Raw genomic sequence first — 173,835 nt, forward strand, 5'->3', positions numbered from 1 at the left:
TGCCGGCTTGGCAATGGATCTGCCGGCCGCGTCGCCTACTGCCGCGCCTGTCCTCGACATGGACCTCTCGCCTGCGCTGCGCATCATCCGCGGGCCGCTTGAAAAGCACACGCTAGAGGGGCGGACGGTTGGCATCCTGATCGCCGACGGCACCGACGCCGGCGCGCTCAACGCTCTCACTAGCGCAATTGCCGCGGCCAAAGGACAGGCCAAGCTCATTGCGCCCAAGATTGGCAAGGTGCCTCTGTCCGACGGCTCCGCGGTTGCCGCCGACGCACAGTTGTTTGGCCAGCCTTCGCCGACCGTCGATGCCTGCGCAATTGTGCTTTCGGCTGAGGCGACCGCCAAGCTCGTCAAGGAGGGCGCGGCCGTCCAATGGGTGATGGACGGTTTCGGTCATCTCAAGGCGATAGGCGCTAACCCCGAGGCGAAACCGCTGCTCGACAAGGCGGGCGTCGAACCTGACGAGGGAGTGACTGATCTCGCTGGCTTCGTTGAGGCTGCGAAGAAGCGCTACTGGGATCGCGAGCCCAACGTTCGCACGCTGGCGTAAACATGAATTAGGCTGGCTGCTTACGGTTCAGCAGCCAGCCTATTTGACCCATTTCCGGCCATTCACACCTTGTTGTCCGCATATCAGTTTCCGCCGCTCGTTCATCTCGCTAGCATGCGGTGGTGGGCGCGCTGATGACGTGGTTCGTCAGCTTTGGCCCGCCATACTGCTAGCCGCCCTTGATAAGGTGCACGTACACGTCGTTCTACCGTGCTCGACATTCGCACCGCGCGAGGTGACCTTACCGTAGCCGGCAGACAACCCTGACGAGGCTGGGATCACCTTCCACAAAGGACGTCTCAAATCCCATTTCGCGCTCCAGCACGAGGGCCTCATTGTTCGCACGGTCTTCAATCGCTTCGATCGCGGCATAGCCCATTTGCCTGGCATGGCTGACGAGGGTTTCAAGGAGCCTCCATCCTATCCCCTGGCCCTTCCGGTCGCCACGTACCGCGATGGCGGCTTCCGCCCGTTCCCGCGTCGCATCACCAGCAAGCATCGCCGTAGCAACAATCTCCCCGCCATCATCAAAGGCAACGAGGCTCTCGGTGCGATCATCGTTGGCATCCGCCATCGCAGCAAGCCGCTCGCGGCTGACCTGACGCACGCCGGTCAGAAAGCGGAAACGCAGATCCTCAGGCGTTACGTGCGAGAAGAACGTGGCAAGCAACTGCTCGTCCGCACCACGAGCTCGCCGAACATGGAGGCGAACGCCCGCGCGGGTGACAAGTGGTTGAGACTCGGTGATGGGCATGATGATCTCCTGACAACGTCCTGTCGATGCGCGCTTCCGGAGGCGCAAGCATTGACCATGGTCAAGCGGCCATCATTGTTCCCGTTTCCATGAAGCGGCGGTGCCAGGACAAAGCCTCCGTGGGCAAAGAGGGCGCATGGAGACCGTAGGCGCCGCCATCAGCCCTCGCCGCATAGTCCGCAAGGAGAGCGCGGTAGCTGGGATGGGCGCAGCGTTCGATCACGACCTTGGCGCGCTGTCGAGGCGAGAGGCCGCGCAGATCCGCTAGGCCCTGCTCCGTGACGATTACCTGCACGTCCTGCATGACATGGTCCACATGCGCTGCCTGCGGCACGATCGCCGAGATCCTGCCGCCCTTAGCAATCGAGGGGGTCATGAAGATCGATACATAGGCGTTACGCGCGAAGTCGCCCGAACCGCCAATGCCGTTCTGGATACGCGACCCCATCACCAGCGTCGAATTGACGTTGCCGTAGATGTCCGCTTCAATCAGGCCGTTCATCGCGATGCAGCCCAGGCGCCGCACCAGCTCGGGATGGTTGCTGATCTCCTGCGGACGCAGGATCATCCGCTTGCGGTACAGTCTCATGTCGGCATTTAGCCGCGCCGCCGCTGCCGGGCTGAGCGAGAAGGCCGTCGCCGACGCCATACGCAGCTTGCCCGCGTCCAGCAGGTCGAGCATCCCGTCCTGGATCACCTCAGTAAAGGCGGTCATCGGTTCGAAGGGCGCGTCGATCAGCCCGGACAGCACGGCGTTGGCGATGTTGCCGACCCCGGACTGGATCGGCAGCAACGACGGCGGCAGGCGACCGCGCGACACCTCATGCGTCAGGAAATCGATGATATGCCTCGCAATGGCGCGGGCAGTATCGTCCGGCGCGGCAAACGGCAGGTTGCGATCCGGCGCATCGGTCTCGACGATCGCGACGATCTTTTCGGGATCGCACGCGAGGTACGGCGTACCGATCCGGTCATCGGGACGGACCAGTGGGATCGGCACGCGATTGGGCGGCAAGCGCGTTCCGTAATAGATGTCGTGCATGCCCTCGAGCGCAGGATCCTGCCAGCGATTGACCTCGAGGATGACACGCTGCGCCCGGTCCAGCCATGTCTTGTTGTTGCCTACCGACGAAGAGGGGATCAGCGATCCGTCCGCGCGGATGCCGGTCACCTCGACGATGGCGGTGTCGAGCGTCCCGAGCACGCCCTCCCACGCCATCGGCGCGACCTGGCTCAGGTGCATGTCGAGATAGTCGATCTCGCCGCGGTTGATCTTCTCGCGAGCGACCGGATCGGCGCTGTACGGCAGGCGCTGCGCGATGCCGTCGACTGCGGCAAGCGCGCCGTCGAGTTCCGGCCCGGTGGAAGCGCCAGTCCACAAGTTGACGCGGAACGGCCGTCCGGCCGTGTGCTCGGCCGCCATCCGCCGCGCCAGCGCCTGGGGGACCATCTTGGGATAGCCGGATCCGGTGAAGCCACTCGCCGCCACGTTCTCGCCAGGCCGTATGAACGCCGCCGCCGTATCAGCGTCGGTGATACGGGAGCGGAGCGCGGCGCAGGCGATGCGATCAGTCATTCTTCGATTCCCCGGATCGAGCGGTCGCGGCGAAGTGAGTTGCCGCCGATCGGAGCGGCATACCGATCGGCAGCTGCCGAGAAAGCATTTTCCGCTGCACCGTTACCCTGGCCCGCTGCGCGGGTGCGTCGCGGATTCCCGGCGGCAGAAGACCGGGACCGGTTCGCGACCCAGGGATAACGCCTCGCCATGTCGTCATCATAGCCGAGATTGAACACGGTGGCACTTTTGTCCGGGCGGGTACCCCGGCTGTAGAGCGTGTCGAACAGGCGATCCCAGACGAAGTTCGTGATCCCGAAATTGCCGTCCTCGTCATGGAAATGATGTTCCATGTGGCGCCTCTTCATCGTCGCCAGCCACGGGTTGCGTGGCTTCCACCCGAGATGCTGCACGCAGTGCGCGAATTCGTAGAACGCCGTGCAAATCAGCCCGGCCGCGAAGCCCGCCAGCGCGCCGCCCGCCCCGCCGATCAGCCATCCCGGCAGCGCCGCCACGATCAGCAGCGTCGGCAGGGTCGTATAGAGCGCGCCGAACAGGATCTCCAGCCGGTCGGGATCCATGTGATGGTCGTAATGGATGCGCTTCCACGTGCCGGCGAGCACCGGCACCTTAAACATCCAGCGGCTGTGCAGGACCCAGCGATGCAAGACGTACCAGATAAGCGGGTAGGCGAGAACGACCAACAGGATGCTCGCGATCGTCGGCACCAGGGGGGCCGGCCAGCGTGCCGCAGCGGCCAGGCTGAGCGCTGCGAGGCAAAGATAGACGATGACCGCATAGTGGGTGAAGTATGCCTTCAGCAGATCGCGAAGGCCCATCCGCCCGAGATGGTGGGTTAGTTCCCAGAACCGCGGAGCGGTCGATAGCTGCGTCATTAGCCTTCTTTCATCCAGTTCCAGCGCTGCGCCGCGTCGCACGGGAGCCGGTAAAAGGGTTTGACCCCGGTCAAACGCGCCGATCGAGGCTCGCCGCCGCTCAACGATGCATCAACATCCGCGAGACGCCGCTGCGCACGAGCGGCATACGCCCGGCCGCGCGAAGCAAGGTCGGCCGCACAAGCCGCGCCGGCAGATGCTCGTCGGTATAGAGGCGAACGATGGCCCCGGTTGCGGCAAACAGCGGGGCGGCCGCCATGCGGTGCGCGGCCTCGTAGCGACGAAGAAGCAGGGACCCGCCGATATCGTGCCGCCGTGCGCGGGCGGCCCCGACCAGGCGGCTCAGCGAGACGGCGCTGCGCAGTCCCAAGTTGAAGCCGTGGGCGGTCACCGGATGCATTCCGACGGCCGCATCGCCGATCAATGCCGCCCGGGTCGCCGCAAAATGCTCGCTCCAAGTCGTGGCCAGAGGATAGACGTGGGATCGCCCGGTCATTCGCATCGTGCCCAAATGCTCGCCGGATCGGCGGGTGAGTTCAGTGGACAATGCGGTGGGACTCCACGACGCCAAGCGCGCGATTGCATCCTCCGGCAACGTCAGGACGACGGAGGACCGCCGTCCGGCGAGGGGCAGCAGCGCGATGGTCTGGCCATAGTCGAACCACTCGGTGGCTATACCGCGATGGTCGAGATCGTGTTCGACCTCTGCCAGCAGCATCGATCGCCCCAACCGGTTCACCCGCGCCGCGATCCCGAGCCGCGCGCGAATGTCGGAAAAGCGCGAATCGGCCGCGACCAACAGGTGCCCGCGCAGCGAACGCCCGTTCTCCAGCGTCACGGTCGCTCCCCTCCGGTCCGTGGACACCGCGGCCGTGGCGACCCCGGCGAAGATCGTCAGCCCCGGTTGCCCCGCCGTCACGGCGAACAATGCCCGCCGGATGTGATGATTGCCGACGAGGGTCCCCAGATGATCCTCGCGGACATCCTGGGTGCCGAAGGGAAGCGCGAACGACGACGCACCGTCGAGCACCGACGCGCTGCGCAGCAGCGAAACCGCGGCAGGGTCGATCGACGTCCACGCGCCCAGCGTGCGCAGACTGTCGACCGATCGATGCGTCAGCGCGATTGCGCGGCCATCGGGAGCGGGGTCGATGAGATCGGAAAGCGGCTGACGGTCGATCAGGGCGACGCGCAGGCCTGTCCCTGCCAGACCGCGTACGAAGGCCAGTCCTGCGGGCCCGGCGCCCACCACGATCACATCATAGCTCATGGCCCTACATAAGGCGCGACAAACGGCAGCGCTTTGACGGCGGTCAATGTCGGCTCCTCGGAGATCCCGCACAGCGCCGTTCTTGCACTGCGGGCGCGCATGATGGGAAGAGGAGCAGGCGGTATGGATCTCCACTGGTCGAGCGGCAGCGTCGTGCCGCTCACGAGCCGATCCAGCGAAATACCGGAAGACGCTATTCTACAGCTCGTCGAGGATCATCGGCAGCTAGGCGAATTGTGCGATCTCCTCGAATGCTGTGCCGACGACCTGCCTACGCTTCCCCCCGCACCGGTGGTGGAGAAGATCTGCGGCGCCCTTCGGGAGCTCTATGACCCCGGGGAAGCAACCCTTCCGCCCTATCCCGATGTCACTCGAATGTATGATACGGCGGATCCACTGGCGGCGGTGCTGCTCGAACAGGTCCAAGCCCGCCATGCCGCAGATGCAACGCATGCCGAGGATCTGGCGGATGCCCTGCGCGGAAGCCTGGACATTGCAGAGCGGCCCTCGCCCAACATGCTCGGCTATATGCTACGCTGCTTCTTCGACGGCTGCCGCCAGGCCATGGACTGCGAGGAGCTAGCCATTCTGGCGCTGGCCCGGCACCGACTGACGGCTGCAGCGCGGTTCTCGCTCACCGAGAGCCTGCGCCATCGTGCGGGCCGCAGGCGCTCCGTTCTGTCCTAAGGACGGCTCAAGACGCTTCCGCACGTGCGGCGAGCGCGGCGCGGTCGCTGATAGTCACCGCTCGCGCGCTGGGAAGAGCGATGATGCCCTCCAGCTTGAGTTTCGTAAGCTGCCGGCTGACCGTTTCGATCGTCATGCCAAGCACGTCCGCCATCTGCCCCCTGGTGAGCGGCAGGTCGAACGTGATCGGGCCGTGGGCGGTCGCCCGGCAGCCCTTTTCGCCCGACCGTGAAGCCATGTCGACCAGAAAGCCCGCCACCTTCTCTCCAGCGGACTTGCGCGCGAGTACGAGAATGCGCTCACGTGCTTCGGTCAGCGATTCCAGCGTGCGCTGGAGGAGAAGCCTCTCCATCCGCTGATGGTCGTCGAGCACACGCTCGAAGGCGGGACGTGGAAACACGCACAGATCGGCATCGGTAAGAGCGACGATGTCGAAGTCCGTCTCGCCGGCGTAAGGCTGGCCGAAGAAATCCGCAGGGTACAGCAAGCCGACGATCTGCTCGCGGCCATCGGCCGTAGTCGCAACCAGCTTCAAGACGCCGTCCAGCAGGTTGCCACAGATGACGGCCTCATCCCCGGCCCATGCCACCACCTGGCCTCGCTTGACATGCCGACGCTGGCTGAGAGCGTTAAGCGCCTTCAGTTCGGAATCGTCGAGGCTGCCGCACAACGAGCGGTCTCGAACCGCACAGTCGACGCATATGTCTGTCAGAGCCATGGGTACCCCATAGTAGCGATGGCTCGTTCTGTCTTCCTAAGCGCAACGAGGTGGACTCCGAAGCCGCGAACGTTGCTTACCATTCATGGCGCATACCTCCGTGGACCGCCCAGATCTGCCCGCCTGCCCTGGATTCAGACTGCAGTGCTGAACTGCGCCGCATTTTCACCGCGATGCGCATCGAGAGTCGCGGCAACCGAGCGGGCATAGGGAAGCGCGTCGGGCGCCAGCTTCAGCAGGCTGCCGTGCCACTCGATCAATCCGGCGGCGTCGAAGGGCCTCAGACGCGCGCGGATCCCCTCCCTCTCAGGCACATGAGCCAGATTCGCCGATCCGTTGCAGAGGATCGCCTCGATCGCACGGCCGCGGGCGCGATCCTGCGCCGTCCGACGAACGCCGCGCGCGCTCGCGAACCTTCCGATCCCGATCGCGGCGCGCCACCCACCTGCATCCTTGTTATTCTGGAGCAGGCGATCGGGAAATTGACTGATCGCACTGACCCCCATGCCGATGAGCACCTCGGCCCGATCCTCGGTGAAGCCCTGGAAGTTGCGGCGTAGCACGCCGCTGGCAGCGGCGCGGGCCAGATCATCGCCGGGGCGGGCGAAATGATCGAAGCCTATCGGCACATACCCCTCCGCGGTCAGCCGACGATGCGCAAGCATCGCCTGCCCGAACCGCCCCGCCGCGTCCGGCAGCGCGCTCGCATCGATACGGCGCTGACGCGGGATCAGCTTCGGGACATGCGCGTAGCCGAAGACCGCCAGTCGATCGGGCGAAAGCGTCAAGGTGCTTTCGAGCGTCGCCGCGAGCGACGCATCGTCCTGACCCGGCAACCCGTACATGAGGTCGAAGTTGATCGACCCCACTCCCGCCTTTCGCAGGAGTTCGGTAGCGCGGCGGATGTCCGCTTCCGGTTGCACCCGACCGATGGACGCCTGCAACCCAGGATCGAACGTCTGGACCCCCAAGCTAGCGCGCGTCACTCCCGTATCGGCGATGGCGGCGGCCCAGTCCGGCCCGAACCCGCGCGGATCGAGTTCGACCGACAGCACCGTATCTTCGCAACGAAAGGCCGTGACCACATGGTCGACCAGCGCCACGAAGGCCTTGGGCGACACCGCGTTAGGGCTGCCGCCGCCGAAGGCGATCCGCCCTACCCTGCCGCGCCCGGCGAGACGTTCCGCCACCAGCGCGATCTCGTCGTGGAGCAGCGCAAGATAGGCGTCGAGCCGCGCGGTCCGGTTTGCGGCGCCGGTGTTGCATCCGCAGTACCAACAGATCGCATGGCAGTACGGGATGTGCAGGTAGAGAGAGATCGGCGTGTCTGCTGGAAGCGCGTCAAGCGCGGTCGCCATGTCGGCATGGCCGTAAGCATCGTCAAACTCCGCGGCCGTCGGATAGCTGGTGTAGCGCGGTACGGGCCGCGCGAGCAGGTCTGGATGATAGGTCCACATGGCGACGCTCATGTGCGCATCGTTCTCGATGGACTTTGATCGTGGTCAAAGCCGCGTTTGTCCGCGGTCAAGGATCGACCGCTGCGCTCTTCCTATCCGGTCCTCATGCCCGAAACAGAGGAGATCGGCGATGAATACGTTCAGAAGCGTTGGCGTGATGCTGACGCTGGCAGCAGCGGCGACTGCGGTCCCGGCATCGGCGCAGACGGATGTGCAGGCAGCACCGGCTGCGGAGCGAGTCGGCATCCGGGCGGGTGACGTTCTGCTTCGCGCGCGCGCGATCCTCGTCGCGCCCAACGAGCATTCCGGCAGCGTTCTACCCGCCTTCCCGGGCGAGCGGGTCAAGGTCGATGACAGCGCCATGCCGGAAGTCGACGCGACCTACATGGCGACGAACAACGTCGGCTTCGAACTCATCGCTTCCACCACGAAGCACAGCGCGAGCGGCATAACCGGTACGACGGGCGGCATCGGCAAGCTCGCATCGACCTGGGTACTGCCCCCGACCCTCACCGCTCAATACCACTTCGCGCCCGGGAAGCACATCCGTCCCTATGTCGGCGCCGGCATCAACTATACCATCTTCTGGAACGAGAAGGCGTCGGACGGGCTGGAGGCGGCGGTGGGGCGGACCCGAGTCCACATGGACGACAGCTTCGGTTGGGCGGCGCAGGCGGGGATCGATGTGGACATCACGCCCAAGGTCTTCCTGAACCTCGACCTCAAGTACATCGACATCGACACGAAGGTGCGCCTCGACACGACGTCTGCGGGAACGCAGCGGGTGAAGCTGGGCCTCGATCCACTGGTGTTCGGCGCGGGCCTCGGCATTCGGCTGTAATCTGCTGTCCAGATGACGATGGAAACTACGCCGCGCGGGGAGCTTCCCCGCGCGGCGGCTTGCGCCACTGCCCCACGCGGGAAGGTTGATCGATGAACGACGACATGCACGGGCTGCCCACGGGCGAGTGGTCGGAGCAGACCATCGCGGGCAGTGTTCCCGATCAGGCTCTCGGCTCCCCACTGGATCTGTTCGGGGGTGGCTCGGCGACGCGCGCCACGCTGAAGGTGCGTATCCCGACGCGGCAACGCTTTCGACCGTCGATGCCGCCGGGTGGCCGGAGGGGCGCATTGTGCTCATCAGGGATCACGGCCCCGACGGCCTGTCCTTCTTTACCAACTATCAGAGCCCCAAGGCTGAAGCCCTCGCCCTTCATCCCCGCGCGAAACTATGCTTCTACTGGAAACGCTCGGGCGTCAGGTACGTGTTCGAGGACTTGTCGCCGGAACGTCGGAACAGGCTTCCGACACATATTTCGCCGGACGAGACCGTGCCTCCCAGATCGGCGCATGGGCATCCGACCAGTCCCAAGTCTGTCCGGATCCAGAAATTCTGGCCGAACGGTGCGCCGCAGTCGCGGTGCGCTTCATCGGACAGGTCGTGCCACGGCCGCCGAACTGGGGTGGCTTCACGCTGTCGCCGCTGCGTTGGGAATTCTGGCAGGAAGGCCGAAGCCGTCTGCATTGTCGCTACCTGTTCACGCGGGAAGACAACGGCTGGACGCGCGTAATGCTCTTTCCGTGAACCTCGCCGCCAGTGCTCGACCGCCACGTCGAGGCTCTGGGCGCCTAAGGATGCTAACGTCGAACCGGACCACCCTGGCTAATCTCGTGTTGGGCTCGGGACGATCCACGAGCGTCAACCGAAGCGTTTCGAAGACGGCGGTTAATCGCCAGAAGAAGTGGCACTCTGCCTTCCGCAAGGTGTGTGCCCTCATACCGCTGGATCATCCCACGAGCTGATCCGCCGCGTTCACCTCAGCAGGAGCGTGCCGGGCTTCAAACGGCTTCGCCTACAGAGCACTCGCGCTCCTGACCATCCATTGCTCGCGAACTCCGCGACGCTTCCGGCCTGCGTCTCGCGGGGGAGCCAGGATGCAGTCGACGAGATCTGGCCGCTTGTACCGGCCCACGCAACCCCGTCGCCTGGAACATCGCCCGCTCGCTCAGTGCTGAGGACCTGCCCGAACCCTCGGAGTGCGAAGAACCAGAACTAGGCCTACAAGCGACAGCATCGCAAGGGCGAACCACGTGATGCTGTAGACCAGGTGGTTGTTCGGAAAGTTCAGCACGGTCATCCCGCCACGCGGCCATCCACCGGCGTTTGCGGTTGAATCCGCATCGATGAAATACGGGGCTGCTTGTTGCAGTGCTCGAGCGCGGGCAATGGCGGCGACGTCGCGCGAAAACCAACGGTCCTGTGTGGGTTGGTTCGAGCGCATAATGCTTCCCCCCGGCTCGGTCATCCGCAGCAGACCGGTGACGTCGACCACGCCGCCGACGGGAGGGCGTGTTGCAGGGTTGGCACGCTCGGGCGGAACGAAGCCGCGATTGACGAGCACCACGAAGCCGGTCTCGGTGCGCAGCGGCGTCATCACCCAGAATCCCGCACCATCCTCCGTCAGGGCCTGAACACGTGTTTCCGCGGCGTTGAGGAACCGCCCCCGTACGGTGACATGTAGGTAAGCGTCTCGCCTGGCGTCGAGGCTTCGCCAGGAGGATGGAGGCGGCGCAGACCTCGGCGGTGCGTGGACCCGCTCTTCAACTGCCGAGATCAGCGCGAGCTTCCACGCGCGGCGTTCAACCTGCCAGATGCCTAATGACAAGAACATCAGCGTCATCACCGCGCTCAGCGCCGCGAGCGCCCATCGCTTGCGCCGCATTGCCCCGATCTTGCTCGGTCGCCCTGCTTCCCCGCTCAGCGCACCGGGCCCATCGTGCCGCCGGGCATCGGCATCATGTTGGTGTTAAGATGATACATGACCCAGATCGACCCGCCAATCGTCAGGACCACGATCACGGTCGTAAACAGGAAGGCGAGCAGCGTCCAACCTCCCTCAGATCGCGTGTCGAGGTGAAGGAAACAGACGACGTGGACGACGATCTGGACCAGCGCCATCGCGAAGATGAGCGCTGCGGTTGTCGCGGAATCGTGCAGACTACCCGACATGACGAGCCAGAACGGCACCACCGTCAGCAGGATCGAAAGGATGGTGCCGACGCGGTATGCCTTGCGGCTGCCGTGACCGTGCGTATCGCCGTGGTTGTGGAGCGCGGCGTCTCCCTCGATCGAAGAGCGGCTCAACGGATGACTCCATACAGATAGACGAAGGTGAAGACACCGATCCAGATGATGTCGAGGAAGTGCCAGAACATCGACAGGCACATCAGCCGACGCTTCATTGGCGGACTTAGACCGTGTTGGCCGACCTGGACGAGCATGGTGACGATCCAGATGAGACCTACCGTGACGTGTGCGCCGTGCGTGCCGACGAGCGTGAAGAAGGCCGACAGGAAGGCGCTGCGCTGCGGCCCTGCCCCCTCCGCGATAAGGTGAGAGAACTCGTAGAACTCCACGCCAACGAACGCGGCGCCGAGCAACCCGGTGACCGCAAGCCAGAAGCGGGTCGGGCCAACCCGGCCCGCCTCCAGGTGCGGCATCGCCTGCCCGAAGGTGATCGATGAGGCGAGCAGGAAGGCGGTATTGAGCGCAACCAGCTTCAGGTCGAAGATCTCGCGCGGCACTGGGCCTCCGGCGTAGCCGGTGCTCACTACGCCATACATCGCGAACAGCGAGGCGAAGATGAGCGCATCGCTCATCAGGTAAATCCAGAAGCCGAGGAGCGTCGCGCCGTTGCCACCGTGGTCGTGTTCGTCCTCTTCGGCGAGGTGCCACGTCGGGTCGGCGGTCTGGCCGCGCTGGAGGGCATGATCGGTCATGTCAGATCCCTTCGACAAGCGGCAGGCGCCCGGCTTCCGTCCGCCCGACGTCGTCGGCAGGAATGAAGTAGTCACGCTTGAGATTGAACGTATGTCCGACGGCCGTGACGACCAACCCTGCGAAGCACAGCGCCGCCAACCACCAGATGTACCAGACCATGGCGAAGCCGAGGCCCAGCGCCAGGCCGGCGAGGATCACGCCCGCCCCTGTGTTGCGTGGCATGTGGATCGGGCGGAAGCCGCCAGCGGGACGTTCGTAACCGCGGTTCTTCATGTCGTACCAGGCATCGAGCTCGTGAACGACGGGCGTAAAGGCGAAGTTGTAGGCCGGCGGAGGCGAGGTGGTGGACCATTCGAGCGTCCGGCCGCCCCAGGGATCGCCCGTCGCGTCGGCCAGTTTCTTGCGCTTCACGAAGCCCATGACGATGCTCATCACGAAACCGAGAATGCCGATCAGGATAATCACTGCACCGATCGCGGCGATGATGAAGTATGGCTGCAGCGAGGGATCGTCGAAATGGTTGACCCGGCGCGGCGTGCCCATGAGCCCGACGATGTAGATCGGCGTCCATGCGATCCAGTAGCCCGCGACCCAGCCCCAGAACGCGACCTTGCCCCAGAACTCGTCGAGCTTGAAGCCGAAGGCTTTGGGAAACCAGTAGACCATGCCGGCGAACAGCCCGAAGACAACGCCACCGATGATCGTGTTGTGGAAGTGCGCAACCAGGAACAGCGAGTTATGGAGCACGAAATCGGCAGACGGAATGGCAAGCAGCACCCCGGTCATGCCGCCGACCGTGAAGGTCAGCATGAATGCCACCACCCACATCATCGGCAGCTCGAAACGGATATCGCCCCGATACATGGTGAACAGCCAATTGAAGATCTTCGCGCCGGTTGGGATGGCAATGACCATCGTCGCGATGCCGAAGAAGCTGTTGACGCTAGGGCCCGCTCCCATGGTGAAGAAATGGTGGAGCCATACGAGATAGGACAGGATGGTGATGACGACCGTCGCGTAGACCATCGATGAATAGCCGAAGAGCGGTTTGCCTGAGAAGGTCGCGGTAATTTCGGAATATATGCCGAACGCGGGCAGGACCAGGACGTACACCTCCGGATGGCCCCAGATCCACACCATGTTCCAGTACATCATCGGCGCACCACCGAGACTGTTGGTGAAGAAGTTGGTGCCGACGTAACGGTCGAGCATCAGCAGGAAGAACGCCGCGGTCAGCGCCGGAAAGATCGCTACGGCGAGCACATTCGAGCACAGTGCCGTCCAGCAGAACACCGGCATCTTCATCATGGTCATGCCGGGGGCACGCATCTTGACGATTGTGGCGACCATGTTGATCGCCGACAGCGTCGTGCCGACGCCCGCGATCTGCAGTGACCACAGATAGTAGTCCACTCCCGTGTCTGGGCTGTATGCCAGCTCAGCGAGCGGTGCGTAGGATAGCCAGCCCGTGCGCGCGAACTCGCCAACGAACAGCGAGATCATCGTCAGTACTGCACCTGCCGCCGTTAGCCAGAAGCTGAGATTGTTCAGGAACGGGAATGCGACATCGCGCGCGCCGATCTGGAGCGGCATGACGAAATTGATGATGCCGACGACTAGCGGGATGGCGACGAAGAAGATCATGATCGTCCCGTGCGCGGTGAAGATCTGATCGTAGTGGTGAGACGGCAGATATCCCGGGTTCGACCCGAACGCGACAGCCTGTTGCAAGCGCATCATGACCGCATCGGAAAAGCCGCGCAGCAGCATGATGATCGCCAGGATGATGTACATGACGCCAACCTTCTTGTGGTCGACGCTGGTGAACCATTCCTTCCACAAATAGCCCCACAAACGGAAGCGGGTGATCGCGCCGACGATGCCGAGGCCGAGCACCGACACGACGATGAACGTTGTGAGCAGGATCGGCTCGTGGAGTGGGAAGGATTCCCAGGTGAGACGTCCGAAGATCGTCTTGAGAAAGCTGTTATCGGTCATGATAATCCCGAATGGCTAGGATCAGGCCCGTCCGGCGCGCGAGGCGCCGGCGGCGGGGATGGCATCGACGGCTGACATGTCGCGGTTGCGCGGGTCTCCAGGCCTCTGCCGGCCTGGGGCAGCGCCGGGCGTCGCCGGCTTCGTGACGTTGGGTCCGGAGCCCTTTTCTTCCGGCGTCTTCTGCAACGCCGGCGTCGGCTTGTCGGCGCCTGCGGGTGCCGTGTTACGCCCGGCAGGCATGCCGCTGCCCATCCGACCGTCAGCAGGATCCCCGCCACCACGCGCCATGTCACGCCGCATCACGTCGACCATGCACGGCTTGCCGGCCTGTACGCAGCCGTTCAGCGCCCGATCAAACAGTCCGGGCGTGACCGACGAGAAGTGCATGACGGGGACCTTCTCACTCGGCCGCTCCAGCGCGACGTAGCTGGCCGCCTCGAGACCACGCTTTGAACCGCGTTTTATCTCGGCGGCCCAGCTGTTGAAGTCGGCGGGCGCCAGCGCGCGCAGCTTGAAGCGCATGTTGGAATAACCACGGCCGGTGTAGTTGCCGGAGTAGCCCCAGCTTTCGCCGGACTTGTTCAGCACGGCGTTAAGCTGCGACTGCATGCCCGGCATGGCATAGATCATCCCAGCCATCGTCGGGGCGTAGAAGGTATTGAACTGGCTGGTCGATGTGATCGAGAAGCGGACGGGCACGTCCACCGGCAGCGCCAGTTCATTGACCGTCGCGATTCCCAGATCGGGGTAGATGAAGAGCCACTTCCAGTCGAGCGCAACGACCTGCACCTGCAGCGTCCTGGTGTTCGGCGGGATCGGCCGCCCGGCTGAGAGCCGCTCGAGAGGCCGGAACGGATCAAGCAGATGCGTGCTCGTCCACGTCACCGCGCTGAGTGCGATGATGATCAGCAGTGGGATCGACCAGATCGCCAGCTCCAGCGTCGTCGAGTGGTCGAACTGCGGATCGTAGGTCTTGTTCGCGTTGCCGCGCCGGTATCGCCACGCGAACAGCACCGTCAGCGCCATGACGGGCACGACGACCAGCAGCATGATCCCTGTGGAGAAGAGGATCAGGTCACGCTGCTGAGCGGCGATATCGCCGGTGGGGTTCATGACGACCATGTCGCACCCGCCGAGCAATGTCGGCACAAGGACGAATGGTAGGCGGGCGGCCCGTCGGGCGATGGTTGATCCGGCTCTGCGCATGCGTGGATGTTAGCCCGCGCCACCCAGCGCGGATTTGACCGCGGTCAAAGTGTTGTCGTTTGCGCGGCGATAGGAAGGATCATCATCAGCCCGGATCCGGCACGCCCTCTCCTCGGGCTTGACGGCGTTCTGGACGGAATCGAGTAGAGGATAGACGGGATGGCAGCCACGACCCTGGACGCGGGCAACTCCACGCCGCTGGAGCGCGACGCCCGGCTGATCAACGCGCGCGACCATGTGATCAGGCCGGGTGAGATCGCCGTCGGCGTGATCATCGGGCGGTCGGCCGAGTTCTTTGACTTCTTCGTCTACGCTATCGCATCGGTGCTGGTGTTCCCATCGCTCGTGTTTCCCTATGTCGATGCGGTCACGGGGACTCTATATTCGTTCGCCATCTTCGGGCTCGCGTTCGTCGCCCGCCCATTTGGCGCACTGCTGTTCATGTGGCTTGATCGAAAGCACGGTCGCGGTGTCAAGCTGACGATCGCGATGTTCCTGCTCGGCGGATCGACGGCGGCGCTCGCCTTCCTGCCAAGCTACGCGCAGTTAGGCAGCGGCGCGGCAATACTGCTTGCGCTCTTCCGCATGGGCCAGGGGTTCGCGCTCGGTGGTACCTGGGACGGTCTCCCTTCCCTGCTGTCACTCAACGCCCCCCCGGAGCGCCGGGGCTGGTTTGCGATGATCCCTCAGCTCGGCGCGCCGATTGGCCTGTTCGTGGCGACGGGTGTGTTCGCCTTCCTTCTCACAGCTCTGAAGACATCCGACTTCCTCGAATGGGGGTGGCGCTACCCCTTCTTTGTCGCCTTCGTGATCAACGTCGTCGCGCTGTTTGCTCGGCTGCGCCTCATCTCGACGCCGGCTTTCGAAGAGCTCTTCAAGCGTCGTGAATTGCAGCCATCCTCGGTCTCGGAGCTGTTCCGCGAGCACGGCAAGGTCGTGCTGCTGGGTGCCTTCGCGCCGCTGGCGAGCTTCGCTCTGTTTCATCTTGTCACTGTGTTTCCGCTCTCCTGGTCGGTTCTCAGCTCCGGCGAGCCACCGATTCATTTTCTCAAGATCGAGTTGGTTGGCGCGGCTGTCGGACTCGTTGCTGTTGCGATGTCCGGCATATTGTCCGACCGTATCGGACGCCGCACGCTGCTCAGTATCTCGGCGGTGCTGATCGCAGTGTTTAGCCTCCTCGCGCCGCGGCTGCTCGGCCAAGGGCCTTCCGGCGAATGGATCTATATGATCCTGGGCTTTGTCCTTCTTGGTCTCTCGTTCGGCCAGTCATCGGGGGCGGTGAATGATCGCTTCTCGCCCCGGCACCGCTACACGGGGGCCGGTACCACGGCAACTGCGGCATGGTTCATCGGGGCAGGTTTTGCGCCGCTCGCCGCCTTGCTGCTGGCGCGCAACTTTGGACTGGTAGCGGTCGGCGGTTACCTTCTGTCAGGCGCGCTTTGCACACTGGCAGCCCTCGCCCTCAATCGCGATTGGGGCAGCAAGGCCGGTTGATTGATCAAGAGGACCCAGAATTGACCGTTCGCGGCCCACTTCCGGCTTCCTAGCTTCGGCCACTCATTCAGGCTCGCACTTCCTCAAGCCCGATCAACGCCAAGCCTCAAAACCGACATCATCGGCGACGATCATCTCGGGGCGTTCGCAAGGGACATCCCCTTGTGCCGAATGGTGAGGAGGTCTGATGATCGGCAACCGGTGGCCTGTTGCGCTAGCGCTGGCTCTGTCCGCGACCACTGTGCCCGTTTTCGCGGGTAGCGCTTCCGATCTCGTTGCAAGGGCCGGTGCCCCCGTGGCGGCACAGTCGCACTGGGGCCGGATCGTCACCGGGCGGCTGGCCAACGGCGTCCGCTTTGCGATCCTGCCGCGTCGAAACAACGAACCAGGGATTGGCCTGCTCATGCGCAACGAGGGCGGTTTCATCGCCGAGCGTCGGCCAGGCGAGCGCGGGCTGGCGCACCTGATAGAGCACATCTTCTTCGTCAGCCCGACTACGGGCGCGCCGGATGACGGGCGCCACTTCATCCACATTGGCCTGCCCTTAACCTTCCCGGCTCCGTCAGCGGGGACGACCAGCTGGCGGGAGACGAACTACTTCGTGTCGACCCGCACGACGCGGGACGAGGATCTGAACACGCTGCTGGGGCTACTGCGCGAGGGAACGACCGACCTGACCTTCCGACCGGACGCCGTGAACGAGCAGCGCGCTGACGTGATGCGCGAGATGGCTGGGAGAAAGGCGGGCAACGACATCTATGCCCGCTACATCGCGGCTGTCGCGCCCGGCTCACCGACCGACGTGATCGACGCGCAGAACTCGGACGACGTTCCGACCGCCAGCAGCGAAGTCATCCGCGAACTCTACCATCGGCTGTACCGGCCCAGGAACATGATGATCGTGATCGTTGGCAACGTGGACCCGGCGCGCGTCGAGGCACTCGTCCGCCGCCACTTCGGCCGTTGGAAGGCGACCTCACCCGCGCCTGCCGAAGAGCCGGTTCCGACCTTCCAGGCTGATCACATCGCCCCGGTGAGCTACTCGGGCGCCTCGGACGGGCGCCGGGTCGCCATGATCACCAACACGTCAGCGCTACTGCCGCCGGCCGCCACGCGTCGCGGGCAGGCCCAGGCGGCGCTGATGGAGGCACTGGCGATGAAGGCGATCAACAATCGGCTCACTGACACGCGCCCCGACGCAGCACCTGGCACGGTTGGTGTCTATGTCGAGAACGGCGAGCAGGGCCACCGGTTGATCATGCTGTGGGACAACTTCAAGTCCGGCGGCTGGCGCCCAGCGGTTGTCGGCCTGCGGCGAATATCCTGCGACGTCGAAATCGAAGGTTTCTCGGAGCGCGAGTGGTCCAGGGCGCGACAGGAGGTGATCCGCGACCTAGAACAACGCACCGCCGGCATGGCCGCGGTGACAAACGTCGAACTGGCGAAAGACCTGTCGCATGCGCTGGCGGCCGGACGCGACCTGATCCCGCCGGACGAACTCCTGCGCCTCGCCCGCGAACTGTTGCCCGCCATCAGCGCGCGGGCCGGAGCGGCTTGGTGGGGCCGGCAACGGCACGCCGGCGTCGAGCAGGTCCGCGTAGAGGCGCCCGAACTCGCCCAGCTGACGAACGCGCCCGAGGACATCCGCAATACCGCCGACAAAGCGGTGTCGGCACAAGCTTGCGAGTTACGGAAGAGCTGACGAGACCCAATTGCAGACGTCCAGCGTGGGCGCACCGCTTTCCGAAACCGGACGCCTGTTCATCTTGCTTGGCCTGCTCCAGTTACTCGCGGATCAACCGAGCGCCTGAGCAGTCATTGCCTGTCTGTCACCTTCCGCAGCACCTTGGCGAGCTCGTCGACCGAGTAGGGTTTATGCAGCAGCTCAAAGCCGTGGGTGCCCCGTTCCGCCAGCACGCTGCTATAACCGCTGGTGAGAATAACCGGGAGATCGGGGTAGAGCTTGCGGAGCTCCTGCCCGAGCTCGACGCCGCTCATGCCGGGCATCACGACATCCGAGAACACAACGTCGTACTTAGCACGATTGTCGCGAAGCCGTTCCAACGCCGTTTTGCCATCGCATGCCAAGATAGCCTCGTAGCCCATCTCACTAAGTGCTTCGGTAGCGAAGGTACCGACTTCCGGACTGTCCTCGACCACGAGGATGCAGGCGCCTGCGGCCAACGCCGGCCCAGCATCGGAAGTGACCGCATCGACGTCGGCGTCGCCGAGTGACGCTGGAAGATACATGATGAAGGTTGCTCCGCTGCCCTCATCGCTCTCAACAACGACATCCCCGCCTGACTGCTTGGTAAACCCGAACACCTGGCTAAGCCCCAGCCCAGTTCCTTCGCCAACTCCCTTGGTCGTGAAGAACGGCTCAAAAATCTTGTCGAATTTGTCGGGTGCGATCCCGCTACCCGTGTCGCATACCGAGATCGTGACGAAGCAGCCCTCCACCGCCGGATGGGCCCGAACCGCCGGCATCCCGTCGACCATGGCGACGGTCATTGTCAACGAACCCTCGCCCGCCATCGCATCACGCGCGTTGACCGCCATGTTGACAAGCGCCGTATCGAACTGGCTGCGGTCGGCGTCGATGATGCATGGGTAGTCCGGAGCTTCGACGGTAATCGCGATGCGTGACCCCACCAGTGTCCGGATCATCGGCTGGATGACCCGGACGCTATCGCAAACGTCGAACGTTTCCGGCTTCAGCGCCTGCCGCCGCGCGAAGGCGAGCAACTGGCTGGTGAGCCGCGATGCTCGATCTGCCGTGTCGGCAATCGCCTCGATGTACCGATCCCGTCGTGCTTCCGATATGTCAGGGCGGCGCAGCAGATCGACCGATCCGCGGATCACCGTCAGAAGATTGTTGAAGTCGTGGGCGAGACCACCCGTAAGCTGCCCGACCGCTTCCATCTTCTGCGACTGACGCAGCGCCTCCTCCGCAGTCATCAACTCAGCTGTTCGGTGCGCGACCTGCTGTTCGAGGGATGCCGCCAACTCGGCCAGTTCGCGCTCAACACGCCGCCGCTCCGTCGCGACGTGGGTGCGTTCCGCAACCTCCCGCATGAAGTCGAGCTCTTCGGGCTGCCAGGTTCGCCGGCGATCGTGATTGACGAACAGCAGAGCCACCATCTCGCCCTGCTCGGAGACCGGCATATTGATAAACGATCTTGCCGCGATCTCTTCAAGCGGTCCTGCTGTCGCGGTCGTGCGCGGGTCGGTGCGAGCGTCTTCGACAATGACGGTTTCGCCCCGCTTCAAATCTTCAATATACGAGCCATAAGCACGGAATGAGAGCGTGCCGGCAAGGGTCGCGATACCGGGCGCGTTCCAGTCCCGCTCGATGGTGATCGTCTCCGTGGCGCGGAAGACCGTACCGTATCCCGCCCGACTGACTTCGAGCGTACGTCCGAGGACCTCGGCCGCCACGAACGAAATGTCGGTCGCGTCATCGAGATCCCGTAGTGTATCGCTTAGCTCGGCCAGCGCCAGACGGCGACGCTCGGCGCGTTTTACTGCGGTGATGTCGAGCGAAACGCCTGCGAGCCGCTGCGGCCGGCCTTCCGCATCCGAAAAGGCCTGGCCGCGAGTTGCGAGCCACCGCACAGTACCGTCGGGCAGCAGAATTCGGTACTCGACCTCATAATCAGTGCCATTGGCAATGGTCTGCTCGAGTGCCTGGTTAGCGCGTTCCCTGTCCTCTTCGATCACCGCTGCCATGCGGTCTTCGAAGGTGAACGGCGTTGCCGGTGACAGCCCGAACAGCGCCTTGCACTGGTTGGACGATGTCAGCGCATGATTGTGGAGGTCAAGGCTCCAGGTACCGAACCGGCCTGCCTTCAGGGCGAAATCCAGCTCGCGCTCGCGCTCCTGCTGAGTGCGCAACCGCGTGGTAAGCTCCGCCATCAGCGCGGCATTGTCGTTTTGAAGGCCGGCGAGCCTCTCCCGCTCGAGGGTGACGTCCACCTGGCTCGCGAAGAAGTACGCGAGCTGCTGATCCGCATCGAAGACTGGCGCCATCAGCAGCCTGTTCCAGAACGGCTCTCCATCCTTGCGATGGTTGCGAATGTCTATCTCAAGCGCCTCAACCCGCTCAACGGCGTCGTGGATCGCGCGAACGGTCTCAGGGTCCGTCTCCGGTCCCTGGAGAAAGCGGCAGTTGCGGCCGACGATCTCCTCGCGGCTGTACCCAGTCAGCCTACAGAAGGAGTCGTTGGCGAACACCACTGGATTATCGGATAGCCGAGGGTTGGTGATGATCATCGGCATACGCGTCGCATGCACAGCGGCGACGAATGGATCGGTATGCCGGTCGATGCCCGCGATCTCGGTCGAGATCCGCTGTTCGTCCCTCTGACGTTGTTCGGACGGTACTTTCTCAGGCACGTGTCACTCCACTCTCGTGACCGCTCTAATTACTGGTGCCACTTTCGGGAAGCGTCATCGCGGCTGTTTGGTTCGGACAGACGAAGTAGCGTGTCGATAAGGCCCGGTAGCCGTGACGCTCTGGTTGGCCGAGCGATCGAACGTCGGTGCATGCAATGCCCGTTCAGACGCCGAATGTTGGCAGCGCGGCAGGTCAAATCCTCTGCTGCAAAGACCCAGAAGTAGCCATTTGGGCCGCCCTGCCCGCTTCCCGAAACCCGCCGCTGGTTAATGTCCACCAAAGGGCAGGTTCAAGCGAGCACATTGGACCTGCCGAAGGGGAATAGGTGGGTGGGAAGGGGACGTTGCCGCTGCAACTCGACATGCGGCATCAACGCCGACCAAGCTCTACAAGACAGGTGATTTCGTCAGGCTGCGATTGGAGGAGGCAACATATGACTGACATCGTTGCTCTGCTACTGCTGATTGCGGTCGCTGGTCCGTGCGGAGGCACGACTACTCCGGAGGTTGAGCGGTGCCTTGCCGCTGATCTAGCACGTGCCGATGCCGAACTGAACCGCTACTACACCGCCGCGGTGGCGCGGTTGGCGAAGGATCAGCAAACCGTAGGGATTACCCATCTGCGTGCGTCGGAGCGAGCTTGGATCGTTTATCGTGATGCTGAGTGCAATGCAGTTTACGAATGGTGGAAGGGCGGAACGATCCGCGGTGCCATGGCGCTCGGCTGCCAGATGAGGATCACCCGGGCTCGGACCATGACCATCTGGCGCAACTGGCTTACCTACGCCGATAGCACACCGCCGCTACTGCCACAGCCACTAGACGGCGACTAAGGGCGTTAGCGGACGTTGCCCGTCGCCGCGCTGGCCGCCATCCCACCGCACGGAGCAGCGTCGTTCCTGTGACCAGCTTGCGCGATAACACGAACCTGGCGCCCGCCGACCGACACCGACGTTGGAACGTCAACCTGCTTGGCGCTCTCGAAGCGAACCGCCAAGGCCGTGGGATTAAGCCAATGAAGATCGACACCATAGGCGCAGTCGCTTCGGACGGCACCGTACAAGGTGCCCGCGCTCACCGGCCGTTCACCCTGGTGATCTGCCGGATGAAGCTCGATGACGTATCCGAATGAGGTTGTCGCCCCGCCGTTTCCAGCAGGATCGCATGGGTGCGACCATCGGGTGAGTTGGCCCACGCAACCTCATCTCGAGACGGCCCGTCGAGCAGGCCGCAGCCAGCGAGCAACGGCAGCAGGAAAGTAGCAAAGCGATACATAAGCGCCCGAGCGTGCCCTCTTTGCGGGACGTCTGCTAGGGGGCGCGAGCCGACTGGCGGTTCTAAGCGGCCTGGACCCATAATCGGCCATTCATTGGGCTGCGGTTGCTTCCAAACTTCAGCCATTCGTTCAGCCGGCGGATTGACGGATTTGATAACGTCCGGGCGGGCAACGGTATGTTCCCGATCACTGCGGGCTGCCTATCAAGTGATAATCTGGATTTGCGCCTGAGCCTGCACCTGCGCCATCGCTGCGATGCTGGTCTGAACCTCGGCGTAGAGCTCGGCTTCGATGTTCTCGGCATCAATCTCAACGATTAACGCGAAGCGGGCCTTGGGTAGCTCGCCTTTGAGCAGAGCCTTGTTTTTCCACCAGCCTGCGACCGGATGGACAGCGATCAGATTGCGACGCGCGAGATCGGACGCCTTGCCGGTCAGTTGATCGATGTGCAGCGAGCCCACGTCGCGCCGGACACTGCCGAACTCCCAGCTGTCGTCCTCCTCGCTCTTTGGGCCTTCAACGGGATCGGCCAGTTTGCTGATGCGCGCAAGGAATTGCTCGGCCTTCTCGTCGGCTCGATTTAGCTTGAAGCGGAGATTGTGCGACGCGTAGCGATAGCGAGAACCACGAGACGCCTCCGATGGGTTGGGCGCAACGAACGAGCTCAGTGCGACGCGAAGGGTAACGTTCGCATTGCCGAGTCTGCGCAGTTCCGCGACTGGCCAAGGCAGCTCAAACAGCCGCATCTCCTTGTGGACATCGCCGCCGGTAAGCTCGGAAAGTCCGTAGGGAATTATCTCGTCCTGGATTACCAGCGTCAGCGCGTTGGATGCGCTGCGTCGCGCACGCGCCATGTCCGGCACGCCATAGCCGTATCGACGGAACAGCGGCGCGTACGCTCCCTTTGGCGGGTTTGCGGGCAAATGCGACTTCATCTGGTCGGTCCAGCGCGCGGAGGCGACGTACAGCGCACGGATCGTCTCGGGCCAGAGCTTAGGGTAGTCCGACCACAATTCCGTGACCTGTCGTGCCGCCAATGCAGTCGCCGCGCTGGTATCGTGGCAGAGGGTGAAAGAGCGGATTGGATATTCGTGACTGGTCGTCAGCAGCGAGAGAGCACCATGCGTCATCGGAGGCATGGCCGAGGTCCAGTTGCCGCCTTCCATGACGATGTCGGGCTTGAGCGGCCACTGAGACGACCAGGACGCGGTACGCGACGCGGGTGAGAGATCGCCAAAAGGTGCCAGAGCGGCTATCGCCTCCCCAGGCGGCATCATGGTCTTCTCGGTGAATGCACCTACACAAATCGCGTTCCAGGCCTGCGCCGGGGACTCGAGTTCGCTGTCTGCGTGGTCGCAGGTCTCAAGATAGTGACCAGCCCCGAAGCTGTTCGCGTCGGTATTGCCGGCCGAGTTGAGGATCAGGCGTGGCGCATTGCCGATGCCCGATACGCCCGCCGCGAGTTGGTCGATCTCGCTCGACCATGAGGTCGGCGCGCCGTCATGCGGCGTGTCGTCGCTGGTCGTCGTTGCCAAAGCGAAGGTTCGTCGTCTCTCGGTCACCTCAACGGCATCCACACCATTGCGGGTGACAGCACCCAACAAATAGTGCGGATTGAAGCCCGCGTCAGGGATCAGCTTCACTGATTCAAGTCGGTATCCCACTGTGATCGGAAGCATGTCCTGGAGCCGGGGCGTCAAGTCTCCGAACAAGGCGAGGCCGGCGAGCGCGGTACCATGTCCCTTCAGATCCTCCACGCCCCAGCCCGGATTGGCAGCATGCCGATCACCCGTAGCTAGCACAGGCTGGACCAGCGGATGTGCCCGACTGATACCGGTGTCCATCAGAGTCAAATAACCGACATCCGCGCCGTCCGGCCAATTAGCACGCTGCGCGAGGTCGCCGACCCAAGCGGCCTGTTCGACAATGTCGAGTTCATCAAAGAAGTCCGCCGTGACTGTCGGCGCCGCTAGCGCGCGGACCGCGCCCAATCCCCGCACGGCAAGCGCAAGCTGGTCGCGGGTGGCCTCGCCGATAACTACCGTATCCTCGGGAAAATGCAGGCGGTCGACACCGATCGCGACGCCATAGCCTACCGCCTTGGTGACGAAGTCCTCGTCCAGATTCGGCTCGAGCCAGATTTCCCAGTGCATTGAACGGTTATCGGCGGGAAACTTCTCAGGGGGGCTCCGCCAGAGCGCCCGCAATCCGGCTTCGACGATCGCCGCCAGGCTCTGCACCAGATCAGCGTTCTTGGGTCGGCCGGGCACCGTCACGCCGTCCTTCTCCTTGTCCGGCATGTTCTCGGTACCGAACTGCTCAACCTTCTTACGGAGGTTTTCGATGCCCCTGGCAGTTGCAAATACCGTAGCGGTCTCGGTCGTGACACCGTGGTCAACTTCTGACGTGACGCGCAACAGTTCGACGCCGCTCGACCCCAGACTCTCCTTCTTCAGCTTTTCGCCCGGCCGGCTTCCGACCTCTAGATAGAGCCCGGCCAGCTCGGCAGAGACCGCGGGTAGCGCGTCGATCGCGTAAAGCAGGGCCTGGGCGTGCCCGGCGCGATCAAGGACGTCACTCGGGGACTTTCCCCCGCCGCCTCCCTTTGACCGGAACGGCTGCGGCGTTCCCAGACTCTGCAGAAGAAAGTGCGGTAGATCGCGTGCCATTTCCGCCTCGTCCTAATACCTGCAGCGAGCGGCGGCGCTCCAGCGACTCCAGCAAGTCTACGGTGGTGATACGCTCACGATCGCCAAGGACCGCACGGCGTGCGGCGTCTTCGGCGGCCGCGATGACATCCGCGGTTGAGAGACCGTTTGCGCAGTCCGTGACACTCTTCCACGACAAATGTGCCGTAGAGAAACCGATGAGGCGCCGCTCAAGGGCTTGGCGAATCGAGGCAGTGTCCGGCAACTCATAGGAAAGCACGAGATCAAACCGGCGCAACACCGCGCGATCAAGTATCTCGGCGAGATTGGTTGTGGCGATCACCACCGACGGACCAGTATCTTCGTCTAGGAACTGCAGGAACGAATTTAAGACGCGGCGGGCTTCTCCCACATCGTTGCCATCGCCGCGCGTAGCGGCCAGCGCGTCGATTTCGTCAAACAGATAGACACCGCGGGTCGACTTCACAGCGTCGAACACAAGCTTGAGCTTCTGCGCGGTCTCACCCATAAACTTGGTGATCAGCCCGTGCAGCATGACCGTAAACAAAGGGAATTGCAGTTCACCCGCTAGCCCGTGCGCGCTGAGCGTTTTGCCGGTGCCGGGAGGGCCTGACAGTAGGATTCGGCGGCGCGGCTTGAGGCCTTTCTCCTCCAACTTCTCCCGCAGCTTCTGCTCGACGACGACGTGCCCGAGCTCATCCTCGATCGGCTCGGGCAAGATCAAGTCACCGAGCCGGGTCGAGGGATAAGATGCTGCTAGAAACTGGGCCAAATCACCGCGTGGCGCAGCGATCGGCGTCAGCTTAGGAACCGCCTGCGCTGGACGCTGCCCAGCATGCGCCCATTGCCGTAGCTGCTCGGCTAGGCGCGTATGCCCTTTCTGGTCCTCGGCCGTTGAGAGCTGCATCGCAAGGTCGAAGAACCGATCCGCGTCACCTTCCGCGTGGCTCTTAACGAGACCAATAAGTTGTTGCGCCGATGCCATGCCCCACCTGTATCGCGGGATCACCGCCGATACATCCCCTTCGATTCATTATATCGAAAGCTCGGCCTGGCGTCAGCTCCCGGAGTCAGACGTTCAGGTCAGGAAGGCAAGACAAGCCTGGTCTCCACTGCGGTGAACGCTGCGCCTCCACAGGATCAGCTAGGAACTCCAACCCCTGGCTGACATTGGCCGCAGGGCTACCAAGCGAGAAACGGCCAGGCTGCTTTCGGTCGATGACCATCGGTCAGCGAACGACCGATTTTGGCACCGAGCTGCCGCCTGCCTGATCCTGAACGAAGGGCCGCTTACTGCCCTTCCCTTCCCCAAAGCGGTCGGTCCGTAATCCACCAAAGTCGGTCGCTAGCCTAATGATCTTCGATCCCCGAAGCGGCCGCTGGACAGCAGCGAGCGTCAAGTCCAACCTGTTGAGCGCCATTCGGGGAGTCGAAATGAGCAACACGGCATTAAGTGACCACCGGCTTCTCAACGAAGCCAAAGCTGCGCTCCGGGGAAAGGATGGGGAGCGCGCCAAAGCTCTCTTCGACAAGATTTCTGAGCGCAGTGTGGCCAGGAGCAAGGCAAAGGTGGCTAACGATCCTGCCTGATGGACCGTCTGAAGCCTGGATAAGCGAACACCGACTTACCGGCGCCTGCCTTTGCTATCATCATCGCTGAAGACCGTCTTCGAGCGGCAGGAGAGTCGAGGAGTGGCCATACAGCGGAAATTTGTTGCGAGCGCAACGGCAGTTGGGCTCGCGCTGACCGCGGGTGTATACATCTGGTCTCTATCATTGGAGCCTGCGACTAAACCAATAGAAAGTGACGTGAAGGTGGTGCGAGGCACAAGCTCGCAAGATACTCATGCCGTTCAACGCGCTGATCATGTGCCGAACGTGCCTTTGGAAGGCAGCCCGAGGATCGCAGGTGTCCAAACAGGCACCCCGACTGTTCCTGATGATGCCAATCTACGCGCCGCGCTCCCTGATCCCGATTTAGAACCGCGTGCCCTTTACGAACGGATTCGCGCGGAGCCGCGCGACACGGAGTGGGCCGCACAGTCCGAGCAAAGCATCAAAGCCGCTATGAGACCAGTTCCCTACATCAGCCAGGATGACCTTCGGGTTAGCTGCGCGTCAACGTTGTGCGAGATCAGCGGCACCATGCCCGAAGGCCTGACAAATGATCATGCGAATGTCGGGATGGAGGCGCTTCAGGGAGAAAAGCTTCACAACACGCTCGTTAAAGCTGGATTGCAGACGGCTATGGCCTCGTTTGGCGGGGGCAATGGCGCTCAATCTTTCACGATCTACGCAAAGCGTCGATAGGACGACACGGGACGATCTTCGCTCGTCCACTTAGGCCGAGCCGAGTGGCGCTAAGCCGTGAAGTGGCCACCTTTTCAGGAAGGCGACGACGCTCGACCATGTCGGCTAGCACTGTTCGCCTTCACTAAAGCAGACGGTCGGGCCTTAGCAGCTTTAGAACCGGCTTCGGGGACTGACAGGTGCAGCGATCATCCATTCCCGCCCGTGTCAGTAGCAGCCTGAAATGCGGGCTTAAGCGTGCGCTTCGCCTTTGGTGCAGCAGGCGCGAGCTCTTGCTCCGGCTGAGCAGCTTTGCGACCAAGGCCAATGGTTTTTGCCATTGCACTACGCGCTTCGCTGTAGCTCTCGGCGACCATGGGATAATCGGGCTTTAGATAATATCGTTCGCGGTATTGCTCCGGGCTCAAACCGTGCTTAGCCAAGTGTCGACGCAGCGTCTTGTACGGCTTGCCGTCGATCATGCTGATGATGAAATCCTTGCTCGCCAGCGACTTTCGTACGGACACGGCGGGCGTGTATGCTGGGGCGGGAACGGCCTGCGAGTCGAGCGCATCAGGAGCGTCGAGCTTCTTTACTGCCTCGTGCATCGACGCGAGAAATGCGGGCACATCGTCCGCGGAGGTCCGGGTATTAGGATTGCCAAGCCAGGCAATCGTTAGCTCAGTGGCCAGTTCAACGGTGTTGATTGCGTCGGTCATATGGTTCCGGCAAGCATAAGGAGCAGAAGCTTAACGCCCCTTTCGGGCGAGCGAGCCAAATGTCTAAGGGCTCAACCATGCTCATTGTCAACCAAGCAAGCCGACGTTAGCTGCACTAAGAGGCCAGCTTTGTCACCTTTCCGCTGCTGACAAATGCTGATTTCACCGCTATGGGTCGCCTAGCCAAAAGATCGGACTAATCAGTAGTTGCGTCGCCATGCACCGATATACTGTGCCACATGATGCCGAGTTGTCGGTCCGGCTTTACTAACCATCACACCGGCGTGCTTCCACGAATGATTTCTGCAAACTGGTCGGAAACCGGGCACTGATGAGAGCTGGATCGGCTCCGGGCAGTCATGTGACAACTTGGCGGGCAGCAGGGCTCTCTGGATGCATGAACGCATTTCACTCTTCCAGTCTGAGCCAATGGAAGCTAAGCAGACACATCATCAACCCTGCTGGTACAGCGTAGTGGTACAGCGAGGCTTTATCGGGTAGGACAAAATGGCGGAAATCTGCCGTTCTCTGTTCCTGCTGATCCCTCCCGTAGGGGTCACCAACTGGAAATCAGCCACTCTGGCGAGCCGTTGGTGGTCAGTTGCCTCCGCAAGCGACACGATCCTGCCCTCGATCATCCGGTCCGTCGCGTGAAGCGTTATCATCAGCGCGCTTAGCTTGCTCATCGTTCATCACAACCCGCGTGCCGCAAGATCAGCAGGGGCAGCGTGCGGTCGGTCAGGCGGTAAAGGATGGTAGCGCGGGTGCGGCGCCGTGCTCGGCGCGTAGCCATGCGCCGCGCAATCCCTCGATCAACAAGCGCTGCAAATCGCCCGCGGGCAAGGGCCGACTGATCAGATACCCTTGCGCCATATCGCAGCCTGCCTGCCTGAGCAGGTTGAGGCAGCCTTCTTCCTCGATACCCTCCGCAACGACCTTCAGCCCAAGGTTGTGAGCCAGATCGATCGTCGAGCGCACCATCAGCTCGTCGGCGCGGTTGAGGTGAGCGTGCTGGACGAAACTGCGATCGATCTTCAACTCGGACAACGGTAATTGGCGAAGATAGGTCAGCGTCGACTGGCCGGTGCCGTAATCGTCCATCGAGATGGCGACCCCGCGATCGCGGAAGCCGCGCAGGTGCAGCGCCGCTTGCTCCGGGTTGGCGAGCGTGGCCGACTCGGTCACCTCGAAGATCAGCCGGTCGGCTTGCACGTCGCCGTCGTCCAGCAACTCGCTCACTGCGGCCTGGAACGTGGGCTCGGCGATCAGCATGGCGGAAAGGTTCACCGCCGCGCACAGATCGATGCCGGCCTGGCGCCATCCCGCGAGGTCGTCGATGACGCGGCCGAGCACGAACAGCGTCAATGGCCCGATCCGATCGGCTTCCTCGGCAAGCGGGATGAACAGATCCGGGCGAACCATGCCCCGCTCGGGGTGGCGCCAGCGGACCAGCGCCTCGACACTGGTGATCCGATCGTCGGCGAGGGCGAGCTTTGGCTGGTAATGCACCTCGATCTGGCCGCTGCCGATCGCGTGATCGAGTTCGCCCATCAGCACGAGACGCAGTTCGAGCGCCTCCACGTCGACGTCGCTGTGCTGCCAGAAGGTCCGCCGGTCGAGCGCCTGGCCGGCCGCGTGGGTGGCCGCCGCAAGCCGCACCGACATGTCGTCCGCGGCGCCCGACACGCCAACGTGGACGGCAGCGTCCATCGGCCGACCGGCGATCTCGACCGGTCGGGCCAGCAGTTGCTGCACCTGCGCGACCGCCTCCGGCAGCTCGGCCGGCGCCGCGGTCAATTCAAAGGCGAGCAGCCGGTCGTCGAGCCGGTACACCGCGCCCGCCCCGACCAGCGCGAGGCGTTCGGCAAGCCTCAGCATCAGATCGTGCCCGGCCGCGGTGCCCAGCAGCGTCACCACCGTGCTGAAGTTGTTCACCAGCACCACCGCAATCGGCGCCGCGGCACGCTGCGCGGCGTCGCGGACCATGGCGTGCCGATTGGGCAGCCCGGTCTCCTCGTCGACGCTGCGTTGGCGGTCGAACCGTGCCATCAGGTTGAGGCCGATCCGCGCGACGCTCACGATCGCGAGCACCACCAGGCCAGCCGCCAGCGGGTAGAGGCGATGAAATGCCAGCTGGGCGCCGAGCGCCATGCCGAACAGCGCCAGGGGCGCCGCAATGCCGACGGCGATGGCGACGGGTGTCGTGCGCGACGCCAGCAAGCCCATCGCCAGCACGGCGGCCACCAGCAGGACGACCATGGTGCTGCCGTCGACGGGTACGGCGCGCAGCAGCGTTTCCGCTGCCAGCGCCTGGATGATCACGCCCGGGATCACGCCCCAATAAGGCACGGCATAGCGATCGCCCATCTCGATCGCGGTGGCGCCGATCACCACGTCCTTGCCGCGGATTGCCGCGGGCGCGAAGCGGCCGGCTTCCACTGCCACGAAGCTCAGCCGCGGAAGCTGTTCCCGGTCGGTGCCGAAATCGATCGGGAAGAATGCGTCCGCGCTGCCCGATCGATGGGCCATGAACGACGACACTGACGGCCGCGGCACGCCATCGGTGACGGTGCCGAACGGCGCGCGGCGCACGATGCCATCGCTGTCCGGTTGCATGCTGACGGAGGCGAGCGCCGCATGATCGCGGAACAACGGCAGGGGCAGCGCGTCGATCGACCGGCGGTCGCCGGACCGCGCCTGCTGCGCGAAGGTCGGCAGCGCGATCGGCGGTTTGGCACGGGCTAGTGCCTCGGCCATGGCCCGATCTCCGATCGGGGTGGAGGCGGACGAGAAATCGACGTCGAAGGTGATGGACGCCGCACCGGCCGCGCTCAGCCGATCGATCACCCTGGCATAATGGTGACGCGGCCATGGCCAGCTCTTGATCGCGGCGACGCTGTCGGCGTCCATGTCGATCACCACGATGCGTCCGCTCGGCGGTTTGACCGACGCCGCCACGCGCAGGGGATCGAGGATCCGATCGAGGTGCTCGGCGAGGCCGCTCAGCGAGGCAAATGTGCCGAGCAACAGCGCCGCCGCCAGGATCAGGGCGGAGGCATGGCGGTGGGTAACGGCAAAGCGCAAAACGATACTCCGGTCGAGCATGCTGCCTGACGACCCACCCCTAAGATATGGTCACCAACCTGGCCCCGGCGTGCAAATGCCTCGCGGTCACGCCGTCGGCGCGACGGCAGCGGCCGCGAGCAAACTCAGTTACCCTTGCCCTTGCCGACGGCCGCCTTGGCGATGTCGGACGCCTGGTCCGGCAAGGTCTGCCCGCCCTTGTTGACGGCATTATCAGCAGCAGCGGCAGCAGCGGCGGCGGCGTCCGCGGCCGCCTTGGCAGCCGCGGCGGCAGCTTGAGCGGCGGCGTCGGCAGCGGCTTTCTGGGTAGCAGCCACCTTCGCGGCCAAGGCTGCGGCAGCATCGGCGGCGGCCTGCTTGATCGCCTGCAACTGTGCGGCAAGCCCCGTCGCCTGCGCCTTGGTGGCGGCATCACGCGACGCCTGTTCGGCCGCGGCCTGGGCAGCGGCTTGCGCCGCCGATGCTTTGGCCGCCGCCGCCGCATCGCTGTTCGCCTTGTCGGCGGCAGCTTGCGCGGCAGCTTGCGACGCGGTCTCGGCCGCAGCCTGCTGCGCCTTTGCCGCCGCGGCGTCCTGCGCGATCTTGGCAGCCTGGGCCGCAGCATCGTCCGCCGCCTTCTGCTGCGCGGCTTGTGCTGCGGCTACCTGCGCGGCGGCCTGGGCCGCGGCGAGGCTGGCCGCGGCATCGGCAGCGGCCCTTGCCTGTGCAGCCGCCTGCTGCTGAGCAGCCTGCGCGGCCGCCTGTTGCTGCGCCGCCTGCGCGGCGGCGGCCTGCGCCGCTGCTTGCGCCGTCGTATCGGCACCAGCAGCAGCATCGGCCATCGCCGCCGCAGCGGCATCGGCGGCCGACTTAGCCTGGGCTTGAAGCGCTGCGGCCTGATCCGCCGCGGCTTGTGCCGCCGCCGCCGCGGCGGCCTGGGCCTCGGCCGCCGTGGCCTGCCGGGCCGCCGCCTGCTGCGCGGCCACATCCGAAGCGGCGCGATCGGCAGCCTGCTGCTGCGCGGTCGCCGCCGCGGCCTGCGCCTGGGCCTGCGCAGCGGCCGCCGCTGCCGCGGCTGCGGCCTGATCGGCATCCCGCTGCGCGGCAGCGGCCACCAATGCACTCGCTTGTTGCGCCGCGCTATCCGCCGCCGCTTGCGCTGCCGCTGCCTGCGCCGTCGCCGCCTCGGCAGCCGCGCGTTGGGCAACCTGTTGGGCGGCCGCATCGGCTGCCGCCTGCGCCTGAGACGCCGTGGCGGCCGCCGCGTCCTGAGCTGCCGCCTGTGTCGTGGCCTGAGCCGCTGCCTGGCGTGCGGCCTCGTCGGCCGCTACCTTCTGCGCGGCGAGTTGCTGCTCGGCGACGGCAGCCTTGCTCGCCGCCAGATCAGCCGCTTCCTGAGCCGCAACCGCCTTGACCATGGCCAGTTGAACCGCAGCCGACGCCTGCTCCTGACCTTCGCGCGCGATTGCCACGGCACCGTCCGCGGTGCCGCTCATCATGGTGCCGATCGCCGCGGACGCTAGGCCGGGGCCGGCACTGGCACGCGCCGGTGCCGCAGCCACGGCATAGTCGCTTACCAGTCCGCCGGTGACGACCGCCAGCGACACCGGCTGCTCCGACACGGCCGTGGTGATCGCAGCGCCTGCCGCGCCGCTGGGCGCCGCCGGCTTGGCGGCGGGCGGCGGCGCAGCCCCGGCATCCGCCCTCGAGCGGACGACATGTTCCACCCCTGCTACCGACACGCGCAGCGCCATCAATCGTTCGGCGCCCACCGTGACGGAGCTGCCGGGGCGGATCACCTCATGGGCGTCGCCATCGACCGTCGCCACATCGACGGCGCCTTCCAGCACGTTGACCGTGGCGCCCGCCGCCGAGATGTGTACCCCGAAGGTGGTGCCCTTCACCACTGCCGCGAGATAAGGCGTTTGGACCTCGAAGTGAGGCGTCGCCATCTTCTTGATCATGAACAGGACGTCGCCCGCGTCTTGCACCACCTGGGCGATGGCGCCCTTTTGCTCGTCGATCGGCAGGCGCACCTGCGACCCCGGCGCGACCATCACGAACTCGCCGCCGCGCACCAGCACCGCGCGACCGCCCGGGCCGGTACGTACCGTATCGCCCGGCGCGACGATGCCGTTGCGGCTCGCGACACGCGAAAGACCCGCACGGACGATCGTCACCGTGCCCGACGCCTCGCTGATCTTCCACGTCGGCACGCGCGCCATTGCCGAGGACGAACACAGCGCCATCACGATACCAATCAAACGACGACGCATGTTTTCCCCCTGATGCTCCTGCCGAGCAGGAACCCGGCGCTAGGGATACCAAGTTGCGATAATATCGACGGAAATGGTGAACGCACCGCCACGGATGCAACCGATCTTAAACATATCGCCCCGTACTGCCCGCAGGATTGGGAGTGGGTTGGTACATGCGCAAGGGTTTGAAATGTTCGGCAGCGGTCATCGCCATGGCGGTGGCGATGAACCAGGCGCCTGCTCAGATCCGGTCCGACCGGACCGACCCGGCGTTGGTCACGCGCAGCTTGCCCTTGCCCAGCGAACAGAATCGGCCCGCCGAAACCGAAGTTCAGCCTCAGGCCGCTCCGGGCGACGCTGTCCATGTCGGGGTTGCGTCAACCACCCCTGTCACCGCCATTACGGTCACCGGCAGCAATCTGCCCCCGTCCCTGTTCGAAGCCGTGACGCGGCCCTATCGCGGTCGCTCCTTGCAAACGGCCGATCTCACGGCTCTCGCCGGCGCGGTCGCCGGGGTTGCCCGCGCCCATGGGCTGGTGTTCGCCTCCGCCGCCATCCTGCCCCAGCCGCTGGCCAATGGCACATTGACCGTCTCGCTCGACGAGGGCCGAGTGGACGCGGTACGCTCGCTGGGGGTGAGCAGTCCGGCGGCCGATCGCCTGCTGTCGATGCTCGTTACGCACGCCGGTGTGACCAGGGCCGAACTGGAGCGGACATTGCTGCTGGTCGGCGACCTTCCTGGCGTGACCGTCGTCAACGCGCGCTACGCCCGCGAAAACGGTTTCGGCGTGCTGCTCGTGACCATCGCGTTCGCCAAGACAACCCTGTACGCCCAGCTCGACAATCGCGGTACCGACGAGATCGGCCCCTGGCGTGCCACCGAACTGGCCAGCATCAGGACCCTCGCAATTGCCGGCGACGAGCTTAGCCTCATCGCCTCACAGACGCCGTTCCAGCCCAGGGAGTTCCAGTTCTTCAGCGGCCAATATGCGCTGCCCGTCGGCAAGACGGGCGACCGGGTGTCGGCATCGGCGTTTTACGGCGCCACCCGCGCGGGAGCGGACCTTGGCTATCTGGATCTCACCGGAAAGACCTACGGCGCCGCGATCGGCTACAGTGCCACGCTGCAGCGAACCAAGGCGGCTAGCTTCTGGCTGGATCTCGATCTCCATACCATCCGCAATCAGCAGAACATTCGCGGCACGCGTTTTCGCGACGACAGCCTGACGGTGCTCAGCGCGACGCTGCGTACCGCCGCGCAATGGGGCGGAGGCGCGTTCAGGGGTGGTGTGACCACGTCGTTCGGTCTGCCGATGTTCGGCGCCACCCGCGCCGGTGATCCCCGCGCGTCGCGCGACGATGGTGACGCGCGCTTCGTCACCGAGAGTGTGCAGGCCGATTGGACGCGGAACGTCGCCGGACCTCTGTCGCTTCAGCTTGCTTCCGCCGCGCAGATCGCCTCACGCCCACTGCTCGCCACCGCGGAGATGAGCCTTGGCGGCCCCCTGTTTGGCCGGGCTTATGATTATAGCGAACGCACCGGCGATGAAGGGATTGCCGGCTCGGCCGAGGCCCGTCTCGACCTGCGCGCGATCACCCGCCGATTTTTGTCGCAGGCCCAGGCCTATGCCTTCATCGACGGCGGCACCGTCAGCAATCTGGCGGATGGTCCGGGTGGGGGTAGTTTAGCGTCGTCCGGCGGCGGCGTTCGCGTGGGGATGGGGCGGCTGAACGGTGCGGTGGAAGTGGCATTCCCGCTGACGAGCAATAGGTTCGACACCGGTGATAGAACGCCGAGAGTCTCGACGCGGATGTTTGTCGCCTTCTGAGGCGAACGCCTGCTCTGCGCACTTTAGGCGGGATGAACCCTACGCAGCTGAGTCACGAGGCGCAGATGCGATTTCGGCGGGAACGCCGTGCGTCGTTGGTGTTCGGTTAGTTACCGCTGCGCGCCTTCCCGCTGCGCGCGCGAGAGTAATGTCAGCTGTCGGCGCGCAGCCGATACCCTACGCCAAGTTCATTGGCGATCATGCTGCCGACCGGGCTCGGTGCTTCCAGCTTCTGGCGGAGGTTGCGAATGACGATGCGTAGATACTCCACGCGAGGATCTTCTTCGCCCTGCCAGGCCGCCGCAATGATGCGCTGATGCGTCACCACCCTGCCGACATGGCGGGCAAGCACAGCAAGCACGTCATGCTCCTTGCGGGTCAGATGCACTTCCTCCCCGCCACGAAGAACGAGCCGGCGATCGAGATCGATAGTTACGTCGCTGGCGGTCAGGATCTTCGGCGCAGCGTCGGACACGCCGTGATGGCGCAGAGCAACGCGCAGCCGTGCGAGCAGCTCGTCCGTGTCGAACGGCTTGGAGACGAAATCGTGCGCGCCAAGATCCAGCGCGGCGACTTTCTCGTCGGTCGCATCGCGCGCGGATACCACCAGAATAGCCGTCTCGCTGTTGCGCAACAGGACTGGGATGAGGCTGAGCCCGTCCCGGTCCGGGAGGCCAAGATCGAGCAGGATGGCGTCCGGATAATCGGCCGCTGCGCGCTTGATCGCGTCCTTGCCATCAACCGCCTCGATCACCGCATAGCCGGCGCGTTCGAGGGTGTTGCGGAGCAGGCGGCGGATCGACAGTTCGTCATCCACGACGAGGATCTTGGCAGGCATCAGAGGGCACTTTCAGGTGCGTGTCGCACGATCAGGCTGGAAGGAAAGACAAGGGTGAAGGCGGCGCCGGTGGCATCGGCGTTGTTGCCGGCCTCGACACCCATGCCCATCGCCTCGGCGAAGGCCTTGACGATGGCGAGGCCTAGCCCGGTGCCGCCGATCGCGCGATCGGAGCCCTCGAGGCGGCGGAAGGTCTCGAATACCTCGGCTTCTCGGCCGACCGGCAGGCCTGGCCCCTGGTCGCGAACGGCGAGGCGGATCTCACCATAGCGATGCACCCCCTCGACCATGATCGGCGTACCGGGATCGCCGTAGCGGCCTGCATTGTCGAGGAGGTTGAGGAGACAGTGGTGGAGCAGCTGCGGATCCACCTCCACCAGCGGCAGATCGGGGGGAACATGGAGGTGGACGTCATGGCCCTGAAGGGCGCGCCGGGCATCATGCGCGGCGCCGGCGACGGCATCGCTGAGATCGGTCGCTTCGAGCTTGAGCTTGAGCGCGCCTGCCTCCACCCGGGCCATGTCGAGCAGGTTGGAGACGAAGCGGTTGAGGCGCCCGGACTCGCTCTTGATGGTGCCGATCAGCTCGGGCGTCGCGCCATGATCGAGTTCGTCGGCCGCGGCGATGACGGCGGTGAGCGGGGTGCGAAGATCATGGCTCACCGACGACAGCAGGGCCGCGCGCAGGCGATCGCGGGTGCGGACCGTATCGACATCGCGCATCTCGCTCTCGAGGCGCAACCGCTCGAGCACCAGCGCCGCCTGATCGATCAGGCTGGCGAGCAGCGGCAGCTGATCGGCGCGGACCGGATCGCCGCTGCGTTCACGGGCGACGCCGAGGATCGCGAGCGTGTTGCCGCCCGCTTTGAGCGGCTGGAACAGCCATTCGGACGAGGCGAGCGTGCCCGATCCCCGCCCCGCCACGGCGCCATTGTCGAACGCCCAATGCGCCGCGGCCATGTCCATCGTCTCGAGCCGATAGCCGGGGTTGCTCGCCGCCTGGACGGTGAGCCCGGCGCCCGGCGGCGAGAGCAGCAACACGGTTTGCACGTCGAACAATCTGGCGATGTCGTCGCAGATCATCCGCGCCGCCACCGCCGGATCGTTGACGGCGCTCAGCTGGCGCAGGAAGCCGGCGAGCGTCGCATTGGCGCGCGCGCTCGCCGCGGCGAGATCGGCCTGCGCGCGCACCCGCGAGGTGAGCTGGCTGGTCGCGATCGCTACGCCGAGCAGCACGAAGATCGAGATCAGATTCTCGGGATTGCTGACGCTGAACGTGCCGACCGGCGGCAAGAAGAAGAAGTTGTAGGCGAGGCTGGAGGCGATGCCGGCGACGAGGCCGGTGCGCAGCCCGTAGAGGCTCGCCGCGACCATCACCGGCAGTAAATAGAGCAATGCGACGTTGCCGAGGTTGAGAATGTGGAACAATGCGCTCGCCGCGGCGGTGACGGCGGCGACGAGCAGCACCGAGACGCCATAGCCGACCGGCGACCCCCAATGACCGGCGAGCCGGGGCCGCAGCCGCGGCTGCGGGGTCGGCGCTTCCTCCATCGGCAGCACATGGACGGTGACGCCCGGCGTGCCGCGGATCAGCCGATCGACCACCGAGCCGTGGAGGAACTCGAACCAGCGCGACCGCCGCGACTTGCCGACGACGAGCTGGGTCGCACGGGCATCGGCGAGATAGCCGCGGATACCGTCGACTACTGACGCGGCGGGCACCGTCGCCACCGTTGCGCCGAGCTGAGAGGCGAGCGTCATCGCCGCGGCCACCCGCTCATGCTGGGTATCGGTGAAATGCGCCGAGCGCGGCGTCTCGATGAACAAGGCGGTCCAGGGGCCGTGCAGCACGTCGGCGACGCGCTTGGCGGCGCGGACCAGCCCGTCGGCACCGGGCAGTTCGTTGATCGCTACCACGATCCGGTCGGTGCCGGCCCAGGTGCCGCCGACGCCGAGCGCGCGGACATGCTCGAGCATCTGCGCATCGACCGCCTGCGCGGCGCGGCGCAGCGCCAGCTCGCGCAACGCCGACAGATTGGACTTGGAGAAGAAATGGCTGAGCGCGCGGGTCGCCTCCTGCGGCAGATAGACCTTGCCGGCCTTGAGCCGCTCGATCAGCTCGTCGGGCGGGATGTCGACGACCTCGATCTCGGCCATCTCGAGGATCCGGTCAGGCACGGTCTCGCGCACCCGGACGCGGGTGAAGCTCGCGACGATATCGTTGAGGCTTTCGACATGCTGGATGTTGATCGTCGAATAGACGTCGATCCCGGCGTCGAGCAGCTCCTCGACGTCCTGGTAACGCTTGGGGTGGCGGCTGCCGGGAGCGTTGGTGTGGGCGAGCTCGTCGACCAGCACCAGGCGCGGCGCGCGGGCGAGGATCGCGTCGAGGTCCATCTCGCCGAGCAGGCGGCCTTCGTACGCGACCTCGCGGCGCGGGATGATCTCCTGCCCCCGGGTCAGCGCCTCGGTCTCGATCCGGCCATGGGTTTCGACGACGCCGACCGCGACGTCGATGCCGTCGCGCCGGCGCGCGGCGCCTTCGGACAGCATCTCGAAGGTCTTGCCCACACCGGGGGCAGCGCCGAGGAAGATCTTGAGCCGGCCCCTGCCCTCCTGCGCGGCCTGGCGCAGGAGAGCGTCGGGATCAGGACGGTCGTCGCCGCTGACCGGCATCAGCGCGGCGTGGCGTCCAGCGCGCGGTTCATCGCCAGCACGTTGACGTGCGGATCGCCGAGCAGCGACTCCTCGGTCAGGCTGGTGACGATCGCCGTCACCCTGGCGAGCGGCAAACCGCGCACTCGCGCGATCCGCGGCGCCTGAGCAAGGGCGGAAGCGGGCGACAGATCGGGATCGAGGCCCGAGCCGCTGGCGGTGACCAGATCGGCCGGCATCGCACCGGTCACGCCCTCGGCACGGCGCTTGGCGACGTCCGGCTTGACCCGATCGACCAGCGCCTGCGCCGCCGGGCCGAGGTTGGAGCCCGACGAGGCCAAGCCGTCATAGCCCTTGCCCGCCGCCGACGGGCGGGTCTGGAAGTAGCGGTCCGACACGAAGGCCTGGCCGACCACGGCCGAGCCGACGACCTTGCCGCCCGCCGTCACGAGGCTGCCATTGGCTTGGGCAGGAAAGATGGCTTGTCCGATGCCGGTCATGGCCAGGGGATAACCGATCCCGAGCAGGAGCGCGAACAGGATCGTCAAGACGATCGCCGGCCGCAGCGCAGAGGTGAAATCATTGCCCATTGTCATATCCTCAGGCGAGACCGAGGCCGCCTACGGCCAGGTCGATCAGTTTGATGCCGATGAACGGCGCGACGAGACCGCCGAGGCCGTAGACGGCGAGGTTGCGCGCGAGCAGCGGGCCCGCCGCCATCGGCTTGTACGCCACGCCCTTCAGCGCCAGCGGCACCAGCAACGGGATGATGATCGCGTTGAAGATGATCGCCGACAGGATCGCGCTCTGCGGCGAGCCCAGCTGCATGACGTTGAGCACGCCGAGCCCCGGGTAGAGCGCGACGAACATCGCCGGGATGATCGCGAAATATTTGGCGACATCATTGGCGACCGAGAAGGTGGTGAGCGCACCGCGGGTCATCAGCAGCTGCTTGCCGAGGCCGACGACCTCGATCAGCTTGGTCGGATCGCTGTCGAGATCGACCATGTTGCCCGCCTCCCGCGCCGCCTGGGTGCCGGTGTTCATCGCCACGCCGACATCGGCCTGGGCGAGCGCGGGCGCGTCGTTGGTGCCATCGCCGCACATCGCGACCAGCTTGCCGCCCTGCTGCTCCTTGCGGATCAGCGCCAGCTTGTCCTCGGGCGTCGCCTGGGCGAGGAAATCGTCCACCCCCGCCTCGGCGGCGATCGCGGCGGCGGTGAGCGGGTTGTCGCCGGTGATCATCACCGTGCGGATGCCCATCGTCCTCAGCTCGCCGAACCGCTCGCGGATCCCGGCCTTGACCACGTCCTTGAGGAAGATCGCGCCGAGCAGCCGCCCGTCCTGCGCCACCGCGAGCGGCGTGCCGCCGGCGCGGGCGATCTCGTCGGTAACGCGGCGAAGCTCGGTCGCCGCCGCCGTCTGCCCCGAACCGGCATTGGCCTTGAGGATCGAATCGACCGCGCCCTTCTGGATCAGTGACCCGCCGGTCCTGACCCCGGAGATCCGGGTCTGCGCGGTGAACGGGATCACCTCGGCATCGGACGGCAGCTGCGCCGTCGAGACGCGGAACCGCTCGCGGGCAAGGACGACGATCGAGCGGCCCTCGGGCGTCTCGTCGGCGAGGCTCGCCAGCAGTGCTGCCTCGGCGAGCTCGTTCTGGGTGGCGCCGCCGACGCTGCGGAACTCGCTCGCCTGGCGATCACCGATGGTGATGGTGCCGGTCTTGTCGAGCAGCAGCACGTCGATGTCGCCCGCCGCCTCCACCGCGCGGCCCGATTTGGCGAGCACGTTGAAGCGGACGAGCCGGTCCATCCCGGCGATGCCGATCGCCGAGAGCAGCGCCGCGATCGTGGTCGGGATCAGCGTGATCAGCAGCGCGGCGAGGATCGCCACCGGGATCGATCCGCCGGCGTAGCTCGCGAACCCCGGGATGGTGCCGACCGCGATCAGGAAGATGATGGTGAGGCCGACCAGCAGGATCGTCAGCGCGATCTCGTTCGGCGTCTTCTGCCGCTCGGCGCCCTCGACCAGCGCGATCATCCGATCGAGGAACCCCTGCCCCGGGTTGACGGTGACGCGGACGCGGATCTCGTCGGAGATGACGCGGGTGCCCGCGGTCACCGCCGAGCGATCGCCGCCCGCCTCGCGGATCACCGGTGCGCTTTCGCCGGTGATCGCCGCCTCGTTGACCGAGGCGACGCCGGCGACGACGTCGCCGTCCGACGGGATGAGGTCGCCGGTCTCGACCAGGACGATGTCGCCGACCCGCAGCGCGCTGGCGGGCACATCCTCATGGGCGCGGCCATCGCCCTTCAGGCGCTTGGCGGTGAGTTCCGCCTTGGCGGCGCGCAGGCTTGCCGCCTGGGCCTTGCCGCGGCCCTCGGCGAGGGCTTCGGCAAAGGTGCCGAACAGCACCGTCAGCCACAGCCAGACGACGAGCTGGAGCTTGAAGCCGGTCGACAGGCCATCGTGGCCGACGACGAGCAGCACCGTCATCAGCGCCGCGACGACGGCGGTGGTGAACATCACTGGGTTGCGGATCAGCTCGGCGGGGTTGAGCTTGCGGAACGAGTCGCCGATCGCGGGGACGACGAGGTCGGCCGTGAACAGGCTTTTCGCTTGCGCGCGGGTCTGGGATTTCTGGGCCATGTCAGGCGCCCCTTCAGGACAGTTTGCCGCTGATCATCGCGAGATGATCGGCGATGGGGCCGAGCGCGAGGCTCGGCAGGAAGGTGAGACCGCCGAGGATCAGCACGATGCCGACGAGCAGGCCGACCCACAGGCCGCCGGTGGTCGGGAACGAGCCCGCGCTCTCCGGCGTGTACTTCTTCGCCGCGAGGCTGCCGGCGATCGCCAGCATCGGCACGATGATGAAGAAGCGGCCAACCCACATGGCGACGCCGAGCAGCCCGTTGTAATAAGGCGTGTTGGCGGTGAGCCCGGCGAAGGCGGAGCCGTTGTTCCCCACCGCGCTGGTGAAGGCGTAGAGGATCTCGCTAAAGCCGTGCGGCCCCTTGTTGAGCGGCCCCGCCAGGCCCTGGGCGAGCACCGAGGAGAGCGCGGTCAGGCCCAGGATCATCAGCGGCAGCACCGCGATCGCGAGCACCGCGAGCTTGACCTCACGCGCCTCGATCTTCTTGCCGACATATTCGGGCGTACGGCCGACCATCAGCCCGGCGACGAACACCGCGAGGATGGCGAACAGCAGGAAGCCGTAGATGCCGGCGCCGACGCCGCCGATCACGACCTCGCCGAGCTGGATGTTGAACAGCGGGATCATGCCGCCGAGCGCGGTGAAGCTGTCATGCATCGCGTTGACCGCACCGCACGAGGCCGCCGTCGTCACCACCGCGAACAGGCTCGACGCGGCGATGCCGAAGCGCACCTCCTTGCCTTCCATGTTGCCGCCGGCGATGCCGAGATGGTGGAGCACCGGATTGCCCGCCGCCTCCTGCCAATAGGTCACGGTGGTACCGGCGAGGAACAGGATCACCATCGCCGACAGGATCGCCCAGCCCTGGCGGGTATTGCCCACCGCCTTGCCGAACGTCCAGGTCAGCCCGAAGCCGATCACGAAGATCGACAGCATCTGGATGAGGTTGCTGAACGCCGTCGGGTTCTCAAAGGGATGCGCCGAATTGGCGTTGAAGAAGCCGCCACCGTTGGTGCCGAGCATCTTGATCGCTTCCTGGCTCGCGACCGGGCCGATCGCGAGCGTCTGCTTGGCGCCCTCTAGCGTGGTCACGTCGACCGTCGCGGCGAGGGTCTGCGGCACGCCGCTGGCGATGTAGACGATCGTCAGCACCACGCAGAGCGGCAGCAGCAGATAGAGCGTGATGCGGGTGCAATCCGCCCAGAAGTTGCCGATCGCCTTGGCCTCGCGCCGGGCGAAGCCGCGGAACAGCGCAAAGGCGAGCGCGATGCCGGTGGCGGCCGACAGGAAGTTGTGGATGGTGAGGCCGAGCATCTGGCTGAGGTTCGACACCGTCGTCTCGCCGGCATAGCTCTGCCAGTTGGTGTTGGTGGTGAAGCTCACCGCGGTGTTGAACGCGAGATGCGGCGGCAGCCCGGCGAGCCCCTGCGGGTTGCCCGGCAGCACGCCTTGCAGCCGCAGGACCGCATAGGTGAACGCCATCAGCACGACGTTGAACAGCAGCATGTGGACCGCGTAGCGGCGCCAGCCCTGCTCTTGATCGGGATCGATGCCGGCGAGCTTGTAGAAGCCGGTTTCGACCGGCCCGAGCACGACGTGCAGCGGGGTGCGGCGGCCCTCGTAGAGCGCGAACAGCCAAGCGCCGACCGGTTTGGTCAGCGCCAGCAGGATGGCGATAAAGCCGAGGATCAGGATCCAGCCCTGGAATGTCATGGTGCCGCCTCCTTCAGAAGCGTTCGGGGCGGATGAGCACCGCCACCAGGTAGATGAGCAGGCCGCAGGCGGTGAGCGCCGCCAGCCAGAGATCGAGTGTCATTGCAGCCGCCTCACGCGTTGTCGCACAGGCGGGCATAGGCGAGCGTTGCCGCCACCAGCCCGACCATGACGAGGATCCAGAGCAGATCGTCCATCAGCTAATTCTCCTGTCAGAAAGCAGCGGTGAGCGAGGCGAACACCGTGCTGCCCGCGATCGAGCCGGTGCCGTCCTGGCCCTTGCTGAAGCTCGGCTGCAGATAGGCGGCCTCGCGGCGGGTGATGTCGGTATCGATCCAGCTGAGGTTGACCGTCAGCGGCGTGCCGCGGACCGCGTAGTCGGCGCCGAGCTGCCAATCCCAATATTCACCGGTCGGCGCGGCGCTGGTCGCGTTGGGGCCGAGGCCGCTGTTGCCCTTCGAATAGCCGATATGCGCCTTGCCGGTGAGCGGCGTGCCGGGCACAGCCACGGCGCCGTCGCCCCACAGATAAAGGTTGTCCTTCTTGTCGCCGGGATGGGCATAGGTACCGGCAGCGGCCTGCGCGCCATTCTCATACCATTTGCCGAGCGCTTGCTGCTTGGGGGCATAAGCGATGCCGGCGAGCAGCGTTGCGGGCCCGACGGTGCCGGAGAGCTTGGAGAACAGCTCGGCATAGTCCGTCTTATCGGCCCCGCCGGGATACATGTACCACGTCAGCCCGGCGTCCACCGTCGCCGTGCCGAAAGCGTGCTTGAACCCGCCGATCGCGTCGAGCTCGAGGTTCGAGCCGCCGAACGTGCCCCACCCGGCTAGGTTGGAAGCGAACGTGCCGATGTAGAACCCGCTGTCATGCGCGATCGTCAGCGAGCCCTGGACGGCGGGATGACGATCGCTCTGCGACACGCCGCGCAAGCGGTAATCGGTCACCACCGCGACGCTACCACCCACGGTGATCGACTTGGCAGGTGCCGCCGATGGTTGTGCCATATCCTGGGGGACACTCGCGCTTGTGACCTCCTGCGCGAACACCGGCGATGCGACCGACAGCGCCGTGCACGCGAGCAGCGCTGCGGGAAGGATGACTTTCATGAACGCCCCTTTTGATCATCGCCCACGACCATCGGGGCGTCATCAGTGGCGCTTGATTAAGAGCATCCCGCGTAGCTATTCGAGAGCGATTCCAGGAAAACGCATATAGCCGGCATATAGTCCGGCTGATTGGAGTCCCGGCTCCTGTTCGGCTTGCGCGGATCGTAGTCAAACGGCCGTTCCACCACGGAGTAGCAAGGTCATGTGGCACAGCATGGTGCAACCACGGCGGACGCTTCAGGACCTACCCGCCGCGGCGAACGAGCCGGGAGACGGCAACTCGGGCAGAAAAGAGGACTGCAGACAAAGGTAAGCATTGCTGCACCATCGGACCGCTGCTATCGCTGAACGCGGCACGTGCACAGCGTTGGGACTCAAGTCCGACTGCTGCGCCGCGCGACACAGACAGAGACGATGGTACAATGAGCTTGGAAGACGGAGCGGGCCGTTCCGCAGGTGGCGAAGGCTTGGAACATGCCGTGCCGGTGACGGAGCCTGCGCCGGTCGTGCAGGCGGCAGACCCGACACCGGAACGACGCCGTCGCCTGCGCACGCCATTGCTGCTGGCCGCGCCCGTCATCGCCATTGTGGTGGGACTGTTCTTCTACCTGAGCGGCGGGCGCTACCAGGAAACCGACAACGGCTATATCCAGTCGGGGCTGGTGCCGGTCAGTGCCAGCGTCAGCGGCCCGGTCGTCGCCATCGCGGTAACCGACAACCAGCGGGTCAAGACCGGTGACGTCCTGTTCCGGATCGATCCCGCGCCCTACCAGGCTGCCGTCGACGAGGCCGCCGCCGAGCTCGCCAACGCCCGCACTCAGGTGTCGTCGCTGCGCGCCAGCTATCGCGAGGGTGAGGCCACGCTCCAGGCCGGCCAGGCCCGGCTGGCTTATGCCGAGCGCGAGGCGGCACGGCAGAAATCCCTGCTCGCCGAGGGCATCTCGTCGCAGAACCAATATGATCAGGCGGTTCTTGCCGCTCAGACCGCCCGCCAGCAGATCCAGACGTCTGTCCAGCAGAACGCCGGCGTCGCCGCGACGCTGACCGGCAGCGTCACGGCGCCGACCGAACGCCAGCCGTCGGTGCAGCGCGCCCAGGCCGCGCTGGAACGGGCCAAGCTCAACCTCGGCTATACGGTGGTCCGCGCCGCCCAGGCTGGGATCGTCACCAAGGTCAACCAGCTCCAGCTCGGCAGCTATGTCTCGGCCGCCAAACCGGTGTTCACCTTGGCCGGGACCCGGCTGTGGGTGGAGGGCAATTTCAAGGAAGACCAGCTCAACCACATGCGCATCGGCCAGCGCGCGACCTTCAAGGTCGATGCCTTCCCCGATCTCAAGCTCACCGGGCGGCTGCAGAGCTTCAGCCCGGGTACCGGCAACAGCTTTTCCTTGCTCCCGGCCGAGAATGCCACCGGCAATTGGGTCAAGGTGGTGCAGCGCCTGCCCGTCGAGTTCAGCCTCGACGCGGTGCCGCGCGACATCCCCCTCCACGCCGGGCTGAGCGTCGAGGTGACCGTGGACACCGGCTACCAGCGCCACCTATTCGGCGGTGCGACCCAGGCGCGATGACCGCCGGCTATCCGGAGCCGACCGCACGTCGGTTCATCACCGCCTCGGTGATGGCTGCAACGGTGATGAACTCGCTCGACAGCACCATCGCCAACGTCGCGCTGCCGCACATCCAGGGCAGCGTCTCGGCGTCGAGCGAGGAGATCACCTGGGTGCTGACCTCCTATATCGTCGCCGCGGCGATTATGACCCCGCTGACCGGCTGGGTCGCCGGGCGGTTCGGGCGCAAGCGGCTGATGCTATGGTCGATCGTCGGCTTTACGCTGGTCTCCGGCCTGTGCGGCATTGCCGGAAGCTTGGGCGAACTGGTCGGCTTTCGCCTGCTCCAGGGCGTGTTCGGCGCGGCGCTGGTGCCGATGAGTCAGGCGATCCTGCTCGACATCAACCCGCCAGAGCGTCACGGCCCGGCGATGGCGGTGTGGGGCATGGGCGCGATCCTCGGCCCGATTATCGGTCCCGCGCTCGGCGGCTGGCTCACCGACAATCTCTCTTGGCGCTGGGTGTTCTACATCAACCTGCCGATCGGTCTGCTCGCCTTCGCCGGCCTGTCGGCGTTCCTGACCGAGACCAAGGATGCCGCGCGCCCGCGCCTCGACCTGTTCGGTTTCGCGCTGCTGGCGCTGGCGCTCGGCTCGATCCAGCTGATGCTCGACCGCGGCCAGACCAAGGATTGGTTCAGTTCGCTGGAGATTTGCATGGAAGCGGCGCTCGGCCTGTTCTTCGGCTATCTGTTCGTGGTCCATACCCTGACGGCACGACGCCCGTTCATCGACATCGGCATGTTCAAGGACCGCAACTTCCTGACCGGCTCGATCTTCGGCTTCTTCCTCGGCACCGTGCTGTTCGGGGTGCTGGCGCTGCTGCCGACCATGCTCGAGACGCTGATGGGCTATCCGGTCGTCCTCACCGGGCTGGTCACGGCGCCGCGCGGGATCGGCACGCTCATATCGATGATCGTCGTCGGGCGGATCATCAAAAAGGTCGATGCCCGGCTGCTGATCTTCGCCGGCTTCGGAATCGCGGCCTATTCGCTGCACATCATGTCCGGCTTCTCGCTCGGGATGAACGAGAATCTGGTGATCATCTCCGGGTTCATCCAGGGGATCGGCACCGGCCTCGTCTTCGTGCCGCTGACGACCATCGCCTTCGCGACGCTGGATGCCAAATACCGCAACGAGGGTGCCGCGATGTTCACCCTCACCCGCAATATCGGCTCGGCAGTCGGCATTTCGATCCTCCAGGCGCTGACCATCCGCAACGGCGCGACCGTCCACTCGCGGCTGGTCGAGGGCCTGCGCCCGGACAATCCAGCCATGCCCCAGGGCTTCGACTTCGACCTGCCGGGCACGGTCGCCGCGCTCAACGCCCAGGTCAGCCGGCAGGCGGCGATGGTCTCCTATATCGATGCCTTCTGGCTGCTGTTCATCCTGACCCTGGCGGTGATCCCGCTGCTGCTGCTGATGCGCGGACCTCGCGCCGGCGCGGGCGAGGGTCCGACCATCCACATGGATTGATCCGATGCGCTTGTACCTAGCTCTTCTCGCGGCGACCGCGCTGGCCGGCTGCACGGTCGGGCCCGATTTCACTCGCCCGGCGGCGGCGGCCGATAGCGGCTACCACGCCGCCGAGGATCGGGCCGCGCCGGCCGCCAACGCGCCGCACCTCGATTGGGGCAACGGTCCCGCCGACCGGTGGTGGACGGCGTTCGGCTCGCCCGCGCTTGACGCGCTAGTCGAGCGGGCGCTGGCGAACAATCACAGCCTGGCCGCAAGCAACGCGACCCTTGACGCCGCACGCCACGAGCTACGCGCCGTGGCTGGCCGCCGGCTGCCGCAGATCGACGCCAACGCGCGGGTAGATCAGGAGCAGGTCAACCTTGCCGGCTTCGGCTTTTCCGGCGCCAATCCGCTCGCCGCCGGCGGCAATCCCGAATTCCATCTCTATTCAGTTGGCGGCGGGATCAGCTACGATCTCGATCTGTTCGGCGGGCTGCGTCGCCAGGTGGAGCAAAGCGCGGCACAGGCCGAAGCGCGGCAGCGCCAGACCGAGGCGGCTCATCTCTCGATCGCCGGCCAGGTCGTCAACCAGACGCTGACGATCGCCGCCATCCGCGCCCAGATCGCTACCGCCAACGCGCTGCTCGCCGACGATCAGCGCAACGTCGACCTTACCCAGAAGCGGCAGGCCGGTGGCGAGGGCACGCTGGTGGAGGTGTTGAACGCGCAGAGCCAGTTTGCGGCGGACCGCGGCGACATTCCCCAGCTCGAGCAGCAGCTTGCCGAGGCCCGCCACCTTCTCGCGACGTTGATCGGGGTAGCACCGGCCGATCTCGGACCGACCGAGATCGATCTCGCGCAACTCACCCTGCCCGCCTCGATCCCGGTGGCGCTGCCCTCGGCGCTGGTGCACCGCCGGCCCGACATCCTCCAGGCCGAGGCTGACCTTCACGCCGCGACGGCGGGCATCGGCGTGGCAACCGCGCGATTGTACCCAGACATCACCCTGGGCGCGACGCTGACCCAAGGTGCGCCCGGTGTGGGCAATCTGCTCGAGAACGCGTTCCGCGGCTATGACATCTTCGCCGGGCTCAGCGCCCCGATCTTCCACGGCGGCACGCTCAAAGCCGAGCGAGCCGCGGCGATCGACCGCGCCCGGGCCAGCGATGCCACCTATCGGCAGACGGTGCTGAACGCGTTCGGCCAGGTGGCCGACCTGCTGTCGGCCATCCAGACCGACGCGCGATCGATCACCAATCAGAGCGAGTCGGTGGCGGTGGCAGACCGCTCGCGCCGGCTGTCGCGGCGCAGTTTCGAGGTCGGCAATTCAGGGCTTCTCCAGGTGCTCGAATCCGAACGCCTGTATCAGCGCTCGAGCAACGGACTGGTGCTGGCCCGCACCCGGCAGTTCCTCAACGTCGCCAGACTGTATGTCGCGACGGCCGGCGGCTGGACGCGATAACCGGCCATCGGCAGTCACGACGAGGTGTCATGCCAAGGCCGAGCAATCGGCCGCGCCGACACCTTAATCCCGTGTGTGGCTAGGCGCCACGCGAGCGCTTAGCGCATGCAGGAAGCGCGCGCGCGCCTCGGTGCCACGCGGATGGTGACGCAGCTGCTGGCGCTGATCCGCGCTGAGCTTGAAACGCGTGTACCCGCGGCGGGTAAGGCAGAAGTCGAGCACCGCCTGCAGCTGGTCGGTCACGTCAACATACGCGGCATGACGAAACATTCCGGTATAGTTGCTGTTGCGAAAGACGACGCGACCGGGATCGACCATGTTCATCGCGGCGATATAGCCGCTTGCTCCGCCCGCATAGGATCCGCTGCCCGATAGCTTGGGATCGAGGCCGCTGACAAAGCCGGCGAGTGCGGCGGTGTTCTGCCCGGACAGGGCCACCACCGTCTCGGGCTTCATGCTCACGTCCAGCCCGTAGGTAGTGTTGGCGCATTCGAGAGTGTCGCGGCGATAATCATCGAACGACACACCTGGCTTGGCCCAGCTGACGTCAGAAGGCTTGCGCCTCGCATCGGCTTGTGAGGCACATGCCAAAGCCGCCAATGCTCCGATCGCCACCTTGATGCTCATGACACCGCTCCCAGTGAGACTCGACATCGATACACCCGTGAGCGACAGCCGCCAAGCAGCCGGATGCACAGGGCTCTTTGCTTGAGGCGCCGGATGTTCCATTCCATCGCCGGTCGTCATTTCGCGATTACTTCCGCATGGCGGCTGAAGAACATTCGCCAGCAGTTCTTTGAAACATCGCGGCAGCACTGACTACGTATGTGCGACCCACCTTGATGGGTACGCGGCGAGCACTCCAGGCGGCAAGCCGGCACGAAGTCGTGTTTCGTTATCACGATTGGCAGAGGCAGTATGATCCGGAAGCACGGCCCGTCACCCAACCCGACCAGCAGCATGCGCCGGTTCGGATGGCCCCAGCGCGCGCTGCTCGGGGGCGTGATCGTCGGGGTAACTGCATTCACCGCCTCCGCGGCGGTCGCCAAGCTGTTCGGGACGGGCGGGTATGTCGATCCCTACCACGCCAAGGTGGAGGCGGCCGGCTATGTGCAAAAGACCGCACGCGTCAACGGCATCACGCTGAGCTATGCCGAGGGGCCGGATAATGGGCCGCCGCTCGTGCTGCTGCACGCCCAATTGCTCGACTGGTTCAGCTACAGCCGGGTCCTGCCCGACCTCGCGACATCCTACCATGTGTACGCCATCGATTATCCGGGCCACGGCGCAACCATCACGCCGGCGAATTATCCGATGAGCGCCAACCAAATCGGCGCCGATCTCGCCGACTTCATTGCGCACGAGATCGGCAAGCCGGTGTTCGTCACCGGCAACTCATCGGGCGGACTGCTGGCGGTCTGGCTGGCCGCGAACCGTCCTGAGCTGATCCGTGCCGCGCTGCTTGAGGACCCGCCCCTCTTCTCGGCGGAATATCCGCGCATCAAGCAGACCATCGCCAACCGTGCCTTCAGGACCAGCTATACCGCCGCGACGGGGGATCACCCGGATGATTTCCTGCTCTACTGGATCCACGGCAATGCGGCGTTCTTCCGCAAGCATGTGGGGCCGGGCACGCCGTTTCTGCTCACCCAGGCGATCAAGGCCTATCGCAGGAACAATCCCGGTAAACCGGTCGAGCTCGGCCTGATCAAGAACGATACCGTCCGGATGATGCTGCGCGGGCTCGAACGCTATGATCCTCGCTTCGGCGCCGCATTCTACGACGGCAGCTGGAACAAGGGTTTCGACCATGCCGACGCGCTGACGAAGATCGCCTGCCCGGTGCTGCTGATGCAGGCGGATTCATCGATCATGCCCGACGGAACGCTGAACGGCGCGATGACCGAGGGCGATGCCGATCGTGCGATGGCGCTCCTGAAGAACGGCACCTATCTTAAAGTCGATGCGAGCCACGTAATCAATCTCGACCGACCCGATCAATTCGTCGCGGCGCTCAACGGATTCTTTTCCGGCATGTGACGGCGCGGAAGTAATCGCCAAGCAGCCCATGAAACTCGCGGCTTAGCACCGCCGCTCACTTGCCCGCCGGCGCCAATCCGCGATCCTGCAGCATCGGGCCGATGTCGGGATCCTTGCCGTAGAAGCTGCGGAAGATCGTGTCGTAATCCTGCGCATGCCCGCGCGAGAGCACGAGCGCGCGGAAGCGGTCGCCATTGGCGCGGGTCAGCCCGCCATGCGCGGTGAACCACGCGAATGCGTCATTCTCGAGCATCTGCGTCCACAGATAACCGTAATAACCGGCGGCATAGCCGCCCGACCAGATATGCTGGAAATAGCTGGTGCGGTAACGCGGCGGCACATGCGCGACGTCGAGCCCGGTCTTGGCGAGCGCAGTCGCCTCGAAGGTGTCGACGTCCTGCTTGGGCGCGGATGCCGGCAGCGCATGCCACTGCATGTCGAGCTCCGCCGCGGCGACCAGTTCGCCGAGAGCATAGCCTTGGTTGAACTTGGCCGCCTGCTTGATCTTGGCGACCAGGACGGGCGGCATCGCCGCGCCGGTCTTGTAGTTGACCGCATAGTTGGCGAACACCTTGGGATCGAGCGCCCAATGCTCGTTGAACTGCGAGGGGAATTCGACGAAGTCGCGCGCCGAGGCGCCGAGCGACGGATAGGCCAGCTGGCCGAAGAAGCCGTGTAGCGCATGGCCGAACTCGTGGAACATCGTCGTCACATCGTCGAAGCTGATCAACGCCGGCTGGCCCGGCGCGGGTTTGGGCAGATTGGCAACGTTGTAGATCACCGGGGTGGTGCCGAGCAGCCCGGACTGGTTGACGAAGCTGCTGTTCCAGGCGCCGCCCTGCTTGTTGTCGCGCTTGAAGTAATCGCAATACCAAAGCGCCAGATGCTTGCCGTCGCGGTCGAACACCTCGAAGACGCGCACATCCGGATTGTAGACCGGGATGTCGTGGCGTTCCTTGAAGGTCAGGCCGTAGAGCTGGTTGGCGGCGAAGAACACGCCCTTCTGCAGCACCGCGTCGATCTCGAAATAGGGTTTGACCTCATTTTCATCGAGGTCGAACTTGGCCTTGCGGACCTGCTCGGCATAGCGATCCCAGTCCCATGGCTTGACGGTGAAGTCGCCGCCCTGCTGCCTGATCACCGCATCGATCTCGGCCGCTTCCTTGTGCTGCTGCGCCGTCGTCGCGGGGATCAATTTGGCCATGAACGCCTCGGCCGTCTGCGGCGTCTTGGCCATCTGGTCCTCGAGCACGTAGCTCGCCCAATCGTGGAAGCCGAGCAGTGCCGCCTTCTGCGCGCGCAGCTGTGCGATGCTCGCGGCGATGTCGCGCGTGTCGTTGGAATCGCCCTTTTCGCTTCGCGTCCAGCTCTGGGTAAACAGCGCCTCGCGCACCGCGCGATCGGACAGCGACTGAAGCGCCGGCTGCTGCGTCGTGTTCTGCAGCGGCACCACCCATTTGCCGTCGAGCCCGCGCGCCTTTGCCGCCTGCGCCGCCGCGGCGATTCCGCCCTCGCCCAGGCCATCGAGCTGCTTCGGATCGTCGACCACCAGCGCGCCTGCCTTGGTGGCGGTCAGCAGTTTCTGGACGAACGCGGTTTGCAGCGTCGAGAGCTGCGCGTTGAGATCGCGCAATTTGGTCTTGTCGCCGTCCGACAATTGCGCGCCGGCGCGGATGAAGCGCTGGTGGATTAGGGTCAGCGCCTGAAGCTGATCGGGGTTGAGGCCGAGCCGTGCGCGGTTCTGGTAGAGGGTGTGGACGCGCGCGAACAGCTTCGGATCGAGATAGATCGCGTCGTTGTGCGCCGCGAGCTTGGTCGCCTCGGCCTTTTGCACCGCTTGGCGCGCAGGATTGGTATCGGCCTGGTTGACCGCGCCGAACGCCGCCGACACGCGCCGCAGCATCGCACCCGAGCGCTCCATGGCGACGATCGTGTTGTCGAAGGTCGGCGCGGCGGCGGTATCGGCGATCGCGCGCATCTCGGCGATCTGCTCGGCCATGCCCTGGTCGAACCCCGGCTGGTAATCCGCATCGGTGATCCGGTCGAACGGCGGCGCCTGGAACGGCAAGGTGCTCGCCCGCGCGAACGGGTTCTCCGCGGCGATGGCCGGGGCGGCCGAGATGATGGTGCAGGTCAGCAGGAGGGCAAGGCGCGTCATCATCAAACTCCGGCATGGGAGCGCCAACGGGCCCCTCGGCGGCAGCGATCTAGCCTTACGTCGGGTCGGGGCACAAGCATTGCGGCGATGCTCCAGGGCAGAGCGGCATTGCTTGCCCCTTCCGATCCAGCCCGGCATGATGTGGCGAATGCGGGCGCCCTTGCCCACCTTGATGAGCGGCCGGGGGATGATCAGCCGCGGGATGGACGATATGGCGCGGGCGTTGATGCGGACCCATAAGGCACTGGTGGTTGCCACGTGCAGCATCGCCCTGCTCGGCGCTGCCGCCCCGCCGCACGATGCGATCCTGCTCAACCAGCTCGGCGTGGAACGGTCGGGGCCGAAGACGGCGATCGTCGTCACCACCGCCGCTGCACCCCAGCCCTGGTCGCTGGTCGATGCGAGCGGCAAGGTCGTCTCCCAAGGCGAAACCGCCCCGTTTGGCGCCGACGCAGCATCGGGCGAACGGCTGCAGCGGCTGGATTTCAGCGCCGCGAACCCGCCCGTCGCTGGCGGCTATCGCCTGCGTGTGGGCACCACGGCCAGCCGGCCGTTCACGATCGCGGCGCGGCCCTATGCGCCGCTCGCTACCGCCGCGCTGGCCTTTTTCTACCAGCAGCGCAGCGGCGTGCCGATCCTGCCGGCGTTGGTGGAGCGACCGGATCTGGCGCGGCCGGCCGGCCACCCGCACGAACGGGTGAGCTGCTTTGCTGGCACGGATCAGCGCGGGGTACGCTGGCCGGGCTGCGCCTATCAGCTCGACGTCACCGGTGGCTGGTATGACGCGGGCGACCAGGGCAAGTATGTGGTCAACGGCGGCATCGCCGCCTGGACCCTGCTCGATCTTCATGAGCAGCTCGGCGCCTGGGGCGCGCCCGATGCCTTTGCCGACGGGCGGCTCGCGATCCCCGAACGGGCCAATGGCCGCGACGATCTGCTCGACGAAGCAAGGGTGGAGGTCGCGTTCCTCATGGCGATGCAGGTACCCGACGGCAGCCGGCTGCGCCTCCCGACGCACGCGGGCGGCGGCGCTCCGGCGGCCGGGTTCGTGGACGTCGACGCTGGCGGCATGGCGCACAGCAAGGTTGCGGACGAACGCTGGACGCCGCTGCCGACGGCTCCCGCGGACGACACCATGCCGCGGGCGCTATATCCGCCAACCACCGCCGCCACGCTCAACCTGGCAGCGGTGGCGGCGCAGGCGGCGCGGATCTGGCGGACGAGCGATCCTGTCTTTGCCGATCGTGCGCTGGTTTCCGCACGGCGCGCCTGGGCGGCAGCGGTGCGCAACCCCGCCTTCTTCGCGAGCAGCGACTTCACCGGCAGCGGCGGCTATGGCGACGAGGCACTGGACGACGAGCGGTTTTGGGCGGCGGCCGAGCTGTACGCGACCACGGGCGAACCGCAATTCCGCCAGGCCGTGACGGCGTCCCGCTTCCTCCGGCACCCGCAGCCGGGGCTGAACTGGGGATCGGTGGATCAGGCCGGGCTGATCACGCTCGCCACAACCGCGGGCAGGATCGATCCGGCGGTGCGACGCGCGGCGCGTGTCGCGTTGCTGGGCTTGGCCAACGGTTTCGCCGCCGAACGCGAGCGAAGCGGCTTCCGCCTTCCCGACGCCGGCACGGCCTACTCTTGGGGTTCCAACAGCGTGCTGCTCAACCGTGCGATGGTGCTCGGCATCGCCTGGCAGCTGACCCATGAGCCGCGGTATCGAAACGGCGTCGTCGACGTGATCGACTATCTGCTGGGCCGCAACCCGCTCGACCAGTCCTACGTCTCAGGGTTCGGCGCCCGGCCGATGCGCTTTCCCCACCATCGCTTCTGGCATCCCGCTGATCCGCGCTATCCGGCGCCGCCTGCGGGCGTCCTGTCCGGCGGCCCGAACAGCACGGCGTTCGCCGACGATGTGGCCAAGACGATGCGCGGCCGTTGCACCGGCCAGACCTGCTGGACCGACGATTGGCGCGCCTATGCAATGAACGAAGTGGCGATCAACTGGAACGCCCCGCTGGTGTGGGCCGCGGCCTTCCTCGACGCCACCCATGACGCGGTGTCTGATTAGGCGGCCATTCCGACCATTGCGCTACTCGCATCCGCAGCTGTCTTCGCCCGCCGACCGGCAGCAGCGGATCCTGTCCGTCATCCCGCCTGAACCGTCCCTGCTTCCACGCCCGGCTTGGCTGCCGATAGGCGCGCGAAAGGCCGACCGACATGATCAAGCCGGCCGTTAATGATCAGCGACAGCAGCGGTACCGGCCGAACAATCCAGCGATGCGCCGCATAGGACAGCGGCGCCGCAATCATGATCGCGATGGCATATTGTACGTAAGCGTCCAGCCGCAGCGTCGCGACGATGATGTTGACGACCAGCAACAGCGGCAGATGGACAAGGTACATCGTCAGCGAGGCGTCGCAGATACGGTGAGCGATGGCCGGTACGTCTCGCACCGCGATGGCCGAGCGGAAGATCAGCGCGAACGCTGCCGGGGGGCATAGCGCAGCCACAATCGTCATGACGAGGTTGGCGCCCTGCTCCTGCTGCACGGCTGGCAGCCAAGGCCCGAGCATGAACCACAGCGCGTAGAGCAACCCAGATGCTGCCATGATCCCCAGCGCGGGGCGCCACGATTGCTGCACCTCTCGGGCCAGTGCCGGTGACCGGGCCATAGCTACGCCAAACAGGTAGTTGGGCAGATAGCCCGCCATCATCGGTGCCTGGCTGAGCATGGGCATCAGCCGCGACGGAATGATGGCCGGCACCATCACTACAGTCGTGATCATCAGCACGAACGACACCATGGCCGTGCCAAGCAGCAGCGACAGCGAAGAACGGCGGCTTGCCGGAGAGCCGGCGACCCGGTCGGCTAGGCCATAGCGCCGATCGAGCGCGTCGAACCACACCGCCGCGGGTGCATAGGCCAGCAGCGCAACCAGAAACCAGATGTGAAGCCAGTCAAAGAACAGCGGGGTCGAGGCTGCGGGGTGCCACCAGTTCATGATGCCGATCGTGATCGGGCACAGCACTCCCCAGCCGAACAGCGTCGGCAGCCCGATCTGCGCGACCCGGCGCGCTAGCCAGCGGCTCGGGCTGTGCTTGCGCATCGATACGCCGCACAGAAAACCTGAGATTGCGAAGAAGCTGCCCATGCGAAAGGCGTGCGAGCCCAGCGCAACAGCTGTGAATAGCGGCCGCGATGGCAGCCAGGTGGATGCATGCAGCAGGAAGCCGCCAAGCATCAGCATCACACGCCACGCATCCAGTCCAACGATCCGCGTGCCGCGCGGCAGATCAGTCTCGGATGCCCCCATTCTCTCCCCTTAGCTACAGGTTCGTTACTTCTTGCTTACATTGGGTTACCGTATCCTGTGGCAGCATCTTCACCAATGCTTTGTGAACCACCCCCGCCCAGACGTGATAGCCCGCGGTGCTGAGATGGATGCCGTCCGGCTCGAAATACGGGCCAGGACGCCCGCTGATCAGCAGTCCTGTGGACGCATCCAGGAACGTGAGATGCGGCGTACGCGCGGCGGTTTGTGCCACGGCACGATCGAACTGGCGCTGGGTTCCCCGCATCGCCCACCGTTTGGGGCTTGGCTTGACGCCGATCGCCAGCATCGGCACCTGAGGCATCTTCGCCATCTTGGCGTCGACGAACTGCCGGAACTGATCAGCCGCGTCGGCCGCGCTCTCGCCCTTGGCGATGTCGTTGTCACCGCCGTAGAAGATGATGGCATCGGGCAACACCGGATCGCTCTCGTTGGCGAACCGCTTGCGAAGCTCGGGGAGCAAGGCGCCCCCGACGCCACGATTGTGCGTGATCCAAGGAGCCATATCGCTTGCCAGGGTCGTCCATCGTGCGATGGAGGAACTGCCCACGAACCAAAGAACGCATCGCCCCTGCCGGCCGGCCGCACCCGGCAACGGCTGATGCATTCTCATATAGGTTTGAGCAGCGGTCCACCCGCCGACGATGGCGACGAACACCACGACCCCGCTCAGGATCTTCCCGACGGTAGCGAGCAACCCGGTCCTGGCATGTGAGGAAGTCGCCAAATTCATCAACCTGTTTGTCCCGCGCGCATCAGGCAATTTGAACGGCCGGGGTTAAGGTCAGGTAATCAATACCTTTCATCTGGTGACGGTGGGCTGGCCCCGGCGTCGGGCAGCCCCGGCCGAGCCTCGCGGTCGCGATCCGTAGATGCGCAGCGACAGAACGATCAGGCGGCAGCCTTGCGCCCGGGTTTTACGGTGCTCGTGACCGCCGAGCATCGCAGTGTTGATGCCACGGAGCTTTCGGCAAGGAAGGCTCGGCGGGGCAGACTACCCACGACCGGATTTAACGTGTCAGTGGCGCCGGCGCCGACCGCTGCACGGGTCGCCGATCCGAGCAGTTCTTATCGCACTTGATGCCTCAAGCAGCTTTCAGCCTGGCGATGAAGGCGGAGGACGCGTCTCGCAGTTGCGCGGTCTGCGCCATGACGATGTGAGCCGTTCTGCGCATTTCTTCGGAGAGCGTCCCCGCTTCCTTGGTAGCTCGAGCCATCGATTCGAAGCGTTCGTTGAGGAGGGCCGTACCAACCGACGCCTCATCCGCATCGGCGTGAATGCGTTTGGTCGCTGACTGTTGCTCGGACGCCGCCGCCTTGATGGTCGATGCCGATTGGGTAAGGCTTCCGAGCTGATCCACGGTGTCCGCGATCGAGCTGGCGGCGTGATGAACGTGGCGCTGCATCCCCTTGAGGTGGCAATCGATGTCGTGCGTTGCGTCGCGGGTCTGCGTGGCAAGCAGCTTCACCTCCCCCGCCACGACCGCGAATCCTCGCCCTGCCTCGCCGGCGCGGGTCGCCTCGATCGTCGCGTTCAGGGCCAGCATGTTGGTGCGGGCCGCGATACTGCCGATCAGCGCAGTGATCCGTTCGATGCCGTCGACTTGCTCGGCAAGCGACCGCACGCTCGCATCGCTCTGTTCTGACGCCCGGCGCGCGTTGAAACTCGCCTCCGCCTGCGCCGCAACCTGTACCGAGATGTTCGACGCCATGCCGTGCACGCCACTCGTGGTGCTCGTCACCCGTTCGGCGGCGCGCCGGGTAGCAGCCGTCGCAGCATCGACGGCGCTGGTCTCCGTCTCGATCGTGGTGCCAAGAATGAGGACAGTGCGGGATGAGCCCTCAAGAGCGGCCGCCGCTTCGAGCACCCGGGTGGAACCGGCAAGCACGGTCGCCTCGAACCGTTGCGCCAACTCGAGCATCTCTTGATCATGCCGGCTGCGCAGGGCTTGTTCATGCTCGTGCCTGGCGCGAGCCGCATCCGCCTCCGCTTGATGTCTCGCCCGTGCCGCGTCCCCTTCGGCCTGGATCTGCCGTTTCGCCTCGCGCGCGGACATGGCCGCGCGCTCGTCGTTCCGGGCGCGCTCGGTGCGGTCGCGATCGATCTCGCTTATGCCCCTTTCCGCGAGCACACGGGCCTGGCCGAGCGCCGCCCGGATCATCATGGCCAGGAACATCAACAGCAGGAGTTGAGCGACCGGCATCAGGGGCCAGATGCCGATGGAGATGTTGAGCAGTGCATCGCCGCCCAGGAGAGTGACGAACGCGAGACTGGCGGCAGGGATCGATGCAAGCGATGCGCTTCCGGCGCTCACCAGGGCAATGTGAAGGCAAATGATGAATGTGAGCTCGTCCGCGTTCGTACCCCTGCCTATGCCTGTGATCAGCAGCGCCCAGGCGATCGCCGTTCCGGCCGCCAACGCGGTGGTTTTGCGCAAAGCATCGCTATGGCCGCCGGCCCCGATATCGCTTCGGCGTCGCGACAGCACGTCGACGAGCCGCAGGCCGGAGACGAGCAGAAGCGCCGCGGTCCCGAGAAGCAGCAACAAGGTATGTGCCGTCGTCCGAAAGCTCCAGACCAACGCGGGCACGGCAACGATGGTCATGATGGAGGTCGACAGCACGGCCCGGTCAGCCATCTCGACCTGAAGCGCGCGGACCCACGCGGTGACCTCCACATCGCCATATCGCGCGCAGATCAGATCGCGCAGGCTGAAGACACGCCGTACCGGCGCCCCTGCGGTACCGCCCATCATCCCAACGTCCCCCTCCAAGCTCCGATGTCGCTTTCGCCGCAGAAGGTTAACGGGCTGTTATGGGGATCCTTTCCTGCACATCGTCCAAGTCGATACCGTACAAAGTTTGCCATGATCAGGAACCCGTTTAGGATACAGACGCTGATGAGGTGAATCGTGGTAAACACGTGGTAAGGGAGAGATGGATGCGGACCGTTCTGACCAGTATCGGCGGCATTGCCATCGCAGCGTTTTCTATCAACTATGCACAAGCTCAGGCTCAGGCGCAGGATGGCGACGCAGGCTCGCTTCGCGAAACGGTAGGGTACGACATGCCCGCGCCCGTTTCGCCCTCCAGCGCGACCTCGACCGTCTCTCCGAGCAGCGTTCCGCAAGCCATGGAGCGCCTTAGCCGAAGCGACACGATGGCCGACCTATCCTTGGGCACCATCTATGCGGGCGGAAAATTCGGCACGGGGTCCAACACCACGATCTGGAGCTCGGCATTAGGCGCTCGCGTGCGCCTCGGCGACGTCACGCTGACCGCTTCGCTTCCATGGATGCGCATCGAGAGCCGATCGACGATCTTTACCGGCATCGACGCGACCCCGGTGCTGGTGGCGCCGAACACGGCGGCGTCCAAGCGAACTGCCAAGGGGTTCGGTGATCTCACCCTCGGAGCATCCTACACGATCGCGCCAGCGGCTTCGCCGATCGAGATCGAGGTCTCCGGCCGCGCGAAGATCAACACGGCAACGGCTGCCAGCGGCCTGTCCAGCGGCAAGAACGACTATGCCATCGGCACCGACATCTCGGCGCCGCTCGGCAAGGTGACCCCCTTCGTATCCTTCAGCTACAGGTTCCTCGGCGACACCGCCGTTTACGACCTGCGGGACGGCCCGGCAGCATCGGCAGGCGCTTCGTACGCCTTGGGCCATGACAGCTTTCTGCTTGCCTCCTATCACTATTCCCGGGCTGCGACCCGCCTGGTCGACGACGCGCATGAGCTGTTCGCCGGCGCCTCCACTAAAATCCCCGGATCGCCGCTGAGGGTGACCGGGTTCGCAACTGCGGGCCTGTCGCGGGGCGCTGCGGCTGCTTCTGCCGGCCTGGCGATCTCGGCCGGGCTTGGCCACCGGGATGCCCTCTGACGCGGCGGGGCAGATGGGAGCGATCGACCATCCATGATAAAGCGCAAACCACAGGCGGCCGAGCCGGTTCAGCGCATCTATGCCATCGGTGACGTGCACGGCCGGTATGATCTGTTTCGCCGGCTGATGCACATCATAGAACGCGATCAAGCAGCGCGGCCACCGATTCCGACACAAATCCTTTTACTCGGCGACATCGTCGATCGGGGCCCGGACGCCGCCCGGATGATCAGGGGTTGTATGAAGCTGACGGCATCGACCAGCCGCTTCATGGTGCTGAGGGGCAATCATGAAGAGATGATGGCCAAGGCCTTGAGGGGTGACCTGACGGTGTATCGGCACTGGCTGACCTTCGGCGGAAGGGAAACTCTGATCAGCTTGGGCGTAGATCCCGTTATAGCCGAAGGACCAGCAACGATGGACAATCTCGCCAGTGCAGCGGCTACCGTCGGTCCCGAGCCGGTGGCGTGGCTCGAGAAGCTGCCGCTGCACTATCGGTACGGCGATTACCTGTTCGTCCACGCGGGCGTGCGGCCAGGCGTCTCGCTCAAGAGGCAGCATGCCGACGATCTGCTGTGGATCAAGGACGACTTCCTCGAATCCGACGTGTCGCACGGCCCGACCATCGTCCACGGCCATTCCATCTCGGAGGAGCCGGTATTCCGCCCCAATCGGATCGGGATCGACACCGGCGCCTATCGCTCTGGTCGGCTGACCGCCCTTGCCATCGAAGGCGAGGAACGCTGGATCTTGGACACCGCTGAAGCGCCACCATCGAACGAAAGCGATCCGCTCGAGCTATCTGCCGGCATGCAATTTCCAGCCGCTTCATCTCAGTCAGCTGCCGACCAGGGTAGGGCCGCATGACCGTCGTCATTCGTGCTTTCGGCGATGAGCGGCTCGATACCGATCTGGCGGCGATCCTGAAGCTGCCGGCTGCGCAGGAGCCCAGCGGCCTCCAACAGGCATCCGCAACACCGCTGAACTCGCTACGGGTGTCACGCAGGGCGTCGGCGACGATCGCCGCCTCGTTGACGTTCGCGTTGCTTACCTCCGCGGGACTCGTGCTGCTGAACTATAAGCCGAGCCCTGAAGCGGACACGAACAAGGGCGAGCGGCTGGTTACGGAGTTGATCCCGGCCGCGAAAGTGGCTCCCGCCGACGCTGCCGACGCTGCGATTGCAACGCCATCGAGCAGTCCGGTTGAGCATCGCCATGGTCGAGCAACTGCTTCGATCAGATCGAGGCCAGCGTATGCGGCGCGCGCATCTTCCGCTGAACCATCCTCTGGGTCGCCAACGAACGTCGCCAATGCTGACGCGCCGGTGGAAAACTCCCTCGTAGCATCGGCGTCCACATCGATCCCGGTTGAGGTCGAAGCATCATTGGAGCCAGCCAGAAGCGCCGCCGACACACCGGCGGCAACTGCGGAACACGAGGCGATCGACACGGAAGCTCAACTTGCTGCAAAGAAGACCCGGCGCGACAGCATCGCGGCAATCCGGATGTTGCGGAGACAATAGCGATCGCCTGCTCGCTCTGCTGAAATTTGCCCCCGGCTCGTCTGCCGAGACCGACCAGTGATTAGGCTTGCCACCTAGGTATATCGACAGTCGCGATGGCCTTGTGGCGCTCGACAATCCTGCGGCGATGACCTGCCCGTTGGCCGCATTGATGGATCGCTATGGAGCTTGTTCTAGCGGTATGAGCGCTGTCACTCGTCGCCCGGCTCGACCATCGAGCAGGATTTCGGGGTGTGCCGGCGCGCGTGTGTTCGGGACGCGGCGCGGCGGGCGCGTGGCGCCGAACCGCGCCACGCTCAGAACTCCGCGGTGATGCCGAAGGTGAAGGTGCGACCACTGGTCGTATAAACCTCAGGGCGGTCGTAATCGACGCTGGCGAACTGCTGGATCGGCTCGTTGGTCAGATTGATGCCTTCAACGATCAGCCGTACGCCCGGCCTGACGTTCACATGCGCCTGGAAGTCGACATTGTTGGTGCCCTTGATGCCATCGCCGGCATTGGCCAGGGCGTTGCTGGCCGCGGTGAGATACTGGCTGCGATACGCATCGGACACGCGCACGCCCCACAAGGCATTCTCATAATAGAGCGTCGCATTGGCCGCCCATTTCGACAGATTGTAGAGCGGCAGATCGCGCGGGACGCCGCTGTAGAACACCGTCTGGTGCCCGTCGAACCAGGTGCCGTTGGCGACCATGCCGAGGTGCTTGAGCACACCTGGCAGGAAGGTGAAGTCGTGCTGGGCCGCGACCTCCACGCCCTTGATGCTGGCGCCGGGGCCATTGATCGGCTGGCTAACGTCGAAGATCGTGTTGGCGTCCTCGCCCTGTACCAGCAGCGATAGCGGCAGCCCCGTCTGGCCATAGGGGATCTGCTGCGTCGAGGCGACGATGAAGCTGTCCATATGCTTGTAGAAGAAGCCGACCGACGCGAACCCGCTATGGCCCATATACCATTCGACGCCGCCCTCGACCGAGGTCGCCTTATAGGGCTTCAGATAGGGGTTGCCGAGGCTGAGGGTGCCGCCGTTTGGCCGCGTGGTGATCGAGCCCGCCGCGGCGAGATCCCCAAGCCCGGGGCGGTTGACATTGCGGCTGGCACTGAGGCGCACCACGATGTCGTCCGCCACGTCGAGCGCGAGATTGGCAGCCGGCAGGACGCCATGGCTGTTGGTGCCGACGTCGACGGGCACGAACGCCGTCACCCCGTTGATCACCTGCGACAGGTGCCCCGACGACAGCAGGTCGGTTGAATAATAGCGCACCCCTGCATTGGCCCGCAGCCGCATCCCGGCAAGGCGGGTGTCGAGATCGAGCTGGGCAAAGCCCGCCCAGGTCTTCTCGTCGACGCGATAGTCGCTCCCGGCCTGGAGGTTCGCGACGGTCAGAACTCGGGGGTCGCCGATGTAGCTGTACACGCCGTCGACATTACCGACGATATATTGGGTGAGCGTATCGACGCCGACGCCCTGCTTGAGGTCGTTGGGAATGGCGACGTCCGCGGGGACGTTGTGGAACACCTTGTTGACCCAGGTGTAGCCGCTGTTGATGAAATGCTTGAACTCAGCCCCGGCCTTGAAGGTCAAGGTGTCGGTCAGCTTATACGCGCCATCGAGCTTGGCATTGGCATATTGGTTGGTGATCTTGTTTTCTTGCGTATCCAGCCGCTGGAGCGCCCAGTTGTTCGGGTCGGTGATGTCCTTGCCATAGGTGTTGACCGGCACGGTAGGCTGGTCGTCATAGCTGAACGGCGTGTTCTTCAACTCCATGAAAACCTTGTCGAACACCGGCTGGCCGAAGTCGGATTCCTCATAGCCGCCGAGCGCGTGAACGCTCAGTCGATCGGTAACGTCCCAACTGGCGTTGGCGACGCCCTGGTAGAAGTCGGTTTGGTTCTCGACGATATGGTGTTCGGAGCGCAGGTCGATACCGGTGAAGTTCGCCGCGCGCAGCGTGTTGCTGTCGTCGATCACCGCGCTCTGGATCACTTGCGCGCCGGCGATCGAGGTGCCGGTCAGCGCGTTGGTGCCCGCCGTCGCGAGGGCATAATCGTCGCGGTGATCCTGCAGCCGGCCGTAGAGACCATCGATGTCGAGCTTGAACCGTGTGCCCGGATGATATTGCAGCGAGGTCGTGACCCCGAGCCGCTTGCGATCGGTGTACCAGCTCGACGGCGACTGCGCAGTCGGCTGATACACCCCGGCAAGCAGCTTTGCGCGCGTCGCGGCGTCGACGGTCGGGCCAATGTTGGCGGCGTTGTATTTGGTCAGCCCCCAGCCCCAGTTGCGATAGCCGTATTCGTTGCTCTTGATCTCGCTGTAGGCGACCGACACGAGCGCACCGAAATCGCCCCAATGTCCTGACGCCAGACCGACCACGCGCGGGGTGACGCCGCTCGTATTGTCGTTGGTCTGCCCTTTCGCAGAGATAACGAATTTGGTGCCGGCATAGTCGAACGGCCGCGCGCTGGAGAGTTGGACGGTTCCGGCGATGCCACCTTCGTCCTGATCCGCCGAGAAGCTCTTCTGCACCGCGACCCGGTTGAACAGTTCGGACGCGAACAGGCTGTAATCGAACGATCGCGACCGCGACACGGCGCCGCGATTGTCCATGCCCGAGGCGGCGTTGCCGAGCACCTCCATGCCGTTGAGCTGGGTCCGCGTGAAATCGGCCCCAAGCCCGCGCAATGCGATCTGCCGCCCCTCGCCACTGTCGCGGGTGATCGTCACACCGGGGACGCGCTGCAGCGACTCGGCGAGATTGAGGTCGGGGAAGGAGGCGATGTCGGTGGCGAGAATGTCATCCTCGGTGCCGACCGCACGGCGCTTCAAATCCTGCGCGCGCTGCAGGCTCTCGCGATAGCCGGAAACGATGATATCGGGCACCGGCACGTCATCGCCGGGCGCGGTCGCTGGCGTCGGGTCAGCGACCGTCGTCGCTGCGGTCCTGACGGCGCGCGGCTGGGCTTTCCGGGCGCCCGCTGCGGGCGTCAGCACGGCGACGTCGCCATGGACCGATGCGGTCAGACCGGTACCCTGAAGCAGCATGTGGAGCGCGTCACGCACGCTGTGGGTGCCGCCGACGCCTGCGGTCCGGCGCCCCTGTACCTCAATTGGCGTCACCAGCACCTGCACCCCGGTCGCCCGCGAGAATTGCGAGATCGCGCTCCGCAGGTCGGTGGGCGCAATCGCAAACGTCATGTGGCGCTCGAATGATGCGTCTGCCGCCACAGCTGCGGCGGGTGTGGCAAGTGTCGCGGCGATAACAGTCGTCGCCATGCCGGCGAGCAGAAGTCTGGAACTGAGCATTCATGATCCCCCAACGCGCCGATCGGCGCCTCGATCGGAAGACGGCAGGACACGGGATGTCGGACAAAAAAGAGTTATTACTCTTCTCGGTCACTGATGCGTCAATACTATGACTATGCTTTTGGCTGCAGATGCAACGTGTTGCCCTGCTGGCGAACGGTGAACCCATATGCTTCGCCCATCGCCTCGAGCAGCTGTCGCGGCGTATCGAGCTTGAACCGGCCCGACAGCGGTAGATCGGCAAGCGCCGGCTCGGAAAGGGCGATCAGCGGGCCGCTTCGCCGGTTGAGCTTGTCGACCAGATCTCCCAGCCGCATCGCATCGGTGTCTAGCCACCCGCCACGCCAATCGGGCTGGTCGCGGTCGAAGCGCTTTGGCGATGCCACCACCCCGCCACGGAATTGCGACCGCCAGCCCGCCGGTACCGTGACGCCGTCTTCCGTTGCCGCGACCCCGAAGCGCACGCGGCCGCGATACACCGCGAGTTTCACCCCGTCCGCGGCAAGGTCGATGGCGAAGGCAGTCCCCAGGACCCGCGTGCTTGAGCGGCCGGCGACGACCTCGAAGGGGCGTGCGGGATCGTGCGCGATGTCGAAAAAGGCTTCGCCACGGGACAGCAGGATGCGGCGCTGCGCCGCCTCCAGCCGCACGTCGAGACGGGTCGCGCCATCCATCCGCACCGTCGATCCGTCCGCGAGCCGCACCGCCCGTCGTTCGCCGCGCCGCGTCTCGAGATGCGCCACCTGCACGGCGCCTCCATCGCGCCGAAGGTCCCGCCACAAGCCGCCGCCGACTACCGCCATCGCTACCATGGCGCTCGCCGCGACCACCCGGCGTTGCCTCGCGGCCCGCATCCCCCGCACTTGCGCGTCGGACAGCCGCCCGCTCGAAGCGCAGATCTCCAAGGCCTCGGTTAGCGCGCGATCGTCAGATTGCGCCCCGCCAGTCCATCGCTTGTCGCTCGTCCGCTCTCGGGTCATGCGCCTTTTTCCAACCCGAGCCCGCGCCGATCAAGCGCGTGACGGAGGTCGGCCAGCGCCCGCCCGCAATGCCGCTCCACCGCGCCTGCCGTCATGCCCAGATCGCCGGCGATCGTCGCGATCGGCTGTTCCTCGAGACGGCGCCGCGTGAAGATCTCGCGGCGGAGCGGCGGCATGGCCCGCAAGGCCCGGATCAATATGTCGACCCGCTCGCGATAGGCGAGGATCTCGTCCGCGCGCGGCGCGGCGCACGCGGTCTCGCCGGGTAGCTCCTCACTGTTCCCCGCGCGGTGACGATGGCGCAAATGATCGTTGATCAAGTTGCGCGCGATGGTGAAGCAGAACGCGCCGACATCGCCGATCGTGCGGGTCTGTTTATATTCGTACAGGCGTGCGTAGGTTTCCTGAACGATATCCTCGCTGTCGGCAGGATGCCGCAGCCGGCGCTCGACGAAGCGCTGGAGCATCGGCCTGAGGTCGGCATGGCTGACTGGGTCGCGCGACAGGACTGGCGCCTGCTGTGTCATGGGCGCAGGCCGCGCTGGCGCAGCGACGGAATGGTCATCTATCGCTCCTTGTTCGGCGTTCGCTGCGGACGCGGTGACCGCTAGACGCCCTCCGTGAAACGCGCGTGACAGCCGGTCACCGCAGCGCAACAGGCACGCTATGTCGCGAATTGGGCAGGGCAATCGAAGCGCATACCGTTCTCATCGCGCTGCGGCGATGCTCGAACACCCGCGGAACTGACACCAGGCGAGCCTCCAGCGACAGTCCCGTCGCGCGGATTCTCCGGGGCGAAGCTTAACCCCGGCCGCGTCATGACAAGTCTGTCATGATCATCGCCCGTCATGAACATGTCATCCACGCCCGCCACGGGGCACCCCTCACCTGCCGTTGGGTCTGCCCATGCCGCTGCCATTGCCCTGGCCGGTGTGGCGGCCAGCCCCGCGCAGGCGCAGCAACAGGCGCAAGATGACGGGCCACGGCTACCGGCGATGCCCCGCGTGACACCATTGTCATTGGGCAACGGGCGACGCACCTGGCCGCCTTCCACGCGCTCGAATTTCGCCTGCTAGCGCGACCGCCTTATATCGCGTCGGTCAAGCTCGCCGGCCTGCTGCCGGTGATCCGGCGCGGGCTGGACGGCGCCGAGGCGATCACCCTGATCCTGGGCCACGATACCAATGTCGCCACGCTCGGCGGGCTGCTCGGCGTTCACTAGCAGGTGCCGGGGCTGGCGGAAGACGACCCCGCTCCCGGCGGCGCGATCATGCTGCAACGGCTCCACGATGGCGCGGGCAACCACTATGTCCGGGCGCTGTACCGTTCGCAGACGCTCGATCAGATGCGTGGCGCCGCGGCATCACCGCCCTATGTGGCGGTGATGCCGATTCCCGGCTGTGCCGCACGCGGCGTCGCGGGCCTATGCGATGCCGCCGCGTTCGCGGCAAAGCTCGCCGCCACTGGCTGAGGCTGATGCTCACCCGTGCATCGGGCGGCGCAGTCATCACGCGCCTCAAGGCGTCGAGCGAGCGAGCATAGTATGCCGCTCGTCGGCGCGATCTGCGGCAAGCCGAACGCCGCGGATCGACTGGCGACGGTTCGCGTTGGGGCGAGGTGCGACGATACAGCGGCTCCGTGGTTGCCTGATCGTCCGCCGCGAAAGGTACCGATCCGATGGCAACCGAAAAGCTCGATCCCGATTTTGCCGACCTGCCGCCGGCGGAACGCGCCGCGATCGAGGGGCTGTCCGGGATCGGCCTGCACCATGCGCCTCCTGCCGCCGACCCCGACGTCTCCGGCGCCGCGTTTCACCATCCCGAGCGGGACGAGGCCGGCACTCCCTGGGAGCCCAATTGGGAGCCGATCGACACCTATCAGGACGGCAATGTCGTCATGCTCGACGATGGCGAGCGGCAGCTGCTCGGCCGGCGCGAGATGGGGATGTGGATGCAGCTGGTCGACGGCGAGGAGATCGCCCAGCCCGATTTTCTGCCGATGCTCTGGTCGGTCGCGCCCGAGCAGATCAAATACGACATGATGTGAAGCGGCTGGCCGCTTCGGTGACGTCGAGCTCCAGGCGACCGAGGCCTTCGATGCAAGGTATAAACCCGCACCGTCTTTAACGCCGCCTCGGCAGCAGCCTGGCTGAGCGATCAGCAAGGCGTTCAGCCTCGCGCTGCGAAAAGCTCTACCACGCTGCCTGGCGCCTCCGCTCCAAAGAAGCGCTCGAGATTTCGGGCACTCTGCTCGGCAATGCCTGCGCTCCGCTCAAACATCACCTGCTCATAGACAGCGAGGGCACGCTCGCTGTCGCCCGGATGCGCGACGATCGCGCGGGCGAGTTCGGCGCCGTCCAGCATCGCCAGATTGGCGCCCTCGCCGGCAAAGGGCGACATCAGATGGGCCGCATCGCCAAGTAGGGTGATGTTACGTAACCGAGGCCACCGGTGGCCGACCGGCAACGCGTAGATCGGGCGGAGCACCGGCGCGCTATCGCTGACGGTGATGAGTGCCCGTAACGACGGTGCCCAGCCCTCGAACAACTCCACCGCCTCGCCGAGCCCGTCCGCAGGATCCGAAAGGTCCAGTGCGGCAAACCAGCTCTCGGGCCGATTGGTCGCGACATAGACATGGATACTGCCATCGGCGTTGCGGTGAGCCAGAATGCCCTGCCCCGGCGCCACCGCCATCAGCGTGCCGCTGCCGATCACCGCGGCCGCTGGCGCGGCGCGCGGATCATCGGCCGGCAGACGAATCTCGATGAAGCAGATACCTTTATAGCCAGGGCGCACGTCCGACAGCAGCGGACGGACCTTAGACCACGCACCGTCGGCGCCGACGAGCAAGCCGGCCGTCATGTGCGTGCCGTCGGTAAATTCGATGGCGTGCCGCCCCCCGCTCAGCGCACGAACCGCGCTCACCTTGTGCCCCCACCGTATCGCATCATCGGGAAGCGCGGCGATCAACAATTGACGCAGCTCGCCGCGGTCGACCTCAGGCCGGCTGGAATCGGGGTCGCCTGGTCGATCCAGCAACACCGCGCCGGTTTTGTCGACGACCCGCTTGGCATCCTCGCCAGGCCTGACGAGTGCAAGGAATGCGTCAAACAGCCCGGCATCGGCGAGCGCGCGCTGCCCGCTATGCTCGTGGATGTCCAACAACCCGCCCTGCCCGCGCGCCCTCGGCGATGGCTCGTTCTCATAGACCACGGCGCCGATGCCGTGCCGGTGCAGCACGCAGGCCAAGGTGAGGCCGCCGAGACCGGCGCCGATGATAGTGATGGGGTCGTGCATTGGCGTGAGCTCCTGCTCCAATAGCCGGCACGTGTTGATGCCGGCCACCTTGGTGGTGTGGAGCCGCTGGCAGGACTGCCGTCCTGCGTGCGCGCGACAGCAGATCCAGAAGGACAAGCCGTCGTCTTTCGCGACGCGGCCTCCTACTCGCAACAGTCGGGACAGGCAACGCACGGCAGCCACCGGCGGAACCAGCCGCATTCAGGCGTCCAGTGACGGCCCGCAGCCCGGACAGGTAACGTTCCATCTGGGCTCCGACGTAGGTGATCAAGACATCGCAACGGCGGATTGCTACTCGACCATGCGAAACGTGATGATGGAAGTTAACCGCAGAAACCGCGGGGGCGCATGCGCGTTTCGCGGCTATGTCTATGTTTTCACTCAGATCTGTTCGGAGATGTGGTGGAAGCATTGCAGTCCATTGCCCCGTTCACTGGCAGGCATTTTTCGAGGATCGACTGACCGACACGCACGAACGCGCGCCACTCGAAGGGTTGGAGCGTGGCGGCTACCGGCTGGTCTACCGTGACGCGCCCAATCCGTTCGAGGCATCGATGGCCGCACTGACCGGCACGCATGATTTCACCCACTCGATCGGCGTGATGGTGGCGGCCGATGCCACGTTGAACGACGTGCTCTGGGAGGGCCCCGCCTTTGCGGCAGGGCTGACGGTGGGCAGTCGGATCACCGCGATCGGTGATCGCGCCTATACGCCGGACCGACTGGGCCGCGCCATCGCGGCTGCAACCGGCGGCATGCCGATCCGGCTCGCCATCGCCACTGGCAAGAGAATGCGTAGCGTGGAGATCGCCTACGCCGGCCTGCGCTATCCGCATCTGGCGGCCATCGATGGCGCCAGAGCAAGGATCGACGAGATCCTGACGCCGCTGCCCTCATAGGTGAAGGTCAACACGGGTGGGAGTGATCGACCAGGGCCGCGGGCTTGCCAGTAGCGAGACGATCTTGCCGATCGCCTAAACCCTTATCCTGATCGAGACGAAATCGCTGATCGGTCTGCATCCCCCCTTGCCGCAAGCATGCCGCGCCCGCTGGCGAGCCATGGCGCGATCAGCATGGCGAGTCCGGTCACCATCAGCGTCAACAGCGGCGGGAGGGGCGCGTAGGTGATCCAGAGCGGCGGCGGCCCCCATGGCATTGCCGCAAAATTTGCAGCGACGCTCCCCGTGAACAAGATCGCGATCCAGCGATGAAGGCGACGCGTGCGCGGCCGGCTTGCCGGCGTTTCCTCCAACGCCCTTGATGCCTGTCCCCGTTCCGGCCCGAAAGACGCGACCTTCATGGCCGTGCCTCGATCAGCTTCCATCCGTTTCCCGAAGGATCGCGAAAGCTCGCATCGACGCTGCCGAAGCGCTCGATCGGCGCCTGGGTGAACTCCACGCCGGCCGCGCTGAACCGCTCGTGCGCGGCGCGGCAATCGTCGACCACCAGCACCAGCGGCGGCATCGCGCCCTTGGCGACGACGTCGTCGATGGTGCGCGCCGTGGCCTGATCGACGGTGGGCGGCTGCGGCCTGAACAGGCCCAATTGGATGCCGGGCTGGCCGGGATAGTGCACGGTCAGCCACCGATAGCCGCCATTGCTGGCGTCGGTATGGACCGTGAAACCCAGCTTGTTGACGTAGAAGTTCAACGCCTCGTCTTGATCGCGAACGTAGATCCCGGCAACGCCGATGCCTTGGCTCATAGCGGCCTCCTTTCCTCTGTCGCCTTCGTACCCGCTGCCGATCGCCGTCGCTTCTCCGAAACTGCGATTGTGAGGTCGGGCCGATGCGCCGCGCTGACGAAGCAATGGGGAACCTGCTCGAACAGGTGCGGCAGGATTTTCTGCCGTGCACGATAGTGGGTGGGGCTCTGGCCGGTGATATCCCGGAAGATGCGACCGAAGGTACCAAGGCTGCTCCATCCTGTCTGGAACGCGAGGTCGATCACGGGAAGATCGGTGTCGCGCAACAATGCCCTGGCACGCTCGATCCGGCGGGTCAGCAGATAGCGATGAGGCGGCAGGCCGAACGCCGACTTGAACGATCGGGCAAAATGCGCCGGCGAGACGCCGCTGACCGAGGCAAGTCGCTGCACCGGCCATCGCTCATGCGATGCTGCATCCATGGCGTCCTTGGCGCGCAACAACCTGCGCAGCAACGACGGCCCCCTCATCGCATCTGCTTTTGCCATGGCCAAGGATTACATCGCGGACGGCTGTACGCAACCGCGACCATAGGATGGTGCGACCAGCTCGATGCGGGACCCTCGCGGCAAAGCCGGCCAGCGCGAGCCGATAGATCAGCAGCAGCAGCGCAAAGTTGCGACCCATCACGATCACGATGCTGCCACTCGGCCTGCTCACAGGGAAAGCTGGATTTGATCTTCCTTTACTGATGCCAGTGCCAACATAGCCTTCGGCAATGTTAAACTACTATAGACTAGATGTGAAAAGCGTCCTCCTCGTCGTTGCTGTGCACAGATGATCGAAAAATGGCATTAGCACCAATGCAACTATGACGAATAAATGAATAATCTGTCATGGTGGCAATTGAGCTACACCTTGCAGCGGAATAGCGTTGCATTTCTCTCGGCGCTTTACTGATCGCCCCCGGCTCTGCTCCATTCCGTCAAGTGCTTCAGCTCCGAAACGCAGCGAAGACTAGTAAATGTTCCATTGCAGGGTGGAGCGCATCAAAAGGAGGCATTGTGGCAACCAGGGATACACTGCGTAACGTTCTGAAGTCTAGTTCTGCGCTGCAGGCTTTTGCTCTGATCGGCGCTGGCCTCGCTCAATCTATGGTGCTGGCGCCAGCCGCCATGGCGCAGGATTACACCACTGGTGCCGTGTCGGGCACGGTGGTCGATGCCAAGAACAAGCCCGTCGCCAACGCGCAGGTGACGCTCCGCTCGCAGGCGCAGAACCAGGCAAGGACGCTGACCACGTCGCGCGGCGGCACCTTCTCGGCCGCTGGCCTGGTCGCCGGCACCTATGATGTCGCCATCACCTCGTCCGGCTATGACAGCTATTCCGACACGATCACGATCGTCGCCGCGCAGGAGAACCGGCTGACCCTGACGCTGTCCAAGACCGGCTCAAGCGACATCGTCGTCACCGGCGCGCGCGTACGCCAGGATTTCACCAAGACCACGACCGGCCTCAACATCGATGTTGTCGACATCGCCAAAAACGTGCCGGTCGGCCGCTCGCTCGGTGCGCTGATCCAGCTCGCGCCGGGCACGGTCCAGGGCGCCGCAGGCTTCGGAACCGGCAACAGCACGGTGGAGTCGATCGGCGGCTCGTCGGTCGCGGAAAATGCCTATTACATCAACGGCCTCAACATCACCAACCCCAACACCTATGTTGGCGGGTCGCGGGTGCCGTTCGATTTTTACCAGACGGTGGACGTGCAGACCGGCGGCTATGCGGCCGAATTCGGACGGGCGACCGGCGGTGTAATCAACGCCACCACCAAATCGGGCTCCAACACCCCGATGATGGCCATCCACGGCAACTTCGAACCCGGCGTCCAGTCGCACTCGCCCAACGTGGGTGACCCGACCGATCCGGATACGATCGGCCGCCTCGGTAAGAACTTCAACGATTCGCTCACCTTCGAAGCCAGTGGCGCGCTGATCAAGGATCACGTCTTCCTCTACGGCCTATACCAGCCGCAGTCGCTGATCACCGAAAACGCCTATCCGACCAGCAACTATTACGAGCGCACGAAGAGCACCACGCCCTTCTACGGCGGCAAGGCCGACGTCTACATCACACCAACCCAGCACCTCGAATTTACCCTGTTCAACACCGCCGAGACGATTCAGCGCGATCGATACGCGATCACGCCCAACGCCGATTTCACCAATGCGACCATCGGCCAGTCTGTTGGCAACGAAGTGCAGAAGACCGGCGGTCTCAACTGGGTGGGCCGCTACACCGGCAGCATCACCAACTGGTTCCAGATCTCGGGCGCCTACGGGATCAGCAAGGATTCCAACATCACGGGGCCGGGCGATACCTCGTCCTACTTTGTCAACGACCGCCGTACCGCCACCGTCGGCGGCAACAGCACCACCATCTCGTCGCAGACCTTCCTCACCGGCGACAGCGAGCGCACGGAGCGCAAATTCTATCGCTTCGACGGCGATCTTCGCTTCTCCATCGCCGGCGAGCACCATGTCCGCTTCGGCATGGACAATGAAGATCTGAGCATGAACCACGTCACCCAGATCAACGGTGGCCTGCCGCTCGAATACAGCTACCGCGACGGCGGCGTGGTGGTGACCTACGAGCATCTCGGCGGCGCCGTGTCCGGTCGTGACCGGGCCTTCTATCTGCAGGATTCGTGGCAGCCGCTCACCGGCCTGACAATCAACGCCGGCGTGCGTGACGACGAGTTCAACCAGAACAACCTGTCGGGCGAGAAGTATCTAGACTTCAAGGGCAATTTCGCCGCGCGCCTTGGCTTCAGCTACACCCCGAACGGCAGCTCCAACTTCCAGTTCTTCGGTAATTACGGGCGCTACTTCATCCCGCCGGCGATGAACCTCGGCTTCCGCGGCAAGGACGATTACTTCCAGGAGTATTTCGCCTATCCGACCGGCATCACCGCCGCGACCTTCCCGACCGATCCCAGCACCGGCCTGCCGCTGATCAACCTCGGCGCGGCGCGCACCGATGTCGCCGGCTTCAGCTCGCCCTGCCCCAACGACATCTCCTCGGCACCCGGCCACCCGGTAAACGGCGCGGCGACCTGCGTCCTTTACGGCTCCAACCTGCAGGACCCGGCCTACGCCAAGGTCGCGCCCAACACCAAGGCGACCTATGAGGACGAGTTCATCCTCGGCACCCGCTTCCGAGCCACGCCACTGCTGTCGATCGGCCTGACCGCCACGTATCGCCGTCTGGCGCGAGTGTCCGAAGACACCGATTTTTCGCAGGAGCTGCTCGACTATTATGGTTGCGGGTCCGCGGCGCAGACTGGGACCGCTGCGCAATGCGCCCGCTATACGTTGCGCAACACCTATTACATCTGGAACCCGGGTTCATCGAGCGTGACCCTGACTGACTGGGTTGATCCGACCAAGAAGGTGACGCTGACCGGGCTGTCTTTCCCGAAGCCCAAGCGTACGTATGAATCGCTGGTGCTCGACTGGAACCATCGCGACAACGGCCAATATTACCTCCAGGGGTCGTTCACGCTGTCCAAGTCAAAGGGCAACTATGAGGGCACCGTGTCGTCCGACGTAGGCAATGGCGTCCAGTCAGATGCCGGTGCCACGATCGACTTCGATTATCCTGGCCTGACGCAGAATACTTATGGCCTGCTGCCAAACGATCACCGCTTCGTGTTCAAATTGGCCGGGGGGTATCACGTGACGAAGAACCTGCTGGTCGGCACCAATGTGCAGGTCCAGTCGCCGATGCACGGCTCGTGCGAAGGCTATGACCCGTACGATCCGGACGCCTACGGCTATGGTGCGGTGGCCTTTTTCTGCGCGACGGGGGCGCTGGATGCCAACGGAAACTACGACGCAACCGCCGCTTCGGCACGTGGCACCGGCTGGACTACCGATTGGCTGACGCAATTCGACCTTGCCGTCCGCTACACGCTGCCCGAGTCGCTCGGCCTGGCCAAGGGCCTTACGCTGCGCGCCGATGTGTTCAACATCTTCAACTCGGCCGCCGTGCTCAACCGCAATCCCGCGCATGAGATCGACAGCGCCACCAACGATGGCTCCAATGGCACCGTCGCGGGCTCGACCTACTTCACGCCCAACCCGGCTTACGAGTCGGCGACCGCGTATCAGCAGCCGCGCTACTTCCGGTTCGGCTTCGATTGGGTGTTCTGATCACAGGCGCTCCATGACCCGAGTGGGAGCGCGCTCGTCGCGCTCCCACAACGCGCAACAGCCTAGCTCCGCCTGGATCGGGGCGGCCTCGGCTTTTTGCCGCTGATTGGCGGCTTCGCCAATGTGGCGGACAATCGATCGCTGGTTGATCGGTGCCGTCATCCTGTGCCGGCTCGCGCCGCCTCCGTCCGGCCTTGCACGGCCGCGGGCGTTCCGATCGGCACCGTTCACTAACGCTTGTAACATTTCGCTGTCACCGGGACCTTTTAAGGATCCCACGACCATGGCCATGCCCTTCCTGGCGATGCTTGCCGCCGCCGCGACCTCCGCATCATCCCCGCCGGTGCGCATCAACGACATCGCTGTGATCGGCACCCACAACAGCTACAAATTGCCGATGCCCGCCGCGACCATGGCGCGGATCCGCGCCGCCAGCCCGGCGATGGCCGACGCCCTCGACTACGGCCACCGCTCGCTGGTCGCGCAGCTCGATGCCGGTGCGCGCCAGCTCGAGATCGACGCCAATTACGATCCCGACGGCGGTCGCTACGCGCGCGGCTCAAATGATCCCAAGCTCGAGCGCCCCGGCTTCAAGGTGCTGCACATCCCCGGCATCGACAATTCGAGCAGCTGCGTGCTGCTGGTCGATTGCCTGCGCCTGATCCGCGGCTGGTCGGACGCGCATCCCGCCCATATCCCGATCATGCTGATGTTCAACGCCAAGGACGAGCAGAACGCCGCCAGGGGCGGGATCGACGCCCTGCCCTTCACCGAAGCCGCTTATGATGCACTCGACGCCGAGATTCGCAGCGTGCTGTCGCCCGACAAGCTGATCACGCCCGACGACGTCCAGGGCCGCTACCCGACGCTGCGCGACGCGGTGCTCGCCGGCAACTGGCCGACGCTGGACACGGCGCGCGGCCGCATCCTGTTCGCGCTCGACGAGCCCCCTGCCAAGGTCGCGGTGTATCGCGGCGCGCGGCGCTCGCTCGAGGGCCGGGTGTTCTTCATCAACACCGACGAGGCCTCGCCGGCCGCCGCCTATCTGACGATCAACGATCCGGTCGCAGAGGGCGCGCGGATCAGGCGCGACGTCGCGCTCGGCTTCCTGGTGCGCACCCGCGCCGATGCCGATACCCGCGAGGCGCGCGCCGACGACACCACCCGCCGCGACGCCGCGCTGGCGAGCGGCGCCCATTATGTCTCGACCGACTATCTGTGGGCGGACCCGCGCTTTCCCGGCAATTACACCGTGCACCTGCCCGGCAACGCAGTCGTGCGCTGCAACCCGGTGCGCGCGACGGCGAGCTGCGCCGCGGCGACGCTGGAAGCCCCGATCAAATGACGCTGTAGCCTCCGGCGTCGGGTGGTGCGGGCGCGATCAGCCTTGGTGATGCGGATCGTGATGCGGGTCGTCGGCACCGCCACCCATGCCCCCCATCCCGCCGGCCGGGTCGGCCCCTGCATCGGGATCACCAGATCGGCCGGGATCGGATCGAGATCGAGCGCGTCGCGCACGAAGGCGCGCAGCGACACCACCAGCTCATGGGTGTGGACGGGATGGCCGGCGACCAGCTCGCGCACCGCGCGGTCGGCGAGACGGACATGCTCCTCGGTGCCGAGCAGGATGATGTCGGACAGCGCCGCCTCGACCGCGTCGCGGATGCGCCGGGTCCGATCCGATCGCGACGCGCCCTCGGCGCTGAGATCGAGCGTCGCCATCGGCTCCTCGCCCGCCGGCACGTCGGCCGTCGGCGGCGTGCCGCGTCGCGCATCGCGCTTGTGCGCAGGATCGACGGTGAGATCCCCGGTGAACGAGCCGCCCAGCGTCTTGTACGCCGCGATCAGCGTGCGCAGCCGCTCGTTGATCTGGCGGTTCATCCGCTCGCGGCGCTGCTGGAAGGTCATCACCGTCAGCAGCCGGATGCCGACGCCGAGCAGCGTCACCAGCGTCAGGCCAAACAACGTGCCGAGCAGGCTCTGCCACGAGCTGAAATCGATATTCCTCAATCACCGTCCCCCACAGCATCCCCCGCAACGCGCGCCGGCAGCGCGCCGTTCCGGCCGGTGCAGGGCAGCCGCTGCTAGAGCCCGGCCTTGTCCAGCGCCGCGGCGAGTTCGTCGCTCACCGCGGTGTCGCCCTTGGGCGTCAGCCGGTTGAGCACGGTCTGCACCCTTGTCTGGGCAACCTGCAGCGTCTTGTGACGCACCTCGCGGATCGAATTGGTCCGCCACGACGGGCTCTCGCCGAGCAGCGCGGCCCATTTCGCCTCCTCGGCGGCGAGGATCGACAGCGCGAGACGCAGGCCGTCGCGCCGGCCATGGGCATAGTCGTCGGTCATCGGGCCCCTCCTCGCGCCGCGGCGGGCGTCGCCGGCCGCCTCAGCCGCGCACCTGGTGGATATAGCCGCTGACATTGTCGGCGAGCACGCCGAGCGGAACGTTGCCGCCGTCCACCACCGCCTGGTCGAAGTCGCGCAGGTCGAAGCGCGCGCCGAGCGCCGCCTTGGCGCGGTCGCGCTGCGCGACGATCTCGGTCTGGCCGAGCTTGTAGCCGCACGCCTGCCCCGGCCAGGCGCAATAACGGTCGATCTCGCTCTCGGCGTTGCTGCGCGGCAGGCCGGTCGCGGCGACGAATTCGGCGAGCGCGCGATCGCGCGACCAGTTCATGGTGTGGATGCCGGTATCCACCACCAGCCGCACCGCGCGCCACGACAGCCCCATCAGATAGCCGAGCCGCCCGGGGGCATCGCCCTGGTACATGCCGAGCTCGTCGGCGAGCTGCTCGGCATAGAGCGCCCAGCCTTCGGAATAGGCGTTGAAGGTGAGGATCGAGCGGATCAGCGGCAGTTGCTGGGCATATTCGCCCTGCCAGACGTGGCCGGGAATGCCCTCGTGGAAGACCAGGTCGGGGATCGTCACCTTGTTATGAATCGAGGGATCGCCGAGGTTGACCCAGACCTTGCCGGGGATCGTGCCGTCGAGCGACCCCGGGCCGCCATAGGCCGCCGCCGCGCCGGGCTCCTGTGCCAGCGGCAGGCGGCGAATCTCCAGATTGCCCTTCACCAACCGCCGGAACGCCTGCGGCAGCCGCGGCCGGATCGCGTCGAGCCGCCCCTGCATATAGGCGATGATCTGCTGCCGGCCCTCGTCGTCGTTGCCGAAAGCGATCCCGGGCCGGTGCTGGAGCGCGGTGGCGCGCTCGGCGACGCTGCCCTGCGTCAGCCCCTGGCTCTTGAGGATCGCATCCATCTCGCCTTGCAGCGTGGTCAGCTGCGCACGGCCGAGCGCATGGATCTCCGTCGCGCCGCGCCGGGTGGTGGTGCCGGCGCGCAGCCCCCAGGCATACCATTCGGGCCCTTGCGGGCGCAGGCCGAGCCCCGGCGCGTCGGTCGCCACCGCGCGCTCGGCGCGCAGTTCGGCGAGCTGGCGCTCGAGCGCAGGGACGATCGCCGCGCGCGCGATCTGCGCCGCGCGGTCGGTCCACGCGCCGGGGATCGCCTTTGCCTTGCGCGCGAGCGGCGCGATCAGCGGGCCGTCGGCCTTGGCGGCATCGGCGATCGTGCGGGCCATCCCGGCGATCGTCTTGTCGAGCAGGAACGATGGCGGCACCAGGCCCTGCGCGCGCGCGGCGCGGATGCGCACCGTCTCGCCATCAAGCTGCGCCGGCATCGCCGCGAGCCGGGCGAGATAGGCCTCGGCGTCCGCCGCATCGCGCACCGGATGGTCGCCCTCGAGCAGCTGCGGCACGTCGAGCCACGCGCCGACGTTCTGGATCACGGCGTAAGGCGAGTTGCGCCAGCTGCCGATCGTGGCGACGCCATAAGGCAGTGCCATGCCGTCGAGCGCGGTGCGGAACGCGCTGTCCGCGACCGCGAGGCTGGTCGCGGTCACCGCATCGAGCCCGGTGCGCGGCGTCCGCGCGAGCTCCGCGAGTGCCGCCGTGAGGAACTGCCGGCGCGCCGCATAGCCGGCGGGCGAGCGGTCCTCGAGCCGCCGGCGCAGATCGGCATGCGCGCCGGTGTCGACGCCGAGCCCGGTCGCCTGCGCCGGATCGAACGCGAGCAGCGCCCAGGCAAAGCGGTCGAGCATCGCCGCGGCGTCGGCGGCAGGTCCCGCGGCACGGGCGGGAACGGCGGCAAGCGTCGCCGCGGCAGCGGCGCCGGCGAGCGCGTCGCGGCGGGAGGGCAAGGCGGACATGGCGACGTGATGCATGGCGACACCGGCGAGGTCAAACGGTGCCGCGTCCGCATCGGCGGAAAACGATGCACGGCGCCGCGTCAGCCGCTATGCCGGGCGCAGGCGACGGCCTGCCGTCGGCAGGAAAATGTTGAGGAAGCGAACCATGGCCAAGCGTTTTTGGGCTCAGTTAATCGAGATGGACGAGGAGATCGAGCCCGCCAGCATCCCGGGCGCGAACGATCATGCCGATGCCGCCGACGCGCTCGTCACCGACTTCGTCGGTGCGATGGGCGGCGAAATCACCAGCGGTGCGGTGCGCGTCTGGATCGAGGGCGGCCAGGAGAAGATCTTTGACTGGAGCGCCGAGTTCGAGATGCCCGACACCGACGGTCTTGATCCCGACGAGGACATCGAGGTCGAGGGCGAGATCGTGCTCACCGAACGCGTCCAGCGCGGCTGACGCCGCCGTTCGGCGTTACCGGCTGGCGTCTCCCGCATCGAGCGCCGCGGCGATCATGCTGCGGACGTCGACCCGTGCCTTCAGCCGCGCGGCGAGCAGTGCGGTGCCGCTGATCTTGCGCTGGACGAACAGCGTCTCGACCGGCGGGACGTGCCAGGTGTCGCGGTCGGCGGCCATCGTCATGCCCTGCTCGCGCAACCCGCCGACGAAGGCGCGGTCGCCGAAGTCGAACGGGCCGGCACGGTTGAGCTCGCCGAGGATGACGTCGATCATCGCGTCGACCTGCGGCCGGTGGGCGTCAACCGCCGCCGCGCCCAGGAACCCTGCCGCGATCGCCGCCGCGCGCACGCCGTCGCGGCTGCCGCCGAGCCCGGCGGCGAGCAAGCGGCGATAGCCGTCCGCGGTCACCGGCGTGATCGCCCGCGTCGCGCCGAAATCGAGCAGCACCAGCCGACCGGTCGCCGGCTGGTAGCGGTAGTTGGCGAAATTGGGATCGGTCTGCATCAGCCCGAAGTCGAACAATTCGCGCAGCACCAGCGCGATCAGCGCGCGCATCGCCGCGTCGCGGACCGCTTGGTCAGCGTCCGCCAGCGTCTCGATCGCGACGCCCTCGACGAAGCTCATCGCCAGCACGTCGTCGCCGCTGAATTCCGCGTCGAGCGTGGGCACGACATAGGCGGGATCGTCTCCCAGCAGCGCGCCGAACCGTGCGAGCTGCGTCGCCTCGCGGCGATAATCGGCCTCTTCGTGGAGCTGACGCTTGGCCTCGGCGAGCAGCGGCGCGATGTCGAGCGCATTGGGCAGCACGCCCGACAACCGTAGCAGCGTCGCGACATTGTCGACGTCGGCGTCGATGCTGTCGCGCACGCCGGGATATTGCACCTTGATCGCGAGAATGCGGCCATCGGGCGTCGCCGCCCGATGGACCTGGCCGATCGACGCCGCGGCGACCGGTGTCGCGTCGAACCACGCGAACCGCCGCCGCCAGTCCTTGCCCCAATCGCGCGCCAGCACCCCCTGCAGCTGCGCGGGCGGCATATGGTGTGCCCGATCGCGCAGCCGGCTGAGGATCTGCGTCAGCTCGTCGGGCAGGAAATCGCCGGCATCCATCGAGATCATCTGGCCGAGCTTCATCGCCGCGCCGCGCAGGTGTGAGAGCTGGTCGGCCACGCGACTGATGTTGCCCGGCGTCATCAGCAGGTCGCCCATTCGCGGCCGTTGTCCGTCGGCGAGCCGCCGTGCGCCCTCGGCGATCACCCCGCCGGCGACGCCGCCGGCAAGCCGCCCGAACACGCCGAGCCGCGCCAGCCGCCCGCTCGGCACCGCCTTGCCGCGCCCGTCCCGCTCGTCGGTCATGCCGCCGCGCGCCGTTGCGCAAGCCGCTGGAGCCGCGGCCGCACGCGCAGGAACTGCCGATAGCCCCGCTCGAGCCCCGCCAGCACCCGCCGGTTGCGCGCGATCAGCCCGAGCGGCCGCAGCACCGGGATCGCCCGCCACATCGCCGCGAACGCCGCCGCTCCCGACAACAAGATCCCCTCCTCGCGCGCGTGGAAGCGGGCGAGGAGGTCGGCGCGATCCACCGGGCAGGCGATCGGCGCATCGCCCGCGGCGTCGACGAAGGTGATGCGCCCGCGCCGGTCGAGCCGTCGCATCAGCGCGATCTCGCGCCGGCACAGCGGACAGCTGCCATCGTGCCAGACGGTCAGTGTGGCGGCGGTTGTAGCGGGATCGTCAGGGGTCATGTGCAGCGTCAACGCCGCCGCGCCACGATCGGGCGCGGCAGCCATAAGCCGTCACCGCTAATTAGTCGGGCGACGGCGGACCTATCGTCTCGGATGCATCGTTGGGGCACCAGTTTCGAGAGGATGACCATGGACGCCACTTCGCAGATCCTCGCCTCGAGCGGCACCGATGCCGCGGCGCTGGGCAGCCGCTTCGGCCTCAGTGCCGAGCAGACCCAGTCGGCGATGGCGTCGCTGCTGCCCGCCATCCTCGGCGGGCTCCAGCATCGCCCCGACGCCGCAGCGGCGGGGCAGACGATCGACCACACCGATCCCGCCGCGGGCAACGACGTGCTCGGCCAGATCTTCGGCACCAAGGACGTCAGCCGCGAGGTCGCGGATCACGCATCGGGGCAGACCGGCGTCTCGAGCACGGTGCTCAAAGCGATGCTGCCGATCGTCGCGGCGATGGTCGCGCGTCACTTCGCCACCGCCACCGCCGGCGGCGGGGGCGGCGGTCTCGGCGGCCTCCTCGGCTCGCTGCTCCAGCAGGGCGCAGGCAATCAGGGCGGCGGCCAAGCCGGCCTGCCGGGCGGGCTTGGTGGCCTTGCCGGCATGTTCGGCAGCGGCAACCCGCTCGACGCGATCCTCGGCCGCAACCGCTAACCATCGCATTCCATCGGAGACGACGACATGGCCGTATTCAACAAAGACATGATCGCCCTGGCGACCAAGAACAGCCACTTCCAGAAGGAAGTCTATTACGACGCCAATTGCCAGGTGGTGCTGATGAGCATCGAACCCGGCGACGACATCGGCGAAGAGACGCACGATGCCGATCAGACCACCTTCTTCGTCGCCGGCGAGGGCCAGGCGGTGGTCGACGGCAGCCGCACCAAGGTGACCGCCAACCACATGGTGATCATCCCCAAGGGCGCCAAGCACAACATCATCAACAAGGGTGACGAGCCGCTCAAGCTGTTCACCGTCTATGCGCCGCCCGCCGAAGAGGAAGGCGTCAGCCACAAGACCAAGGCCGACGCCGAGGCCGCCGAAGAGGAGTGATCCTCCCTTCCCGCCCGGCCGGCGCGCGGCGCCGATCGGGCCGGCCGTGCCCGCATCGTCCATCACCTTCCCCGCCTGGATATCCAGCGCCACCAAAGAGACAGCCGCCGCATGAGCGAATTAGACAGTGTTGCCGGCTACAAGGACGTGTTCACCGGTAGTCGCGACGCGCCGCCGCCCGAGGCGGGTGCGGCCGCGATCAAGCCGGTGTCGGCGCCCGAGCTGAAGACGCTGGCCGGTGTTGCGGTCGGCACGCTCGTCATCGCCGCGCTGTATTTCGGCCAGCAGGTGCTGATCCCGATCACGCTCGCGGTGATGCTCTCCTTCGTGCTGTCGCCGGTCGTCAACCTGCTGCAGCGGTTGCGGCTGTGGCGCGCGCCGGCGGTGATGCTGACGGTGCTCGCCGCGCTCGGCGTGCTCGGGCTGGTCGGCACCCTGATCGGCAGCCAGGCCGCCTCGCTCACCGCCAACGCCCCGCAATATGCCCAGACCATCGAGGCCAAGGTCCAGGGCGTGCAAGGCTATGCGGTGTCGCGCCTGGCATCGCTCTCCAAGGAGTTCGGCAGCGGCCGCCAGAGCGGCCCTCGCCCTAGCGCGGCAGCCCCCAGCGGAACCGGCGCGGCACCGGCCGGCAACGGTCAGCGCCGGCCGATCCCAGTGGAGGTGGTGCAGGACAGCACCTCGCCGTTCACCATCGCCAAGACCGTGCTCGAGCCGATCCTGGGTCCGCTCGAGACCACCGTCATCGTCCTCATTGTCGCGATCTTCGTGCTGATGCAGAAGGAGGATCTGCGCGATCGCTTTATCCGCGTGTTCGGCTCGAGCGATCTCCACCGCACCACCCGCGCGCTTGACGACGCCGGCCAGCGCCTCAGCAAGTATTTCCTGTCGCAGCTTGCGGTGAACGCCTGTTTTGGTGTCGTTATCGGCCTCGGTCTCTGGGCGATCGGCATCCCCTCGCCCGCGATGTGGGGCGTCATGGCCGGTCTGCTGCGGTTCGTGCCCTATATCGGCTCGTTCCTCGCCGCGGTTGCGCCGGCCGCGCTCGGCGCCGCGGTCGATCCGGGCTGGGGCATGACGCTCGAGGTGGTCGCGCTGTTCGCCGTTATCGAGCCGCTCACCGGCTATGTCGTCGAGCCGTTGCTCTACGGCCACTCCACCGGGCTGTCGCCGGTATCGGTGATCGTCTCGGCGATCTTCTGGACCTGGCTGTGGGGGCCGATCGGACTGATCATGTCCACCCCGCTCACCTTGTGCCTGGTGGTGATGGGCCGCCACGTGAAGAGCCTCGAATTCTTCGACGTGCTGCTCGGTGATCGCCCGGCGCTCACCCCGGTGGAGAGCTTCTACCAGCGCATCCTCGCCAACAACCCCGACGAGGCACTGGCGCAGGCCGAGACCTTGCTCACCGATCGTCCGCTGGTTGCTTATTACGACGGCGTCGTGCTCGAAGGCCTCAAGCTCGCGGTCGAAGACGAGGCGCGCGGCACGATCGATCCCGCGAGCGCGACACGGATGACGCGCTCGATGCTGTCGGTGATCAACGATCTGCAATCCTATGCCCCGCGCGATGCGGCGGCGACCGTACCGGGCCGGGTGATCTGCGTCGCCGGCCATGGCGTGTTCGACGAGGCCGTTACCGCGATGCTCGTGCAACTGCTCGGCCAGCGCGGCATCGACGCGCGCAGCGTCGCGGACGCCGCGGTGTCGCGCGAGACGATCGCCACGCTCGATGTCACCGATGTCGGCGTGATCGCCATCTCCTATCTCGAGGTCACCGGCTCGCCGGCGCGGCTGCGCTATCTGATCCGCCGCCTCCGGGCGCGGGCCCCGGCGGCGCGGATCGTCGTCGGCCTATGGCCGCAGGGCGAGGCCGCGCTCAGCGACACTGCGATCCAGCACGCGCTCGGCGCCGACCATTATGCCGGCTCGCTCGGGCAAGCGGTCGATCAGATCGCCGAGACCGATGCCGCGGTCACGACGCGGGCGGCCTAGCCGGCGTCGACGACGAACATCCGCGCTTCCTGCGCCAGCGCGCGCTCGGCTTTGATCGGCGCGTAATCGGCCGAGTCATAGAAAGCGAGCGCGGCGGCCAGCGTCGGGAACTCGAAGATGCCGGCAAGCGGCAAGGGCGCGACATCGCCTTCCAGCGTGCCGGCGACCGGCCCGAAATGGAGAATGCGTCCGCCCGCCGCCGCCAGCGCCGCTTGGAAACGCGGCGCCAGTGCCGCCTGGCGCGCGGCATCCGTGATGCGCAGGTTCACATGGACATTGGCCGTCATACCGCTGCTCCCCGTTGTCCTCGCGACGACAAGAGCTAGCCGGCTCGGCGCGGCAACGCCATCGCCGCGGCAGCCCCCACTGGAACCACGACCGGCCGCTTCGATGAATTCGGCGTCATCGGCCGGCGTGAAGGGCCCTGCGCCATGCCATCTGCGTTGAGCGTACGGAATCAGGAGACACGCCATCGCCACCTTCATGTTCGCGACGGGTATCGAGAATAGCGTACCGACCATCGACAACGGCCGCACTCGCATCGACGAGATGGAAAGCTGCGGCCATTATAAGCATTGGCAGGAGGATTTCGCGCTCGTCGAGGAGATGGGCATCGGCTATCTCCGCTTCGGCCCGCCGATCCACAAGACCTGGCTCGGCGTCGACCGCTACGATTGGTCGTTTGCCGACCAAACCTTCGCCGATCTCAAGCAGCGCAACATCGTGCCGATCGTCGATCTCTGCCATTTCGGCGTGCCGGACTGGATCGGCAATTTCCAGAACCCGGATTTCGCCAAGCTGTTCTGCGGCTATGCGCTGGCGTTTGCTACACGCTTTCCGTGGGTGCAGCTCTACACCCCGGTCAACGAGATGTATATCTGCGCCACCTTCTCGGCGCGCTACGGCTGGTGGAACGAGCAGTTGCAGAGCGAGGGGGCGTTCGTCACCGCGCTCAAGCATCTGGTCAAGGCCAATGTCCTCGCCATGCAGGCGATCCTCACCGTCCGCCCCGATGCGATTTTCGTGCAGAGCGAGTCGTCGGAATATTTTCATGCCGACAGTCCCGCGGCGATCCACCCCGCCGAAGTGATGAACGCGCAGCGTTTTCTGTCGCTCGATCTCAACTACGGCCGCCGCGTCGATTCCGAGATGTACGAATATCTGCTCGATAACGGCATGACCCGCGAGGAATATCACTTCTTCCTCGACAATCGCCTGAAACAGCACTGCATCATGGGCAACGATTATTACGTCACCAACGAGCATCGCGTCTCGGCGGACGGCTCCACCCGCGCCTCGGGCGAGATCTTCGGTTACAGCGAGATCACCCGCCAGTACCACGATCGCTACCGGCTGCCGGTGATGCACACCGAGACCAACCTCAACCAGGGCCCGCTCGGCACCGAGGCGGTGGACTGGCTGTGGAAGGAATGGGCCAACGTGCTGCGCGTCCGCAACGATGGCGTGCCGGTGGTCGGCTTCACTTGGTATTCGCTCACCGACCAGGTCGATTGGGACAGCGCGCTGCGCGAGAAGAACGGCAACGTCAACCCGCTCGGCCTGTTCGATCTCGATCGCAAGATCCGCCCGGTCGGCGAGGCGTACAAGCGGCTGATCAGCCAGTGGCGCGATGTGCTGCCGACCCAGAGCATGTGTCTCACCGTGCCGGTGGTGATGCCCGACGAGGCCGGCGACGAGCACGCCAAGCGCCAGCGCCGGCGCGCGCGTGAAATGATCAAGGGGCAGCCCACCGCCCCCGCCACCCAGGAGAATGGATGATGGATAACAGGTTCGCCAACAAGGTCGCGATCGTCACCGGCGCTGCCGGCGGGATCGGGCTGGCCATCGCCACCCGGCTTCACGCCGAGGGTGCCCGCATCGCCATCGTCGACCTCAAGGCGGAGGCGGCGGAGGCCGCCGCGGCCAAGCTCGTCGCCGACACCGGTGGCGAGGCGATCGGCCTCGGCTGCGATGTCGGCGCCGAGGATCAGGTCGCGGCCACGGTCGCCGCGGTGCTCGCGCGGTTCGGCGCGGTCGATGTGATCGTCAACAATGCCGGGCTGATGACGTTCAAGACGCTCGCCGAATTCACCGGCGACGATTGGCTCAAGGTGCTGCGGGTCGATCTCCTCGGCGCCGCCTTCTTCACCCGCCAGGCGTTCCTCCACTGCGGCGACAAGGGTGGCGCGATCGTCAATATCGCCAGTGTCCACGCGATCGAGACCAGCGCCAATGCAGCGCCCTATTCGGCCGCCAAGGCCGCGCTGCTGTCGCTGACGCGGACCACCTCGATCGAGGGCCGCGACGTCAGGATTCGCGCCAATGCGGTGCTCCCCGGCGCGATCGATACACCGATGCTGTGGGACAACCCCAACGTCAAATCGGGCGCCGAGACGATCGACAAGCGCGATGTCGGCCAGCCCGCGGATGTCGCCGCCGCGGTGGCCTTCCTCGCCAGCGACGATGCCGGCTTCATCACCGGCACCACGCTCGCGGTGGATGGCGGGCGGCTCGCCAAGCTGTAACCGGCGCCTAGCGCACCGCGATCAGCCGCGCCGCGGTAAGATCCGCAACCCTCGCGCAGCTGAGCTGGGCCATCCCCGCCTCCAGCTCGGCGCGCAGCAGGTGCAGCGCGTGCGCAACGCCCGGCATCCCCGCCACCGCGAGCGCGTGCAGCACCGGCCGCCCGATCAGCACCGCGCTGGCGCCGAGGCACAGCGCCGGCAAGGGCACTGCTCATAGGCCATGATCATCCAGCTATTGAGCGTCAGTCGCATGATGAAATGTTCGGTGATTCGAACGTCAATTGGTCGCGACGCAAACCGTGTGATAGATGCCGGTCACCATTCAGGAGACAGTCCGTGAAGCTCAGCGCGCGCAATCAGATTTCCGGCACCGTGGTCGCCATCACCCCCGGCGCGGTCAACGGCACCGTCAAGATCGACATCGGCGCGGGCAACATCGTCACCTCGAGCATCACCGAAGAAGCGATCGCCGATCTTGGCCTTGCCGAGGGCGACGCCGTCACCGTGGTGATCAAGGCCAGCGACGTGATGATCGGCAAGTAATCGCGATGCGCGTCGGCCCGCTCAAGCTGAAGGCGCAGCTGTTCTGCGACGGCGAGACCGCGATGGGTCCCGGCAAGGCCGATCTGCTCGAGGCGATCGACCGCGAGGGATCGATCTCGGCGGCCGGCCGCGTGCTCGGGATGAGCTATCGGCGTACCTGGCTGCTGGTCGACACGATGAACCGCTGCTGGGCCGAGCGGCTGGTCGACACCGTTCGCGGCGGCAACAGCGGCAACGCCCGCCTCACCCCGCTCGGCCGCGACGTGCTCGCAACCTTCCGCGCGCTCGAGGAACGGCTCGCGGCGGTGGCCGCCGATGATCTCGCGACGCTGGCCGCGCTGCTGCGCGCGCACCCGCTGGGTACCGAGGAGGAGGTCGGAGAGTGATGCTCTCTCCCAGGATCGTCACCCCAGCGAACGCCGGGGTGTTTCACGGCTCCTGCCTTGCGCTCGCCGCAAGAGATCCCAGCTTCCGCTGCGATGACTAATATCGAACGGCGACCAACCGTCGTCGCGCAACTCTACCCGGTTACCCGCGCTACCATCAGCGGCAGCGACGCCGTCTTGCTGCCAGTCACCTGCAGCACGTAGCGGCCGGGCTTGAGATCGAAGTCCACCATCTTGCGGATCCCCGAGCAATCCGGCCCATGGCTGTGCGCCACCGAGGCGAGCGGCTTGCCGGCGCTCACCACGTCGATCCAGACGCCCTCGCCGAGCGCGATGCGGTAGCGCCCCGCCCTCGCCACCGCGAACTGGAACAGGCCGGCCGTGCCCGGCGCCTCACCGCTCCTGGTCGACGGCGCGGCGAGCTTCACGCCCGCCTCGTCACGCAGCGTCGCGCGGACGCTGCGGCCGATCGTCAGCACCGGCGCCAGGCCCACCCGCTCGCCGGCCTGGATCGGCGTCATCGCCGTCCAGCCGCGCAGCGCCGCGGGCGGCGCCACCGGCCGTGCCGGGCACGCCGGCTGATGCTCGGCCATGCCCTGCGCCACCGCGGGCGCCGTGCCCGTCGCCAGCAACGCTCCCGCCAGCATCGCCGCTTTTCGCATCCATGTCGTCGCCACTGCCGCCATTCCTTTAGCCATTGTTGCAGGCACCATCGGCGCAGGCGCGGATTGAGGCAAGGCGGCATCCCGCGAGATGGGGCGCCGGCCGCGTCTCAGTCGTCGCCATCCCCATCCGCATACCGTGCCCCGACATGCGCCTCGCCCCGCGCCGCGGCGAGCTGTGCCTGCCGGTGCCGCTCGGCATAACCCGCCCTCTGGGTCGCATCGCGCTCGGCGTGGCAGCGCGGGCAGGCGACGCCCTCCACGTAGAGCGGCGAGGCGCGATCGGCCGGGCTCACCGGCATCCGGCAGCCATGGCACAGGCTGTGCGTGCCCGGGGCGAGGTTATGGCCCACCGCCACCCGCTGGTCGAACACGAAGCATTCGCCCTGCCAGCGGCTGTCCGCAGCCGGCACGTCCTCCAGATAGCGCAGGATGCCGCCTTGCAAATGGTATACCTCCTCCACCCCTTCCGCCTTGAGGAAGGCGGTCGATTTCTCGCAGCGGATGCCGCCGGTGCAGAACATCGCTACCCGCTTGCGCCCGGCGAGCAACTCGTTGCGATGGTCGCGGAACCAGGCGGGAAAGTCGCGGAAGCTCGCGGTGTGCGGGTCGACGGCGCCGGCAAAACTGCCCACCGCCACCTCATAATCGTTGCGGGTGTCGATCAGCACCGTGTCGGGATCGTCGATCAGCGCGTTCCACTCGGCCGGCGCGACATAATGGCCGGTGTCGAGCGGATCGATCTCGGCCATCCCCATCGTCACGATCTCCGCCTTCAGCCGCACCTTGGTGCGGTGGAACGGCATGGCCGCGGCGCGCGAGTTCTTCACCTCCAGATGCTCGCAGCCCGGCAGCGCGCGGATATGGTCGAGCACCCGCTCGACGCCGTCGTCGCTTCCCGCGATCGTGCCGTTGATCCCTTCGCCCGCGAGCAACAGCGTCCCGCGCACGCCATTCGCCTCGCACGCGGCGAGCAGCGGTGCCCTGAGCGCCGCGGGATCGGCGAACGGCGTGAATCGATACAAAGCGGCAACGCGGATCGGCATCATGCGCGGCCCCATAGCGCGGTTCGGGCGCCAGCAGGAGTGTTTCGCCATGGCGGATGGCGGCGAAATGCTTATCTCGGGCACGTGGCTAAAAAACCAAGAGCAGGGCTGCCGACGCGGCAGCAGATCCTCACCTTCATCGAGCAATCGGACGTTCCCGCCGGCAAGCGCGAGCTCGCCCGCGCCTTCGGCCTTACCGCGCAGGACAAGATCCAGCTCAAGGCGCTGCTCAAGGACATGGCCGACGAGGGGCTGATCGACAGCGCACCGGGCCGCGCCTTCCACAAGATGGGCGGGTTGCCCAAGGTCACCGTGCTGCGCGTCGCCGAGGTGGACGATGGCGGCAACGTCTGGGCGGTGCCCGATCGCTGGGAGGCCGACACGCCGGTGCCGCGGCTGCGGGTGCGCGAGCGCAAGCGCGGCGCGCTCGGCGTCGGCGAGCGCATCCTTGCCCGCACTGAGGAGGCCGGCAACGGCTGGATCGCGCACCCGATGAAGGTGCTCGCCAAATCGTCCGAGCAGATGCTCGGCGTGCTCCGCGCCGAGGGCGAGCGGTTCTGGCTGGTCGGCGTCGAGAAGAAGGAACGCCGCGAGTTCATGGTCTCCGACACCGGCGGTGCCGAGGCCGGCGATCTGGTGATGGCCGAGCTCGCCGGCAAGCCGCCGCGGATCACCGCGCGCGTCGTCCAGCGCCTCGGCGATCCGTTCGCGCCGCGCAGCTTCTCGCTGATCGCGATCCACAAGCTCGGCATCCCCGACGTGTTCGCCGACGAGACGCTGGTCGAGGCCGAGCGCGTCGCACAGACGCCGCTCGGCGATGACCGCGAGGATCTCACCCACCTCCCCATCGTCGCGATCGATCCTGCCGACGCGCGCGATCACGACGACGCGGTCTGGGCCGCGCTCGACGACGACCCCGGCAACGCCGGCGGCTGGAAGGCGGTGGTCGCGATCGCCGACGTCAGCTTCTACGTCCGCCCCAGTTCGGCGCTCGACCGCGAGGCGCGCCGCCGCGGCAACTCGGTCTATTTCCCCGATCGCGTCGTGCCGATGCTGCCCGAGATCCTGTCGGCCGAGGTCTGTTCGCTCAAGATGGGCGAAGACCGCGCCGCACTCGCCTGCCACCTCCAGATCAGCAAGAGCGGCGCGCTGACCGCGTGGCGCTTCACCCGCGCGGTGGTGCGGATCGCGGCGAACATCGCATATGAAGACGCGCAGACGATCGCCGACGCGGTCGCGGGCGACGCCCCGAGCCCGGGTGCCGAGCGCCCGCTGCTCAACCCCGCGCTTCGTCCGGGGTCGAGCGAGCGGGAAGTGGTCGCCGACGCCCTCGTCCCCCTGTGGGCCTGCTGGCGCGCGCTTGCCAAGGCGCGCGACGATCGCGAGCCGCTCGACCTCGACCTCCCCGAACGCCGCGTCGTGCTTGACGAGAAGGGCCGGATCATGTCGGTGGCGCCGCGCGAGCGGCTCGACGCGCACCGGCTGATCGAGGATTACATGATCGCCGCCAACGTCGCCGCCGCCAAGGCGCTCGAGGCCAAGAAGGCGCCGGTGATGTACCGCATCCACGAGCCGCCGAGCCGCGAGAAGCTCGCCGCGCTCAAGGAGTATCTCGACACGTTCGACGTGCCGCTCGCGCTCGGCCAGGTGATCCGCCCCGCCACCTTCAACCGCATCCTCGAGCGGATCGGCGAGGCCGAGTTCCGCCCGCAGGTGATGGAGCAGGTGCTGCGCACCCAGACCCAGGCCTATTATGCGCCGGAGAACCACGGCCATTTCGGCCTGTCGCTCGGCAGCTACGCGCATTTCACCTCGCCGATCCGTCGCTACGCCGATCTCCTCGTCCACCGCGCCCTGGTCTCGGCCTACAAGCTCGGCCCCGGCGGCCTTACGGCCGGCGAGGCGGAGGCGATGGAGGCGATCGGTCAGGGGATTAGCCAGCTCGAGCGCCGCGCGATGGAGGCCGAGCGCGACACCATCGACCGCTATGTCGCCGCCTTCCTGTCCGAACGCGTCGGCCAGACGCTCGAGGTGCGGATCACCGGCGTCCAGAACTACGGCTTCTTCGCCACCGTCGAGGGCATCGGCGGCGACGGGCTGATGCCGGTGCGCGATCTCGGCGGCGAATATTTCCGCTTCGACGAGGCCGCGCGCACGCTGATCGGCGAGACCACGGGCGAGGAATATAGCCTCGGCCAGCGCCTCGAACTGCGCCTCGCCGAGGCCAATCCGGTGTCGGGCGCGCTGCGCTTCGAGCTCCCCCAGGGCAAGACGGCGCCGCCATCGCGCCGCCGTACTGATCGCATTCTCAAGCAGCGCGGCCGTCCCGCCAACATCCGCCACCAGGGCAAGCGGCGATGACCGAGCTGCAGCGCACCGATGGGCAGGGCGTCGAGCGCACCCGCTATATTGTCCGCGGCACCATCGCGCCGCGCTTCGTCGATGCCCGCGCGGTGTGCGCCGCCGATGCGATCCCGTTCGCCCCGGCCAGCCCCCGCGAGCGCCGGGCGCTGGCGGCGATGATCGCCGGCGGCTCGATCCGCCTTGCCGCGCCCGGGCGCTTCTATTTCGACATGGCGGCCTATGAGGCCGCGGCGGCCGCGCGCGCGCGTCGCCTGCTGCCGCTGTGGATCGGCGGCGCGCTCGCCATCGCGGTGATCGCGCTGCTCTTCTACCCGCGCTGAGCGCCGCGGCTCAGCAGGCGGTGAAGGTCAGCCCCGCGCGCGCTTGCAGCCGATCGCGCAGGCCCGTGCCGAGCAGCGCCCCCGGGGTCCACACGCCCCCGGCGCCGTCGCTCTCGAGCAGGTACAGCGCGGTCTCCGTGATCATCTTGCTGGTCGAGCCATAGCCCGGGTCGCGGTCGCCGGTGACCACCGCATCGATCCGCTCGCCATCCGGCATCAGCCCGGCGAACAACAGGTCGTAATGCCCCGCTTCGCGCTCCTCGCGGCTCGGCCCCTCGCCCGGCTGCGGCCCCTTGTCGCCGGCGAACGGATTGAACTTGGCGATCGCCTCGGCGGCGACCTTGCCCATGTCGCCGAGCCCCGCGACCATCATCTCGTCGTAGACGAAGTCGGCGCCGTAGGCGTGGCCGAGCAGGAAGTTGGTGCGGTGGACGTTCTTGGTGTTGATCGGCGCCATCACGAACGGCGCCACCCAGCTGCCGATCGTCGCGTCATATTCGGGGATCATCCCCACCGGCTGGTGCGGCCCGGTGAACCCCGGGGTCAGCGCGAACGGGCTGGCGAGCAGCCCCATCAGCGACGGGTCGCGCGCCAGCGCCGCCAGCGTCGCCTTGACGCTCGCCGCGGTGCCGCCCGAGAAGCTCCCCTTCATCACCCGCACCCGCCCCTTCACCCGCGGCACCGGCCGGCCGAAGCGCGCGCGGGCATGCTCCTGCAGCGTCAGCACGCCGAGATCGAACGGGATCGAATCGAAGCCGCAGGAAAACACGATCCGCGCCCCGCTCGCCTGCGCCGCAGCCTGGTGCGCATCGATCATCGCCCGCATCCAGTGCGGCTCGCCGCACAGATCGACATAATCGGTCCCCGCCGCCGCACACGCCTCCACCAGCCCCGACCCGTAGAGCTGATACGGCCCCACCGTCGAGATGATCACCCGCGCCCGCGCCGCCATCGCCCGCAGCGCCTCAGGGTCGTCGGCCTCGGCGACCACCAGCGGCGTCGCCGCCGCGCCTGCGAGCCGCTCGCGCACCGCCTCGAGCCGGGCCAGGCTGCGCCCCGCCACCGCCCAGTGCGCGACGCCACGCTCGGCCAAATACTCAGCCACCAGCTGCCCGGTGAACCCGCTCGCGCCGTAGATGATGATGTCGAACTCGCGGGCCATGATCATATTCTCCCTGGCAGACCAGTGCGCTCACTCTACCCCCACGGCGACACGCGACAAGCCCGCCCGCCGCTAGCCAGAATCGCCCCATCGGCTACTATCGAGAACCCACACGGCAAGGACGAGCAGCAGCCATGACCTACACGATCGAGGCGATCGGCCATGTCCGCGGCGGCCGCACCGAGCCGACCGACGACGATTGGGGCACCAGCCATGCCATCATCCAGCTTGATCCCGCCGTCTTCGCGCCCGACGCACTCGCCGGGCTGGACGCGTTCAGCCACGCCGAGATCGTCTTCCTGTTCGACCAGGTCACGCCGCAGCAGATCGAACGCGGCGCCCGCCATCCTCGCGGCCGGACGGACTGGCCGCTCACCGGCATCTTCGCCCAGCGCGGCAAGAACCGGCCCAAGCGCCTCGGCGTGACGATCTGCCGGATCATGGCGGTGGAGGGCCTCTCCCTCCACGTCGAGGGCCTGGATGCGATCCACGGCACCCCCGTCATCGACATCAAGCCGGTGATGCGCGAGTTCCTGCCGCGTGGCGACATACACCAGCCGGCGTGGGTTTCGGAACTGATGGCGGCTTATTGGTGAGGCGAGCACGATCCGCCGGCGATACCGCACGTTCATCGCTGACGTGAACGTGCAACCTCTGCCGTTCGGATCCTGCGGCGGGGAAACAGATTGACTCATGTCGTTGCGAGCATGAAAGAAGTCATCCTGCATTAAGCTTGCCGCAACATAGTAGGTAATCCGACGTGGTGCTTCCAACGCGGGTACCGGCAGATCTCGGGCGACGGACAAGACTGATGATGGAGAGCATGTGCGAACCTTATCCCTGATCGTCCCACTCATGGCATGTCTGGCGTGGCCGGCAGCAGCCCAGGTAAGCACGTCAGTGCAGAAGGGTATCAACGGCCCTTATGTCGTTTATGGCGGAACCGACTTCGGCAGGCGCGACGTCGACGTATCCCACGGGGCGAAAATAGGATCGTTTGGCAAAAGCAAGGACGAGCAGGTTTCATGTCTTACCGAACGCAAATCCGGAAAGACGAAGTGCCTTACCTATGCTCGGTGGCGCAAGCTCGCTGAGCAAATGCCGTAATCCGGATGTCCGCGCCCTACCTGGGCGGGCATGTTATCCCGCCCCTCAAGCCGCCTCGCTGAACTGCAGGCTCGCCAGCCGCGCATAGAGCCCGCCATGGCCGATCAGGCTGGCATGGGTGCCCTCCTCGACGATCCGCCCGGCATCCATGACGATGATCCGCTCTGCCGCGCGCACCGTCGCCAGCCGGTGCGCGATCACCAGCGTGGTCCGGTTCTCCATCAGCCGTTCGAGCGCCTGCTGCACCAGCCGCTCGCTTTCGGCGTCGAGCGCGCTGGTCGCCTCGTCGAGCAGCAGGATCGGCGCATCGCGCAGCAGCGCGCGCGCGATCGTCACCCGCTGGCGCTGACCGCCGGACAGGCGCGCGCCGCCCTCGCCGAGGAAGGTGTCGAGCCCCTCGGGCAAGGCGCGCAGGAAGTCGGCCGCATTGGCCGCCTCGGCCGCCGCCCACAATTGCTCGTCGCTCGCCTCCCACAGGCCGTAGCGCAGATTGTCGCGCGCGCTGGCGCCGAAGATCACCGTGTCCTGCGGCACCATCGCCATCTGCGCGCGCACCGCCGCCGGATCCGCCTCGCGCAGGTCGACCCCGTCGAGCAGCACCCGGCCGGCATCGGGATCGTAGAAGCGCTCGGCGAGCTGGAACAGCGTCGACTTGCCCGCGCCCGACGGGCCGACCACCGCCACCGTCTCGCCCGGCCGCACGCTCAGCGAGAAGCCGCCAAGCGCCGCAGTGTCGGGCCTGGTCGGGTAATGGAAGCGCACCTGGTCGAACACCAGCGCGCCCTTCACCGGCACCGGCAGCGGCATCGGCGGCTCGGGCCGGGCGATCTCCGGCTGCTCGGCCATCAGCTCGGCAAGCCGGCTCGCCGCGCCGGCGCCGCGCAGCAGGTCGCCATAGACCTCGGTCAGCGCGCCGAACGCGCCGGCAACGATGCCGCCGGTCAGCACGAAGGCGGCGATCGCGCCGCCGCTGATTCGTCCGGCGGCGACATCGGTTGCGCCCTCCCACAGCACCAGCGTGATCGAACCGAAGATCAGCCCGATCATGATCGCGGTCATCACCGCGCGCAGCAGCACCCGCCGCTTGGCGGCCGCGAAGGTCGCATCCACCGCCGCGCCGAACCGCTGCGCCTCGCGCTGCTCCTGCCCGAACGCCTGGACGATCTTCATCGCGCCCAGCGTCTCGTTGATCAGCGACCCGACATCGGCGACCCTGTCCTGCGAGGTGCGCGACAGCGCGCGGATCCGGCGGCCGAGCACGGTGACCGGGAGGATGATCAGCGGGATGCCGAGCAGCAGCATGCCGGCGAGCTTGGGCGACAGCGCGAACAGATAGATCATGCCGCCGATGCCGGTGAAGCAGTTGCGCAACGCGATCGAGACGGTGCTGCCGATCACCGTCTCGATCAGTGCGGTGTCCGAGGTCAGCCGCGAGGCGATCTCCGACGGGCGGTTCTGCTCGAAGAAACGCGGGGTGAGGCCGAGCAGGTGGCGCTGCACGCCGGTGCGGATGTCGGCGATCACCCGCTCGGACAGCCAGGAGACGAAATAGAAGCGGATCGCGGTGGCGATCGCGAGCACGCCGACGATCATCAGCAGGTAATGGAACGACGACGATACCGCGCCATTCGCCCCCGGGCCGAAACCGCGATCGATCACCCGCTTGAAGCCATAGGGAATGGCGATCGTCGCCGCCGAGGTGGTGGTCAGCGCCAGCAGCGCGATCGCGAGTTGCCCTGGGTAATCGAGCAGCCGCTGCCAGACGAGCATGAGATCGCCAAGGCGACGGCGGGGTGGGGTGGGCTCGGCCATGCCGCCGCCTAGCAGCCGAGACGGATGCGCTCAACGCCGGTGCGGGATGATGCCGTCACTGGGTGTCAGCCGGGGTCTCGACCTGGCCTATCCCCTGCCACCACCAGTGACGCCGCTTTCGCCAGGTCACGCCTCATCCCCGTCATGCTGACCTTGGTTCAGCATCCATCACCGGAACTGTGCCGCCTGCCTCGACGCGCAGGCCATGATCGCCCGACAAGTTCAGGGTAATGCAGCCCCAGCTGCCGCTGCGACGCAACAATCCTTACCTGGCATTTCCCGCACGACACGTCCGCCCAGGATACGCTACACGATACCGCATGCTCTACGACGCCTATGAACTGCAGCGGAAAATGCTCGCCGGCGCCAGCGCCATGGCGCGGTTGGGCGCCGGATGGCTGCAGGGGCCGGCAAACCCGTTTTCCTATATGGGCGGTGGCACGGTGGTCGCCTCGGCGCTCGAGGTGTTCGCCCATGCTGCTGCACCGCGGGGTAAACCGGCGTTCGGCCTCACCCACACGGTGATCGACGGCGACGAGGTCGCGGTGCATGAGGAGATCGTCTTCCAGCGCCCGTTCGGCCAGCTCAAGCGCTTCCGCCGCGAAGGCATCGAGCAGGCGCCCAAGCTGCTGATCGTCGCACCGATGTCGGGCCATTACGCCACGCTGCTGCGCGGCACGGTTGAACGCATGCTCCCGGTCGCCGACGTCTACATTACCGACTGGCGCGACGCGAAGCTGGTCCCGCTTGCCGATGGCCGGTTCGATCTCGATGATTACATCGATTATCTGGTCGCCTTCCTCGCCGCGATCGGGCCCAACGCGGGCCAGGGCGGCACCCACATGCTCGCGGTGTGCCAGCCGTCGGTGCCATGCCTCGCCGCGGTCGCGCTGATGAGCGCCGATGCCCATCCCTGCCGGCCGCGGACGCTGACCATGATGGGCGGCCCGATCGACACCCGCGAGGCGCCGACCGCGGTCAACACGCTCGCCACCGAGCGCCCGCACAGCTGGTTCGCCGACAATGTGATCGTCACCGTGCCCGCAGGTCACCCCGGCGCCGGCCGCCGGGTCTATCCCGGCTTCCTCCAGCTTGCCGGATTCATGTCGATGAACCTCGGCAACCACATGCAGAGCCATTGGGAGATGTTCGCGCATCTCGTCCAGGGCGATGGCGAGGGCGCAGGCGCGACCAAGGCTTTTTACGAGGAATATCGCTCGGTCTGCGACATGACCGCGGAATTCTACCTGCAGACGATCGACCGAGTGTTCCAGACCCACGCCCTGCCGCGAGGGCTGATGACCCACCGCGGCCGCCCGGTCGATCTCGCCGCGATCACCGATGTCGCGCTGCTCGCGGTGGAAGGCGAGAAGGACGACATCTCCGGGCTCGGCCAGACCAAAGCGGCGCTGACCCTCGCCACCAGCCTTCCCGCCGAGCTGAAGCGCTATCTCGTCGCCGAGGGCGCCGGCCATTACGGCATCTTCAACGGCAGCCGCTGGCGCAACATGGTCGCGCCGGTGGTCGAGCAGTGGATCGCCGCCCACAGCTGATCCGCCCCGGAAGACTGATGATCGGGCCTGGCCGCGGCAGATGCCACCGCCGTCCGCAGCTATGACTGCAATCCGGAAACCAGCCCGAGCGGACCTTAACTGCGAATTCCCGCTTGCGCTGGGCAACGAAGTTCAGCAATTAGCGGGAAATACTAACCTGCTTTGTATTGGTCGATAATTGACTCGCCACAATGGCGAGTATTATCATTCCAGCTCCATTATCGAGTCGCACAATACAGTCATGCTGCTTGCGGCATCGATAGTCATTGTCATCATTATTCATGCTTACCCGTGTCTAACAACCTCATGTTGTCGTTCAACTGATCATCAGGAGAGGGATCGTGGCAAACAAGGCTGGCAATGGTAGTAACGGTAGCAACGGTGTGAATGGCAACGGCGGCGGCGGCCCGGGCGTCAGCGCCTATGATGTCATGCTGCTGTCGGCGCTCGAACGCGGCGATGAAAGCCTGCAGACCGGGCGCTACATCGTCACTTATGCTGATAATGCGCAGGAGGAGACGACCGCGCATCTCAAGGCGCTCGGCCTGCGCACGGCCGATGCGCGCGACTTCACTGATCAGGCGGCGTCGGTCGAGGATGTCGGCGATGCCGATGTGCTGATGCTGCCGGAGATTGGCGTCGCGGTGATCAGCGCGGAGGCCGCCGGCGAGCGCAGCGCCAGGCTGCAGGAATCGGCCGCCGCGTCGGATCAGCCCATCGCGGCCTATGAGCCCGAATATTTCGTGTTCGCCGAGGATCTGTCCACCGATTACATTCGCGGCTTCCGCCGCGCGATCGACGCCCTGTCCGCTGATGCCATCTTGCCGGATCTGCAGGATCCGGACGAATTCGAGGCGCAGGTGCTCGGCGCCACCTGGGGATTGGCCGCGTGCAAGGTGCCGATCAGCGCCCGCAGCGGCGCCGGCATCCGCGTGGCGGTGCTCGACACCGGCATGGCCCTCAATCACCCCGACTTCGTCGGCCGGCCGATCGTCAGCCACAGTTTCGTCGGCCAGCCGGTTCAGGATCTCCACGGTCACGGCACCCATTGCACCGGCACGTCATGTGGCCCGCAGGCACCGGTCGGCACGACGCCGCGTTACGGCATCGCCTATCAAGCGCCGATCTTCATCGGCAAGGTCTTGTCCAATACCGGGTCGGGCGCCACCGGCGGGGTGCTCGCCGGGATGAACTGGGCGATCGCCAACCGCTGCGCGGTGATCTCCATGTCGCTGGGGTCGCAGTCGCCGCCGCAGGCCGCCTATACCGCGGCCGGGCAGGCGGCGCTCAACAACGGCTGCCTGATCATCGCCGCGTCAGGCAATGCCGCGGCGCAGACGGGGGCGCCGGCGAACTCGCCGACGATCATGTCGGTCGCCTCGCTCGACCCTAATCTGCGGCCGTCGTCCTTCTCGAATTTCGGCAAGATCGAGATCGCGGCGCCCGGGCGCGACGTCTTCTCCAGCGTGCCCATGCCCCAGCGCTACGGGATCAAGAGGGGTACCAGCATGGCCACGCCACATGTCGCCGGTTGCGCCGCGCTGTGGGCGCAGACCGGCGCCAATTTGCGCGGCCAGGCATTGTGGAACAAGCTGCTCGCCTCGGCGAAGCCGCTGCCCTTCCCTGCTGCGCGCGTCGGCAAGGGGCTGGTCCAGGCGCCGAGTTGACCCGCCGCAGCAGGGAGACCTGCGTCCCGAGGAGCCACGCCAATGCCTGACAACAAGCGGTGGATCGTCACGGTCTCGCCCGATGAGCCCCTCCCCCGCGTCCGCCGCGGCTTGGAGGACGCAGGCTTTGCCGTCCGCGAGGTGATGGAAGCGATCGGCGTCGTCACCGGGGACGCCGATGACGAGGCCGCAACCCGCATCCGCGACCTCAAGGGGGTGCGCGATGTGTCGCCGGACGGCACTGTCGATATCGGCCCGCCCGATGCTCCCTCAACGTGGTAGCCGCGCGTAAACGACCGATGGCGGCGAGCCTGTGCTTGCCGCCATCGACTCGATAGGCGCTGTCCTACAGCGGCCTACCCTGTCACGCTCGCCGGACGCCCGGCGCATCGCCCGAGTCGCCGGGCGCAACCGTGGTCGATATGTGCGACCTTAGCGAAGTTAGCGCTCAATAGGCCCGCGCCAGCAGCACCCGCTCCACCGCGGCCTCGCCGGTGAAGATGCAGACGCCATCCGCCGGCGCCGCGTCGACCGGCACGTTGCGGACGGTGAGCTTGAGCGCCTTCAGCCGCTCCACCACCGCATCGAGCGCCGCGCCGGTCGGCTTGGCCCATTGTACCTCGACCCAGCCCGGGTTCTTCACCCCGTCGGCGAAATGGGCCTCGACCGCCGCAAAGTTGGCGGCCGGCACGATTCCCGCCTTCAGCCGCGCGGTCGCCTCGTCGTGCAGCCCCGCCTGGATCGCCGCGAGCAGCCCCGGCGCCGTGGCGACCAGTTCGTCACGTGCCATCACCTGCGAATCGAGCTTGCCGTCCTCACGGTACAGCCGGTCGCGGCGGATCACCGAGACGTTGCCACCGGCGACGTCGCGGCCGCCGATCTCGATCACCACCGGCGCGCCCTTCTTCACCCAGCCCCAGCGCTTGGTCGCCGCCTTGGGGGGCTTGATGTCGATCAGCGCGCGCACCGGCTCGCCGAGCGCCGACAGCGCCGCAAGCTCGGCCTGCAGCGTCTTGGCGTAAGCGACGATGCTTTCGTCTTCGGGCTGGTCGCGCAGCATCGGCACGATCACGATCTGCCAGGGCGCGATCCGCGGCGGCACGCGCAGGCCGTCGTCGTCACCATGGACCATGATCACGCCGCCGATCATCCGCGTCGAGACGCCCCAACTGGTGGTGTTGGCCAGCTCGAACTGGCCGTCGGCATTCTGGAAGCGGATGTTCTGCGCGTGCGCGAAGTTGGTGCCCAGGAAGTGGCTGGTGCCCGCCTGGAGCGCCTTGCCGTCCTGCATCATCGCCTCGATCGACCAGGTCTCCACCGCGCCCGGGAAGCGCTCGTTCTCGGGCTTCTCGCCCGCGACCACCGGCAGCGCCAGGCAGTCCTCGGCGAAGGAGCGATACACCTCGAGCATCTTCAGCGTCTCGTCGCGCGCCTCGGCAGGCGTCGCATGCGCGGTATGCCCCTCCTGCCACAGGAACTCGGAGGTGCGCAGGAACATGCGGGTGCGCATCTCCCAGCGCACGACATTGGCCCATTGGTTGATCAGCACCGGCAGGTCGCGCCACGACTGCACCCATCGCGCGAAGGCGGCACCGATCACCATCTCGGAGGTCGGGCGCACGACCAGCGGCTCTTCGAGCTTGGCGGTCGGATCGGGCACCAGCCCGCCCTTGCCGTCGCCGACCAGCCGGTGGTGGGTCACCACCGCCATCTCCTTGGCAAAGCCCTCGACGTGCTCCGCCTCCTTTTCAAAATAGGAGAGCGGGATGAACAGCGGGAAGTAGCAATTCTCGTGGCCGGTCGCCTTGATCCGGTCGTCGAGCAACCGCTGGATCCGCTCCCAGATGCCATAGCCCCACGGCCGGATTACCATGCAGCCGCGCACGCCGGATTCCTCGGCGAGATCGGCCTCGCTGATCACGGACTGGTACCAGGCGGCGAAATCCGCTTCGCGGGTGACGGGGAGTGCGTGCTTCATCCGCGCGCTTTATCCGCGCGCGAGATGTTCGTCACCCCGGCTCGTTCAGGCGGTCACGGGCGCCCGCGCCGCGGCCAGCATCCGCCGCGCGCGCAGGTACATCTCCAGGCGCGTCGTCGCGAACAGGCCGACGGCGAGCGCGATCAGCACGTCGGTGATCAGCATGGTGCTGAGATGCAGACTGTAGGCGCCGCTACCCGCCAGCAGGTCGCGCGCCGCGAAACGGACGCCGATCAGCACGACGATGAACAGCATCGCCGCCGGCGAGGTCTGCTGGTTGAGCTTGTGGGTCTCCGCATCCACGGTGATCCGCATCATCTTGCCGCGCTGCCAGCCGAGCGCGCTGCCAACCAGCAGAGCAAGGCCGCTGAATAGCCAGCCGAGCCGGCCGGGCGGGAACTGCATGAACATCACCGCCGCGAACACTGCGTAGATCGCCGGGATCACCCACAATGTCTCGAGCCGCAACGGCCGCGTCCGCTTCATGCCGCGCATCCGGATCGCCAGCACGACAACCACGATCACCGTGCTGATGACATAGCCGATCCATTGGCCCGGCTGTGCTGCGTGCGTCTGCATGATACCCTCCCCGCTACCACTCCAACGCTGTGGTAACAGGGTAAGGCACCATCGATCCAGACCTATTCGGCGGCGACCTTGTCCTTCCACACCAGCACCGGCTTGCGCGCCGCCTGCGTCTCGTCGAGGCGGCTGCGCGGCGCGAAATGCGGCGCGGTCTTGAGTGTCTGATCGCCGGCCTTGGCACGCTCCGCCACTGATCGCAGCGCCCCGATGAACTGATCGAGTGCCGCCTTCGACTCCGTCTCGGTCGGTTCCACCAGCATCGCGCCATGGACGACGAGCGGGAAATACACCGTCATCGGGTGGAAGCCCTCGTCAATCAACCCCTTGGCGACGTCGAGCGTCGAGAACCCTTCGGCGAGGTTGGCATCGGAGAAGATCGCCTCGTGCATGCACGGCCCGCTGCCCGCGAACGGCGCATCGAGCGCACCTTCGAGGCTGCGCAGCACGTAATTGGCGTTGAGCACCGCATCCTCGGCAACCTGGCGGAGGCCGTCGGCACCGTGGCTGAGGATATAGGTCAGCGCGCGGGTGAACATCCCCATCTGCCCGTGGAACGCGACCATGCGGCCAAAGCTCTGCGCGTGGTGATCCTCGGCCGTTTCCTCCTCGACCAGCACGAACTGGTCGCCCTGCTTGTCGACAAAGGGCAGCGGCGCGAACGGAGTGAGCGCCGCGGAGAACACCACCGGCCCGGAACCCGGACCGCCACCGCCGTGCGGCGTCGAGAAGGTCTTGTGGAGGTTGATGTGCATCGCATCGACGCCAAGGTCGCCCGGCCGCACCCGGCCGACGATCGCGTTAAAATTGGCGCCGTCGCAATAGACGTAGCCGCCCGCGGCGTGCACCGCGTCCGAGATCGCCTTGAGATCGCGCTCGAACAGCCCGCAGGTATTGGGATTGGTGATCATCACGCCGGCGACATCCGGCCCGAGCCGCGCCGTCAGCGCCGCGGTGTCGACCCGGCCGTCGGCGGTGGCGGGAATATCCTCCACCGTAAAGCCCGCGAAGGCGGCGGTGGCGGGATTGGTGCCATGCGCCGACTCGGGCACCAGGATCACCTTGCGATGACCCTCGTTGCGCGCCTCTAGCGCCGCCTTGATCGCGAGGATGCCGCACAGCTCGCCATGCGCGCCGGCCTTGGGGCTCATCGCCACCGACTGCATGCCGGTGAGCGTCACCAGCCAGTGGCTGAGCTGGTGGATCACCTCCAGCGCGCCCTGCACCGTATCGGTCGGTTGCAGCGGGTGGACGTCGGCGAAGCCCGGCAGCCGCGCCATCTTCTCGTTGAGCCGCGGGTTGTGCTTCATGGTGCACGAGCCGAGCGGGAACAGGCCGAGATCGATTGCGTAATTCTGCCGACTGAGGCGAGTATAATGGCGAACCGTTTCGGGCTCGGACAAGCCGGGCAGGCCGATCGGCGCGGCACGGTCGAGCCCGCCGAGCCGCGAGGCGACCGTGACAGGCGCGGCGACTTCGACGCCCGTCGTGTCGGTCGCACCGATCTCGAAGATCAGCGCTTCCTCGAGCATCAGTGCCTTGTTGCCGGTGAAGGTAGCGGCGATCGGTTCGCCCTTTTCCGGCGCGGTCGGGCGCCAGCCGCTCTGATTGATCGTCATGCGAGCAGCTCCTCGAGCGCGGCGGCAAGGGTTTCGACGTCCTCCGCGGTAGTGGTTTCGGTCACCGCGACGACCAACCCGTTGGCGAGATCGGCGGCGTCGGGATAGAGCCGACCGAGCGACACGCCGGCAAGGATGCCGCGCTCGGCAAGCGCCCGCACGACCGGCCGGGCTTCCGTGGGTAGCTTCAGCGTAAATTCGTTAAAGAAGCTCTCGGTGACAAGCTCGACCCCCGGCACCTGCACGAGCCGCTCGGCCGCCGCGACCGCGCCGGCATGGTTGGTCGCCGCCAGTGCGCGCAGCCCGGCCTCGCCGAGCAAGGTCATGTGGATCGAGAAGGCAAGCGCGCACAGCCCCGAGTTGGTGCAGATGTTGCTGGTCGCCTTTTCGCGGCGGATATGCTGCTCGCGCGTCGACAGGGTGAGCACGAAGCCGCGGCGGCCATCGGCATCGACCGTCTCGCCGCACAGCCGGCCGGGCATCTGGCGAACATATTTGTCCTTGCAGCCGAACAGGCCGACATAGGGTCCACCGAACTGGAGCCCGACGCCGAGCGACTGGCCTTCGCCAACGACGATGTCGGCATCCATCTCGCCCGGGCTCTTGATTGCGCCGAGCGCCACCGGCTCGGTGACCACCGCGATCAGCAGCGCCTTGTTGGCGTGGCAGGCGTCGGCGAGCGGGGTGAGATCGGCGATGCGGCCGAGGATATCGGGATATTGCACCACGACGCAGGAGGTATCGGCGTCGATGCTCGCGATCAGTCGCTCGATGTCGGTGTCCGCGCCGAGCGTCGGCGTTGCGGTATCGAGCACGTCGCCGGTGTATTTCGCCATGGTGTTGGCGACCGACACGTAATGCGGATGCAGCCCGGCCGAGAGGATCGCCTTGCCGCGCTTGGTGATGCGCCGCGCCATGCCGATGGCCTCCCAGCAGGCGGTCGAGCCGTCGTACATCGATGCGTTGGCAACATCGGTACCGAGCAGCCGCGCCACCTGCGTCTGAAACTCGAACAGCATCTGCAGCGTGCCCTGCGCGATTTCAGGCTGATAGGGGGTGTAGGCGGTCAGGAACTCGCCGCGCTGGATCAGGTGATCGACGCTGGCGGGCACGTGGTGGCGATAGGCGCCGCAGCCGAGGAAGAACGGCCCCTCGCCCGCCACGGTGTTCTTGCGTGCCAAGGCCGTCATATGCCGCTCGACCGCCAACTCGCTGGCGTGAGGAGGCAGGCCGGGCACCGGCCCGGGCAGGCGCGCCGACTCAGGCACGTCGACGAACAGATCGTCGATCGACGCGGCACCGATCACGCCGAGCATGGCCTCGCGATCGGACGGGGTAAGGGGCAGATAGCGCATCACGTTCCTTTGAAACGTCACCCCAGCGAAGGCTGGGGTCTCGGGCCACAGCGTCGACAATAGCGTCGTGCAGGCGGCGCAAGATCCCGGCTTGTGCCGGGATGACGGTTACGGTGGGACTTACAGCTTCGCGACAAAGCTTTCGTAGGCGGTCTCGTCCATCAGCGCTGCGACCTCGGCCGGATCACTCAGCGTGATCTTGTAGAACCAGCCTTCCGCCTCGGGATCGGTGTTCACCAGGCTGGGATCGTCGGCGAGCGCGGCATTGCCCTCGATTACCGTGCCCGATACCGGCGAATAGACATCGGACGCCGCCTTTACCGACTCGACCACCGCGGCCTCGTCGCCCTTGGCGAGCTGCTTGCCCTCTTCGGGCACGTCGACGAACACGATGTCGCCGAGCTGGCCCTGGGCATAATCGGAGATGCCGACGGTGCCGATGTTGCCATCGATGTCGATCCATTCGTGATCTTCGGTAAAGTAACGGCTCATCTCATCTGCCTCCCAAAAAGCTCAAAGTTGCTGCTCAAACCTGGCGGACGTAGCGGTGCGGCACGAACGGCATCGCTGCCACCGTGGCATTGTGGATCTTGCCGCGCTGCACGAGCTGGACGGTGCGCCCCTCGACCGCAAGCGACGCCGGCAGATAGGCCATCGCGATCGGCCCGCCGAACGACGGCGCGAAGCCGCCGCTAGTGACCTTGCCGATCTCGGCGCCACTGGCATCGACCACGCTCGCGCCCTCGCGTACCGGCTGGCGGCCGCTGACCACCAGCCCGACGCGCTTGGTTGCAGGTCCATGCTCGCGCTCGTCGAGGATCCGCTTGGCGCCCGCGAAATCTGCCGCCTCGCGACGCTTCTTGGCGAGCGCAAAGCCGAGGTCGGCCATCACCGGCGTCGTCTCGGGATCGAGGTCGTGGCCGTAGAGCGGCAGCCCGGCCTCGAGACGCAGCGAATCGCGTGCGCCAAGGCCGATTGGCTTGATCTCGGGCTGCGCACACAGCGCATCGGCAAAGGCTTCGGCGACGTCGGCGGGGATCGAGATCTCGACGCCATCCTCGCCGGTGTAGCCCGAGCGGCTGATCCACAGCGGCGTGCCGTTCCATTCGAACGCATCGGCGGTCATGAACACCAGGCGATCAACACCCGGCACCAGCCGCGCCACCGCGGCGACTGCCTTGGGCCCCTGCACTGCGAGCAAGGCCTGATCGTCCATCAGGTTCAGCGTCACCGCGTCGGGCAGGAAATCGAGCAGATAGGCGATGTCGTCGTACTTGGTGGCGCCATTGACCACCATGTACAGCTCGTCCCCGGTCTCGCCTTCACCCGTCGCGGCACGCCGCGTCACCATCAGATCATCAAGGATTCCGCCCTGCTCGTCGAGTAGCAGCGAGTAGCGGTTGCGCTTCGGGGCAAGGCCGGTGACGTCGCCGGGCAGCACCGCCTCGAGCGCCTTGTCGGCGCCCTCGCCGGTGAACACCAATTGGCCCATGTGGCTGACGTCGAACAACCCGGCGCTTTCGCGCGTCCACAGATGCTCGGCCATGATGCCCTCGTACTGGACGGGCATCTCATAGCCGGCGAACGGCACCATGCGGCCGCCGCGGGCGCGATGCCAGGCGTCGAGCGGGAGCTGCTGGACGACGTCGTGTGCGGCATCGTCGCCATCGGCATTCGCCACATCGGCGATATCGGACTTGGGGGGCATGCTCATCGAACCGTCTCCACAGGGCGGCCGACTGCAGCCTGGCGCCGCAACCGAACCAAACCCCCTCTGTCACGGTACCTGAGAGCTTTCGCCGGCCTTGCGATGGACCGGCTTACCCCTTCGGTGGCTCCTCGAAGGAGCGCTTTCCAGAGTGTCGAATGGCGCGCGCGGTCCGGGTTGCCTGAGAGATTCCGGGGTGGTTGCTCCTTCGGCGGCCTCCTTCTTCCGGACGGCAGCCATGCTACCAGGTTCGGAACGGAGACTCTCTCCCGCGCGTGCCCATGCCGGTTGCCCGGCATCGACCTGTCAGGCTGTGGCGGGGCGGAAAACCCAAGTCAACGGCAATCAGCCGCCCGCGATCAACGCTGGGCGTTATACTTCAGCTGATCGTCGGTGAGCTGGAAACCGACCAGCGCCTCGAAGCTCGCGCTCAGCACCGCCTGCCGGATTTCGGGGCGGGTCAGCGGATCGGTGGCCGCATCCTGGTCGCCGGCCTTGCGCTTCTTGGTCAGCTCGTCGCGGACGTTCTGCGGCAGCGTCGCCGCGGCGCGGCTCACCCAGCTGGTCGCCTGGCCGGTAGCGGTGGCGCGCGCCTGGCCGGCATCGAAATGCACCGCGACCTGGCCGACACGCTTGGCGGTAACGTTGGTACCGCCACGGACCATGGCGATGAAGTACGGCAGCGTCAGATCGCGCGGCGCGTCGGCACGGGTGCGGCGGGCGTTGACCTGGAAGGTAACGGTGGTCGCGATCTGCTCACCGCTGTCGTTGCAGGTGGAGCGGACGTTGGTGACATCGGCGACGACGTCGATCGCGCTGGCGTCGCGGCTGCCGGCCGGATCGAACAAGGTGACGTCGCCGGTGCCGGCGGGCACCCCAACCACCGGGCAGGCGGAGCGAACCGCGGAGATGCCGCCTTCGACGATCTCGCCCTTGCCGGCGCAACCGCCAAGAGCAAGCGCGCCGATGGCAAGTGCCGGGGCGGAAAGGCCAAGCAGGGTGGTTTTCACGGGAACGCGTACCTTTTCGAACGGCTGGGGCCAGACCGAATGGCGGCCCCGGATCGGCGCGCACCATAGGAACCGGCTTTCACCCGCGCAAGCAATGGCGTAGAGCCGCGGCATCATGACGCCCAGCGACAAACCGGCCCTCACGCTGCTGATCGCAGCCCCGCGCGGCTTCTGCGCTGGCGTCGATCGCGCCATCCGCATCGTCGAGCTGGCGATCGAGAAGAATGGCGCGCCGGTCTATGTCCGCCATGAGATCGTCCACAACAAATTCGTGGTCGACAGTCTCAAGGCCAAGGGCGCGATTTTCGTCGATGAGCTGGATCAGGTGCCCGATGGCGCACCGGTCGTGTTCTCCGCGCACGGGGTGCCGAAGTCGGTGCCCGCGGCCGCCGAGGACCGGGGCCTCGGCTATTTCGATGCGACCTGCCCGTTGGTTTCCAAGGTCCACCGCCAGGCAGAGCGGCTGGTCGCCGCAGGGCGCCACATCGTCTTCATCGGCCACGCCGGTCATCCCGAGGTGATCGGCACCTTCGGCCAGGTGCCCGAAGGGGTGATGACATTGATCGAGACGGAGGCGGACGCCGAGCTGTTCGCCCCGGCCGATCCCGCAAACCTCGCCTTCCTGACGCAGACGACGCTGTCGGTTGACGATACCGCCGCCGTGGTGCGGACGCTGCAGCGCCGCTTTCCGCTGATGCAGCCGCCACGCGGCGAGGACATCTGCTATGCCACCTCGAACCGCCAGGCCGCGGTCAAGGCGATCGCCGCGGCCTGCGATGCCTTGCTGGTGATCGGCGCGCCCAATTCGTCCAACTCAGTGCGCCTGGTCGAGGTCGCCGAACGCGAGGGCGTGCCGGCGCGCCTGATCCAGCGCGCCAGCGAACTCGAATGGGACTTCCTCGCTGGTGTCACCACGCTCGGCATCACCGCCGGTGCATCCGCTCCCGAGGTGCTGGTGCGCGAACTGGTCGATCGGCTCGCCGAGCGCTTTGCGATCACCGAGCAGGAAGTGGAAACCACCCGCGAGACGATCGCCTTCAAGCTGCCACGCGGCCTCGACGCGGCGGCCTGATGGCGGTTTATACGCAGGTACCCTCGGAGACGCTGGCGGCATTCCTCACCCGGTTCGATGTCGGCGTGCTGGTCGCGCAGAAGGGCATCGCCGAGGGTGTCGAGAATTCCAACTATCTGGTCGATACCAGCAAGGGGCGGTTCCTCCTCACCCTCTACGAGAAGCGCGTCGACGCCGGCGATCTGCCGTTCTTTCTTGATCTGCTCGAGCATCTCGCCCGCCGCGGCAATCCGGTGCCCCGTGCGTTGCCGGACCGTGACGGGCAAACTATCCACCAGCTCGCCGGCCGTCCCGCCTGCCTGATCGAATTCCTGCCGGGCTTCTCGGCGAGTACGCCGACACCCGTGCAGGCGCGCCACGTCGGCACGGCTCTCGGCAAGCTGCACGGCAGCCTGCAGGATTTTGCGCCGACACGCGCCAATACGCTCGGCCCGGACGCCTGGCAGGCGCTGCTCGATCAATGCGGCGCGGATCTCGATGGCATCGCACCGGGACTGTTCGCTCAGTTATCGGCAGCGGTCGCCGAGGTGGTTGCGAGCTGGCCCGGGCAGTTGCCTCTATCAGTGATCCACGGCGATCTGTTTCCAGACAATGTGCTGATGCTGGATGACCAAGTCAGCGGCCTGATCGACTTCTATTTCGCCTGTACCGACGTTCGCGCCTACGATCTCGCCGTGACCCACACCGCCTGGAGCTTCGACGCCACCGGCGAGCGGTTCGACGCGACGGTCGGCGATGCGTTGATCGGCGGCTATACCGAGCGCTTTGCGCTGACCACCGACGAACGCGTGGCGATGCCGGTGCTCGCGCGCGGCGCGTGCCTCCGATTCACCCTCACCCGGGCATGGGACTGGCTCAACACGCCCGCGGGCGCGCTGGTGACGCGCAAGGATCCGTTGGCCTATTGGCGTCGCTATCTGGCTTACACGCAAGGAAATCTGTTCGCATGACGGTGGTGGAAATTGCGACCGACGGCGCCTGCAAGGGCAATCCTGGGCCGGGCGGCTGGGGCGCGCTGGTCCGCTTCGGCGAGCATGAGAAGGAGCTGTCGGGCGGCGAGGCGTTGACCACCAACAACCGCATGGAGCTCACTGCCGCGATCAAGGCGCTCGCCATCCTGACGCGGCCGTGCACGATCAAGCTTTCCACCGACAGCAAATATGTCATGGATGGCCTCACCCGCTGGATCCACGGTTGGCGCAAGAACGGCTGGCGCACCGCCGACAAGAAGCCGGTCAAGAACGCCGACCTGTGGCAGGCGTTGTTCGACGCGGCGCAGAAGCACGAAATCGAGTGGGTCTGGGTCAAAGGCCATGCCGGCCATCCCGACAATGAACGGGTCGACAAGCTCGCCAGCGACGCCGCGGTGGAAGCGGGACGCAAGCCCGAGGCGTGATCGCGATCCGCTACGGCGCGAACCGGCCGGGCGCGTACTGCAACCGATCAATACCGGCATAGCCCTCGCCCAGCGGCTCGCCGAGCAACAGGCTGGCAGCGATGGCAGCCCCCGCCGGCGCGGTCTGGATGCCGAAGCCGCCCTGGCCTGCACACCAGAAGAAGCCGGGCACCAGCGGATCGAAGCCATACACCGGCAGCCGATCCGGCGCGAAGCTGCGCAGCCCCGCCCAACTGCGCTCCACCGTCGTGATCTTCCAATCCACCACCTGCTCGAGTCGGTCGATCGCGATCGCGACATCGAGTTCCTCGGGCGCGGCGTCCCCTGGTGCGGCCGGCGTCTCGTCATGCGGCGACAGCCACACCCGCCCCCCCGCCTCCGGCTTGAAGTAGAAATTTCCGGAGATGTCGGCGACATGCGGCATGGTGGCGGGCGCCGGCGGATCGGTGCGCAGCTGCACGAGCGTTCGCCGGTATGCACGAATCCCGAGTGGCCGCGCGCCGGCCGCGGCCGCCACCTCGTCCGCCCAGGCACCCGCGGCATTGACCAGCACGGAAGCGCTGAAGCTGCCAGCATGGGTCTCCAGCAACCAGCGGCCATTGGCGCGACTCGCCCGTCTCAGGCCCGCACGCGTAACGATCTCAACGCCGGCGCGGCGCGCGTTCGCCAGGTAGAAGGCATGAAGCGCGGCGACGTCGATATAGGCACAGGTCGGCTCGCTGATGCCGAGCGTCCAATCGGGCTTCAGCCCCGGGATGTACGCCGCCGGATCGACGCGCGCCAACGGCACCGAACTCCGCGCGAAACTTGCGAGGAACGCGTCGATCCTCGCCGCGTCGCTCGCCCGCCCGATCTGCACGGAGCCGAGCGGAGCGAGAAATCCGCCCTCGCGCAGCGCAGACTCGGACGCACTGGTCAGGGGCTGGACACCGGGACCGCCATAGGTTTCCGACCAGAAGGCCGCCGAGCGCCCGGTGGCATGATAGCCCGGCTGGTCCTCCGCCTCGAGCATCAGCACGCGGGCACGCGCGCCCAGTGCCGCTGCCAGGCTGGCGCCGGCCATGCCGGCGCCGACGATGGCAATGTCAAAGGTGGTGGTCACGCGGCGCGTTCATCCAGGAAGCTGTCGATCGCCGCATAGGCCCGCTGCCGGACCGCATCATCCTCACGTAGAATTTCATGCGCCGACTCGGCCCCGAACCGCACCAGCTCGACATCGGGCAGGCGCGCCGCGAGGCGCAGCGCCGCTGCCGAGTCGACCAGGCCGTCCTGATCGGCGACCAGCATCAGCACCGGCACGGCGAGCGCGGCGAGACGCGGATCGGCCTGCAGCACCGCACCCGAGCGGAAGGCTTCGCGCACCCAGGCCCAGCTTGGGGGACCGAGCAGCAATTCGGGCTGGCGACCGTACCACCAGGCTTCGTCGCCATGGCGCTCGACCGAATGGGTGAGCAGCCGCTGGCGATGGCCGGCGGAGCGCTGGTCCGGCCGCACCCGCCACGCTGCGCGCGCAGGATCACCGGTGCGCGCCAGTGCACCCGCCACCCACGCACCGATTCGCGAGCCGAGTGGCGAGCGTATGCCGACCATCGGCGCGACCAGCACCGCGGCGTCCGGCACCACCAGCCCGTCGAGCATCGCGCGCAGCGCCAGATGCCCGCCCATCGAATGCGCGAGCAGCACCGCCGGCCCGGCCTGCCCTGCCGCTTCCGCTGTCCACGCCTGCCAGAAGGCACCAAGATCGCTTACCAATGCCCCGAAGTCGTCGGCATGGCCGACATGCGGATCGGCGGACAATCGCCCCGAACCACCCTGACCGCGCCAGTCGAACGCGGTGACCGACCAGCCACGGCCATGGAGATGCGCGATTACCTCGAGATACTTCTCGACGATGTCGGCGCGGCCACCCTGGACGAGGATTCGCCCGCGCCCCGCTCCCGGCCAGTCGAATCGACGGTGCAGCCAGCCATCGGGCGCCTGCCAGGAGGAGAAGGTAGCGCCGGCGGGGATGGTGCGGCGAAGGGCCATGGAGTCGAGCATCATCGCCATGGTTACGTTTTCGCAAGCCATCGCGTCTACCGGTGTGCGCCGATGGGGTGGGACAATGTCTTCGCGGTCGCGCTGCTCGTAGCGCTCGGGGCCTTGCTGGTATCGGCAGGCATCGAGGATGCGCGCATCCGCGAGATCGCCAATTGGAAGAATGCGGCGATCGCGCTGGCCGCGCCCGCCTGGTGGTGGGCGATTGGACTCGGCTGGGCCGACATCGGCGTCCAGCTGATCGTCGCCACCCTGGTATTCGCGATCTTCTGCGGCTGTTTCGCGATGGGCTGGATGGGCGGCGGCGACGTCAAGCTGATCGCTGCGCTCGCGCTGTGGCTGCCGCTCGGCGGGCTGATTCAGATGCTGATGGTCATGTCGATCGCGGGCGGCGCCATCACCCTGCTGATGCTGATCGAGCGCACGCTGCGCAAGAAGCAAGGTCAGCTGGAAATCCCTTACGGCGTCGCGATCGCCGCGGCGGCGCTGCTCGCATTACCACAAACCGGTTTTTAACCACTTTCCTGCAAATGCTTATCGCCGGTTCAATCACCGGCGCTCCGAAAGGCCCGAGTTAAATGGATAGTCGCAAGATCGTGTTGCTGGTGGGCGCATTGTTCGTCGCCGCCATCACGGCATTCTTCGCCCGCACGCTGATCGCGGGCTCGGGAGCACCGCAGGCATCTGCCATGGGCCAGCCGGTCGCGCCGATCGATGGCCCCGAGGTGCTGGTCGCGACGCGCGCGCTGCCGGTCGGCACCATTCTCGAGCCCACCGCCTTCAAGTTCCAGCCCTGGCCCAAGGAACTGGTGGACGGCGCCTATTACATCAAGACCACCACCGATGTCGCCAAGCTGCAGGGCACGGTGGTGCGCAACGCGATCACCGCCGGCCAGCCGATCACCCAGGGTACGCTGGTGCAGCCCGGCGACCGTGGCTTCCTCGCCGCCGCACTCGGTCCGGGGATGCGCGCCGTTACCGTGGGTGTGTCGGGCCAGGCCGCGGTTGCAGGCTTCGTCTTCCCAGGCGACCGAGTTGATCTGGTCCTGACCCAGAGCGTCGCGGGTGGCGGCAACGGCGCCCCGCTCAAGGTGTCCGAAACCATCATGCGCAACGTCCGCGTGCTCGCCACCGATCAGCGGACCGACAACACCGTCGGCGAGAACGGCAAGAGCCAAGTCAGCACCTTCTCCACCGTCACGGTCGAGGCGACGCCCAAGATGGCCGAGCAACTCGCCGTGGCCAAGACGCTGGGCGATCTGTCGCTGTCGCTACGCAGCCTTGCCGACAATTCGGCCGAGCTCGAGCAGGCGATCGCCAGCGGCGCGGTCAAGGTGCCCGATGGCGACCCCAAGGCGGAGAAGGCGATGCTGCTCCAGCTCTCCAGCCAGCCGCAAGTCGGCAACACCACTTTTGCCACCGGGGCCGACGTGTCGCGCTTCCAGCGCAGCAGCGTCCCCGGCAAGTCGATAGATGGCACCGCACCGATGAACGGTGTGCCGGTCGCCGCCAACACCGGGGGCGTGGCGCCAGCCATTGCTCAGGGTCCCGTCGTGCGCGTCGCGCGCGGCACCAGCGTGACCGTAGTTCCGGTCGGGGGGAAGAATTAAGATGGCTAAGTTGTTGAAGCCGATCGGCCTGCCGCTGGCGATCGCGCTTGTGGCCGCTGCCGGCGGCGCGGCCTCGGCGCCGGCGCAGAGCATCTCACAGGCCCGCCCGCCGGTGGTCGAGGTCAACACCGGTCGCGGCCGGCTGGTGACCCTCCCGCGGCCGATGAGCGACCTGTTCGTCGCAGACGACTCGGTGGCCGACGTCCAGGTCCGCTCGCCGACCCAGCTCTACATCTTCGGCAAAAAGACCGGCGAGACCACTATCTCCGCCACCACCAAGAGTGGCGCGGTGGTCTATGCCAGCACGGTTCGCGTCGGCAACAATTACGACTCGGTCGGCGCGATGCTCCGCCTCGCCATGCCGGACGCGCAGATCACCGCCGTACCGATGAACGGGCTGGTGCTGCTCACCGGCACCGTCGCCGGCCCCGGCGATGCCGCGGAAGCCGAGCGGCTGGTCCAGGCCTATGTCGGCGACACCACCAAGGTGCTCTCGCGCCTCAAGTCGGCGACGCCGCTGCAGGTCAACCTCCAGGTCCGTTTCGCCGAAGTGAACCGCTCGTTCGCCAAGAACGTCGGCGTCAACCTGCTTACCGCCGATCGCGGCTCGGGCATGCTGTTCGGCAGCACCTCGGGCACTCCCGGCACGATCACCTATGACGCCACCACCGGCGCCAAGACATCCACCTACGCCGTCGGCGCACAGCGGACCACCTTGGGTCTGGCTGGCCGCCTGCTCGGCGTCGATTTCCTCGGTACGCTCGACCTCGGCGAGACTACCGGCCAGGTGACCACGCTCGCCAACCCAAACCTCACCGCGCTGTCGGGCGAGACCGGCACCTTCCTCGCCGGCGGCGAAGTGCCGATCCCGATCGCGCAGGGCCTCGGCACCGTGTCGGTCGAGTACAAGCAATACGGCGTCAGCCTGTCGTACACGCCGACGGTGCTGTCGGATGGCCGCATCTCGCTGCGCGTTCGCCCGGAGGTGTCGCAGCTCGATTATTCGAACGCCGTGACGATGAACGGCACCCGCGTGCCGGGCGTCACCACCCGTCGCGCCGAGACCACCCTTGAGCTCGGTTCCGGCCAGAGCATGATGATCGGTGGCCTGCTGCAGAACAGCCACAACAACTCGCTCGACAAGACGCCCTTCCTTGGCGACCTGCCCATCCTCGGCGCGCTATTCCGCTCCAACAGCTGGCAGCGCAACGAGACTGAACTGGTAATCGTGATCACGCCGTATCTGGTGAAGCCGGTCAACAGCCCGAGCCAAATCGCCCTGCCGACCGACGGCTATCGTTCGCCGAGCGATGCCGCGCGGCTGCTGATGGGCCAGCTCGACGGTGGCCCCTCGGGTACCCCGCGCCCTGTGCCGCTGATGGTGCCGATGACGCCGCCGCCTCCGACGATCGGTGCCGCCGCGGCGGTCCCCGCCGTGCCGCAACGCGATCCGCAGGCCGTCGCCGCGGACACCAAATCGACCCCGACCAAGCAGAAGAAGGGCGCCATCCCGACGCCCGGCTTCTCCAACTAAGCCCGCGAAGGACATGGCTTCGATGATCAAGCATCCCCTTCTCCTCGCCGCGCTGGCCGCCCCGGCTCTCATGCTGGGTGGCTGCATGGGCACGCAGAACCGCGGCGTCGAATCGGTTCACCAGCCAATCGTCGCCCGCGCCGATTACGCGCTGGACCTCGCCACCCGCGGCACCGCGCTCGCGCCCGGCGAAAGCCGCCGGCTTGCTGGCTGGATGAACGTTATGCACCTCGGCTTCGGCGACAAGGTCGCGATCGATGATCCCGGCTATGACAGCGTCCGCGCGCGTGACGAAGTGGCCGGCGTCGTTGCCAGCTACGGTCTGCTGCTCTCGGACGATGCGCCGATCACCAACGCGCCGGTGACGGCGGGGACGATCCGCGTCGTCGTCAGCCGCATGCGCGCCGGCACGCCGGGCTGCCCGGACTGGTCGCGCAACGCCGCCAACGAATTCGACAGCAACACCTCGTCCAACTTCGGCTGTGCGATCAACGCCAACCTCGCCGCGATGGTCGCCCGTCCCGAAGATCTGGTCCACGGCCGCGGCGGCGACACGTTCATCGATACGGCGACGTCGGGCAAGGCCATCGATGCCTATCGCAAGGCGACGCCGACCGGCAACGGCAACACGGTCAAGACCGAAAGCGCGAAGGGCAGCTAAGATGAACGCACCTTGGAAACCGGCCGGCAGTGGCCTTCGCGATCCCTTCGCGGCCTATGTCTGCGACGAAACCACGCTTGAAACCCTGCGCCCGATCGCCACCGAACTCGGCTGGTCGGTGGACAAGATCTACAAGGGTGGCCTGCGCAACGCTGTCCAGTCGCTGTCGGTGTCGGCCTCGCCGCAGATCCTGTTTGTCGATCTCGCCGAATCGGGCGATCCGCTGAACGATATCAACGCGCTCGCCGAGGTTTGCGAGCCCGGCACGGTGGTGATCGCGGCCGGACAGGTCAACGACGTGCGTCTATATCGCGATCTGGTCGCGAGCGGCATCCAGGATTACCTTCTGAAGCCGCTGCATCCGGACATGTTGCGCGAGGCGTTCGGCCACGCCCAGGCGATGCTCAACGCGCCCAAGCTCGCCGAGGCGGTGATCGACCGGCCGCATGCCTCCACCGCCGTGATCGGCACGCGTGGCGGTGTTGGTGCCTCGACGATCGCGACCTCGCTTGCCTGGCTGATGAGCGAGCGGGAGAAGCGCACCACTGCGCTGCTCGACCTCGACGTCCACTTCGGCACCGCGGCGCTGGCGCTCGATCTTGAGCCGGGCCGTGGCCTGACGGACGCCATCGAAAATCCCAGTCGGATCGACGGGCTGTTCATCGAACGCGCCATGGTCAAGGCATCGGAAAAGCTCGCGGTGCTCAGCGCCGAGGCACCGATCAATGCGCCGCTGATGACCGACGGCTCGGCCTTCTTCCAGCTCCAGGAAGAGATGCGCGCCGCCTTCGAATGTACGGTGGTGGATCTGCCACGTGGCATGCTCGTCCAGCATCCGCATCTGATCAGCGACATCCAGTGCGCGGTGGTGGTCACCGAGCTGACCCTGGCCGCGGCGCGCGACACAATCCGCATCCTCTCGTGGCTCAAGACTAATGCGCCGCAGACCCAGGTGATCGTCGCCGCCAACCGCTTGCACGCGACCGGTCAGCTCGAGATCAGCCGCAAGGACTTCGAAGGCTCGATCGAGCGCCGCATCGATTTCGTGGTGCCGTTCGACCAGAAGCTCGCCGCCCAGGCTGCCAAGCTCGGCAAGCCGATGGCGGAGGCCGGCAAGAACTCGAAGACGATCGCCCCGCTGATCGAGATGCTCGGCCGCGTGCTCTACGTCGCGGAGGAGAGCAGCAGCGACACCAAGGGGGCCGCCAAGGGCAGCACCAAGGGCAAGTCGCTGATCTCGTCGCTGATGGCAAAGCGCGCCAAGAAATGACCCCCGCCGCCCGCTTCGGCGGGGCGGTTTTGACGACTGGAGGCTGTTCGCCGCAATGGACTTGATGCCGCTCCTGATGGTGTTCCTGGGCTCCTTCGCGGTGCTGGCGCTGCTGCTGTTCGCGTTCAGCGGCCCCTCGCCGCAGCGCGCGCAGACGCGACGGCTGGCGACGGTGCGGGAGCGCCATGGCGACGGCGCAGTGGTCGAGGCGCAGATGCGCAAGATCACCGCCGGGCGCGCTAAGACCAAGACCGATGTCGCCTTCGGCCGCATCCTCCCCAACCCCGCTCAGCTCGCCAAGCGCTTGGCGATGACCGGCAAGGACTGGACCGTCGGCCGCTATGGCCAGGCGAGCGCCGCGATCCTGGTGGTCGTCGCCGCGCTGCTCTGGTTCAAGGGCGCGCCGCTTCTGCTCGCGCTGTTCCTCGGCATGTTCATGGGCGCCGGCATCCCGCATTTCATCGTTGGCTTCTTCATCAAGCGCCGCATCGCCAATTTCACCGCAAAGTTCCCCGACGCGATCGAGTTGCTCGTGCGTGGCCTTCGCTCGGGCCTCCCCGTCACCGAGACGATCGGCGTCGTCGGCCAGGAGATGAAGGGCCCGGTTGGCGAGGAATTTCGCATGGTATCCGACAAGATGAAGATCGGCCGCTCGATGGACGCGGCACTGCAGGACACCGCGGATCGGCTCGGCACGCCCGAATTCCAATTCTTCGTCATCACCATCGCCATTCAGCGCGAGACCGGTGGCAATCTGGCGGAGACGCTCGCCAATCTAGCCACCGTGCTGCGCCAGCGCGGGCAGATGAAGCTCAAGATCAAGGCGATGTCGTCGGAGTCCAAGGCGTCTGCGTACATCGTCGGCTCGCTGCCGTTCATCGTCTTCGGCATGATCTGGATGATCAACGCCGGCTACATGCAAAATTTCTTCGTCGATCAGCGGCTGATGATCGCCGGCATCGGCGGGCTGCTGTGGATGGGCATCGGCGCCTTCATCATGGCCAAGATGGTCAACTTCGAAATTTAAGGGACGGACAAGCAGGACATGGAGCAGCCAGCCGGACCGACCCTGATGGGCATCGACGTATTGTGGGTCGCGACGATCCTGTCGGGCGTCGCCGCCTTCGCGGTGATGTTCGCGATCTACACCGTGACCACGGTGCGCGATCCGATGACCAAGCGCGTCAAGGCGCTGAACGACCGCCGCGAGCAGCTGAAGGCAGGTATCACCGCCTCCACCAAGCGCCGCGCCAAGCTCGTCCAGCGCAACGACACCACCGATCGCATGCGCAACCTGCTGAGTTCGCTCAAGGTGCTGCAGGACAGCCAGCTCAAGGTCGCGCAAGTCAAGCTGATGCAGGCCGGTATCCGCTCCAAGGACTGGGCGGTGGCGGTGATCTTCGGGCGGCTGGTGCTGCCGATCGTGCTCGGCGGCTTCATGGTGTTCGTTGTTTACGGCACCGAGTTCGTCGCGACCTATTCGCCGCTCAAGAAGTACGGCATCGTCGCTATCACCTTCATCCTGGCGTACAAGGCGCCGGACATCTTCCTCAAGAACAAGATCACCAAGCGCTCCAACGCAATCCGCAAGGGCCTGCCGGATGCGCTCGACCTGCTGGTGATCTGCGCAGAGGCGGGCCTCACCGTCGATGCCGCGTTCCATCGCGTCGCCAAGGAGCTCGGCCGCGCGTATCCCGAGCTTGGCGACGAGTTCACCCTCACCGCGATCGAGCTGGGTTTCCTTTCGGAACGGCGCCAGGCATTCGAAAATCTGGCAACCCGGGTCGATCTCGACGCCGTGCGCGGCGTGGTCACCACCATGATCCAGACCGAGAAATACGGCACCCCGCTCGCCTCGGCGCTACGCGTGCTCTCGGCCGAGTTCAGGAACGAGCGGATGATGCGGGCGGAGGAGAAGGCGGCGCGGCTGCCGGCGATCATGACCGTGCCGTTGATCCTTTTCATCCTCCCGACGCTGTTCGTCGTCATCCTCGGCCCGGCCGCCTGCTCGATCAGCGACGCTTTCTGATCGGCACGCCGCACAGGCAACCGATCGGGCCACCGCTTCGTTGAGCCTGCGTAACAGGGAGATTTACCATGCTGTTCTCCACGCCCACGCAGTTCGCGGTGCTTGCGCTGCTGTTCGTCGCCGGCTGGCTGTTCGGCCTCGCCAGCCACCCCGGTGGCCGCAAGTGGAAGGAGCGCTACCTCGCCGAGCGCGACGCCCATGCCGCCAATCGCCGCACCGCGGAGACGAGCGTCGCTGCCGCCAATGCACGTACCGCCGAAGTGTCGCGGGAGAACACCCGCCTGGCTGACGCGACGCCGGTCACCGCCACTACGATCCGTGACGATCGCGTCGTGGCCCATCCGAGCGTGGTCACCGCGCCCGTCGCGCCGGCACCACTGACGACCGCGCGCCCGGCCTATCCGGCGACGGATTATGCCGCCCGCGAGCGCCGCGGCTGGTTCGACTGGACGCCGCGCTCGCGGTGACCGGGCGCGGTGCGGCCGCAGCGCGGGCCTAGCGGTTAAGCGCCGCCTGCGCTGCGGCCAGTCGGGCGATCGGCACGCGATAGGGCGAGGCGCTGACGTAATCGAGCCCGACCTTCTCGCAAAAGGCGATGCTGGCCGGATCGCCGCCATGCTCGCCGCAAATGCCAAGCTTGATGTCCGGCCGCGTCTTGCGGCCGCGCTCGACGGCGATCTCGACCAGCTCGCCGACGCCCTCGACATCCAGGCTGACGAAGGGGTCCTTGGCGTAGATCCCCTGCTCGACATAGGCGCCGAGGAAGCGCCCGGCATCGTCACGGCTGACACCGAGGGTGGTCTGGGTGAGATCGTTGGTGCCGAACGAGAAGAACTCGCCGGTTTCGGCGATCTCGCCCGCCTTTAGCGCGGCGCGCGGCAGCTCGATCATGGTCCCGACCAGATATTCGATGGTCTTGTTGCGTTCGGCGAACACCGCCTTGGCGACCCGGTCGACCACCGCCTTCATCAAATCGAGCTCGCGCTTGGTCGCGACCAACGGGATCATCACCTCGGGGATCGGCGCCTCGCCGGACTTGGCGGCGACGTCCAACGCCGCCTCGAAGATCGCGCGCGCCTGCATCTCGTAGATCTCGGGATAGGTGACGCCGAGCCGGCAGCCGCGATGGCCGAGCATCGGGTTGAACTCGTGGAGCTCGGCGGCGCGACGCTTGAGCGTGTCGACATCGATCCCCGCGGCCTCGGCAACCTCGGCGAATTCATTCTCCTCGTGCGGCAGGAACTCGTGCAGCGGCGGATCGAGCAGCCGCACGGTGACCGGCAGGCCGACCATGACCTCGAAGATCTCGGTGAAGTCGCTGCGCTGCGCGGGGAGCAGCTTCTCCAGCGCGGCGCGGCGGCCAGCCTCGTCGGCGGCGAGGATCATCTGGCGCACCGCGGTGATCCGTGCGGCATCGAAGAACATGTGCTCGGTGCGGCACAGGCCCACACCCTCGGCACCGAACTCGCGCGCGGTGCGGCAATCGAGCGGGGTCTCGGCATTGGCGCGCACCTTGAGCCGGCGAACCTCATCGGCCCAGCTCATCAGCGTGCCGAAATCGCCCGACAGCTCGGGCTGCACGGTCGGCACCGCGCCGGCCATCACCTCGCCAGTGGTGCCGTCGATCGTGAGGGTGTCGCCTTCCTTCACCTCGCGGCCGCCGACGCGCATCACCCGCGTCTTGTTGTCGATCGACAGCGATCCGGCGCCAGAGACACACGGGCGCCCCATACCACGTGCGACCACCGCGGCGTGGCTGGTCATCCCGCCGCGTGCGGTGAGGATGCCCTTGGCGGCGTGCATGCCATGGATGTCTTCGGGGCTGGTCTCGACGCGGACCAGGATCACCGCCTCGCCCGCGGCAGCCCGCTTCTCGGCGGTGTCACTGTCGAACACCGCCACGCCCGAGGCGGCGCCGGGCGACGCCGGCAGGCCCTTGGCGATGACGTCGCGATGCGCGGCGGGATCCAGCGTCGGGTGGAGCAATTGGTCGAGCGCTTGGGGATCGACCCGCAGGATCGCCTCCTCGCGGGTGATCAGCCCCTCATTGGCCATGTCGACCGCGATCTTGAGCGCCGCCTTGGCGGTGCGCTTGCCCGAGCGGGTCTGGAGCATCCACAATTTGGCCTGCTCGACCGTGAACTCGATGTCCTGCATGTCGCGGTAATGGTTTTCGAGCGTGTCGAACACCTCGGCCAGCTCGCCATAGACCGCCGGCATCGCCTCCTCCATCGACGCTGGCTTGGCGCCGGCTTCCTCGCGCGCGGTACGCGTGAGATACTGCGGGGTACGAATGCCGGCGACGACGTCCTCGCCCTGCGCATTGATCAGGAACTCGCCATAATAGGCGCGATCGCCCTTCGAGGGGTCGCGGGTGAAGGCGACGCCCGTCGCTGACGTGTCGCCCATGTTGCCGAACACCATCGCCTGGATGTTGACCGCCGTGCCCCAGCCGCCGGGAATGTCGTTGAGCCGGCGGTAGACCTTGGCGCGCTCCGACTGCCACGAGCCGAACACCGCGCCAACCGCGCCCCACAGCTGATCATGGACGTCCTGCGGGAACGGCTTGTGCCATTCCTGCTCGACCAGCTTCTTATACTCTGCGACCAGCGCCTTGAGATCGGCGGCCGTCAGCTCGGTATCGAGCGTATAGCCATTGTCTTCCTTGGCGATCTCCAGCGCTTCCTCGAACGCGCCATGATCGAGCTCGAGCACGACATCGGCGTACATCTGGATGAAGCGGCGATAGCTGTCCCAGGCGAAGCGCTCGTCGCCGGACTTGGCGACCAGCCCCTCGACCGTCTCGTCGTTGAGGCCGAGGTTGAGCACCGTGTCCATCATTCCCGGCATCGACACCCGCGCGCCCGAGCGTACCGAGACCAGCAGCGGGTTGGCGTGATCGCCGAACGCCTTGCCGGTGATGCCCTCGATGTGGCTCAGCCCGGCCGCAACCTCGTCGCGCAGCGACTCGGGGAAGCGTTCACCCTCCTCGTAATAGCGCGTGCACATCTCGGTCGAGATGGTGAACCCCGGGGGCACCGGCAGGCCGATCGACGCCATTTCGGCAAGGTTCGCGCCCTTGCCGCCGAGCAGATTCTTGTCGCCCTTTCCGCCATCGGAAACGCCGCCGCCGAACCGGTACACATATTGGGTCATCGCTGATCCTTGCCTTGGTGAGTGCTTCGCCCCCGGGGAGGAAAGGAAAGCACGCTCGTCATTCCAAGTTCACGTCGAACCCGTTGGAGGATGTTAGTTCATCCCTCGATCCGCGAGAAGTCCGCAACCGTATGCACCGCCGCGCGTACCCGGGCGAGCAACGCAAGCCGGGCCGCGCGCTTGGTGGGATCGGCATCGTTCACCGTGACGCTCTCGAAAAAGGCGTCGATCGGTGCGCGCAGGGTGGCGAGCGCGGTCATCGCCGCCTCGAAATCCTCGTTGGCGACCGCATCGGCTGCCGCCGGCTCGGCCGCGTCGAGCGCATCGATCAGCGCGGCTTCCGCCGGCTCTGGTGTATAGCTCGCCGATCCGTCGCCATTGGATCCAAGCGACGTCGAGCCGGCGCCTGCCTCGGTGGCCGCGACCCCCTCCTTCTTGAGGATGTTCGCCGCCCGTTTGTACCCCGCAAGCAGGTTCGTTCCATCCGCCGTACCGACGAATGCCTGCAACGCATGGACGCGGGCAAGCAGCCGGACCAGATCGTCCTCGCCGCCGAGCGCGAACACCGCATCGATCAGGTCGTGGCGGACGCCGGCCTCGCGCTGCTGAACCTTGAGGCGGTCGGCAAAGAAGTCGAGCACTTCGCGGTTGATCGCTCTGGCCAAGGGAAAGCGCAAAGCGTTGTCGAGGATCAGCGCGATCACGCCCAGTGCCGACCGGCGCAGCGCGAAGGGATCCTTGGAGCCGCTCGGCTTCAGATCGGCGCCGAAGAACGACGCGATGCTGTCGAGTTTGTCCGCCAGGCTCACCGCCACCGTCACCGGCGCGGTCGGCACGGCATCACCCTGCCCGACCGGCTTGTAGTGATCGCGGATCGCGGCGGCGACCTGCGGGTCCTCGCCTTGCGCGGCAGCGTAATATCCGCCCATCAGGCCCTGCAGCTCGGGGAACTCGCCGACCATGCCGGTGACGAGATCCGCCTTGGCAAGGCGAGCCGCACGCTCGGCGAGGTCTACCAACGAGGCCGTGCCCCCCTCCGTCACCCCAGCGGAAGCTGGGGTCTCGTGCGGCTCTTGCCCGGCGCCATTGCCGGAGACCCCAGCTTTCGCTGGGGTGACAGGTGAAGAAATAATCCCCTCTTCCACAAGCCAGCGGGCGAGCTTCGCCACGCGATCGACCTTGTCGGCGACGGTGCCGAGCTTCTCGTGAAACACGATCTTCTCGAGCTTGGCCGCCTGCTCGCCTAGCGGTGTCTTGAGATCGGTTTCGTAGAAGAACCGCGCGTCGCTGAGCCGCGCCGCGAGCACCTTGCGGTTGCCCTCGACGATTTTCGCGCCGCCGTCGCTCGCCTCGATGTTGGCGGTGCAGACGAAGGCGTTCGCCAGCGCGCCGGCGCCGTCGCGGCAGACGAAATACTTCTGGTTCACCCGCGCGGTGAGCTGGATCACCTCGGGCGGGACGTCGAGGAACGTCGCATCGAAGCGGCCGAGCAGCGGCACCGGCCATTCGGTGAGCCCGGCGTTCTCGGCAACCAGGCCCTCGTCCTCGACCAGCACCAGCCCGGCCTCGGCGGCGAGCGCGCTTGCCCGCTCGCGGATCAGCGCGCGGCGCTCGTCCTGGTCGACAATGACATGGCAGGCACGCAGCTTCTCGGCATAATCGGCCGCCGAGCCGATGGTGATGATGCCGGGGTGATGGAAGCGATGGCCGAGCGTCGCCGCGCCCGAGCGAACGCCGGCGATCTCGATGTCGACGATTGCCTCGCCGAGCAGCGCGACAATGCCGTGCAACGGTCGCACCCAGCGCAAGCTTTCGGTGGACGCGGAATCGCCCCCCCAGCGCATCGATTTGGGCCAGGGGAAACCGCGGATGATCGCGGGCACCGCCTCGGCGAGCACGGCGGCGGTGGCGCGGCCGGGCTTGTTGGTGACCGCGTAGAAGATGCCGTCACGCTCGGTGAGATCCTCACGAGCAAGCCCGGTCTTGCGCAGGAAACCGTCGAGCGCCTGCGGCGGCGCGCTGCTGCGCGGCCCCTTGATCTCCTCGCTCACCGCCTCGGTCTCGAGCGGCAGATCGCGGGCGATCAACGTCAGCCGGCGCGGGGTGGCATAGGTCTCGAGCGCGCCGGCCTTGAGCCCGGCCTTGTCGAGCTCGGCCGCGAACAGGCGGGCGAGATCGTCGCGCGCCTTGTCCTGCATCCGCGCAGGGATCTCTTCGGAGCGGAGTTCGAGGAGGAAATCGGTCACGCCGCCCATCCGTTCTTGTCCATCCACGCCCCGCAGGCGCCTTTGGCGAGGTCGCGCACCCGGCCGATATAGGCCTGGCGCTCGGCGACCGAGATCACGCCGCGCGCCTGGAGCAGGTTGAAGGTGTGGCTCGCCTTGATCGCCTGCTCATAGGCAGGAATCGGCAGGTTGCGGGCGAGGCAGTTCTCGCACTCGGCCGCCGCCTTGCGGAAGGCGTCGAACAGCGTGTCGGTGTCGGCGACCTCGAAGTTCCAGGTCGACATCTCGACCTCATTGTTGTGGAACACGTCGCCATAGGTGACGCCGCTGTCGTTGAAGGCGAGATCGTACACCGAATCCTTGTTCTGGATGTACATCGCCAGTCGCTCGAGCCCGTAGGTGAGCTCGCCCGCAACCGGCTTCATGTCGAACCCGCCCATCTGCTGGAAATAGGTGAATTGGGTCACCTCCATGCCGTCGCACCACACTTCCCAGCCGAGCCCCCAGGCGCCGAGCGTCGGGCTTTCCCAATCGTCCTCGACAAAGCGGATGTCGTGGGTGGTCATGTCCACCCCGATCGCGGCAAGGCTGCCGAGATACAGGTCCTGCAGGTTCGCCGGCGAGGGCTTCAGGATCACCTGATATTGGTAATAATGCTGCAGCCGGTTAGGGTTCTCGCCATAGCGGCCATCGGTTGGCCGGCGGCATGGCTGGACGAAGGCGGCATTCCACGGCTTGGGGCCGAGCGCGCGCAGCGTCGTCGCCGGGTGAAAGGTGCCAGCACCCATCTCCATGTCATAGGGCTGCAGGATCACGCAGCCTTGCTCGCTCCAATAGTCATGGAGCGTCAGGATCATGCGCTGGAAGCTTAGGGGCTGTGGCATATTCCCCGAGCGCTTAGAGGGAAGCCCCCTGCTCTAGCAAGTTGGAAGGTGCGCCCCTAGCTTGGCACCAGCCTATCCCGTGCCCCTCCTGTGGAACCCTTGCCGCTTATGATCCGATCGATCGGCGCCGCGCTCTCGGCGCTCACGCTTGCCCTCGCGCTGCCCGCTTGTGCTCAGCGGCAGCCCGCCGCCGCCGCACGCGACGCGAACGATGCCGATCCGGCACTATGGGTGGTCAAGGATCAGGACACGACGATCTATTTGTTCGGCACCATCCATGTGCTCAAACCCGGAATTAGCTGGTTTGACGAGGCGGTGAAAGCGGCGTTCGATCGTGCCGACGAGGCCAAGCTGGAGCTGGTGATGCCGGATCCTGCCGCGATGGCATCGCTGGTCGCCGCCACCGGGGTCGCGCCCGCCGGGACGCCGCCGCTGACCGAGCAGGTCCCCGCCAACAAGCGCGCCGCCTTCACCAAGGCGGTGCTCGATCTCGGCCTGCCCGCCAATGCGCTTGATCGCTACAAGCCCTGGCTCGCCGCGACCCAGCTCTCGATCGCGCCGCTGTCCAGGCTCGGTTACGACAGCGCCAACGGCCCCGAGGAAGTGATCACCGCCGCGGCCAAGCAGGCCGGCAAGCCGCTCACCGGCCTCGAGACGGCGGAGCAGCAGCTCGGCTATTTCGGCGCGCTGTCGGCGCCCGCGCAGCTCCAGTTCCTGACCAGCACGATCGACGAGCTGCCCAAGCTCGACAGCAGCATGAAGGAAATGGTCGACGATTGGGCGCACGGCAAACCCGAGGCGCTGGCCAAGGAAATGAACGATAGCCTCAAGGACTCGCCCGAGGTCGCCAAGGTTCTGCTGGTCGATCGCAACAAGCGCTGGGCGGCCTGGGTGAAGCAGCGGATGGCGCAGCCGGGCACGGTGTTCATCGCGGTCGGCGCCGGGCATCTCGCGGGGCAGGACAGCGTCCAGGCGCAGCTCGCCAAGCTCGGGGTGAAGGCCGAGCGGGTGACATACTGACGCCGGGCCGGCTCCACCCTCTTCCTTGCTTTTCCCGCCCCCATCCGCTACGCGCGCCCGCTTCCGGTCCATGGTCATCCCTGGAGGCGTGGGCGGGAAGAACAACAAACGAGTTTCGGAGAATATCGATGAGCGACACCATTACGCTCGCAGCCGAGACGCGTGACCGGGTTGGCAAGGGAGCCTCCCGGGCATTGCGTCGCGACGGCCGCGTGCCCGCCGTGATCTATGGCCAGAACCAGGAGCCGACCTCGGTTCACCTGGAAGAGAAGGCGCTGATGAAGGCGCTGATGACCGGCCATTTCATGAACTCCGTGATCATGGTCAACGGCGAGCGCACGCTGCCCAAGGACGTCGCGTTCCACCCGGTCAGCGATCGTCCGATCCATGTCGATTTCCTGCGCATCGGCGAGCATTCGACCGTCACCGTCTCGGTGCCCGTCGTGTTCACCGACGAGGAAGAATCGGCCGGCCTCAAGAAGGGTGGCGTGCTCAACATCGTCCGCCACGAGCTGGAGCTGGTGGTCGACGCGGCTGACATCCCCAGCGAGATCACCATCTCGCTTGCCGGCACCGACCTTGGCGATTCGATCCATATCAGCGCCGTGACCCTGCCGCAGGGCGCGACCAGCGCGATCGAGGATCGTGACTTCACCATCGCCACGATCGCGACGCCGTCGGCGCTGCGTTCGGAAGCGGATGCCGATGCTGCCGAGGGTGAGATCCCGGCCGCATAAGGCTTGCCGTCAGGGCAATACGAATCGGGCAGGGCGGCATTCGCTTCCCTGCCCTTTTTCTTAAGTGGAGACGCGCGACGTGCAGATCTGGGCAGGGCTCGGCAACCCGGGCGCGCAATATACCATGCACCGTCACAATGTCGGCTTCATGGCGGTCGACGCGATCGCCGAGGTGCATGGCTTCGGCCCCACCAAGAAGCAGTTCCAGGGCTGGACCCAGGAGGGCCGGATCGGCACCGACAAGGTGCTGCTGCTCAAGCCCGCCACCTTCATGAACGACAGCGGCCGCGCAATCGGCGAGGCGCTGCGCTTCTACAAGCTCGGGCCGGACGCGCTGACCGTGTTTCATGACGAGCTCGATCTCGCGCCGTTCAAGGTCAAGGTGAAGCGCGGCGGCGGCACCGCGGGGCACAACGGCCTGCGCTCGACCGACCAGCACCTCGGCCCTGAGTTCCGCCGCGTCCGCCTCGGCATCGGCCATCCCGGCCACAAGGATCGCGTCACCGGCTATGTGCTCGGCAATTACGCCAAGGCCGAGATCGATCCGCTCGCCGACATGCTCGGCGCGGTGGCGGCGGAAGCGAGCTGGCTCGTCGCGGGCGACGACGTGCGCTTCATGAACGATGTCGCGCTGCGCCAGCAGCCCTAGACCGCCGCTTGGACCGACGCGGGCGCGATAGCGGTTGATGCGCTCGCGCGCCCGTGCTTCGAGGAGGCATGATCCGCTCGCTGTTCGCCACCCGTTTCTACGAAGACCTGCTCGGCGACGAGGCGCTGCTCGAAGAGCTCGAGGAAGCCTGCCACGATCTGGCGCAGCAGGATCGCGCCGGGGTCGCCTGGTCAAAGGCGCATGGCTACCGCGGCTATACCTCCTACGCCTCGCTCAACGATCTGCCCGCGCGCGACCCGCGGTTCGCCGATCTGGTCAAGCTGCTCAACCGTCACGTCGCGCGCTTTGCCGAGGCCTGCGCCTTCGATCTCGGCGGGCGCAAGCTCAAGCTCGACAGCCTGTGGGTCAACGTCCTCAAGCCCGGCGGCACCCATTCGGGTCACATCCATCCCCATTCGGCGGTGTCGGGGACGATCTACGTCGCGGTGCCGCCGGGCGCCGGCGCGCTCAAGCTAGAGGACCCGCGGCTGCCGATGATGATGGCCGCCCCTACCCGCCGGGCCGACGCCGGTGAAGAGCACGCCACCTTCGTCTATGCCGATCCGCAACCGGGCACGGTGTTCCTATGGGAAAGCTGGCTGCGCCATGAGGTGGTCGCCAACGCCGCTAAGGGCGAGCGGATCAGCATCAGCTTCAACTATCGCTGACGCGGGCGATCGTTGCCCGCCAGCGCCATCGGACCGCCGCAATCGCCCCTCACGCTCCACGCAGCAACGGGAGTGGCAGATGTTGGTGGCAGTCCTGATCGCGGTGCAGACCGGCGGCACCTCGCCGGACCCACGCCTCGCCACCTTCGATCTCGCCACGATCAAGCCGCCCGCCGGCTGCGACGCGAGCAGCACCGACATCGTCGTCTGTGGCCGCAGCGAGGCAGCGCGTGACCGGCTGAAGGGCGCTCCCCGAGGCATCGAAGCTCCACCGGCGCTCCCCAAGGCCGAGATTGGCGTGATCGGCGGCGTTTTCGCGACTGCCGAAACCGAAGCTGTCGGGGTCGGCGGCTTTCCCAGCAATCGCGTCATGCTGCGGCTCAAGGCGCCGTTCTGAGCCGCCACACCGCCAACAAGCCTTGACGCCCCGCCCCGACTCGGCTTCTCGTGCCCGGGTGCGCGGACGTGGCGAAACCGGTAGACGCAGCCGACTTAAAATCGGCTTCCCCTGGAGTGCGGGTTCGAGTCCCGCCGTCCGCACCATTCCCTCTAAGCTGCTGAGTTAGCAGCGATAATTGCCACTACTCTCGCTGGCTGGTTGGCGGTAGGAGTGGAGGGCGTGTGTAACCTTGGTGTAAACGCGTCAGCAAAGGCGTTGTCGATTGCTGCGATAGCAGTGTCGATGTGCTGCCCGTGGATGTGGACATAGCGCAGCACCATCGCGAGCGTCTTGTGACCACTGATGCGCTGGATCGTAGGCAGATCCACCCCTGCCCTCACCAGGCGAGTGATGGCGGTATGCCGCATGACGTGAGGCGTAACCTTATCAGGGAGTAGATTTGCCCGAATCACTGCCCGCTGGAAGGAATCAGCCATGCTGTTGCGGTGGGGCAGCTTTGCGCGGCGGGTGCGGCAAGGAAACACCCATTCTTGCGACTCGGGCTCCATCGCTTGCTGGCGCTTGAGCATGTCCACCAGCGCAGGGGTGATGGGCTGTTCACGCTCGCCAGCCTTGGCTTCGGGGATGAAGATGCGGCGAGCATCGTAGTCGATCTGATCGTAGCGGACGCGCAGGATCTCCGAGTGCCGCATCGCCGTGTTGAGGCCGAATGCAACGAACAGCCAAAGGTAGCCGTCCTGGTCAGCAACTGCCGCTTTCATCAGCGCGGCGGCGTGCTCGTCGGATAACACGACGATCTTCTTCCGCGGCTCGTCGCCCTTCTCGATCTTGGGACAGTCCTCGGCCTTGAGCCACTTCCACTCAATCATGCGCTTGAAGGCATGGGACAGAGTAGCCAGCTCGCGGTTGACAGTCGCCTGCTTGACGGCCTTCAGCCGATCGCGGACATAATGCTGAACCAAGAAGCTGGTTATCTTGTCGGCGCGGTGCTTGCCGAAGAAAGGCACGAGCACATCGGGGATGTGCCGGCGCTTCTCCTTCATATTCTTGCCGCCCGTATCCTCCATGCGCTGAAGGTATTCAGTGGCCGCTTCGGCAAAAGTGCGGTGGTTTTTGCGCCCCGCGGGCAGGTCGAGGCGCCCCTCCCTTGCCTTCGTCCGGAACGACTCAATCGCCCGCTCCGCTTGCTCGCGGGTAACGCCCTCACTCTCCCGTCCAACGACGCGGTGAATTCGCTGCCCATCGACCATGATGTTGACGGTGTATCGAAGATCCCCGTTCCCTTGACGCGCGGCCACAATCCCGTGCTCAGCGAGCTTCTCGCCGGGCGTGAGAGCACGAATTGCTGGGCGAGTGAGGCGGGTGAATTTAAGAGCCATCAGCTATCTTCTCGTTGAGCCGATCTCGTTGGATAGAACGTGATGTCCTCTAGACGATCTGGATAAACTTGTTCGACAGCTTGACGGAGGCGTCGAAGGTGCTGGGTGAGGTTCACGGTCAGAGCTGCCCCCCCGGTGCTAAGCTCGGCAAGGACGTTGTCACTCGACCGGCCAAAGTCCTCCCGGTCGAGTGGGTGAGCATTGTCGCTCGCATCGGCCGGCTTCGGACGAGTCAGGTATCCTAGAGCGCGAAAGCGTAGCAGAAGATATAAATCCACTGCGCTTTCCTTCAAGCTGTTCTGGACATGCCAGCCCTGCCCGCCCATCGAATATACGCCCAGGTAATTGCGGTCGAAGGGCCTGAAGTAGTCCTTCAGCATACCGGGCGTGATGCCGCAGTCGAGCAGCTCCAGGAGCAGTGACAGGTCGGCAACTTGCCAGTTCACGTATCTGACCTTTGCTCCCCGGCCAAGGTTCGCATTCGCCGGAAGCCCTAGCTTCTGCAGCTGTTGAATGCGGCTGATGAACGTCTCCCGGCGTGTGGAATGGACTCGGAACATCGTCGCGAGGATCTCCACAACCTCAAACAGCGCAAACCCGTCCTTTTTGAGCGACAAACCCATCAGAATTCCCTTCTGACGGACACGTATCCGTTTCCGCTTGTGCAGCCAAGATGATTCGGATACCCATCAGGTATTACGGATACGTTTCCGTTACCGTAGTGGAGGTGTTCTGATGGTTGAGCATGTTCGGATCCGGATCTTGCCGGATGGCCGCGTCTCACGCGCCGATGCGGCAGCGTTTCTGGGTAGAAGTGCCAAAACGATGGCCGACTGGTTTTCCAAGGGTGTCGGGCCTCGCACGTGCAAAGTGGGCGGCCGCGTTTTTTACTACATGAAAGATCTGGAAGCGTACCGCGACACTGGCGCGCGTGAGGCCGCGTGAAGCATGCAGCTTTCGTCGGCACGGGCGCCGAAGCCCAGTAAGCGAAAGGGCCGCGCGGCTGCCACCGCACGACCCAATCTTGAACTTCAAAACTACAGCGCGACCACAGATACTGCCTCGCTCCTCCGCTTGCAACGTCTGTTCTCCCTCGGGATCAGCGGCACTCGCGCGCGCGACATCGCCGGCATGGCGTGGGAGGCACAGGCATGAGCGGCGGCGAAACATGGCGCGGCATCCTGGATGTCTTCATCGAGCGTGCGGACCAGTTGCCCGCGGCATGGGAAGACACGTTCTGGACGGCCTCGATGGTCGACTTGGCGAAGATCCTCGCCGAAACCCGGGCGACCCTTTCGCCGGAACACCAAGGCATGCTCGTTGCCGCGGGCGCGGTCATCGCTGCGCAGGTCATGAAAGAGAACGACGCTCGGGATCTGGCCGCGGCAACGATCGCGCAGGCTCGACGCCGGGGAGATGCCGCATGACCCGCGAGACCATCCCCATACCGCCCAAGCTGATCGTCCTGAAGCAGGTCGAGGGGCCGCGCTGGTGCGTGGTCGAGCACCACTTCCATAACGGCAACCGCCTTTTCGCCGGCCGGTTTGCCACTGCGCGCGACTTCATCCCGGCGTGCCATGCCGCGCTCCAGGCATCCAAGCGCACCAACCTGCCGATCGCCATCGAGGCCACCGGCGGGCGGCTGCGTCCGTTCAAGCCGTTGCGCGACATGGTCGTACGGAAGGCGCACTCATGAGCTGTGTTGTTCGTTTGATCGCCGATCGACAACCGCAGGACGTTCAACGTCGGGCAGCCATCGCCGTCAAGCTGCAGGAGCAGCGCATCGCAGAACAGGTGCAAATCCTGAGATCGACGGGTGAACACGATGCGGCACGATGACCTGCCTCCATCCGCATCTGACGGTAGCCGCGTGCCGTTTTCCTGGCGTGATACTGCGGATATCCCGCAACGCTCTCCCGCAGAATGCGAGGAATACACGGTGACGGCAGAAAACCCGGCCGTGGGCGCACTTCCTCCCCGCGCTCAAATTGATGGCTATGACTTTGACGACATGGCGCGCGACCAAGGCGGAGATGCCATCGTAGAGGCCCTGCGCGGTGCACCTGTGGTCGCCTCCCCGAAGCCGATGATCCAGGTGCGCGCCGGCGAGTTGCACCTGACGGCGACGTTGGCTGAAACGGCACTGATCGACGCCGGTGCACCGCTGTTCGTGCGCGGCGGCATCGTTCGGCCGGCCGTTGACGATATGCCGGCCGCTCATGGTCGACGCACCAAGGTCGCACGCCTTTGCCAAGTCGATGGCTCTATGCTCGTGGATCATCTGTCGCGGGCCGCTGACTGGACGAAATGGAACGAGCGCAAGAAGGGGCTGGTCGCCACCGATCCGCCCCGCGATGTGGCTCTGACGATCCTTTCCCGCGACGGTGAGTGGCGTTTGCCGCGGCTGGCAGGTGTGATCACGACGCCGACATTGCGGCCAGACGGCACGATCCTTTCGGAGCCAGGCTATGATCAGGCAACACAGCTGCTACTGCTTAACCCGCCGCAGATGCCTGCGATCAGCAGCAGACCATCGCGCAAGGAAGCACTGGCGGCGCTGTCGTTGCTGGACGCGCTGCTAGACGAGTTCCCGTTTGTCGATGAGGCCAGCAGATCCGCGGCGCTGTCCGGGCTCATTACCCCCGTTGTTCGCGGGGCAATGCCCGTTGCACCGCTTCACGCGACAACGGCGCCAGTGGCTGGTTCAGGCAAAAGCTACATCATCGACTTGGCGTCGGCGATCAGCACTGGCGAGCGAGCTCCAGTGATCGCGGCCGGCCGTACAGAAGAGGAAACCGAGAAGCGTCTGGGCGCGGCACTGTTGAACGGACAGGCCATCATATCGATCGACAACGTTAACGGTGAGCTGGGTGGCGACGCTCTATGCCAGATGATCGAACGTCCGGTAGTGTCGGTGCGCCCCCTAGGTGTGTCCAAGCTGGTGAAGATCGAGAGCCGGGCCACGACCTTCGCGACGGGCAACAACATTCAATTGGTCGGTGACATGACACGCCGGACGCTCCTGTGTTCGCTTGACCCGAACATGGAGCGCCCCGAGCTGCGGACCTTCCACGCCAGCCCGTTCAACCAGGTTCTCGCCCATCGCGGCAAGTACGTCGCTGCGGCCCTGACCATAGCGCGAGCTTACGTTGCAGCAGGCTATCCGGGGCTCCTGCCTGCGCTGGCGTCATTTGAAGACTGGAGCCGCTTTGTGCGATCGCCGTTGGTGTGGCTTGGCCGCGCTGATCCTGTTGAAACGATGGATAAGGCTCGAGCGGAGGATCCAGTTATTGCCACCCTTACCGGCGTGCTTACGGCTTGGCACGGTGCAGTCGGCGGGGCGCCCCGGACGACTGGCGAGATAAAGGAGGCGGCCGAGTTGCGTGATACTTACAACGGTAACATCAACGGCACCCTTCGTGAGGCGCTGATCGAAGTGGCCGACGATAAACGCGGCGGCATTGACCCCAAGCGGCTTGGCCGGTTCCTGTCACGCTACCAGGGGCGTATCGTTGACGGGCTGAAGGTCATGGCTGGCGAGGACGCGCACGCGAAGCAGAAGAACTGGCGGGTGGTGCGGGCGTAGGAGCTAACCCTCAACCAGAAACTTCGGCTCTTTGAGTGCCACCCGAGCTGAGCGGGTAAAAGCAGCGGCTAGAGCGTTTCCCTCAGCGATAAGCTCTGCTCCGCGATCCGCAATCAAGGTGACCTCGTCCTCCAAAGCAGCCGATAGCGCGTCCGCGCGAGCTGACGGCTGCCATGCGACGGACCCTCTCAATAGAGTGCCGTCGACATCATCATTTTCGACCGGCAACGCCTCCAACTCACTCCGCATCTTTCGATACTCCCTGACTAGTTCGAAGAGACTGGCATACCGTCGCGAATACAGCGCCAGTTTGCCGGCGAATTCGGCCTGGCCGCCATCCAAGAACGTTAGTAGCTCCGACTGCTCAATCCTGACGGCCGCGTCTCCTTCCATTCCTATGGGGTGCTTGATCCATCGCCACCGATCGATGCGAGCGTCGTCCGGCCAAGTAGCTGGTCTAGAGGTAGCGAAGTGTCCGACGATTAGCTCAACGCTGCTCATCATCCCGCGGAGCTTGAGAGCAGTGAACTGTGCGAGCGCCCGTCGAGCAACTTGTTCCTGCCGCCGCCTGTCTCGCTCCGGCCGGCCGGCCAAAACAACGGCGGCAATGATGCCCGCCCCCGTAAGAAGCCCTCCAGCCCAGTCGGCCACTGATCCCCAGTCCGCTGATGACGGGCAGAACATCATCTTCGATCCTCCGACTTGCGGGTATAAGCGGGTATAAGCGGGTATATTCTCTGCCACATATGAGAATTTCGCAGTCTTCTATCTGTGCTAAACCCGGGGCGGCGGCTGGAAAGATACCCGCGTTTACCCGCCACTACCCGCAAGATGGATTTTCGAGCGGGAATAGGGGGGATCGGGCTTTGGGACGGTCGGGACAATTCGCGCGCGCGAGCAGCGTAGATCGGCCGTGATTCAACCGGGGCGGCATTCGGCACATGCGGGGCACCAACCGCATAGGATCTGCCGGCATGACCTCGCACCACCTGACAGCCAAGGAACGATCGCAGGCTAATCGCAGGCATCGGCTTGCCCAGCCCAACCCGTTGGAGCGCTATTGCGCACCCGTACAACTTCACGTAACGAGCGTTAGGCGTGATTGTAGGGACCGCGACCATGACTAAGGCCATCGCTTATTACCGGGTGTCGACTGCCAAGCAGGGAGCGTCTGGGCTCGGCCTCGATGCGCAGCGGGCGTCGGTGGAAGCGCTGTGCTCGGCCCGGGGTTGGGAGATCGTCGCCCCGCCCTACACGGAGGTGGAAAGTGGCAAGCGCAACGATCGCCCCGCTCTCGCGCAGGCCATAGCCCGCGCTCAACTCACGGGCGCCCGGCTGGTGATCGCCAAGCTGGATCGGCTAAGCCGCAACGCTGCCTTCCTCCTGACGCTGCGGGACAGCGGTGTGGACTTCGTCGCGGCCGACATGCCCGATGCCAACGCCCTGACAGTGGGGATCATGGCCCTTGTCGCTCAGCAGGAGCGCGAGGCCATCTCTCAGCGCACCAAGGAAGCCCTGGCAGCGGCAAAGGCCCGTGGGCAGCGCCTGGGCAACCCCAATGGCGCGGCAGCACTGAGGCGGGCCGGCAAGGGCGCTGCTGCGGCTACTGCGGCGGTGATCCGCAACGCCGATGAGCATGCTGAGCGCTTGCGGCCGGTGATTGCCGATCTGCATGCCCGTGGCATCACCTCGCTAGGCGGCGTGGCTGCGGCATTGAACGAGGCCGGCATGCGCACCCCTCGCGCTGCCCAGTGGCATGCGTCATCCGTCCGCAACCTGATGGCGCGCCTCGCTGCCTGAGTCGGCTTCCTAGGCGGCAGGAACTGCGATACGCTCCGGGCCATGCTCGCTATCATCATCGGCATCGGCTGCGTCATCGCCAGCTTCGCGATCCAGTCCAGCTTGCGCGCCCAAGGCGTCGAGCCGCTTACCCGCGGGCAGTTGCGCTACATGCGGAAGAAGGCGCGCAGGCAGGGCGTGACCGTCGACCAGATCAAGTACAAGCCCCGCCGCCGCAAGTAAGCTGCCGGCGGTAAGTGCCCGCTGTCGGGACGCTTACCCGTCTCAATATGGCTAGAGGCAGTGTCACCGTTCGGACTGACAGCGCGCGCGAGGCGTTCCTTGAAACGCTAACCGCGTGCTGCAATGTCACCGCCGCGTGCAAAGCCGCGGGGATCGGCCGGCAGACGGCTTACCAGTGGCGCGAGGATGACCCCGCCTTCGCAGTGGCGTGGGCTGGGGCGCTAGAGGAAGCGGTAGACGCCCTAGAAAAGGAAGCGTGGCGCCGCGCTGCCGAGGGTGTCGATAAGCCGATCGTCTTTCAGGGCGTCGTGACCGGCTCTTATCGCGAGTATTCGGATCGTCTTATGGAGATCCTGCTCAAGGCCCACCGACCCGACAAGTACATCGAGCGCGTCCGGAGCGAGAACCTGCATGCCGTATCCATCACCATCCAAGGCCCCGCTGCCGACCTTTGAGCTAACCTCAAAGCAGCAAGAGCTATTGACGGCTGCTACCAGCCCTGCCCGGCATATCCTCGCCTATGGTGGCTCGCGTTCGGGCAAGACCATGGGCTTCTGCTACTGCGTGGCTAACCGTGGCATGATGGCCCCGAATAGCCGGCACCTAATTGCCCGCTTGCATAACATCGACGTGCGGCAGTCCGTCATGCTCGACACCTGGCGCAAGATGATGGACCTCGCCTTTCCCGGCGTTGCTTACGAGACCAACAAGACCGACCAGTACGTCATCCTGCCCACCGGCGCTGAAGTCTGGTTTAGCGGCCTCGATGACAAGGAGCGGGTGGATAAGATCCTCGGCAAAGAGTTTGCGACGATCTACGTCAACGAGGCGTCACAGGTCTCTTACGAAACCATCCCTATCCTGCGCACACGCCTTGCCCAGGCCTGCCGCAAGTCGGACGGGCGCCCGCTTGCGCTGAAGGCCTATTACGACCTCAACCCGAGCGGCAAGGGGCATTGGACCTACCGCGAGTTTGTGGAGGGCGTGCGCCCCGAGAACGGGCTGCCGATCGAGCCGGATAGCCGCGCCCATGTCGTGCTCAACCCGGTCGACAACCCGCACCTGCCTGCCGAGTATCATGCCGAGCTGGACGGCCTGCCCGACAAGCAGCGCCAGCGGTTCCGCGACGGCAAGTACCTGTCAGAGGTGCCGGGCGCGCTGTGGTCGCTATCAGATCGGACAGCAGACGACGGGCGCAACATGCCGGGCATCGAAAGCCTGCGGGTACAGAGCGCGCCGACCGAGCTTCAGCGCGTGGTGATCGGCGTCGACCCCTCAGGATCGAACGGCACGACGGGCGATATTCAGGGGATCGTTGTGGCCGGTGTGGACAAGGAAGGCCGCGCCTACGTTCTGGCAGACTGCTCCTGCCGCCTTTCTCCTGATGGATGGGCGCGCGTCGTCGCCAATGCGGCCGAGAAGTACGGCGCTGATCGTGTCGTGGCCGAGCGTAATTTCGGCGGCGCCATGGTCGAGGCCGTGCTGAAGTCGGCGGCTCCGAAGATGCCGGTCAAGCTGGTGACGGCATCGCGGGGCAAGGTGGTCCGCGCTGAGCCAATCGCCGCGCTTTATGAGCAGGGCAAGGTCAGCCACGTCGGCACCCTGCCTGATCTGGAGGACCAGATGACCATGACGACGACGGCGGGTTTCCAGGGCGGCAGCTCTCCCGATCGCATGGATGCGTTGGTTTGGGCGCTTACCGAGCTGACCGACACCCGGCCACGCTTCGACATGCGCAAGCTACTCGGCTGATGGACAGCGTCAGCGACATCCTTGCGCGTGCCCGCGCGCTGGTATCGGTCCCTCCCACCGAGCGGGTAATTATGCCGGCCGCCATCGCGGCCTCCAACATCGCCGAAGCTCACTTTCGCGCCGAGTGTGAGCAGTGGCCAGTCACCGCCGCCAACGTCACCGTCTACCCGATCGGCGCCTGGCCTATGTGACGGCGGTAAACCCGCTCCCGCCACCGCCATAGCCTCCCGTCATTAGCCCGCGATCTACGCTGGCGACAGGAGACGACCATGCGTTACCGCCGTGTTTCTGATGGGCAAACCGTCCCGGCTGGCGAGGCATGCGACGCTGCCGGCACTGTTAGAAACGGCTACGCCCTCGATGCGGGTTTGGGGCAGTCATTCGTCAAGCCCGGCGATTACATCGGCTTTGACATGGCGTTGTGCGACTCGGCCTTGCGCCCTCCCGTGTCATCGTCCAGCCTGCCAGACAACCAGCAAGCCGCCATTGTCGCCCACGCGCGCATGACCCACCGCACCAGTAACGCCTACCTTGGCGATCGGGCGCCAGCCTTCACGGACGCGATGGCAGCGGCGGCGGTTCAGAAGGTCGAGGGCGAGACGGCCCGCCTGCGCACCAATGACGCGATGTACGCTGCGGATGCCGTCACGGCTCGCGCGAACGCCGAAGCCGCACGGGCGCGGATGACCGAAAGCCTCAATTCCTGGCGAAAGTAACCGGCCGCGCATCTGCGCCGCCAAAAGGAGAAAACCTGTGCCTAAGCCCACCGACGAACGGATCGCCGCAGCCCTAGCCCAAGGCGCCCGCGTCACTGACGTAAACAATCTCATCGCCGACATGCGCACGGAGATTGCGGAGGCGACCAGCGAGGCCGACCGGCTCGACGCCGTGTCCGTCGCCATCACCACCGCCGAGCCCGATGCCGACGCGGCAGCCGACGAAGCCACCAAACACCGCCGCCGCGCTACCCGCATGAGCGCGAAGGTTGCTCACCTGGAGGACCGGGTGAAGGAGCTGGAGGAATCCAACCGTCGCAAAGTCGCGGAGGCCGCTTATGCGGCGGCGCAGGACACGCGAGACGCCATCGTCGCTGATCTGAAGAAGCAATGGCCCAAATTGACGGCGGCAATGATCGATCTGTTCAAGCGCATTGAAGCATCCGATGCCGAATGCGCTAAAGTGGGAAGCTGCTACGGCAAGCCTGCACTGATCAGCGCCGAGGCAGTTGCTCGCGAATGCCTGGCAAACTTCATGCTGCCGACCGGTGGCAGCTCTCAGCATCTCGAACGTCTGACTGCAACGCGGCTGTTTCCGCTCCAGGTCAAGGACCCCGTCTCGGCGAGTTACGGCATTTGGCCACCCCGACCGGCGCCCCTCAGCTTCGCTTAATCCAGAGATACCGGGTGCTCTCCTGCCCGGTAGCCGCAGTTGGCGAGGGAGCTGGTGGTCACCTCGCTACGCCGACTGCGGCACCCCCTTTCCGGAGGTGATAATGGCTACCGACCTGCAAGCCGTTCCGATCGACCCCGCCGACCTCGCCCGCATTGCTGCGTCGTATCCGCCTGAGGCAGCGCAGACCCCTCGCGCGGAACGAGAGGCCTATTTCACCGAGATCCAGAGGCGGGCGTGGGACCAGCGCTTCAATTTTGCGGGCGCTGCTGACGACGTAGGGCGGGGCTAGCCGTGCCTAAGATCACGGGCGCCAAGGCGCATGCTGCCCGCCTAAAGCGACTGACTAGCCCGGCAGCCATCAACAGCATTGGCAAGGCGCTGTTCGCGGCTGGCGAGCTGGTCGCCGACGAGGCAAAGGGCAGCCTTACAAGAGGTTCGGCCGGAGGGCATAGCGGGGGCAAGCACCAGCATGTGCCCAGCGCCCCCGGGCAGCCACCCAATGAGGATACGGGCCACCTCCGGGACAACATCGAAACCGTGCACGTCGAGCCGTTGCGGGTGGAGGTGCGATCGAATGCTGAATATGCGATCGCGCTCGAATACGGCACCAGCAAGATGGCCGAGCGCCCCTATATGCGCCCGGCTCTAGCAGCCAAGCGCAAGGAAGTGGTGGACCTGATCCGCGACGCACTCGACCACGTCGATAAGGGAGGCATGATCAGGTAACCGGCCTTTGCCGGCGGTAATCGCGGCTATACCACCGTGAGAAGTTACGGGAGATGGCTACCGACCTCGCTCCCGCCGCCTCATGGATCAACGCCTTCCAGAACGCGGCAGCCGCCCGTGACGCGGCCCAATGGGTGATGGCCGATCTAGTCGCCGCGGCGCGAGACGAGCAGCCCAAGCTGTCGACTGTGGCATTAGGCAAGCTGCTCGACTTCGGGCACGTCCGGCTAGGCCGCCTTTACCGCGTGGCCCAGGCCTTCCCGCTTCAGCACCGGGACACACGAGTGTCGTTCGAGGTACACGAACAGCTTGCTGCATTCCCCGCGGAGGAAAGGCCTGCGCTTCTGTCCCGCGCCGTGGCGGAACGCTGGAGCGAGCGGCAAGCCCGCAAGGCGGCTGTGGACTATCGGCAGGAGCACGCGGGCTTTGTCGATGAGGACCGTGACAATGCCCAGGCGGTGCATATCATGCGTGCTTGGAACCGAGCCTCGCGCGACGCCCGGGAATACTTCGCTGATCTTCAAGAGATCGCGGGGCTTGGCTTGGTTGATGAGGAGACTGCCTGTGCCGCAGACGCGCGCTAAGGGCCTCTCCACGAAAACGGCGCAGAACATCCCCGCCGAGTTCGAGCGGTTCTTTATAGAGAACGGATGGCGACGGGCCGAATACCTGTTCGGCTGCCGACCCACAGCCCGGTATTTCACCGCCCTTGGCCCGGATCGCCTTCGCGCTGAGCGGGATGCCTATCTAGATGCAACCCAAACACGCTTAGTTCACGAATCCGTTGATCGCGCGCGAAAGCTGCACGCATGACCGAGCTCGAAGTGATCGAACATGCCCTCGCAACGGGCGCCACGGAGGCAAGCGCTCGACTATGGTTGAGCCGCCCTCTGGCCGGATACGGCGAGCAGACGGGCGCGGACCTGATCGCCGCCGGACGCGGTGATCTGGTGCTGGAGGCGATCGCGGCCGCTGACGCTGGTGTTTTCACCTAAATTTGGCGCCCTCCTCGGCATCTGCCGACACCCGGATTCAATTCGGCTGATGCGCAACTTGGATCATTGCCGTGGGTTAAGGCGCGATGACCCAGTCAACTCAGCATTACGCGCTCGTGGTAGATGATGACCCGCTCGTTCTCATGGATAGCGTGTGCATCCTCGAAGACGCAGGGTTCACGTCGCACGAGGCGATGAATGGGGACGAGGCGAGAGTTGTTCTCGAGGAGCATTGGGAGAGCATCACCCTCCTATTTTCCGACGTTGATATGCCGGGATCAATGAACGGCTATGCGTTGGCTCACCATGTGGCGGAGCATTGGCCGGCGATCGAGATCGTGATCGCCTCTGGTCACGTTCTGCCGGCGGCGGGTGATGCGCCCGACAAAGCGACGTTCATCGCAAAACCATTCAACAGGCACGCTGTGCATGGACACCTAAACAGGGTCTTGCCTGAGCATAAGAAACCCAAGTTTTTGAAGACGGTAAGCTAAATTCTATCATCTGAACTAGCCGCTTGGCGGCGGTAATCTTCGCCCCGACACCCGATTAAATCCGTGGTGAAGGAGCCGCGCATGAGCAAGACGCTGGGAGCGATCCTATCGACCGCTGGAAGCATCGCGGTCGCGATCCCTGGGCTGCAAATTGTGGGCGTTGGCTTGATCGCAGCCGGCGCAGTGACCGCGGCTTTGGATAAGCCTAACCTGCCGTCACAGAAGACGGACAGCGCCGTCAAGCAGCCCGTTCCACCCCGCTGGTCGGGTTACGGCACCGCCCGGCAATACTGCGCGGTGGAACTGGTCGGATGACTGCCATTTCCATGTTTGCGCAGCCAGATCGAGCGATCGTTCTAGCCGATACGGCGCTGACCGCGCTTGATGGCGAGTTACTGAGCACGGCTGACAAGCTGACGGTGATCGATGGTGCTCGGCTTGTCATCGGGTGGACCGGCTTTTCGCCGCATCATCAAGGCCCTGCACAGGATCGAATATTGTCGAGGCTCGCGAGGCTTGGCGTCGGGCATGATCAGGGCGAGATCCTGCATGCGTTGCCGGTAATCCTTCGCGAGATGCATCAGGAAAATGTCGGCTGGTTGGAAGCCGATCGCGAGTTCCTGGTTCAGGAGCGGGCGACTCTCGTCATGTCGGTGGCCTATTGGGATGCGGCGCGCGATGAACCTGTGATCGCAATGGCCCGCACGGACGGGTTTGCTCATGTCCCGCCCTACGCTCTGGCGCGTGTCGCCTACTACATGACGACGGACGAGCAGGCTGATCCAACGGCATTTCTCCGCGACGCCGTTGGCCGGGACGCGAACCCGTCAAATCCGATCGACTTTGATGCTCGGCGGGACGGATTGCTGCTGCTGGAACGTCAGCGTCGCATCCCGCCAACGCCTTGGAGTTACGGCCACGCATCCGTTGGCGGTCGGGCGACACTGACCGTCATCGACCGTGAAGGCGTCCGAGTGTCGACGCTGAAGGATTGGGGTGACCCGATCGGACAGCGGATCAATCCTGACAGACGCACTCCGTCGATCTTTCGCGATGCTTGGCAAGCCTGCGGCCGCCGAGTTGCGGCCCCCTTCTCACTAGGAGCAATCTAGATGGCTAGCGCTGAGAGCCTCGTAGTCGAGCTGATCGCCAAGACTGATGGCTACGAGGCCAAGATCAACGGGGCGGCTACGTCGTCGGCGGGCGGCTTTTCCAAGATCGAGGCTTCGGCGTCGAAGGCAGAGGCAGCAGTACAGTCGTCCGTAACCGGCATGGGCACATCGGTGAAGCGTGCCGCGAACGACATCGAGGAAGGCTCAGCCCGAGCGGCGCAGGCTACTCGCAACCTCGGTTTCCAGCTCAGCGACATCGGCACCCAGCTAGGCGGCGGGCAATCGCCGTTCCTGATCTTTGCACAGCAGGCGCCCCAGGTCATCCAGGCACTGGAGGACATCAAGGCGTCCGGAGCCAGCCTCGGCACGGTGCTGAGCAGCGTGGCCCTGCCTGCCGGCGTGGCGCTGGTGTCGATCCTCGCGCCGCTGGCTGCCGGGTTACTCGCCGGCGCCGATGGCATGGACACCCAGAAGGGTGCGGCGGACGCGCTGACCAAGTCCATCCATGACCTCGAGAGCGCGACCCGGAGCGAGATCAACACCGGCCAGCGCGCCATCTTCGTCACCGCGGCTCAGGCTCAGCAGGATCTGGTCGCCGTCACTGCAAAGCGCGAGCTGATCAAGGCAATCCTTCAGCAGCGTATCGCCGAGGCGCAACAAACTTACGGCACCAACACCAGTGCCGTTATGCAGGGCCAAGGGGGTGGCCTCGCTCAGGGCGCATACGAGCGCAACATCGGTGACCTTCGCAGTCAGGTGGCGGCGCAGGATGCGCTGGTCCAGACGGCGACCGGCAACGTTCAACGCTCACTCGCCAAGATCACCCAGACCCGCGTTCAGGAAAGCCTCAATCCCGTGCTTGCCGCGACGGGCAAATACGAGCGTGCGGTCGACATCCTCAATCGTCGACTTGAGAAGGGGCAAATTAGCAACGCGGACTATGCCAAGTCCTATGGATCGCTGACTGCCACCAAGGAGAAGGCAGTAGATGCGGCACAGAAGCAAGCTGGAGCTACCACACGGGGGGCGGATGCTGATGCCTTGGCAGCGGCAGCCACTAACGGGTTGCAACGAGCACAGGCCACACTTGCCCAGGTTCGGGTGAAAGCCGCGGCTGACCTGAAGTCAGGTAAGATCGACCAAGCGGAATACACGGCTCAAGTCGCCGATGCTCAGCGTGCCGTTTACTCAGCGCGTGACGCAACGAAGGAGCACAACAAGGAGCTTTCCGAAGCCGCAAAGGCAGCGCGCGAAGCGAAGGCAGCGCAGAAAGAACTGCAAGCGACGCTAGAGGAAGTGACGCGCAAGTATGACCCTGCGACGGCTGCGCTGAAGGATTACTACAAGACCCTCCAGGACATCGCCGATCTGCAAAGCAAGGGCGCGATCAGCCGCGGTGACGCTGCGGTGCTTGGTGGCGCCGCTATGTCCGCCGAGTCCAAGCGCCGCGGCGATCGGCAGAACGCGCAGTTCAAGGACCTGTTCGGCAGCGACGATCCGCTCACGGCGAGCAACAATCAGATCGAAGAGGACCTCAAGAACCAGCATCGCGTCATCGAAGAGAAGCTGGCTGACGAGGACAAGCTCAAGCAGCTTCGCGAAGATCATGTGAAGAGCCTCGCCGAGGTTTACCAGAACCTGTTCGACGGCAACACCTCGAAGATCTGGGACAACTATAAGAACCAAGGCTTGAAGGCACTGGCAATCATTGCTGCACGGGCGACGATCGCCAGCTTCTCCAAGGGTGGCGGCGGCGCCGGATCGCTGTTCGGCAACTTGCTATCGGGCCTACAGGGTGCGCTAGCCGGGGGCGGCGGTTCGGGAGGGGGCCTGAGCCTCCCCACGTTTGCCAGCGGTGGTTCGTTTATGATCGGGGGTGAAGGCGGCGTGGATCGCAACACGCTGAGCCTCAACGGCCAACCGATCGCTGCGGTGAGCAAGGGCGAGAGCCTCAGCATTGGCACCAGGGCTGCCGCGGCGCGATCGGGGGGCACGACGGTTATGCAGACGATCCATGTCGACGGTCGCAACTCGGTCACACCAGCTAAGTTTGCCGAGGAGCTGCTCACGCGGGCGAACAGCTTTGCTGCGCAGGCGGCGGGTACGGCCGGACGGCAAGCGCTGGAGGCTGGGCCGGGACGCCTCAATCAGAAGACGACGCTGGGGACCTAACGCGGGCTAGTCGGACGCCTTCACCACCGGCTGGGGAAGGTTCGTCCGATGCGATGAACGAGACCCCCGCATCCGCAAGCGCCTCTGTCAGCGCGCTGATGGATGCTGCGCTTATGTTGCTTCCGCGCTCAAAACGATTGACGGTCATGACCCCAACGCCAGCGGCCTGGGCCAAGCCGCCCTTGGTCCAGTTCAGAAGGGCGCGCGCCGCCCGGCATTGAGTGACTGTCAGTTCCATGGCCATAACCGAGGTGCTTCAGCGTGCCATCCTGATTGCCACAAGCTTCAGTATCCGCCGAAGCACCTCGGGTAGCGACATCTCGCCATTGGCGGAGATTGGTGGGTCAAGCAGCTCCAGTCGGTCGCGCTTACCCACCTTTGGTGATAGCCCATTCCCGCCACCGAGCAGCAGCGGTTCGCGCAGACCTGTCAGTAGTTTCCCAGCGTTGGCCCATGTACGAGCCGCTAGCGACCCATACCGTCTGAGACCGCTGGCTTATGGCGAGCGCTATTCTCTCGCCCCAGACAATAACATCCTGAGTCATTCGTGGTTAAGACCACGCCGCCATCGTTCTTTCGTGAGCGACCTTCTGGCGCGCATCCTCGGCTTCGCGATCCACCACCTCGGCATATGCGACGTTGGCCATATGGAAAACTGTCTGCACCCCCTCAACATCAAGCACGAACATAGGGCCTTCAGACTGCAGGACGACGCCTTCACGGCTAGTCAGGCCATCCTTCATGGAGAAGACGCGATATTCGGTGCCGACGATAAGCATAGGGCCTCCTGAGTTGTGATGCCTTGGTGCCCCATATTTCGGGGCAGCTATTAGGGCTGATCGTCGTTCTGCGGCAGAGCCTGCCGAAGCACACGCCGCACGGCCTCAGGACGGCTCAGTTCTGAACCGTCAGCCGCGATCCACGCGTCTAAAGCTTTCAGATCCGGTGGCGGCAGCGTGAGGTGGATAGAGGTGGCGTCCGTCCGGGGGCGGCCCCTTTTTTCTGTACGGACTATTGCTTCTGCCATCATTTGTCCGTACATGAAAAGCGAGCCGAGGGGAAGCAGCAACTTCCCGCCCGGCTCTAACCACAACCGTTCCTGGAGAACGATCATGGCTGTTGCCCATCTACGGGCGGACTGTGTCCGCGCCAATCCTAAGTTGCATTCTGTCGACCTGCGCCTAGCAGTTAGAAGAGCCCTGCGCGCCCACAGCATTGCGCCCAGCCGCTTCGGCCGTGATGCGGTGAACGATCCGGCCTTCGTCGCTCGGCTGCTCGTCCGCGGCAGCAATCCCCATCGCAGCACCGCCGCCCGTGTCCGCGCCTATTTGGCCAAGCTGGAGGCGAACCATGCTTGAGCTGCGCATCCTTACCGGCGCCACCGCGCTCCCGCTGTTCGACCTTCCCGCCGCCCTCGGGAGAAGACAGGCCGCCAAAGAGGTTGGCAACCAGATCGACGCCCTGATGGCGTTCCTGGACGACCTCGGCGGCGACCCTGATCTAGAAGACGGCCACGATGCCGAAGCCGACAACTCCGACGCGGAGAATTGCTCCTACCCGGAATGGCATACCCTCGACCGAGCCGATCACCGCGCCGGCCGTTTCCTTGGCAGACCTCTTGCGGGCGGTTACCCGACCGAGGACATCGAGCAGGACGATCCCGGGGAGGACGACGATAGCGATCGCTGTACGGCTGGTGATGACCATATGATCGCGGGACCGGTCGCCATGCGTGAGTGGTGGCAGGATGCGCGAAACCCAGGCGACGAGATCGATGGCGAGATTGAGCGCGGTGACGACGGGCAGGCATGGCCTGAGGTCGGAGCAGGCAAACAGCCAACCTGCATGAACGTCGATTACATGAACAGCGAAGACGCCGAGCCCGCATGGTGCGGCAACTTCGCTAAGGACGTGCTGGACGGCACCTTCGCGGCCAATGACCGATGAGCGGGCCTGAACGGGGCGCCTTAGAGACGCTGCGCGTCCGCATTGATCATGTCAGTGCAACGGCGCGACTCTTGGCCAGCGTCGGTGGCCTGGACATCGATATGTCGGAAGCCCTGGCTGGCATCGCTGCCACCCTTAACGAAGTCGCGTCACAACTCGATGACGAGCTTAACCCAAAAGGTGAAGCATAACCGAGAGCGAGCGGTACAGCATCCATCGTCACGCCAGCGAAGCGTCGCAGATCGGGGCGCTTTGCCACTACCTATCAACCGCGCTGAGCAACGAGCCGCGCACCTCCCTGCCGGCGCAGGCAATCGACGGGCTGATGGCGCTGGTGGATCGGCTTTCCGACGATCTGCACAGCTTGGCCGACGAGAACGCATAAGTTGAGGCTCCGCCCGGTGCGATCGGGCGGCCCAACGACTCAAGCTAGGCAGGACCAGGCCTTTCCATCATAACAGCGCGACTTTGACTGCGATCGAGGGGCAAATGACCCACCACGACGTCAAATCAACTGCTGTCGAACGCCAGCGACTGTACGATCAAGGTCTCGGCGATTCGGAGATCGCGAGGCTACAAGGCTGCGACAAATCCTCTGTTCGCGAATGGCGGTTGCGCAAAGGCCTTCCTGTCAACTTTTCCAGGACTCAGACGCGGAAGGTGACCGCGAAGCAGTATGCGTTGCGAAGAGCAATGTATGACGCCGGCTGCACGGATCCGGTGATCGCAAAAGCGGTCGGCATCACCGACGTGAATGTATGTCTTTGGCGCCGTCGTGAAGGCCTGCCGCCCAACACGCCGCCCGGGCGGAACGCAAAAGCGGATCCAAACCTCGCCATTGTTACACCGGATCTAAAGCGGCGAGCCCTTGCGTTGCTAGAGCGCGGAGTCGGAGCCCGCATCATAGCTCGCGAAATGGGCGCATCGCTCAAGTCTTTAGACCGATGGCGGACTGAGATGCTACGTGAGCGCCCTGAACTTCGGCGACCTGGAACTGCGCCCCGCCGTACCCCCCGGCACCCCAGCGGACGGGCTTATTCGAAGTTGCGGCCGGAGCGGCGGGCCCGAGCATTCGTGTTGTATGCTGACGGCCTTGACGACTGCCAGATAGCAAAGGACATCGGCGTCACTCGGCACCAAATTTGGGAATGGCGCAACGCGCTGTTTTTGCCGGCGATCGGTCGTTCATGGCGCAACCACATCCGCAAGCCCAATCGTCGCCTGGTCGGACCGGCAATCTCGCCACTCTCGAATCCGCTCTATGCTCACATCGCCTTGGCGGTTGGCCGAGGACTGGCTAAGGATCTGGTTGACGACACCATTTCGGAGATCTGGCTGGCGATAGCTGAGGGGCGATTGTCGACCGAAACGGTAGCTTCGCAAGCAGGTCGCTACCGGAACAGAGTCGTCGCCGACTACGCCAGCCGGTTCGGCCCACGCTCTCTTGATGAGGAGATCGGCACTGGCGACGGTGACGGCTTCCGCATGATCGACATGCTCAAGGATGGCAGCTCGTCGGACTGGCTGGAGGCGATGGGGGCTACGGTCTGGTAAACCGTAGCGGTAGCATCGCAAAAGTAGGCCGGCGTCGCAATTTGTGTGTAAATGCGCCCGGAATTACACGGATGTTTTCGGAACGTTCCGGACAGAGAACAGAGCGAGAAACGCATTGCTGCTCAGGTGGTTAGGCACAGCCCGGAACGTTTCGGAGTGCTCTCCTGCAGGACTTAAAATCGGCTTCCCCTGGAGTGCGGGTTCGAGTCCCGCCGTCCGCACCATCCTGCTCGCGCTGGCGCTAACCGGGTGCAACCCGCGCCCCGATTCGGGGGCGGTGATCGTCAGCGCGATCGGCACGCCCCCCCGCCTGGCCGATGCCGCCCGCCACGATCTCAGCCCGCCGGACCGAATGCTGCTCGACTCGACCGCCGAGGGCCTGGTTCGGTTCGATGCGGCGGGCCAGATCGAGCCCGGGCTGGCCGAACGCTGGATCGTGATCGACGACGGCCGCAGCTACATCTTCCGTCTGCGCGAGGCGCAATGGCCCGACGGCAGCGACGTCACCGCCGACGACGTGGTGAGCAACCTGCGCCGCGAGATCGCGCCCGGGTCGCGCAATCCGCTGGCGCCGTTCCTCACCGCGATCGACGAAATCGTAGTGATGACGCCGCAGGTGATCGAGGTGCGGCTGGCGCGGCCGCGGCCGGACCTGCTCAAGCTGTTCGCCCAGCCGGAGCTGGCGGTGTGGCATCGCGCCAATGGTGGTGGCGCCGGACCGATGCGGGTGGCGCGCGCCGGCCGCAGCCCGCTGCTGCGCCCGGCATTCGATCCGTCGCGTGCGGATCCCGAAGACCGGCGGAGCACCGCCCCCGAACAGGACGTCCGCCTGATCGGCGAGCGTGCCGCGCGCGCGATCGTGCGCTTCACTGCGCATGATTCCGATCTGGTGAGCGGCGGCACCTTCGTCGACTGGCCATTGCTCGCCCTGGGCAATGTCGCGCGGATCAACACCGCCATCGATCCCGCCGCGGGGTTGTTCGGGCTGGCGATCGTCAACCGCAACGGCTTCCTCGCCGATTCCGGCAATCGCGCCGCGCTCAACGGCGCGATCGATCGCGCCGCCATCACGAATGCGATCGCGCCGGATTGGGAGCTGGCCGAGCGCATCCTGCCCGAGCAGCTCGACTCCGCCGCGCCGCCGGCGGTGCCGAGCTGGTCACTGCTCACCCCCGACCAGCGCCGTAGCGCCGCCCGCGAACGGGTAGCGGCTTGGCCGGGCGGCACGGTGCGGCTAAGGATAGCGATGCCCGACGGCCCCGGCGCGACATTGGTCTATGGCCAGCTCGCCGCCTCGCTACTCGCGATCGGCATCACGCCTGCGCGGGTAAGGCTGACCGACCCAGCCGATCTCACGCTGATCGATCTCGTCGCGCCCTATGACAGCGCCCGCTGGTATCTCGCCAACGCCTGCGACTTGTGCGGCGATCAGGCGCGCGCTGCGCTGCTGGCCGCCCGCGACGCGCCGACGATGAGCGAACGCGCGCGGCTCATCGCGGCGGCGGATATCGCGCTCAACGACGACGTCTCGTTCATCCCGATCGCTCGGCCGTGGCGCTGGTCGCTGGTGGCGCTGAGGCTGCGGCAATGGCACGCCAACCCGCGCGCGTGGCACCCGTTGAACCGACTGCGGAATGACCCCACATCATCGTGATGGATCAACGCGCCCGCCCGCTCAACATCGACCCTTTGCTCGCTTCGCTGCCGATCGGCCGCGATCCCGCATCGGTCCGCAAACGGCTGGAAGCGATGGAGCATCTGCTCGAGGGCCTGTTCACCATTCCCGGTATCAATCGCCGGGTAGGTCTGGATGTGCTGCTCGATCTGGTGCCGGTGGTCGGCACCACCGTGGCGGCGCTGCTCGGCTCTTGGCTGGTATGGGAAGCGCGCAACGTCGGCATGTCCAAGCTGCAGATGGCGCGGATGTTCGGCAATGTTGGCGTCGACTGGGCGCTTGGGCTGATCCCCTGGGTGGGCGCGGTGCCGGACTTTTTCTTTCGATCCAACACCCGCAACATGCGGCTGATCCGCCGCCATCTCGACAAGCATCACCCTGCCTCGGTGACGCTGGAAGGCTGATTGCCGCTCCAGCGCCGACCGGCGCTGCCGGTTAGCGGCTGCCCCGCCAGATGGTCAGGGGTGCGCCGGCGGGTAACCCGCCCTGGTGCGCCGGGCAGCGCTGGTAGCGGAAGCGACGATCGAGGCAGATCCATATCTCGTCGAGCCAGCCCTGCTTGGTAGCGGTGACGCGCATCATGTCGGCGCCGAGCCCCGGATTGGCGCGCGCCATTGCCGCGGCGAAGCGCCCGGCGGTCAGCGGCGCGCGGGATAGCGAGTCCATCTCCGGATAGCGCAGCCGCCCGTACAGTCCGTTGGACTGGGCGAAATAACGTGCCGGGCGGTAGCCGGGCATGCAGGTGCCATGCTTGGCCCATTCGTGCTGCAGCAGCTGCGCCGACGGCGTCGCGCACAGATGGCGGCGGATCACCGGCTGCGGCAGCAGCGCGGTCGGATGGCAATATTGCGGCCAGTCCTTGCCAAACCCGTCCGGCCACAGACCGTGCAGGGTGAAGCCGAAGCGATTACCGCTGCCGCATTGAAGGCGCGAAGATCCCTCGTCCGCATGGTCACGGCAATATTGCGGTGCCCAGGTGATCGCGAGCGTATAGCCGACGATCGGCAGCTGCCGCGCGGGCTGGCTGTCGCTCGGCAGCTCCGGATGGATCCGCTGCGCACCCGTCGGCACCGAGCATTGATAGGCCTGGCCGGTCGCCACGGCGGGGGCGAGCAGCGCGATAGTGGCGGCGATGACCGGCGCGGCGGTGCGGAACATGGTCATGCGAACGGCTCCGTCGGCGCGGTCGGGCGGTCCAGGTCATCGAGATCGTCTTCGCGATCTTCGCCGAACCATTCCTTGGCATCCGGCCTGAACAGCATCACCGCGGCAGCGATGTAGAGCAGATTGGCGACGATCCCGAGCACCACCGGCAGCAACGCCGGCGCCCTGCCGCCAATAACGGTGACGACGGCAAGCAGCGTGCTGATCGCGCCGACGCCGGCGAACACCACCTGCACCCATTTGGCGACCACGCTCGGGGTGCGAGCGATGAAATACCACAAGGTCACGGCCACGGCGATGCTCACCACCGTCACTGCCGGCAGGAACCAGGTGGCGTTGGCAAGCACGGGGTTGGCCGCCAGCACCTGGGCGCGGCTTGTCCAGCTGGTCGCGGTGTTGATCAGGCCGATCACGAACGATGCCCAATAGAGCTGTTCGAACCGGATGATCGATGATGGTCTGATCACAGCATGTCCCTCTTGCACGCGCCGCACGCTATCGCCGCCCGCAAATCGTGCAAGCGCGGATCGCCGGTGATATCAGATCAAGGCAAAGTCGAGCCCGATGTCGGCGGCCGGCGCGCTCTGGGTGAGCCGCCCCACCGACACATAGGTCACGCCCGCCTCGGCGATGGCGCGGATGCTGTCCAGGCGCACGCCGCCCGACGCCTCGGTCGGCACCCGGCCGGCCACCAGCGCCACCGCCTCGCGGAGCATCGGCGGCGCCATGTTGTCGAGCAGCAGATGGGTAGCGCCAGCGGCCAGCGCCGGCGCGATCTGGTCCAGCGAATCGACCTCGACGATGATCCGCTCGATCCCCGCGGCGACCGCGCGGCGCACCGCCTCGCCGATGTCGCCCGCCACCGCGACGTGATTGTCCTTGATCATCGCCGCATCCCACAGCCCCATGCGATGGTTCTGCGCGCCGCCCATGCGCGTCGCATATTTCTCGATCACGCGCAGGCCGGGAATGGTCTTGCGGGTGTCGAGCAACGTCGCGCCGGTGCCGGCGATGGCGCGGACATAGCTGCTCGTCAGCGTTGCGATGCCGGAGAGATGCTGCACGGTGTTGAGCGCCGAGCGCTCGGCGGTGAGCATCGGCCGCGCCAGCCCCTCCAGCCGAAGCAGCGCCGTGCCCGCCGCGACCGCATTGCCGTCGGCATGCAGCCGCTCAATTCGGACCGCCGGGTCGAGCGTGCGGAAGAAGGCCTCGGCAATCGCGAGTCCGGCGATCGTGATCGCGTCGCGGCTCGCCATCACCCCGGCGAAGCGCGCCGCCGCCGGGATCACCGCCTCGGAGGTGACATCGCGACTGCCCGGGGATCCATCGCTGCCGAGATCCTCCGCCAGTGTCGTCGAGACGAAGTGATCGAGATCAAAACCGGGCAAGGAAAATGTCATGAAATGGTCTCGTGAAGCGGCAGGGTTTGGGCGGTATACTAACCTAGGCGAATGATAATTGAGTGAGCTTGCCGTAAAGGGCAAGCGCCACGGTTTACCAAATCCTGCATTTCGGGGGGGATGTATGTCTGACATGCGATCGCGTGACATTGCCACCTTGTACCGGCAGCTGACCGCCGCCTTGGCGCTGGCCGACGAGCTACAATTGACCATCGTCGCCATCCATATCGACGAGGCGCGATCGCAGATGATCGGCCTCGACATGGAAGGCCCGGAAGTCTCGTCCGACACCACCGCCTGAGACGGCGAGGCGCTGGCCGTCGCGCCAGCGCATCAACGGATCAGTCCCCGGTCACCTTGGCCGGCCCGATATCGCCCTGGCCCACCGTAGCCGAGGCCATCGCCAGCATCGCATCCAGGCTCTTCTTGGCCTGGATCCGCAGCCCCTCTTCCATCTCGATCCGCGGCGCGAGGTCGCGCAACGCGACGTAGAGCTTCTCCATGGTGTTGAGCGCCATGTACGGGCAGATGTTGCAATTGCAGTTACCATCCGCGCCCGGCGCGCCGATGAAGCGCTTGTGCGGCAGCGCCTTTTCCATCTGGTGGATGATGTGCGGCTCGGTGGCGACGATCAGCGTGTCGCCCGGCATCGCCATCGCATATTCGAGGATGCCGCGGGTGGAGCCGACGTAATCGGCGTGATCGAGGATGATCGCCGGACATTCGGGATGGGCGACGATCGGTGCGCCGGGATGCTGCGCCTTGAGCTTGAGCAATTCGGTTTCGCTGAACGCCTCGTGGACGATGCACACGCCCGGCCACAGCAGCATGTCACGCCCGGTCTTGCGCGCCAGATAACCGCCGAGATTGCGATCGGGCCCGAAGATGATCTTCTGGTCGCGCGGCAGCTGCGCGAGGATCTTTTCGGCGGACGACGAGGTGACGATGATGTCGCTGAGCGCCTTCACCTCGGTGGAGCAATTGATGTAGGTCAGCGCGATATGATCGGGGTGGGCAGCGCGGAAGGCGGCGAACTGCTCGGGTGGGCAGCTGTCCTCCAGGCTGCAGCCCGCATCCATGTCGGGCAGCACGACGATCTTGTCGGGGCTGAGGATCTTGGCGGTCTCCGCCATGAACCGCACGCCGCAGAAGGCGATCACATCGGCGTCGGTCGCCTGCGCCTTGCGGCTGAGATCGAGGCTGTCACCGACATAGTCGGCGAGATCCTGCAGCTCGGGCTTTTGGTAATAATGCGCGAGGATCACGGCATTGCGCTCCTTGCGCAGCCGCTCGATCTCGGCACGCAGGTCAAGCCCGGCGAAATTGGTCTTCAGTTCCATGGGACGGCTTCTACCTCAATTTGCGTTGCCGAGCACCTGCACCGGCGTGCGGCTGGTGTCCCAGCGTTCACGGCTCGGGCTGGGATCGTCGGCGAAGGTGACGTTGACGGTGGCGTCGATGCCCGCCGCGCGCAGCGGCATCGCGAAGCTGCGCTCGACGGCGTGGCGGGTGGCATCGCGGGCAAGCTTCATCGGCGTCGCATCGCGCGCCTGGCGGATCAGCTCGAGCTGGCCGGCATGGCGGTTGGCGGCATCGAGGCCCTGGTCGGCACTGGTGAAGCGCGACAGCAACCCGCCCGAGCCATATTCGCGGATCTGGGTGAGATCCACCTGCGGCCCGTCGATCAGCACCGGCGGTAGCCTCACCGAGAGCACGCGGCTGCCGGCGTCCCAGCGGACATCATCCTGGTCTAGCGCGCCGAGATCGACCTCGTAACGCACCATGCCGGGCATGATCAGCGTCTTCTCGGCGCTGAGCCCGAGCTGAGACTGGCGCGAGGTGACGACGGCGACGAAGCGCGCGGCGAAGGCGGACAGCCGGTTCTGCTCGCGCAGCCCTTCCAGGCTGGCGCTGGCGATGGTGGTGGGATCCGGCGCCAGCCGGTGCTCGACATAGCGCTGCACGCCCCACAGCGCGAGCAGCCCGGCAAGCACGAGCAGCAGCAGCACGCCCGCGGTCTTCGCGAGGAACGGGGCAATGCGCGATGCGCGTACCGGCTCCACGGGCGGGGTCACGCCGCGATCCGCCATGCCGCGCCCTCCTCGATCACCAGACCACGCCCCTGCAGGTCATACAGATGCGCCAACACCGAGCGCTGTGCCGCGGGCAGCAGCCGCGGATCAAGCCCGACGTACATCCGCTCGGTCATTGCCGGCACCGGGCGCGGCGCCTCGCGCAGCAGCCGCATGATCTGGCCCTCGCGCTGCTTGCGATGGCCAAGCATGCCGCGCACCAGCCGCTGAGGGTTCTCCACCGCCTCGCCGTGCCCCGGATAATAGATGCGGTCGCTCCGCCCGAGCAGCTTGTCGAGGCTCGCCATATACTGCCCCATGTCGCCATCGGGCGGCGATACCACGCTGGTCGCCCAGCCCATCACATGATCGCCGGAGAATAGCGCATCCGTTTCCGGCAGCGCGAAGGCGAGATGGTTGGAGGTGTGGCCCGGGGTGGCGATTGCCTTGAGCGTCCAGCCGTCGCCCGCCAGCCGGTCGCCCTCGGCCATCACCCGGTCTGGCGCGTAAGCGTGATCGAACGAGGCATCGGCGCGCGGACCGGCGTCGTCGGGCGCGAACGGCGCGGCGCCGACGATCGCCGCGCCGGTGAGCGCCTGGAGCGGCCGGGCGGCGGGGCTGTGATCGCGATGATGATGGGTGATCACGATCGCGCGCACCGGCCGACCGGCGATCGCGTCGATCAGCGCAGCGAGATGCGCGGCATCGTCGGGGCCGGGATCGATCACCGCAAGGTCGTCGATGCCGATCAGATGGGTCTGGGTACCGGTAAAGGTGTAGGGCGATGGATTGGGCGCGAGCACCCGGGTGACGAGGGGCTCGAGCTGGATCGGGATGCCGGTCGGGTGCTCAGCCATGGCCGGGAGATGGCGGCGACAGCGGGCGAAGGCAAGCCCTGCGCTCGTCACCACTGCCGGCCGAACTGCGCGTGCCCGCCCTCAATCGACCTCGGACAATTGCTGGCGCATGTCGGCGATACCCCGGTCGATGCCCTGCAGCGCCGCCCTGCGCTGGTCGGCCGACATGGTCGGCTCGTTGACGATGCCGAGCCGCGCCGCCCGCATGCCGGCGATCGCATGGTTCATCGCGTCGAGCCGGATCTGCTTGCTGTCGAGCGCCATCGCGACCGCATGGCTGGCGGCGACCGAAGCCTGAACCGCGACGGCGGCGGCCTGAGCGGTAGCCGCGGCTGCCATCTTCGCGATCCGGTCGGAGCAGATGATCATCGCCTTGCGGCCATGCTCGCGGGTCTGGATCACTACCGGGTGATCATCGCCGTTGCGCCGCCCGTCGCATACCCGCTCGCTGACCAGCGGGACGCCGGCGGCCGAGATCGGCAACCCGTCACGAGCCCGCACCGCGCCATCGGTCATCGTCACCCGGTCGTCCGCAATAGTGACGGTGCCGGCATGGCTATGCCCGCGCGGCGGGGCGGGCGGCGCTTCGGGGGACTCGGGGGCCTCGTCTGCGGACCCGGCATCGGCGGCCTTCTCTGCGTCGGGCGCCGCGGGTGCGGCAGGCGCGACGCGTGCGGCGGGTGCGCGCGGCGCCGGCGGCATCTGCAAGTTCATGCCGATCGTCTCACCGACCTTGCCGGTCAGCGCCGCGGCGGCGCTCGTGCCCGAGGCGGTGAGGCCGAGGCCGGAGAGTACCAGCAAGGTGACCATGGCGCCGCCGGTGGCGATCCGGCCGCGTGAGCGTGGCAGGGTGGAAAGCATGCGAATTCTCCCTTTCAGATCGTCGATGGTGTGGAGGTGACAGGCAGCGGAAACGGCGCCGCCGTGCGCCGCCTTGATGATCGCGCAGGCATAAGCGTGACGATCGATCGTCGAGCGGCCGGCGAGCACGCGCGCGTCGTTGGCCAGTTCCTGATCGGCGCGGAACGCCCTGAACGCGCGCCAGGCGATGGGATTGAACCAGTGGATCGCAAGCACCGCGAGCGCCGCCCAATTGGCGACGAGGTCGCCGCGCTGGTGGTGGCCGATCTCATGCGCCAGCGCGAGTTCGCGCTCGTCGGCATCGTAGCGATCATCGAAGTCGAGCGGAAAGGCGACGTAGCGGCGCAGCACGCCGAAGGCGAGCGGCCCGGTCGCGGCCTCGCTGGCGATGACGCTGACCCCGTCCAACCGCTCGATCCGCGCCGCGAACCGCAGCAGCCGCCGGCAGAACCGGTCATGCGCGGCAAGGTGCCAGCACAGGAAGGCGGCGCTCCCCGTCAGCCACAGCAGCCCAAGAAGGAGGCCGAGCGACGGCAGCGTCCACGCCGGGGCTTGCGCATGCGGCGCGACCACATGGCTCAGCGCTGTGCCGGGGGTGATGATGATCACCGACAGCGTCTCGCCCGCGCGGGCGATTGGCGTGGCGGTCACCTGCTGCCAGCGCTCGGGCAGTGGCGGCAGCAACAGGCGGAGCAGCGGCAATGCCCATAAGACATAGCCGAGCTGCGGGCCGAACAGCCGGCGCACCGGCGCACGGATCGCCATCACCAGCGCCATCAGCAGCGTCGAGGCGATCAGCGCCTGGATCGCCCAGCTCGCGAGCGCAACGCCGCTCACTGCTTCAACTCCCGGAGCAGCGCCTCGATCTCCGCAATGTCCTGGCTGGTGAGCTCGTCGCGCTCGGCGAGATGGGCGACCAGCGGCGTCAGCTTGCCGCCGAACAACCGGTCCATCAGCCGCCGCGACTCGCCGGCGACATAATCGTCGCGCGCCACCAGCGGCCGGTAGAGGTAGCGGCGCCCGTCCTGGACATGCGCGATCACCGCCTTGGCGAGCAGGCGGCCGAGCAGCGTCTTGACGGTGTTGGCGCTCCAGCCGCGCTGCGGGTCGACCCGCTCGGCGACATCCTGAGCGGTGAGCGGCGCCTCGTCCCACAGCACCTCCATCACCGCATGCTCCGCATCGCTGATACGCTCCGCCATCCGCCGACTCCGCTACTGACTACGCCTGTAATCATACCGATTACACGCGTAGTCAATGCGGTATATCTACGGGAGGGCGATAAGCCCGCAGCCCGCGTCGCGCTCACGCTGTCAGTTTTCTTTACATGCGGGCTTAAGAGCGGTGCGGCATTAACCACTAACAGTGGCGGATTGGCGTGCTTCAGCAATCCTGGCACGCAGCCTGCTATACCTCAGGGAGCCGAACGTTTAAACGTTTCAGCAGGGTGGGCGACCGCTGCTACCAGTCTCGCGGTCGCCCACCCTCACCCGGCTCTTCCCCAGATCCGCTGGCAAAGCCGCACCGTGAAGGCTTATGCCGCCGTTTCACGCGAGCGCATGCGCCGGCACCGGACGCTTACGCGTCCTACGGGGTTGCGACGTGCCAGACACCAAATTGCGGGAGCGCAGCCCCTTTTAGGGCGTCACGCTCCTCTGGATCGTTCCGAGTCGGTGCTCAGCCCGCGGTGGCCTGTCCCTGGTTCTCGCCCTGCAGCAGCTCGGCAAGCTCGCCGCTCTCGTACATCTCCATCATGATGTCCGAGCCGCCGACGAATTCGCCGCCGACATAGAGCTGCGGGATCGTCGGCCAATCGGAATAGCCCTTGATGCCCTGTCGAATGCCCTGGTCCTGGAGTACGTCGACGCTCTCGTATTGCGCGCCGAGGTGATCGAGGATCGCCACCGCCCGGCTGGAGAAGCCGCACTGCGGGAACAGCGGGCTGCCCTTCATGAACAGTACCACCTTGTTGGTCTTCACGATCCCGTCGATCCGGGCATTGGTGTCATCGGTCATGGTCGTCATCCTTCAGGCCGCAGCCGTCTTCAATTGAAGCGCGTGGAGTTCGCCGCCCATCCGTCCGCCGAGCGCGGCATAGACCGCTTGGTGCTGCTTGCGCAGCGGCAGCCCGGCAAAGCTCGCGCTGACCACGCGGGCAGCATAATGATCGCCGTCTCCGGCAAGATCGGTGATTTCCACCACCGCATCGGGAATGGCGGCGCGGATCAGCGTGGCGATGTCGTCGGCAACCATGGGCATATCGTTCGTACCTACTCGGATTGGATCAGCTGGCGGCGGGCCTCGACGAGCTTCTCGTCCAGCGCACGACGTACGGTGCCGTCGTCGATCTCGACACCCGCCGCGGTGAGATCGCCCACCAGCTTGCGGACCACGTCTTCGTCGCCCGATTCCTCGAAATCGGCCTGGACGACCGACTTGGCATAGGAATCGGTTTCCTCGGGTGTCAGCTGCATCTGCGCCGCGGCCCATTGGCCGAGCAGCCGGTTGCGACGCGCGGTGATGCGAAACGCCATCTCCTCGTCGCGCGCAAACTTGTTCTCGAAGGCGCGCTGTCGATCCTCGAAACTGGTCATCGCCGCCTTACCCCGCTCTTGCCGTCTCGCCCACATAGGTCCGCCCCCGGCGCGACGCAACGGAGGGGGACCGATGGATGAAGCGGCCTGCGGCGCCGTCAGCCCATCTCCACGACCAATTTGCCGATGGCCGTGCGGGCCGCGATCCTGGCGATCGCCTCGCCGGCACGCGCGAGCGGAAACGTCTCGGTGATCCGCGGCGCGATGCTGCCGTCGCGCCACAAGGCCAACAATCGGTCGACATGCGCCTGATTCGCCTGCGGATCGCGCGCGGCAAACGCGCCCCAGAATACGCCGCAGACATCGCAGCTCTTGAGCAGAGTGAGATTGAGCGGCAATCGCGGGATACCGGCAGGAAATCCTACCACCAGATAACGTCCTTCCCAGCCGATCGCGCGCAACGCCGGCTCGGCATAATCCCCGCCGACCGGGTCGTAGATCACGTCAAAGCCCTGTCGACCACCCGCCGCCTTGAACTGCTCGGCAAGCGCCTTGGATTGATCCTTGTCGAACGGCGCGCGGCCGTAGATCACCACCTCGTCGGCCCCCGCCGCCCGCGCCGCCGTGGCTTTATCCTCCGACGACACCGCCGCCACCACTCGCGCCCCGAACGCCTTGCCGAGTTCGATCGCAGCCAGCCCGACGCCGCCGGCGGCGCCGAGCACCAACAGGTTCCGCCCCGCCGCCAGCCGCCCCCGATCGAGCAGCGCGTGAATGGTCGTCGCATAGGTCAGCAGCAATGCTGCGCCATCGATGAAGCCGCGCTCATCGGGCAGGCGGAACAGCCGCGTCGGGTCCAGCGCGATCCGCTCGACCAAGCCGCCATGGCCGATCACGCCCATCACCCGCTCGCCGACCCGCCAGCCGGTCACGCCCTCGCCCACCGTCTCGATTACACCGGCGATCTCACCGCCCGGGGCGAACGGTCGCGGTGGCTTGAACTGGTATTTGTCCTCGATGATCAGCACATCGGGATAGTTGATCGCGCAGGCCTTGACCGCGACCACAACCTCGCCGCGGCCTGCCACGGGATCGGGCAGCTCGGCGAGCTCCAGAGTATCAGGTCCGCCCGGCGCCCTCGACAGCAACGCTCGCATAGCCGCTTCTCCCCTCGATCCAGGGCCGATGCTGGTTCATCGCGCCTTCGAAGTTCGAAATTGCGGTATCCCGCGCCAAGGTCAAGCCGATCTCGTCCAGCCCCTCCATCAGGCAGCGGCGGCGAAACGGATCGAGGTCGAAGGCGAAGCGGTCCTGGAACGGCGTGGTCACCGTCATCGTCTCAAGATCGACGGTCACCGGATGGGTCTGCGCCACCTCGACCAGCCGGTCGACCGCCTCCTGCGGCAGCACCACGGGGACGATGCCGTTCTTGAAGGCGTTGCCCGAAAAGATGTCGGAGAAGCTCGGCGCGATCACCGCCCTCACCCCCATGTCGGCCAGCGCCCAGGCGGCATGCTCGCGGCTCGAGCCGCAGCCGAAGTTGTCGCCGGCGATCAGGATTGGTGCGCCGGTGTAGCGCGGATCATCGAACACGTTGCCCGGCTGCGCCCGCACCGTCTCAAACGCGCCGCGCGCCAGCCCCGATCGCGATATCGTTTTCAGCCAATGCGCGGGGATGATGATATCGGTGTCGATATTCTTGGCACCCCAGGGATAGGCGGTGCCGGTAACGGTGGTGACGGGATTCACGGGAAAGCTCCACTGGCGCCGATCCGCGGAATGCGGGTGGCGCTGAAGGGTCAGCGCTCGGTTTTGACCGGGGTCGGCGATGTCCGCGCCGCGGCCACATAGGCCGCCACGCCGCTGAGCATTGCGCCTGCCACCAGCATCACCAGAACCTTCTTCACGCCGCTTCTCCCATCAGATCACGCACATCGGCGAGTCGCCCGGTCACCGCCGCCGCCGCCGCCATTGCCGGCGATAGCAGATGCGTCCGCGCGCCCGGCCCTTGCCGTCCCACGAAGTTGCGGTTCGACGTCGACGCACAACGCTCGCCGGGCGGCACTTTATCCGGGTTCATCGCCAGGCACATCGAGCAACCCGGCTCGCGCCACTCGAAGCCCGCCGCGGCGAAGATCCGGTCGAGCCCCTCGGCCTCGGCCTGGCGCTTCACCAGGCCGGAGCCCGGCACCACCATCGCCCGCACCCCGTCGGCAACATGGCGACCGTTGGCGACCGAAGCAGCGGCACGCAGATCCTCGATCCGGCTATTGGTGCAGCTGCCGATGAAGACGTGCTGGACGGTGACATCCTGCATCGCGGTGCCGGGGGCGAGGCCCATGTAATCGAGGCTGCGCTGGGCCGCGGCGCGCTTGGCGGGATCGGCGAAGCTCTCGGGTGCCGGCACCACGCCGGTGATCGACACCACGTCCTCGGGGCTGGTGCCCCAGGTCAGTGCCGGGGCGATGTCGGTCGCGTCGATCCGCACGACCTTGTCATAGGTCGCGCCCGGATCGGTGGCGAGCGTACGCCACCAGCCGACCGCCTTGTTCCATTCGTCGCCCTGCGGCGCCATCGGCCGCCCCTTGAGGTAGGCGAAGGTGACGTCGTCGGGCGCGACCAGCCCGGCGCGTGCACCGCCCTCGATCGACATGTTGGCGACCGTCATTCGCCCCTCGACCGAGAGGCCGCGGATCACCTCGCCGGTATATTCGATGACATGGCCGGTGCCGCCCGCCGCGCCGATCCGGCCCATGATCGCCAGGATCACGTCTTTGGCGCTGACCCCGAAGCCGAGGCTGCCGTCGACCCGCACTTCCATGTTCTTCGACTGGCTGAGCAGCAGCGTCTGGGTGGCGAGCACATGCTCAACCTCGCTGGTGCCGATGCCGAACGCCAGCGCGCCCAGCGCGCCATGCGTCGAGGTATGGCTGTCTCCGCACACCAGGGTGGTGCCCGGCAGGGTGAAGCCCAGTTCCGGGCCAACGACATGGACGATGCCCTGCTCGGCGGCGATCGCGTCGATATAGTCGATGCCGAATTCGGCGGTGTTGCGGCGCAGCGCGTCGAGCTGCTGGGCGCTCTCGGCATCCGCGATCGGCAGCAGCCGCCCGGCGGCGTCGACCCGCGGCGTCGTCGGCAAATTGTGATCGGGCACCGCAAGCGTCAGCTCGGGCCGGCGGACGCGGCGGCCGCTGACGCGGAGCCCCTCGAACGCCTGGGGACTGGTCACCTCATGGACGAGGTGGCGATCGATGTAGATCAGACAGGTGCCGTCGTCGCGCCGTTCGACGACGTGCGCGGCCCAGATCTTGTCGTAGAGCGTCTGTGGTCGGGAAGCCATGATCGGCGCGCGTTAACCGAAAGTTGCGCGCCAGCCAAGCCCGACATGCCTGAAATGACCGGTCATTTGGTGGTGGGGTGGTGATCGGCGACGAGTACCCGGTCGAGAAAGCTCACGCTGTCCGCCAGGACCGGCGCCTTGCCGCGGAAGGGTCGCGACAGCGCCATCGCCACATTCTCGTGGGTCAGCCCGGCATAGTCACGGAACACGACCGGCGCGCCGAGGCTGCGCAACCGGCGGTATAGATTTACCGCGTTATAGGGGCGCACCTCGGTATCGTCGCTCGCGGTGACGAGCAGCAGCGGCGGCGCATCGGCGTGGGCGAAGTGGATCGGCTGGGTCAGCGCCGGGCTGGCGACCCCCTGCATCGCATCGATCGAGCGCTTCTTATCGAACGGGTAGAAATCATAGGGCCCGCACAGCCCGATCGCAGCGCGGACGATGTGCGGATCGACGCCCTCGGCGCGTAGCCAGCGCGGGTCGAGCGCGAGCATGACCGCATTATAGGCGCCCGCCGAATGGCCCGCGAGCGCGATCTGCCGCGGATCGCCACCGAAGCGGGCGACATGATCGCGGGTCCATCGCACCGCCTGCGCGCCATCCTGCAGGAAGGCGGGGAAACGCACTCCCGGCACCTTGCGATAATCGGGCACCACCACGACGAAACCGGCCTTGGCGAAGGCGCGCGCCGCGAACGCATATGCAGCGCGGTCGCCGTTCACCCAGCCGCCGCCGTAGAAGAAGATCAGGACGGGCAAGCTGCCGGCCGTGGCCGCGGCGGTCGGTCGCCAGATATCGAGCGTCTGCCCCTCGGTGCCAAACGGCACCGCGCTCGCTGCCTCCTCGGCGCCCCAGCCGCCACCGGCCGCGGCATCCGCCCAGCTCAGCAGCCGCGGCGGCGACACCGCCTCGGCCGCGACCACCGCCAGCCCCGCGACGAGCGCCAGTCCTGCCGTCGCGAGCCGTACGCCCCGCCGGCGCAGGATCATGCGCACATGCGTCGCGCGGACAGGGTGGTCAGAGCGCTCACTGGCCGCTTGCCGCGCCGGGATCGGTCCAGCGCTTGTCGAGCGGGAAGACATCGTCGAACCCGCCCTTCAGCGCGCTGCCGTACACCGGGTTGGGCAACACGAACCAGCCATTCCCCCAACGCTCGCCGATCGCCCCGGCATCGGCCGCGGCGCGGCGCACCGCGGGCGAGGAGATCGCCGCGAACAGGTCGCTGAAATCGCCGAGTTGGTCGCCCGCCATCGCCACCACGCAATAGCGTTGCGCAATGGTGGCGCGCCGGCCATCCTTGCCGCTGGATCCGTCGCGCAGGAACAGCGTCTCGCCAGGCGTGAAGCTGCCGAGTCCCGCCGCCTTCAACGCCGCCACCGTGCCGGCTGCGGTCGTCACGTCGCGGTTGGAATTGATGATCACCGTGACGCCGGCGTGTCGGAGCGCTGCAAATGCCTCCACCGCGCCAGGAGCCGGCGCGACCGCGGCTGCGCCGGTCCGCTCCCAGCGGGTCCATTGCTCCGCGTCGAACGGACCGGGGTGCCGCGCCGCCTGTTCCTCGGCGCCGAGGTTGAGCAGCACCGTCTCGTCCGCATCGAACACCGCGGCATGCGGCTTGGTGGCGCAATCCACCCATGACGGCGCCGCCAGCGTCGCGTCCGGCGCCAGCACCACGCTGTGGCCGGCGTGCCGATCATGATCGGCAACCGCCAGCGTCACGAGCCCGCGAAACGCCTGGCGGCTCAACGCGGCGGCTTCGCCCGAGCCGTAGAGGAATTGATAGCCTGGCGGCACGGTGTCGCCAGCGGCGAGAGGAGAGGTTCCCGCCGCGGACGCGCTCGACGGTGCGGGCAACGCGGTCAGACCGGTAAGCTGCACCTTCCGCCCATCGGCCTCATAGACCGTACCGGCGCGCGGCAAGGGCTGCGGCCGCGCTGCCTGCTGGCCAGCGCACCCTGTCAGCGCCAGCACCGCGCCGGCCGCTAGCCAAGCCGCTGCGCCCTGCGTCCGCTTGCGTGCCGTGCTCGCGGTGTTCGTCATCACCATGTTCCTCATCATCCGGGCGATAACGCGGCGGATCATCCGGTCAAGCGAGCGCCACCTCGACTTGCGCGCGCACCGGCGGCATGACGGGGCATGACCAGAACCGGTGGCCGCATCCTCGTCGATCAACTCGTGGCGCAAGGCTGCGAGCGCCTGTTTACCGTGCCGGGCGAAAGCTTCCTCGCGGTGCTCGACGCGCTCCACGACACACCGGAGATCGAGACCATTGTGTGCCGGCAGGAGGGCGGCGCGGCGTTCATGGCCTGCGCCGATGGCACCCTCACCCATCGCCCCGGCGTCGCCTTCGTCACCCGTGGGCCCGGCGCGACCAACGCCTCGATCGGCGTCCATGTCGCGATGCAGGATTCGCAACCGATGATCCTGTTCATCGGCGATGTCGATCGCGGCACCCGCGATCGCGAGGCGTTCCAGGAAGTCGATTTCCAGGCAATGTTCACGCCGCTCGCCAAATGGGCGGCGCGGATCGACGATGCCCGCCGCATCCCCGAATATGTCGCCCGCGCCTATGCGGTGGCGATCAACGGCCGCCCCGGCCCGGTAGTGCTCGCGCTGCCGGAAGACATGCTGCTCGACGAGGTCGACGCGCTCGACCGGCCGCGGGTGGAGCGTGTGGCGCAGGCCGCGGATGCCGCCCCGATCGCCGCGATCGGGTCCATGCTCGCGAAAGCCGAGCGACCGGTGGCGATCATCGGCGGTGCCGGCTGGGACGCCGCCGCAGCCCGCGCCTTCACCGCCTGGGCCGAGCGGACCGGCATGCCGGTCGCCGCCGCCTTCCGCCGCCAGGATGCGATCGCCAACGGCTCGAGCGTCTATGCAGGCAATCTCGGCTATGGCCCCAACCCCGAACTGCTCGCCCGGATCAGGGCGGCGGACGTGTTGCTGGTGCTCGGCGCGCGGCTCGGCGAGGCGACCACGGACGGCTATACGCTGATCACCCCCGATCACGCCGGCCAGCAACTGATCCACGTCCACCCCGACCCGACCGAACTCGATCGCACCTATCGCGCCGATCTGGCGGTCTGCGCGGGCATGGCCGAAATCGCCACTGCGCTGCCTGCGCTCGACCGTGCGCCATGGCCCGACCGCGAGCATGCCCATGCGGCATGGCAGCGCTGGTCGACACCGCAGCCGCGCGACGGCGTTGCGCTCGACCTTGGTGCCTGCGTCACCGCGATGCGCGAGGCGCTGCCGGCGGACACGATCATCTGCAACGGCGCCGGCAATTTCTCGAGCTGGTGGCATCGCTTCTGGCCTTATGCCGGCCCCGGCACGCAATTGGCGCCCACTGCCGGTGCGATGGGCTATGGTCTGCCCGCCGCCGTCACCGCGGCGCTGCGCCATCGCGGGCGCAGCGTGGTTGCGCTTGCGGGCGACGGCGATTTCCTGATGAACGGCCAGGAACTCGCCACCGCGATCCAGCATGACGCCGATCTGATCGTCATCGTCGTCGACAATGGCGCCTATGGCACCATCCGCATGCACCAGGAGCGCGAGTTTCCCGGCCGCGTCTCCGCGACCGCGCTTCGCAACCCCGATTTCGCCACCCTCGCCCGTGCCTACGGCGCCTGGGCCGCGACCGTGGAGCAGACCGCCGACTTTGCTCCCGCCCTCGCCGCCGCGGTCACCGCCGGCCCCGGCGTGAAGCTGCTGCACCTCAAGACCGATGTCGAGATCATCACCCCCGCGACCACGCTGACCGCGGTGGCGAGAAAACGGTAGAACGGCCTTCGGACGGGCCGGTATCGCGGCCTTGCCTTGCGGAAAGACGAGAAATGGCCCATATAGGTGTTGCTACAGTCGCACATTGACGGTCTTCGGCGCTTTGCGGCTCCTACTTCCTTCCTTCCCTGCTGCCTTAGCGGCGTCGTTCGCCTTTCGAACGTGCGCAGTTGAAGGAATACCTACATGATTACCGGCACCGTCAAGTTTTTCGACGCCACCAAGGGCTTTGGCTTCATCACCCCCGACGAGGGTGGCAAGGACGCATTCGTGCACATCTCCGCCGTCGAGCGTGCGGGCATGTCCACCTTGGCCGACAACCAGCGCGTCAGCTACGATCTCGAAGAGGATCGTCGCGGCAAGATGGCGGCGGTCAACCTGCAGCCTGCAGACTGATCTTCCGGCGGCGGCCCCATCCGGGGCCGCCGTTCTTCTTACCAGACGACGAGGTTCCACAATGTCCGGTGATGCTGAATTCTTCCGCAAGCAGGCGAACCTCGAGCGGGCCAATGCGGCAAGTGCGACGCTGGACAATGTCCGCGACCGCTGCGATCGCGCCGCGAGTTCGTGGGAGGCCATGGCCGTCCGCGCCGAGCGCACCCAGACGATGCGCCAGGAGCGCGAAGCCGCACCGCGCATCATGCCGGTGGTCGCCGCCGCATCCTGAGGCAAGACCGAGCCTCACCAGCGGCTCGTTTCTTCTTCCTTCCTTCGCGGACGTCTAGCCCGCCTCCTCGCGCCGCCACTTACCCGGCTCGATGCCGGCTACCGTCCACTCCCCGATGCTCCATCGCACCAGCCGCAAGGTCGGGTGACCCACCGCGGCGGTCATGCGTCGCACCTGGCGGTTGCGGCCTTCGCGGATCGTCAGCCTCAGCCAGCGATCGGGGATGCTCTGGCGCACCCGGATCGGCGGGATGCGCGGCCAAAGCCCCGGATCGTCGATCAACGCCGCCTCGGCCGGCCGCGTCATGCCGTCCTTCAGCAACACGCCGCGTCGCAATTGCGCGAGGCTGTCCTCGCTTGGTATGCCCTCGACCTGGACGAGGTAGGTCTTGGCGAGCTTGAACTTGGGATCGGCGATCCGCGCCTGCAACCGACCATCGTCGGTCAGCAGCAACAGTCCCTCACTGTCGAGGTCGAGCCGTCCCGCTGGATACACCCCGGGCACCTCGATATAGTCGGCGAGCGTTGCCCGCCTGGTGTGGTTCGGTGCGCTGGTGCCGTCGGTGAACTGGGTCAGCACGTTGAACGGCTTGTTGAACAGGATCAGCTGGGCCACGCCGCGCCCCTTACGCGCCGAGGCTCAGCGCCAGCGCCTCGGCGACCTTGATCCCGTCCACCGCCGCGGACAGGATGCCGCCGGCATAGCCTGCCCCCTCGCCCGCCGGAAACAGCCCTGTGGTGTTGAGGCTCTGGAGGTTGTCGCCGCGGGTGAAGCGCACCGGCGAGGAGGTGCGGGTCTCGACGCCGGTCATCACCACGTCGGGATGGTCGTAGCCCGGGATCTGGCGGCCGAACACCGGCAGCGCCTCGCGCATCGCCGCGACCGCGAAATCGGGCAGGCATTGCGCGAGATCGGTCGGCGTCACCCCGGGCCGGTATGACGGCACCACTGTGCCGAGGCTCGTCGAGGGTCGCCCGGCCAGGAAGTCGCCGAGCCGCTGCGCCGGCGCCTTGTAGCTCGAGCCGCCGGCGACGAACGCCAGCGATTCCCAATGCCGCTGCAGCGCAATGCCGCCGAGCGGGTCGCCCGGATAGTCGCGCTCGGGATCGATCGCGACCACCAGCCCTGAGTTGGCGTTGCGCTCGTTGCGCGAATATTGGCTCATGCCGTTGGTGGCGACACGCCCCTCCTCGGAGGTCGCCGCCACCACCGTGCCGCCCGGGCACATGCAGAAGCTGTAGACGGTGCGGCCGTTCGAACAGTGATGCGAGATATGATATTCTGCAGCACCGAGGATGTCGTTGCCGGCGTCCGCGCCGAACCGCGCACGATCGATCCAGGATTGCGGATGCTCGATCCGCACCCCGAGCGAGAACGGCTTGGCCTCGGCATGAACGCCGGCGGCATGGAGCATCTCGAACGTGTCGCGGGCGCTATGGCCGATCGCGAGCACGACGCGGTCGGCCTCGAGATAGTCGCCGGTGTGGAGGTGCAGCCCGCGGATCCGCCGCTCGCCATCGGCGGCGGTATCGATGTCGAGCCCGTCCACCCGTTGTTCGAAGCGATACTCGCCGCCGAGCGCCTCGATCGTCGCGCGCATGCTCTCGACCATCGTCACCAGCCGGAAGGTACCGATATGCGGATGCGCCTCGGTGAGGATCTCGGGGGGCGCACCGGCCTTGACGAACTCGGTCAGCACCTTGCGGTCGAGAAAACGATTGTCCTTGATCCGGCTGTAGAGCTTGCCGTCGGAGAAGGTCCCTGCTCCGCCCTCGCCGAACTGGACGTTCGATTCGGGGTTGAGCACGCTGCGCCGCCACAGCCCCCAGGTGTCCTTGGTCCGCTCGCGCACCACCTTGCCGCGATCGAGGATGATCGGCCGATAGCCCATCTGCGCCAGGATCAGCCCCGCAAACAGGCCGCATGGCCCCGCGCCGATCACCACCGGCCGCAGCGCCGCGCCGCTCGATTGGGCGACCGGGCGGTAGCGGGTATCGGGCGTGCGGCCGACGTTGCGGTCCTTGCGGAAGCGGGTGAGCACCGCTTCCTCGTTCTTGACGTTGACGTCGACCGAATAGACCAGCTGGATGTTGGTCTTGTCGCGCGCATCGTGCGCCCGCCGCGCGATCACATGCTTGACGAGCTCGCGCGGCGTGATCCGCAGCCGCTTGCAAATGGCAGCGGGCAGAGCCTCGTCCGGATGATGGAGCGGCAGCGTCAGTTCGGTGAGGCGTAGCATGGCGATGCGGAAAAATGGTGCACCCGACTGGATTCGAACCAGTGGCCTCTGCCTTCGGAGGGCAGCGCTCTATCCAGCTGAGCTACGGGTGCCTGGAGGAGCGCGCGTAGCAAAGTGGATGCGGCCGCGCTAGCCGTTTATCGCAGGCGGCGTGCCGGACTTGGCGGCGGGCGGCGGCGTCTTGGGCTTGTAGGCGCATAGATCGGCGACGATGCAGCGCCAGCATTCGGGAGTGCGCGCCTTGCAGACGTAGCGACCGTGGAGGATCAGCCAGTGATGGGCATGGAGGCGGAACGGCTGCGGTGTCGCCTTGTCCAGCTTCAGCTCGACCGCGAGCGGCGTCTTGCCGCGGGCCAGCCCGGTGCGGTTGCCGACGCGGAAGATATGGGTGTCGACCGCGAAGGTCTCGGCACCGAAGGCGACGTTGAGCACGACATTGGCGGTCTTGCGCCCCACCCCTGGCAGCGCCTCGAGCGCCGCGCGGTCGTTCGGCACCTCGCCGCCATGATCGGCGATCAGCGCCTGTGACAGCGCGATCACGTTCTTCGCCTTGGTGTTAAACAGCCCGATCGTCTTGATGTGCTGCTTCAGCCCCTCCTCGCCGAGCGCGACCATCTCGGCCGGCGTCGTCACCGCGGCGAACAGGCGCCGCGTCGCCTTGTTGACGCCGGCATCGGTCGACTGCGCCGACAGCGCCACCGCGACCACGAGCTGGAACGGATTGCCATAGTCGAGCTCGGTCTCGGGATGCGGGTTCGCTTCAGCCAGCCGATGGTAGAAGTCGACGACGTCGGCCTTTTTCACAGGATGCGCTTCACAGGATGCGTTTCACAGCGCGAGCACGTCGCCCATGACGTAGCGTCCCGCCGGCTGCCCGGCGAGCCACAACGCCGCCTTGACCGCCCCCTTGGCGAAGATCGACCGATCCTGGGCGTGATGGCTGAGCGTCAGCCGCTCGCCGTCGCTGGCGAAGATCACGTCATGGTCGCCGACCACCGAGCCGCCGCGCAGCGACGCCATGCCGATCGTGCCCTCGCTGCGCTCGCCGACCAGCCCGGCGCGGCCGTCCACCCGCACTTCGGACAAGGTGGTCCCCCGCCCCTCGGCGGCGGCCTCGCCGAGCAGCAGCGCGGTGCCCGAGGGCGAATCGACCTTGTAGCGGTGGTGGCTTTCGAGGATCTCGATGTCCCAGTCGGGGCCGAGCCGCGACGCCGCCTCGCGCACCAGCAGCCCGAGCAGGGTGACGCCGAGCGAGGTGTTGCCGGTCTGCAGCACCGCAATGTCGGCGGCGGCGGCATCGATCGCGGCATGCTGGGCCGGGCTAAGGCCGGTGGTGCCGATCACCAGCGGCGTGCCCGCGGCGCGCGCCGCGGCGAGATGATGGTCGAGCGCTGAGGCCACCGAGAAATCGACCAGCACGTCGCTGGCGCGGGCGAGCATCGCGGCATCGCCGTCGGCATCGGCGCCGCCGGCGAAGGTCGCGCCCTCGGCATCGATCATGTCGGTGATCGCCCGCCCCATCCGGCCGCGGCTGCCATAGATGCCGATCGCGGTCATGCCGCCGCACCCGATCGGGCGGACGCGCGGGCGAGCCACGTGGGAGGGCGGCGAAGAGGATCAAGGCGGCTGGTCATCACCCCTGCTCCTTGGCACGAAAGCGCGCGCCGGCGACAGGGGGCGGCGCGGTTTTTGTTGGCCGCTGAGTCGCCCCACCTGCCGGATCGCGTCGCATCCAGCGGTGACAAGTTGAGGAAGTTGAGATCAACCAGGGACATCATCAACGCCCATCGTTTCCGATTCTTCGACAATGAGAAGGAGCGTAAATCTGCCCAGGATCTACCACACGGCGACCGTGTAGGACAGCGGCCCGGCCTAGTTTGGTGGTGGCACGGGCACCCGGCCGCGGCGCCCGACGACGGCGGTGCACTTTCCGGTTGCGATCACCGACGGGCGGCATATCGTTGGCTTTGAACCCGTGGGAACATCATATCTCGCAAAACGATTGCTAGCGTGGATTCCGGAAGGAGACGTCGATGCTGTTGCTGGCGACATTAGCCTTAGCCTTGCAGCCACTGGCCGATGATCGGCGATCATCCGACATTGTGGTTCACGCGCCCGAGCTCCAGAGCACGCGCGCAGCCCTGGACAGCGTCGCGCCCCCGCTCCGCGCCAAAGATCCCGTCGCACGGTTTACCGATCCGATCTGCGCCGCCAGTGCCGGGCTTACCGATGCGGCGGATCACCTGATCGTCGATCGCGTGGAAGAGCTCGCCGCGTCGGTCGGGCTGAGAGTGGGATCGCCAGGCTGCGCGCCCAACGTCATCATCATGTTCGTCAACAATGGCAAAACTGCCGTTCGCCGCCTGCTGACACGGGGTTCTCCGGGCGTCGCCAGCCAGTCGCTAGACGACATGAGGCGCATCATCGCCGACCCGTCACCGGTAAAGGCGTGGACCGAAACGGAAATACGCAGCCGGGACGGGGATCGGCCCATCTACTATGCCGACAAGGCGCCCGACCTGCGGGTGGCGACATCGAGCATCGTATCGCTGCCGGTCAGACGCGATATCCTCAGCGCGACGGTGGTCATCGACCGGGATGCGGGGCGGGTCGTTCGTTGAGGCAGGTCGCCGACTATGCCGCGGTCCGCGCGCTCACGGGGGCTCGTCCCGACCCGCGGCTGGGCCAGCGATCGATGTTGTCGTTGTTCGCCGGGGGCACGGCCGGATCACCGCAGGCGGCGACCGCCTTTGACATCGGCTATTTGCACGGCCTGTACGACGGCCGCGGCGATCTTCCCGACATGATCAAGCGAGCCGCGATCGTTCAAAGTATCGCGAAATACGAGAAACAAGGGTGACGCCCGCCGCGTGACCAACGGGGTGCGACGATCGGATATGAGGGCCGGCCGGTAGGCGCCCACGGTCAAGGCGGGCAGGCGAACGGGTGATCGCCGTCCTGCCCTGCCGCCCGGCACGGGGATTGTCAGCTAGGCACCACCTGCGATTTCTCTTACCGCGGCCTCGTCCATGACCTTCCACCCCAACATCGTCATCCTCACCGGCGCCGGCATCTCCGCCGAAAGCGGGATCGCCACCTTCCGGGGGCCGGGCGGCCTGTGGGAGGGGCATCGGGTGGAGGACGTCTGCACGCCCGAGGCGCTCGCCGCCGATCCGGTGCTGGTGCATCGCTTCTACGACCTGCGGCGGGCGGCGCTCGGCCATGTCACGCCCAATGCGGCGCACCGGGCGCTCGCGCGGCTCGATGCTGGCTGGCCGGGCGAGCTGCTGATCGTCACGCAGAATGTCGACGACCTCCACGAGCGCGCCGGTACGCGGCGGGTGCTGCACATGCATGGCGAACTCAACGCGGCGTTGTGCGCGGCGTGCGGCGGGCGCGGGAGCTGGACCGGGTCGCTGCCGCCGAACACCGTATGCGCCGCGTGCGGCCGCGCGGCGCTGCGGCCGGACATCGTGTTCTTCGGCGAGATGCCCTATCAGATGGAGCGGATCGAGGCGGCGCTGGCGGCGGCCGATCTGTTCGTCTCGATCGGCACCTCGGGCGCGGTCTATCCCGCTGCCGGCTTCGTGCAGATGGCCGACGCCTATGGCGCGGACACGCTCGAGCTCAACCTCGAGCGGTCGGCGGGAAGCCGCCATTTCGCCGAAACGCGGCTGGGCGCGGCCGGCGTGCTGGTGCCGGCGTGGGTGGATGAGATGCTCGCCGGGGGGTGAGGCTTGGCAGGAGGCTGCCGCGACCTGACCGTCCTCTCTTCGGGAAGATCCCAGCTTTCGCTGGGATGACGGACCTAATCAGTCTTCCCCCAATTCGTCATCCCAGCGAAAGCTGGGATCTCCCTGAAGAGAGGGCAAAGAGCCCCCCGCTTACTCCACCCAGTCGAGCCCCAGATCGCGATACACCTCGCGGTCCTCGTCCCAGCCCGGCTTGACCTTGACGTGGAGATAGAGGTGCACCGGTCGGCCCATGATCGCGGCGAGCTCGGTCCGCGCGCGCTCGCCGATGGTCTTGATCCGGCTGCCGCCCTTGCCGAGCACGATCGCGCGCTGGGTGGGCCGCTCGACCAGGATCTGCTGGTGGATCTCCACCGACCCATCCTCGCGCTCGCTGTACTTCTCGGTCTCGACCGCGCTCGCATAAGGGAGCTCGGCATGGAGCTGGAGATAGATCTGCTCGCGCGTCACTTCGCTGGCGAGCGCGCGCTCGGTCGCGTCGGACACCTGGTCCTCGGGATAATGCCAGGGGCCCGCCGGCATCGCCGTGGCGAGCGCGGACTTGAGCTCGGCGAGGCCATCGCCGGTCGCGGCGCTGACGAACCAGGTGTCGGCGAAATCGACCAGCGCGTTGAGCTTCTCGGCGTGGAGCAGCAGCTTGGGCTTGTCGGCGACGTCCACCTTGTTGAGGATCAGGATCTTGGGCTCGGGCCGGTCCTTCAGCGCCTCGGCGATCGCGGTCACCTTGCTGCCGATTCCGCCCTTGCCGTCCACCACCAGCGCGAGCAGATCCGCGCCCTCGGTGCCGCTCCACGCCGCGGATACCATCGCGCGATCCAACCGCCGCTGCGGCTCGAAGATGCCGGGGGTGTCGACCAGCAGGATCTGCGCGTCGTCCTGAATGGCGACGCCGAGCAGCTTGGTGCGGGTGGTCTGCGCCTTGGGGCTGACGATCGCGACCTTCTGGCCGACGAGCGCATTGACCAGGGTGGACTTGCCCGCGTTCGGTGCGCCGACGACGGCGATCAGGCCGCAATGTTGGGTGGGTTCGGTCATGGTGTTGTTGCGTCCGGTGAGGTGGTGCGGGGCGGGGCTTCGACAGGGTCAGCCCGACCGGAGACAGGCGGCATCCTCTCCGCCTCCGTTCGCCCTGAGCCTGTCGAAGGGCTCCTCGCCGCCTGGCGATTGCGCGCGAGTAGACTGATCCGGTCCCAATCGGAAGCGATCAGTGCCTCCTTCTTCGCTCGTGACCAGCCTTTGATCTGCCGCTCCGACTGAAGCGCTTCGAGACGGGAGGGGAAATCCTGGCACCAGACCAGCGTGATGGGGCGGCGACTGGCGGTGTAGCCACCGTACAGGCCGGAATGATGCGTGCCGATCCGCGCCTCGAGATTGTCGGTCTGGCCGGCATAATAGCTGCCGTCGCTGCAGCGCAGGAGATAGGCCCAGAATGCCATGGGCGGGAGGATGCG

Annotated in this window: 172 protein-coding genes, 2 tRNA genes, 2 pseudogenes and 1 riboswitch; of the genes and pseudogenes, 88 read left to right on the top strand and 88 right to left on the bottom strand. The window is 66.2% G+C overall.

What is annotated here, in order from left to right:
• Positions 1-553, top strand: a pseudogene (locus OXR60_RS07130) (catalase HPII); the annotation flags it as partial.
• A 241-nt stretch (positions 554-794) separates the two neighbouring features.
• On the opposite strand, the gene OXR60_RS07135 reads toward OXR60_RS07130, so the two are convergent.
• The 4 genes from OXR60_RS07135 to ubiM form a co-directional block, all read right to left on the bottom strand.
• Entirely contained in the window at positions 795-1,307 is a 513-nt protein-coding gene (locus tag OXR60_RS07135; protein ID WP_267395114.1) for a GNAT family N-acetyltransferase, read from the bottom strand.
• Positions 1,308-1,368: 61 nt separating this feature from the next.
• Entirely contained in the window at positions 1,369-2,883 is a 1,515-nt protein-coding gene (locus OXR60_RS07140; RefSeq protein WP_267395115.1) for an acetyl-CoA hydrolase/transferase family protein, read from the bottom strand.
• Entirely contained in the window at positions 2,880-3,701 is an 822-nt protein-coding gene (locus OXR60_RS07145) for a sterol desaturase family protein (RefSeq protein WP_267395116.1), read from the bottom strand. The genes OXR60_RS07140 and OXR60_RS07145 overlap by 4 nt, the downstream gene beginning before the upstream one ends.
• Positions 3,702-3,858: 157 nt before the next feature.
• Positions 3,859-5,028, bottom strand: a complete 1,170-nt coding sequence (gene ubiM, locus OXR60_RS07150) for a 5-demethoxyubiquinol-8 5-hydroxylase UbiM (RefSeq protein ID WP_267395117.1) — start codon at positions 5,026-5,028, stop codon at positions 3,859-3,861.
• Between the two features lie 123 nt (positions 5,029-5,151).
• Here ubiM and OXR60_RS07155 point away from each other — a divergent pair, with 123 nt between their 5' ends.
• Positions 5,152-5,715: a hypothetical protein gene (locus OXR60_RS07155; protein WP_267395118.1), complete on the top strand. Its 564-nt coding sequence runs from the start codon at positions 5,152-5,154 to the stop codon at positions 5,713-5,715.
• A gap of 7 nt (positions 5,716-5,722) precedes the next feature.
• On the opposite strand, the gene OXR60_RS07160 is transcribed toward OXR60_RS07155, so the two are convergent.
• Both OXR60_RS07160 and hemN read right to left on the bottom strand, forming a co-directional pair.
• Positions 5,723-6,433 carry a Crp/Fnr family transcriptional regulator gene (locus OXR60_RS07160; RefSeq protein WP_267395119.1) on the bottom strand — a complete coding sequence of 237 codons (711 nt, stop codon included), beginning with the start codon at positions 6,431-6,433 and terminating at the stop codon, positions 5,723-5,725.
• Between the two features lie 134 nt (positions 6,434-6,567).
• Positions 6,568-7,902 (bottom strand): oxygen-independent coproporphyrinogen III oxidase, encoded by a 1,335-nt coding sequence (gene hemN, locus OXR60_RS07165; protein ID WP_267395120.1) that lies wholly within the window; start codon positions 7,900-7,902, stop codon positions 6,568-6,570.
• Between the two features lie 118 nt (positions 7,903-8,020).
• On the opposite strand from hemN, the gene OXR60_RS07170 reads away from it, so the two are divergent.
• The 3 genes and pseudogenes from OXR60_RS07170 (at position 8,021) to OXR60_RS07180 (ending at position 9,475) form a co-directional block, all read left to right on the top strand.
• On the top strand, positions 8,021-8,731 hold the full coding sequence (locus OXR60_RS07170; protein ID WP_267395121.1) for an OmpW family outer membrane protein: 711 nt from the start codon (positions 8,021-8,023) through the stop codon (positions 8,729-8,731).
• Positions 8,732-9,023: 292 nt separating this feature from the next.
• Positions 9,024-9,092: pseudogene (locus OXR60_RS19970) on the top strand (pyridoxamine 5'-phosphate oxidase); the annotation flags it as partial.
• 29 nt (positions 9,093-9,121) lie between these two features.
• Positions 9,122-9,475 (top strand): pyridoxine 5'-phosphate oxidase C-terminal domain-containing protein, encoded by a 354-nt coding sequence (locus OXR60_RS07180; RefSeq protein WP_267395122.1) that lies wholly within the window; start codon positions 9,122-9,124, stop codon positions 9,473-9,475.
• A gap of 421 nt (positions 9,476-9,896) precedes the next feature.
• Here OXR60_RS07180 and OXR60_RS07185 read toward each other — a convergent pair whose 3' ends face one another.
• The 5 genes from OXR60_RS07185 to cyoA are packed head-to-tail and all read right to left on the bottom strand — an operon-like array spanning position 9,897 to position 14,875.
• Complete coding sequence (locus OXR60_RS07185; protein ID WP_267395123.1) at positions 9,897-10,613, bottom strand: SURF1 family protein; 717 nt, start codon at positions 10,611-10,613, stop codon at positions 9,897-9,899.
• Positions 10,614-10,648: 35 nt separating this feature from the next.
• Positions 10,649-11,035: a cytochrome o ubiquinol oxidase subunit IV gene (gene cyoD, locus OXR60_RS07190; RefSeq protein WP_267395124.1), complete on the bottom strand. Its 387-nt coding sequence runs from the start codon at positions 11,033-11,035 to the stop codon at positions 10,649-10,651.
• Complete coding sequence (gene cyoC, locus OXR60_RS07195; protein WP_267395125.1) at positions 11,032-11,670, bottom strand: cytochrome o ubiquinol oxidase subunit III; 639 nt, start codon at positions 11,668-11,670, stop codon at positions 11,032-11,034. The genes cyoD and cyoC overlap by 4 nt, the downstream gene beginning before the upstream one ends.
• Before the next feature lies 1 nt (position 11,671).
• A complete protein-coding gene (cyoB, locus tag OXR60_RS07200; protein ID WP_267395126.1) occupies positions 11,672-13,669 on the bottom strand; it encodes a cytochrome o ubiquinol oxidase subunit I in 1,998 nt (665 codons plus the stop codon).
• Between the two features lie 21 nt (positions 13,670-13,690).
• Positions 13,691-14,875 carry a ubiquinol oxidase subunit II gene (gene cyoA / locus OXR60_RS07205; RefSeq protein ID WP_267395127.1) on the bottom strand — a complete coding sequence of 395 codons (1,185 nt, stop codon included), beginning with the start codon at positions 14,873-14,875 and terminating at the stop codon, positions 13,691-13,693.
• Between the two features lie 159 nt (positions 14,876-15,034).
• On the opposite strand from cyoA, the gene OXR60_RS07210 reads away from it, so the two are divergent.
• Together OXR60_RS07210 and OXR60_RS07215 are read left to right on the top strand one after the other, a co-directional pair.
• Positions 15,035-16,369 (top strand): MFS transporter, encoded by a 1,335-nt coding sequence (locus tag OXR60_RS07210; protein WP_267395128.1) that lies wholly within the window; start codon positions 15,035-15,037, stop codon positions 16,367-16,369.
• A gap of 187 nt (positions 16,370-16,556) precedes the next feature.
• The gene (locus OXR60_RS07215) at positions 16,557-18,071 is read left to right on the top strand and encodes an insulinase family protein (RefSeq protein ID WP_267395129.1); all 1,515 of its coding nucleotides are present in this window, start codon (positions 16,557-16,559) and stop codon (positions 18,069-18,071) included.
• A 113-nt stretch (positions 18,072-18,184) separates the two neighbouring features.
• Here the strand turns inward: OXR60_RS07215 and OXR60_RS07220 are convergent, their stop codons facing one another.
• Positions 18,185-20,764 (bottom strand): PAS domain-containing protein, encoded by a 2,580-nt coding sequence (locus OXR60_RS07220; RefSeq protein ID WP_267395130.1) that lies wholly within the window; start codon positions 20,762-20,764, stop codon positions 18,185-18,187.
• A 434-nt stretch (positions 20,765-21,198) separates the two neighbouring features.
• Between OXR60_RS07220 and OXR60_RS07225 the strand changes: the two genes are divergently transcribed.
• Positions 21,199-21,597: a lysozyme inhibitor LprI family protein gene (locus OXR60_RS07225; protein ID WP_267395131.1), complete on the top strand. Its 399-nt coding sequence runs from the start codon at positions 21,199-21,201 to the stop codon at positions 21,595-21,597.
• A gap of 646 nt (positions 21,598-22,243) precedes the next feature.
• On the opposite strand, the gene OXR60_RS07230 is transcribed toward OXR60_RS07225, so the two are convergent.
• Entirely contained in the window at positions 22,244-24,709 is a 2,466-nt protein-coding gene (locus OXR60_RS07230) for a S8 family peptidase (protein WP_267395132.1), read from the bottom strand.
• Positions 24,615-25,694 carry an ATP-binding protein gene (locus OXR60_RS07235; RefSeq protein WP_267395133.1) on the bottom strand — a complete coding sequence of 360 codons (1,080 nt, stop codon included), beginning with the start codon at positions 25,692-25,694 and terminating at the stop codon, positions 24,615-24,617. Before OXR60_RS07235 ends, OXR60_RS07230 begins: the two co-directional genes overlap by 95 nt.
• 368 nt (positions 25,695-26,062) lie before the next feature.
• On the opposite strand from OXR60_RS07235, the gene OXR60_RS07240 reads away from it, so the two are divergent.
• Together OXR60_RS07240 and OXR60_RS07245 are read left to right on the top strand one after the other, a co-directional pair.
• Entirely contained in the window at positions 26,063-26,299 is a 237-nt protein-coding gene (locus tag OXR60_RS07240) for a hypothetical protein (RefSeq protein ID WP_267395134.1), read from the top strand.
• Positions 26,300-26,518: 219 nt separating this feature from the next.
• Positions 26,519-27,019 (top strand): hypothetical protein, encoded by a 501-nt coding sequence (locus OXR60_RS07245; protein WP_267395135.1) that lies wholly within the window; start codon positions 26,519-26,521, stop codon positions 27,017-27,019.
• 188 nt (positions 27,020-27,207) lie between these two features.
• Here OXR60_RS07245 and OXR60_RS07250 read toward each other — a convergent pair whose 3' ends face one another.
• The 3 genes from OXR60_RS07250 to OXR60_RS07260 all read right to left on the bottom strand — a co-directional run bounded on the left by OXR60_RS07250 (position 27,208) and on the right by OXR60_RS07260 (position 33,056).
• The gene (locus OXR60_RS07250; protein ID WP_267395136.1) at positions 27,208-27,717 is read right to left on the bottom strand and encodes a MucR family transcriptional regulator; all 510 of its coding nucleotides are present in this window, start codon (positions 27,715-27,717) and stop codon (positions 27,208-27,210) included.
• A gap of 738 nt (positions 27,718-28,455) precedes the next feature.
• Positions 28,456-30,801, bottom strand: coding sequence for an EAL domain-containing protein (locus OXR60_RS07255; RefSeq protein ID WP_267395137.1), 2,346 nt, complete (start codon positions 30,799-30,801; stop codon positions 28,456-28,458).
• Between the two features lie 125 nt (positions 30,802-30,926).
• Positions 30,927-33,056: a FecR family protein gene (locus OXR60_RS07260; protein ID WP_267395138.1), complete on the bottom strand. Its 2,130-nt coding sequence runs from the start codon at positions 33,054-33,056 to the stop codon at positions 30,927-30,929.
• Positions 33,057-33,211: 155 nt separating this feature from the next.
• On the opposite strand from OXR60_RS07260, the gene OXR60_RS07265 reads away from it, so the two are divergent.
• Positions 33,212-34,867, top strand: coding sequence for a ShlB/FhaC/HecB family hemolysin secretion/activation protein (locus OXR60_RS07265; RefSeq protein WP_267395139.1), 1,656 nt, complete (start codon positions 33,212-33,214; stop codon positions 34,865-34,867).
• A gap of 151 nt (positions 34,868-35,018) precedes the next feature.
• On the opposite strand, the gene OXR60_RS07270 is transcribed toward OXR60_RS07265, so the two are convergent.
• The 7 genes from OXR60_RS07270 to OXR60_RS07300 all read right to left on the bottom strand — a co-directional run bounded on the left by OXR60_RS07270 (position 35,019) and on the right by OXR60_RS07300 (position 43,837).
• Positions 35,019-35,705 carry a response regulator transcription factor gene (locus tag OXR60_RS07270; RefSeq protein WP_267395140.1) on the bottom strand — a complete coding sequence of 229 codons (687 nt, stop codon included), beginning with the start codon at positions 35,703-35,705 and terminating at the stop codon, positions 35,019-35,021.
• Entirely contained in the window at positions 35,705-38,380 is a 2,676-nt protein-coding gene (locus OXR60_RS07275; RefSeq protein ID WP_267395141.1) for a sensor histidine kinase KdpD, read from the bottom strand. The genes OXR60_RS07270 and OXR60_RS07275 overlap by 1 nt, the downstream gene beginning before the upstream one ends.
• Positions 38,380-38,949, bottom strand: a complete 570-nt coding sequence (gene kdpC / locus OXR60_RS07280; protein ID WP_267395142.1) for a potassium-transporting ATPase subunit KdpC — start codon at positions 38,947-38,949, stop codon at positions 38,380-38,382. Before kdpC ends, OXR60_RS07275 begins: the two co-directional genes overlap by 1 nt.
• Positions 38,950-38,959: 10 nt before the next feature.
• Positions 38,960-41,011: a potassium-transporting ATPase subunit KdpB gene (gene kdpB / locus OXR60_RS07285; protein WP_267395144.1), complete on the bottom strand. Its 2,052-nt coding sequence runs from the start codon at positions 41,009-41,011 to the stop codon at positions 38,960-38,962.
• A gap of 13 nt (positions 41,012-41,024) precedes the next feature.
• Positions 41,025-42,728, bottom strand: coding sequence for a potassium-transporting ATPase subunit KdpA (kdpA, locus tag OXR60_RS07290; RefSeq protein ID WP_267395145.1), 1,704 nt, complete (start codon positions 42,726-42,728; stop codon positions 41,025-41,027).
• Between the two features lie 13 nt (positions 42,729-42,741).
• The gene (gene kdpF, locus OXR60_RS07295) at positions 42,742-42,831 is read right to left on the bottom strand and encodes a K(+)-transporting ATPase subunit F (RefSeq protein WP_267395146.1); all 90 of its coding nucleotides are present in this window, start codon (positions 42,829-42,831) and stop codon (positions 42,742-42,744) included.
• Positions 42,832-42,940: 109 nt separating this feature from the next.
• Entirely contained in the window at positions 42,941-43,837 is an 897-nt protein-coding gene (locus OXR60_RS07300) for a TorF family putative porin (protein ID WP_267395147.1), read from the bottom strand.
• 422 nt (positions 43,838-44,259) lie between these two features.
• Between OXR60_RS07300 and OXR60_RS07305 the strand changes: the two genes are divergently transcribed.
• Genes OXR60_RS07305 through OXR60_RS07315 form a run of 3 tightly spaced genes read left to right on the top strand, consistent with a single transcriptional unit; the run spans position 44,260 to position 48,363 of the window.
• A complete protein-coding gene (locus OXR60_RS07305) occupies positions 44,260-45,405 on the top strand; it encodes an HlyD family secretion protein (protein WP_267395148.1) in 1,146 nt (381 codons plus the stop codon).
• A complete protein-coding gene (locus tag OXR60_RS07310) occupies positions 45,402-46,919 on the top strand; it encodes a DHA2 family efflux MFS transporter permease subunit (RefSeq protein ID WP_267395149.1) in 1,518 nt (505 codons plus the stop codon). The genes OXR60_RS07305 and OXR60_RS07310 overlap by 4 nt, the downstream gene beginning before the upstream one ends.
• A gap of 4 nt (positions 46,920-46,923) precedes the next feature.
• Positions 46,924-48,363, top strand: coding sequence for an efflux transporter outer membrane subunit (locus OXR60_RS07315; protein WP_267395150.1), 1,440 nt, complete (start codon positions 46,924-46,926; stop codon positions 48,361-48,363).
• 63 nt (positions 48,364-48,426) lie between these two features.
• On the opposite strand, the gene OXR60_RS07320 is transcribed toward OXR60_RS07315, so the two are convergent.
• Positions 48,427-48,990 carry a hypothetical protein gene (locus OXR60_RS07320; protein WP_267395152.1) on the bottom strand — a complete coding sequence of 188 codons (564 nt, stop codon included), beginning with the start codon at positions 48,988-48,990 and terminating at the stop codon, positions 48,427-48,429.
• Between the two features lie 291 nt (positions 48,991-49,281).
• Between OXR60_RS07320 and OXR60_RS07325 the strand changes: the two genes are divergently transcribed.
• Positions 49,282-50,403, top strand: a complete 1,122-nt coding sequence (locus OXR60_RS07325; protein ID WP_267395153.1) for an alpha/beta hydrolase — start codon at positions 49,282-49,284, stop codon at positions 50,401-50,403.
• Positions 50,404-50,458: 55 nt separating this feature from the next.
• On the opposite strand, the gene OXR60_RS07330 is transcribed toward OXR60_RS07325, so the two are convergent.
• Positions 50,459-52,561: a M3 family metallopeptidase gene (locus tag OXR60_RS07330; RefSeq protein ID WP_267395154.1), complete on the bottom strand. Its 2,103-nt coding sequence runs from the start codon at positions 52,559-52,561 to the stop codon at positions 50,459-50,461.
• Between the two features lie 247 nt (positions 52,562-52,808).
• Here OXR60_RS07330 and OXR60_RS07335 point away from each other — a divergent pair, with 247 nt between their 5' ends.
• Positions 52,809-54,626, top strand: coding sequence for a glycoside hydrolase family 9 protein (locus tag OXR60_RS07335; protein WP_267395155.1), 1,818 nt, complete (start codon positions 52,809-52,811; stop codon positions 54,624-54,626).
• Positions 54,627-54,703: 77 nt separating this feature from the next.
• Here the strand turns inward: OXR60_RS07335 and OXR60_RS07340 are convergent, their stop codons facing one another.
• From OXR60_RS07340 to OXR60_RS07350, 3 genes are all read right to left on the bottom strand, one after another.
• Entirely contained in the window at positions 54,704-55,873 is a 1,170-nt protein-coding gene (locus tag OXR60_RS07340) for an acyltransferase family protein (RefSeq protein WP_267395156.1), read from the bottom strand.
• Between the two features lie 13 nt (positions 55,874-55,886).
• Positions 55,887-56,588 carry a GDSL-type esterase/lipase family protein gene (locus OXR60_RS07345; RefSeq protein ID WP_267395157.1) on the bottom strand — a complete coding sequence of 234 codons (702 nt, stop codon included), beginning with the start codon at positions 56,586-56,588 and terminating at the stop codon, positions 55,887-55,889.
• A gap of 388 nt (positions 56,589-56,976) precedes the next feature.
• Positions 56,977-58,647, bottom strand: coding sequence for a methyl-accepting chemotaxis protein (locus tag OXR60_RS07350; RefSeq protein WP_267395159.1), 1,671 nt, complete (start codon positions 58,645-58,647; stop codon positions 56,977-56,979).
• Positions 58,648-58,832: 185 nt separating this feature from the next.
• On the opposite strand from OXR60_RS07350, the gene OXR60_RS07355 reads away from it, so the two are divergent.
• From OXR60_RS07355 to OXR60_RS07365, 3 genes are read left to right on the top strand one after another with little or no spacing between them, the layout of a single operon-like run.
• Positions 58,833-59,777: a hypothetical protein gene (locus OXR60_RS07355; RefSeq protein WP_267395160.1), complete on the top strand. Its 945-nt coding sequence runs from the start codon at positions 58,833-58,835 to the stop codon at positions 59,775-59,777.
• A gap of 33 nt (positions 59,778-59,810) precedes the next feature.
• Positions 59,811-60,644, top strand: coding sequence for a metallophosphoesterase family protein (locus tag OXR60_RS07360; protein WP_267395163.1), 834 nt, complete (start codon positions 59,811-59,813; stop codon positions 60,642-60,644).
• On the top strand, positions 60,641-61,300 hold the full coding sequence (locus tag OXR60_RS07365; protein WP_267395165.1) for a hypothetical protein: 660 nt from the start codon (positions 60,641-60,643) through the stop codon (positions 61,298-61,300). Before OXR60_RS07360 ends, OXR60_RS07365 begins: the two co-directional genes overlap by 4 nt.
• A gap of 296 nt (positions 61,301-61,596) precedes the next feature.
• Here the strand turns inward: OXR60_RS07365 and OXR60_RS07370 are convergent, their stop codons facing one another.
• The 3 genes from OXR60_RS07370 to OXR60_RS07380 form a co-directional block, all read right to left on the bottom strand.
• Entirely contained in the window at positions 61,597-64,605 is a 3,009-nt protein-coding gene (locus tag OXR60_RS07370) for a TonB-dependent receptor (RefSeq protein ID WP_267395166.1), read from the bottom strand.
• Between the two features lie 113 nt (positions 64,606-64,718).
• Positions 64,719-65,354 carry a FecR domain-containing protein gene (locus tag OXR60_RS07375; protein ID WP_267395167.1) on the bottom strand — a complete coding sequence of 212 codons (636 nt, stop codon included), beginning with the start codon at positions 65,352-65,354 and terminating at the stop codon, positions 64,719-64,721.
• A 227-nt stretch (positions 65,355-65,581) separates the two neighbouring features.
• Positions 65,582-66,052 (bottom strand): RNA polymerase sigma factor, encoded by a 471-nt coding sequence (locus OXR60_RS07380; RefSeq protein ID WP_267395168.1) that lies wholly within the window; start codon positions 66,050-66,052, stop codon positions 65,582-65,584.
• 758 nt (positions 66,053-66,810) lie between these two features.
• Here OXR60_RS07380 and OXR60_RS07385 point away from each other — a divergent pair.
• Both OXR60_RS07385 and OXR60_RS07390 read left to right on the top strand, forming a co-directional pair.
• On the top strand, positions 66,811-67,056 hold the full coding sequence (locus OXR60_RS07385) for a hypothetical protein (RefSeq protein ID WP_267395169.1): 246 nt from the start codon (positions 66,811-66,813) through the stop codon (positions 67,054-67,056).
• A gap of 206 nt (positions 67,057-67,262) precedes the next feature.
• Positions 67,263-67,631, top strand: a complete 369-nt coding sequence (locus OXR60_RS07390; protein ID WP_267395170.1) for a hypothetical protein — start codon at positions 67,263-67,265, stop codon at positions 67,629-67,631.
• 122 nt (positions 67,632-67,753) lie between these two features.
• Here OXR60_RS07390 and OXR60_RS07395 read toward each other — a convergent pair whose 3' ends face one another.
• Positions 67,754-68,929, bottom strand: a complete 1,176-nt coding sequence (locus OXR60_RS07395; protein WP_267395171.1) for an NAD(P)/FAD-dependent oxidoreductase — start codon at positions 68,927-68,929, stop codon at positions 67,754-67,756.
• A 506-nt stretch (positions 68,930-69,435) separates the two neighbouring features.
• On the opposite strand from OXR60_RS07395, the gene OXR60_RS07400 reads away from it, so the two are divergent.
• Complete coding sequence (locus OXR60_RS07400; RefSeq protein ID WP_267395173.1) at positions 69,436-69,780, top strand: hypothetical protein; 345 nt, start codon at positions 69,436-69,438, stop codon at positions 69,778-69,780.
• Between the two features lie 397 nt (positions 69,781-70,177).
• On the opposite strand, the gene OXR60_RS07405 is transcribed toward OXR60_RS07400, so the two are convergent.
• Both OXR60_RS07405 and OXR60_RS07410 read right to left on the bottom strand, forming a co-directional pair.
• Positions 70,178-70,585, bottom strand: a complete 408-nt coding sequence (locus OXR60_RS07405) for a VOC family protein (RefSeq protein WP_267395175.1) — start codon at positions 70,583-70,585, stop codon at positions 70,178-70,180.
• Entirely contained in the window at positions 70,582-71,073 is a 492-nt protein-coding gene (locus OXR60_RS07410) for a helix-turn-helix transcriptional regulator (RefSeq protein ID WP_267395314.1), read from the bottom strand. Before OXR60_RS07410 ends, OXR60_RS07405 begins: the two co-directional genes overlap by 4 nt.
• A 606-nt stretch (positions 71,074-71,679) precedes the next feature.
• Between OXR60_RS07410 and OXR60_RS07415 the strand changes: the two genes are divergently transcribed.
• A complete protein-coding gene (locus OXR60_RS07415) occupies positions 71,680-74,736 on the top strand; it encodes a TonB-dependent receptor (RefSeq protein WP_267395176.1) in 3,057 nt (1,018 codons plus the stop codon).
• Here the strand turns inward: OXR60_RS07415 and OXR60_RS07420 are convergent, their stop codons facing one another.
• On the bottom strand, positions 74,737-75,027 hold the full coding sequence (locus OXR60_RS07420; RefSeq protein ID WP_267395177.1) for a hypothetical protein: 291 nt from the start codon (positions 75,025-75,027) through the stop codon (positions 74,737-74,739).
• Here OXR60_RS07420 and OXR60_RS07425 point away from each other — a divergent pair.
• Positions 75,020-76,081, top strand: a complete 1,062-nt coding sequence (locus tag OXR60_RS07425; RefSeq protein ID WP_267395178.1) for a phosphatidylinositol-specific phospholipase C1-like protein — start codon at positions 75,020-75,022, stop codon at positions 76,079-76,081. The genes OXR60_RS07420 and OXR60_RS07425 overlap by 8 nt on opposite strands.
• Here OXR60_RS07425 and OXR60_RS07430 read toward each other — a convergent pair.
• The 3 genes from OXR60_RS07430 to OXR60_RS07440 form a co-directional block, all read right to left on the bottom strand.
• On the bottom strand, positions 75,982-76,746 hold the full coding sequence (locus tag OXR60_RS07430; protein WP_267395179.1) for a hypothetical protein: 765 nt from the start codon (positions 76,744-76,746) through the stop codon (positions 75,982-75,984). The genes OXR60_RS07425 and OXR60_RS07430 overlap by 100 nt on opposite strands.
• A gap of 74 nt (positions 76,747-76,820) precedes the next feature.
• On the bottom strand, positions 76,821-77,078 hold the full coding sequence (locus OXR60_RS07435) for a hypothetical protein (protein ID WP_267395180.1): 258 nt from the start codon (positions 77,076-77,078) through the stop codon (positions 76,821-76,823).
• A gap of 40 nt (positions 77,079-77,118) precedes the next feature.
• A complete protein-coding gene (locus OXR60_RS07440; protein ID WP_267395182.1) occupies positions 77,119-78,936 on the bottom strand; it encodes a DUF885 domain-containing protein in 1,818 nt (605 codons plus the stop codon).
• A gap of 145 nt (positions 78,937-79,081) precedes the next feature.
• Here OXR60_RS07440 and OXR60_RS07445 point away from each other — a divergent pair, with 145 nt between their 5' ends.
• Positions 79,082-79,378: a hypothetical protein gene (locus tag OXR60_RS07445; RefSeq protein ID WP_267395184.1), complete on the top strand. Its 297-nt coding sequence runs from the start codon at positions 79,082-79,084 to the stop codon at positions 79,376-79,378.
• A 15-nt stretch (positions 79,379-79,393) separates the two neighbouring features.
• Here the strand turns inward: OXR60_RS07445 and OXR60_RS07450 are convergent, their stop codons facing one another.
• The gene (locus OXR60_RS07450) at positions 79,394-80,734 is read right to left on the bottom strand and encodes an AarF/ABC1/UbiB kinase family protein (RefSeq protein ID WP_267395185.1); all 1,341 of its coding nucleotides are present in this window, start codon (positions 80,732-80,734) and stop codon (positions 79,394-79,396) included.
• The gene (locus OXR60_RS07455; RefSeq protein ID WP_267395316.1) at positions 80,731-81,120 is read right to left on the bottom strand and encodes a DUF393 domain-containing protein; all 390 of its coding nucleotides are present in this window, start codon (positions 81,118-81,120) and stop codon (positions 80,731-80,733) included. Before OXR60_RS07455 ends, OXR60_RS07450 begins: the two co-directional genes overlap by 4 nt.
• Positions 81,121-81,249: 129 nt before the next feature.
• Between OXR60_RS07455 and OXR60_RS07460 the strand changes: the two genes are divergently transcribed.
• The 3 genes from OXR60_RS07460 (at position 81,250) to OXR60_RS07470 (ending at position 84,159) form a co-directional block, all read left to right on the top strand.
• Entirely contained in the window at positions 81,250-81,765 is a 516-nt protein-coding gene (locus OXR60_RS07460; protein WP_267395186.1) for a DUF937 domain-containing protein, read from the top strand.
• 27 nt (positions 81,766-81,792) lie between these two features.
• A complete protein-coding gene (locus OXR60_RS07465) occupies positions 81,793-82,164 on the top strand; it encodes a cupin domain-containing protein (protein WP_267395187.1) in 372 nt (123 codons plus the stop codon).
• A gap of 111 nt (positions 82,165-82,275) precedes the next feature.
• Positions 82,276-84,159, top strand: a complete 1,884-nt coding sequence (locus OXR60_RS07470) for an AI-2E family transporter (RefSeq protein ID WP_267395188.1) — start codon at positions 82,276-82,278, stop codon at positions 84,157-84,159.
• On the opposite strand, the gene OXR60_RS07475 is transcribed toward OXR60_RS07470, so the two are convergent.
• The gene (locus tag OXR60_RS07475) at positions 84,156-84,644 is read right to left on the bottom strand and encodes a DUF1330 domain-containing protein (RefSeq protein WP_267395189.1); all 489 of its coding nucleotides are present in this window, start codon (positions 84,642-84,644) and stop codon (positions 84,156-84,158) included. The genes OXR60_RS07470 and OXR60_RS07475 overlap by 4 nt on opposite strands.
• Between OXR60_RS07475 and OXR60_RS07480 the strand changes: the two genes are divergently transcribed.
• Positions 84,643-85,938 carry a family 1 glycosylhydrolase gene (locus OXR60_RS07480; RefSeq protein WP_267395190.1) on the top strand — a complete coding sequence of 432 codons (1,296 nt, stop codon included), beginning with the start codon at positions 84,643-84,645 and terminating at the stop codon, positions 85,936-85,938. The two genes, OXR60_RS07475 and OXR60_RS07480, sit on opposite strands and share 2 nt — an antisense overlap.
• A complete protein-coding gene (locus tag OXR60_RS07485; RefSeq protein ID WP_267395191.1) occupies positions 85,938-86,684 on the top strand; it encodes an SDR family oxidoreductase in 747 nt (248 codons plus the stop codon). The genes OXR60_RS07480 and OXR60_RS07485 overlap by 1 nt, the downstream gene beginning before the upstream one ends.
• A gap of 7 nt (positions 86,685-86,691) precedes the next feature.
• Here OXR60_RS07485 and OXR60_RS07490 read toward each other — a convergent pair whose 3' ends face one another.
• Positions 86,692-86,886 (bottom strand): alpha-hydroxy-acid oxidizing protein, encoded by a 195-nt coding sequence (locus OXR60_RS07490; RefSeq protein ID WP_267395192.1) that lies wholly within the window; start codon positions 86,884-86,886, stop codon positions 86,692-86,694.
• Between the two features lie 134 nt (positions 86,887-87,020).
• On the opposite strand from OXR60_RS07490, the gene OXR60_RS07495 reads away from it, so the two are divergent.
• Both OXR60_RS07495 and OXR60_RS07500 read left to right on the top strand, forming a co-directional pair.
• Complete coding sequence (locus OXR60_RS07495; protein ID WP_267395193.1) at positions 87,021-87,227, top strand: TOBE domain-containing protein; 207 nt, start codon at positions 87,021-87,023, stop codon at positions 87,225-87,227.
• A 5-nt stretch (positions 87,228-87,232) separates the two neighbouring features.
• The gene (locus OXR60_RS07500) at positions 87,233-87,613 is read left to right on the top strand and encodes a LysR family transcriptional regulator (RefSeq protein ID WP_267395194.1); all 381 of its coding nucleotides are present in this window, start codon (positions 87,233-87,235) and stop codon (positions 87,611-87,613) included.
• A 134-nt stretch (positions 87,614-87,747) separates the two neighbouring features.
• Here OXR60_RS07500 and OXR60_RS07505 read toward each other — a convergent pair whose 3' ends face one another.
• Both OXR60_RS07505 and OXR60_RS07510 read right to left on the bottom strand, forming a co-directional pair.
• Entirely contained in the window at positions 87,748-88,290 is a 543-nt protein-coding gene (locus OXR60_RS07505; protein ID WP_267395196.1) for a homogentisate 1,2-dioxygenase, read from the bottom strand.
• A gap of 95 nt (positions 88,291-88,385) precedes the next feature.
• Positions 88,386-89,321 (bottom strand): rhodanese-related sulfurtransferase, encoded by a 936-nt coding sequence (locus OXR60_RS07510; protein WP_267395317.1) that lies wholly within the window; start codon positions 89,319-89,321, stop codon positions 88,386-88,388.
• An 84-nt stretch (positions 89,322-89,405) separates the two neighbouring features.
• Here OXR60_RS07510 and OXR60_RS07515 point away from each other — a divergent pair, with 84 nt between their 5' ends.
• Positions 89,406-91,682, top strand: a complete 2,277-nt coding sequence (locus OXR60_RS07515; protein WP_267395197.1) for a VacB/RNase II family 3'-5' exoribonuclease — start codon at positions 89,406-89,408, stop codon at positions 91,680-91,682.
• Positions 91,679-92,005, top strand: coding sequence for a hypothetical protein (locus tag OXR60_RS07520; protein WP_267395198.1), 327 nt, complete (start codon positions 91,679-91,681; stop codon positions 92,003-92,005). Before OXR60_RS07515 ends, OXR60_RS07520 begins: the two co-directional genes overlap by 4 nt.
• A 10-nt stretch (positions 92,006-92,015) precedes the next feature.
• Here OXR60_RS07520 and OXR60_RS07525 read toward each other — a convergent pair whose 3' ends face one another.
• Entirely contained in the window at positions 92,016-93,167 is a 1,152-nt protein-coding gene (locus tag OXR60_RS07525) for a saccharopine dehydrogenase NADP-binding domain-containing protein (RefSeq protein ID WP_267395199.1), read from the bottom strand.
• Between the two features lie 134 nt (positions 93,168-93,301).
• Between OXR60_RS07525 and OXR60_RS07530 the strand changes: the two genes are divergently transcribed.
• Entirely contained in the window at positions 93,302-93,763 is a 462-nt protein-coding gene (locus OXR60_RS07530) for an SAM-dependent methyltransferase (RefSeq protein ID WP_267395201.1), read from the top strand.
• Positions 93,764-94,319: 556 nt separating this feature from the next.
• On the opposite strand, the gene OXR60_RS07535 is transcribed toward OXR60_RS07530, so the two are convergent.
• Positions 94,320-96,086, bottom strand: coding sequence for an ABC transporter transmembrane domain-containing protein (locus OXR60_RS07535; RefSeq protein ID WP_267395202.1), 1,767 nt, complete (start codon positions 96,084-96,086; stop codon positions 94,320-94,322).
• 320 nt (positions 96,087-96,406) lie between these two features.
• On the opposite strand from OXR60_RS07535, the gene phaZ reads away from it, so the two are divergent.
• From phaZ to OXR60_RS07550, 3 genes are all read left to right on the top strand, one after another.
• Positions 96,407-97,639 carry a polyhydroxyalkanoate depolymerase gene (gene phaZ / locus OXR60_RS07540; RefSeq protein WP_267395204.1) on the top strand — a complete coding sequence of 411 codons (1,233 nt, stop codon included), beginning with the start codon at positions 96,407-96,409 and terminating at the stop codon, positions 97,637-97,639.
• A 341-nt stretch (positions 97,640-97,980) separates the two neighbouring features.
• Positions 97,981-99,306: a S8 family serine peptidase gene (locus OXR60_RS07545; RefSeq protein WP_267395205.1), complete on the top strand. Its 1,326-nt coding sequence runs from the start codon at positions 97,981-97,983 to the stop codon at positions 99,304-99,306.
• 42 nt (positions 99,307-99,348) lie between these two features.
• Positions 99,349-99,588 (top strand): hypothetical protein, encoded by a 240-nt coding sequence (locus tag OXR60_RS07550; RefSeq protein ID WP_267395206.1) that lies wholly within the window; start codon positions 99,349-99,351, stop codon positions 99,586-99,588.
• Positions 99,589-99,754: 166 nt separating this feature from the next.
• Here OXR60_RS07550 and OXR60_RS07555 read toward each other — a convergent pair whose 3' ends face one another.
• The 7 genes from OXR60_RS07555 to OXR60_RS07585 form a co-directional block, all read right to left on the bottom strand.
• A complete protein-coding gene (locus OXR60_RS07555) occupies positions 99,755-101,284 on the bottom strand; it encodes an aminoacyl--tRNA ligase-related protein (protein WP_267395207.1) in 1,530 nt (509 codons plus the stop codon).
• A gap of 45 nt (positions 101,285-101,329) precedes the next feature.
• Entirely contained in the window at positions 101,330-101,863 is a 534-nt protein-coding gene (locus OXR60_RS07560; RefSeq protein WP_267395208.1) for a CcdC protein domain-containing protein, read from the bottom strand.
• 62 nt (positions 101,864-101,925) lie between these two features.
• Positions 101,926-103,485 (bottom strand): aminomethyl-transferring glycine dehydrogenase subunit GcvPB, encoded by a 1,560-nt coding sequence (gene gcvPB, locus OXR60_RS07565; RefSeq protein WP_267395209.1) that lies wholly within the window; start codon positions 103,483-103,485, stop codon positions 101,926-101,928.
• Positions 103,482-104,840, bottom strand: a complete 1,359-nt coding sequence (gene gcvPA / locus OXR60_RS07570) for an aminomethyl-transferring glycine dehydrogenase subunit GcvPA (RefSeq protein ID WP_267395210.1) — start codon at positions 104,838-104,840, stop codon at positions 103,482-103,484. Before gcvPA ends, gcvPB begins: the two co-directional genes overlap by 4 nt.
• Positions 104,841-104,960: 120 nt before the next feature.
• Complete coding sequence (gene gcvH / locus OXR60_RS07575; RefSeq protein WP_267395211.1) at positions 104,961-105,332, bottom strand: glycine cleavage system protein GcvH; 372 nt, start codon at positions 105,330-105,332, stop codon at positions 104,961-104,963.
• Between the two features lie 34 nt (positions 105,333-105,366).
• Entirely contained in the window at positions 105,367-106,548 is a 1,182-nt protein-coding gene (gene gcvT / locus OXR60_RS07580; RefSeq protein ID WP_267395318.1) for a glycine cleavage system aminomethyltransferase GcvT, read from the bottom strand.
• Between the two features lie 56 nt (positions 106,549-106,604).
• Positions 106,605-106,708: riboswitch (glycine riboswitch) on the bottom strand.
• A gap of 199 nt (positions 106,709-106,907) precedes the next feature.
• A complete protein-coding gene (locus tag OXR60_RS07585; protein ID WP_267395212.1) occupies positions 106,908-107,558 on the bottom strand; it encodes a hypothetical protein in 651 nt (216 codons plus the stop codon).
• A 115-nt stretch (positions 107,559-107,673) separates the two neighbouring features.
• Between OXR60_RS07585 and ispH the strand changes: the two genes are divergently transcribed.
• From ispH to rnhA, 3 genes are read left to right on the top strand one after another with little or no spacing between them, the layout of a single operon-like run.
• On the top strand, positions 107,674-108,630 hold the full coding sequence (ispH, locus tag OXR60_RS07590) for a 4-hydroxy-3-methylbut-2-enyl diphosphate reductase (protein ID WP_267395213.1): 957 nt from the start codon (positions 107,674-107,676) through the stop codon (positions 108,628-108,630).
• A complete protein-coding gene (gene thrB / locus OXR60_RS07595; RefSeq protein WP_267395214.1) occupies positions 108,630-109,580 on the top strand; it encodes a homoserine kinase in 951 nt (316 codons plus the stop codon). The genes ispH and thrB overlap by 1 nt, the downstream gene beginning before the upstream one ends.
• On the top strand, positions 109,577-110,026 hold the full coding sequence (gene rnhA, locus OXR60_RS07600; protein WP_267395215.1) for a ribonuclease HI: 450 nt from the start codon (positions 109,577-109,579) through the stop codon (positions 110,024-110,026). The genes thrB and rnhA overlap by 4 nt, the downstream gene beginning before the upstream one ends.
• Positions 110,027-110,036: 10 nt before the next feature.
• Here rnhA and OXR60_RS07605 read toward each other — a convergent pair whose 3' ends face one another.
• Positions 110,037-111,128, bottom strand: a complete 1,092-nt coding sequence (locus tag OXR60_RS07605; RefSeq protein WP_267395216.1) for an FAD-dependent oxidoreductase — start codon at positions 111,126-111,128, stop codon at positions 110,037-110,039.
• The gene (locus OXR60_RS07610; protein ID WP_267395319.1) at positions 111,125-112,066 is read right to left on the bottom strand and encodes an alpha/beta hydrolase; all 942 of its coding nucleotides are present in this window, start codon (positions 112,064-112,066) and stop codon (positions 111,125-111,127) included. The genes OXR60_RS07605 and OXR60_RS07610 overlap by 4 nt, the downstream gene beginning before the upstream one ends.
• Before the next feature lie 51 nt (positions 112,067-112,117).
• On the opposite strand from OXR60_RS07610, the gene OXR60_RS07615 reads away from it, so the two are divergent.
• The 8 genes from OXR60_RS07615 to OXR60_RS07650 all read left to right on the top strand — a co-directional run bounded on the left by OXR60_RS07615 (position 112,118) and on the right by OXR60_RS07650 (position 119,634).
• The gene (locus OXR60_RS07615; RefSeq protein ID WP_267395217.1) at positions 112,118-112,579 is read left to right on the top strand and encodes a prepilin peptidase; all 462 of its coding nucleotides are present in this window, start codon (positions 112,118-112,120) and stop codon (positions 112,577-112,579) included.
• A gap of 62 nt (positions 112,580-112,641) precedes the next feature.
• Positions 112,642-113,673, top strand: a complete 1,032-nt coding sequence (gene cpaB / locus OXR60_RS07620; protein WP_267395218.1) for a Flp pilus assembly protein CpaB — start codon at positions 112,642-112,644, stop codon at positions 113,671-113,673.
• A gap of 1 nt (position 113,674) precedes the next feature.
• Positions 113,675-115,207 (top strand): type II and III secretion system protein family protein, encoded by a 1,533-nt coding sequence (locus tag OXR60_RS07625; RefSeq protein ID WP_267395219.1) that lies wholly within the window; start codon positions 113,675-113,677, stop codon positions 115,205-115,207.
• Between the two features lie 22 nt (positions 115,208-115,229).
• Positions 115,230-115,868, top strand: coding sequence for a CpaD family pilus assembly protein (locus OXR60_RS07630; protein WP_346015434.1), 639 nt, complete (start codon positions 115,230-115,232; stop codon positions 115,866-115,868).
• A gap of 1 nt (position 115,869) precedes the next feature.
• Positions 115,870-117,138 (top strand): pilus assembly protein CpaE, encoded by a 1,269-nt coding sequence (locus tag OXR60_RS07635; RefSeq protein ID WP_267395221.1) that lies wholly within the window; start codon positions 115,870-115,872, stop codon positions 117,136-117,138.
• Positions 117,139-117,193: 55 nt separating this feature from the next.
• The gene (locus tag OXR60_RS07640; protein WP_267395222.1) at positions 117,194-118,165 is read left to right on the top strand and encodes a type II secretion system F family protein; all 972 of its coding nucleotides are present in this window, start codon (positions 117,194-117,196) and stop codon (positions 118,163-118,165) included.
• 18 nt (positions 118,166-118,183) lie between these two features.
• Positions 118,184-119,167: a type II secretion system F family protein gene (locus tag OXR60_RS07645; RefSeq protein WP_267395223.1), complete on the top strand. Its 984-nt coding sequence runs from the start codon at positions 118,184-118,186 to the stop codon at positions 119,165-119,167.
• 68 nt (positions 119,168-119,235) lie between these two features.
• Complete coding sequence (locus OXR60_RS07650; protein WP_267395224.1) at positions 119,236-119,634, top strand: hypothetical protein; 399 nt, start codon at positions 119,236-119,238, stop codon at positions 119,632-119,634.
• 28 nt (positions 119,635-119,662) lie between these two features.
• Here the strand turns inward: OXR60_RS07650 and ppdK are convergent, their stop codons facing one another.
• The 3 genes from ppdK to OXR60_RS07665 all read right to left on the bottom strand — a co-directional run bounded on the left by ppdK (position 119,663) and on the right by OXR60_RS07665 (position 125,432).
• Complete coding sequence (gene ppdK, locus OXR60_RS07655; protein ID WP_267395225.1) at positions 119,663-122,323, bottom strand: pyruvate, phosphate dikinase; 2,661 nt, start codon at positions 122,321-122,323, stop codon at positions 119,663-119,665.
• A gap of 98 nt (positions 122,324-122,421) precedes the next feature.
• Entirely contained in the window at positions 122,422-124,569 is a 2,148-nt protein-coding gene (gene glyS / locus OXR60_RS07660; protein WP_267395226.1) for a glycine--tRNA ligase subunit beta, read from the bottom strand.
• Positions 124,566-125,432: a glycine--tRNA ligase subunit alpha gene (locus tag OXR60_RS07665; RefSeq protein WP_267395227.1), complete on the bottom strand. Its 867-nt coding sequence runs from the start codon at positions 125,430-125,432 to the stop codon at positions 124,566-124,568. Before OXR60_RS07665 ends, glyS begins: the two co-directional genes overlap by 4 nt.
• Before the next feature lie 108 nt (positions 125,433-125,540).
• Between OXR60_RS07665 and OXR60_RS07670 the strand changes: the two genes are divergently transcribed.
• The 6 genes from OXR60_RS07670 (at position 125,541) to OXR60_RS07695 (ending at position 129,049) form a co-directional block, all read left to right on the top strand.
• On the top strand, positions 125,541-126,452 hold the full coding sequence (locus tag OXR60_RS07670) for a TraB/GumN family protein (RefSeq protein ID WP_267395228.1): 912 nt from the start codon (positions 125,541-125,543) through the stop codon (positions 126,450-126,452).
• A gap of 128 nt (positions 126,453-126,580) precedes the next feature.
• Complete coding sequence (locus OXR60_RS07675) at positions 126,581-127,189, top strand: 50S ribosomal protein L25/general stress protein Ctc (RefSeq protein ID WP_267395230.1); 609 nt, start codon at positions 126,581-126,583, stop codon at positions 127,187-127,189.
• 79 nt (positions 127,190-127,268) lie between these two features.
• Positions 127,269-127,838 (top strand): aminoacyl-tRNA hydrolase, encoded by a 570-nt coding sequence (gene pth / locus OXR60_RS07680; RefSeq protein WP_267395232.1) that lies wholly within the window; start codon positions 127,269-127,271, stop codon positions 127,836-127,838.
• Positions 127,839-127,906: 68 nt separating this feature from the next.
• Positions 127,907-128,506: a TIGR02466 family protein gene (locus OXR60_RS07685; RefSeq protein ID WP_267395233.1), complete on the top strand. Its 600-nt coding sequence runs from the start codon at positions 127,907-127,909 to the stop codon at positions 128,504-128,506.
• 79 nt (positions 128,507-128,585) lie between these two features.
• The gene (locus OXR60_RS07690; RefSeq protein WP_267395234.1) at positions 128,586-128,903 is read left to right on the top strand and encodes a hypothetical protein; all 318 of its coding nucleotides are present in this window, start codon (positions 128,586-128,588) and stop codon (positions 128,901-128,903) included.
• Between the two features lie 62 nt (positions 128,904-128,965).
• Positions 128,966-129,049, top strand: a tRNA-Leu gene (locus OXR60_RS07695).
• Between the two features lie 6 nt (positions 129,050-129,055).
• Here OXR60_RS07695 and OXR60_RS07700 read toward each other — a convergent pair.
• The gene (locus OXR60_RS07700; RefSeq protein ID WP_267395235.1) at positions 129,056-130,285 is read right to left on the bottom strand and encodes an integrase; all 1,230 of its coding nucleotides are present in this window, start codon (positions 130,283-130,285) and stop codon (positions 129,056-129,058) included.
• Positions 130,285-130,908 carry a hypothetical protein gene (locus tag OXR60_RS07705; RefSeq protein ID WP_267395236.1) on the bottom strand — a complete coding sequence of 208 codons (624 nt, stop codon included), beginning with the start codon at positions 130,906-130,908 and terminating at the stop codon, positions 130,285-130,287. Before OXR60_RS07705 ends, OXR60_RS07700 begins: the two co-directional genes overlap by 1 nt.
• Positions 130,909-131,020: 112 nt before the next feature.
• Here OXR60_RS07705 and OXR60_RS07710 point away from each other — a divergent pair, with 112 nt between their 5' ends.
• The 5 genes from OXR60_RS07710 (at position 131,021) to OXR60_RS07730 (ending at position 133,871) form a co-directional block, all read left to right on the top strand.
• Positions 131,021-131,230: a helix-turn-helix domain-containing protein gene (locus OXR60_RS07710; RefSeq protein WP_267395237.1), complete on the top strand. Its 210-nt coding sequence runs from the start codon at positions 131,021-131,023 to the stop codon at positions 131,228-131,230.
• A gap of 206 nt (positions 131,231-131,436) precedes the next feature.
• Entirely contained in the window at positions 131,437-131,712 is a 276-nt protein-coding gene (locus tag OXR60_RS07715; protein WP_267395238.1) for a hypothetical protein, read from the top strand.
• Positions 131,709-131,981 (top strand): hypothetical protein, encoded by a 273-nt coding sequence (locus OXR60_RS07720; RefSeq protein ID WP_267395239.1) that lies wholly within the window; start codon positions 131,709-131,711, stop codon positions 131,979-131,981. Before OXR60_RS07715 ends, OXR60_RS07720 begins: the two co-directional genes overlap by 4 nt.
• Entirely contained in the window at positions 131,978-132,124 is a 147-nt protein-coding gene (locus OXR60_RS07725) for a hypothetical protein (protein ID WP_267395240.1), read from the top strand. The genes OXR60_RS07720 and OXR60_RS07725 overlap by 4 nt, the downstream gene beginning before the upstream one ends.
• Positions 132,125-132,224: 100 nt before the next feature.
• Positions 132,225-133,871, top strand: a complete 1,647-nt coding sequence (locus OXR60_RS07730; protein WP_267395241.1) for a hypothetical protein — start codon at positions 132,225-132,227, stop codon at positions 133,869-133,871.
• 3 nt (positions 133,872-133,874) lie between these two features.
• Here the strand turns inward: OXR60_RS07730 and OXR60_RS07735 are convergent, their stop codons facing one another.
• Positions 133,875-134,558, bottom strand: a complete 684-nt coding sequence (locus OXR60_RS07735; RefSeq protein WP_267395242.1) for a hypothetical protein — start codon at positions 134,556-134,558, stop codon at positions 133,875-133,877.
• A gap of 432 nt (positions 134,559-134,990) precedes the next feature.
• On the opposite strand from OXR60_RS07735, the gene OXR60_RS07740 reads away from it, so the two are divergent.
• From OXR60_RS07740 to OXR60_RS07810, 15 genes are all read left to right on the top strand, one after another.
• On the top strand, positions 134,991-135,671 hold the full coding sequence (locus OXR60_RS07740) for a recombinase family protein (RefSeq protein ID WP_267395243.1): 681 nt from the start codon (positions 134,991-134,993) through the stop codon (positions 135,669-135,671).
• 42 nt (positions 135,672-135,713) lie between these two features.
• Positions 135,714-135,893, top strand: a complete 180-nt coding sequence (locus tag OXR60_RS07745; RefSeq protein WP_267395244.1) for an ABC transporter permease — start codon at positions 135,714-135,716, stop codon at positions 135,891-135,893.
• A 47-nt stretch (positions 135,894-135,940) separates the two neighbouring features.
• A complete protein-coding gene (locus tag OXR60_RS07750; protein WP_267395246.1) occupies positions 135,941-136,348 on the top strand; it encodes a hypothetical protein in 408 nt (135 codons plus the stop codon).
• Positions 136,305-137,645, top strand: coding sequence for a phage terminase large subunit (locus OXR60_RS07755; protein WP_267395248.1), 1,341 nt, complete (start codon positions 136,305-136,307; stop codon positions 137,643-137,645). Before OXR60_RS07750 ends, OXR60_RS07755 begins: the two co-directional genes overlap by 44 nt.
• A complete protein-coding gene (locus OXR60_RS07760; protein ID WP_267395250.1) occupies positions 137,645-137,836 on the top strand; it encodes a hypothetical protein in 192 nt (63 codons plus the stop codon). Before OXR60_RS07755 ends, OXR60_RS07760 begins: the two co-directional genes overlap by 1 nt.
• A 78-nt stretch (positions 137,837-137,914) precedes the next feature.
• Positions 137,915-138,361 (top strand): hypothetical protein, encoded by a 447-nt coding sequence (locus OXR60_RS07765; protein WP_267395252.1) that lies wholly within the window; start codon positions 137,915-137,917, stop codon positions 138,359-138,361.
• A 37-nt stretch (positions 138,362-138,398) separates the two neighbouring features.
• The gene (locus tag OXR60_RS07770; protein WP_267395254.1) at positions 138,399-139,034 is read left to right on the top strand and encodes a hypothetical protein; all 636 of its coding nucleotides are present in this window, start codon (positions 138,399-138,401) and stop codon (positions 139,032-139,034) included.
• A 103-nt stretch (positions 139,035-139,137) separates the two neighbouring features.
• On the top strand, positions 139,138-139,326 hold the full coding sequence (locus tag OXR60_RS07775) for a hypothetical protein (protein WP_267395256.1): 189 nt from the start codon (positions 139,138-139,140) through the stop codon (positions 139,324-139,326).
• Positions 139,327-139,328: 2 nt separating this feature from the next.
• Positions 139,329-139,763 carry an HK97-gp10 family putative phage morphogenesis protein gene (locus tag OXR60_RS07780; protein ID WP_267395257.1) on the top strand — a complete coding sequence of 145 codons (435 nt, stop codon included), beginning with the start codon at positions 139,329-139,331 and terminating at the stop codon, positions 139,761-139,763.
• A 53-nt stretch (positions 139,764-139,816) separates the two neighbouring features.
• Entirely contained in the window at positions 139,817-140,347 is a 531-nt protein-coding gene (locus OXR60_RS07785) for a hypothetical protein (protein WP_267395258.1), read from the top strand.
• 225 nt (positions 140,348-140,572) lie between these two features.
• Positions 140,573-140,758, top strand: coding sequence for a hypothetical protein (locus OXR60_RS07790; RefSeq protein WP_267395259.1), 186 nt, complete (start codon positions 140,573-140,575; stop codon positions 140,756-140,758).
• 86 nt (positions 140,759-140,844) lie between these two features.
• On the top strand, positions 140,845-141,252 hold the full coding sequence (locus OXR60_RS07795; RefSeq protein ID WP_267395260.1) for a response regulator: 408 nt from the start codon (positions 140,845-140,847) through the stop codon (positions 141,250-141,252).
• Between the two features lie 81 nt (positions 141,253-141,333).
• Positions 141,334-141,567, top strand: coding sequence for a hypothetical protein (locus OXR60_RS07800; protein ID WP_267395262.1), 234 nt, complete (start codon positions 141,334-141,336; stop codon positions 141,565-141,567).
• A complete protein-coding gene (locus OXR60_RS07805; protein ID WP_267395264.1) occupies positions 141,564-142,364 on the top strand; it encodes a hypothetical protein in 801 nt (266 codons plus the stop codon). The genes OXR60_RS07800 and OXR60_RS07805 overlap by 4 nt, the downstream gene beginning before the upstream one ends.
• The gene (locus OXR60_RS07810) at positions 142,365-144,536 is read left to right on the top strand and encodes a phage tail length tape measure family protein (protein ID WP_267395265.1); all 2,172 of its coding nucleotides are present in this window, start codon (positions 142,365-142,367) and stop codon (positions 144,534-144,536) included.
• Here the strand turns inward: OXR60_RS07810 and OXR60_RS07815 are convergent.
• From OXR60_RS07815 to OXR60_RS07825, 3 genes are all read right to left on the bottom strand, one after another.
• Positions 144,508-144,780, bottom strand: coding sequence for a helix-turn-helix transcriptional regulator (locus OXR60_RS07815; protein WP_346732025.1), 273 nt, complete (start codon positions 144,778-144,780; stop codon positions 144,508-144,510). The two genes, OXR60_RS07810 and OXR60_RS07815, sit on opposite strands and share 29 nt — an antisense overlap.
• A 307-nt stretch (positions 144,781-145,087) precedes the next feature.
• Positions 145,088-145,315: a hypothetical protein gene (locus OXR60_RS07820; protein WP_267395267.1), complete on the bottom strand. Its 228-nt coding sequence runs from the start codon at positions 145,313-145,315 to the stop codon at positions 145,088-145,090.
• Between the two features lie 50 nt (positions 145,316-145,365).
• The gene (locus OXR60_RS07825; RefSeq protein WP_267395269.1) at positions 145,366-145,650 is read right to left on the bottom strand and encodes a hypothetical protein; all 285 of its coding nucleotides are present in this window, start codon (positions 145,648-145,650) and stop codon (positions 145,366-145,368) included.
• Here OXR60_RS07825 and OXR60_RS07830 point away from each other — a divergent pair.
• The 6 genes from OXR60_RS07830 (at position 145,649) to OXR60_RS07855 (ending at position 150,116) form a co-directional block, all read left to right on the top strand.
• Positions 145,649-145,894 (top strand): hypothetical protein, encoded by a 246-nt coding sequence (locus OXR60_RS07830; protein WP_267395271.1) that lies wholly within the window; start codon positions 145,649-145,651, stop codon positions 145,892-145,894. The genes OXR60_RS07825 and OXR60_RS07830 overlap by 2 nt on opposite strands.
• The gene (locus tag OXR60_RS07835; RefSeq protein WP_267395273.1) at positions 145,887-146,483 is read left to right on the top strand and encodes a hypothetical protein; all 597 of its coding nucleotides are present in this window, start codon (positions 145,887-145,889) and stop codon (positions 146,481-146,483) included. Before OXR60_RS07830 ends, OXR60_RS07835 begins: the two co-directional genes overlap by 8 nt.
• Complete coding sequence (locus OXR60_RS07840; protein WP_267395274.1) at positions 146,480-146,674, top strand: hypothetical protein; 195 nt, start codon at positions 146,480-146,482, stop codon at positions 146,672-146,674. The genes OXR60_RS07835 and OXR60_RS07840 overlap by 4 nt, the downstream gene beginning before the upstream one ends.
• Positions 146,675-146,972: 298 nt before the next feature.
• Positions 146,973-148,037 carry a helix-turn-helix domain-containing protein gene (locus OXR60_RS07845; protein ID WP_267395275.1) on the top strand — a complete coding sequence of 355 codons (1,065 nt, stop codon included), beginning with the start codon at positions 146,973-146,975 and terminating at the stop codon, positions 148,035-148,037.
• A gap of 277 nt (positions 148,038-148,314) precedes the next feature.
• The gene (locus tag OXR60_RS07850) at positions 148,315-149,691 is read left to right on the top strand and encodes an ABC transporter substrate-binding protein (RefSeq protein WP_267395276.1); all 1,377 of its coding nucleotides are present in this window, start codon (positions 148,315-148,317) and stop codon (positions 149,689-149,691) included.
• Positions 149,691-150,116 carry a DUF4112 domain-containing protein gene (locus tag OXR60_RS07855; protein ID WP_267395278.1) on the top strand — a complete coding sequence of 142 codons (426 nt, stop codon included), beginning with the start codon at positions 149,691-149,693 and terminating at the stop codon, positions 150,114-150,116. The genes OXR60_RS07850 and OXR60_RS07855 overlap by 1 nt, the downstream gene beginning before the upstream one ends.
• 31 nt (positions 150,117-150,147) lie before the next feature.
• Here OXR60_RS07855 and OXR60_RS07860 read toward each other — a convergent pair whose 3' ends face one another.
• From OXR60_RS07860 to nadC, 3 genes are all read right to left on the bottom strand, one after another.
• A complete protein-coding gene (locus OXR60_RS07860; RefSeq protein ID WP_267395279.1) occupies positions 150,148-150,876 on the bottom strand; it encodes a ribonuclease T in 729 nt (242 codons plus the stop codon).
• Entirely contained in the window at positions 150,873-151,343 is a 471-nt protein-coding gene (locus tag OXR60_RS07865; protein ID WP_267395280.1) for a hypothetical protein, read from the bottom strand. The genes OXR60_RS07860 and OXR60_RS07865 overlap by 4 nt, the downstream gene beginning before the upstream one ends.
• A 72-nt stretch (positions 151,344-151,415) precedes the next feature.
• A complete protein-coding gene (gene nadC, locus OXR60_RS07870; RefSeq protein ID WP_267395281.1) occupies positions 151,416-152,276 on the bottom strand; it encodes a carboxylating nicotinate-nucleotide diphosphorylase in 861 nt (286 codons plus the stop codon).
• Between the two features lie 133 nt (positions 152,277-152,409).
• On the opposite strand from nadC, the gene OXR60_RS07875 reads away from it, so the two are divergent.
• On the top strand, positions 152,410-152,577 hold the full coding sequence (locus OXR60_RS07875; protein ID WP_267395282.1) for a hypothetical protein: 168 nt from the start codon (positions 152,410-152,412) through the stop codon (positions 152,575-152,577).
• A 40-nt stretch (positions 152,578-152,617) separates the two neighbouring features.
• Here OXR60_RS07875 and nadA read toward each other — a convergent pair whose 3' ends face one another.
• The 13 genes from nadA to OXR60_RS07940 all read right to left on the bottom strand — a co-directional run bounded on the left by nadA (position 152,618) and on the right by OXR60_RS07940 (position 163,983).
• Positions 152,618-153,616, bottom strand: coding sequence for a quinolinate synthase NadA (gene nadA / locus OXR60_RS07880; protein WP_267395284.1), 999 nt, complete (start codon positions 153,614-153,616; stop codon positions 152,618-152,620).
• A gap of 15 nt (positions 153,617-153,631) precedes the next feature.
• Positions 153,632-154,366: a DUF4230 domain-containing protein gene (locus OXR60_RS07885; protein WP_267395285.1), complete on the bottom strand. Its 735-nt coding sequence runs from the start codon at positions 154,364-154,366 to the stop codon at positions 153,632-153,634.
• A complete protein-coding gene (locus OXR60_RS07890; protein ID WP_267395286.1) occupies positions 154,348-155,205 on the bottom strand; it encodes an MBL fold metallo-hydrolase in 858 nt (285 codons plus the stop codon). The genes OXR60_RS07885 and OXR60_RS07890 overlap by 19 nt, the downstream gene beginning before the upstream one ends.
• 81 nt (positions 155,206-155,286) lie before the next feature.
• Positions 155,287-156,903, bottom strand: a complete 1,617-nt coding sequence (locus OXR60_RS07895; RefSeq protein WP_267395287.1) for a M56 family metallopeptidase — start codon at positions 156,901-156,903, stop codon at positions 155,287-155,289.
• Positions 156,900-157,268 (bottom strand): BlaI/MecI/CopY family transcriptional regulator, encoded by a 369-nt coding sequence (locus tag OXR60_RS07900; protein WP_267395288.1) that lies wholly within the window; start codon positions 157,266-157,268, stop codon positions 156,900-156,902. The genes OXR60_RS07895 and OXR60_RS07900 overlap by 4 nt, the downstream gene beginning before the upstream one ends.
• 475 nt (positions 157,269-157,743) lie before the next feature.
• Positions 157,744-158,082 (bottom strand): Grx4 family monothiol glutaredoxin, encoded by a 339-nt coding sequence (grxD, locus tag OXR60_RS07905; RefSeq protein WP_267395289.1) that lies wholly within the window; start codon positions 158,080-158,082, stop codon positions 157,744-157,746.
• A 12-nt stretch (positions 158,083-158,094) separates the two neighbouring features.
• Positions 158,095-158,325, bottom strand: coding sequence for a BolA family transcriptional regulator (locus tag OXR60_RS07910; RefSeq protein WP_267395290.1), 231 nt, complete (start codon positions 158,323-158,325; stop codon positions 158,095-158,097).
• 11 nt (positions 158,326-158,336) lie between these two features.
• Positions 158,337-158,660 carry a DUF1476 domain-containing protein gene (locus OXR60_RS07915; protein ID WP_267395291.1) on the bottom strand — a complete coding sequence of 108 codons (324 nt, stop codon included), beginning with the start codon at positions 158,658-158,660 and terminating at the stop codon, positions 158,337-158,339.
• Between the two features lie 98 nt (positions 158,661-158,758).
• Entirely contained in the window at positions 158,759-159,757 is a 999-nt protein-coding gene (locus OXR60_RS07920) for an NADPH:quinone oxidoreductase family protein (protein ID WP_267395292.1), read from the bottom strand.
• On the bottom strand, positions 159,720-160,349 hold the full coding sequence (gene leuD, locus OXR60_RS07925) for a 3-isopropylmalate dehydratase small subunit (RefSeq protein ID WP_267395293.1): 630 nt from the start codon (positions 160,347-160,349) through the stop codon (positions 159,720-159,722). Before leuD ends, OXR60_RS07920 begins: the two co-directional genes overlap by 38 nt.
• Positions 160,350-160,503: 154 nt before the next feature.
• A complete protein-coding gene (leuC, locus tag OXR60_RS07930; protein WP_267395294.1) occupies positions 160,504-161,943 on the bottom strand; it encodes a 3-isopropylmalate dehydratase large subunit in 1,440 nt (479 codons plus the stop codon).
• Between the two features lie 62 nt (positions 161,944-162,005).
• A complete protein-coding gene (locus OXR60_RS07935) occupies positions 162,006-162,932 on the bottom strand; it encodes an alpha/beta hydrolase (RefSeq protein WP_267395295.1) in 927 nt (308 codons plus the stop codon).
• A 37-nt stretch (positions 162,933-162,969) separates the two neighbouring features.
• Positions 162,970-163,983 (bottom strand): HAD family acid phosphatase, encoded by a 1,014-nt coding sequence (locus OXR60_RS07940; protein WP_267395296.1) that lies wholly within the window; start codon positions 163,981-163,983, stop codon positions 162,970-162,972.
• Between the two features lie 96 nt (positions 163,984-164,079).
• Here OXR60_RS07940 and OXR60_RS07945 point away from each other — a divergent pair, with 96 nt between their 5' ends.
• From OXR60_RS07945 to OXR60_RS07955, 3 genes are all read left to right on the top strand, one after another.
• Positions 164,080-165,726 carry a thiamine pyrophosphate-dependent enzyme gene (locus OXR60_RS07945; protein ID WP_267395298.1) on the top strand — a complete coding sequence of 549 codons (1,647 nt, stop codon included), beginning with the start codon at positions 164,080-164,082 and terminating at the stop codon, positions 165,724-165,726.
• A 186-nt stretch (positions 165,727-165,912) separates the two neighbouring features.
• Entirely contained in the window at positions 165,913-166,122 is a 210-nt protein-coding gene (locus tag OXR60_RS07950) for a cold-shock protein (protein WP_267395300.1), read from the top strand.
• A 61-nt stretch (positions 166,123-166,183) separates the two neighbouring features.
• Positions 166,184-166,393, top strand: coding sequence for a hypothetical protein (locus tag OXR60_RS07955; RefSeq protein WP_267395301.1), 210 nt, complete (start codon positions 166,184-166,186; stop codon positions 166,391-166,393).
• A gap of 54 nt (positions 166,394-166,447) precedes the next feature.
• On the opposite strand, the gene OXR60_RS07960 is transcribed toward OXR60_RS07955, so the two are convergent.
• The 5 genes from OXR60_RS07960 to dapB all read right to left on the bottom strand — a co-directional run bounded on the left by OXR60_RS07960 (position 166,448) and on the right by dapB (position 170,189).
• Entirely contained in the window at positions 166,448-167,008 is a 561-nt protein-coding gene (locus OXR60_RS07960) for a pseudouridine synthase (protein ID WP_267395302.1), read from the bottom strand.
• A 10-nt stretch (positions 167,009-167,018) separates the two neighbouring features.
• The gene (locus OXR60_RS07965) at positions 167,019-168,632 is read right to left on the bottom strand and encodes an NAD(P)/FAD-dependent oxidoreductase (protein ID WP_267395303.1); all 1,614 of its coding nucleotides are present in this window, start codon (positions 168,630-168,632) and stop codon (positions 167,019-167,021) included.
• 15 nt (positions 168,633-168,647) lie between these two features.
• Positions 168,648-168,724 (bottom strand) — tRNA-Arg (locus tag OXR60_RS07970).
• A 37-nt stretch (positions 168,725-168,761) separates the two neighbouring features.
• Positions 168,762-169,436 (bottom strand): endonuclease III, encoded by a 675-nt coding sequence (nth, locus tag OXR60_RS07975; protein ID WP_267395304.1) that lies wholly within the window; start codon positions 169,434-169,436, stop codon positions 168,762-168,764.
• Between the two features lie 24 nt (positions 169,437-169,460).
• The gene (gene dapB, locus OXR60_RS07980) at positions 169,461-170,189 is read right to left on the bottom strand and encodes a 4-hydroxy-tetrahydrodipicolinate reductase (protein ID WP_267395305.1); all 729 of its coding nucleotides are present in this window, start codon (positions 170,187-170,189) and stop codon (positions 169,461-169,463) included.
• Positions 170,190-170,665: 476 nt separating this feature from the next.
• Between dapB and OXR60_RS07985 the strand changes: the two genes are divergently transcribed.
• From OXR60_RS07985 to OXR60_RS07995, 3 genes are all read left to right on the top strand, one after another.
• On the top strand, positions 170,666-171,253 hold the full coding sequence (locus OXR60_RS07985; protein WP_267395306.1) for a hypothetical protein: 588 nt from the start codon (positions 170,666-170,668) through the stop codon (positions 171,251-171,253).
• The gene (locus OXR60_RS07990) at positions 171,250-171,492 is read left to right on the top strand and encodes a hypothetical protein (RefSeq protein ID WP_267395307.1); all 243 of its coding nucleotides are present in this window, start codon (positions 171,250-171,252) and stop codon (positions 171,490-171,492) included. The genes OXR60_RS07985 and OXR60_RS07990 overlap by 4 nt, the downstream gene beginning before the upstream one ends.
• Positions 171,493-171,661: 169 nt before the next feature.
• Positions 171,662-172,366 (top strand): NAD-dependent deacylase, encoded by a 705-nt coding sequence (locus OXR60_RS07995; protein ID WP_267395308.1) that lies wholly within the window; start codon positions 171,662-171,664, stop codon positions 172,364-172,366.
• Positions 172,367-172,516: 150 nt separating this feature from the next.
• Here OXR60_RS07995 and era read toward each other — a convergent pair whose 3' ends face one another.
• On the bottom strand, positions 172,517-173,419 hold the full coding sequence (era, locus tag OXR60_RS08000) for a GTPase Era (protein ID WP_267395310.1): 903 nt from the start codon (positions 173,417-173,419) through the stop codon (positions 172,517-172,519).
• Positions 173,416-173,835 (bottom strand): GIY-YIG nuclease family protein (locus OXR60_RS08005; protein ID WP_267395312.1); only part of this gene is annotated, 420 nt, incomplete at its 5' end. The genes era and OXR60_RS08005, both read right to left, overlap by 4 nt.

The organism is Sphingomonas sp. GC_Shp_5 (assembly GCF_026540855.1).
Classification (GTDB): Bacteria; Pseudomonadota; Alphaproteobacteria; order Sphingomonadales; family Sphingomonadaceae; genus Sphingomonas.

Excerpts from the sequence above, each read along its gene's own strand:
- OXR60_RS07135 (WP_267395114.1), bottom strand. The coding sequence starts at position 1,307 with ATGCCCATCACCGAGTCTCAACCACTTGTCACCCGCGCGGGCGTTCGC.
- OXR60_RS07140 (WP_267395115.1), bottom strand. The coding sequence starts at position 2,883 with ATGACTGATCGCATCGCCTGCGCCGCGCTCCGCTCCCGTATCACCGAC.
- OXR60_RS07145 (WP_267395116.1), bottom strand. The coding sequence starts at position 3,701 with ATGGGCCTTCGCGATCTGCTGAAGGCATACTTCACCCACTATGCGGTC.
- ubiM (WP_267395117.1), bottom strand. The coding sequence starts at position 5,028 with ATGAGCTATGATGTGATCGTGGTGGGCGCCGGGCCCGCAGGACTGGCC.
- OXR60_RS07155 (WP_267395118.1), top strand. The coding sequence starts at position 5,152 with ATGGATCTCCACTGGTCGAGCGGCAGCGTCGTGCCGCTCACGAGCCGA.
- OXR60_RS07160 (WP_267395119.1), bottom strand. The coding sequence starts at position 6,433 with ATGGCTCTGACAGACATATGCGTCGACTGTGCGGTTCGAGACCGCTCG.
- hemN (WP_267395120.1), bottom strand. The coding sequence starts at position 7,902 with ATGAGCGTCGCCATGTGGACCTATCATCCAGACCTGCTCGCGCGGCCC.
- OXR60_RS07170 (WP_267395121.1), top strand. The coding sequence starts at position 8,021 with ATGAATACGTTCAGAAGCGTTGGCGTGATGCTGACGCTGGCAGCAGCG.
- OXR60_RS07180 (WP_267395122.1), top strand. The coding sequence starts at position 9,122 with ATGCTTCTACTGGAAACGCTCGGGCGTCAGGTACGTGTTCGAGGACTT.
- OXR60_RS07185 (WP_267395123.1), bottom strand. The coding sequence starts at position 10,613 with ATGCGGCGCAAGCGATGGGCGCTCGCGGCGCTGAGCGCGGTGATGACG.
- cyoC (WP_267395125.1), bottom strand. The coding sequence starts at position 11,670 with ATGACCGATCATGCCCTCCAGCGCGGCCAGACCGCCGACCCGACGTGG.
- cyoB (WP_267395126.1), bottom strand. The coding sequence starts at position 13,669 with ATGACCGATAACAGCTTTCTCAAGACGATCTTCGGACGTCTCACCTGG.
- cyoA (WP_267395127.1), bottom strand. The coding sequence starts at position 14,875 with ATGCGCAGAGCCGGATCAACCATCGCCCGACGGGCCGCCCGCCTACCA.
- OXR60_RS07210 (WP_267395128.1), top strand. The coding sequence starts at position 15,035 with ATGGCAGCCACGACCCTGGACGCGGGCAACTCCACGCCGCTGGAGCGC.
- OXR60_RS07215 (WP_267395129.1), top strand. The coding sequence starts at position 16,557 with ATGATCGGCAACCGGTGGCCTGTTGCGCTAGCGCTGGCTCTGTCCGCG.
- OXR60_RS07225 (WP_267395131.1), top strand. The coding sequence starts at position 21,199 with ATGACTGACATCGTTGCTCTGCTACTGCTGATTGCGGTCGCTGGTCCG.
- OXR60_RS07230 (WP_267395132.1), bottom strand. The coding sequence starts at position 24,709 with ATGGCACGCGATCTACCGCACTTTCTTCTGCAGAGTCTGGGAACGCCG.
- OXR60_RS07235 (WP_267395133.1), bottom strand. The coding sequence starts at position 25,694 with ATGGCATCGGCGCAACAACTTATTGGTCTCGTTAAGAGCCACGCGGAA.
- OXR60_RS07240 (WP_267395134.1), top strand. The coding sequence starts at position 26,063 with ATGATCTTCGATCCCCGAAGCGGCCGCTGGACAGCAGCGAGCGTCAAG.
- OXR60_RS07250 (WP_267395136.1), bottom strand. The coding sequence starts at position 27,717 with ATGACCGACGCAATCAACACCGTTGAACTGGCCACTGAGCTAACGATT.
- OXR60_RS07260 (WP_267395138.1), bottom strand. The coding sequence starts at position 33,056 with ATGCGTCGTCGTTTGATTGGTATCGTGATGGCGCTGTGTTCGTCCTCG.
- OXR60_RS07265 (WP_267395139.1), top strand. The coding sequence starts at position 33,212 with ATGCGCAAGGGTTTGAAATGTTCGGCAGCGGTCATCGCCATGGCGGTG.
- OXR60_RS07270 (WP_267395140.1), bottom strand. The coding sequence starts at position 35,705 with ATGCCTGCCAAGATCCTCGTCGTGGATGACGAACTGTCGATCCGCCGC.
- OXR60_RS07275 (WP_267395141.1), bottom strand. The coding sequence starts at position 38,380 with ATGCCGGTCAGCGGCGACGACCGTCCTGATCCCGACGCTCTCCTGCGC.
- kdpC (WP_267395142.1), bottom strand. The coding sequence starts at position 38,949 with ATGGGCAATGATTTCACCTCTGCGCTGCGGCCGGCGATCGTCTTGACG.
- kdpB (WP_267395144.1), bottom strand. The coding sequence starts at position 41,011 with ATGGCCCAGAAATCCCAGACCCGCGCGCAAGCGAAAAGCCTGTTCACG.
- kdpA (WP_267395145.1), bottom strand. The coding sequence starts at position 42,728 with ATGACATTCCAGGGCTGGATCCTGATCCTCGGCTTTATCGCCATCCTG.
- kdpF (WP_267395146.1), bottom strand. The coding sequence starts at position 42,831 with ATGACACTCGATCTCTGGCTGGCGGCGCTCACCGCCTGCGGCCTGCTC.
- OXR60_RS07300 (WP_267395147.1), bottom strand. The coding sequence starts at position 43,837 with ATGAAAGTCATCCTTCCCGCAGCGCTGCTCGCGTGCACGGCGCTGTCG.
- OXR60_RS07305 (WP_267395148.1), top strand. The coding sequence starts at position 44,260 with ATGAGCTTGGAAGACGGAGCGGGCCGTTCCGCAGGTGGCGAAGGCTTG.
- OXR60_RS07310 (WP_267395149.1), top strand. The coding sequence starts at position 45,402 with ATGACCGCCGGCTATCCGGAGCCGACCGCACGTCGGTTCATCACCGCC.
- OXR60_RS07315 (WP_267395150.1), top strand. The coding sequence starts at position 46,924 with ATGCGCTTGTACCTAGCTCTTCTCGCGGCGACCGCGCTGGCCGGCTGC.
- OXR60_RS07320 (WP_267395152.1), bottom strand. The coding sequence starts at position 48,990 with ATGAGCATCAAGGTGGCGATCGGAGCATTGGCGGCTTTGGCATGTGCC.
- OXR60_RS07325 (WP_267395153.1), top strand. The coding sequence starts at position 49,282 with ATGATCCGGAAGCACGGCCCGTCACCCAACCCGACCAGCAGCATGCGC.
- OXR60_RS07330 (WP_267395154.1), bottom strand. The coding sequence starts at position 52,561 with ATGACGCGCCTTGCCCTCCTGCTGACCTGCACCATCATCTCGGCCGCC.
- OXR60_RS07340 (WP_267395156.1), bottom strand. The coding sequence starts at position 55,873 with ATGGGGGCATCCGAGACTGATCTGCCGCGCGGCACGCGGATCGTTGGA.
- OXR60_RS07350 (WP_267395159.1), bottom strand. The coding sequence starts at position 58,647 with ATGATGGGCGGTACCGCAGGGGCGCCGGTACGGCGTGTCTTCAGCCTG.
- OXR60_RS07355 (WP_267395160.1), top strand. The coding sequence starts at position 58,833 with ATGCGGACCGTTCTGACCAGTATCGGCGGCATTGCCATCGCAGCGTTT.
- OXR60_RS07360 (WP_267395163.1), top strand. The coding sequence starts at position 59,811 with ATGATAAAGCGCAAACCACAGGCGGCCGAGCCGGTTCAGCGCATCTAT.
- OXR60_RS07365 (WP_267395165.1), top strand. The coding sequence starts at position 60,641 with ATGACCGTCGTCATTCGTGCTTTCGGCGATGAGCGGCTCGATACCGAT.
- OXR60_RS07370 (WP_267395166.1), bottom strand. The coding sequence starts at position 64,605 with ATGCTCAGTTCCAGACTTCTGCTCGCCGGCATGGCGACGACTGTTATC.
- OXR60_RS07380 (WP_267395168.1), bottom strand. The coding sequence starts at position 66,052 with ATGCTCCAGCGCTTCGTCGAGCGCCGGCTGCGGCATCCTGCCGACAGC.
- OXR60_RS07390 (WP_267395170.1), top strand. The coding sequence starts at position 67,263 with ATGGCAACCGAAAAGCTCGATCCCGATTTTGCCGACCTGCCGCCGGCG.
- OXR60_RS07400 (WP_267395173.1), top strand. The coding sequence starts at position 69,436 with ATGGCCGCACTGACCGGCACGCATGATTTCACCCACTCGATCGGCGTG.
- OXR60_RS07405 (WP_267395175.1), bottom strand. The coding sequence starts at position 70,585 with ATGAGCCAAGGCATCGGCGTTGCCGGGATCTACGTTCGCGATCAAGAC.
- OXR60_RS07410 (WP_267395314.1), bottom strand. The coding sequence starts at position 71,073 with ATGGCAAAAGCAGATGCGATGAGGGGGCCGTCGTTGCTGCGCAGGTTG.
- OXR60_RS07415 (WP_267395176.1), top strand. The coding sequence starts at position 71,680 with ATGGTGCTGGCGCCAGCCGCCATGGCGCAGGATTACACCACTGGTGCC.
- OXR60_RS07425 (WP_267395178.1), top strand. The coding sequence starts at position 75,020 with ATGGCCATGCCCTTCCTGGCGATGCTTGCCGCCGCCGCGACCTCCGCA.
- OXR60_RS07420 (WP_267395177.1), bottom strand. The coding sequence starts at position 75,027 with ATGGCCATGGTCGTGGGATCCTTAAAAGGTCCCGGTGACAGCGAAATG.
- OXR60_RS07435 (WP_267395180.1), bottom strand. The coding sequence starts at position 77,078 with ATGACCGACGACTATGCCCATGGCCGGCGCGACGGCCTGCGTCTCGCG.
- OXR60_RS07440 (WP_267395182.1), bottom strand. The coding sequence starts at position 78,936 with ATGTCCGCCTTGCCCTCCCGCCGCGACGCGCTCGCCGGCGCCGCTGCC.
- OXR60_RS07445 (WP_267395184.1), top strand. The coding sequence starts at position 79,082 with ATGGCCAAGCGTTTTTGGGCTCAGTTAATCGAGATGGACGAGGAGATC.
- OXR60_RS07450 (WP_267395185.1), bottom strand. The coding sequence starts at position 80,734 with ATGACCGACGAGCGGGACGGGCGCGGCAAGGCGGTGCCGAGCGGGCGG.
- OXR60_RS07455 (WP_267395316.1), bottom strand. The coding sequence starts at position 81,120 with ATGACCCCTGACGATCCCGCTACAACCGCCGCCACACTGACCGTCTGG.
- OXR60_RS07460 (WP_267395186.1), top strand. The coding sequence starts at position 81,250 with ATGGACGCCACTTCGCAGATCCTCGCCTCGAGCGGCACCGATGCCGCG.
- OXR60_RS07465 (WP_267395187.1), top strand. The coding sequence starts at position 81,793 with ATGGCCGTATTCAACAAAGACATGATCGCCCTGGCGACCAAGAACAGC.
- OXR60_RS07470 (WP_267395188.1), top strand. The coding sequence starts at position 82,276 with ATGAGCGAATTAGACAGTGTTGCCGGCTACAAGGACGTGTTCACCGGT.
- OXR60_RS07480 (WP_267395190.1), top strand. The coding sequence starts at position 84,643 with ATGTTCGCGACGGGTATCGAGAATAGCGTACCGACCATCGACAACGGC.
- OXR60_RS07475 (WP_267395189.1), bottom strand. The coding sequence starts at position 84,644 with ATGAAGGTGGCGATGGCGTGTCTCCTGATTCCGTACGCTCAACGCAGA.
- OXR60_RS07485 (WP_267395191.1), top strand. The coding sequence starts at position 85,938 with ATGGATAACAGGTTCGCCAACAAGGTCGCGATCGTCACCGGCGCTGCC.
- OXR60_RS07500 (WP_267395194.1), top strand. The coding sequence starts at position 87,233 with ATGCGCGTCGGCCCGCTCAAGCTGAAGGCGCAGCTGTTCTGCGACGGC.
- OXR60_RS07510 (WP_267395317.1), bottom strand. The coding sequence starts at position 89,321 with ATGCCGATCCGCGTTGCCGCTTTGTATCGATTCACGCCGTTCGCCGAT.
- OXR60_RS07520 (WP_267395198.1), top strand. The coding sequence starts at position 91,679 with ATGACCGAGCTGCAGCGCACCGATGGGCAGGGCGTCGAGCGCACCCGC.
- OXR60_RS07525 (WP_267395199.1), bottom strand. The coding sequence starts at position 93,167 with ATGGCCCGCGAGTTCGACATCATCATCTACGGCGCGAGCGGGTTCACC.
- OXR60_RS07530 (WP_267395201.1), top strand. The coding sequence starts at position 93,302 with ATGACCTACACGATCGAGGCGATCGGCCATGTCCGCGGCGGCCGCACC.
- OXR60_RS07535 (WP_267395202.1), bottom strand. The coding sequence starts at position 96,086 with ATGGCCGAGCCCACCCCACCCCGCCGTCGCCTTGGCGATCTCATGCTC.
- phaZ (WP_267395204.1), top strand. The coding sequence starts at position 96,407 with ATGCTCTACGACGCCTATGAACTGCAGCGGAAAATGCTCGCCGGCGCC.
- OXR60_RS07550 (WP_267395206.1), top strand. The coding sequence starts at position 99,349 with ATGCCTGACAACAAGCGGTGGATCGTCACGGTCTCGCCCGATGAGCCC.
- OXR60_RS07555 (WP_267395207.1), bottom strand. The coding sequence starts at position 101,284 with ATGAAGCACGCACTCCCCGTCACCCGCGAAGCGGATTTCGCCGCCTGG.
- OXR60_RS07560 (WP_267395208.1), bottom strand. The coding sequence starts at position 101,863 with ATGCAGACGCACGCAGCACAGCCGGGCCAATGGATCGGCTATGTCATC.
- gcvPB (WP_267395209.1), bottom strand. The coding sequence starts at position 103,485 with ATGACGATCAATCAGAGCGGCTGGCGCCCGACCGCGCCGGAAAAGGGC.
- gcvPA (WP_267395210.1), bottom strand. The coding sequence starts at position 104,840 with ATGCGCTATCTGCCCCTTACCCCGTCCGATCGCGAGGCCATGCTCGGC.
- gcvH (WP_267395211.1), bottom strand. The coding sequence starts at position 105,332 with ATGAGCCGTTACTTTACCGAAGATCACGAATGGATCGACATCGATGGC.
- gcvT (WP_267395318.1), bottom strand. The coding sequence starts at position 106,548 with ATGCCCCCCAAGTCCGATATCGCCGATGTGGCGAATGCCGATGGCGAC.
- ispH (WP_267395213.1), top strand. The coding sequence starts at position 107,674 with ATGACGCCCAGCGACAAACCGGCCCTCACGCTGCTGATCGCAGCCCCG.
- thrB (WP_267395214.1), top strand. The coding sequence starts at position 108,630 with ATGGCGGTTTATACGCAGGTACCCTCGGAGACGCTGGCGGCATTCCTC.
- rnhA (WP_267395215.1), top strand. The coding sequence starts at position 109,577 with ATGACGGTGGTGGAAATTGCGACCGACGGCGCCTGCAAGGGCAATCCT.
- OXR60_RS07610 (WP_267395319.1), bottom strand. The coding sequence starts at position 112,066 with ATGCTCGACTCCATGGCCCTTCGCCGCACCATCCCCGCCGGCGCTACC.
- OXR60_RS07615 (WP_267395217.1), top strand. The coding sequence starts at position 112,118 with ATGGGGTGGGACAATGTCTTCGCGGTCGCGCTGCTCGTAGCGCTCGGG.
- cpaB (WP_267395218.1), top strand. The coding sequence starts at position 112,642 with ATGGATAGTCGCAAGATCGTGTTGCTGGTGGGCGCATTGTTCGTCGCC.
- OXR60_RS07625 (WP_267395219.1), top strand. The coding sequence starts at position 113,675 with ATGGCTAAGTTGTTGAAGCCGATCGGCCTGCCGCTGGCGATCGCGCTT.
- OXR60_RS07630 (WP_346015434.1), top strand. The coding sequence starts at position 115,230 with ATGATCAAGCATCCCCTTCTCCTCGCCGCGCTGGCCGCCCCGGCTCTC.
- OXR60_RS07635 (WP_267395221.1), top strand. The coding sequence starts at position 115,870 with ATGAACGCACCTTGGAAACCGGCCGGCAGTGGCCTTCGCGATCCCTTC.
- OXR60_RS07640 (WP_267395222.1), top strand. The coding sequence starts at position 117,194 with ATGGACTTGATGCCGCTCCTGATGGTGTTCCTGGGCTCCTTCGCGGTG.
- OXR60_RS07645 (WP_267395223.1), top strand. The coding sequence starts at position 118,184 with ATGGAGCAGCCAGCCGGACCGACCCTGATGGGCATCGACGTATTGTGG.
- OXR60_RS07650 (WP_267395224.1), top strand. The coding sequence starts at position 119,236 with ATGCTGTTCTCCACGCCCACGCAGTTCGCGGTGCTTGCGCTGCTGTTC.
- ppdK (WP_267395225.1), bottom strand. The coding sequence starts at position 122,323 with ATGACCCAATATGTGTACCGGTTCGGCGGCGGCGTTTCCGATGGCGGA.
- OXR60_RS07665 (WP_267395227.1), bottom strand. The coding sequence starts at position 125,432 with ATGCCACAGCCCCTAAGCTTCCAGCGCATGATCCTGACGCTCCATGAC.
- OXR60_RS07670 (WP_267395228.1), top strand. The coding sequence starts at position 125,541 with ATGATCCGATCGATCGGCGCCGCGCTCTCGGCGCTCACGCTTGCCCTC.
- OXR60_RS07675 (WP_267395230.1), top strand. The coding sequence starts at position 126,581 with ATGAGCGACACCATTACGCTCGCAGCCGAGACGCGTGACCGGGTTGGC.
- OXR60_RS07685 (WP_267395233.1), top strand. The coding sequence starts at position 127,907 with ATGATCCGCTCGCTGTTCGCCACCCGTTTCTACGAAGACCTGCTCGGC.
- OXR60_RS07690 (WP_267395234.1), top strand. The coding sequence starts at position 128,586 with ATGTTGGTGGCAGTCCTGATCGCGGTGCAGACCGGCGGCACCTCGCCG.
- OXR60_RS07700 (WP_267395235.1), bottom strand. The coding sequence starts at position 130,285 with ATGGCTCTTAAATTCACCCGCCTCACTCGCCCAGCAATTCGTGCTCTC.
- OXR60_RS07705 (WP_267395236.1), bottom strand. The coding sequence starts at position 130,908 with ATGGGTTTGTCGCTCAAAAAGGACGGGTTTGCGCTGTTTGAGGTTGTG.
- OXR60_RS07710 (WP_267395237.1), top strand. The coding sequence starts at position 131,021 with ATGGTTGAGCATGTTCGGATCCGGATCTTGCCGGATGGCCGCGTCTCA.
- OXR60_RS07715 (WP_267395238.1), top strand. The coding sequence starts at position 131,437 with ATGAGCGGCGGCGAAACATGGCGCGGCATCCTGGATGTCTTCATCGAG.
- OXR60_RS07720 (WP_267395239.1), top strand. The coding sequence starts at position 131,709 with ATGACCCGCGAGACCATCCCCATACCGCCCAAGCTGATCGTCCTGAAG.
- OXR60_RS07725 (WP_267395240.1), top strand. The coding sequence starts at position 131,978 with ATGAGCTGTGTTGTTCGTTTGATCGCCGATCGACAACCGCAGGACGTT.
- OXR60_RS07735 (WP_267395242.1), bottom strand. The coding sequence starts at position 134,558 with ATGATGTTCTGCCCGTCATCAGCGGACTGGGGATCAGTGGCCGACTGG.
- OXR60_RS07740 (WP_267395243.1), top strand. The coding sequence starts at position 134,991 with ATGACTAAGGCCATCGCTTATTACCGGGTGTCGACTGCCAAGCAGGGA.
- OXR60_RS07745 (WP_267395244.1), top strand. The coding sequence starts at position 135,714 with ATGCTCGCTATCATCATCGGCATCGGCTGCGTCATCGCCAGCTTCGCG.
- OXR60_RS07750 (WP_267395246.1), top strand. The coding sequence starts at position 135,941 with ATGGCTAGAGGCAGTGTCACCGTTCGGACTGACAGCGCGCGCGAGGCG.
- OXR60_RS07755 (WP_267395248.1), top strand. The coding sequence starts at position 136,305 with ATGCCGTATCCATCACCATCCAAGGCCCCGCTGCCGACCTTTGAGCTA.
- OXR60_RS07760 (WP_267395250.1), top strand. The coding sequence starts at position 137,645 with ATGGACAGCGTCAGCGACATCCTTGCGCGTGCCCGCGCGCTGGTATCG.
- OXR60_RS07765 (WP_267395252.1), top strand. The coding sequence starts at position 137,915 with ATGCGTTACCGCCGTGTTTCTGATGGGCAAACCGTCCCGGCTGGCGAG.
- OXR60_RS07775 (WP_267395256.1), top strand. The coding sequence starts at position 139,138 with ATGGCTACCGACCTGCAAGCCGTTCCGATCGACCCCGCCGACCTCGCC.
- OXR60_RS07785 (WP_267395258.1), top strand. The coding sequence starts at position 139,817 with ATGGCTACCGACCTCGCTCCCGCCGCCTCATGGATCAACGCCTTCCAG.
- OXR60_RS07790 (WP_267395259.1), top strand. The coding sequence starts at position 140,573 with ATGACCGAGCTCGAAGTGATCGAACATGCCCTCGCAACGGGCGCCACG.
- OXR60_RS07795 (WP_267395260.1), top strand. The coding sequence starts at position 140,845 with ATGACCCAGTCAACTCAGCATTACGCGCTCGTGGTAGATGATGACCCG.
- OXR60_RS07800 (WP_267395262.1), top strand. The coding sequence starts at position 141,334 with ATGAGCAAGACGCTGGGAGCGATCCTATCGACCGCTGGAAGCATCGCG.
- OXR60_RS07805 (WP_267395264.1), top strand. The coding sequence starts at position 141,564 with ATGACTGCCATTTCCATGTTTGCGCAGCCAGATCGAGCGATCGTTCTA.
- OXR60_RS07810 (WP_267395265.1), top strand. The coding sequence starts at position 142,365 with ATGGCTAGCGCTGAGAGCCTCGTAGTCGAGCTGATCGCCAAGACTGAT.
- OXR60_RS07815 (WP_346732025.1), bottom strand. The coding sequence starts at position 144,780 with ATGGCCATGGAACTGACAGTCACTCAATGCCGGGCGGCGCGCGCCCTT.
- OXR60_RS07820 (WP_267395267.1), bottom strand. The coding sequence starts at position 145,315 with ATGCTTATCGTCGGCACCGAATATCGCGTCTTCTCCATGAAGGATGGC.
- OXR60_RS07830 (WP_267395271.1), top strand. The coding sequence starts at position 145,649 with ATGGCTGTTGCCCATCTACGGGCGGACTGTGTCCGCGCCAATCCTAAG.
- OXR60_RS07825 (WP_267395269.1), bottom strand. The coding sequence starts at position 145,650 with ATGATCGTTCTCCAGGAACGGTTGTGGTTAGAGCCGGGCGGGAAGTTG.
- OXR60_RS07835 (WP_267395273.1), top strand. The coding sequence starts at position 145,887 with ATGCTTGAGCTGCGCATCCTTACCGGCGCCACCGCGCTCCCGCTGTTC.
- OXR60_RS07840 (WP_267395274.1), top strand. The coding sequence starts at position 146,480 with ATGAGCGGGCCTGAACGGGGCGCCTTAGAGACGCTGCGCGTCCGCATT.
- OXR60_RS07845 (WP_267395275.1), top strand. The coding sequence starts at position 146,973 with ATGACCCACCACGACGTCAAATCAACTGCTGTCGAACGCCAGCGACTG.
- OXR60_RS07855 (WP_267395278.1), top strand. The coding sequence starts at position 149,691 with ATGGATCAACGCGCCCGCCCGCTCAACATCGACCCTTTGCTCGCTTCG.
- OXR60_RS07860 (WP_267395279.1), bottom strand. The coding sequence starts at position 150,876 with ATGACCATGTTCCGCACCGCCGCGCCGGTCATCGCCGCCACTATCGCG.
- nadC (WP_267395281.1), bottom strand. The coding sequence starts at position 152,276 with ATGACATTTTCCTTGCCCGGTTTTGATCTCGATCACTTCGTCTCGACG.
- OXR60_RS07875 (WP_267395282.1), top strand. The coding sequence starts at position 152,410 with ATGCGATCGCGTGACATTGCCACCTTGTACCGGCAGCTGACCGCCGCC.
- nadA (WP_267395284.1), bottom strand. The coding sequence starts at position 153,616 with ATGGAACTGAAGACCAATTTCGCCGGGCTTGACCTGCGTGCCGAGATC.
- OXR60_RS07885 (WP_267395285.1), bottom strand. The coding sequence starts at position 154,366 with ATGGCGGATCGCGGCGTGACCCCGCCCGTGGAGCCGGTACGCGCATCG.
- OXR60_RS07890 (WP_267395286.1), bottom strand. The coding sequence starts at position 155,205 with ATGGCTGAGCACCCGACCGGCATCCCGATCCAGCTCGAGCCCCTCGTC.
- OXR60_RS07900 (WP_267395288.1), bottom strand. The coding sequence starts at position 157,268 with ATGGCGGAGCGTATCAGCGATGCGGAGCATGCGGTGATGGAGGTGCTG.
- grxD (WP_267395289.1), bottom strand. The coding sequence starts at position 158,082 with ATGACCGATGACACCAATGCCCGGATCGACGGGATCGTGAAGACCAAC.
- OXR60_RS07910 (WP_267395290.1), bottom strand. The coding sequence starts at position 158,325 with ATGCCCATGGTTGCCGACGACATCGCCACGCTGATCCGCGCCGCCATT.
- OXR60_RS07915 (WP_267395291.1), bottom strand. The coding sequence starts at position 158,660 with ATGACCAGTTTCGAGGATCGACAGCGCGCCTTCGAGAACAAGTTTGCG.
- OXR60_RS07920 (WP_267395292.1), bottom strand. The coding sequence starts at position 159,757 with ATGCGAGCGTTGCTGTCGAGGGCGCCGGGCGGACCTGATACTCTGGAG.
- leuC (WP_267395294.1), bottom strand. The coding sequence starts at position 161,943 with ATGGCTTCCCGACCACAGACGCTCTACGACAAGATCTGGGCCGCGCAC.
- OXR60_RS07935 (WP_267395295.1), bottom strand. The coding sequence starts at position 162,932 with ATGATCCTGCGCCGGCGGGGCGTACGGCTCGCGACGGCAGGACTGGCG.
- OXR60_RS07940 (WP_267395296.1), bottom strand. The coding sequence starts at position 163,983 with ATGACGAACACCGCGAGCACGGCACGCAAGCGGACGCAGGGCGCAGCG.
- OXR60_RS07945 (WP_267395298.1), top strand. The coding sequence starts at position 164,080 with ATGACCAGAACCGGTGGCCGCATCCTCGTCGATCAACTCGTGGCGCAA.
- OXR60_RS07950 (WP_267395300.1), top strand. The coding sequence starts at position 165,913 with ATGATTACCGGCACCGTCAAGTTTTTCGACGCCACCAAGGGCTTTGGC.
- OXR60_RS07955 (WP_267395301.1), top strand. The coding sequence starts at position 166,184 with ATGTCCGGTGATGCTGAATTCTTCCGCAAGCAGGCGAACCTCGAGCGG.
- OXR60_RS07965 (WP_267395303.1), bottom strand. The coding sequence starts at position 168,632 with ATGCTACGCCTCACCGAACTGACGCTGCCGCTCCATCATCCGGACGAG.
- dapB (WP_267395305.1), bottom strand. The coding sequence starts at position 170,189 with ATGACCGCGATCGGCATCTATGGCAGCCGCGGCCGGATGGGGCGGGCG.
- OXR60_RS07985 (WP_267395306.1), top strand. The coding sequence starts at position 170,666 with ATGCTGTTGCTGGCGACATTAGCCTTAGCCTTGCAGCCACTGGCCGAT.
- OXR60_RS07995 (WP_267395308.1), top strand. The coding sequence starts at position 171,662 with ATGACCTTCCACCCCAACATCGTCATCCTCACCGGCGCCGGCATCTCC.
- era (WP_267395310.1), bottom strand. The coding sequence starts at position 173,419 with ATGACCGAACCCACCCAACATTGCGGCCTGATCGCCGTCGTCGGCGCA.